This is a genomic window from Ruminococcus intestinalis, assembly GCF_014288065.1.
Lineage (GTDB): Bacteria > Bacillota > Clostridia > Oscillospirales > Acutalibacteraceae > Ruminococcoides > Ruminococcoides intestinale_A.
The window spans coordinates 1-230,686 of record NZ_JACOPS010000004.1; the positions used below are offsets into that span (position 1 = coordinate 1).

The 230,686-nt window shown below is 39.6% G+C and carries 232 protein-coding genes, 4 tRNA genes, 1 other RNA gene, 3 pseudogenes and 2 other annotated features (1 of these 242 cut by a window edge); of the genes and pseudogenes, 175 read left to right on the forward strand and 65 right to left on the reverse strand.

The annotated features are described in order from the left end of the window. Positions 1-97 precede the first annotated feature (97 nt). A tRNA-Asn gene (locus H8R91_RS08290) sits at positions 98-173 on the forward strand. Between the two features lie 228 nt (positions 174-401). On the opposite strand, the gene H8R91_RS08295 is transcribed toward H8R91_RS08290, so the two are convergent. Beyond that, on the reverse strand, positions 402-701 hold the full coding sequence (locus H8R91_RS08295) for a transposase (RefSeq protein WP_186935652.1): 300 nt from the start codon (positions 699-701) through the stop codon (positions 402-404). Positions 702-799: 98 nt separating this feature from the next. On the opposite strand from H8R91_RS08295, the gene H8R91_RS08300 reads away from it, so the two are divergent. Together H8R91_RS08300 and H8R91_RS12120 are read left to right on the forward strand one after the other, a co-directional pair. Continuing rightward, positions 800-1,960 (forward strand): acyltransferase family protein, encoded by a 1,161-nt coding sequence (locus tag H8R91_RS08300; RefSeq protein WP_186935653.1) that lies wholly within the window; start codon positions 800-802, stop codon positions 1,958-1,960. 103 nt (positions 1,961-2,063) lie between these two features. Continuing rightward, a pseudogene (locus H8R91_RS12120) lies at positions 2,064-2,183 on the forward strand (transposase); the annotation flags it as partial. A gap of 393 nt (positions 2,184-2,576) precedes the next feature. Here the strand turns inward: H8R91_RS12120 and H8R91_RS08310 are convergent. From H8R91_RS08310 to H8R91_RS08325, 4 genes are all read right to left on the reverse strand, one after another. Continuing rightward, positions 2,577-2,810, reverse strand: coding sequence for a hypothetical protein (locus H8R91_RS08310; protein ID WP_186935654.1), 234 nt, complete (start codon positions 2,808-2,810; stop codon positions 2,577-2,579). A 27-nt stretch (positions 2,811-2,837) separates the two neighbouring features. Beyond that, the gene (locus H8R91_RS08315) at positions 2,838-3,038 is read right to left on the reverse strand and encodes a TM2 domain-containing protein (protein WP_022234580.1); all 201 of its coding nucleotides are present in this window, start codon (positions 3,036-3,038) and stop codon (positions 2,838-2,840) included. A gap of 470 nt (positions 3,039-3,508) precedes the next feature. Further along, the gene (locus tag H8R91_RS08320) at positions 3,509-3,760 is read right to left on the reverse strand and encodes a hypothetical protein (protein ID WP_186935655.1); all 252 of its coding nucleotides are present in this window, start codon (positions 3,758-3,760) and stop codon (positions 3,509-3,511) included. Between the two features lie 80 nt (positions 3,761-3,840). Then, positions 3,841-4,743: a PKD domain-containing protein gene (locus H8R91_RS08325; RefSeq protein WP_186935656.1), complete on the reverse strand. Its 903-nt coding sequence runs from the start codon at positions 4,741-4,743 to the stop codon at positions 3,841-3,843. A gap of 341 nt (positions 4,744-5,084) precedes the next feature. On the opposite strand from H8R91_RS08325, the gene H8R91_RS08330 reads away from it, so the two are divergent. The 14 genes from H8R91_RS08330 to H8R91_RS12130 all read left to right on the forward strand — a co-directional run bounded on the left by H8R91_RS08330 (position 5,085) and on the right by H8R91_RS12130 (position 21,464). Next, on the forward strand, positions 5,085-5,498 hold the full coding sequence (locus tag H8R91_RS08330; protein ID WP_177444159.1) for a helix-turn-helix domain-containing protein: 414 nt from the start codon (positions 5,085-5,087) through the stop codon (positions 5,496-5,498). Positions 5,499-5,508: 10 nt separating this feature from the next. Beyond that, positions 5,509-6,234, forward strand: a complete 726-nt coding sequence (locus H8R91_RS08335; protein ID WP_186935657.1) for an ABC transporter ATP-binding protein — start codon at positions 5,509-5,511, stop codon at positions 6,232-6,234. A 2-nt stretch (positions 6,235-6,236) separates the two neighbouring features. Next, positions 6,237-6,983, forward strand: a complete 747-nt coding sequence (locus H8R91_RS08340) for an ABC transporter permease (RefSeq protein WP_186935658.1) — start codon at positions 6,237-6,239, stop codon at positions 6,981-6,983. A gap of 11 nt (positions 6,984-6,994) precedes the next feature. Continuing rightward, entirely contained in the window at positions 6,995-7,747 is a 753-nt protein-coding gene (locus H8R91_RS08345; protein WP_186935659.1) for a heparan-alpha-glucosaminide N-acetyltransferase domain-containing protein, read from the forward strand. A 143-nt stretch (positions 7,748-7,890) separates the two neighbouring features. Further along, entirely contained in the window at positions 7,891-9,564 is a 1,674-nt protein-coding gene (locus H8R91_RS08350) for an FtsW/RodA/SpoVE family cell cycle protein (RefSeq protein ID WP_186935947.1), read from the forward strand. 70 nt (positions 9,565-9,634) lie between these two features. Beyond that, the gene (locus H8R91_RS08355; protein ID WP_178587519.1) at positions 9,635-11,032 is read left to right on the forward strand and encodes a penicillin-binding transpeptidase domain-containing protein; all 1,398 of its coding nucleotides are present in this window, start codon (positions 9,635-9,637) and stop codon (positions 11,030-11,032) included. Positions 11,033-11,063: 31 nt separating this feature from the next. Next, complete coding sequence (gene secA / locus H8R91_RS08360; RefSeq protein WP_022233831.1) at positions 11,064-13,937, forward strand: preprotein translocase subunit SecA; 2,874 nt, start codon at positions 11,064-11,066, stop codon at positions 13,935-13,937. A gap of 298 nt (positions 13,938-14,235) precedes the next feature. After that, complete coding sequence (locus H8R91_RS08365) at positions 14,236-16,065, forward strand: leucine-rich repeat protein (RefSeq protein WP_186935660.1); 1,830 nt, start codon at positions 14,236-14,238, stop codon at positions 16,063-16,065. 381 nt (positions 16,066-16,446) lie between these two features. Beyond that, complete coding sequence (locus tag H8R91_RS08370; RefSeq protein ID WP_186935661.1) at positions 16,447-17,841, forward strand: NCS2 family permease; 1,395 nt, start codon at positions 16,447-16,449, stop codon at positions 17,839-17,841. Between the two features lie 106 nt (positions 17,842-17,947). Continuing rightward, complete coding sequence (locus tag H8R91_RS08375; RefSeq protein ID WP_186935662.1) at positions 17,948-19,291, forward strand: TrkH family potassium uptake protein; 1,344 nt, start codon at positions 17,948-17,950, stop codon at positions 19,289-19,291. Between the two features lie 12 nt (positions 19,292-19,303). Continuing rightward, the gene (locus tag H8R91_RS08380; protein ID WP_186935663.1) at positions 19,304-19,969 is read left to right on the forward strand and encodes a potassium channel family protein; all 666 of its coding nucleotides are present in this window, start codon (positions 19,304-19,306) and stop codon (positions 19,967-19,969) included. A 50-nt stretch (positions 19,970-20,019) separates the two neighbouring features. Next, positions 20,020-20,445, forward strand: coding sequence for a Holliday junction resolvase RuvX (ruvX, locus tag H8R91_RS08385; protein WP_022233826.1), 426 nt, complete (start codon positions 20,020-20,022; stop codon positions 20,443-20,445). Positions 20,446-21,009: 564 nt separating this feature from the next. Beyond that, the gene (locus H8R91_RS12125; protein WP_243237801.1) at positions 21,010-21,342 is read left to right on the forward strand and encodes an L-2-amino-thiazoline-4-carboxylic acid hydrolase; all 333 of its coding nucleotides are present in this window, start codon (positions 21,010-21,012) and stop codon (positions 21,340-21,342) included. After that, complete coding sequence (locus H8R91_RS12130; RefSeq protein ID WP_243237802.1) at positions 21,315-21,464, forward strand: hypothetical protein; 150 nt, start codon at positions 21,315-21,317, stop codon at positions 21,462-21,464. The genes H8R91_RS12125 and H8R91_RS12130 overlap by 28 nt, the downstream gene beginning before the upstream one ends. Before the next feature lie 158 nt (positions 21,465-21,622). Here H8R91_RS12130 and H8R91_RS08395 read toward each other — a convergent pair whose 3' ends face one another. The 3 genes from H8R91_RS08395 to H8R91_RS08405 form a co-directional block, all read right to left on the reverse strand. Next, entirely contained in the window at positions 21,623-22,153 is a 531-nt protein-coding gene (locus tag H8R91_RS08395; RefSeq protein WP_022235203.1) for a phosphatase PAP2 family protein, read from the reverse strand. 148 nt (positions 22,154-22,301) lie between these two features. Further along, positions 22,302-23,312 carry a stage V sporulation protein AD gene (locus H8R91_RS08400; protein ID WP_186935664.1) on the reverse strand — a complete coding sequence of 337 codons (1,011 nt, stop codon included), beginning with the start codon at positions 23,310-23,312 and terminating at the stop codon, positions 22,302-22,304. Positions 23,313-23,387: 75 nt separating this feature from the next. Continuing rightward, positions 23,388-24,209, reverse strand: a complete 822-nt coding sequence (locus tag H8R91_RS08405) for a hypothetical protein (protein ID WP_022235205.1) — start codon at positions 24,207-24,209, stop codon at positions 23,388-23,390. 347 nt (positions 24,210-24,556) lie between these two features. Between H8R91_RS08405 and H8R91_RS08410 the strand changes: the two genes are divergently transcribed. The 20 genes from H8R91_RS08410 (at position 24,557) to H8R91_RS08505 (ending at position 43,173) form a co-directional block, all read left to right on the forward strand. After that, entirely contained in the window at positions 24,557-25,249 is a 693-nt protein-coding gene (locus tag H8R91_RS08410; protein ID WP_117706745.1) for an iron-sulfur cluster assembly scaffold protein, read from the forward strand. A gap of 20 nt (positions 25,250-25,269) precedes the next feature. Then, on the forward strand, positions 25,270-26,274 hold the full coding sequence (locus tag H8R91_RS08415) for a GGGtGRT protein (protein WP_022235207.1): 1,005 nt from the start codon (positions 25,270-25,272) through the stop codon (positions 26,272-26,274). Between the two features lie 102 nt (positions 26,275-26,376). Beyond that, entirely contained in the window at positions 26,377-27,006 is a 630-nt protein-coding gene (locus H8R91_RS08420; RefSeq protein WP_022235208.1) for a formate/nitrite transporter family protein, read from the forward strand. A gap of 155 nt (positions 27,007-27,161) precedes the next feature. Then, positions 27,162-27,260: signal recognition particle sRNA small type (ffs, locus tag H8R91_RS08425), an RNA gene on the forward strand. A gap of 70 nt (positions 27,261-27,330) precedes the next feature. After that, the gene (gene dnaX, locus H8R91_RS08430; protein WP_186935665.1) at positions 27,331-29,010 is read left to right on the forward strand and encodes a DNA polymerase III subunit gamma/tau; all 1,680 of its coding nucleotides are present in this window, start codon (positions 27,331-27,333) and stop codon (positions 29,008-29,010) included. Positions 29,011-29,037: 27 nt separating this feature from the next. Then, positions 29,038-29,388 carry a YbaB/EbfC family nucleoid-associated protein gene (locus H8R91_RS08435; protein WP_022235210.1) on the forward strand — a complete coding sequence of 117 codons (351 nt, stop codon included), beginning with the start codon at positions 29,038-29,040 and terminating at the stop codon, positions 29,386-29,388. Positions 29,389-29,390: 2 nt separating this feature from the next. Beyond that, complete coding sequence (recR, locus tag H8R91_RS08440; protein ID WP_186935666.1) at positions 29,391-29,993, forward strand: recombination mediator RecR; 603 nt, start codon at positions 29,391-29,393, stop codon at positions 29,991-29,993. Continuing rightward, entirely contained in the window at positions 29,993-30,454 is a 462-nt protein-coding gene (gene smpB / locus H8R91_RS08445; RefSeq protein ID WP_022235212.1) for an SsrA-binding protein SmpB, read from the forward strand. Before recR ends, smpB begins: the two co-directional genes overlap by 1 nt. A 386-nt stretch (positions 30,455-30,840) precedes the next feature. Then, positions 30,841-31,338 (forward strand): GtrA family protein, encoded by a 498-nt coding sequence (locus H8R91_RS08450; protein WP_022235213.1) that lies wholly within the window; start codon positions 30,841-30,843, stop codon positions 31,336-31,338. Between the two features lie 27 nt (positions 31,339-31,365). Beyond that, on the forward strand, positions 31,366-32,925 hold the full coding sequence (locus H8R91_RS08455; protein WP_186935667.1) for an NAD(P)/FAD-dependent oxidoreductase: 1,560 nt from the start codon (positions 31,366-31,368) through the stop codon (positions 32,923-32,925). A gap of 20 nt (positions 32,926-32,945) precedes the next feature. Then, entirely contained in the window at positions 32,946-34,715 is a 1,770-nt protein-coding gene (locus tag H8R91_RS08460; RefSeq protein ID WP_186935668.1) for an ArnT family glycosyltransferase, read from the forward strand. A 166-nt stretch (positions 34,716-34,881) separates the two neighbouring features. After that, a complete protein-coding gene (trkA, locus tag H8R91_RS08465; protein ID WP_178586518.1) occupies positions 34,882-36,237 on the forward strand; it encodes a Trk system potassium transporter TrkA in 1,356 nt (451 codons plus the stop codon). Between the two features lie 12 nt (positions 36,238-36,249). Continuing rightward, on the forward strand, positions 36,250-37,695 hold the full coding sequence (locus tag H8R91_RS08470; protein ID WP_186935669.1) for a TrkH family potassium uptake protein: 1,446 nt from the start codon (positions 36,250-36,252) through the stop codon (positions 37,693-37,695). 45 nt (positions 37,696-37,740) lie between these two features. Next, entirely contained in the window at positions 37,741-38,118 is a 378-nt protein-coding gene (locus tag H8R91_RS08475; RefSeq protein ID WP_186935670.1) for a DUF5658 family protein, read from the forward strand. 41 nt (positions 38,119-38,159) lie between these two features. Next, a complete protein-coding gene (gene abc-f, locus H8R91_RS08480) occupies positions 38,160-40,055 on the forward strand; it encodes a ribosomal protection-like ABC-F family protein (RefSeq protein WP_186935671.1) in 1,896 nt (631 codons plus the stop codon). A 38-nt stretch (positions 40,056-40,093) separates the two neighbouring features. After that, positions 40,094-40,170: transfer RNA gene (locus H8R91_RS08485), tRNA-Arg, on the forward strand. 761 nt (positions 40,171-40,931) lie between these two features. Then, positions 40,932-41,007 (forward strand) — tRNA-Thr (locus H8R91_RS08490). Between the two features lie 37 nt (positions 41,008-41,044). Then, positions 41,045-41,129: transfer RNA gene (locus tag H8R91_RS08495), tRNA-Tyr, on the forward strand. A 50-nt stretch (positions 41,130-41,179) separates the two neighbouring features. Further along, positions 41,180-41,812 (forward strand): acyl-CoA thioester hydrolase/BAAT C-terminal domain-containing protein, encoded by a 633-nt coding sequence (locus H8R91_RS08500; protein WP_279287588.1) that lies wholly within the window; start codon positions 41,180-41,182, stop codon positions 41,810-41,812. Positions 41,813-42,198: 386 nt separating this feature from the next. Beyond that, positions 42,199-43,173, forward strand: a complete 975-nt coding sequence (locus H8R91_RS08505; RefSeq protein ID WP_186935949.1) for a Gfo/Idh/MocA family protein — start codon at positions 42,199-42,201, stop codon at positions 43,171-43,173. Between the two features lie 269 nt (positions 43,174-43,442). Here the strand turns inward: H8R91_RS08505 and trhA are convergent, their stop codons facing one another. Continuing rightward, positions 43,443-44,087 (reverse strand): PAQR family membrane homeostasis protein TrhA, encoded by a 645-nt coding sequence (gene trhA / locus H8R91_RS08510; protein WP_022235039.1) that lies wholly within the window; start codon positions 44,085-44,087, stop codon positions 43,443-43,445. A gap of 204 nt (positions 44,088-44,291) precedes the next feature. Here trhA and H8R91_RS08515 point away from each other — a divergent pair, with 204 nt between their 5' ends. Further along, positions 44,292-46,247, forward strand: coding sequence for a fructose-1,6-bisphosphatase (locus H8R91_RS08515; RefSeq protein ID WP_186935674.1), 1,956 nt, complete (start codon positions 44,292-44,294; stop codon positions 46,245-46,247). Positions 46,248-46,332: 85 nt separating this feature from the next. On the opposite strand, the gene H8R91_RS08520 is transcribed toward H8R91_RS08515, so the two are convergent. The 3 genes from H8R91_RS08520 to H8R91_RS08530 form a co-directional block, all read right to left on the reverse strand. Continuing rightward, positions 46,333-47,241: a carbohydrate ABC transporter permease gene (locus H8R91_RS08520; RefSeq protein WP_022235037.1), complete on the reverse strand. Its 909-nt coding sequence runs from the start codon at positions 47,239-47,241 to the stop codon at positions 46,333-46,335. Beyond that, complete coding sequence (locus tag H8R91_RS08525; RefSeq protein WP_022235036.1) at positions 47,241-48,119, reverse strand: carbohydrate ABC transporter permease; 879 nt, start codon at positions 48,117-48,119, stop codon at positions 47,241-47,243. The genes H8R91_RS08520 and H8R91_RS08525 overlap by 1 nt, the downstream gene beginning before the upstream one ends. Before the next feature lie 102 nt (positions 48,120-48,221). Continuing rightward, on the reverse strand, positions 48,222-49,568 hold the full coding sequence (locus tag H8R91_RS08530) for an ABC transporter substrate-binding protein (protein ID WP_186935675.1): 1,347 nt from the start codon (positions 49,566-49,568) through the stop codon (positions 48,222-48,224). 359 nt (positions 49,569-49,927) lie between these two features. Between H8R91_RS08530 and H8R91_RS08535 the strand changes: the two genes are divergently transcribed. Further along, positions 49,928-50,806, forward strand: coding sequence for a DUF624 domain-containing protein (locus tag H8R91_RS08535; protein WP_186935676.1), 879 nt, complete (start codon positions 49,928-49,930; stop codon positions 50,804-50,806). Between the two features lie 238 nt (positions 50,807-51,044). Here the strand turns inward: H8R91_RS08535 and H8R91_RS08540 are convergent, their stop codons facing one another. After that, positions 51,045-52,580 (reverse strand): dockerin type I repeat-containing protein, encoded by a 1,536-nt coding sequence (locus tag H8R91_RS08540; protein ID WP_186935677.1) that lies wholly within the window; start codon positions 52,578-52,580, stop codon positions 51,045-51,047. Between the two features lie 269 nt (positions 52,581-52,849). On the opposite strand from H8R91_RS08540, the gene spoIIID reads away from it, so the two are divergent. The 3 genes from spoIIID to H8R91_RS08555 all read left to right on the forward strand — a co-directional run bounded on the left by spoIIID (position 52,850) and on the right by H8R91_RS08555 (position 54,855). Continuing rightward, positions 52,850-53,146, forward strand: coding sequence for a sporulation transcriptional regulator SpoIIID (gene spoIIID, locus H8R91_RS08545; protein ID WP_022235032.1), 297 nt, complete (start codon positions 52,850-52,852; stop codon positions 53,144-53,146). 138 nt (positions 53,147-53,284) lie between these two features. Next, complete coding sequence (locus tag H8R91_RS08550) at positions 53,285-54,490, forward strand: DegT/DnrJ/EryC1/StrS family aminotransferase (RefSeq protein WP_186935678.1); 1,206 nt, start codon at positions 53,285-53,287, stop codon at positions 54,488-54,490. Positions 54,491-54,579: 89 nt separating this feature from the next. Further along, positions 54,580-54,855, forward strand: coding sequence for a hypothetical protein (locus H8R91_RS08555; RefSeq protein ID WP_186935679.1), 276 nt, complete (start codon positions 54,580-54,582; stop codon positions 54,853-54,855). Between the two features lie 220 nt (positions 54,856-55,075). On the opposite strand, the gene H8R91_RS08560 is transcribed toward H8R91_RS08555, so the two are convergent. The 20 genes from H8R91_RS08560 to H8R91_RS08655 all read right to left on the reverse strand — a co-directional run bounded on the left by H8R91_RS08560 (position 55,076) and on the right by H8R91_RS08655 (position 74,392). After that, the gene (locus H8R91_RS08560) at positions 55,076-55,855 is read right to left on the reverse strand and encodes a polysaccharide deacetylase family protein (RefSeq protein ID WP_186935680.1); all 780 of its coding nucleotides are present in this window, start codon (positions 55,853-55,855) and stop codon (positions 55,076-55,078) included. 78 nt (positions 55,856-55,933) lie between these two features. After that, positions 55,934-57,331, reverse strand: a complete 1,398-nt coding sequence (cysS, locus tag H8R91_RS08565) for a cysteine--tRNA ligase (RefSeq protein WP_186935681.1) — start codon at positions 57,329-57,331, stop codon at positions 55,934-55,936. Positions 57,332-57,343: 12 nt separating this feature from the next. Further along, complete coding sequence (epsC, locus tag H8R91_RS08570; RefSeq protein ID WP_022235027.1) at positions 57,344-57,994, reverse strand: serine O-acetyltransferase EpsC; 651 nt, start codon at positions 57,992-57,994, stop codon at positions 57,344-57,346. A 30-nt stretch (positions 57,995-58,024) separates the two neighbouring features. Next, complete coding sequence (gene pgsA, locus H8R91_RS08575) at positions 58,025-58,615, reverse strand: CDP-diacylglycerol--glycerol-3-phosphate 3-phosphatidyltransferase (RefSeq protein WP_176768413.1); 591 nt, start codon at positions 58,613-58,615, stop codon at positions 58,025-58,027. A gap of 67 nt (positions 58,616-58,682) precedes the next feature. Continuing rightward, entirely contained in the window at positions 58,683-60,029 is a 1,347-nt protein-coding gene (rimO, locus tag H8R91_RS08580; protein ID WP_186935682.1) for a 30S ribosomal protein S12 methylthiotransferase RimO, read from the reverse strand. Then, positions 60,019-60,636, reverse strand: coding sequence for a regulatory protein RecX (locus tag H8R91_RS08585; RefSeq protein ID WP_186935683.1), 618 nt, complete (start codon positions 60,634-60,636; stop codon positions 60,019-60,021). Before H8R91_RS08585 ends, rimO begins: the two co-directional genes overlap by 11 nt. Next, the gene (gene recA, locus H8R91_RS08590) at positions 60,636-61,754 is read right to left on the reverse strand and encodes a recombinase RecA (protein ID WP_178586275.1); all 1,119 of its coding nucleotides are present in this window, start codon (positions 61,752-61,754) and stop codon (positions 60,636-60,638) included. The genes H8R91_RS08585 and recA overlap by 1 nt, the downstream gene beginning before the upstream one ends. Positions 61,755-61,875: 121 nt before the next feature. After that, positions 61,876-62,727, reverse strand: a complete 852-nt coding sequence (prmC, locus tag H8R91_RS08595) for a peptide chain release factor N(5)-glutamine methyltransferase (RefSeq protein ID WP_022235022.1) — start codon at positions 62,725-62,727, stop codon at positions 61,876-61,878. Positions 62,728-62,742: 15 nt separating this feature from the next. Next, positions 62,743-63,732 (reverse strand): DUF1385 domain-containing protein, encoded by a 990-nt coding sequence (locus H8R91_RS08600; protein WP_186935684.1) that lies wholly within the window; start codon positions 63,730-63,732, stop codon positions 62,743-62,745. Positions 63,733-63,748: 16 nt separating this feature from the next. Continuing rightward, positions 63,749-65,221 (reverse strand): HAMP domain-containing sensor histidine kinase, encoded by a 1,473-nt coding sequence (locus tag H8R91_RS08605; protein ID WP_186935685.1) that lies wholly within the window; start codon positions 65,219-65,221, stop codon positions 63,749-63,751. A 36-nt stretch (positions 65,222-65,257) separates the two neighbouring features. Next, the gene (locus H8R91_RS08610) at positions 65,258-65,959 is read right to left on the reverse strand and encodes a response regulator transcription factor (protein WP_022235019.1); all 702 of its coding nucleotides are present in this window, start codon (positions 65,957-65,959) and stop codon (positions 65,258-65,260) included. Positions 65,960-65,993: 34 nt separating this feature from the next. Beyond that, on the reverse strand, positions 65,994-67,337 hold the full coding sequence (locus H8R91_RS08615) for a hypothetical protein (RefSeq protein WP_186935686.1): 1,344 nt from the start codon (positions 67,335-67,337) through the stop codon (positions 65,994-65,996). 29 nt (positions 67,338-67,366) lie between these two features. Further along, positions 67,367-68,038 (reverse strand): tRNA (guanosine(46)-N7)-methyltransferase TrmB, encoded by a 672-nt coding sequence (gene trmB, locus H8R91_RS08620; RefSeq protein ID WP_186935687.1) that lies wholly within the window; start codon positions 68,036-68,038, stop codon positions 67,367-67,369. A gap of 107 nt (positions 68,039-68,145) precedes the next feature. Then, a complete protein-coding gene (locus H8R91_RS08625; protein WP_186935688.1) occupies positions 68,146-68,898 on the reverse strand; it encodes a Nif3-like dinuclear metal center hexameric protein in 753 nt (250 codons plus the stop codon). After that, entirely contained in the window at positions 68,898-69,554 is a 657-nt protein-coding gene (locus H8R91_RS08630; protein ID WP_186935689.1) for a class I SAM-dependent methyltransferase, read from the reverse strand. The genes H8R91_RS08625 and H8R91_RS08630 overlap by 1 nt, the downstream gene beginning before the upstream one ends. A 41-nt stretch (positions 69,555-69,595) precedes the next feature. Continuing rightward, complete coding sequence (locus tag H8R91_RS08635) at positions 69,596-69,793, reverse strand: DUF1858 domain-containing protein (protein ID WP_186935690.1); 198 nt, start codon at positions 69,791-69,793, stop codon at positions 69,596-69,598. Between the two features lie 142 nt (positions 69,794-69,935). Next, positions 69,936-72,389, reverse strand: coding sequence for an ATP-dependent Clp protease ATP-binding subunit (locus tag H8R91_RS08640; protein ID WP_186935691.1), 2,454 nt, complete (start codon positions 72,387-72,389; stop codon positions 69,936-69,938). Between the two features lie 39 nt (positions 72,390-72,428). Then, complete coding sequence (locus H8R91_RS08645) at positions 72,429-73,427, reverse strand: protein arginine kinase (protein WP_186935692.1); 999 nt, start codon at positions 73,425-73,427, stop codon at positions 72,429-72,431. A gap of 2 nt (positions 73,428-73,429) precedes the next feature. Continuing rightward, entirely contained in the window at positions 73,430-73,930 is a 501-nt protein-coding gene (locus tag H8R91_RS08650) for a UvrB/UvrC motif-containing protein (protein WP_022235011.1), read from the reverse strand. A gap of 18 nt (positions 73,931-73,948) precedes the next feature. Further along, on the reverse strand, positions 73,949-74,392 hold the full coding sequence (locus H8R91_RS08655) for a CtsR family transcriptional regulator (protein ID WP_366477388.1): 444 nt from the start codon (positions 74,390-74,392) through the stop codon (positions 73,949-73,951). Positions 74,393-74,661: 269 nt separating this feature from the next. Between H8R91_RS08655 and H8R91_RS08660 the strand changes: the two genes are divergently transcribed. Continuing rightward, complete coding sequence (locus H8R91_RS08660) at positions 74,662-74,913, forward strand: type II toxin-antitoxin system RelB/DinJ family antitoxin (RefSeq protein ID WP_022235009.1); 252 nt, start codon at positions 74,662-74,664, stop codon at positions 74,911-74,913. 121 nt (positions 74,914-75,034) lie between these two features. On the opposite strand, the gene H8R91_RS08665 is transcribed toward H8R91_RS08660, so the two are convergent. The 4 genes from H8R91_RS08665 to H8R91_RS08680 all read right to left on the reverse strand — a co-directional run bounded on the left by H8R91_RS08665 (position 75,035) and on the right by H8R91_RS08680 (position 78,990). Continuing rightward, complete coding sequence (locus H8R91_RS08665) at positions 75,035-75,526, reverse strand: magnesium chelatase subunit ChlI family protein (RefSeq protein ID WP_186935694.1); 492 nt, start codon at positions 75,524-75,526, stop codon at positions 75,035-75,037. A 216-nt stretch (positions 75,527-75,742) separates the two neighbouring features. After that, positions 75,743-76,798, reverse strand: coding sequence for a hypothetical protein (locus H8R91_RS08670; protein WP_022234474.1), 1,056 nt, complete (start codon positions 76,796-76,798; stop codon positions 75,743-75,745). A gap of 378 nt (positions 76,799-77,176) precedes the next feature. Then, complete coding sequence (locus H8R91_RS08675; protein ID WP_186935695.1) at positions 77,177-77,371, reverse strand: hypothetical protein; 195 nt, start codon at positions 77,369-77,371, stop codon at positions 77,177-77,179. Between the two features lie 89 nt (positions 77,372-77,460). After that, complete coding sequence (locus H8R91_RS08680; protein ID WP_186935696.1) at positions 77,461-78,990, reverse strand: YifB family Mg chelatase-like AAA ATPase; 1,530 nt, start codon at positions 78,988-78,990, stop codon at positions 77,461-77,463. A 206-nt stretch (positions 78,991-79,196) separates the two neighbouring features. On the opposite strand from H8R91_RS08680, the gene H8R91_RS08685 reads away from it, so the two are divergent. From H8R91_RS08685 to H8R91_RS08700, 4 genes are all read left to right on the forward strand, one after another. Continuing rightward, positions 79,197-79,793, forward strand: a complete 597-nt coding sequence (locus tag H8R91_RS08685) for a sigma-70 family RNA polymerase sigma factor (protein WP_186935697.1) — start codon at positions 79,197-79,199, stop codon at positions 79,791-79,793. A 60-nt stretch (positions 79,794-79,853) separates the two neighbouring features. Then, on the forward strand, positions 79,854-80,123 hold the full coding sequence (locus H8R91_RS08690) for a zinc-ribbon domain containing protein (RefSeq protein WP_022235006.1): 270 nt from the start codon (positions 79,854-79,856) through the stop codon (positions 80,121-80,123). Between the two features lie 286 nt (positions 80,124-80,409). Beyond that, positions 80,410-81,423 carry a sugar-transfer associated ATP-grasp domain-containing protein gene (locus H8R91_RS08695; RefSeq protein ID WP_186935698.1) on the forward strand — a complete coding sequence of 338 codons (1,014 nt, stop codon included), beginning with the start codon at positions 80,410-80,412 and terminating at the stop codon, positions 81,421-81,423. A 417-nt stretch (positions 81,424-81,840) separates the two neighbouring features. Next, positions 81,841-84,159: a serine/threonine-protein phosphatase gene (locus H8R91_RS08700; protein ID WP_186935699.1), complete on the forward strand. Its 2,319-nt coding sequence runs from the start codon at positions 81,841-81,843 to the stop codon at positions 84,157-84,159. Here H8R91_RS08700 and H8R91_RS08705 read toward each other — a convergent pair whose 3' ends face one another. Further along, positions 84,160-85,479 carry a serpin family protein gene (locus H8R91_RS08705; protein WP_186935700.1) on the reverse strand — a complete coding sequence of 440 codons (1,320 nt, stop codon included), beginning with the start codon at positions 85,477-85,479 and terminating at the stop codon, positions 84,160-84,162. 20 nt (positions 85,480-85,499) lie between these two features. Continuing rightward, positions 85,500-86,624 (reverse strand): MGDG synthase family glycosyltransferase, encoded by a 1,125-nt coding sequence (locus H8R91_RS08710; RefSeq protein ID WP_186935701.1) that lies wholly within the window; start codon positions 86,622-86,624, stop codon positions 85,500-85,502. A 300-nt stretch (positions 86,625-86,924) separates the two neighbouring features. Here H8R91_RS08710 and H8R91_RS08715 point away from each other — a divergent pair, with 300 nt between their 5' ends. The 3 genes from H8R91_RS08715 to H8R91_RS08725 are packed head-to-tail and all read left to right on the forward strand — an operon-like array spanning position 86,925 to position 89,375. Further along, positions 86,925-88,724 carry a VanW family protein gene (locus H8R91_RS08715; RefSeq protein ID WP_186935702.1) on the forward strand — a complete coding sequence of 600 codons (1,800 nt, stop codon included), beginning with the start codon at positions 86,925-86,927 and terminating at the stop codon, positions 88,722-88,724. Between the two features lie 60 nt (positions 88,725-88,784). Next, complete coding sequence (locus H8R91_RS08720; RefSeq protein WP_022235000.1) at positions 88,785-89,036, forward strand: Smr/MutS family protein; 252 nt, start codon at positions 88,785-88,787, stop codon at positions 89,034-89,036. A 6-nt stretch (positions 89,037-89,042) separates the two neighbouring features. Continuing rightward, positions 89,043-89,375, forward strand: a complete 333-nt coding sequence (locus tag H8R91_RS08725) for a cupin domain-containing protein (protein ID WP_186935703.1) — start codon at positions 89,043-89,045, stop codon at positions 89,373-89,375. A 560-nt stretch (positions 89,376-89,935) separates the two neighbouring features. On the opposite strand, the gene H8R91_RS08730 is transcribed toward H8R91_RS08725, so the two are convergent. Continuing rightward, positions 89,936-91,411 (reverse strand): UDP-N-acetylmuramoyl-L-alanyl-D-glutamate--2,6-diaminopimelate ligase, encoded by a 1,476-nt coding sequence (locus H8R91_RS08730; protein WP_186935704.1) that lies wholly within the window; start codon positions 91,409-91,411, stop codon positions 89,936-89,938. 494 nt (positions 91,412-91,905) lie between these two features. Here H8R91_RS08730 and H8R91_RS08735 point away from each other — a divergent pair, with 494 nt between their 5' ends. The 11 genes from H8R91_RS08735 (at position 91,906) to H8R91_RS08785 (ending at position 104,655) form a co-directional block, all read left to right on the forward strand. Next, positions 91,906-93,195 carry an extracellular solute-binding protein gene (locus tag H8R91_RS08735; RefSeq protein ID WP_186935705.1) on the forward strand — a complete coding sequence of 430 codons (1,290 nt, stop codon included), beginning with the start codon at positions 91,906-91,908 and terminating at the stop codon, positions 93,193-93,195. Between the two features lie 206 nt (positions 93,196-93,401). Continuing rightward, positions 93,402-94,916, forward strand: a complete 1,515-nt coding sequence (locus H8R91_RS08740) for a carbohydrate ABC transporter permease (RefSeq protein ID WP_186935706.1) — start codon at positions 93,402-93,404, stop codon at positions 94,914-94,916. Then, entirely contained in the window at positions 94,913-95,767 is an 855-nt protein-coding gene (locus H8R91_RS08745) for a sugar ABC transporter permease (RefSeq protein ID WP_186935707.1), read from the forward strand. The genes H8R91_RS08740 and H8R91_RS08745 overlap by 4 nt, the downstream gene beginning before the upstream one ends. Positions 95,768-96,041: 274 nt before the next feature. Next, complete coding sequence (locus H8R91_RS08750; protein ID WP_186935708.1) at positions 96,042-97,715, forward strand: alpha-amylase family glycosyl hydrolase; 1,674 nt, start codon at positions 96,042-96,044, stop codon at positions 97,713-97,715. A gap of 79 nt (positions 97,716-97,794) precedes the next feature. Then, positions 97,795-98,040: a binding site (T-box leader), on the forward strand. Between the two features lie 48 nt (positions 98,041-98,088). Beyond that, the gene (trpE, locus tag H8R91_RS08755; RefSeq protein ID WP_186935709.1) at positions 98,089-99,549 is read left to right on the forward strand and encodes an anthranilate synthase component I; all 1,461 of its coding nucleotides are present in this window, start codon (positions 98,089-98,091) and stop codon (positions 99,547-99,549) included. Beyond that, positions 99,546-100,112, forward strand: a complete 567-nt coding sequence (locus tag H8R91_RS08760; RefSeq protein ID WP_022234990.1) for an anthranilate synthase component II — start codon at positions 99,546-99,548, stop codon at positions 100,110-100,112. The genes trpE and H8R91_RS08760 overlap by 4 nt, the downstream gene beginning before the upstream one ends. Before the next feature lie 31 nt (positions 100,113-100,143). Next, entirely contained in the window at positions 100,144-101,154 is a 1,011-nt protein-coding gene (trpD, locus tag H8R91_RS08765) for an anthranilate phosphoribosyltransferase (RefSeq protein WP_186935710.1), read from the forward strand. Between the two features lie 10 nt (positions 101,155-101,164). Next, entirely contained in the window at positions 101,165-101,950 is a 786-nt protein-coding gene (gene trpC, locus H8R91_RS08770; RefSeq protein WP_186935953.1) for an indole-3-glycerol phosphate synthase TrpC, read from the forward strand. Positions 101,951-101,982: 32 nt separating this feature from the next. After that, positions 101,983-103,167 (forward strand): tryptophan synthase subunit beta, encoded by a 1,185-nt coding sequence (gene trpB / locus H8R91_RS08775; RefSeq protein WP_022234987.1) that lies wholly within the window; start codon positions 101,983-101,985, stop codon positions 103,165-103,167. Continuing rightward, entirely contained in the window at positions 103,160-103,930 is a 771-nt protein-coding gene (gene trpA / locus H8R91_RS08780; protein ID WP_022234986.1) for a tryptophan synthase subunit alpha, read from the forward strand. Before trpB ends, trpA begins: the two co-directional genes overlap by 8 nt. Then, positions 103,930-104,655, forward strand: coding sequence for an NAD-dependent protein deacylase (locus tag H8R91_RS08785; RefSeq protein ID WP_186935711.1), 726 nt, complete (start codon positions 103,930-103,932; stop codon positions 104,653-104,655). Before trpA ends, H8R91_RS08785 begins: the two co-directional genes overlap by 1 nt. Positions 104,656-104,817: 162 nt before the next feature. Here the strand turns inward: H8R91_RS08785 and H8R91_RS08790 are convergent, their stop codons facing one another. Both H8R91_RS08790 and H8R91_RS08795 read right to left on the reverse strand, forming a co-directional pair. Then, positions 104,818-105,333 (reverse strand): spore maturation protein, encoded by a 516-nt coding sequence (locus tag H8R91_RS08790; RefSeq protein WP_022234984.1) that lies wholly within the window; start codon positions 105,331-105,333, stop codon positions 104,818-104,820. 4 nt (positions 105,334-105,337) lie between these two features. Beyond that, positions 105,338-105,919, reverse strand: a complete 582-nt coding sequence (locus H8R91_RS08795) for a nucleoside recognition domain-containing protein (RefSeq protein ID WP_186935712.1) — start codon at positions 105,917-105,919, stop codon at positions 105,338-105,340. A gap of 225 nt (positions 105,920-106,144) precedes the next feature. On the opposite strand from H8R91_RS08795, the gene H8R91_RS08800 reads away from it, so the two are divergent. Further along, a complete protein-coding gene (locus H8R91_RS08800) occupies positions 106,145-106,381 on the forward strand; it encodes an AbrB/MazE/SpoVT family DNA-binding domain-containing protein (RefSeq protein WP_022234982.1) in 237 nt (78 codons plus the stop codon). 654 nt (positions 106,382-107,035) lie between these two features. Here the strand turns inward: H8R91_RS08800 and H8R91_RS08805 are convergent. The 9 genes from H8R91_RS08805 to aroE form a co-directional block, all read right to left on the reverse strand. Next, positions 107,036-107,392 carry a hypothetical protein gene (locus H8R91_RS08805; RefSeq protein ID WP_186935713.1) on the reverse strand — a complete coding sequence of 119 codons (357 nt, stop codon included), beginning with the start codon at positions 107,390-107,392 and terminating at the stop codon, positions 107,036-107,038. 219 nt (positions 107,393-107,611) lie between these two features. After that, entirely contained in the window at positions 107,612-108,751 is a 1,140-nt protein-coding gene (locus H8R91_RS08810; protein ID WP_186935714.1) for a chorismate mutase, read from the reverse strand. Positions 108,752-108,765: 14 nt separating this feature from the next. Next, positions 108,766-109,836, reverse strand: a complete 1,071-nt coding sequence (gene aroC / locus H8R91_RS08815) for a chorismate synthase (protein WP_186935715.1) — start codon at positions 109,834-109,836, stop codon at positions 108,766-108,768. Continuing rightward, the gene (gene aroA, locus H8R91_RS08820; RefSeq protein ID WP_186935716.1) at positions 109,817-111,088 is read right to left on the reverse strand and encodes a 3-phosphoshikimate 1-carboxyvinyltransferase; all 1,272 of its coding nucleotides are present in this window, start codon (positions 111,086-111,088) and stop codon (positions 109,817-109,819) included. Before aroA ends, aroC begins: the two co-directional genes overlap by 20 nt. Positions 111,089-111,101: 13 nt before the next feature. Further along, positions 111,102-112,151, reverse strand: a complete 1,050-nt coding sequence (gene aroB / locus H8R91_RS08825) for a 3-dehydroquinate synthase (protein ID WP_186935717.1) — start codon at positions 112,149-112,151, stop codon at positions 111,102-111,104. 14 nt (positions 112,152-112,165) lie between these two features. Further along, positions 112,166-112,996 carry a prephenate dehydrogenase gene (locus H8R91_RS08830; protein WP_022234406.1) on the reverse strand — a complete coding sequence of 277 codons (831 nt, stop codon included), beginning with the start codon at positions 112,994-112,996 and terminating at the stop codon, positions 112,166-112,168. A gap of 35 nt (positions 112,997-113,031) precedes the next feature. Beyond that, on the reverse strand, positions 113,032-114,054 hold the full coding sequence (aroF, locus tag H8R91_RS08835; protein WP_022234405.1) for a 3-deoxy-7-phosphoheptulonate synthase: 1,023 nt from the start codon (positions 114,052-114,054) through the stop codon (positions 113,032-113,034). A gap of 89 nt (positions 114,055-114,143) precedes the next feature. Next, the gene (locus H8R91_RS08840) at positions 114,144-114,656 is read right to left on the reverse strand and encodes a shikimate kinase (RefSeq protein ID WP_022234404.1); all 513 of its coding nucleotides are present in this window, start codon (positions 114,654-114,656) and stop codon (positions 114,144-114,146) included. An 18-nt stretch (positions 114,657-114,674) separates the two neighbouring features. Continuing rightward, positions 114,675-115,517, reverse strand: a complete 843-nt coding sequence (gene aroE, locus H8R91_RS08845; RefSeq protein WP_186935718.1) for a shikimate dehydrogenase — start codon at positions 115,515-115,517, stop codon at positions 114,675-114,677. A 202-nt stretch (positions 115,518-115,719) separates the two neighbouring features. Here aroE and acpP point away from each other — a divergent pair, with 202 nt between their 5' ends. From acpP to H8R91_RS08870, 5 genes are all read left to right on the forward strand, one after another. Then, positions 115,720-115,947 (forward strand): acyl carrier protein, encoded by a 228-nt coding sequence (gene acpP / locus H8R91_RS08850; protein ID WP_022234402.1) that lies wholly within the window; start codon positions 115,720-115,722, stop codon positions 115,945-115,947. Positions 115,948-116,094: 147 nt separating this feature from the next. Further along, positions 116,095-117,534: a proline--tRNA ligase gene (gene proS, locus H8R91_RS08855; protein ID WP_186935719.1), complete on the forward strand. Its 1,440-nt coding sequence runs from the start codon at positions 116,095-116,097 to the stop codon at positions 117,532-117,534. A gap of 40 nt (positions 117,535-117,574) precedes the next feature. Then, positions 117,575-118,507, forward strand: a complete 933-nt coding sequence (gene metA / locus H8R91_RS08860; protein ID WP_186935720.1) for a homoserine O-acetyltransferase MetA — start codon at positions 117,575-117,577, stop codon at positions 118,505-118,507. A 144-nt stretch (positions 118,508-118,651) separates the two neighbouring features. Continuing rightward, positions 118,652-118,918 carry an autorepressor SdpR family transcription factor gene (locus tag H8R91_RS08865; RefSeq protein WP_186935721.1) on the forward strand — a complete coding sequence of 89 codons (267 nt, stop codon included), beginning with the start codon at positions 118,652-118,654 and terminating at the stop codon, positions 118,916-118,918. A gap of 1 nt (position 118,919) precedes the next feature. Then, on the forward strand, positions 118,920-119,600 hold the full coding sequence (locus tag H8R91_RS08870) for an SdpI family protein (protein ID WP_186935722.1): 681 nt from the start codon (positions 118,920-118,922) through the stop codon (positions 119,598-119,600). Positions 119,601-119,673: 73 nt separating this feature from the next. Here H8R91_RS08870 and H8R91_RS08875 read toward each other — a convergent pair whose 3' ends face one another. The 4 genes from H8R91_RS08875 to H8R91_RS08890 form a co-directional block, all read right to left on the reverse strand. Beyond that, complete coding sequence (locus H8R91_RS08875) at positions 119,674-120,357, reverse strand: sigma-70 family RNA polymerase sigma factor (RefSeq protein ID WP_186935723.1); 684 nt, start codon at positions 120,355-120,357, stop codon at positions 119,674-119,676. Between the two features lie 5 nt (positions 120,358-120,362). Continuing rightward, complete coding sequence (gene spoIIAB, locus H8R91_RS08880; RefSeq protein WP_186935724.1) at positions 120,363-120,815, reverse strand: anti-sigma F factor; 453 nt, start codon at positions 120,813-120,815, stop codon at positions 120,363-120,365. Continuing rightward, on the reverse strand, positions 120,812-121,114 hold the full coding sequence (locus H8R91_RS08885; protein WP_022234395.1) for an anti-sigma factor antagonist: 303 nt from the start codon (positions 121,112-121,114) through the stop codon (positions 120,812-120,814). The genes spoIIAB and H8R91_RS08885 overlap by 4 nt, the downstream gene beginning before the upstream one ends. 125 nt (positions 121,115-121,239) lie before the next feature. Next, entirely contained in the window at positions 121,240-121,956 is a 717-nt protein-coding gene (locus H8R91_RS08890; protein WP_186935725.1) for an HAD family hydrolase, read from the reverse strand. Between the two features lie 108 nt (positions 121,957-122,064). Here H8R91_RS08890 and H8R91_RS08895 point away from each other — a divergent pair, with 108 nt between their 5' ends. The 3 genes from H8R91_RS08895 to H8R91_RS08905 all read left to right on the forward strand — a co-directional run bounded on the left by H8R91_RS08895 (position 122,065) and on the right by H8R91_RS08905 (position 124,433). After that, the gene (locus H8R91_RS08895) at positions 122,065-123,012 is read left to right on the forward strand and encodes a D-2-hydroxyacid dehydrogenase (protein WP_186935726.1); all 948 of its coding nucleotides are present in this window, start codon (positions 122,065-122,067) and stop codon (positions 123,010-123,012) included. 7 nt (positions 123,013-123,019) lie between these two features. Beyond that, complete coding sequence (locus H8R91_RS08900) at positions 123,020-123,628, forward strand: HD domain-containing protein (protein ID WP_022234392.1); 609 nt, start codon at positions 123,020-123,022, stop codon at positions 123,626-123,628. A gap of 91 nt (positions 123,629-123,719) precedes the next feature. Continuing rightward, a complete protein-coding gene (locus H8R91_RS08905; protein WP_186935727.1) occupies positions 123,720-124,433 on the forward strand; it encodes a DUF1275 family protein in 714 nt (237 codons plus the stop codon). A 58-nt stretch (positions 124,434-124,491) separates the two neighbouring features. On the opposite strand, the gene H8R91_RS08910 is transcribed toward H8R91_RS08905, so the two are convergent. Beyond that, a complete protein-coding gene (locus H8R91_RS08910) occupies positions 124,492-126,726 on the reverse strand; it encodes a lectin-like protein (protein WP_186935728.1) in 2,235 nt (744 codons plus the stop codon). 112 nt (positions 126,727-126,838) lie between these two features. Between H8R91_RS08910 and H8R91_RS08915 the strand changes: the two genes are divergently transcribed. After that, positions 126,839-127,174 (forward strand): helix-turn-helix domain-containing protein, encoded by a 336-nt coding sequence (locus H8R91_RS08915; RefSeq protein ID WP_186935729.1) that lies wholly within the window; start codon positions 126,839-126,841, stop codon positions 127,172-127,174. Between the two features lie 37 nt (positions 127,175-127,211). Here H8R91_RS08915 and mgtE read toward each other — a convergent pair whose 3' ends face one another. Next, entirely contained in the window at positions 127,212-128,582 is a 1,371-nt protein-coding gene (mgtE, locus tag H8R91_RS08920) for a magnesium transporter (RefSeq protein WP_370743787.1), read from the reverse strand. Positions 128,583-128,930: 348 nt separating this feature from the next. Here mgtE and H8R91_RS08925 point away from each other — a divergent pair, with 348 nt between their 5' ends. Together H8R91_RS08925 and H8R91_RS08930 are read left to right on the forward strand one after the other, a co-directional pair. Further along, entirely contained in the window at positions 128,931-129,140 is a 210-nt protein-coding gene (locus tag H8R91_RS08925) for a hypothetical protein (RefSeq protein ID WP_186935730.1), read from the forward strand. 140 nt (positions 129,141-129,280) lie between these two features. Beyond that, entirely contained in the window at positions 129,281-129,868 is a 588-nt protein-coding gene (locus tag H8R91_RS08930) for a hypothetical protein (protein ID WP_022234387.1), read from the forward strand. Here the strand turns inward: H8R91_RS08930 and H8R91_RS08935 are convergent. Both H8R91_RS08935 and ychF read right to left on the reverse strand, forming a co-directional pair. Further along, on the reverse strand, positions 129,865-130,914 hold the full coding sequence (locus H8R91_RS08935) for an FkbM family methyltransferase (RefSeq protein WP_186935731.1): 1,050 nt from the start codon (positions 130,912-130,914) through the stop codon (positions 129,865-129,867). The genes H8R91_RS08930 and H8R91_RS08935 overlap by 4 nt on opposite strands. 71 nt (positions 130,915-130,985) lie before the next feature. Next, positions 130,986-132,080, reverse strand: a complete 1,095-nt coding sequence (gene ychF, locus H8R91_RS08940) for a redox-regulated ATPase YchF (protein ID WP_186935732.1) — start codon at positions 132,078-132,080, stop codon at positions 130,986-130,988. Positions 132,081-132,195: 115 nt separating this feature from the next. Between ychF and H8R91_RS08945 the strand changes: the two genes are divergently transcribed. From H8R91_RS08945 to H8R91_RS09150, 42 genes are all read left to right on the forward strand, one after another. Continuing rightward, the gene (locus H8R91_RS08945; RefSeq protein ID WP_022234384.1) at positions 132,196-132,582 is read left to right on the forward strand and encodes a thioesterase family protein; all 387 of its coding nucleotides are present in this window, start codon (positions 132,196-132,198) and stop codon (positions 132,580-132,582) included. Beyond that, entirely contained in the window at positions 132,575-133,231 is a 657-nt protein-coding gene (locus H8R91_RS08950) for an HAD hydrolase-like protein (protein ID WP_022234383.1), read from the forward strand. Before H8R91_RS08945 ends, H8R91_RS08950 begins: the two co-directional genes overlap by 8 nt. Before the next feature lie 54 nt (positions 133,232-133,285). Then, positions 133,286-133,732, forward strand: a complete 447-nt coding sequence (locus tag H8R91_RS08955; protein WP_186935733.1) for a DUF4830 domain-containing protein — start codon at positions 133,286-133,288, stop codon at positions 133,730-133,732. A 17-nt stretch (positions 133,733-133,749) separates the two neighbouring features. Continuing rightward, positions 133,750-134,475, forward strand: a complete 726-nt coding sequence (locus tag H8R91_RS08960; RefSeq protein ID WP_186935734.1) for a pseudouridine synthase — start codon at positions 133,750-133,752, stop codon at positions 134,473-134,475. Positions 134,476-134,661: 186 nt separating this feature from the next. Beyond that, entirely contained in the window at positions 134,662-135,780 is a 1,119-nt protein-coding gene (locus H8R91_RS08965; RefSeq protein WP_186935735.1) for an ABC transporter ATP-binding protein, read from the forward strand. A gap of 906 nt (positions 135,781-136,686) precedes the next feature. Continuing rightward, on the forward strand, positions 136,687-137,772 hold the full coding sequence (locus H8R91_RS08970) for a PucR family transcriptional regulator (protein ID WP_022234379.1): 1,086 nt from the start codon (positions 136,687-136,689) through the stop codon (positions 137,770-137,772). 156 nt (positions 137,773-137,928) lie between these two features. Next, positions 137,929-138,711: a cell division ATP-binding protein FtsE gene (ftsE, locus tag H8R91_RS08975; RefSeq protein ID WP_022234378.1), complete on the forward strand. Its 783-nt coding sequence runs from the start codon at positions 137,929-137,931 to the stop codon at positions 138,709-138,711. Positions 138,712-138,728: 17 nt separating this feature from the next. Beyond that, positions 138,729-139,628: a permease-like cell division protein FtsX gene (gene ftsX, locus H8R91_RS08980; RefSeq protein ID WP_022234377.1), complete on the forward strand. Its 900-nt coding sequence runs from the start codon at positions 138,729-138,731 to the stop codon at positions 139,626-139,628. 19 nt (positions 139,629-139,647) lie between these two features. Further along, positions 139,648-140,976, forward strand: a complete 1,329-nt coding sequence (locus H8R91_RS08985; RefSeq protein WP_186935737.1) for a murein hydrolase activator EnvC family protein — start codon at positions 139,648-139,650, stop codon at positions 140,974-140,976. 62 nt (positions 140,977-141,038) lie between these two features. Further along, on the forward strand, positions 141,039-141,878 hold the full coding sequence (locus H8R91_RS08990; RefSeq protein ID WP_186935738.1) for a hypothetical protein: 840 nt from the start codon (positions 141,039-141,041) through the stop codon (positions 141,876-141,878). A 146-nt stretch (positions 141,879-142,024) separates the two neighbouring features. Next, positions 142,025-142,507: a transcription elongation factor GreA gene (gene greA / locus H8R91_RS08995; protein ID WP_186935739.1), complete on the forward strand. Its 483-nt coding sequence runs from the start codon at positions 142,025-142,027 to the stop codon at positions 142,505-142,507. 25 nt (positions 142,508-142,532) lie between these two features. Next, complete coding sequence (gene lysS / locus H8R91_RS09000) at positions 142,533-144,464, forward strand: lysine--tRNA ligase (RefSeq protein ID WP_186935740.1); 1,932 nt, start codon at positions 142,533-142,535, stop codon at positions 144,462-144,464. 218 nt (positions 144,465-144,682) lie between these two features. Further along, the gene (locus H8R91_RS09005) at positions 144,683-145,198 is read left to right on the forward strand and encodes a GNAT family N-acetyltransferase (protein ID WP_186935741.1); all 516 of its coding nucleotides are present in this window, start codon (positions 144,683-144,685) and stop codon (positions 145,196-145,198) included. Positions 145,199-145,340: 142 nt separating this feature from the next. Beyond that, on the forward strand, positions 145,341-146,729 hold the full coding sequence (locus H8R91_RS09010; protein ID WP_186935958.1) for a zinc-ribbon domain-containing protein: 1,389 nt from the start codon (positions 145,341-145,343) through the stop codon (positions 146,727-146,729). Continuing rightward, entirely contained in the window at positions 146,726-146,899 is a 174-nt protein-coding gene (locus H8R91_RS09015; RefSeq protein WP_186935742.1) for a hypothetical protein, read from the forward strand. The genes H8R91_RS09010 and H8R91_RS09015 overlap by 4 nt, the downstream gene beginning before the upstream one ends. A gap of 383 nt (positions 146,900-147,282) precedes the next feature. Next, the gene (locus tag H8R91_RS09020; protein ID WP_002587790.1) at positions 147,283-147,423 is read left to right on the forward strand and encodes a hypothetical protein; all 141 of its coding nucleotides are present in this window, start codon (positions 147,283-147,285) and stop codon (positions 147,421-147,423) included. Between the two features lie 21 nt (positions 147,424-147,444). Continuing rightward, the gene (locus H8R91_RS09025) at positions 147,445-148,269 is read left to right on the forward strand and encodes a ParA family protein (RefSeq protein WP_186935743.1); all 825 of its coding nucleotides are present in this window, start codon (positions 147,445-147,447) and stop codon (positions 148,267-148,269) included. Beyond that, positions 148,226-149,161, forward strand: a complete 936-nt coding sequence (locus tag H8R91_RS09030; RefSeq protein WP_186935744.1) for a ParB/RepB/Spo0J family partition protein — start codon at positions 148,226-148,228, stop codon at positions 149,159-149,161. Before H8R91_RS09025 ends, H8R91_RS09030 begins: the two co-directional genes overlap by 44 nt. A 240-nt stretch (positions 149,162-149,401) precedes the next feature. Continuing rightward, the gene (locus H8R91_RS09035; protein ID WP_186935745.1) at positions 149,402-150,082 is read left to right on the forward strand and encodes a hypothetical protein; all 681 of its coding nucleotides are present in this window, start codon (positions 149,402-149,404) and stop codon (positions 150,080-150,082) included. 74 nt (positions 150,083-150,156) lie between these two features. Beyond that, positions 150,157-154,407: a SpaA isopeptide-forming pilin-related protein gene (locus H8R91_RS09040; RefSeq protein WP_186935746.1), complete on the forward strand. Its 4,251-nt coding sequence runs from the start codon at positions 150,157-150,159 to the stop codon at positions 154,405-154,407. A gap of 149 nt (positions 154,408-154,556) precedes the next feature. Then, a complete protein-coding gene (locus tag H8R91_RS09045) occupies positions 154,557-154,847 on the forward strand; it encodes a hypothetical protein (RefSeq protein WP_186935747.1) in 291 nt (96 codons plus the stop codon). Positions 154,848-154,860: 13 nt separating this feature from the next. Further along, complete coding sequence (locus tag H8R91_RS09050; RefSeq protein ID WP_186935748.1) at positions 154,861-155,088, forward strand: hypothetical protein; 228 nt, start codon at positions 154,861-154,863, stop codon at positions 155,086-155,088. After that, a complete protein-coding gene (locus tag H8R91_RS09055; protein WP_186935749.1) occupies positions 155,069-155,350 on the forward strand; it encodes a hypothetical protein in 282 nt (93 codons plus the stop codon). The genes H8R91_RS09050 and H8R91_RS09055 overlap by 20 nt, the downstream gene beginning before the upstream one ends. 15 nt (positions 155,351-155,365) lie before the next feature. After that, complete coding sequence (locus tag H8R91_RS12485; protein ID WP_186935750.1) at positions 155,366-163,207, forward strand: helicase-like domain-containing protein; 7,842 nt, start codon at positions 155,366-155,368, stop codon at positions 163,205-163,207. A gap of 23 nt (positions 163,208-163,230) precedes the next feature. Further along, positions 163,231-164,187 (forward strand): DUF3991 and TOPRIM domain-containing protein, encoded by a 957-nt coding sequence (locus H8R91_RS09065; RefSeq protein WP_186935751.1) that lies wholly within the window; start codon positions 163,231-163,233, stop codon positions 164,185-164,187. Next, complete coding sequence (locus tag H8R91_RS09070; protein ID WP_186935752.1) at positions 164,184-164,588, forward strand: DUF3846 domain-containing protein; 405 nt, start codon at positions 164,184-164,186, stop codon at positions 164,586-164,588. The genes H8R91_RS09065 and H8R91_RS09070 overlap by 4 nt, the downstream gene beginning before the upstream one ends. Before the next feature lie 124 nt (positions 164,589-164,712). Then, positions 164,713-164,871 (forward strand): DUF3789 domain-containing protein, encoded by a 159-nt coding sequence (locus H8R91_RS09075; protein WP_002587801.1) that lies wholly within the window; start codon positions 164,713-164,715, stop codon positions 164,869-164,871. Continuing rightward, positions 164,840-165,181, forward strand: a complete 342-nt coding sequence (locus tag H8R91_RS09080; protein WP_055157016.1) for a plasmid mobilization protein — start codon at positions 164,840-164,842, stop codon at positions 165,179-165,181. The genes H8R91_RS09075 and H8R91_RS09080 overlap by 32 nt, the downstream gene beginning before the upstream one ends. Then, entirely contained in the window at positions 165,172-166,536 is a 1,365-nt protein-coding gene (locus tag H8R91_RS09085) for a relaxase/mobilization nuclease domain-containing protein (RefSeq protein WP_186935753.1), read from the forward strand. The genes H8R91_RS09080 and H8R91_RS09085 overlap by 10 nt, the downstream gene beginning before the upstream one ends. Next, positions 166,520-167,326 carry a PcfB family protein gene (locus H8R91_RS09090; RefSeq protein ID WP_186935754.1) on the forward strand — a complete coding sequence of 269 codons (807 nt, stop codon included), beginning with the start codon at positions 166,520-166,522 and terminating at the stop codon, positions 167,324-167,326. The genes H8R91_RS09085 and H8R91_RS09090 overlap by 17 nt, the downstream gene beginning before the upstream one ends. A 5-nt stretch (positions 167,327-167,331) precedes the next feature. Beyond that, complete coding sequence (locus H8R91_RS09095; RefSeq protein WP_186935755.1) at positions 167,332-168,216, forward strand: LtrC-like protein; 885 nt, start codon at positions 167,332-167,334, stop codon at positions 168,214-168,216. 11 nt (positions 168,217-168,227) lie between these two features. After that, complete coding sequence (locus tag H8R91_RS09100; RefSeq protein ID WP_002587806.1) at positions 168,228-168,431, forward strand: hypothetical protein; 204 nt, start codon at positions 168,228-168,230, stop codon at positions 168,429-168,431. Next, entirely contained in the window at positions 168,421-170,211 is a 1,791-nt protein-coding gene (locus H8R91_RS09105) for a VirD4-like conjugal transfer protein, CD1115 family (protein ID WP_186935756.1), read from the forward strand. Before H8R91_RS09100 ends, H8R91_RS09105 begins: the two co-directional genes overlap by 11 nt. An 18-nt stretch (positions 170,212-170,229) precedes the next feature. Further along, a complete protein-coding gene (locus H8R91_RS09110) occupies positions 170,230-170,589 on the forward strand; it encodes a hypothetical protein (RefSeq protein WP_002587808.1) in 360 nt (119 codons plus the stop codon). A gap of 71 nt (positions 170,590-170,660) precedes the next feature. Then, positions 170,661-171,497 (forward strand): VirB6/TrbL-like conjugal transfer protein, CD1112 family, encoded by an 837-nt coding sequence (locus tag H8R91_RS09115; protein ID WP_186935757.1) that lies wholly within the window; start codon positions 170,661-170,663, stop codon positions 171,495-171,497. A 145-nt stretch (positions 171,498-171,642) separates the two neighbouring features. Continuing rightward, the gene (locus H8R91_RS09120; RefSeq protein WP_243237804.1) at positions 171,643-172,356 is read left to right on the forward strand and encodes a hypothetical protein; all 714 of its coding nucleotides are present in this window, start codon (positions 171,643-171,645) and stop codon (positions 172,354-172,356) included. Between the two features lie 68 nt (positions 172,357-172,424). Then, positions 172,425-172,790, forward strand: a complete 366-nt coding sequence (locus tag H8R91_RS09125) for a PrgI family protein (protein ID WP_186935758.1) — start codon at positions 172,425-172,427, stop codon at positions 172,788-172,790. Continuing rightward, positions 172,783-175,116, forward strand: coding sequence for a VirB4-like conjugal transfer ATPase, CD1110 family (locus tag H8R91_RS09130; RefSeq protein ID WP_186935759.1), 2,334 nt, complete (start codon positions 172,783-172,785; stop codon positions 175,114-175,116). Before H8R91_RS09125 ends, H8R91_RS09130 begins: the two co-directional genes overlap by 8 nt. 13 nt (positions 175,117-175,129) lie before the next feature. Continuing rightward, positions 175,130-175,531, forward strand: coding sequence for a DUF6075 family protein (locus tag H8R91_RS09135; RefSeq protein WP_186935760.1), 402 nt, complete (start codon positions 175,130-175,132; stop codon positions 175,529-175,531). Between the two features lie 12 nt (positions 175,532-175,543). After that, positions 175,544-176,311: a class B sortase gene (gene srtB, locus H8R91_RS09140; protein ID WP_186935761.1), complete on the forward strand. Its 768-nt coding sequence runs from the start codon at positions 175,544-175,546 to the stop codon at positions 176,309-176,311. 16 nt (positions 176,312-176,327) lie between these two features. Beyond that, positions 176,328-176,822 (forward strand): hypothetical protein, encoded by a 495-nt coding sequence (locus H8R91_RS09145; protein WP_186935762.1) that lies wholly within the window; start codon positions 176,328-176,330, stop codon positions 176,820-176,822. A gap of 14 nt (positions 176,823-176,836) precedes the next feature. After that, positions 176,837-178,576 carry a lysozyme family protein gene (locus H8R91_RS09150; protein WP_186935763.1) on the forward strand — a complete coding sequence of 580 codons (1,740 nt, stop codon included), beginning with the start codon at positions 176,837-176,839 and terminating at the stop codon, positions 178,574-178,576. Positions 178,577-178,852: 276 nt separating this feature from the next. On the opposite strand, the gene H8R91_RS12135 is transcribed toward H8R91_RS09150, so the two are convergent. Next, positions 178,853-179,092 carry a hypothetical protein gene (locus tag H8R91_RS12135; RefSeq protein WP_243237806.1) on the reverse strand — a complete coding sequence of 80 codons (240 nt, stop codon included), beginning with the start codon at positions 179,090-179,092 and terminating at the stop codon, positions 178,853-178,855. Positions 179,093-179,315: 223 nt separating this feature from the next. On the opposite strand from H8R91_RS12135, the gene H8R91_RS09160 reads away from it, so the two are divergent. From H8R91_RS09160 to H8R91_RS09185, 6 genes are all read left to right on the forward strand, one after another. Further along, positions 179,316-179,651: a helix-turn-helix domain-containing protein gene (locus H8R91_RS09160; RefSeq protein WP_186935764.1), complete on the forward strand. Its 336-nt coding sequence runs from the start codon at positions 179,316-179,318 to the stop codon at positions 179,649-179,651. A 155-nt stretch (positions 179,652-179,806) separates the two neighbouring features. After that, entirely contained in the window at positions 179,807-180,022 is a 216-nt protein-coding gene (locus H8R91_RS09165) for a hypothetical protein (protein WP_186935765.1), read from the forward strand. 187 nt (positions 180,023-180,209) lie between these two features. Then, a complete protein-coding gene (locus tag H8R91_RS09170) occupies positions 180,210-180,416 on the forward strand; it encodes a helix-turn-helix domain-containing protein (RefSeq protein ID WP_101069754.1) in 207 nt (68 codons plus the stop codon). A gap of 17 nt (positions 180,417-180,433) precedes the next feature. Beyond that, positions 180,434-183,619 carry a type I restriction endonuclease subunit R gene (locus H8R91_RS09175; RefSeq protein WP_186935766.1) on the forward strand — a complete coding sequence of 1,062 codons (3,186 nt, stop codon included), beginning with the start codon at positions 180,434-180,436 and terminating at the stop codon, positions 183,617-183,619. An 11-nt stretch (positions 183,620-183,630) separates the two neighbouring features. Further along, a complete protein-coding gene (locus tag H8R91_RS09180; protein WP_186935767.1) occupies positions 183,631-185,265 on the forward strand; it encodes an HsdM family class I SAM-dependent methyltransferase in 1,635 nt (544 codons plus the stop codon). After that, positions 185,258-185,815 (forward strand): restriction endonuclease subunit S, encoded by a 558-nt coding sequence (locus tag H8R91_RS09185; protein WP_186935768.1) that lies wholly within the window; start codon positions 185,258-185,260, stop codon positions 185,813-185,815. Before H8R91_RS09180 ends, H8R91_RS09185 begins: the two co-directional genes overlap by 8 nt. On the opposite strand, the gene H8R91_RS12140 is transcribed toward H8R91_RS09185, so the two are convergent. After that, the gene (locus H8R91_RS12140) at positions 185,812-186,546 is read right to left on the reverse strand and encodes a restriction endonuclease subunit S (protein WP_186935769.1); all 735 of its coding nucleotides are present in this window, start codon (positions 186,544-186,546) and stop codon (positions 185,812-185,814) included. The genes H8R91_RS09185 and H8R91_RS12140 overlap by 4 nt on opposite strands. A 93-nt stretch (positions 186,547-186,639) precedes the next feature. Between H8R91_RS12140 and xerA the strand changes: the two genes are divergently transcribed. The 23 genes and pseudogenes from xerA to H8R91_RS09300 all read left to right on the forward strand — a co-directional run bounded on the left by xerA (position 186,640) and on the right by H8R91_RS09300 (position 203,330). Beyond that, a complete protein-coding gene (xerA, locus tag H8R91_RS09195) occupies positions 186,640-187,623 on the forward strand; it encodes a site-specific tyrosine recombinase/integron integrase (RefSeq protein WP_186935770.1) in 984 nt (327 codons plus the stop codon). Between the two features lie 10 nt (positions 187,624-187,633). Beyond that, positions 187,634-188,731 (forward strand): restriction endonuclease subunit S, encoded by a 1,098-nt coding sequence (locus H8R91_RS09200; RefSeq protein WP_186935771.1) that lies wholly within the window; start codon positions 187,634-187,636, stop codon positions 188,729-188,731. Positions 188,732-188,781: 50 nt separating this feature from the next. After that, the gene (locus tag H8R91_RS09205; protein WP_186935962.1) at positions 188,782-190,308 is read left to right on the forward strand and encodes a Y-family DNA polymerase; all 1,527 of its coding nucleotides are present in this window, start codon (positions 188,782-188,784) and stop codon (positions 190,306-190,308) included. A gap of 31 nt (positions 190,309-190,339) precedes the next feature. Continuing rightward, positions 190,340-190,951 (forward strand): class I SAM-dependent methyltransferase, encoded by a 612-nt coding sequence (locus H8R91_RS09210; protein WP_186935772.1) that lies wholly within the window; start codon positions 190,340-190,342, stop codon positions 190,949-190,951. A gap of 64 nt (positions 190,952-191,015) precedes the next feature. Beyond that, positions 191,016-191,720, forward strand: a complete 705-nt coding sequence (locus H8R91_RS09215; RefSeq protein ID WP_186935773.1) for a transglutaminase-like domain-containing protein — start codon at positions 191,016-191,018, stop codon at positions 191,718-191,720. A 55-nt stretch (positions 191,721-191,775) separates the two neighbouring features. Beyond that, complete coding sequence (locus H8R91_RS09220) at positions 191,776-192,207, forward strand: YolD-like family protein (RefSeq protein WP_186935774.1); 432 nt, start codon at positions 191,776-191,778, stop codon at positions 192,205-192,207. Between the two features lie 17 nt (positions 192,208-192,224). Next, positions 192,225-193,211, forward strand: coding sequence for a helix-turn-helix transcriptional regulator (locus tag H8R91_RS09225; RefSeq protein WP_186935775.1), 987 nt, complete (start codon positions 192,225-192,227; stop codon positions 193,209-193,211). A gap of 109 nt (positions 193,212-193,320) precedes the next feature. Beyond that, positions 193,321-193,947: a class I SAM-dependent methyltransferase gene (locus H8R91_RS09230; protein WP_186935776.1), complete on the forward strand. Its 627-nt coding sequence runs from the start codon at positions 193,321-193,323 to the stop codon at positions 193,945-193,947. After that, a pseudogene (locus tag H8R91_RS12300) lies at positions 193,922-194,257 on the forward strand (ketopantoate reductase family protein); the annotation flags it as partial. The gene H8R91_RS09230 and the pseudogene H8R91_RS12300, both read left to right, overlap by 26 nt. Positions 194,258-194,958: 701 nt before the next feature. Further along, positions 194,959-195,153, forward strand: a complete 195-nt coding sequence (locus H8R91_RS12435) for a type II toxin-antitoxin system RelE/ParE family toxin (RefSeq protein WP_366477421.1) — start codon at positions 194,959-194,961, stop codon at positions 195,151-195,153. Positions 195,154-195,266: 113 nt separating this feature from the next. Further along, positions 195,267-195,479: a DUF6219 family protein gene (locus H8R91_RS09245; protein ID WP_186935777.1), complete on the forward strand. Its 213-nt coding sequence runs from the start codon at positions 195,267-195,269 to the stop codon at positions 195,477-195,479. A gap of 3 nt (positions 195,480-195,482) precedes the next feature. Next, the gene (gene bcp, locus H8R91_RS09250) at positions 195,483-195,938 is read left to right on the forward strand and encodes a thioredoxin-dependent thiol peroxidase (protein ID WP_186935778.1); all 456 of its coding nucleotides are present in this window, start codon (positions 195,483-195,485) and stop codon (positions 195,936-195,938) included. Next, positions 195,938-196,690, forward strand: coding sequence for a peroxide stress protein YaaA (gene yaaA, locus H8R91_RS09255; RefSeq protein ID WP_186935779.1), 753 nt, complete (start codon positions 195,938-195,940; stop codon positions 196,688-196,690). Before bcp ends, yaaA begins: the two co-directional genes overlap by 1 nt. Positions 196,691-196,816: 126 nt before the next feature. Continuing rightward, positions 196,817-197,224 (forward strand): Fur family transcriptional regulator, encoded by a 408-nt coding sequence (locus H8R91_RS09260; RefSeq protein WP_186935780.1) that lies wholly within the window; start codon positions 196,817-196,819, stop codon positions 197,222-197,224. A 7-nt stretch (positions 197,225-197,231) separates the two neighbouring features. Next, a pseudogene (locus H8R91_RS12490) lies at positions 197,232-197,666 on the forward strand (flavin reductase family protein); the annotation flags it as partial. Positions 197,667-197,726: 60 nt separating this feature from the next. Further along, positions 197,727-198,398, forward strand: coding sequence for a rubrerythrin (gene rbr / locus H8R91_RS12495; RefSeq protein WP_436286331.1), 672 nt, complete (start codon positions 197,727-197,729; stop codon positions 198,396-198,398). Between the two features lie 27 nt (positions 198,399-198,425). Continuing rightward, positions 198,426-199,370 carry an L-lactate dehydrogenase gene (locus H8R91_RS09270; RefSeq protein WP_186935782.1) on the forward strand — a complete coding sequence of 315 codons (945 nt, stop codon included), beginning with the start codon at positions 198,426-198,428 and terminating at the stop codon, positions 199,368-199,370. Between the two features lie 27 nt (positions 199,371-199,397). Then, complete coding sequence (locus tag H8R91_RS09275; RefSeq protein WP_186935783.1) at positions 199,398-199,772, forward strand: desulfoferrodoxin family protein; 375 nt, start codon at positions 199,398-199,400, stop codon at positions 199,770-199,772. A gap of 74 nt (positions 199,773-199,846) precedes the next feature. Beyond that, positions 199,847-200,005 carry a rubredoxin gene (locus tag H8R91_RS09280; protein WP_005339874.1) on the forward strand — a complete coding sequence of 53 codons (159 nt, stop codon included), beginning with the start codon at positions 199,847-199,849 and terminating at the stop codon, positions 200,003-200,005. A gap of 154 nt (positions 200,006-200,159) precedes the next feature. Then, positions 200,160-200,906, forward strand: coding sequence for an SDR family NAD(P)-dependent oxidoreductase (locus H8R91_RS09285; protein ID WP_178069435.1), 747 nt, complete (start codon positions 200,160-200,162; stop codon positions 200,904-200,906). A 92-nt stretch (positions 200,907-200,998) separates the two neighbouring features. Then, positions 200,999-201,304, forward strand: a complete 306-nt coding sequence (gene trxA / locus H8R91_RS09290; RefSeq protein WP_101069734.1) for a thioredoxin — start codon at positions 200,999-201,001, stop codon at positions 201,302-201,304. Between the two features lie 12 nt (positions 201,305-201,316). Next, on the forward strand, positions 201,317-201,637 hold the full coding sequence (locus H8R91_RS09295; protein ID WP_101069733.1) for a rhodanese-like domain-containing protein: 321 nt from the start codon (positions 201,317-201,319) through the stop codon (positions 201,635-201,637). A 1-nt stretch (position 201,638) separates the two neighbouring features. Continuing rightward, entirely contained in the window at positions 201,639-203,330 is a 1,692-nt protein-coding gene (locus H8R91_RS09300; RefSeq protein ID WP_186935784.1) for an FAD-dependent oxidoreductase, read from the forward strand. Between the two features lie 121 nt (positions 203,331-203,451). Here H8R91_RS09300 and H8R91_RS09305 read toward each other — a convergent pair whose 3' ends face one another. After that, a complete protein-coding gene (locus H8R91_RS09305) occupies positions 203,452-204,186 on the reverse strand; it encodes a Crp/Fnr family transcriptional regulator (RefSeq protein WP_366477427.1) in 735 nt (244 codons plus the stop codon). 115 nt (positions 204,187-204,301) lie between these two features. On the opposite strand from H8R91_RS09305, the gene H8R91_RS09310 reads away from it, so the two are divergent. Further along, a complete protein-coding gene (locus H8R91_RS09310) occupies positions 204,302-204,625 on the forward strand; it encodes a thioredoxin family protein (RefSeq protein WP_005330449.1) in 324 nt (107 codons plus the stop codon). 15 nt (positions 204,626-204,640) lie between these two features. Further along, positions 204,641-205,567, forward strand: coding sequence for a thioredoxin-disulfide reductase (trxB, locus tag H8R91_RS09315; protein WP_186935786.1), 927 nt, complete (start codon positions 204,641-204,643; stop codon positions 205,565-205,567). Between the two features lie 314 nt (positions 205,568-205,881). Here trxB and H8R91_RS09320 read toward each other — a convergent pair whose 3' ends face one another. Together H8R91_RS09320 and H8R91_RS09325 are read right to left on the reverse strand one after the other, a co-directional pair. After that, on the reverse strand, positions 205,882-206,415 hold the full coding sequence (locus H8R91_RS09320) for an ImmA/IrrE family metallo-endopeptidase (protein WP_055156982.1): 534 nt from the start codon (positions 206,413-206,415) through the stop codon (positions 205,882-205,884). A gap of 99 nt (positions 206,416-206,514) precedes the next feature. Further along, the gene (locus tag H8R91_RS09325) at positions 206,515-206,925 is read right to left on the reverse strand and encodes a helix-turn-helix domain-containing protein (protein WP_055156980.1); all 411 of its coding nucleotides are present in this window, start codon (positions 206,923-206,925) and stop codon (positions 206,515-206,517) included. Between the two features lie 152 nt (positions 206,926-207,077). Here H8R91_RS09325 and H8R91_RS12500 point away from each other — a divergent pair, with 152 nt between their 5' ends. The 29 genes from H8R91_RS12500 (at position 207,078) to nrdG (ending at position 230,422) form a co-directional block, all read left to right on the forward strand. Beyond that, positions 207,078-207,728, forward strand: coding sequence for a DNA polymerase Y family protein (locus H8R91_RS12500; protein ID WP_243237808.1), 651 nt, complete (start codon positions 207,078-207,080; stop codon positions 207,726-207,728). A gap of 137 nt (positions 207,729-207,865) precedes the next feature. Continuing rightward, the gene (locus H8R91_RS12505; RefSeq protein ID WP_436286330.1) at positions 207,866-208,312 is read left to right on the forward strand and encodes a DinB/UmuC family translesion DNA polymerase; all 447 of its coding nucleotides are present in this window, start codon (positions 207,866-207,868) and stop codon (positions 208,310-208,312) included. 13 nt (positions 208,313-208,325) lie between these two features. Next, entirely contained in the window at positions 208,326-208,478 is a 153-nt protein-coding gene (locus tag H8R91_RS12170; protein ID WP_243237811.1) for a hypothetical protein, read from the forward strand. Between the two features lie 149 nt (positions 208,479-208,627). Continuing rightward, on the forward strand, positions 208,628-208,879 hold the full coding sequence (locus H8R91_RS09340; RefSeq protein WP_055156974.1) for a hypothetical protein: 252 nt from the start codon (positions 208,628-208,630) through the stop codon (positions 208,877-208,879). Between the two features lie 19 nt (positions 208,880-208,898). After that, a complete protein-coding gene (locus tag H8R91_RS09345) occupies positions 208,899-209,636 on the forward strand; it encodes an ImmA/IrrE family metallo-endopeptidase (RefSeq protein WP_186935787.1) in 738 nt (245 codons plus the stop codon). After that, entirely contained in the window at positions 209,633-209,821 is a 189-nt protein-coding gene (locus H8R91_RS09350; RefSeq protein WP_055156969.1) for a hypothetical protein, read from the forward strand. The genes H8R91_RS09345 and H8R91_RS09350 overlap by 4 nt, the downstream gene beginning before the upstream one ends. Before the next feature lie 247 nt (positions 209,822-210,068). Further along, positions 210,069-210,656, forward strand: coding sequence for a sigma-70 family RNA polymerase sigma factor (locus H8R91_RS09355; protein WP_186935788.1), 588 nt, complete (start codon positions 210,069-210,071; stop codon positions 210,654-210,656). Between the two features lie 104 nt (positions 210,657-210,760). Continuing rightward, entirely contained in the window at positions 210,761-211,321 is a 561-nt protein-coding gene (locus H8R91_RS09360; protein WP_186935789.1) for a type II toxin-antitoxin system PemK/MazF family toxin, read from the forward strand. Continuing rightward, positions 211,314-211,535: an excisionase gene (locus tag H8R91_RS09365; protein ID WP_002587855.1), complete on the forward strand. Its 222-nt coding sequence runs from the start codon at positions 211,314-211,316 to the stop codon at positions 211,533-211,535. The genes H8R91_RS09360 and H8R91_RS09365 overlap by 8 nt, the downstream gene beginning before the upstream one ends. Positions 211,536-211,626: 91 nt before the next feature. Beyond that, entirely contained in the window at positions 211,627-211,857 is a 231-nt protein-coding gene (locus H8R91_RS09370; protein WP_008789355.1) for an excisionase, read from the forward strand. After that, entirely contained in the window at positions 211,838-212,074 is a 237-nt protein-coding gene (locus H8R91_RS09375) for an excisionase (RefSeq protein ID WP_230862189.1), read from the forward strand. Before H8R91_RS09370 ends, H8R91_RS09375 begins: the two co-directional genes overlap by 20 nt. Before the next feature lie 14 nt (positions 212,075-212,088). Further along, positions 212,089-212,340, forward strand: coding sequence for an excisionase (locus H8R91_RS09380; protein ID WP_186935790.1), 252 nt, complete (start codon positions 212,089-212,091; stop codon positions 212,338-212,340). A gap of 11 nt (positions 212,341-212,351) precedes the next feature. Further along, on the forward strand, positions 212,352-213,584 hold the full coding sequence (locus H8R91_RS09385; RefSeq protein WP_101069724.1) for a site-specific integrase: 1,233 nt from the start codon (positions 212,352-212,354) through the stop codon (positions 213,582-213,584). A gap of 266 nt (positions 213,585-213,850) precedes the next feature. Then, on the forward strand, positions 213,851-214,327 hold the full coding sequence (locus H8R91_RS09390) for a methionine--tRNA ligase subunit beta (protein WP_366477434.1): 477 nt from the start codon (positions 213,851-213,853) through the stop codon (positions 214,325-214,327). 225 nt (positions 214,328-214,552) lie between these two features. After that, positions 214,553-214,930, forward strand: a complete 378-nt coding sequence (locus H8R91_RS09395) for a hypothetical protein (protein ID WP_008374225.1) — start codon at positions 214,553-214,555, stop codon at positions 214,928-214,930. Positions 214,931-215,121: 191 nt separating this feature from the next. Further along, on the forward strand, positions 215,122-215,307 hold the full coding sequence (locus H8R91_RS09400) for a DUF6440 family protein (RefSeq protein WP_186935791.1): 186 nt from the start codon (positions 215,122-215,124) through the stop codon (positions 215,305-215,307). 50 nt (positions 215,308-215,357) lie between these two features. Further along, on the forward strand, positions 215,358-215,981 hold the full coding sequence (locus H8R91_RS09405; protein ID WP_022233853.1) for a DUF3267 domain-containing protein: 624 nt from the start codon (positions 215,358-215,360) through the stop codon (positions 215,979-215,981). Positions 215,982-216,099: 118 nt separating this feature from the next. After that, the gene (locus H8R91_RS09410; RefSeq protein ID WP_186935792.1) at positions 216,100-216,576 is read left to right on the forward strand and encodes an MGMT family protein; all 477 of its coding nucleotides are present in this window, start codon (positions 216,100-216,102) and stop codon (positions 216,574-216,576) included. Positions 216,577-216,996: 420 nt separating this feature from the next. Continuing rightward, positions 216,997-217,161 carry a GNAT family protein gene (locus H8R91_RS12175; RefSeq protein WP_243237812.1) on the forward strand — a complete coding sequence of 55 codons (165 nt, stop codon included), beginning with the start codon at positions 216,997-216,999 and terminating at the stop codon, positions 217,159-217,161. A 47-nt stretch (positions 217,162-217,208) separates the two neighbouring features. Then, positions 217,209-217,718, forward strand: coding sequence for a hypothetical protein (locus tag H8R91_RS09420; protein ID WP_186935793.1), 510 nt, complete (start codon positions 217,209-217,211; stop codon positions 217,716-217,718). A 154-nt stretch (positions 217,719-217,872) separates the two neighbouring features. Next, entirely contained in the window at positions 217,873-218,781 is a 909-nt protein-coding gene (locus H8R91_RS09425) for an AAA family ATPase (protein ID WP_243237824.1), read from the forward strand. Positions 218,782-218,908: 127 nt separating this feature from the next. After that, complete coding sequence (locus tag H8R91_RS09430) at positions 218,909-219,808, forward strand: alpha/beta hydrolase (protein ID WP_186935795.1); 900 nt, start codon at positions 218,909-218,911, stop codon at positions 219,806-219,808. Positions 219,809-219,861: 53 nt separating this feature from the next. Next, positions 219,862-220,119, forward strand: a binding site (T-box leader). Between the two features lie 63 nt (positions 220,120-220,182). After that, the gene (locus tag H8R91_RS09435) at positions 220,183-220,743 is read left to right on the forward strand and encodes a GNAT family N-acetyltransferase (RefSeq protein WP_186935796.1); all 561 of its coding nucleotides are present in this window, start codon (positions 220,183-220,185) and stop codon (positions 220,741-220,743) included. An 80-nt stretch (positions 220,744-220,823) separates the two neighbouring features. Beyond that, positions 220,824-221,288 carry a GNAT family N-acetyltransferase gene (locus H8R91_RS09440; protein ID WP_186935797.1) on the forward strand — a complete coding sequence of 155 codons (465 nt, stop codon included), beginning with the start codon at positions 220,824-220,826 and terminating at the stop codon, positions 221,286-221,288. Between the two features lie 510 nt (positions 221,289-221,798). Next, the gene (gene ilvD / locus H8R91_RS09445) at positions 221,799-223,457 is read left to right on the forward strand and encodes a dihydroxy-acid dehydratase (RefSeq protein ID WP_186935798.1); all 1,659 of its coding nucleotides are present in this window, start codon (positions 221,799-221,801) and stop codon (positions 223,455-223,457) included. A gap of 246 nt (positions 223,458-223,703) precedes the next feature. After that, the gene (locus tag H8R91_RS09450) at positions 223,704-225,776 is read left to right on the forward strand and encodes an elongation factor G (protein WP_186935799.1); all 2,073 of its coding nucleotides are present in this window, start codon (positions 223,704-223,706) and stop codon (positions 225,774-225,776) included. 144 nt (positions 225,777-225,920) lie between these two features. Then, a complete protein-coding gene (locus H8R91_RS09455) occupies positions 225,921-227,114 on the forward strand; it encodes a cation diffusion facilitator family transporter (RefSeq protein ID WP_186935800.1) in 1,194 nt (397 codons plus the stop codon). 423 nt (positions 227,115-227,537) lie between these two features. Beyond that, on the forward strand, positions 227,538-229,904 hold the full coding sequence (locus tag H8R91_RS09460) for an anaerobic ribonucleoside triphosphate reductase (protein WP_186935801.1): 2,367 nt from the start codon (positions 227,538-227,540) through the stop codon (positions 229,902-229,904). Positions 229,905-229,906: 2 nt separating this feature from the next. Next, positions 229,907-230,422, forward strand: coding sequence for an anaerobic ribonucleoside-triphosphate reductase activating protein (gene nrdG / locus H8R91_RS09465; RefSeq protein ID WP_022233864.1), 516 nt, complete (start codon positions 229,907-229,909; stop codon positions 230,420-230,422). A gap of 174 nt (positions 230,423-230,596) precedes the next feature. On the opposite strand, the gene H8R91_RS09470 is transcribed toward nrdG, so the two are convergent. Next, positions 230,597-230,686: the 3' portion of an O-acetylhomoserine aminocarboxypropyltransferase/cysteine synthase family protein gene (locus tag H8R91_RS09470; RefSeq protein WP_186935802.1), read on the reverse strand. Its footprint extends 1,209 nt past the window's final position; only the last 90 of its 1,299 coding nucleotides appear in the window; its start codon lies beyond the right edge, outside the window — the gene reads right to left on this strand; it ends in the stop codon at positions 230,597-230,599.

The window sequence follows — 230,686 nt, forward strand, 5'->3', positions numbered from 1 at the left end:
GCTCAGTGGTGCCGAAAATACTTGGCTGGTGACGGCCTGGAAAGATAGGGAGATGCCAACACAGGCGAAACACCTAATCGGGTGTTTTGCACTATATTCCTCCATAGCTCAGTCGGTAGAGCGCATGACTGTTAATCATGATGTCACTGGTTCGAGCCCAGTTGGGGGAGCCATAACAGAGTAGTTTTTATAGCTACTCTGTTTTTTTGTTATCTAAAACTTTTCTAAATTACTATTATAGGGTTCTATGTCAATAGTTGGGCTAAATCCGAAAAAGAAGAATTGAAATGAACAAGCGATAGTATAAATCAAGCTATCGCTTGTTTTTACAGGTTCTATGTCAATAGTTGGGGTAAACCCGAAAAAGAAGAATTGAAATGAACAAGCGATAGTAAATCAAGCTATCGCTTGTTTTTACATTTGGTGAGAAAAGATATGTAAAATACGATTACGAAAACGCTTGCCACAGGAGCAACGATATCGACGCTTATAAAGATGTGCTTGCCAAAGGCAGGAATATCCTTTATAGGCTGTTCACGATAATCTTGAACCTTATCAGTTAAATTGCCACAGCAAGGAGATTTGTGAGGTTTTCGTTTTAACCGGCAGTTAATATGGATTGAATTATCAATTTCTTCAACTTTTTCTATATCAACATCTTGCAATACTAAGAGTTTTTCGGTAAAATATTTGTAGAGCATATTTGTTCCTCCGTTTCTGGTTTCAGATACGCTCTAAGTAAAAGGGAAAAATAAGCAGTAATATTTAATATAAATCAAAAATTAAGGAGAGTTGAATTTTGGAAAAGGGTAGAAATTTGCGTAGCGTTAATACTGACGGAGGGGTGAATTTGCAATTCAAACTTTTGTCGGCCATCGGAATTATCATTATAGTTTCCGGACATTGTTATCATGGCGGAATGGAACTTGCTTATAACTGGTTCCCGCCGTATTCGTATCATTTGGCACTGTTTGTATTTATATCGGGATATTTTTACAAAACCGATTATGAAGAAAATATCGGAAAATACATATGGAAACGAACAAAGCGGCTTCTTATTCCTGCGTATCTGTGGAATATATTTTACGGTGGTATGGTTGCATTTCTCGGTTTGTTTGGATTTACTATAGGTGCAAAGCCTGATTTATACAATCTTTTTGTTATGCCGTTTGTTGACGGTGAGGCTTTTCAATATAACCTCGGTTCATGGTTTGTGTATCCGCTGTTTTTGGTTTGCATAATAAATGTGCTGTTCAGAAAATTTTTGAAACTGATTCATCTTGACAATGAATTTATAGTTTTGATAGTGTATCTCGCAATCGGAATGATAGGAATTAACACTGCAATAGAAAATCCGACTGCAATTAACGGTATAGTGAAACTTTTTGTCAGAACAATGTTTTTCCTGCCGTGTTATGAATTCGGTCGTTTTTATAAAGCTGTGCTTGAAAAGAAAGACACTCTCAATAATGTTGCGTACTTTGCAATTATATTTGCTGTACAGCTGATACTTTTAACTTTTTGCGAAAATTTGGAGTACACGCCGTCATCGTTCACTAATTTCAACAACGGTTTTGTAATTCCGTATATCTCGTCAATCACAGCAATTGCATTTTGGTTGAGAGTTTCAAGATTGCTTGTACCTGCCATAGGAAACAGCAAGCTTGTAAGGCTTATAGCTGACAACACATACGGAATTATGGTAAATCAGCTTGTAGGTTTTATGTGCCTAAAATTTGTATTCTACGGATTAAGCTGCATTACTTCAGGCTCATTGTTTGGTGACTTTAATGTTGTATCATTTAAATCAAGTATATGGTACTACTATCTCCCAAACGGTTTGCAACAGTGGGCTTTTGTATATCTTATATTTGGTCTATTTGTACCGATATTAATTAGCATTATTTTAAATAAAATCTGTAATATTGTACACTCTTCTTCTTACTTAAAAAAGATATAGTTCCTCTGAAACAGGACTGTAACAACAGTAAACTTAATTAAAGGAGATGCAATGAAACAAAGGTTACATATCAAGAGGTCTATAGTTATGAATAAAAAAAGTTGTATTTCTGTTCTGCGTGGACGGACTGACAGGTTTCAGACAAGCTATTGAAGCGGCTTTTCCAAATGCACAAATTCAGCGTTGTATCATTCATCAAATACGCTCAAGCACAAGATTTCTCTTGTTAAGTGTTGACCTTTTGTGTGTTTGTGTAAAATTAAGTGCATCCATAGTGATGATTTTCTTTCAAATTTAGGTGTGGTAACTTAATTCTATTACGAAATCGTTTCTATGGATATTCTTTTTTATTCTTTCATCTTCATTTTACAATTTGCTAACCATAATTTATTATTGTTACCCCAACATTTAGAATAAAACCATAAAAAGAACAGGTACAATCGGAAATTGATTGTACCTGTCGGTTTTAAAGATTAAGTTTTAAAAGCTCTTTTGCAGTGATGTCAACAAGATGTTCGCATTTCTTTGCATTGTCGTTAATAATCGAATCAAAGCCGAAAGAACTATGATTTTCAGAGTCGGGATAAATGATTTTTTCGATATTATCAAGACCTGCCTAATATGATTTCTGTATGGAAAATTTATGCGACTTGGTAGATAAACCGTTTTTCATAATCCATACTTGGTTTTGACTGTCAATTGCAGGGAATGTTATAATACTTGCGGCACCGTATTTAGTCAGTGACGGAACACCGGCTGAAAAATGCTTGTCTTTAATTGCTTTGTAAAAACTTTCAATAGAATAGGAATTGTTGGCTTTTATGTTGTTGATCTTAACACATAAAGCCATTAGTAACCCCTTTCATTATGTATAAGATCAGTTTGTACCCCATACATTACCGTCTTTGTCAGTATATTTACCGGCAATAACCATAATAAGGTCAACAAGCCAGCCAATACCGCAAGCACCACCTGTAAGAAGCCAAATTACGCCTGTACCGATTTTACCTGTCAAAAATCTGTGTACACCTAAACCACCAAGAAAAAATGTGATTAAAATTGCACCTGCTTTACTCATAAACAATTACCTCATTTCTTTAATTTTTTGATTGCATATTTTTGTTTACAACTAATATAATACACATTAATGACAACAATTGCAATTATTTGGCATAAAAGTCAATTTACTGGCAAGAATGGCAGATTAAGGAGAAACGGTGGTATTTGTAAATGATGTTTAACACACAAAGTTTAGTTTAATAAATTCAAAATTTAGGTCAACCCTTTTTAAAGGGTTGCGGGTTTGGGCAGAGCCCATTAAATAATAAAAGCAAACTGATTTGTAATTAAAACAACAGTTGTAATTATATTGTAGAATAACCAAACGTTAGATTAATCAAGATTTTAATATAAAACAAAAGTAAAGACTAATGAGTGGCAGAAAGTAAGAAAGTTGCACTTGAGCAGTCTTAGAAAAAGATACTATAAAGGATGCAAAGGTTTTTGTGTGTGGCTAATTTGCCCTTGAAAAGAGGCAAATTAGTAGTTTTAGTAGCGTGCCTTTTCTTTTGTTGCTATCGCAATTTTTATGCTCTCGCCGTTATGTTCAAGCCGCCAAACGGCAAGCCATTTGGCTATCAAAATTTGCGACAGCATAAAGCATTTGTGGGCGTTGCCCACACCCACAACCTTTGAAAAGGTTGACCAAACTTTTATATTCGGGACGGAAAGTTTATCTTTTTCTTTACTTTGTTGCCCGACCGATAATTTTCTAAAACCTAATCCCACCAACTTTGACAAATAATAAAAAGCCGACAAACATAGTACAAAACTAAGTTTGTCGGCTGAATTTTTATATCATATTATGCTGTTTCGGACAATCACATTCTTGGTTCTTTAACTTCAAATGTAAATGTTTCCTGTGCGGTTTTGCCGTTTGCATCCTTGACCTCAACGAGTACGGTATGGTCGCCTATTTCTAACGGAGTATTGTTCTCATAATCGAGTTTATGCATATCAATAAAGAAATTATTGTCATCCGAATAATCCTGTACCAATAAACCGTTGTCAAGTGTAAACTTATACTGATAAGGAGCAGTTCCCATAAATGCATTTGCGGTAATTGTTACATTATTATCGCTCTCACCGATGTAGTCCTTATCTGTATGAATACCGCAAATAACAGGGCTTTCACTTTCATATGCGTCAACTACCGTATAATTATACAGGGTTTCCTCTGCGCAATCATCAATAGCGTTATAACTCCTTACCGAAACATCATAGCTGCCACTTTCACTAAATGTATAAGTAAATGTGTTTAACTCTGATTTTTGCTGAACAACCTCGCCGTTAATCAAAAATTCATAGCTGAACGGTGTAACGCCCGAATCCATTGTTGCGGTAAATGTTACAGGAGTGCCTGCCATTGCCTTTCCGGAATCATAATCGGCGCAAAAATTACTGATAATGTGTTCCGAAGCAGTACTATTTCTCTCAAATTCATATGTACCGGCAATATGTTCCTGAATAAGAGTAACATCACTGACATCGTTTACACCGTTAAAATTGACATCTCCTGCATAAAATTGTCTTGGTGACAGTTCCGCATTGCCGGCAAGTCCGTTTTGAAGAAGTGTAACATCATTGATATCAACTTTAAAATTCTCGTCAACATCGCCTGTAATTATAGGTCTTATCATCGCAGAAACCGAAAAAGCTTGAGCTGTTCCAAGCATACCTACGATAAGAGCAGTTGAACAAACAACTTTTGTGATTTTTTTCATAATTATTATTCCTTTCTAAACTATACATCTTCACTGATAAAGTAAATATTTGTCGGTAAAGTTCTAATATTTATTTTATCTTATATTTAATTATACTATAAAAACGATGAAAATGTAACTGCAATAATAACAGAAAACAATTTTGTATATTTGTGCATTTTTATCAATATATGTTAAAAATGCATTATAAATATATTTGTTGTGAATATTTATCACTGAATTTTTTGAGTTAATAGAATATGTTTAATTACGCAACTATTCTTTACATCTCTTGTATAATTTAGTTGGTTGTTTATGTAAATTTGCTGTGCTATACTTAGGGTATGAAAGGTGTGAAAAATATGATTGGTATGAATTTAAAGGCGCTGCGCAAAGCAAAGGGTTATTCACAGGAAGAAGTAGCGGAAAAAATTAATGTTTCCCGTCAGTCTGTGGCTAAATGGGAGAACGAAGAGAGTATTCCCGATGTTATAAAATGCAGCGAACTTGCTAATCTTTATGAAATATCGCTCGATGAGCTTGTACACGATAAAATATCCGTTGAAGAGGAATCGACAAATTCGGAGGACGGAAAATATGTTTTCGGCATTGTAAAAGTAGGCGAGCGTGGTCAGATAGTTATTCCTAAACACGCAAGAGATGTTTTTGACATTAAACCCGGAGATAAGTTGCTCGTTGTCGGGGATATAAAGCGTGGCTTGGGAATAGGCAAGGTAAGCCGTTCTATTGCAAGTGATTTTGTGTTTGAGGAATGAGGTTTTATTTATGTTAGCGATAAAAACTGAAAATCTTACAAAAAAATACAAAGATAAAGTTGCGGTAAATTCAATTAATCTTTCTATAAATAAAGGCGAAATTTACGGGTTGCTCGGCGTAAACGGTGCGGGCAAGTCTACAACAATAAAAATGCTTTCGTGTCTGATTAAGCCGACAAGCGGTGACGCTGTGCTTAACGGATACAGCATTGTAAATGACAGCAAAGATGTTAAGAGAATTATTAATGTATCACCGCAGGAAACCGCAGTTGCGCCAAATCTGACCGTAAGAGAAAATCTTGAGCTGATAGCTGAAATATACGGCTTTGAAAAAGAAACGGCGGTGCAGAAAGCGCAGAATATGATAGATGATTTTGAGCTTGCGGAAGTTGCAAAGTCAAAGGCAAAAACTTTATCGGGCGGCTGGCAAAGAAGATTGAGCATTGCAATGGCACTTATAAGCGACCCTGAAATTTTATTTCTTGACGAGCCGACTTTGGGACTTGATGTTTTGGCAAGAAGAGAATTGTGGAATAAAATCAGCGCTTTAAAAGGCAAGATTACGGTAATCCTTACAACTCACTATCTTGAAGAGGCGGAGTCGCTGTCAGACCGCATAGGTATTATGGTAAAGGGAAATCTTGTGGCTGAGGGTACGGCTGACGAACTTAAAAACAGCGTTAATGCCACATCTTTTGAAGACGCTTTTGTAAAAATTGCGGAAGAGGGTAAATGATTATGAAAACTTTAGCTTTTGCGTCAAGAAATGCAAAGGAATTGCAGAGAGATGTTTTAACATCAATTTTCGGTATTGCTTTTCCTATTGTATTGCTTGTTTTGTTGTCGGTAATTAACTCAAGTATTCCGAAAGAGGCACATATGACCTTGTTTGAAATTAAAAATCTTACTGGCGGAATAAGCGCATTCGGACTTGTGTTTTTGTCGCTTTTTTCTGCGCTTTTGGTTTCAAAAGACAGATGCACGGCTTTTATTATCAGACTTTACGCTTCGCCCCTTAAGCCGAGCGGCTACATACTCGGTTATACAGTACCGCTCATTCCTATGGCTTTATTGCAAACACTTGTTACCTGTTTGTTTGCGCTGATTTTCGGTTTATCTTTTTCGGCAAATATTTTGCTTGCGGCGGTTGTAAGTATTGTTCCTGCTTTTTTATATATTTCAATAGGGCTATTGTGCGGTACGGCGTTTAGTGATAAAATGGTAGGTATAATATGCGGTGCGGTACTCACGAACCTGTCGGCATGGCTTTCAAATATATGGTTTGACATCTCGCTTGTAGGCGGTGCATTTCAAAAAATCGCAGAATTTTTGCCGTTTATTCATTGCGTAAATGCTTTAAGGGCAGCGCTTGAGGGCAATTATTCGCAGATAATACCCGAATTACTTTGGGTATTCGGATATGCCGCAGTAATTTTTGCTTGTGCTGTATTGCTGTTTAACCGCAGAATGAAACAGGATAAGTAAGGAATTTGCGAATGAACAAGGACACTCTGAAAAGTAAAAAACGATATGACTTAATTGATTCAATCCGTGGCTTTGCCGTTATTAATATGGTTGCGTTTCACGCATTGTATGATATTTTTATAATATACGGCGACGGCTCTGCTTTTACAAACTCATTTTTTGCCGTATGGGAACGCTTTATTTGTGTATCGTTTATTATTATTTCGGGAGTGTCTTTTAATTTTTCAAATCATACGGTCAGAAACGGAATAATAGTGAGCTTATGCGGTTTTGTTGTTACAGCAGTTACTGCAATAGCTATACCGAGTCAGGTTGTTTGGTTCGGAATACTGAATTTATTGGGTATTTCAATGCTTATATGTTCGGCACTGAAAGACTTATTTAATGCAATTCCTACTGTAGTGGGTGCAATTTTGAGCTTTATGCTTTATGCCGTTACATACGGAGTTCCGACAGGCTACATAGGTTTTTGGGGAATACCGATTATTGAACTGCCGCCTTTTTTGTACGAATATAAATATCTGTCATTCTTGGGCTTTCGTTCGTATGATTTTGTTTCAAGCGACTATTTTTCGATAATTCCGTGGCTGTTTATGTTTGTGTTCGGAATATTTTTATGGCGTATAATAAAGAAAATAAAATGGGAGAAATATTTTTATTTTAAAATTCCCATATTAAATGTAATAGGAAGATACAGTCTTATAATATATCTTTTGCATCAGCCTGTAATAATGCTGATTATGACAATTATTTACGGGTATTAATAAGCAAATAATAGCTTTTGATAAATAATATTGTGCGGTTGAGGGGTCAACCGCCTTTTTTTATTGACTTTTTTACCAAAATGCGGTATTATGATAAATGTATAACTTTAGCTATGATTACAAGGAGGATGCCTGTGCTTGATATGACGGTAATTTACGATTTAGCCATTGTTGCGTTAAGAATATTAATGCCCGTATATGCTATTATAATTGTATATCAGTGCTATGCTGCAATGCGTCGTCGCAGAAGGCCCGAAAAGCCTCTTGTTACACTTTACAATACAGTTACAGGACTTAAACTTCCTGTTATTTTCTGGGAAAATTCAATCGGCAGAAGCAGGGCAAGCGACATTGTCGTTGATGACCCTGCCGTTTCAAGAAATCATTGCGTTCTTTTGAGAAGAGCCAGCGGCTGGTATATCTGCGATACGGGTTCAAAAGGCGGTACATATGTAAACGGCGAAGAAGCTGTGGGCAGAACCAGAGTGCTTATTGACGATGTTATCAGTGTGGGCAATTCGCAGTTTCAGTTTTTGCGTGGCGAAGATTATGACGAAAATCTCCGTTACAGTTGGTTTTTTAAGAAAGCCAACAACAAGCCTGCAATGAAGTCGTGGAAGCTTATGCTTTTAATCACGCTTTTCCATTTCTTTATGTGCGTAGAGGCGGTATTTTGGCAGGACGGTACCAACAAGTATTCACCGCTCGTACTTTTCGGATGCCTTGCAGTGGCAGAATGGACATTTTTCTTTGTTTCTTCAAAGGTACTTAAAAGGGTGAGTTTTGAACTTGAAAGCCTTGCGCTGTTTTTGACGGGCGTGGGTGTAATGCTGCTTGTGCGGCAGGTAGAGCGGTCGGCTTATGTACAGCTTATTGCCGCAGTTGTGGGAATGGCGCTGTTCTGCGTAATAATTAAGTTTATTGAGGACCCGGACAGAACTTCGTCAACAAAATTAAGATACGGACTTATGATTGCCGCAGTAGGACTGCTCGGCGTGAGTATAGTATTCGGCAAAATAACTTACGGTGCGGCTAACTGGATCAGCATTGGCGGTATTTCGCTTCAGCCGTCCGAAATAGTAAAAATCATATACATATTTATAGGTGCAAACACACTTGACAGATTACAGACAAAAAAGAATTTGTTTGAGTTTATTATATTCTCGGCTGTTTGTGTAGGATTGCTTGCATTAATGGGTGACTTCGGTACAGCGCTCATATTCTTTATGACCTTCCTTTTAATCTCATTTATGCGTTCGGGCGACTTTAAAACAGTAATTCTTGCCATTGTGGCGGCTGTATTCGGTGTGTCTATTGTGTTGCGCTTTAAATCTTATGTTCTCGACCGTTTTAAGGCTTGGGGACATGCGTGGGAATACGCAAATGACTTAGGTTATCAGCAAACTCATGTGCTTACATATATAGCAAGCGGCGGACTTTTCGGCGTCGGCATAGGCAACGGCTTTTTAAAGGGCGTCGGAGCTTCGGAGAGCGACCTCGTCTTTGGCTTGGTTTCCGAAGAAATGGGTGTAATTGTTGCAATTACTCTCGCCGTTGCGGTAGCTTGCCTTGTTATCTATGCAAGAGCAATCACAACAAGAAGCAGAAGTACATTCTATTCTATTTCTGCCTGCTGTGCTGCGGGTTTGCTTGTAATACAGCTTTCACTCAATGTTTTTGGCGCAACCGATATTCTTCCGCTTACCGGTGTAACATTCCCGTTCATCAGCTGTGGCGGTTCAAGTGTGCTTTCCTGTTGGGGACTTATTGCATTTATCAAGGCGGCAGACGAAAGAACATATGCGGTGAAAAAATAATCTTACAAAACCGAATGAGGTATTGCTTTGCAGTACCCTCTGAATAAATCAGAGAAAGGACGGTGTTTGAATGAAAAGAGTATTACGGAGAAGTACGCTTATATTTGCGGTTACGGTAGCCTTTATCGGCGGTATGGGCTTTTTTGCCTACAAGCTCGTTGCAAATTCGGGCGATTGGGTAGATCAGCACTATAACTACCACATCGCAGGAACCGACGGACTTGCAAAGGCAGGTACAATTTATGACCGCAACGGCAATATTCTTGCTCAAAGTGTTGACGGAAAAAGAGTTTATAATGAAAACCAAAGCGTCAGAACTTCGCTTTTGCACACAATAGGCGATAATTCTTCTAATATTTCTACTGCTTTACAGAGCAGATACCGTTCCCAGCTTATCGGATATAATCTTATTTGGGGACTGAATATGCCCGATTCTCTAAGAAAGGGCAATGACATTAATCTTACGGTAGATGCAGACACCTGTGCAGCGGCTTATGATGTATTGTCAGGCTACGGCAAAGACGGTGCTTGCGTTGTATATAACTACAAAACAGGTGAGGTCATCTGTTCCGTAAGTACAAAGGCTTACGATCCGGAAGCGCCTCCCGAAATTACCGAGGAAAACGAAAAAGACTACGAGGGTGTGTATCTTGACAATACTATTTCTTCAACATATGCGCCCGGTTCGATTTTTAAGATAATTACTTCTGCCTGCGCTATTGAAAATCTTCCCGACATCTACGACCGTACATGGTATTGTTCGGGTAAGGAAGATATCGGCGGAAGTGATGTAACCTGTGTTGAACCGCACGGTTACATAAACTTTAAAGAGGCAATGTCACATTCCTGCAATATTGTTTATGCGGAACTTGCGGTTGAACTCGGTGAAGAAAAAATGACTGCCACCGCAAATAAAGCCGGCATAAACAGCAGCTTTAAGGTGGATGACAACGAAACCGCAAAGGGAAATTACGATGTAAGCGATGCAAACACAAACCAGCTCGGCTGGTCGGGCGTCGGTCAGTACAATGACAAAGTAAACCCAATGCAAATGGCTGTTATTTGCGGAGCAATCGCAAACGGCGGCAAAACAAAAGAACCGTATATGATAAAGGACGGTTCAATTCTGGGTGTGCTCGGATTGGGCGGCTCGGACAGTACAAACGAACTTTTCAGCAGCAGCACGGCAGAAGCGCTTGACGATATGATGCGCTTTACAATGACCGATTACTACGGCGACGATCTGTTTGGCGGACTTACGATATGCGCAAAGACAGGTACTGCCGAGGTCGGCGAGGACAAAGGCCCTAACGGTTGGATGGTAGGTTATGCAAAGGACGAGGATTGCCCTCTTGCATTTGCCTGCGTTGTGGAAGACTCGGGTTTTGGCTTTACCTATGCGGGCCCTGTTGTTGAGGCAGCTATGATACAGGCGGCAAAGTCACTTGGTGCAGCCGCTGTTCAGTAAAATAGAATTTATACCGAAAGGACATTAATATATGAATATTCTCAAAGCCTTGTTTGGCAATTACAGTAAAAAAGAATTAAAGCGAATTCAGCCGATTTGCGATAAGGTGCTTGCACTTGAGGACAAGTATGCGGCTATGAGCGAAAGCGAACTCAAAAATCAGACAGCTGTTCTCAAAGAGCGTCTTGCAAACGGCGAAACTACAGATGACATCTTACCGGATGCCTTTGCTGTATGCCGAGAGGGTGCTTGGCGTGTACTTGGTATGAAACATTATCCGGTACAGATTATAGGTGGTATCGTACTTCATCAGGGCAGAATCGCCGAAATGAAAACAGGTGAAGGTAAAACTTTGGTTGCTACACTTCCTGCATACCTTAACGGTCTTACAGGCGAGGGTGTACATATCGTAACAGTCAACGATTATCTTGCACGCCGTGACTCCGAATGGATGGGCAAACTTTACAGATACCTCGGACTTACCACAGGTCTTATTGTTCATTCACTTGACAACGAGGGCAGAAAAAAGGCATACGAAGCTGATATTACATACGGTACAAACAACGAACTCGGATTTGACTACCTCCGTGATAATATGGTTGTTTACAAGGAGCAGAAAGTACAGCGTGGTCACGCTTATGCAATTGTCGACGAGGTTGACTCAATCCTTATTGATGAGGCAAGAACACCTCTTATTATTTCGGGTAAGGGCGACAAGTCAACAGATTTGTATGCAAAGGCAGATAAGTTTGCCAGAACTTTAAAGGTTCAGCGCTTTGAAGAGCTTGACTCCAAAGAAGATATGGAGGATTACTACGCAGAAAACGACATCGACTATGTTGTAGACGAAAAGCAGAAAACAGCTACACTTACACAGAACGGTGTTAAGAAAGCCGAAGAATTTTTCGGCATTGAAAACCTTACAGACCCGGAAAACCTTACAATTCAGCACCATGTAAACCAGGCTATCAAGGCTCACGGTATTATGAAACTCGATGTTGACTATGTTGTTAAAGACGGCGAAGTTATCATTGTTGATGAATTTACAGGTCGTTTTATGTACGGCAGACGCTTTAACGAGGGCTTGCACCAGGCAATTGAAGCAAAAGAGGGCGTAAAGATTCAGAACGAAAGCAAAACTCTTGCTACAATCACATTCCAAAACTACTTCCGTCTTTACAAAAAGCTTTCAGGTATGACAGGTACTGCTCAGACAGAGGCAGAGGAGTTCCAGGAAATTTACAAACTTGATGTTGTTGAAATTCCTACAAACAAGCCTGTTCAGCGTATAGATCTTCCGGACTCCGTATTCAAGACAGAAAAAGGCAAGTTTAAGAATGTAATCGACCAGGTTGTAGAGGCTCACGAAAAGGGTCAACCTGTACTTGTCGGTACAATTTCTATCGAAAAGTCGGAAGAACTTTCAAAAATGCTTAAAAAGCGTGGCATCAAGCACAATGTGCTCAACGCCAAACAGCACGAAAAAGAGGCTGAAATCGTAGCACAGGCAGGTAAGCTCGGTGCGGTTACAATCGCAACAAATATGGCAGGCCGTGGTACCGATATTATCCTTGGCGGTAACGCTGAATTTATGGCTAAAGCATCTATGCGTAAGCAGGGCTTTACAGATGAACTTATTGAAGAGTCAACAGGTCACGCAGAAACAGATAACGAGGAAATCCTCAATGCAAGAAAGACATTTGATGAGCTTAACTCAAAATATAAAGAAGAAATCAAAGAAGAAGCTGAAAAGGTAAGAGAAGCAGGCGGCCTTTACATTATCGGTACAGAGCGCCACGAATCAAGACGAATTGATAACCAGCTTAAGGGCCGTGCAGGTCGTCAGGGCGACCCGGGTGTAAGTAAGTTCTTCCTTTCTACAGAAGACGATCTTATGCGTTTATTCGGCGGCGACAGAATGAAGATGGTTATGGAGCGCCTTAATGTTGAAGATGATATGCCGATTGATGCTAAGTTGATTTCAAATATCATAGACAGCTCGCAGGAGAAAATCGAACTCCGTAACTTCGGTATTCGTAAAGATGTACTCCAGTACGACGATGTTCTTAACAAGCAGAGAGAAATTATCTACGGACAGCGTGATCAGGTTCTTAACGGTGAGGACTTACACGATACTATCTATAAGATGATTGAAGATACAATTGACACAAGCGTTAAGCAGTATCTCCCGGACGGCCCTCGTGAGCATTGGAATCTCCAGAGCCTTAAGGATTATTATAAGGATTGGCTTATTCAGGACGAGAGCCGTTACGACTTTGACCTCGAAGACCTTGAGGATATGGAAGCCGAAGACATTAAGAATATGCTTATCGAAGATGCAAAAGCTATCTATAAAGAAAACGAGGAGCTTTTGCCGACCGAAACTATCCGTGAAATGGAGCGTGTATATCTCCTCAAGAATGTTGATACACACTGGATGGATCACATTGATAATATGGATCAGCTTAAGTCAGGTATCAGACTCCGTTCATACGGTCAGCATGACCCTGTAGTAGAGTACCGTATTGAAGGCTTTGATATGTTCGACGAGATGATTGAAAGCATCAGAGAAGATACAGTTAAGATGATGCTCATTATGCCTAAAAAGGTATATGAGGTTAAAAAGCGTCAGGACGCTATCGAGGCTGCAAAGCGTATGGCATTAAAGCAGGCACAGGCTGCACATCAGGTAGTTTTAAATAACGGCGAAGATGAAGAGCCTAAAGAAAGCCCGATTGAAATTGCTTTAAAGCGTGAGCAGGTTGCTCAGCCTACAGAAACTTCGGGTGACGGTACAGACACAGCCAACAAAACTATCCGTAAAGGCAAAAAAGTCGGCAGAAACGATCCTTGCCCATGCGGCAGCGGCAAAAAGTACAAGAAGTGCTGCGGCAAAGACGAATAATTTTACTGAAAATTAAACAGATAAAAAATTCCGATCTGCAAGGGTCGGAATTTTTATTGTAAAATAAGTGAAGAAAATTAACAAGTATGCCAGATAACAATAAACAATTTTGTTTCATATTGACAAAATATTTTGTTAATGATAGAATATATTTCAATAAATGTTTTACTTAAAGAGGTTTATTATTAATAATGGTAAATTACAGTTTAGCATAATACTTAGCTAAGTAATTTAAAATATTCTCCTAACATAAAAATAGAACCTAAAAATTTTACATAAGAAAAGAGGAATGATTTTAATGAAAAATGCCAAAAGATTCACTGCAATAATATTGTCTGCGCTTATGGCGGCAAGTGTGTTTTCTGCTGTTACGGTTAGTGCAAAAACATTGGACGGAGAAGTAACCGCTGTTTCAGAGGATTTAAAAAACGATGATTATATGTATATAATACTTGATGACGGTACCGTAGAAATCAAGACTTATATGGGTGATGCATCGGAAGTAATTATTCCGAATACGATTGACGGAAAAAAAGTCACAAGTATCGGCGATGAAGCTTTTTATGAAAATAAAAACTTAGAAAAAATAACAATTCCCGACAGTGTAACAAATATCGGAAATGCTGCTTTCTCGGGTACTGCTTGGTATGAAAATCAGCCTGACGGTATGGTGTTTTTAGGTAAAGTGTTGTATGCTTATAAAGGTATAATGTATGGTAACACAAATATTGTAATCCCTGACGGTACAGTTTCCATAAGCAAAAATGCTTTTTGTGGCTATTTAGGTCTAACAAAAGTAACAATTCCAAGCAGCTTAAAAAAGATTGGGGAATATGCTTTTGGCAGCTGTTCTAGTTTAAGAAATATAACATTTTCAAATGGTTTAACAGATATTGGTGATAAGGCATTTTACGATTGCTACGGTTTAACCGATATAACACTTCCCGAAAGTGTGACAAGTATTGGCAACAATGCATTTGAGGGCTGTTCAAGATTAAAAAATATTGTAATTCCCGATAATGTGATAATTATTGGTGATGCCGCTTTTTGCAATTGCGAAAATTTATCCGAAATTACAATTCCAAATAACATAACAAACATAGGTAAAGAGGCTTTTTTAGGTACAGCATGGTACAATAATCAGTCAGATGGTATGGTATTTGCAGGCAAAGTATTGTACGGTTATAAAGGTGTTATGCCTGAAAATACAAGTATAGAAATTCCTTTTGGTACAATTTCAATTGGTAACAGTGCTTTCTATGATTGCAGTAATTTAACAAATGTCACAATTCCTAACAGTGTAAAATATATTGGCAAAAGAGCATTTCAAAATTGCACAAAAATAGATAATATTTTAATTCCCGACAGTGTTACAGCTATAGGCGATTCTGCTTTTAAGTATTGCACGAGTATAGATAATTTTGTAATTCCGAATAGTGTTACAACTATTGGAGAAAATATATTTGGTCATTGCTCAAGTCTAAAAAATATAATAATTTCTGACAGTATTACAGATATTTCTTACGGTACTTTTAGCGATTGTACAAACTTGGAGAATATTGCAATCCCTGATGGTGTTACAAATATTGGTGAGTATGCGTTTTACGGTTGTGAAAACTTAAAAAATATTAATATTCCAAACGGTGTAAAAAGTATTAAAGAATCAACTTTTAACGGTTGCAAAAGTTTAATCAATATAACGATTCCTGAAAAGGTAACCAATATCGGTGACTATGCTTTCACCGATTGTGAAAGTTTGGTAAGTTTAGTAATTCCGAATAGTGTTACAAGTATTTTGGAAAGTGCTTTTGACGGTTGTAAAAATCTCACAATTATGGGTTACAAAAATTCTGTTGCTGAAAATTATGCCAAGGAAAATGAAATTAATTTTATTGAACTTATTAAAAAAATTATCACAGGTGATGCAGACGAAAACGAAATTGTAGATGTAAATGATGTTACATATTTACAAAGACATATTGCAGGAAACAAAAACACAGATGAATTACCTTTGATTGATGAGAGTAATAAGGATGTTTTTGAGAGCGTTGATTTGAATAAAGACGGTAAGCTTGATGTTCAGGATGTTACTTTGCTTCAACAGCTTGTTGCCGGCAATAAAGAATAATTAACATTAAAAATTAAACAGATAAAAAATTCCGATCTGCAAGGGTCGGAATTTTTATTGTCGGTTGTTTTTGAAAGCTTAGGTAATTATGGTTTAGCAAAATATTTCGCCGAGTAATTATAAAAGCTTGGGTTAAGTATTTTTCTACCCATAATCTAATAAAAATTTTTGTGAAATACAGTATATTAAATTATCATATTAATATGTTATTGTATTAATGTTAAAAAATTAACGGAATATTTTATAGTATCCTACAAAAAATTTTTTCCAATCGAAAAAGCATTGACTTTTTTCTCGAAAGGTGTCATACTTTTAGTATTAATGCGGTAAACAATAGCCTTTTGGCTTTTGTATAAAAAATTTAATGAAGGGGTTTTCTAAGTGGAAAAACTATTTAAACTCAAAGAAAACGGTACCGCGGTAAAAACAGAAGTTGTTGCCGGCGTTACCACATTCCTTGCAATGGCTTACATACTTGCCGTAAACCCAAGTATGCTTGGCGCTGCCGGAATGGACTCAAGTGCGGTTTTTGCTGCAACAGCAGTATCGGCAGCATTTGCTACACTTTTTATGGCATTTTTTGCAAACTATCCTGTTGCTCTTGCTTCCGGTATGGGACTTAATGCTTACTTTGCATACACAGTAGTTCCGCAGCTTGCATCACAGGGTATTACAAATCCATGGCAGGTTGCTCTTACAGCAATCCTTGTTGAAGGTATTATCTTTATTATCCTTTCACTTTTCAAATTCCGTGAAACACTTGTTAATAAAGTACCTAAGAACTTAAAACTCGGTATTTCGGCAGGTATCGGCCTTTTCATTACAATTGTAGGTTTAAAGGGTGCAGGCGTTATCGTTTCCGATGCTTACTATGACGGCACAGCTGTTCAGTCATCAACACTTGTAACACTCGGTGACTTAGGTTCCGCAAATGTAGTTCTTGCAATTGTAGGTCTTCTTATTGTAGCCGCTTTGTGGCACTTCAAGGTTAAGGGTTCAATCCTTATCGGCATCATTGTTACTTACATTTTCGGCATTATTGCACAGCTTTGCGGTTGGTATCAGGGCACTTCACTTATTCCTGATTTCTCAAACTATGCAATATTTGCTCCTGTTCAGAATATGGCAACAGAAACTTTATTTAAGTTCGATTTTACTTATGTAGCACAGAATGTAGTAAACTTTGCAGTTATTGTATTTGCATTCCTCTTTGTTGACCTTTTCGATACAGTAGGTACACTTATCGGTGTTGCACAGCAGGGTAACCTCCTCAACGAAAAAGGCGAGCTTCCAAGAGTAGGTAAGGCTTTAATGGCTGACGCCGTAGGTACTTGCGTAGGTGCTTGTCTTGGTACATCAACCGTAACTTCTTATGTTGAGTCAACAACAGGTGTTGCCGAGGGCGGCAGAACAGGTCTTACAGCTATGACCTCAGGTATTCTCTTCCTTCTTGCAATTCCTTTCTACCCGATTTTCCTTGCAATTCCGTCATTTGCAACAGCTCCTGCTCTTGTGTTCGTTGGACTTTTAATGCTTAAGAACATTACTCAAATGGACTTTGAGTCTGACATTGCCGATACAGTTGGCGGTTTCCTTGCAATCATTATGATGCCGTTTGCATATTCAATCGCAACAGGTATTATGTTCGGTATTATTTCTTGGGTTATCCTCAAGATCGTTACAGGTAAAATTAAGCAGATTCACCCTGTTATGTGGGTTGCAGCCGCACTTTTTGTAGTACGAATAGTAACCATAGTTCTTCATATTGCTTCTTAAAAGTCAATATTAAAATTTATGCTCCTGCAAAATGCTGCAGGAGCATTTTTTTGTTGTGAATTGTTACATAATATGATACAATAGAATTTAAGGCGGTGAATGCTTAATGATAAGCAAGTTAATATCAAAGCTCGGCTACACGAGATTTATAGCGTTGAGCTTTATTCCTGTAATTTTGTTGGGAACTTTCCTTTTGTGCCTGCCGATTTCCTCAAAGACGGGGGAATGGACGAATTTTATTGATTCACTTTTCACATCGGTAAGCGCAACCTGTGTTACGGGATTGGTTGTATTTGATACATTTACTCATTGGACTGTTTTCGGACAGATTGTTATTCTGATAATGATTCAGATAGGCGGTCTTGGTCTTATGACGATAATAACAATGATTTCAATATTTTTGCGCAAAAAGATTAATATGCGTGAACGCAAAATGATGATGCAGTCATCGGGCAATACTCAAATTGACGGTACTTTAAAACTCGTTAAGAAAATAGTCGGAGGTACTTTTATATTTGAGGGAATAGGTGCTGTATTACTTGCTTTTCGCTTTTGTCCGCAAATGGGTATGCTGAAAGGAATATACTACAGTTGTTTCCACGCAATTTCTGCTTTTTGCAACGCAGGCTTTGACCTTATGGGATTTCGCCAACCGTATTCTTCGCTGACTTACTATACAAATGATTACTATGTAAACATAATTATAATGTCGCTTATTGTAATCGGCGGTATCGGCTTTATTGTGTGGAATGACATTTTAAAAAATAAATTTCATTTTTCTAAATATTTGCTTCATACTAAAATAGTTCTTGTTACAACGGCAATTTTGCTTGTCGCAGGTGGACTTGGCTTTTTTATTTTTGAATACAACGGCGAACTTGCCGACAAGACTGTTCCGCAAAAAATTGTAAACGCTATGTTTATGTCGGTAACCACAAGAACGGCAGGTTTTAATACAATTGACCTTTCAAATCTCTCGGATTCCGGCACATTGCTTTCGCTTATTCTTATGCTTATAGGCGGTAGCCCGGGTTCAACGGCAGGCGGTCTGAAAACAACTACAATAGCGGTGGTTGTGATTGCGGTATTTGCAATGGCGAAAGGCGGTGACGATATAAACACTTTTAAGCGCAGAATTGTGTCTGATGTGGTTAAGCAGTCGGCGGTAATTATTTTGATTTATCTCTTTGCGGTTATGCTTTCGTCAATGATAATTTGCAGCGTAGAGGGATTGGGTATGTCGCAGGTATTGTTTGAAACCGCCTCGGCGGCAGGCACTGTAGGAGTGTCAAAAGGCATAACAAACCAAATCTCGGCAATTTCAAAAATAATATTAATGATAATGATGTATGGCGGACGAATCGGCGGACTTTCGCTTGTGCTTGTGTTTGGACAAAGAAAACCCGAAGCACCTGTAAAGCGCCCTACAGAACAGATATTAATCGGTTAAGGAGAAACATTTATGAAGTCGGTACTTGTAATCGGAATGGGAACAATTGGAATTTATCTTGCACGAAAAATGCAGGACCTCGGCAATGAAGTAATGATTGCAGACAAGGACGAGGAACTCATACAGGAGCTTTCACCTGAATTCAACGACGCTTTTTGCGGTGACTGCTCGGCAGACGGAATTTTGAAATCTATAGGAGTTAATACTTTTGATTATTGCTTTGTGACAATCGGTGAGGATTTTTATGCCTCTCTCGAAATTACTTCCATTTTAAAGGAACTCGGTGCAAAGTATGTAATTGCAAAGGCTAAAAGGGCAAGACAGGTTGAATTTTTAAAGAAAATAGGCGCTGACGAGGTTGTATATCCCGACAAAGAGATTGCCGAAAACCTTGCGGTAAGATACAATGCAGACAATATTTTTGATTATATTGAACTCACTTCGGAGTATTCTATCTTTGAAATTCCCGTGGTATCATCGTGGGTTGGAAAAAAGGTAATGGATGTTGATGTTCGCCGTAAACATAAAATTAATATTATTGCGGTAAAAAATGATAATGAACTTAATCTGAACCTTGGCGGCGATTATGTCTTTGATGAAAACGACCACCTTGTAGTGCTTGGCAAATCAAGTGATGTATTCAGTGTTGCATCAGATGTAAAAAGACCGTCACGATAATATGAAAAGGGGAACTCGGCAGGGTTCCCTGTTTTTGAAAGGATGTTAATATGATAATAGCGGCAGTCGATTTGGGCAAAGCAAGAACAGGTATAGCGGTTTGCGATAAGACAGAGTTTTTAGCGTCGCCGCATACGGTAATTTTTGAAAAATCACCCGAAAAACTTTTTGAAAAAGTGAAAGAAACCGTTGTGAATTTAAAGGCTGAAATCGTGGTTGTGGGTCTTCCTAAAAATATGGACGGCAGTGAGGGCGAGAGTGCGCAGAACGCAAGAGCCTTTGCGGAGCGTTTACACAACGAAACAGGGTTGCAGGTGGATTTGCAGGACGAAAGAGGTACTACCATTACAGCCCACAACTTTTTAAACGATACAAATACAAGAGGCAAAAAAAGAAAAAATGTGGTAGACGAAGTTGCCGCAACGATAATTTTGCAAAATTATCTTGATAAAAGAAAGAACAGTAAGAATTATTAATTTATACAATTTGTATTTAACACATCTTTTAACATAAATGTTGAAAACTATGTGGAAAGTGTGAAAAGCTATGTTAAATGACTGTTAAAATTACAGTCCTCTTACAAGTAACACCCAATCTTTTACAGAAATGTAACATTTCAACAATTAACGCAGGAGTTTTCAACATAGGTGTTAATACTTGAATGTGGAAAGAATTTGATTACAAATAGTATAAATCTTGTGTCAAGGTATAATTTTCAACAAAAAATTTAAGCGAAAAATTTTGAAATGTAAGGGTTAAAGGCAAATTCAAAAAGGAAAGGAAATCGGCGAATGGAAGATAAAGAACTTGTGTTTGACCGTGAACACCATATATTGTATACGAAGCAGTGCAGGGAGGAAATTTTAAATAAAATTTCTCTGCATTATTCTGCCTAAGATGTTGAAAAAATATTCACAAAGGTTCAGCTTCAGTATGTTGAATTTTTAAAAGATTACAGAACGGATTTAGGCGGAAAAAAGAATTTCAACAACGGCGCCGGCGGAAATTACGATTGTATTGCTCTGTTCAGTTATTATGTGGTGTGCAAAGAAAAAACATCTCTTGCGGAAATCAAGGAGATGGAGGGCAATTTGTTTTTGCCTGCATTTAAAAATTTGAAGTTTGTCGATTGCAATAAACCGATATATAAAAAGCTGATGTATTGGTCTTTTGCTTTATCTAAAAAGAAGTGCGACAAGTGGGACGATTTTGATATGAATGTAGCTCCGTACAAAAAAGATGAGCCAATCTATTATGAATTTACAAAATGTCCGATTGCGTATTTTGCAAGGGAACATAATTTGCTGGAAGTGATGCCTGCATGTGCAATCCCGACTATACCGCTATGGAGCTTATCCATGCAAGACTTGTAAGAAAAACAACCTGTGCAAACGGCTGTGTGTGCGATTATACAATTTGCGGAGATAAGGACGAAGAATATCTCAAACAACACGAAGAATACATAGACGATGAGGGTTACAGGAGAAATAAGTGAGGAAATGCATTTCATATACAATGTATTTTTTTATTATTTCACTTAAGTTTATATGATAACCAATAATTTTCCTAACTTTTGATAAAGCCCTACATTTCAATGGCAAACAAAAAGCACTCTTTGAGAATTAACTCAAAGAGTGCATTTTTTATTTGATTTTAGCTGAAAACATTATTGAAAAGCATTACAGAGATAATTCCGCAGGTTGAGCCGAGCAGCATACCGCAAACTACATCTGTAAGATAGTGAACTCTCAAGTAAATTCTTGAAAAGCCAATCATAAATGCCAAGAAAAGAATCGGCAGACAAGCCGCAGGCTGACATCTTAACAGTGCCGTTGTTGCAAACGCAAATGACGCCGTTGTATGACCTGACGGGAATGAGTAAAACCTCGGTTTGTTTATAATCTGCTCCTCGTCCTCAAGCAGATGACAGGGGCGTGTCCTCTTTACAAGATGTTTAATAATGATTTCGCCCATAAGGTGAGCAAGGCAGAGGGCAAAAACAAAGTTAAAGCCTGTTTTTCTCCACTCCGGTACAACAAAGAACGGTATGCAGATCGCCCACCATACAAAGCCGGCATTTCCCAGTCTTGAAGAAGCTACCATAATTTTGGTTAAAGCAGGCTTGTGCATTCTGCTGATATTATATAGAACTTTGTTGTCAACTGTTTGAATCCGCCCGAACATAAAACAAAACTCCTAATCAACGCTGATACTGTTAAATTTCCAAAAGATGTTAATAATTTTAGCAAATAATTATTATACTTTGAACAATATCCTTACACATCTTTATTATAGCACAAGAATTTTGTTTTGAACAGAGCTTTTATAAAATTTATCTTAATTTTATGTTGATTAAATGAGCGACCGACGGGATACTTTCACCCTGTCCCGATGAGGTAGGACTCATCAACGCACCTGTTGCCATGAAAAGAATATTGTTGTATTTTCCGCTGTTTACGGAATTTAAAATTTCCGAGCAAAATACCGAACCTGCACATCCGCAGCCGGAGCCTCCTGCGTGAACATCCTGTCCCTCTAAATCAAAAATCATCATACCGCAGTCATAATGCTTTGGTTCAAGATCGATGTTTTCAAGACTAAGCAAATCATAAAGCGACCTGCTGCCGACCAAGCCCAAGTCGCCCGTAAAAACAGCGTCATAATCGGACGGCTTTGTATTTGTGTCGGCAAAGTAATCAATGAATGTCTGTGCTGCGGCAGGCGCCATAGCTGCTCCCATATTATTAGCGTCGGTTACGCCGAGGTCAACTATTTTTCCAGCCGTTGCCCGAGCTATGCAAGCGCCCTTTTTAGCGTTGCTTACAATGCAACATCCCGAACCTGTAACCGTCCACTGTGCGGTCGGTGTGCGAACTCCGCCGTATTCGAGAGGAAAACGGTACTGCCTTTCCGCAGAGGCAAAGTGAGAAGAGGTAACGCACGCAGCGGTGTTTGCCGCATTGCTCTCAACAAATACAGCCGTCATAAGCAAGCCTTGAGCCATTGTGGAACAGGCTCCGTACTGCCCGAGGTAAGCAATGTTGAAATCACGCAGACCGAAGCTTGACGATATACATTGGTTGAGCAAATCTCCTGCAAAAATGTAGTCGATGTCCTCTGTTTTAACACCGGCTTTCTGCATTGCGGTTTCTACAGCGGTAAATTGCAGTGTGCTTTCCGCCTGTTCATAGGTGTTCTTACCGTTATAGCTGTCATAAATAATCTTGTCAAAGCCTTTGCCGAGAGGACCTTCGCTCTCTTTCTTTCCCGCAACCGAGGCGTAACCGATTATTGACGGCATTTCTTCAAAGCCGAGCGTGTGACCTCCGATTCTTCGTATCATAAAAAAACTCCCTTCTGCACTATTATCTGCAAAAGGGAGTTTAATTATTATAAATAATCGGCGTGGTGAGTAAAATCAATAACCCCAACGGTCAAAGAATCTTACATCTTCGTATGTGAGAATGTAATTCTGACTTTCGTGAAATTCGCTTGCAACAAGGAGAGGGTTATACATATAAAGTATTCTGTGCTGAACGGCATCGTGGTTTTCGTCAAAAATATATCTTACAGCCTGTTTGCAATTGTCATTTGCGGGAATGTCCGTACTGCCTGTGTAGTGATAATCTCTGATGATTGCATCAACGCTTGTAAATCCGTCAAAGCACATTGCGTCTTTTACAGACTGTGCGATAAGTGATGCACCGACAAATCCGCCCGAGCCAAACTCGCCCATACAAAGTCTTTCAAGCAAATCTCTGTCGTGATCCGAAAGTGTAACCTGACCGCTCTTGTATGTTTTGTCCGGATTGTCAATAGCTACAAGATAGCCTGCGTTCCACTGCTCGTTGTAATCGGCAGGTTCTGCGGCAGGAATTGCTGTGGCAAATTGTACCGTAGGTGCTTGTGTTGTGGCAACCGTAGACGCTTTGGCAGTCGTTGGCTTTACAGTTGTAGGAGCGGTTGACGGTTTTACCGTTGTTGCCTGTGTTGAAGCCGGTTTAGTCGGCTTTGTTGCAGCAGCCTCCGTAGGTTCGCTTGCTGCGGTGTCTGCTGTGGCGATTTTTGTTATATTAGGATTAACACGGCTTTTGTATGCTGTGTCAGAAGTAGATACGGCGGGTTTCTTTGTCTGCGGTGTGAGAGCTGAAATTACAGAGTGACCTAAAAGTGCAAGTATCAGCACGCCCAAAATAACAGTGAGTACGGTGTTTAACTTATTGTCGAAAAATTTTTTCATCCTCATCAGCCTTTTTATTATATTTTTTACAATATGCGTATTTACACGCTCATACTAAAAATTATAGCATAATTTATTGATTATTTCAACTATATTTTATACTTATGTTAAAATTGCAATACTTTTAAAATTATCAGTGAAAATTTTTGATATGACAGAGTAAATTTTGACTATTGCTTTGCTTTGCGCAGGTGCTTTTTTGTTGAGTATGCCACACATATATCCAAAATATACAAATTAAAAGCAGGATAAAATTTGTAAAAAATGCTTGAAAAATGCGATATTCCGCATTATAATAAATGTGTATGAGTGTAGAGGCTCAACAATAATCGAAAGGAGAAGTACACATGATTTATTCAAATGAAGTAGAAAAGATGTGCACTGTCGCAAAAGGTCCAAAACACGGTCCTGCACCTATTCCTGAAGAGGGTAAATGGGTAAAATCCTATGATATTAAGGATATTTCAGGTCTTTCACACGGTATTGGCTGGTGCGCACCTCAGCAGGGTGCTTGCAAGCTCACACTTAATGTAAAAGACGGTATCGTAGAAGAGGCTCTTGTAGAAACAATCGGTTGTTCAGGTATGACTCACTCAGCTGCTATGGCTGCTGAAATTCTCCCTAACAAGACATTACTCGAGTGCCTTAATACTGACCTTGTTTGTGATGCTATCAACACAGCTATGAAAAACATTTTTGAGCAGCTCGTTTACGGCAGAAGCCAGACAGCTTTCTCAGAGGGTGGTCTTCCGATCGGCGCAGGTCTTGAGGACCTCGGTAAGGGACTCCGTTCACAGGTTGGTACAATGTACAGCACAAACGCTAAGGGCGTTCGTTATATGGAAATGGCTGAAGGCTATGTAATCAAGACAGCTCTTGACGAGAATGACGAGGTTTGCGGCTATCAGTTCGTAAAGCTTGGCAAGATGCTTGAGGACATTCGTCACGGTGTAGAGCCAAACGAAGCTTACAAAAACAACATCGGTCAGTACGGTCGTTTTGATAATGCGGCTAAGTACATTGACCCTCGTGAAGAATAATTCGGTAGGAGGACACTATAATGGCAGTTACATTTGAAAGTATGGAAAGAAGAATGCCTAAAATTGAGAAGTGCCTTGCCGAATACGGTATTGCAAGTCTTGAAGAGGCAAGAGAGCTTTGCAACAGCAAGGGTTTTGACGCTTATGACATCGTTAAGGGCGTTCAGCCAATCGCATTTGAGAATGCAGGTTGGGCTTACACACTTGGTTGTGCGGTAGCTATTAAGAAGGGCGTAAAGACAGCTGCAGAGGCTGCAGAGTGCATCGGTATCGGTCTTGAGGCTTTCTGTATCCCTGGTTCGGTTGCAGAGCAGAGAAATGTTGGTCGCGGTCACGGTAACCTCGGCGCAATGCTCCTCAGAGATGAAACAAAGTGTTTTGCATTCCTCGCAGGTCACGAGAGTTTTGCTGCCGCTGAAGGCGCAATCGGTATCGCTCGTAACGCTAACAAGGCAAGAAAAGAGCCGCTTAAGGTTATTCTTAACGGTCTTGGTAAGGATGCTGCTTACATCATTTCAAGAATCAACGGCTTTACATATGTAAAGACACAGTTTGATTACTTCACATCAGAGCTCAAGATCGTTGAAGAGAGAGCTTTCTCAGACGGTGAAAGAGCTGCTGTTCGTTGCTACGGCGCAGACGATGTTCGTGAAGGTGTAGCTATTATGCAGCACGAAAATGTTGGTGTATCTATCACAGGTAACTCAACTAACCCAACTCGTTTCCAGCACCTTGTTGCAGGTACATATAAGAAGTGGGCTATTGAGAACGGTGTTAAGTATTTCTCAGTTGCTTCAGGCGGCGGTACAGGCCGTACACTTCACCCTGATAACATGGGTGCAGGTCCTGCTTCATACGGTCTTACAGACTCAATGGGCAGAATGCACGGTGACGCTCAGTTTGCAGGTTCATCTTCAGTTCCTGCTCATGTTGAGATGATGGGTCTTATCGGCATGGGTAATAACCCGATGGTAGGCGCTACAGTTGCATGTGCAGTTGCAGTTTACGAGGGATTAAATAAATAATAAACCTTTCGGTTAATGCAATTAGGGAGGTCGCAGAGTTTTTTCTGTGACCTCTCGTTTTGAGTTCGGATTTATACAAAGTATATAACAAGGGGTTATAATATGAGTAATTGGAACACATTTTTAAAGTCTGTACCTGCCGGTGTGATGATTGGATTGGGTGTTACAGCATTTATTTCATCTGAAAATAAAGTATTCGGTTCAATTTTGTTCTGCCTAGGACTTTTTGGTATATGTGCTTTTGGGTTTAATCTTTTTACAGGCAAAATCGGCTATGTTATTCCTACAAAAAATAATCCGAATTGCCTTATGATTTGGCTCGGTAACCTTGTCGGTTGTCTTATAACAACAGTTCCGCTGAGGTTTGCAAATCCTAAATATAACGAGGCAGCTGTTGTTCTTGCTGAAAATAAACTTTCGCAGAATTTTTTGCAGACATTTATTCTCGGTATTTTTTGCGGTATGATTATGTATATTGTTGTAGAAAATTACAGCGCAAACAGCAGTCCGCTCGGCAAATATCTCGGTATTTTCCTCGGTATTCCCGCTTTTATATTTGCAGGCTTTGAACACAGCATTGCAGATATTTGTTATTTTTCTTATGCAGCGTCATCACTTGAACAGGTTGCGAAAATGTTTGTTTACATATTAACAGTATCTGTTGCAAACGGCGTAGGTTCTATAATTTTCAGAGCATTTACTGTAATGTATAAGGAAAAAGTTAAAAAGTAAATTTGAATATAACATTTATATGTAAAAATATTCGGTCGGTAATTGTTGAAATTGCCGACCTTTTGCATTTTTATTAAAAAGGTATTGATTTTGTTGAAAATTTATGCTATACTTACAAAGTAATTGCAAGCCAGTTAAGCGTGCAAGTAAGTGAGCGGCAGGCCCTGTACGATTGGGGTCTGTGAATCATGTCAGGCGGGGAACCGAGCAGCATTAAGCAGTATTGCCGATGCGATGCAGTAAGTCTGTCGTTCACTTATTTGCATGATGCCGTATAATATTCGGCTGACGGCTTGCATTTTTTATTGAAGAGAGGTGTTTTGTATGTACCGTGTGCTTTACCGTAAGTGGCGACCTGCCGTGTTTACCGATGTTTCGGGACAGGAGCATATTACCTCCACTTTGCAAAACGAGGTTTCGTCCGGCAGACTTAACCACGCTTACCTCTTTACAGGCTCACGAGGAACAGGCAAAACCACCTGCGCAAAAATTCTTGCCAAGGCTGTAAACTGTCTTAATCCACAAAACGGCAATCCTTGCGGCGAATGTGAAATCTGCAAGGGTATTGATGACGGAAGTATTCTTGATATTGTCGAGATGGACGCCGCATCTAACCGTAAAATTGATGATATTCGTCAGATAATTGACGAGGTACAGTTTAAGCCCGCAAAGTGCAAATACAGGGTGTATATTGTCGATGAGGTACATATGCTTACCACAGAGGCTTTTAACGCTCTTCTTAAAACGCTTGAAGAACCACCCGAGCATGTAATTTTTATACTTGCCACTACCGAGGTTCACAAGCTGCCGCAGACAATCCGTTCAAGATGTCAGCGATTTGATTTTCACAGAATACCGCCTAAGGCGATAGCAGACAGAGTAGAGTATGTGGTTTCGCAGGAAAATGCAGAGATTACCGAGTCGGCGGCGCTTATGCTTGCATCTGTTGCAGACGGCGCACTTCGTGACGCACTTTCGCTTTTGGACAGTTGTCTTGCCGTAAGTTCTCATATTGATGAGGAAGTAGTCCGCAATGCAGCGGGACTTGTAAGCAAAACATATCTTTTTGAACTTGCAACGGCTATAATTAACAAGAATCCCACAAGGTCGCTTGAGATAATAGACAGGCTGTATTCCGAGTCAAAGGATATGGCAAGGCTTTGTGATGAACTTGTTGAACATTTCAGAGCATTGATGCTTATTAAAACAATCAAAAATCCGAGAGATATTCTGATAATGTCGGACGATGAGTTTGAGCAGGCGGTTACGCAGTCGGATTATCTTTCACTTGCAGATATAGTTTTCTATATGGATGTGCTTTCAAGGGCATATCAGCGAATGGGTAGGGGAACAGGCGACAGAACAGAGCTTGAGATGGCTCTTGTAAAGCTGTCGGCAACCGAACTCGACGGCACGGTAGAGGCATTGACCGCAAGAGTTACTGCACTTGAAAAAGCGGTAAAGCGTGGAATTACCGTAAATTACGCACAGCCTGCACAGCAGAGCGTACAGGCGGAAGCTACGCAATCGGCAAGTGTACCGAATACACAGACCGAAGTTGAAGAACCGTTTGCAAAACCCGAACCGGAGCACAAGAAAGCACCTGTTGCAAAGCCTGCACCGGAGGTTAAGCCTGTTGCACAGAGAGCAAGCGTAAACCTTGACGAACTTTACGATAATGCAGTGCCTTTTGCAAGATGGGTAGAAGTAGTTGACAGCCTGAAATCGGTTTCAAGGTCAATAGCGGCTGCCTTTGCAGGTTCGACAGCTTACGAAAGCGGAAATTACCTTTTGATTGACACAAACAATGAGCTTGCGTTTGATTTGTTAAGACAAAACGGCAGAAGAACAGAAATAAAGCAGACTTTACTTGAATTGACAGGCAAAAATTACAGCCTCGGACCTTATAAAAGGTCAACACCTAAAAAAGTTGAAAAAACAGACCCGCTCAACTCTCTTGTGCAAAGCCTTGAGGGCAGCGGAGTAGAAATAACACAAGAATAAATATGTAATTGAAAGGATGTTTTTAATATGAAAGCAAGATTACCAAAGGGCTACGGCAACGGTGGCGCAAACAACATTCAGCAGCTCGCTCGTCAGGCTCAAAAGTTACAGGACGATATGGAGCAGGCTTCACAGGAGCTTGAGGCAAAAGAATACACAGCTACATCGGGCGGCGGCGCAGTAAGCGTAACATTAACAGGTAAGATGGAACTCACAAAGATTGATATTTCTCCTGATGTTGTTGACGCCGAAGATGTAGAGATGCTTTCCGACCTTATTATTGCAGCTACAAACGAGGCTTTAAGAGCTGCCCGTAAGGAAAAGGAAGACACAATGGAAACTATTTCAGGCGGACTTAACATTCCGGGAATGTTTTAATAATGTCTAATTATAATGTTGCTCCCCTCGAAGTGTTGGTGGAGCAGTTTGAAAGAATGCCCGGTATCGGTCACAAAACAGCGCAAAGACTTGCATATTATGTGCTTAACCTGTCAAAAACAGACGCAGAGGCACTTGCAAAGGCTGTGACTGATGCTCACACAAAAATCCATTATTGCGCAGAGTGCTGTAATCTTACGGATAAAGAACTTTGTCCCGTATGTGCAAATCCCGCAAGAGATAAGTCGGTTATTTGTGTGGTTGAAACTCCCCGTGACGCCTCAGCAATCGAAAAAACACACGAGTACAACGGTGTGTATCATATTTTGCACGGCTCAATTTCTCCGCTTAACGGAATCGGCCCCGATAACATTACCATAAAACAGCTTTTGGCAAGGTTTAACGGAGATGATGTTAAAGAGGTTATTATGGCAACAAACCCGACCGTAGAGGGTGATGCAACAGCTTTATATATTTCAAAGCTGTTAAAACCGCTCGGAGTTAAGGTTACAAGACTTGCTTACGGTATCCCCGTCGGAGGAGATCTTGAGTATGCCGATGAATACACACTTGCAAAGGCTCTTGAAGGCAGGAGTGAAATATAATGGCTTCATTAAAAACAGTAGCGCAGAACAAAAAGGCACATCACGATTATTTTATTGAAGAATCTTTTGAGGCAGGCATTGAGCTTTGCGGAACAGAGGTAAAATCAATCCGTGCAGGCAGAGTAAACCTTAAGGATAGTTGGTGCTCTATAGTTGAGGGCGAAATTTTCATAAACGGAATGCATATTTCTCCCTATGACCACGGCAATATTTTTAATCGTGACCCAATGCGTGTGCGCAAACTGCTTATGCACAAAAAAGAAATCAACCGCCTCTTTGGTATTGTAAAACAGACGGGCTATTCGCTTATACCGATAAGTCTTTATTTTAAAGACAGCAAGGTTAAAGTGCAGGTGGGTCTGTGCAAAGGTAAAAAACTTTACGATAAGAGAGAGGATATGGCAAAACGCTCTGCAAAACGAGATATGGAGCGTGCCATTAAGGAGCAAAACAGATTTTAAATTAAACAGGCAAAAAGCGCGTAACAGTATAACTTTTCACAATCAAAATTATAAAAGTTCGGTCAGAGAATGTCGTAAAAATGTGATAACCTCTGACCTGATTTTTTATTAAGGTTTAGTAAAGTGATAATCGAGTGACAACGCTTGAAAACCACTAAACTATTCGTTGCGATTATAAAATCTTAACAGTGCAAATCATAATTTTAAATAAAATCCGTTCAACACAAAATACCGTTGCGTTTTGGCTGCATAGGTATTTATTTTTTGCTGTTAATTTGTATAAAAATGGCGTAAAAGATTGACTTTTTGTATTGTTTGAATTAAAATTATATAATAGCTTAGTGTGGAAAAAACAGCACTGCTTTGCGGTGCGAAAGGAAAATTATATGAAAATCAAGAGCTTGTTTGTCGGTGATACCGACAATACTTTTATTCAGTTTTTCAGGTATTGCTTTGTAGGCGGTTTTGCCTTTGTTGTTGATTTTGGCGTAATGACGCTTTTAACAGAGGTTTTCTCGGTTTATCCCGTGGTTTCGTCAACCGTTTCTTTTGTTGCGGGTTTGTTGGTAAACTACCTGCTCAGTACATTTTGGATATTTAAAAATTCAAAAATAAAAAACAGATTTGCGGAATTTCTTGCCTTTGCACTTATCGGTGTAATCGGTCTCGGAATTAATGCCGCAATTATCTGGCTTTTCCAAAATCCGCTTGCGACAGGTCTTGTGTTTGGCGGCGAATCTGCTGTGGTAAACGGCGAAACAAAGTATTTCTGGCTTTGGGGTATTCAGTATTACCACATCGGCAAGATAGTTTCTACTGTAGTTGTATTTTTATGGAACTTCTGCGGCAGAAAATTTATTTTATTTGATAAGAGCAAAAAATAATTTTGTTACAGATAGAGAGGAAATATAATGAAAAAAGTAATTATTATCGGAGCGGGTCCTGCCGGTATCACAGCTGCAAACGAGCTTTTAAAGGATACAAAAGGCGAATATGATGTTACAATTCTTGAGGAAACAGAGCGTATAGGCGGTATTTCTCAAACGGTACGCTACAACGGCAACCGTATGGACATCGGCGGTCACCGTTTTTTCTCAAAGAGCGACGAGGTAATGAATTGGTGGAGCGAGCTTATGCCTGTACAGGGCAAGCCGTCTTTTGACGATAAAATTCTCGGCAGAGAAAAGCCGCTGGTTGAAAACGGCCCTGACCCCGAAAAGGACGACAAGGTTATTCTTGTGCGTGACAGAGTTTCAAGAATTTACTATAACAAGCACTTCTTTGATTACCCCGTTACAATGTCGGCGGCAACAATTAAAAATATGGGCTTTCTCACCACAATGAAAGCAGGTTTCAGCTATCTTAAATCCGTAATGTTCAAAAAGCCCGAAGATTCTCTTGAGAATTTCTACATTAACCGTTTCGGTAAAGTGCTTTATTCAATGTTTTTTGAGGGCTATACAGAAAAGCTGTGGGGCAGACATCCGAGTGAAATTTCAGCCGATTGGGGTTCACAGCGTGTAAAGGGACTTTCAATCAGAGCCGTATTAAAGGATATGTTCTCAAAGGCATTCGGCGGCAAAAAATCATCAAAAGAGGTGGAAACCTCGCTTATTGAGCAGTTCTGGTACCCAAAGTACGGTCCGGGACAGCTTTGGGAGATTGCTACTGACAGAGCGATTGAAAGAGGCGCAAAACTTCTTAAAAATCACAGTGTAAAGAATATTGTATGCAAAGACGGCAAGATTACAGCCGTTGTTTGCAATACTCCCGAAGGCGAAAAGACTATTGAGGGCGATATTTTTGTATCGTCAATGCCTGTTAAAGACCTTGTTGCAGGTATGACAGGCGATGAGCCTTCAAAGGAGATTAAGTATATTGCAGAGAATCTTCCTTACAGAGATTTTGTTACGGTCGGACTTCTTGTTAATAAACTTAACCTTAAGAATGAAACCAAGATGAAAACTCTTAACAATATCGTACCCGATTGCTGGATTTATGTTCAGGAAACCAGCGTAAAACTCGGCAGAATTCAGATTTTCAATAACTGGTCGCCGTATATGGTGGAAGACCCGGAAAATACAGTATGGATCGGACTTGAATATTTCTGCGCCGAGGGTGACGATTTCTGGAATTTAAGCGATGAAGAGTGCATTAAGCTTGCTACAAAAGAACTTGAATCAATGGGCGTTATCAGTTCAAGCGAAGTTCTCGACTCTCACCGTGAGAAAATCAAAAAGGCTTATCCCGCTTATTTTGATACTTATGCTCAAATGGACGAGCTTATCAAGTATCTTGATACATACACAAACCTTTACTGCGTCGGCAGAAACGGTCAGCATCGTTACAATAATATGGACCACTCTATGCTTACCGCTATCCGTGCCGCAGAAGCTATAAAGGCAGGCAAGACAGACAAGGGCACAATTTGGAATGTAAATACCGAAAAAGAATACCACGAAACAAAGTAATCGGTTTTGGAGGTAATCTGATGGAATTTAAACCTAACCATTTGGTGCAGGATGAGCACAGCCTTGTACAAAGGAAAAATCATCCTTGCAACGGTTTTATAAAATTTGTAACTTCACATCCGTACATTGCGGTTGCAATATTGTGCCTCGCAAGCACGGTTATTACAACGAGCACATCATTCGGAAGTCTTTTGCCGATATTTGCGATTGTTCCTATGCTCATTGTATTATTTGCGGGAGTTCCTGTCGGAATTTATTTCAGTTCAAAAAACACAACCGATGACGACAGCAGAAAAAAGATGGCTTTGTTTATGTCTGTCGCCTCATTTGCAGGTGCGATAGGGCTGTTTTTAATAATACTTATGAAAGGTTCAACGGCTTTTCATATTCTGAATTACGGTTTGCTTGTGTCGGCGCTTGTGCTTATTTACCTTGCCTGTACAGACAGACTGACGGATAAGGCTTTTGTGGTTGTAATTTTTGCACTCGGTTTTGTGTTAAGGCTTGCCTATGTGCTTTATACCGATATTTCGGTAAGACAACACGATGTCGGAAATTTCGATATGGAAATAGGTCATTGCGGATATATAAGATATTTTTACGAAAACTTTAATCTGCCTGATTTTGATGTAAGAAATTACTGGCAGTTCTATCATCCTCCGTTCCACCATATCATAGCGGCATTATGGATGCGTTTGCAGACATTTTTAGGTATAGATTACTATGCTGCGGGCGAAAATGTGCAGATTCTCACACTTTTCTATTCATCAATCTGTATGGTTATTTCATATAAGATTTTCAGACAATTGGGTTTGAAAGGCAGAGGTCTTGTATGTGCAGTCGCAATAGTGGCTTTCTGTCCCACTTTCTACATAATGGCAGGCAGCGTAAACAACGATATTCTTTCGATTGCCTTTATGCTTGCGGCTGTTTTAAATACGCTTTATTGGTATAAAAATCCGACTTTCCCGAGAATTATGGCAATTTCTCTTTGTGTTGGCTTGGGAATGATGACAAAGCTTTCCGTATGGATGGTAGCACCTGCAATTGCGTTTGTATTTTTATATGTTTTCTTTAAAAATTTAAAGGACTTTAAAAAGTACCTCGTTCAATTTTTGTGCTTTGGCGTTGTGTGTGCGCCTCTTGCACTGTGGTGGCAGGTAAGAAATCTTTTGAAATTCGGAGTACCGCTTACCTATGTGCCGGCACTTTCAATTACAAGCGACCAGTATATCGGAAACTTGCCGTATGCAAAAAGACTGTTTGACTTCGGTTTAAATCAGTATGCAAATGTAGGCGATCAGTTTGTCACCTACGGTGCGTCATATAACGAGTACAACCCGCTTGTGGCATTGTTTAAGACATCAATGTTTGACGAACTTATAAATACAAACAATTATCCGAAAATTGCAGGGTTTAACATTATTTTGTTCTGGTCTGCGGTTCTTATCGGAATATTCGGATTTGCGGCAATGATTTATGCTTTTTGTAAAAGGAAAAATTCAGCCCTTAACAATGTACATAAAATATTTATTGCTTTGATATATGCAGTATTCTTTGTATCATATTATATTTTCTGTTTCCAATTCCCATTTGTATGTACAGAAAACATAAGATATGCAGTACCGCTTATAATACTCGGAGCATTCTTTACGGGACTTGCGGTGCAGTATTTAGGCAAAGCTTCAGACAAAAAATATAAATCTGTTGCAAGAGGTGCAATTTACACTCTTGTAACGGTATTCAGCGTTTCTTCTGTACTTGTTTATTATATAGTAGGAATGCCGTAACAGTATAAAAGCTCTCTTTTGAGGGCTTTTTGATTTGTAACGGATTTGTAACTTCAATAAACAGAGATTTTAACGAGTATGTATTGATTTTCATATTTAATTGGTGTATGATTAGTTAGAATTATAATTGACATATTTTGTCCAATTAATTTTATGAGGTAATAATATGAGGATAGTAATTGTCGGATGCGGTAAAGTCGGCACATCTATAGCGTCCCAGCTTAATGCGGAGGGGCACGACATTGTTGTAGTTGATATTGACCGCAACGCTGTGCAAAATCTTTCTAATTCCCTTGATGTTATGGGAATAGAGGGTAACGGTGCATCGTATGAGGTGCTTGCGGAGGCTGGGGCGGAAAAGGCTGACCTTGTTATTGCGGCGGCGGCTCTCGATGAAGTAAATCTTTATACCTGCCTTATGGCAAAAGCTGCGGGTACAACACACACTATTGCAAGAGTAAGAAATCCGCAATATGCGGCGGATATTCACCGTGTTAAAGATACTCTCGGTCTTTCAATGTCTATCAATCCGGAACTTACGGCGGCAAAAGAAATGAGCAGACTTCTCAGATTTTCGGGTGCTCTTGAAATCGACACTTTTTCCAGAGGCTCGGTTGAACTTATAAAAGTCGCTCTTCCCGAGAATTCTTCAATAGCGAATAAAAAGATAAGCCAGATTGACATTTTAAAAGGTAAAGTCAGAATTTGCCTTGTCGAAAGAGGTGACGAGGTATTTATTCCTAACGGTGACTTTGTGCTGCTTGGTGGTGACAGAATTTCTGTTGCGTCAAAGGCCGATGTGGCGGCAAAATTCTTTAAGCGTATCAGCGTATCAATCGGTAAAAGCCGAGATGTGATTTTGCTTGGCGGAGGTAAGATTTCGTTCTATCTTGCAAAAAACCTTATTGCTTCGGGTGCAAGCGTAAAAATTATTGAAAAAAATTCTGATCGCTGTTGGGAACTTACAAACATACTTCCCGAGGCCGTTGTTATTCAAGGTGACTGTATGGATCAGGATCTTCTCTTAAGCGAAGGTGTTGAACACGCCGACGGTGTGGCTGCACTTATGGACTATGATGAAGAGAATATCCTTATTTCTCTTTATATTCAGAGCGTGTCAAAGGCAAAGATTATTACAAAGGTAAACAATACTTCTTTTGACTCAATTCTTCACAACTTAAAAATAAAAACTATTATTCACCCTAAAAATCTTACGGGCGAGTATATTGCAAGTTATATCCGTGCAATGCAGAATTCACTAGGCAGTAATGTAGAAACATTGTACAAACTCAATGATGACGCTGTAGAGGCGCTCGAATTCAGAGTGCGCAGTACATCAAGAGTAACGGGTATTCCTTTGCAGGAACTTAATTTAAAAGATAACTTGCAGGTTATCAGCATTAATCGTCACGGAAAAATTATACTTCCGCAAGGCAGCGATAAAATTATGTGTGACGATACCGTAGTTGTAATTACTAAGCATAAAGGCCTTAGCGACCTTGATGATATTCTAAAGCATTGAGGTTAAATAACTATGAATAAACGAAGTATTATTTATATTTTGGGTTGGGTGCTTATAGTTGATGCCGTTGCAATGCAGATAGGCACAATTACATCTTTAATTTACGGTGAAAAAGAGGCGTGGTATTTTGTGCTTACCGGTGTTGTAAGCGCAATACTCGGTGTACTTGCTATAAAGGTTAAAAAGCCTAAAAATATGGTGCTTTACCAAAAAGCAGGTTTTGCATCAACGGCGCTTAGTTGGATTTTGCTTTCGCTTGTAGGCTGTATGCCGTTTTGGCTTAGCGGAGAAATCCCGTCTTTTATAGATGCTTTTTACGAAACCGTATCTGGTATCACTACAACCGGCGCAACAATTCTCAATGATGTAGAGGCGCTTAGCAAAGGTATGCTTATGTGGAGAAGTTTTCTTCACTGGTTAGGCGGTATGGGTGTTATCGTCTTTTTGCTCGCAATAATCCCTAAACTCGGCGGACAGCAGAATATTTTTCTTATGAAAGCAGAAAGCCCCGGTCCTATCATAGGCAAGGCTGTACCTCGAATGAGAAATTATGCCACTATGCTCTACGGCATTTATATTACTCTTACCGCACTTGAGTTTATTTTGCTTTTGTTTGGCGGTCTTAATGTATTTGAGGCAATAAACACAAGCTTTTCAACTGCCGGTACAGGCGGATTCGGAATATATAACAGCAACGCAGCGGCTTTTGAGAGCTATTATGTGCAGACTGTAATTGCCGTGTTTATGCTTTTGTTCGGCATAAATTTCTCGGTATATCTCTGTCTTATTGCAAGAAAATTCAAACAATCGCTCAAATTTGAGGAATTGTGGATATACCTTGGAATAGTAGCGGTTTCAACTGCAATTATTGCATTTAATATCAGCTCGATTTACAAGCCGTATGACGCTTTCCATCAGAGCTTTTTCTATGTATCATCAATTATTTCTACAACAGGTTTCGGACTTACCGATGTTAATAAATGGCCTGAACTTTCAAAAACGGTTATTATAATTCTTACATTTATCGGTGCTTCGGCGGGCAGTACGGGCGGCGGATTTAAAATTTCCCGTATTATCCTGCTTTTTAAGGAGGTAAGAAAGGAATTTTCTCTCCTTGTACACCCACGAAATGTTAAACTCGTAAAAATGGACGGCAAGGCAGTAAATCACGATATTATGCGTACCACTTCAATGTATTTGGTGCTTTATATAGGTGTGTTTGCCATTAGCTTTTTGCTTGTTTCCATAGACAATATGGACTTTACAACAAGTTTTACGGCGGTAGCTGCAAATCTTAACAATACGGGCCCGGGTCTTGGTGCGGTTGGCCCTGTAGGAAATTATGCCGATTTCAGCATCTTGTCAAAGATAGTATTTATTTTCGATATGCTGGCAGGCAGACTTGAGATTTACCCGCTCTTGCTCCTTTTTGCACCGTCTGCATGGAAAAAATCGTAATATTTAACCACCTCACAGCAAATAATAGTTGTGAGGTGATTTTTAATGTCAGAGGCAATTAACATAGCCGCCCAAAAGACAGCAAAGCAAAAAAGGATAAAATTTACATTTTATCAGAAAATATTTTTTCTGTATTTTTTAAATATTACAGATTGGATATGCACCGAGGCTTTGCTTGCAAGCGGATATTTTGCAGAGGCAAATCCTGTAATGCAGCCTGTTTTAAACAATTTTTGGCAGACAATTATAATCAAGGGAGTAATTCCCCTTGCGGTAATTCTGTTGAGCTGTTTGGTAAACAAATGGGCGAACGCAGGCGACAGTATTATAATAAACATAATGCTGTATGTGGGTATTTCTATATATATGCTCGTAAATCTTTGGCATATTTTCAATTTTGTATTGCTCTTTTTCATATTTTAATGTAAAATAATAAAGAATGAGTAAAGACGGAGGTGTTGTTTTTGCCCGCATTATCTGTAAGTAATCTTACAATGACATTTATAGAAAGAAATTTGTTTACCGATGTATCGTTTGAGGTAGAGTCAAGGGATAAAGTTGGCTTTATCGGTGCAAACGGCGTGGGCAAAACAACTCTCTTTAAAATATTGGACGGCGAAATTTCACCTACATCGGGCAATGTGGTTTTTGCCAAGGATACTGTTGTCGGCTATATGGAGCAGCATGCCTGCAATAATCCACGAATCAGCATTTATAACGAACTGCTGTCCGTGTTCGATTATTTGACCGATACAGAGCAGGAGATAGCCGAAGTAACAAATGCGATAGAAAATAAAGACGGCGACTTAAATGCACTTGTAGAGCGCCAGACAAGGCTTATTGACGAGTTTGAAAGACTCGGCGGACTTACATACAAAAGCCGCACACGCTCGGCTTTGCTCGGGCTCGGCTTTACAGAGGCAGAACTTGATATGCCTGTCGGAAATTTAAGCGGCGGTCAGCGTTCAAAATTAAGCCTTGCAAAACTTTTGCTTTCAAAAAGCAACTTCCTTTTGCTTGACGAGCCTACAAACCACCTTGATATAAGCGCAGTAAATTGGCTTGAGAGCTTTTTGCGTGACTTTAAGGGCGCAATGATTATAATAAGCCATGACAGATATTTTCTTGACAATGTTACAAACAAGACGATTGAACTTGAGCACTGCAAAACAATGTGCTATAAAGGTTCGTACTCTGAATTTATCAAGAAAAAAGAGGCATATAACGAGTCTTTAAAGAATAAATATGAAAATGACTTAAACGAAATTAAGCGTATAGAGGGCATAGTAGAACAGCAGAAACGCTGGGGCAGAGAAAGAAACTTTATTACTGCCGCAAGCAAGCAAAAAGAGGCTGACCGCATAAAGGCACAGCTTGTTAAGCCTGAAAGCGAGCTTGATACCGTAAAAATGAGATTTACTCCGAAGATTGAAAGCGGCAATGATGTTCTTATGTGCAGTAATCTTTCAAAATCTTTCGGAGATAAAAAGCTGTTTTCTGATGTAAACATACATATCAGAAAGGGCGAGAAAGTATTTATTCTCGGCGGTAACGGCTGCGGAAAAACAACTCTGTTCAGAATTTTAACGGGAAAATGCCCGCAGGACAGCGGCGAGTACGAGTACGGTACAAATGTAACGGTAGGTTACTTTGACCAGTTACAGCAAAACCTTAACCTTGAAAATACCGCCGTAGATGAAATATGGGATACTTTTCCTCAGATGACTCAAACAGAGGTGCGAAGTGCGCTTGCATCATTCCTTTTCAGAGGTGACGAGGTATTTAAACCTCTTTCAAAAATGAGCGGCGGCGAAAGAGCGAGAATTTCGCTTGCAAAACTTATGCTTAAGGGCAGTAACTTCCTTTTGCTTGACGAGCCTACAAACCACCTTGATTCGGCGTCAAGAGAAGAACTCGAAAAAACACTTGCCGACTATAGCGGTACTTTGCTCATAATCAGCCATGACCGTTATTTTATCAATAAGCTGGCAGATAGAGTGCTTGTGCTTGACAAGAACGGTATAACCGAATATCTTGGCAATTACGATTATTATGTTGAGCATATAAGAACCGAGCAGACCGAAGTTAAGACAGCGGCGGTCAGAAAAGAAAAACCGCAGAATGATTACTTTCTGCAAAAGCAAAGACAGAGTGAAGAACGCAAAAAACAGACAAGACTTAAAAAAGCGGAAGAGGCAATTGAAAGACTTGATGAAGAAATAGCGCAGACACAGGAATTGCTGTCAGGCGAGGAAGTAGCGGCTGATTACGAAAAACTTATTGAACTTACAAATAAACTCGAAGAATTGCAGAATGAACAGGAAGAACAGTATGCAATTTGGGAAGAACTTTCAGATTAATTAAATATAAAAAGCCGTATGAAAATACGGCTGAATATCCATCCGTGGCGCAATTGGATAACGCAACAGATTCCGATTCTGGAGAATGGGGGTTCAAATCCCTTCGGGTGGGCCAAAAAATAAAAAACACCCTTTGCGGTGTTTTTTATTTTTATATACAAAGAAAAAAAGGGATTTGAAGCCGACCGTTAAGAAAACAGTCCGGTGGACTGTTTTTAGGGAGGAGCGTTGATGATATTATAATTGAGAACAAGCCGTTATATACGAGGCAGAGAGTAAAAGAATAAGAAAGAATACTTCGGGTGGGCCAAAAAATAAAAAACACCCTTTGCGGTGTTTTTTATTTTTATATACAAAGAAAACGAAGAGATTTGAAGCCGACCGTTAAGAAAACAGTCCGGTGGACTGTTTTTAGGGAGGAGCGTTGATGATATTATAATTGAGAACAAGCCGTTATATACGAGGCAGAGAGTAAAAGAATAAGAAAGAATACTTCGGGTGGGCCAAAAAATAAAAAACACCCTTTGCGGTGTTTTTTATTTTTATATACAAAGAAAACGAAGAGATTTGAAGCCGACCGTTAAGAAAACAGTCCGGTGGACTGTTTTTAGGGAGGAGCGTTGATGATATTATAATTGAGAACAAGCCGTTATATACGAGGCAGAGAGTAAAAGAATAAGAAAGAGTACTTCGGGTGGGCCCAAAAATAAAAAAAGGGATTTGAAGCCGCTTTTGCGGGGCTGAAGAACTTTTTCGAAATTTTTTAAAAAAGTTTGAAAAAAGTGTTGACATTTGGAACCTCGTATGGTATTATATATGAGCAGTCAACGAGAGATACAAAAACAAACCAAAATCTCTTGTGAAACAGCGAAAAACGCTGGTGTAGCTCAGTTGGTAGAGCAGCTGATTTGTAATCAGCAGGTCGGGGGTTCAAGTCCGTCCACCAGCTCCAAAAGAAGCCTACTGTTTAGGCAGTAGGCTTTACATATGGGAGAATTCCCGAGTGGCCAAAGGGGGCAGACTGTAAATCTGTTGTCACTGACTTCGGTGGTTCGAATCCACCTTCTCCCACCAAAATCCGTTCTCATTGAGGACGGATTTTTATTTTTGCCTGTATGTTGCTTATGCTTGCTTTGGTGGCGGCATCTTATTTTTCTGATATTACTTTAACCGTTGCAATGACGCCAAGCGACTTTGTATGGCAGGGGTTTATGCAAGGTAATAAAGATGGCTGTAAAGAATGGCCTATTGAGGGTGAATCTACATTATCGTGGCATGGAAAACCTCTTGATTATATGCCTTTTGTGTATAAACACCCTGATTATTGGAAAGTGATAGAACAGGAAACAAAAGGAACAGGCAATATGCTGTGTTCAAGAAAACTTTTTGATGATTCCGAAAAAGCGTATAATCTCACCGAAAAAGAAATGATTAAGGTTGAAAATATTTGCGGAAAGTTATGTTTAATCGGCGCAGATGACGATACTTTATGGAATACGGGAAAGTATATAAGACGAATGGACGAGCGATTAAAGAAAACACCTCATAAGTGTGATTACGAGGTGCTTGTGTACAAATACGGCACTCATTTTGTGTTCCCTGAAACATTAATTAAATTACTTGTGCCGGGCTTTTCAAAATTTGTTATGAAATTTATTTTTAAATCAGCTAAAGAGCATGCCGATGAATGTCGGCAGACAAGAATTGATATTGATTTAAAATTAAGAAAGGTTATGAGTGAATGGAATAATATGTGATTCTAAAAATATTATCCAAATATTCAAAACAATATAAATAATTAAGACAGTAAACCGCCGCTCAGTAAAAATCTGAGCGGCGGTTTTAGGTTTTAGGTTAAATTATTTTAGCGGATTGATTTTATTCAAGGCCCCAAAAGTCATAATAAGCATTTTCTTTTGCTTCGGTTTGCTCTATCGGAGAAGGTGTGGAAGTTGTAATTACATCTTCGTTATTTATTTCCTGGTATAATTATAAATGATATTATCAAAATCTGCAATTATTATAAATGAAAAAGCAAAATTTGACTTATTATTAACATCAGTTGCATTTACAATTGCCGTTTGTAATGCTATACTGATTTTGTAATACGAAAGTATTATATTATGAAACGGAGATGGTGATGATGAAGACATTTAATTGGGCAACACTTGGTTGCGGTGTAATTGCAAACGAGCTTGCGCAAGCAATGCAGAGCCGTGGACAAAAGCTGTACTCTGTGGCAAACAGAACTCACGAAAAAGCGGTTGCTTTTGCCGAAAAGTACGGTATTGAAAAGGTTTATAACAGCATTGACGAGCTGTTTGAAGATGAAAATGTTGATATTATTTACATTTCTACACCGCATAATACACATATTTCTTATTTAAGAAAGGCGCTGAAAGCGAAAAAGCATGTGCTTTGCGAAAAATCAATAACGCTTAATTCGGAAGAACTTGAAGAGGCAATAAAACTTGCAAATGAAAATAATGTTGTGCTTGCCGAGGCTATGACAATTTACCATATGCCGATTTATAAAGCGCTCAACGAAAAAATACAGTCGGGCGATTTGGGAGAGTTAAGACTTTTGCAGATGAATTTTGGCAGTTACAAAGAATATAATATGAAAAACAGATTTTTTAACAGAAATCTTGCTGGCGGTGCAATGCTTGATATTGGCGTATATGCGCTTTCTTTTGTAAGATGGTTTATGACCTCTTGCCCCAACGAAGTGCTCTCACAAGTCAAATATGCGCAAACGGGAGTTGACGAACAGGCAAGTATTCTTCTTAAAAACAAAGAGGAAGAGATGGCGTCTGTGATACTTTCACTGCACGCAAAACAGCCAAAGCGTGGCACAATTGCTTTTGACAAAGGATATGTTGAAATTTTTGAATATCCGAGAGGACAGAAAGCGGTTATAACATACACAGATGACGGACATACAGAAACTGTAAGTGAGGGCGAAACCAAGAATTCCCTGCTTTATGAAGTTGAAGATATGGAGCAAACGGTTGCAGGTAACGCTGACTTAATGCACCTTGATTTTACAAGAGATGTAATGAAAATTATGACCGATATTCGCAAAGAATGGGGAATGACCTACCCGGAAGAAGAGTAACGGTTATTCATTAACGGTTGAGTTATTATGATTTAGCAAATTGCTTTATCGAGCAATTATAAAAGGTAAAAGGCTTGACCTGAATTTAAAAATTATTTCGCTTAATTTGTGCGAAAATCATAATTTCCCCCCAACTTTTGATAAAGAATCTTTCTTATTTTTCGGATTTACCCCAACTATTGACATAGAGCCCGAAAATATAGGATTAATTATCGGTTTGCAAAAGCTGCTTCAATGAAAAACGACTGCCCGCAGACAGTCGCTTTTTGTTATATATTCCAGAATCCGAGTAAGATTGCAAAGTAGTGAAAAACACTGCCTGCAATGGTGAAGAGATGCCATATTGAGTGAAAGTATTTTACCTTTTTTATTGCGTAAAATATAATTCCGAGTGTATAGAAAGCTCCGCCGATTATTAAAAATACAAGTGAAATACTCGGCATTGATGCAATAAGCGGTTTTATGGCAAAGATTATTACCCATCCCATTGCCACATAGCAGAAAATTGACGGTATTCGTGCTTTTTCAAGGTTAATTGAATTCATTACAATTCCGAATATTGCCGCACCCCACACTATGCCGAATAATATCCAACCTACTGCGCCTTGCAGATAGTAAAGCGTAATGGGTGTGTATGTTCCCGCAATCAGCAGAAAAATTGTATTGTGGTCCATTATTCTGAAAAAAGCCTTGGCTTTTTTGTTTGTAAACGAATGATAAAGAGTTGACATTGTGTAAAGAATAATCAGCGAAGCACCGTATATACACGAGCTGACAATTCCCCATACATCGGTGTGGATTACCGAGGCGACTATCATTACTGCTGTTCCGGCAACAGACAGGCAAGCGCCCACACCGTGCGATACAGAGTTAAAAATTTCTTCTCCGAGTGTGTATTTTCGTTTTTCAGACATTGTATGCCTCCAAGTATTGTTGAATTTTATTTTATTATACATTTTATATTGATTTTGTTCAATATCCTGAATAATGCAAATTGTAAAATCTAAAGCGTTTGCTATTGACTTTCGGCATAACAGATTTATTGATTTTTATAAAAATATTGAATTATGCAAGAATTGAATATATAATAAGGGTATAATGAAATTGGCGGTGAATTTATGGAAAAAATAAGATTTTTGGAATGTCTTTCAAAGCAATATCCGACCATAGACAGTGCTGCAACGGAAATTATTAATTTGCAGTCAATTTTAAATTTGCCAAAGGGAACAGAGCATTTTTTGTCTGATATTCACGGCGAATACAAAGCCTTTGCCCATGTACTGCGCAACGGATCGGGCGCTGTGATGAAAAAGATTGACGATGTCTTCGGCGATACTCTTTTTGAAGACCAAAAAGAAGATTTGGCTTCACTCATTTATTATCCGTCAGAAAAATTACAGTATGTAAAAAATCAGGGCAGAGCCGACAGCAGTTGGTATCGCACCACCTTATACAGACTTGTGTCTGTGTGTCAGATTGTATCTTCAAAATACACACGCTCAAAGGTCAGAAAAGCTATGCCTGAAAATTTCAGATATGTTATTGAGGAGCTTATTACCGAGAAAAAAGAAGTTCTCAATAAAAAGGCTTATTATGATGAAATTATAAATACAATTATAGAGATAGGTTGTGCGGACGAGTTTATAGTTGAGATGTCAAATCTTATTCAAAGGCTTGTTATCGACCATCTGCATATTATCGGCGATATTTATGACAGAGGCTATGGCTCGCACTTTGTTATGGACAGCCTGCTCAATTATCACTCTCTTGATATTCAGTGGGGCAATCATGATGTGCTGTGGATGGGCGCTTTTGCAGGGCAGACCGCCTGCATTGCAAATATTGTGCGTACAAGCCTTTTGTACGATAATCTTTCCGTGCTTGAAAACGGTTACGGAATCAGTATGATGCCGCTTGTACTGTTTGCAATGGAAACCTATGCAGACGATCCGTGCGCTCAGTTTACAATTCGCAGTCGCCACGGCAGTGAGATGGATACTCAAACTGTGCTCGCAATGAAAATGCACAAGGCGATTACGATTATTCAGTTTAAACTTGAGGGACAGTTAATAGCAAAACATCCCGAGTATAATATGGATAACAGACGCTTGATTGACAAAATTGACGCAGACAAAGGAACGGTTACAATTGACGGTAAGGAATATCCTATGCTTGACCGATATTTTCCGACCATTGATTTTGACAATCCGTATGAGCTTACAAGCGAGGAACAGTCGGTGATTGCAAAGCTGAGCAATTCTTTTGTGAACTGTGCAAAGCTGAAATCGCACATTAATTTACTTTTGCAAAAAGGCAGTCTTTACAAGGTTTGCAACAACAATCTGCTTTTTCATGGCTGTATTCCTATGAACGAGGACGGCAGTTTTAGAAATATTAATCTTTTTGGCGAAGAGTTGTGCGGCAAAGAGCTTTACGATGAGCTTGAGCGTTGGGCAAGAAAAGCGTTTTTCTCCGTGAATGAAGAAGAAAAGCGAGTGGGCAGGGACATTTTGTGGTTCTTGTGGAACGGTGCGGATTCTCCGCTGTACGGCAGGGATAAAATGACTACATTTGAACGGTATTTTATCGCAGACGAGAGCACCCATAAAGAAATAAAAGATGTTTATTACAGACTCTTTAATGATGAAGAGGTTGTAGACAGAATTTTTAAAATCTTCGGTATAAAGGGTGACAATGCTCATATTATAAACGGTCATGTGCCTATTCACCATACAGAGGGCGAAAGTCCCGTTAAATGCAACGGCAAGGTTATTATAATTGACGGCGGATTTTCTCAACCGTATCATAAAGTTACGGGTATTGCGGGTTATACGCTGATTTATAATTCATACGGTTTAATGCTGACCGCTCACGAGCCGTTTAAATCGGTTGATTATACAATCCGCAGCGGCAGAGATATGCAGACAAATCAGGTAGCGACCGAGGTCAGCCAAAAGAGAATACTTGTGGGGGATACCGACAACGGCAAAAAAATCAGAGAGAATATTAAAGATTTAAAAGACCTCATAAAAGCCTATCGCAATGGTACACTAAGACAAAATCAGAAGAATTAAAATAAAGCCGAGCTCTTGATTGAGTTCGGCTTTGCTTATACAAAAAATCAGGACATTTCCACATTGGAAATGTCCTGAAAAATTTTTAACCCTTTACGGCACCGGCTACAACGCCTTCGATGATATATTTCTGACAAGCAAAGTAGAAAATAATTATCGGAATAATACTTAGCACGATAAGCGCCATAATGGCACTTGTGTCTGTGTGACCGTAGCTACCGTTAAGATACTGAATATGAATAGGAATGGTTTTGTAAAGCGACTTATCAAGGATAAGATAAGGGAGGAGGTAGTCGTTCCAAATCCACATTGTTTCGAGAATACCAACCGAAATAAATGTAGGTTTCATAATCGGAAGAACTATGCCGAAGAAAGTTTTTAGCGGGCCTGCACCGTCAACATCGGCTGCCTCTTCAATTTCAATCGGAATTGATTTTACAAACCCCGAGAACATAAATACCGCAAGACCTGCACCGAAACCGAGGTAAATTACAAGAATACCTACAGGGTTTGTGAGGTGAAGGTTGTCGGCTGTTTTTGCAAGAGTAAACATAACCATCTGGAAAGGTACTACCATTGAGAAAATGCAGAAGTAGTAGATGATTTTGCAGATAATTGAGTTTGATCTCTGTAAATACCATGCACACATTGATGTGCAGAGCAAAATCAGAAATACACCGCCAACAGTAATGAAAAGCGAGCATAAAATTGTTTTCCAAAATGGGAAATTACCAAAGAACATACCTGTAATATAGCTCTTGAGTCCGTAAAAGGTTTCTGCATTTGGCAATGCAAACGGATACTTACTGATGCCTGCATTTGTTTTAAACGAGTTCATAAGAACAATAAAAACAGGTGCAACATAAAATACCGAAATTATTGAGAAAATAACTGTGAGTATTTTCATACCTTTTGTTTGCTTTTTCTTAGGCGGCTTTTCTTTTTTAGCCTTAACTTTTGTTGCAGGAGCAACTTTAGTTGTTTCGTTAGCCATTACTGCTGCACCTCCCTCTTTCTTGTAAAGTAAAGCTGTGCAAGTGCTATAATTACAACAATTACAAAGAAGATTACAGCCTCAGCCTGTCCAACACCTCTTGAGTTCTGGTTAGCGTAGAATGTGTTGTAAATATTGAGAGCCATCATCTGTGTCTGATAAATCATTGTACCGCTTGTTTCAGATAGAACGCCCGGAGCACCGCCTGTGAGGGCAAGGTTCTGGTCAAACAATTTAAATGAGTTTGTAAGTGTAAGGAATGTACAAATTGTAATTGATGGAGCCATCATTGGAAGAGTTACATTTGTAAGTAACTGCTTTTTGTTTGCACCGTCTATTTTTGCTGCTTCATAGAGGTCGGACGGAACGCTTTGGAAACCGGCTATGTAAATAATCATCATATATCCGGCTTGCTGCCAGCACATAAGAATTATAAGTCCCCAAAAGCCGAAGTTAGCATCAAGCACAATGTTTGTGCCGAAATTCTGTAAAATACCGTCAAATATAAGTTTCCAAATGTAACCGAGAATAATACCGCCAATAAGGTTTGGCATAAAGAACACGGTTCTGAAAACATTTGAGCCTCTTATGCCAAGCGTAAGAGCATAGGCGACAAAGAAAGCGATTGCGTTAATGAGAATTACCGATACTACCACAAAAAGTGCGGTAAACCAGAAAGAGCGTATAAAGGATTCATTTTGAAAAGCCTTTATGTAGTTGTCAAAACCTACCCAGGTTGCATTACTTGTTGTACGGAATTTACAGAACGAAAGGTATATGCCCTGAAAGAATGGGTATATAAAGCCGATCATAAAAGCAATAAGAGTAGGCACAACAAAAACAAGAAAATATATTTTTCTGCTGCGTTTTTTAAACATATTTTTACCTTTCTGTCAAACTTTCTGTCAAAAAAAACAGGGAAGACGATGCCGCCTCCCCTGCCATACATTTTAACCTTTAATGATTAATGGATTTACGGATTAGCCGTTAGCCTTAGCGTATTCTGTAGCCCAGCCCTGTACGAATGCTGTCTTAACATCGTCCCATGAGCCTGTGCCTGCTGCATACTGTGTAAGAGCTGTACCTACGCCGTTTTTCCAGTCTTCACTTGGCATTGTTGTAAAGTTCCAACTTACCGGAGTTTTGCCTGCTGCTGTGTATTCAGCATCAGCCTTTACAAATACATTGGTAGCTTCCTTAGCAGCCTTGAAAGGAATTACAAAGCCCATATTGTCAGCCATTGCAGCTGTACCTGTTTCGCTTGTTACACACCAGTTTACGAAATCAAGTGTAGCGTTGATGTCATCTTCACTTGCGTTTTTGTTTACACACCAGTAGTTCTCTGAACCTGTGCAAAGTCCCTGGTTCTCTTCGCCGTCAACACCGATGTAAATCGGGAGCATACCGAGATCGTCGTCTGTAAGACCTGCGTCCTTAATACCTGTGTATTCCCAAGTACCGTTCTGATAGAATACAGCCTCGCCTGATGTAAACTCTGTTACAGCGTCTGTAGCTGTCTTGTTTGCAAGATCAGTCGGAGCACAAGTTGAATCTGTGATGTAAAGATCAAAGATGTTCTTGTAGTTGTCAAGGTATGTACCCTTGATAGCGTCTGTAGATGTAATACCGTCTGCCTTGTACTCATAGTAGATTGGGAGGTTAGCAAGGTGAGTCTTGAATCTCCAGTCTGAAGATGAATCCATACCTGCCGATGTGAATGCGCCCTTAACGCCAAGGTCAGAAGCGTGAGCCTGAATTTCGTCTGCAACAGTCTTTAAAGCTGCAAAGTTGTTGAGCTTGTCAATTGATTTAATTGTTGCAAAATCAGAATCAAAATATTTCTTAAGAAGTGTCTTGTTGTAAATAATACCGTATGTTTCTACAACATAAGCAATGCCGTAAACGCTGTCGCCTTCTTTAAGAGCAAAATCCTGATTTGTTAGCTGTGAATAAAGCTGTGAATCTTTAAGGTCATAGCAATAATCTTTCCAGTTTGCAAGACCTACAGGGCCGTTTACCTGGAAGAGTGTAGGAGCGTTGTCCTTATCCATTGCAGCTGTAAGGGTTGATTCGTATGTACCCTCGGCAGCAGTTTCAACAGTAACCTTAACGCCTGTTTCCTCTGTGTACTTAGCTGCTAAAGCCTGCCAATCCTTGTCCTGCTCAGGTTTAAAGTTTAAATAATAAACCGAACCTTTTTTAGCGCCGTCTGATTTGCTACCGCTGTCGCTTGAACTTGAGTTGCCGCCGCAGCCTACGAGTGATGTTGCAGCCATGAGAGCAGCAACGGAAAGAGCAGATGCTCTTATGATTGTTGACTTTTTCATAATTTTCACCTTAATTTCAATTATTTACTCTTTGCGAGCATTGTGAAAAGCAATCCTTGCTTTTCTTCATTATCACAAGAATAACATATTTTTGTCACAGTTGCAAGAGTTTTTTAAAAAAAGTTTAAAAAATTTATATTTGTTTTTAAAACATGGTGTTGCGTAAAATGAATAATTACAAAAAATTACGGCAAATTTTGCAGTGAAAATCTGACTTGTTTCGCCGTAATCACATCAAAACAGCATAAATAATCGGTTGAATTTACAGTTTTGTAATTTATTAATGTTAAATTACTATTGCTATAAAAGCTTATAATGTGGTAGAATTGTATTAATATCTTTTAAAAGAGAAGGTTTTTATGAACAGTTTTTCAAATAGTGCTTTTGCACGGTTTTTTACTGAATTTCCTAAATTACTGCTTGCCCAACTTATCAATGCAGTTGCGTTTGCGGTATTTACGGCGTTGTTTGTTTTGATAGGTTACCTTACGGGTTTTAACAATATTATAGTATGGTGTCTGGGAATTATTCCGTCAATGCCGTTTTTTGCAGGACTTGTTATGACGGTGCGAAAAATAGGAATTGAAAAAAAGGATGTACCGGTTGCAAAAACATTTTTCGGTACAGTTAAAGAGAATTTTAAGGCGTTTTTATTGCACGGAGCTGTTACTTACGCAATTATAGCTTGTTCGATATTTGCGTTTATGTATTATTTTTCATTGCTCGGTTCAAGTCTTGCATACGGTTCAATGCTTACCGTATATGTTCTGTTTTCGCTTATTCTTACATCTATGATGTTTTATGTGCCGATAATGTCGGTTACATATGAACTGAAAATATCAGATATTTATAAAAATTCTTTTATACTTGTTTTCGGTAATATCCTTAAAAATATTCTTGCAATGCTTTTCTTTATTGCTGTATCGCTTGGTTTTATATTATGGATTGCCGCAGCAGAGGGAGCAATGTTGGTGATTGCAATAACAGTTGCGGTTTTATTCTATCCCTTGATAGCAACTTATGGTGTGAATGTCATAATAGCAAAGGGATTACAGGAAAATGTTGGTTCTTTTACAGGTAAAGATTTATTGGTTGATAAAGAATTTGAAGAAAAAGTAGAAAAAATAGTTGAACAGCAGGCAGTCGAAAGAGCAGACAGCAGTAATGATTATGTCTTTGTAAACGGAAAAATGATTAAGAGAGAATCAAATACTACAGACAGCAAAACAAAAAAATAATATAAAATTACGCTCCGCATAGGTTGTCGGCTGACCTGTGCGGAGTTTTGCTTTTGTACTTTTTTTAAATGGGAATATTATGGTTTAACATAGTATTACAAAAAATATAAGACTATAACAAAGTATTTTGCTAAACCTTATTTTAACTTCTTTGCTCCGATATAAAAACGGAATAAAAAAGACACCCTCATTACTTGAAGATGTCTTTTCGGAAAAATGGTATAAAATGAAAAAACTACTAACTGTTTTTAGAAATATAAATTTGCAATGCGGTTGCATCATTAACATCAATTTGTCCGTCAGCGTTATAGTCCGCCGCAAGTTTTTGCGATTCTTTTGCATCAAGTGAATTTGTGCAAATCATTTGTAAAAGAGTAACATCAAGAATTGAAAGATTGCCGTCCTCATTAATATCTCCTAATAAAAATTTAGGAGGAATTAACAAATCAGTGTTTACTTTGCCAAAACCAATATCAAGTTTTTCCTGTTTGTTTTCAGGCAAAATATTAAGTTTAATAATATTTGCATCGTCTAACGGGGATTTTTTTACATCTGCAAGAAAATTTCCGTCGTTATCAACTTTCATACCATAGATGTATGCATAGTTTGAAGTATTGATTTTATTTGTAACTTGGGTTACCGTTCCGTTTGCAGTATTGTATTTGCATACAAAATTGTTAAGGTTAAAATAGATATTGCCGTTGTATTCGTCTGTACTTACAAAACTGTCGTGCCAATAGCTTAAACCGCCGTTAGTGTACCATTTATCGGAAATATCCGCTACAGGTTCTGCATAACCGGTTTCGGGATTGAAAGCAACAAGTTTTTTTGAGTTTTTACCGCTGTTGCTATTGTCTGCGGCATAAAAAAGATTATTTGAGTAACAGAATTTTGTGTTAAGATTTTTGTAATATGAGTTATCATAAGCGGTGCCGGTACAAGAATTGTTTGTTTTAAATCCGTAATGCACCGAAATATCCGACGATGTTTTAATTGCGCTGTCGCTCAACAGAAAATATTTGTGTGACACAAAACCGTATCTGTCGGGCGTAGGATCATCAAATGTAGCGTCAATATGATAATAATTTCCGCCAATTTCAGCGAGATTCCAAATATGATTCATTTGAGAGGATTCAACAATTTCGGAATTAATACCTACTTTTTCAAGCAAATAAGACATTGAGCTTGCATAGCCCTGGCAATTTGCATATCCGTTTACAATACAATCATAAACGGAAGTACGGGTATATTGTGCGTCAGGTGAATTTGAGTATTCACAGTTAAGTACAATTTCATCGTGAATTATTGCGGCTTTTTGAAAATCAGTCATATTCGGCTGAATTTTTGCAAGAATTTCATTTGTCTTGCTTTCAAGCTCACTTCGCATTTGTACAATCTGTTCGTTTGAATATATATATGTAGGAATAACTCTTGCTACGCAAGAACCGATTGCAAGACCGTAGGTGGTTTTGCTTACATAGAAAAGTTCGGGGCTTATTTCCGATACCGTGCGCATAGCTTTTTTTATATCATTTATAGATAATTGATATTTTTCAACATCAATTTCGCTGTTCAAATTTTCCATACTGTCTATAAGGGTATTGCAAAGCTCGGAGTTTGAATTGTAAAAATCCTGATTATATGAAATATAGTTTGGGTTGCCTACAGAGGAATCGTTCACAGAGGCTGATGCGGAGATTACAAACATAGGCGCAGTAATTGCAAGTGCTGAAAAAACAGATAACATTTTGTATAAGCGACTGTGTTTTTTCATAATTACAGCCTCCTTTGTTTTGAACATAGTAACTAAAAATATTTTATTTACTATTTACATTTTAGCATAAATATAAATATATAACAAGGCAAATAAACTCACAAACTTTGCCGCTTCTTTTTATTATTATCTACAAAAGCCGCAATTTCTGTGTTGCTTTTACATAAATATTTTGCAATAAAATGTCTGATTTCCACAAATGATATTATCTTGCATACACAAGTTGCCACTTTCATATAATTTACCATAAACCATTCGGAGGGGAATTTATGAAAGGTATAGTTGAGGAACGGGCGGCAATGCTCGGCGAATATATAATAGAAAGCAAGGCAACCGTAAGAAAAGCCGCTAAAAAATTCGGAATTTCAAAGTCAACAGTACATAAAGATGTAAGCCAAAGATTAAGAAAGGTAAATCCTGCATTGTACAGAGAGGTGCGGCAAATACTCGAAACCAACAAAAGCGAAAGACATATAAGAGGCGGAATGGCAACAAAGAATAAATATTTACTTAAAAAACAGGCACAGGAGAGGGAAAAATTAAAAAATAGTGAACAAAATCAGTGAAAAGTTAATTTGTTTGCTTTACTTTTATAAACATATGTTGTATAATGAAGTTTAGCATTTAATTACAAATATAGATTTTATAGTATTTTTATATACTTATTGTTTTCACTGAATATCCCGTTACAAGGAGAAGTTGAAATGAGAAAAATTCCGTTTTCGCCGCCTGATATTACACAGGCTGAAATTGATGAGGTTGTAAAGGTTTTAAAGTCGGGCTGGATTACTACAGGTCCCGAAACAAAACTTTTTGAAAGCCGTATTGCAGAATATTGCAATGTTGAGCGTGCGGCTTGCCTTTCTTCACAAACCTCTTGCGCAGAACTTACACTTCGTATTCTCGGTATCGGACCGGGCGACGAGGTAATTTTACCTGCATATACTTACACAGCTACAGCGTCTATAGTTTATCATGTCGGTGCAAAGCCCGTTATGATTGACTGCAAAAGCGGCAGCTTTGAGATGGATTATGACAAAATGGAGGCTGCCATAAATCACAACACAAAGGCAATCATTCCTGTTGACCTTGCAGGTGTTATCTGCGATTATGACAGAATTTTTGAGGCTGTTGAACGACAGAAAAGCGTGTTTAAGCCAAAGAATGAAATTCAGGAGAAATTCGGAAGAGTAATTGTTATGGCAGACGGCGCACATGCCTTTGGCGCAAGAAGAAAAGGCAAAATGTGCGGAGAAATTGCCGATTTTACAAACTTCAGTTTTCACGCAGTTAAAAATATGACTACTGCTGAGGGCGGCGCAGCCGTTCACCGTCCGCACGAATGGCTTGACGAGGACGACATATACAAGCAGTATATGCTTTTGTCACTTCACGGCCAGACAAAGGACGCTTATCAGAAGAACAAGGTAGCGTCTTGGGAATATGATGTTGTGGATACTCAATATAAATGTAATATGCCGGATGTTCTTGCGGCACTCGGTGTGGTTCAGCTGCAAAGATACGAAAAAATCCTTGAACGCCGTCACGAGCTTATCCGTGTGTATAACGAGGAATTTAAGGATTTGCCTATTCAAGTGCTTAACCATTGCGACGAAAATCACAGGAGCAGCGGTCATTTGTATTTTGTACGCTTTATCGGAAAAGATGACGAGTATCGTAACAAGTTCTACAATATGATGGCGGAAAACGGTGTTATGTGCAATGTTCACTTTAAGCCGCTCCCAATGCTTTCCGCATACAAAAAGAGAGGCTTTAAGATTTCGGATTATCCGAATACCTATAATATGCATAAAAATCAGCTTACACTTCCGCTCAATACAACCATGTCGGACGATGACGCATGGTATGTTATTGAAACTTTTAAACAGTGTATTAATACTTTAAAGTAAAATTTAATGTAATTTAATAAAAACTTCCTTACAGACCGGTTAGGTTAAATTTATATCGGTTTGTAAGGGAATTTTTGTTTTAATATTTATTGACAGTAAAAATAATATATAATGGTAAACTTATTAACAATGCCACTGCGGCTGTATCAATAACTTCTAACAGCACAAGCACATATTCACTTGCAAAGTCGCAGGATATTCCAAAGGTGACTGTTACAAGCGAGCAGAGAAAGGCTTTGAAAGACGCTATACTTAACGGTGAGTTTGCAAACGCAAAGCTTTCAACCGCAACAAAGAATAAGCTCAACCGGATTAACGGATATCTTGATCAGCTTACATTGCTCTATGATACAAATAGCTTTTGACTCTTTGGCGACAGAGAGCTAACCTGATTACAGCTTATCAGTTTGCTATTATTAATCAGGTTGCAGAATAATTCCCATAAAATCAGCCTCCGCTTGATTGCGGAGGCTTTTTGCTGTTAATCAGAGAAGAATTTAAGAGGAATAATTAAAAATTTAGACCAAACTTTTATAATTTTGGCATATAGCTTAGTGATGGCCTGATTGTTACTTCGCTAAAACATTATGATGTGGCATTTTGAGCAGGGAGCATTTTACCTTGTACATCGGTTGTGTAATTGCCTTTTAACAAAATTTGGCTTATCGGCACTATTTCGTATCCCTGTGCTTTTATAGCCTCAATTACCATGGGCAGAGCTTCGGGTGTATTTGTTGCGCCGTTATGCATAAGTATAATACTGCCGTCTTTAAGTTTATTTGTTATGTTCAGGGTAATTTGATTTGGAGTAGGGTCTTTCCAATCAAGACTGTCAACATCCCACTGCACGCAGTACATATTATTAGCTTTTACCGTTTTTACCACATCGTTGTTGTAGTCACCGTAAGGCGCACGGAACAGGGTAGGGCATTTGCCTGTCAATGTTTTGATTTTTTCGTTGCAAGTCTGAATCTGCGTGTTCATATCGTCAACCGACATCTGCGTCATATGCGGATGCGTATTGCTGTGATTGCCTACATCGTGACCACGCTTTGAAATCTCTTTTACAGACTCGGGATATTTTTCTACCCAATCGCCGACAAGGAAAAATGTTGTTTTTACATTGTATTTATCAAGAATATCAAGTAAATGTTCGGTTTGTTCGTTGCCCCATGCGGCGTCAAAAGACAGCGCTACCTGCTTTTTGTCTGTATCAACGCAGTAAATGGGGATTTCTCGCTGTGCGCTTGCGGTCTGAATTGCCTGTACGGTAGAAGTCAAAGCAATTCCGCCCGCAATTACACCAATCAGCAGACAAAATCCAATTGAAAATAAGGTTCGTTTTGTTATTATATAAAGACGCATAAAATCCCCTCCGTATTGACTTTGCTTATGTCAAAGTATATGAAGGGGATTTTTATTTTATTCTATTTGGTTTAAAAATCAGTTTTCAAAATGCCATTTAATGCCGTCTTTTGTATCTTCCACAACAACTTTCATTTCTTTAAGTTTGTCACGAATAGCGTCGGCAGTCGCCCAGTCTTTGTTTTTACGAGCCTCTGTACGCTGTGCAATAAGTGATTCAACTTCTTCGTTTACAGGGTTTTCAGACTTATTCTCCTGTGCTTTTGTAAGGTCAAGAGAGAGAACCTTGTCAAATTCACCTATGAGATAAAGTTTAGTTGCGTCGCTGATGTTGCCTTTTAATACGCTGTAAACGGCAGTAAGACCGAGTGAAGTGTTAAGGTCGTTGCCGAGAGCGTCATTAAATTCATTAAGATAAGGCTTGGCAGCTTCCATATCAGGCTCTCCGTCAGGAGAAAGTGTAGAAATCTTCTTAATGAGTTTGTCATAAGCGATAGCCGCATTGTCAAGACTGTCATAAGAGAAAGTAAGCGGCTTGCGATAATGGCTCTGTAGGCAGAATAAACGGTAAACAAGAGGGTTATAACCTTTGCTTTCAAGTAAAGATACGGTAAGAAAATCACCCTTTGATTTACTCATTTTACCTCTTGCATCATTGAGGTGGAGTACATGGAACCAATACTTGCACCACTTATGACCGAGGTAAGCCTCGCTCTGTGCAATTTCATTGGTATGATGAGGAAATGCGTTGTCAATACCGCCGCAGTGAATGTCGAGATACTCGCCGTTGTGCTTACAGCTGATAGCTGAACATTCAATATGCCAGCCCGGATAACCGACGCCCCATGGGCTTTCCCACTTAAGCTCCTGTGAGTCAAATTTTGACTTGGTAAACCAGAGAACAAAGTCCGCTTTATTACGCTTATTGTTGTCTTCTTCAACGCTGTCACGAACGCCGACAGCAAGGTCATCTTCGTTCATATTTCCGAAAACATAGTAATTTTCAAGTTTTGAAGTATCAAAATATACATTGCCGCCTGCAATATAGGCATAGCCTTTTTCAAGCAGAACAGAAACCATATGAATAAACTCGTCAATGCAGTTTGTTGCAGGCTCTACAACATCAGGTCTTTTGATGTTGAGCTTTTTGCAGTCCTCAAAAAATGCGTCAGTGTAAAACTTTGCAATTTCCATAACAGTCTTGTGCTCACGCTTTGCACCTTTGAGCATTTTGTCCTCGCCTGTATCCGCATCGCTTGAAAGGTGGCCGACATCTGTGATATTCATAACACGCTTAACATCGTAACCTGCAAAACGAAGGTACTTTTCGAGTACATCTTCCATAATATAAGTTCTCAGATTGCCAATGTGTGCGTAGTGGTAAACAGTAGGACCGCAGGTGTACATATTAACCTTGCCTGCTGTATGAGGTATAAATTCCTGTTTTGTCTGTCCCAATGAATTGTATAAAATCATTTTACTGCTCCTTTACTTTTTGCTTTCCTTTTCTGCCTTTAGAGCGTCAATTTCTTTTTGTAGATCTGTAATTTTTTGTTCCAGACTGCAAAGTGCAAGTGCGACAGGGTCTGAAACATGAATCTGGTCGAGAGTTTCGCTGCGTATTCCGTTGATTTTCACCACACGGGCGGGTACACCTACCGCTGTGGCATTCGGCGGAATTTCGCTCAATACTACCGCACCTGCGGCAATTCGTGCGTTATCTCCGACTTTAAACGGGCCGAGCACCTTTGCACCCGAACCTACAAGCACATTGTTGCCGAGTGTAGGGTGTCGTTTTCCCGTATCTTTACCTGTACCGCCGAGGGTTACATTCTGATAAATTGTGCAGTTGTCGCCGATGATAGTTGTTTCACCGATAACTACGCCCATACCATGGTCAATAAATAATCCCTTGCCTATGGTAGCTCCCGGGTGTATTTCTATTCCTGTTTTATGCCTGCTGCGCTGTGAAATCCAGCGGGCAATAAACTTCATATTGTGCCTTAAAAACCAATTAGCCTTACGGTGAGAGCGCACAGCCTTAAAACCCGAGTATAAAAAGAATACTTCGGCTCGGTTTCTTGCGGCAGGGTCACGCTCCATAACGGCGTCAAGGTCGGCCTTTAGTGTTTTAAACAAAGTATCACATCCGATGTGGTGTTGATTTTTTTACATATCTGCTATAAACTGCTTGTTCTGAACAATATAAATTACGCCCGAAACAAGAGCCATAATTGTTGAAATCCAAATAAGGCAAAGTGAAACTACTGTAAATATGCCTTGGAGATACAAAATTGTATCAACAGAAAATGCAGATGTTACGGTAAATAATTCAATTAAAAACTGCATTAACAGTACGGCAATAATAGCTACAAGCTGGGTTACGGTTTTTATTTTGCCGAAAATATTTGCGGCAACGACTTTGCCTTTTGAGGCGGCAACAAGGCGGATAGAGGTTACTGAAAATTCTCTGAAAAGTACGATAATAACTGCGATGCAGTCGCACCAACCTGTTTGCACAAAGCAAAGCAATGCGCTTAATACAAGAATTTTGTCTGCAAGCGGGTCTGCAAACTTGCCGAAATCGGTTACAAGTCCTCTGCTTCTTGCAATTTTACCGTCAAACATATCTGTAAAAGTTGCCACAACAAAAATTACAAGGGCAACTGCTGTGTGAAAAGGAAAATTTATTAACAAGGATGCCACGAAGAACGGCACAAGTATTATTCTGCTTAAAGTAAGTTTGTTCGGTAAATTCATAATTGCCCTCTGATCTCCTTTTGACACCATTATATTATATGCCGATGTCGGTTATATGTAAATAAAATTATTCTGCCAATTCGCCGATTGGGTCACAATCCGTATAATCTATAATCTTAACCTTTACAAAACTGCCGGGCTGTGGTTTGGTGCCGTTTGCGGTAAAGAATACACATCCGTCAATTTCAGGTGCGTCGGCATAAGTTCTGCCGTAGAAACACTCGGCAATTCTGTCATAACCTTCTACAAGCACCTCAATTTCTTTGCCGATGAGGCTTTCGCAGTATTCTGCCATAACGCTCTGCTGATGTTCCATAATAATATCGGCTCTGTGCTGTTTGATTTCATCGTCAATCTGGTCGGGAAAACTTGCCGCAGGTGTGCCTTCTTCTGCCGAGTAGGCAAAGCAACCCAGGCGCTGGAATTTAATTTCAGCTGCAAACTCCGCAAGTTCCTCAAACTGTTCGTCGGTTTCGCCGGGGAAACCTGTAATAAATGTTGAACGAAGAATCATATCGGGTACTTTTGCTCTTAACTTGTTAAGTAATGCGGTAAGACTTTCACGATTGCCGTGTCTGTTCATTCTCTTTAAAATGTTGCCGTCGCAATGCTGGAGCGGTAAATCTATGTAATTAACAATTTTTTCTTCCTCTGCAAAGGTGTCGATAAGTTCATCTGTAAGTCTGTCCGGATAGCAATAAAGCACTCTTATCCATTTTAATCCGTCAATTTTACAGAGTCTTTTTAAAAGTTTTGCAAGGTAAGGCTCACCGAAAAGGTCTTCACCGTAGCGTGTTGTATCTTGAGCAATAACAATAATCTCTTTTACGCCGTCTTTGGCAAGCTGTTCTGCTTCTTCAACAACAGCATCGGGTTGGCGGCTTCTGAATTTACCTCTAATCATAGGAATTGCGCAGTATGTACAACGGTTGTCGCAGCCCTCCGCAATTTTGAGATAAGCGGTGTAGGGAGGAGTTGACTGTATTCTTCTGCCCTCAAGACATAAAAGCTGTTTGTCGGGAAATTCCTCGATTTTTTCTTTATGTTCTGTATTATCCGAAAGCAACTCGGCTACAACATCCGCAATTTGAGAGTTAGCGCCGATTCCGAGTGCTGCGTCAACTTCGTAAAGCTGACGGGTGATTTCGTTTTTATAGCGCTCTGCAAGACAACCGGTTACAATAATGGCTTTGATTTTGCCCTCTTGCTTTAGCTTGCCAAGCTCTATAATTTCGTTAATGCTTTCCTGTTTTGCCGATTCAATAAATCCACAGGTGTTTACAATAACCGCATCTGCGTCTGCGGGGTCGTTTACTAATTCAAAGCCCTTGCTTTTTAATGTAAAAAGCAGCATTTCAGCGTCAACCTGATTTTTAGGGCAACCGAGTGATACAATACCAACTTTAGAACTCATCTGTTTCATCCTCATTATATTCCGAAAGAACGCTTTTTATGTCGTCCCAGCGGTAACCGAGCCTTTGCAGTGCGGCAACAGCTCTTCTTTTTACCTTTTCATCGGATAGATTCCTATATTTTTTCTCAATAACCGCTCTTATTTGTTCGTGAACATCAATATCAAGTTCATCGCATAACTGTTCGGCGGTTTCTTTATCAATGCCCTTTCTTGTAAGTTCAAAGGCAATGCCACGCTTTGACATATGCTTGGAGTTGAGCAGTTTTTCGGCATAGTGTCTTGCAAAACGCTCGTCATCCACAAGGCCGAGCTCTTCCATTCTGTCAACAGCTTTCTGTGCAGAATCTTCGTCTGCCGTACGGCGGATTTTATCCTCAAGCTCTTTTTTTGAATGTTCTCTGTACGACAACAGCCAAAGAGCTTTTTCTTTTGCACGCCTTTCATTGCTTAGTTTTATAATTTCGTGCAAATCTTCGTCGTCTATCTCTCTGCCGACATCAAAACGGTTTTCAATCAGCGTTTGTGTGTCGAGAGAAACGGCAAATTCGCCGTTAATATAAACAGCGCTAAGCCTTTTTCTGCGTGGTTTGATTTCTGTAATTTTCATTATTCGTCAACAAGCACATCAATGTTTGCGCTGTTTGCATTTTCTGCAGGAGCGTCGGCGGGCTTTTTAGCATTGGCAACTTCGGTTATCTTTGCCTTTGCGCCCTTTTTGGCAGGAGAGCTTGCCGCAACAACCTTGTCTATATTTGCCATAAGCTTATCTTCGATTTCTTTTGAAAGTTCTTTGTCGTTTTCAAGAAGTTCCTTTACATTATCTCTGCCTTGTCCGAGGCGCTTGCCGTCATAGCTGAACCATGCGCCTGCTTTCTGAACAACATCTGCCTTTACTGCGAGGTCAAGCAATTCGCCTGTTCTTGAAATACCCTTGCCGTACATAATGTCAAACTCTGCCTCTCTGAACGGCGGTGCAAGTTTGTTCTTAACGACTTTTGCTTTTGTGTGTGCACCTATCATTTCGCCGTTTTGCTTAAGAACTTCCTGCTTACGAATATCTATTCTTACCGAGCTGTAGAACTTAAGCGCTCTGCCGCCCGTGGTAACTTCCGGGTTGCCGTAAACAACGCCGACTTTTTCACGCAGCTGGTTGATAAAGATAGCAACGCAGTTGCTCTTGTTGATTGCGCCCGCAAGTTTTCTTAATGCCTGTGACATAAGTCTTGCGTGTAAGCCTACATGGCTGTCGCCCATTTCACCTTCGATTTCAGCCTTTGGCACAAGAGCGGCAACCGAGTCGATAACGATTACATCAATAGCGCCGCTTCGGATAAGTGCTTCGGCAATTTCAAGTGCGTCCTCACCTGTGTCAGGCTGTGAAACGAGGAGGGAGTCAACATCTACTCCGAGTGCAGCCGCATAGGTAGGGTCAAGTGCGTGCTCAACATCTATAAAGGCAACATTACCGTTGTTTTTCTGTCCCTCTGCAATGCAGTGGAGTGAAAGCGTGGTTTTACCCGAAGATTCCGGGCCGTAAATTTCAACGATTCTGCCTCGTGGAAGACCGCCGATACCGAGTGCGATGTCAAGTGTGAGAGAACCTGTTGAAATGTGGTCAACATTCATATGTTTATTTTCGCCAAGGCGCATAACCGCACCTTTACCGAATTGCTTTTCTATTTGAGTAAGCGCAGTTTGCAGCGCTTTTTCCTTATCTAAAGCCATTATTAAGTACCTCCCGTATATGCAGGTTAAATTTTAGTTAATCCGTTTGATTACTTGTATATTATAAGATATCGTCATAAAAAATGCAATAAGTATAGGGCTAAAAAATCGAACTAATTTTCTATTTTTGGAGCAAAGTCCCAATTATAGCCCTTTGAATACCGCCAAAGTCTATACTTTCGGTGATTCCGCCAAAGCCGTTGTCTGCCAAAATACGGCTTACCTCGTCATATTGACCTTCTCCAAGCTCAAAAGCAAGCGCACCGCCTGCTTTAAGTTTTGATTTCCATAAAGGAACAATTCTTCGGTAAAAGTCCAGACCGCTTTCGCCGCCGTCAAGTGCCATTGCAGGTTCGTGTTGAACTTCTTTCTGTAATGATGCAATATCGGCAGTTTTGATATACGGGGGATTTGATACTATGAGATCAAGACTGTTATCGGCAATGTCTTTGTGACATTCAAAAATGTCGCCGTTCAGGGCGTTTACCGCAGAATTGTTTAATTTAATGTTTTGTGTAAGATACGAAAAAGCCTTGTCACTTAGTTCTACCGCTGTTACTTTGCAGTTTGCATATTTTTCAAGCGCAAGGGAAATAGCGCCGCTGCCTGCACAAAGGTCAATTACATTCGGACTTTCTTTGCATGATAAGTAATCTATGCAAAGCGAAGTAACTACCTCTGTGTCATCTCTCGGAACAAGAACACCCTCGCCCACAAGCAAGTCAATTCCCATAAAACTCCACTTTCCGAGAAGATACTGCAGCGGTTCGTGATTAAGGCGTTTTTCTGTCAGCTCGGCAAGAACCGCAAGTTTTTCTTCGCTTGCAACAGTTTCTTCGCCCTTTGTAATGAGCGCAAGACGGTTAAACCCGAAAACTTTTTCCGTAAGGCACAAAGCCTCAAAGGCAGGAGCTTCAAACCCTGCCTCTGTTAAAATGTCTTTAGTTTTTCTGTAAGCCTCGCCGACAGTCATAATAAAGCCTCGCAATTATTTGTTGTTAATAATATCTGTGCCGTCATCGGGGATAACAGCTTTCATAGCCTCAATGGCAACTTCAATCATCTTGTCATCAGGCTCTTTTGTTGTAATTCTCTGTGCCCAAAGTCCCGGAGCGGCGATAAATCTTGTAAAAGCATTGTCGTGTTTGCCGCAAATTTTAATAAGTTCGTATCCGATACCGCAGGAAACGGGGAGGAGAAGAATTTTAAATACAGGTCTTAAAAATCCGATGCCGAACGGAGCAACGGGAATAAAAAGACCGATTATAATGCCTACAATAAGCATAAGCACCATAAAACTTGTTCCGCATCTGGGGTGGAAACGAATCTGTTTTCTTACATTCTCAACGGTAAGCTCTTCTTCGTTTTCGTAGCAGAAAATAGTTTTGTGCTCTGCACCGTGGTACATAAATACACGCTTCATTTCTGTCATTTGTGAACATAATACAATGTATCCGAGGAAGAGGGCTATCTTTAATACACCCTCAAAAACTGATTTCCAGAAAATAGCGCCCTCGCCGTCACCCTGAAAGACGGGTACGACATTTGCCGTAAGGTCAAACAGGAAAGACGGTAGAAAGAAGAACAGACCGACCGCAAGTGCCACACCCAAGATTGAAGCAAACACCATTATTACTTTAACAAGTTTGTCGCCGAATTTTTCGTCAAGCCATTTTTCAAACTTGCTCGGTTCTTCTTCTTCCACTTCGCCCGCTTCAACTGCTTTGTCAGCGGAAAGCATAAGCGATTTATAAGAAAGTCGCATTGAATCAATAAGTCCTGCTATTCCTCGTAAAAGCGGCAATTTAAAAAGTTTGCATTTTTCGGGAATAGTGGTCATTTTTATGTCTTCGCTGTAAATTTCGTTTTCGCCTGTTCTTACGCATACGGTAGTACGCTTAGGACCACGCATCATAATACCTTCAATAAGAGCACTGCCGCCTATTGAAGTGATTTTTTTTGTACTGACTTTTCTCATCGTACAATCCTTTCGTTTATAGTTTTACATTTTCTGTTTGCGGCTGATCCTCGTCACCCTCTTTGTAGATAGGGAAGGTGAGAGTAACTGTTGTGCCAACGCCCTCTCCGCTTTCGATGTCAAGAGAGCCATGGTGCAGATTCATAATTTCGTCTGCAACTGCAAGACCGATTCCCGAGCCTCGTACCGTCTGATTTGCCTTATAGAACTTTTCTTTAACTTTTGGCAAGTCTTCGGCAGGTATTCCACAACCGGTGTCGGTAACTATAATTTTTATAATGTCGGGGTCATCCTTACTGTAAATAACCTGTGCCGCAACCACACCGCCCTTTGGTGTGTATTTAAGTGCGTTGTCAATTACATTGAGGAAAACCTGCTTAAGTCTGTTGCTGTCACCGTAAACAGGCGGATACATTGCGTCCATAGGTTCATCATAGAGTAAATGCTTGCCCTCGTTTACGGCTCTGTCCTTTAGCATATATACGGTTTCGTCAAATTCGGCAAGAATATCGAGTTTCTCTTTGTTAAGCACCATTCTGCCGCTCTGAATACGGCTGAAATCAAGGAGTTCTTCAACTATGCTTGTAAGTCTGGCACTTTCTTTTATAATAACGCCCATACCTTTGTCAAAGGTGCGCCTGTCGAGTTTGCCTTTTTCGTTGAGCTGCATGGTTTCTGCCCAGCCTTTTATTGCCGTGAGCGGGGTTCTTAATTCGTGAGATACTCTTGAAATAAAATCGTTTTTAGTCTGTTCGGTAGTTTGCAAATCCTTTGCCATATCCGATATAGCGTCACAAAGGTCGCCGATTTCGTCATCGTACTTATGCTCGATTTTTTCGGAGGCGGAAAAGTCGCCCTGCGCAATCTGACCGGCTATAAGTGAAAGTTCGCCTATCGGTTTAACAATGGAGCGGATAAACATAAGTCCCGACAAAAATACAAGCGCCATTATTGCAAGACCGCCCGCAACGCAAAGAACAGAAATAAATAAGATTCTTGAGTGCACGGGTTCCATAGACACGATGTATCTTACGGCACCGAGCATAACGCCGTTTGAATTGCTGATAATGCGGGTTTCGCTCATTGCTCTTTCTCCGGAGAGAAGTTTGCCGTTCCATATGGCGTAACCGTCTGAGTTGTTTTGAGCGTCCTGAAAATCAGGCATTTGAGTTTTATCCGACGGGGTAAAACCCGTGGAAGTCATTATTACTCTGCCCGATGAATTTATTACAATAACTTCCATTTGCTCTTTACGGTCAAAGTTTTCAACATATTCACGGGCAGATGAATTAAAACTTGTTGTGTTGTCGCTCTCGTAGTCTGAAAATACAAGCGACAATTCATTGCCTGCCGAAGAAAGTGTTTGTTCAACACTGCTTTGGTAAACATATGTAATAACAAAGATAAGGCTGACAACGATCAGAACTATTATTGTAAATATAACGCTCAATGTATTTAACATCCAGCGTTTTGTAATACCCTTAAACATTACGCTGTCGCCCTCCTTAAAGGTGTTTCCTTAAGTTCAGGCGTTCCACTTGTAGCCAAGTCCCCATACGGTGATAATGTACTTAGGATTAGACGGCTCGTCTTCAACTTTCATTCTAAGTCTTCTGATGTTTACATCAACGATTTTGTCCTCGCCGACATAAGCGTCACCCCAAACATGGTTTAAAATGTCCATTCTGTCGAGGGCAGTACCCGGATTAGAGAAAAAGTATTCCATAATCTGAAATTCAACCTGTGTAAGTTCAATCATCTTACCGTTTTTCATAAGTGCACGGTTTCTTAAGTTAAGTGTGAATTCGCCGCTTTTAAGCTCTTCTTTGAAGTTGTTTTCGGCGTGTGACTGTGCAAGCGCCACTCTTCTGTAAAGGGAGTCAACTCTTGCGAGCAATTCGCTTGGTGAAAAAGGCTTTGAAACATAATCGTCCGCACCGAGCATAAGACCTGTTACCTTATCCATCTCCTGTGTTTTTGCGGAAAGCATAATAATGCCGATACCGCCGTTGCGGCTTCTAAGCTCCTTACAAACCTGAAAACCGTCAATACCCGGCATCATAACATCAAGAATGGCAACATCAAAGTCGCCGTTGTGTTCTTCGTATTTTTGAAGTGCAGCCTCGCCGCAGTCAGCCTCGACTACATCATAGCCTGCTCTTGTAAGGTTGATAACGACAAAGTCACGAATTGCAGCCTCGTCCTCACAAACAAGAATTTTTTTCATAATAAACCTCCGTAATGTGTTTTATCCAAAAAAATTATATATTATTAACTGTCATCAGTGAAAAAGCTGTTTTTATATCGTCTTCGCTGATTGAAAGTGATGTTTCTTCGTTTACATCCGCAAAAGCGTATGCCGTGCTTTCGTTCTTATATATTAATGTATAAGCGTCACTGTCCTCGCCGACATCCCATTGCTCAAGTTTAAAAGCTCTGATTTCAAATACTTTTTGTCCTAAGTTGTCAAAATCCCATTCAAAAAAGCTCATAGCCCGTTTTTCACTGTCAAGTCTGACGGTATATGTACCGTCTGCCCAGCTTTCGGGAACGGTAAAGCTGTAGCCGTTCTGGTAATCGGGAATTTGGTCGGATAAGTGATTTAAAATTTCACTCTGCTGATAAAAACTGTTCCAGCTTATTTTATCCGCAACAGCCGATTTATCTTCATCTCTTGTTGAAGGTAATTTGTCAACGACAGGAATTTCCGTAACGGAATCGTTGTTTATATCCGTACAGATTATATCGGCAGAGCGTTGAGTAATATTTTTATCTTTTTCTTTATAAAGCGGATTTCTCAAAACCGAAAGTTCGGTATTAAAATAAATAATCTGTGTGACGGTATCGTCATTGGCAAAACAACCGTCAACTATAAGCACATTTTGTCCATTTTCGGCAGCTGTTACCGTAATATTTTTAAATCTTGTAATATTCGGGTCCATTTTTACGCTTGCCTTTGAGTAAAGACAGTTGCGTTCCTCGCTGTAAACAAGCATATTTGCCGTTGCGTCGTTTTCTGTGGTATATAGTGACAGTAGCATTACTTCGTTTACACCGTCACTGTCAAAATCGGAGCAGTAAAAACTTGAATAACTGCTTTCAACCGTAAGCCTGTTTGTCTTGCCGTTTGAGTATGAGTGGCAGGCAAGATTATTAATGCTTGAGTTATATGTAGTGTAGCCCGAAAGAATCTCAAGTGTACCGCTGCCCGTTACATCGGCAAAGTCAACGCAGTCAACATCGGTTGCGTCTAAGGCGCAGTTTTCGGAGAGCTTCCATTCGTCATTTGCGCAGTACATTACAAGCATATGCACTTCCGCTTTGGTTTCGTTAGGCGTGCGGTAAAAAGCAATTGCTTCGTCGGTACCGTCATTGTCAAGGTCTTTCATAACTATGGCACTGCGGTAGTTGCCCGACTTAGGATATTTTAAGGTGTATCCGCTGCCTGCGGTGTCGGCAATAAGCTGTTCGATTTCCGCCTCGTCACCGACAGTTTTCGGAGGGCGGATAAGGTTGTCTGTTCCTATATCTGCGCCGTCACAGCCGCTTGCGGAAATTGCAAACGCACACAACAGTGCGGCGGAAATAACCGCTTTGACTTTCATATCCGTCCCTCCTTTATAAAAAGTTAAAATTAATCGTGCTTTACAACAGCTCTTAAATACTTTATTTTTATACCCTCGGCAGAAAACATTTTTTCGTGCTCGGTTTCAATATTGTCTGTAACATCGCTGTTGTGCAGGTCGTATGTTTTGTAGATGATTTCGTAACCGCTCTGCTCAAAATATTCAAGGCTGTCCGCAAAAAGTGCGTCGTCGTCGGTCTTAAATCGAATTTCGGCATTTTCGTCAAGAAAATTTTTGTACATTTCAAGTTTCTTGGGAAATGTAAGTCTTCTCTTGTTATGCTTCGGACGAGGCCACGGGTTGCAGAAATTAATAAACATACCCTTGATTTTATCGTCCTTTGTAATTATTTTATCAATTTGCTCTACATTGTAGTTTACAAGCAAAAGATTTGTAATATCGGCGTCTGTTTTGCCCTCGTTCTTGAAAATTTCAACAATGTTTCGTCTGCCGACGCCGAGCATATCAATTTTAATGTCAACCGCAATAATATTTTTATCCGGATTTTTAACGGCAAACTGTCCTGCAAATCCGCCTTTGCCGCAGCCTATTTCAAGGTAAAGAGGAAGTCCGTTGTTAAAAGTTTCGTTCCATTTGCCTGCGTGTTCTTCAGGATTTTTTACAAAAAAATCGCAAACCGCAAGTTCAGGCTCTGCCCATTTTTTCTTTCTGATTCTCATAATGTAAAATTATGCACTTAATGTGCATCTCCTCATAAATATTCATCATACTATTATATCAAATTATTACAGATATTGCAACGAATATTTAATAAATAATACATTGCTTAAATGTATTTAATCTTATCGTTACATACTTCCGATTTTGTAAAGCCGGTGTTACCGAATCTTTCAGAAAGTTTACGGCAAAGCGGAGATATTACAATATCTTCGGTTTTAAAATGTCCTGCGTCAACAATTGAAATTCCGAGTTCGTTTGCAAGCAGAATTTCGTGGTGTTTTATTTCACCTGTAAGCAGAACATCGCCTCCCTCATAAAATGCACTTTCCACATTGGAACCGCCTGCTCCCGATGATACTGCGACTTTGTGAATCTCGTTTTTTACATTAGTGTATCTCAGTCCGCTGCAATTGAGATTTGTTTTTACGGTTTTTGCAAAACTTTCAATATCCGTGTCGAGTTCGCCTATAAAAAGACATTCGCCGCTTTTGCAAAGTCTTGTGTTTTTAAGTCCCACTGCGTTTGCAAGGCAAAGGTTTACACCGAAACTTTCGGATAAATCAAGGTTTGTGTGCATACAAACGGCAGAAATGTTTTTTTCCGCAAGACGGTAGGGAACAGAGGAGGAATCAAGTTTTTTTATTGCATTAAAAATAACGGGGTGATGACTTATGATAAGCTCTGCGCCGAGCCTATCTGCTTCGTCAACGACCTCGTTTGTTATGTCAAGAGCAACAAGCACACGGCTTACAGGTTTGTTTTTACTGCCTATAAGCAGACCGCAGTTGTCAAAATCCATAGCGGTATCAACGGGTGCAAATTCCTCAAAATATTCAAGTATATCTTTAATTGTAGTCATCAGAGCATCTCCCTCAGCTTTTTTGCAATTTCGGCATAACGGGCATCGCCCTTAGCTTGTTTTTCAAGTTTAGCAATGTGCTTTTCAATAAAAAGCCTATGTACGGAATTTGTAGACGGCTGTAATTTTGCGCAGTACAGCTCGGTTTGCGTGTATTCGTGTTTTTTGCCGCTGTAGCATACAAGAAGTACTGTGTAGCATTTGCCTGCGGCGGTACAGCAGTCCTGTTTTAAAATTTCAAAACCGTTGTCAAAAAGGTATTTAATCAAAACTTCACTTTTGGTCATAGGCTGTAGAATAAAGTGCTTTTCACTGTTTTTTGCATATGTACAGCTGTCAAGAATGGCTGCGATAAGTTCCCCGCCCATACCTGCGATTACAAAATCGTCAGCCTCGTTTTCGGCTATGTTTTCAAGTCCGTTTGAAAGTCTTGCAGAAATCAAATGTTCGGCGTTAAAACTTTTTATTGCAGCCCGGCCTCTTGAAAGCGGGTCGGGGTTAATGTCGGCGGCAATGGCAGACGGGCAGGTGCCGTTAAGGCACAGCCACAGCGGAAGATAGGCGTGGTCTGTGCCAATATCGGCAAGCCTTGCGTTTTGCCTTACAAAATCCGCACACATTCTAAGCCTTTGGTCAAGAGATATTTTATTTTGCAAATTGATCAATCCTTTCAGCCCGAATGTGAAAAACGGACAAATTATTTGTTTGCAATCCGGTTGAGAACATCAATAAGCTCGTCGGCATTTGCACCGTGAACCATACATGCCTCTTCAATTGTTTCGCCTCTTGATGCAGGGCAACCAAGGCAGTGCATACCAATGCTGAAGAAAGCCTCGGCAGTTTCGGGATATTTGTCGAGAACATCACCGATGATAGAATTCTTTGTGATTTCCATAATTAAAAACCTCCTTGTCGGCAAAGCCAAAATTAAATCTAAAAGCAGATTTATCCGCCAAAAACGGTATTTTAGCGGATAAATCATTATAACATATTTTTTAACCGAAAGTCAAAAAATATATATTAAATTTTAGGATTTTTTACTTTACTTCGGCAAAGGTAAACTTTCCGTCTGCAAAGTCGCATTTAACCTTGCTTTTTGCTTTAATTGTGCCGTCAAGCATTTTCTCCGAAAGCGGATCTTCAATGTCTGATGTTATGGCACGGCGAAGAGGTCTTGCACCGTAGACTTCGTCAAAGCCCTTGTCGGCAATAGCTGAAATAGCCTCGTCTGTAAATTCAATTTCAATTTCCATATCGGACAAACGCTTTTTAAGACCTGCAAGCATCTTGACTGCAATTTCTTTAATCTCGTCCTTGCTGAGTCTGTCAAATACGATGATGTCGTCAATACGGTTAATAAATTCGGGACGGAAAGCCTTTTTAAGTTCGCCGAGCACAAGCTCCTTGGTGTTTTCGGTTTCCTTGTTTTCACTGTTTTCATCGGTAAATCCGAGTGAACTGTGCTTTTCCGTAAGAAGTTTTGCACCTATGTTAGATGTCATAATGATAACAGTGTTTTTGAAGTCAACCGTTCTGCCCTGTGAGTCGGTCAGTCTGCCGTCATCAAGGATTTGGAGAAGAATGTTAAATACATCCGGGTGTGCCTTTTCGATTTCATCAAAGAGGATTACCGAGTATGGTTTTCTTCTTACCTTTTCCGTAAGCTGACCGCCCTCGTCAAAACCGACATATCCTGGAGGTGAACCTACAAGACGGGATACCGTATGCTTCTCCATATATTCACTCATATCAATACGGAGCATAGCGTTTTCATCACCGAACATAGCGGCGGCAAGTGCCTTGCAAAGTTCTGTTTTACCTACGCCTGTCGGACCGAGGAAGATAAATGAACCGATAGGACGCTTAGGGTCTTTAAGACCTACTCTGCCACGGCGGATTGCCTTGGCAACGGAGCTTACTGCCTCGTTTTGACCGACAACTCTTTCGTGAAGTTCTTTTTCAAGGTTGAGAAGTCGTTCGCTTTCCTCTTTTGTAAGCTGAACAACAGGGATTCCTGTCCATTCCGATACAATCTCGGCGATAACTTCCGGAGTAACTTCGCCGTTGCGGTTCTCTCTGTTTTCGTACCATTCCTTTTTGGCTGTGTCAAGCTGTGACTGAACATTTTTCTGTTCATCTCTTAATTTTGCGGCACGCTCAAAGTCCTGCTCGTTAATGGCACTTGCTTTTTCCTGCTCAAGTTTGTCAATTAACTCTTCAAGCGACTTGATGTCCGGAGGAGAGGTAAGACCCTTAAGTTTTACCTTAGACGCACCCTCATCAATAAGGTCAATAGCCTTATCCGGGAGGTATCTGTCGGCAATGTAACGGGAAGAAAGATTTACTGCCGCCTCAATTGCCTCGTTTGTAATTCTTACCTTATGGTGCGCCTCGTAGCTGTCACGCAAGCCTTTAAGAATTTCAACAGCCTGCTCTTTTGTAGGCTCGCCAACCTTTACAGGCTGGAATCTACGCTCAAGAGCCGCATCTTTTTCAATGTATTTTCTGTATTCGTTAATGGTTGTTGCACCGATAACCTGGAAGTCACCTCTTGCAAGCGACGGCTTTAAGATGTTTGCCGCATCGGCACTGCCCTCGGCAGAACCTGCACCTACAATGGTGTGGAGTTCATCAATAAAGAGGATAGTGTCCTTTGACTTTTTAACTTCATCAATTGCGGACTTGATTCTTTCCTCAAAGTCGCCACGGTACTTAGCACCTGCAATCATACCTGTAAGGTCAAGACTTACAACCTTTTTGTCACGCAGAATTTCAGGTACATTGCCGTTTGCAATTTCAAGGGCAAGTCCCTCGGCTACTGCTGTTTTACCTACACCCGGCTCACCGATAAGCACAGGGTTGTTTTTGGTACGCCTTGAGAGAATCTGAATAACTCTCTTTATTTCTTTTTCTCTGCCGATAACAGGGTCAATTTCACCGTTCTTGGCAGCCTTTGTCAAATCTCTGCCGAATTTCTCCAGTGCGGAGCCGCCCTCTTCTTTGCCTTGTGGGTAGCCGTTTTCCATACCCGAAAACTGATTTTCGGATGAGCCTTTCTGTAAGCCGCCTGCAACCGCATTTGCAACAGCATTAGAACTTACGCCGAGTTTTCTTAAAATACTTGTAGCGTAGCTGTCACTTTCGGAAACTATTGCAAGCAAAATATGCTCTGTGCCTACATAGCTGCTGCCTGTCCTTGCAGAAATCATCATTGCGGTTCTGAGAACACGCTTTGTACGGGGAGTAAAGCTGTCGGGTGAGAGGGAAGTCTGAATACCTCTGCCGTCAACATTGGCAATCTCTTTTTCGAGTGCCTCCGCCGTTACGCCGCATTCTTCAAGAGCTGCGGCGGCAACACCGCTACCCTCTTTTATAAGACCAAGCAGAATATGCTCGGTGCCAATATAGTCGTGACCGAAATTTTGAGCTGACTCAATAGAAAGGTTTAATGCCTTGTTTGCCTTTTGAGTAAATCCTCTGAATTCATACATAATCGTCAGTCCTTTCGATAATTTTTTACTGATTATTTTTTACACTTCTTCAAGTGCTTTTCTGAGCAAATCCGCTCTTGCCACATCACGCTGTGCAGCGGAAAGATTTTTACCGCTGTTTACCATAAGCGTAGCAGGTTCAACATCTGTCATCAGCTTGTCGATTGTAAGCAAAGGAACATCTTTGAGCTGTCCCGAAACTATGCCCAAACGAACATTTGAAAGTAGCTGTAAAGCCTCATCGTGTGCGATTGTACGGGCATATTTCAATATGCCGAGGCTGCGGCTGATGCTGTCCTGAATGTCAATATTTGAACAAATACGCTCTCTTGCAAGTTCCTCTTGCGAGATAAGCTGTGATGTTATATTTTTAAGGTTTTCAATGGCAGCTTTTTCGGAGATGCCGAGTGTAACCTGGTTAGAAAGCTGATATAAACTTCCCTTTGGCTCTGTGCCCTCGCCATGAGTGCCTCTTATGGTAAGACCGAGTTTTGAAAGATTGCCTGCAATTCTGCCGATTGCTCGGCTCTTTTCAAGGGCAGGCAGGTGGAGCATTACAGAGGCTCTCATACCTGTGCCGAGGTTTGTCGGGCATTGGGTAAGATAACCGAGTTTCTCGCTGAAAGCAAAGTCAAGGCTTTCGTCAAGCAAGGTGTCGAGCTTATCGACAAGGTCATATGTCTGCTCAAGTGCAAGTCCCTTTGTGATTGCCTGTATTCTGATGTGATCCTCTTCATTAATCATAATAGAAAGGCTTTCATCGGAATTTACAAGCAATGCTCTGCCCTCTGTATTGCTTATGAACTCAGGACTTACAATTCTGCGTTCAACAAGCGATACGCACTGTGCCTCGGTGAGGTCGCTCATTTTAATGAATTTAAAGTCAGAGGCAATAGAGCTGTTGCTGTTTTTGACAGCCGATCTTACCTTTTCAATAACCTTTTCCATTCCGTCGGGTGAAAGCTTGCAGGGAAAAGGAAAATCCTTTAGATTTCTTGCAAGTCTTACTCTTGTGGAAATTACTGAATTGTCACTCATTATTATGCCTCCATTCCTTTGATTGTATCTCTTAATTCTGCGGCTCTTTCAAAATTCTGTTCTTTGACTGCTGCGTCAAGTTCATTTTTTAATTGAGCAATTTTTTCTTCTTTTGTAGGTTCGTGCTTTTCGGCTTTCTGAACCGTTCTGTCGCTGTTCTTGCCGCAATGTGTTGTGTTGCCGTGAATTCTTCTGATAAGTGGGAAGAGTTCGTCGCCAAATACATCATAGCAATCGGCACAGCCTACATGACCTGTTTTTGCAATTTCCGAATAAGTGCTGCCACAGGTTTCACATCTTCTTGCCTGTGTTCTTGCCGGAAGTGCGTTGCCAAAGAAACTGCCGAGGAAGTTTGAAAATTCATCCTCAATGTCAGAGAACACATTTGTGTATCCCATTTTCTTTGCACATTCACTGCAAAGGTCATATTCTTTGATTTCTCCGTTGATTATAGATTTAACATGTGTGTTAGCGTTATTAACACCGCATTTTTGACATTTCATAATAAATACCTCCTGCTTTTATGATATTGCTAAAAGCATATTCTTAAAAAGATCAGCTCTGAGCGAATCTCTTTTTTCCTGCTCGACTGTATGAAGCGCTCTGTCCGACAACGCAGACGCCATAACCTTTGCAACGCTAAGTTCAATAATCGACCTGTTGACCATATTGTTAAGCATTGCCTCGGCAGAAGCTTTGTCAAGCGAATTGCCTACAGAGTTAATTATATGCATTATAGCAGTACCTCTATCCATACTTACACGGCTTATTCTTATGTAACCGCCGCCGCCTCGTCTGCTTTCAACAATGTAACCTTGTTCCGGAGTAAAGCGTGAGGTGATAACATAATTTATTTGACTTGGCACACAACCAAGATTTCCCGCAAGTTCATTTCGCTGAATTTCCGCACTGCCGTTCTGCTCGTCAAGCATTTCTGTAATATATTTAGCGACCAAATCGCTCATTCTCATCTTTTCTCGCCTCTCTTTCAGATTGTGACTTTATTATAGAACTAAAGTCAGAGAAAGTCAAAGTCAAATAAAATCAAAAATCAAATGCTAATTTAAAAAATACTCGCAAATACTCTCGAATACTCGCAAATACTGAATTTTAAAATATTTTTGACTTTTTCTGACCTTTTTTAAAATTGCCGATATTTTCTTGACTTTTAAAAACATACAAATGAAAAATACTTCATATAATAAGTATAGTAAATAAAAACGGAAGTGATAAAATGATTGTCAGTACAAATATAAACATAGACAGCGAGTTAAAGAAATCGGCACAGGAATTGTACTCGGATTTAGGGCTTGATTTGTCAACAGCGGTTAATTTGTTTTTAAAGCAGTCCTTGCGAGAACAGAAGATACCGTTTGAAATAAAAAGGGAGAGTGAGGAAGAAGGCTTTTTTGATACTTTGAAAAGTTTTACAAAAAAGCCGGAGTATTCGTCCTTTGCGGAAATGGTTAATTCAAATACAGATTAAAACAGCCGCACCTTGCCAAAAAAGAACCGCAAGGTGTGGCTGTTTATATTAATAACAGTATGATAATTTTATAGTCAGTCAGACAATTTTTATTATCCAATCTGAATTTTATAACCGAAAATCATTTTCCCCAATACTTTCTGTCCAAACTGCGATACTGCACTGCCTCAAGAATATGGTCGGATTTAATGACTTCGCTGTTATCAAGGTCGGCAATCGTCCTTGCGACTTTAAGCACTCTGTCGTAGGCTCTTGCGGTCATTCCCATACTTTCAAACGCACTTTTCAGCATTTGTTCCGCCTCGTCATCAATAATACATACTTTTTCAAACTGTTCGGCATTTATATTTGCGTTACAGCTTGTACTTGTGCCTTTGTAGCGTTCGGACTGAATTTTTCTTGCTTTGTCAACACGCTTTTTAATTTCGGCAGACGGCTCCGTCTGTTCTTTATCTCTAAGCTCGTCAAATTTAACTGCCGATACCTCTATATGTATATCAAAACGGTCAAGCAGCGGGCCGCTGATTTTATTAAGGTAATTATGTATCTTTTGCGGAGTACAGGTGCATTTTCCTGACGGGTCATTAAAATATCCGCACGGGCACGGATTCATTGGAACACTGAACTTGATACAATTTAACCTTATTTTCTTAGGAGTGTTCAAAAGGGGTCCATTTGAACACCCCTTGAGAAATGGCACTTGCAGGCATAAAAGAAGGCAGACGGTCTCGTTACAAGACCACCTGCCTGTTGATTATTGTTATCTAGTTTTCTGTATCTCGTCAGCCCGACAAACTTGAATTTATCACTATGATAAACAACCAATAGATTATTCGTTAATTTCTTGTTTGTCGCGAAAAGCCTTTTTTGTAACCATTGTGAAATCGAATTTCTCCATGTGGAGTGTGTTATATGGCTTTTCTTCAATTACGATGTCAGATTTGTCTGCTTCTATTATAATGTTTTTTCCGGAAAGATCGCAGGATATCTGCGTTTGAGCTATTGATGGAAGCCCCAATGAATGACAATTTCTTTGGTCATCTTCAAAAGAAGAGCTTTCTTCAAAATAGTCAAGGAAACATTTAAAATATAATCTGCCATTCTCAAAACCGTTGAGCTCTATTTTTGTCCAAGAAGAAGTATATTTATTAATATGTTCTTTAGGGATATCAAAAAACATTCCTACCATTTCAATTATCTTATTACGGTCTTTATTACTGAAAAAACATTTCTTTTTCATAGAATTAGTATCATAAATCCAGGTATGATTAAGACCTTTGTAGATAATTGTTTCATCATCAAGGAAAAACATAACAGATCCATCAAAATGCGGATTGATAAGTTTTTGTGTTTCACGGTCATACCACATTGTATTGTTATTACTATGTGTCCAGTGCTGAAAAAAGATACGCTTTGGCGTAATATGCAAGTCTATGCCGCTTTTCTTGATGCCTGAATGCTTGAACAATACTTCGGATTCTCCGCTGTTTAAGTGATATACAGCAACTTTGTTGCCTATATTGAAAAACAAATCGTTTTCGTAAAAGCAAAGATCACCGTAACATTCACCTTTATATATCAGCTTTTCTTTTCCCGTAGAGAAATCTCCAATATATATGCTTGCTTTTTTGCTTAACTTGTAATCGGCTCCGTCGGGCAGAAATTCCTGAGTATACCATGCAGCCATATTATTTCCGATAGCAATGTCCTGAACGGCTGTATGCTTTTCGATTTTTATATCCTCGCTTCTGTTTGACAAATGCTTTCCACCAACGCTGATTGCAGGCATTATTGACGGACGAGGATACTCTCCGTGAGCATCAAAAGAATATTTAATATTATTCTCGCTAAAAATGATTTTGCCGTTTTCAATCTTTATATCCATAAGTCACCTCATAAACAAATCCCAATTTTTCTGTATCTTGCTCCCATCTTCTTGCCCATCGGACAAGAATCATCCCTCGCTCAAAGAGCTCTGTCAATTCCGATTTGTAAAACTCAACACACTTATTATACCTTATATCGGCAGATTCGCATATCCATTTTATGTCATATTTCCATAATATAAAAGGTCAAACCCGACAAGCCCGATGGTTACTGACAAATCTGACCTTTTATAATCAAATTTCTAAATTTTTTCTTCTATTATAATGTATGTGTCAAATCAGGATTTAATTTATCTCGTTTTTATCTTAAATCCGTTCTTAAAGATGAATAGTATATCATCCTTTGCATTTATCACCACTTCCTGTACCAAGCTGCTTCAAAGTCCCTCATCGAACTCTTCTATCAAAGTACCCTGTTTTTCTAAAGCCTGTATGAAGCCCTTGAATAATTCCCTCTGAGCCTTTTTGCTTTCAATCTGTTCTGAAATCTTGTCATAATCTGCTTTGATGGTATTGTACCTTTCGGTAAGGTCAGCATATCTTCTCTCATATTCATTCTGTTCAAGTGCCATCCGGCTGTTCTCCGCTATGGCTGTCTGCATCTGATCTGCGATTCAGTCAGACAATTTTTATTATCCAATCTGAATTTTATAACCGAAAATCATTTTCCCCAATACTTTCTGTCCAAACTGCGATACTGCACTGCCTCAAGAATATGGTCGGATTTAATGATTTCGCTGTTATCAAGGTCGGCAATCGTCCTTGCGACTTTAAGCACTCTGTCGTAGGCTCTTGCGGTCATTCCCATACTTTCAAACGCACTTTTCAGCATTTGCTCCGCCTCGTCATCAATAATACATACTTTTTCAAACTGTTCGGCATTTATATTTGCGTTACAGCTTGTACTTGTGCCTTTGTAGCGTTCGGACTGAATTTTTCTTGCTTTGTCAACACGCTTTTTAATTTCGGCAGACGGCTCCGTCTGTTCTTTATCTCTAAGCTCGTCAAATTTAACTGCCGATACCTCTATATGTATATCAAAACGGTCAAGCAGCGGACCGCTGATTTTATTAAGGTAATTATGTATCTTTTGCGGAGTACAGGTGCATTTTCCTGACGGGTCATTAAAATATCCGCACGGGCACGGATTCATTGCCGCAACCAACATAACGGTGCAAGGATAAGTGTAGCTTCCGTGCGAACGGGAAATCGTAATTTTTCCGTCCTCAATAGGCTGACGGAGCACTTCAAGCGACATTCGGGAAAATTCGGGTAATTCGTCAAGAAAAAGTACGCCGTTATGAGCAAGCGATACTTCACCCGGTCGAACTGTTCCTGTACCTCCTCCGCCAAGACCCACGGCAGTTACCGTATGATGCGGCGAACGGAACGGTCGTGTGCGTACAAGTCCGTTTTTGTCGAGCAAACCTGCTATTGAATGAATTTTTGTGGTTTCAATCATTTCTTCAAATGTCATATCGGGCAGAATTGACGGAATACGCTTTGCAAGCATACTTTTACCCGATCCCGGAGGACCGATTAACAGTATGTTGTGACCTCCTGCAGCCGCAATTTCCAGTGCTCTTTTTACTTCTGCCTGCCCCTTAACCTGTGAAAAATCGGGCACAAACTGTTTGACTGTATTATCTTCATCAATTTCCGCAACGGCAGGTTCAATAGGTTTATCGCCGCTCAAGTGTGCAATCAGTTGTAAAATATTTTTAACGGGATAAACTTCAATGCCGTCAACCACTGCGCCCTCTGCACCGTTTGCAAAAGGTACATATATCTTTTGATAACCGAGTTCACGGGCTTTTATTACCATAGGGAGTACGCCATTTATGGGTCGTACATCTCCGCCGAGTGACAGTTCTCCCAAAAATGCCGAGTCGGAAATTTCCGCAACTACAGCGCCTGTCATCTTAAGCACTGCAATAAGAATTGGCAAATCGTATATAGGACCTTCCTTTTTTATATCGGCAGGGGCGAGGTTAATTGTGATATGTGCGGTCGGAAAATTAAATCCGCAATTTTTCATTGCACTTTTAACACGGTCACGACTTTCCTTTACGGCGGCATCCGGCAGTCCTACCATATCGAATGCGGGAAATCCTTTGTTAATTGCGCCCTCAACCTCTACGGGATAGCTGTCCATTCCCATAAGACCGAAACTGTTAATTTTCACAACCATTTTAAGCACCTCTTATTAAAAACTACATAATATTATACCATTTTATCTTTTTGCTTACAAGTCAAAAAATATATAAATATGTAAATTCTGCACAATTATTGACGAACGGATTAAAAAAATTTACAAATAATATTTACTTTCTTATTGACAAATAAAAGGAAATAGGTTATTATTTACAGTAAGGAAAAGTCTTTTGAGGTGAGCTTGTGTCTGAATCGTTAAAAAATCTTTCAGAGCTTTCGGATGCAAAGCTTGCAGAGCTTGTAAAAAGCGGAAATGACAGTGCTTTTGATGTGCTTACGCTAAGATACTTGCGAAATATTGGCTTTTTGGCAAAAAAATATTCTGCGGACGGTTACGAGCGCAACGACTTTGTTCAGGAAGGACTTTTGGGACTTTTGTACGCTTGTCGAACATTTGACAGCAACAACAAAGCCTCTTTTAAAAGTTATGTTGATATTGTTGCAAAACGCAGATTTATTTCTATTGTGCGTAAAGCTCAAAGGCAAAAAGCCGTGCCGAGTTCAAGCCTTGTGTCGCTTGATGCAGACAACGACGAGCTTGGGGGCGAAAGTACAGACCCGGAGCAGCTGATGCTTGCAAAAGAACATTATTCTTTGCTTTTAGACGAACTTAAAACCTTGCTTTCGGAAAGAGAGTATACGGTACTGATGCTGTACTGCGGCGGAATGAGTTATGTTGAGGCTGCAAAAAAACTTGGCATATCCGCAAAGTCAGCCGACAATGCGTTGCAGAGAGCCAAAAAGAAAATTTCCTTACATTATATGTCCTTAAAAGATTAAGCGGTGCAATTCCGCAAAAGGGCAAAACAATTATACAGTACAAAAGTGAGGTAAAAAACAATGTACGAAGATAAGACATTAGTATGTAAAGAATGTGGAAATGAATTTGTTTTCACAGCAGGCGAGCAGGAATTTTATGCTGAAAAAGGTTTCGTAAACGAGCCACAGCGTTGCAAAGCTTGCAGACAGGCTCGTAAGAATGCTGCTAAACCGGCTCGTGAACTTTTTGAAACAACCTGCGCAGAGTGCGGCGGTGTTGCAAAGATTCCTTTCAAGCCAATGGAAGGCAAGTCTTACTACTGCAGCGATTGCTTTGCAAAGAGAAAGTAACAACAGACAGACTTATATTTATTATAGCGATTTTAAAAGACATTGTTTTAAAACCAATATAGTTTGTATATTTTTTTAAGCTGTAACGAACGGCGGATTTCATTGTAAATCCGCCGTTTTTCTCTTTTTAATGATGTTTTTGTAAGTTTTCCTTTTCAAAACTTTCATATATAAAACACAAAATCTCTATTGACATTTTGTAATACAGGCTTTAAAATAGTTACTAATCGGTAATAATTTAGATACAATTTTTTAACATTTTTGAAGTGATAAAGGAGTTTTCTTAATGGGAAAGCTTGGCTATATTGTAAGATGTATTGCACATATGGATTACAGCGCACTTTTTGATACTGTAAAGCAGGTGCATAAACTTTCAGGCAAACCGAGAGCGGTTATACTCGCCGATATAGTTTCCTGCGGATTTAAGTACGGCGCAGGATATAAGGATTATTTGCTTTGTGAATTTTATAATCTCAACAGCGAACAGAGGGCAACATTTGTGACAAGAGGTATAAACAATACCGTTGTAAAGCTCTTGAATGACCCTGATTACTATCATATTCTTGATAATAAAACTGAATTTTACACTATGTTTAACGATTATCTTCACCGCAAGTGGCTTAATTTTGCAAAATGCAGTAAAAGTGAATTTGTTGATTTTATGCAGGAATTTGACGAAATTATATGTAAGCCTGATGATTTGTGCTGCGGCAAAGGTGTAGACAAGCTGAAAAAAGCGGATTTTGGCAGTCTTGACGATATGTATGACGAACTGAAAAGACGGCATATCAGTATTGTTGAAGAAGTGGTAAAACAGCATCACGATATGAGCAGAATCAACCCCGATTCCGTAAACACAATCCGTGTTTATACTGTTTTAACAGATGGCAAGGCTAATGCTATATATGCGTGTATCCGTATGGGCAACAGCGATCGCCCTGTAGATAATATTAACGCAGGCGGTATGTATTCGCCTATTGATATGAAAACGGGCAAAATTGCATTTCCTGCTTGTGATAAACAGAGAAAAGTTTACGAAAAACACCCACGCTCGGGATGTGAACTTAAAGGTTATCAAATTCCGTTCTGGGAAGAATCAATAGCTATGTGTTGTGAGGCGGCAGAAAAACTACCGCAACTCGGATATATCGGTTGGGATGTTGCAATTACAGAGAACGGACCGTTGTTTATTGAGGCAAATAATATGCCCGGACACGACGCTTTACCGCAAATGCCGTTGCAAGCACCCGATAAAATCGGCTTTTTACCGACACTAAGACAATATGTTAAGGGAATATAAATTATATGGCAAATTGTCGGCTTGGTGTCAGATTTTAAAATTTTTATTCTGATTTTTTTGCAAAAAATTTAACATATAATATCAAAAAGCACGGCTGTCATTATGACAGCTGTGCTTTTTTGCGCTTTCTGTATTTATTGTGACATAATGCAGTAAGATAAAATTATTTAACTCTTTGATTGCGTTAATGTTTAAAAATTACTTAATAACGGCTTAAATACTGATAAAAATAAGCATAAGAGTTATATTTACCGAATATAAATTAATTAATTTAGCAAGCAATATTATTTCTACAAAAGAATATATAAACTGCCTTCCACATACTGACAAAACGATTGAGTGCAAAATTTTATAATATAGGTAAAGGTTGCAGACAATGCTATCTATTATAATATAAAAAAGAAAAGGATGTTAAAAATGGAGGCAAAAAAAGCTCTGGTTCGCAAAAATTTTGATGGCTCGGCTGAATTTGCAAGAACGGTGATTACAAACATAGTATATTTTGTCAGCGGTGTTCTTGTGTCAAAGGGGGCAATGCTTGGAAATCTATCTCCTTTCGGAGCGTCTTTTGCGGCGGCTGTACCAAAAAAATATTTGCTGTCGGCACTTGCAGGCACAGGGCTTGGCTATATTTTGCTTACGCCCTCGGACAGCTTCAGGTACATAGCTGTTGTGGTTGCGATAGGAGGTATAAGGTGGCTTACAAGCGATATAAAAAGGGTGAAGAACAGCGCACTTTTTGCTCCGCTTGTTGCATTTTTGCCTATTCTTGCAACGGGTATTGTACTCACATTTGTCAGCACAAGCACGCTTTCCTCGCTTACCGACTGCATTATAGAGGCGGTGCTTGCAGGTACGGCGGCTTATTTTTTCAGCAGTACGGTAAGGCTTTCAACCGAAAGACGCAGTATTGCCGCATTTTCCCAACAGGAAACCGCAAGTCTTGTGCTTACAGGCTGTGTTTTAATGCTATCGTTCGGCAGTGTTGCCATTGAGGGCATTTCTGTCGGCAGAATACTTGCCGTTCTTGTTACCTTGCTTTGTGCAAGATACGGGGGTGTTGCAGGCGGTTCTGTCTGCGGAATTGCAACGGGAGCAATATTCAGTATTGCAAGCAGAAATCAAGGCTTTATCTGCGGAGGATACGCATTTGGCGGACTTATGGCAGGATTGTTTTCGACTGTCGGCAAATTTGCCTGCGTAATAGCGTTTATGATTTCCGATGCGGTTATGTGCCTTGCTTTCAGCGACAGGGTGGCTCTTGCCGAGGTACTTATAGAAAGTTTTACGGCGTCTGTCATTTTTATGATTCTGCCCAAAGAAGTAGGTAATTTTATTGCACCTGTTTTTTCTCATGAAAAAAATGCTTCTCTCGGTGAAACTTTGAGGAAAAATGTGGTTATGAGGCTTGATTTTGCCTCAAAAGCCATTAATAATGTTAAAAACGATGTCAACGGAGTATCCGACAGACTTAAAAGGCTGTATTCGCCCACACTTGATATGGTATGCGACAATGTCAGGAAAAATGTCTGTTCAGGCTGTGGATTAAAAGTTTACTGTCACGATAAACAGGAGGGAGTGACCTATGATGATTTTCGCCGCCTTGAGGAAAGGCTTGAACAACAGGGAAGAGTGAGTGAAAACGATATTGAGGAGGTCTTTGTCAAAAAGTGCTGCAAAAAGCGTGAGATAGCCGACAGTATGAACAGCAATTACAGGGAATATATTTCTTGTCTGGAGGCTCAACGCAGGGTAGATGATGTACGCAGTGTCGTTGCGGGACAATTCTCGGGAATCGGGGATATTTTATCCGATTTATCTGATGAATTTAAAAGCGCAATGAAATGTGACACCGAGGCGGCAGAAAGGGTAATTTCCGTTTTGTCGGCTGTCGGAATTATTCCCATGGAATGTATTTGCCTTATAACTTCGGGCGGAAGAATGAATGTTGAACTTTCAATTTCTCCCAAATCAAAGCGCTTTTCAAAAGGACAGTTAATGCGTGAAATTTCAAAATGCTGCGGCAGAAGATTTGATTTGCCTCTTATTACCAAAGAGGGCGGCAGTATAATGGCAAAATTCTGCGAAATGCCTGTTTACGATGTGGAAATAGGTACGGAACAGCATATTGCAAATCGTGGCAAACTTTGCGGCGACTGCCTTAATTATTTTAACGACGGCACAGGCAATACTTATGCCATTGTGTGTGACGGTATGGGCACAGGCGGCAGAGCGGCGGTTGACGGCAATATGGCAACTTCTATTATGACAAGACTTCTCAAGTCCGGACTTACACCGGAAAGCTCACTGCAGATTGTAAATTCCGCACTTATGGTAAAGAGCGAGGACGAATCGCTTTCAACCGTTGATGTGGCAAAAATAGATTTGTACAGCGGAAGAGTAACTCTTAACAAAGCAGGTGCACCGCTTACCTATATAAAGAAAAACGGCAGAGTGATTGCAAAAGAAATGCCGTCACTTCCTGCCGGAATACTCAACAATATTAAATTTTCGACCGATACGGTCAACTTGACAACAGGAGATGTGGTGGTTATGGTGTCTGACGGTGTATTATCAGGTAACGAAAAATGGCTTGAAAATCTTATAAGAACATGGAACAAGGGCAGCACACAGGAACTTGCGCAGGCGGTTGTTGCAGAAGCAATAAAGCACCGCAATGACGGTCACGATGACGACATTACGGTGCTTGCTGTAAAATTGACTGATAACGAATAATCAGAAATCAACTGTTCCGATGTAAAGCGGAATGTTGCTTTCGTTATCTATAAGCATAAATATGAACGGACGGTCAAACTTTAGACTGCTGTCGGTTGTTTTGGAGTCGGATTTAAGTGTGTTTGCGGTAACTGTTGCTTTAACGCTTTCACCGCCGCCGATACCTGCTGAATTTACGGTAACAGACGGCTGAATTTCAGAAATATCATTTACGAAAAGGTCATCTGAAAGAGTGATATTTGAAAGGTTAATGCTGTCGGTAAATATATCCGCAAGGCCGCAATTCTCAAGTTCGGATTTAAGGCTTGTAGGTTTGCCGTCTGACTTTATACTGAATTCGGGAACAGAGGCATTTGTAAGAGATGTTATTTTAAAGCTGTCGAGCATATCGGAATACTCAAGATATGTCATTGAGGATATGTAGCTTTCAAGCGAAGTATCCTCATTTGGCATAATTGCAACAAATTTTACAGGTGTGTTGCGCATATATTTTATAATGCCCTGCGCTTTGTCTGTATGAATATAATTTTCAGCAGAGGTCATATATTTTACTGTTTTTTCGCCGCTTTCGGAGTAAAAAGTACCGTCCGCAACAGCGTCTTTTTCGTAAGCGTTAAGCCATTCGTCATATATATCCGATGTGCTTGTACAGAAAAGGTTATTTGAGTTGTCAAGAGAAGTCACGGCATTTTCGCCGAGTACGGAATTAACCTTTTTAACTGCGTTTTCATCTGAAAATACAAATCTGAAAATATTTGCTCCGTAAAAGTCAGCGTTTGCCTTCAGAAAATTCTTTCTTATATCAACCGTGTCGTTAAAAAACATTGATTGATTAAGTTTTACATAAGCTTTTTCTGAATTTTTACCGTTTTCATCTGTATTTGTGCCGTCAGAAGAAAAGGCTTTAAGTCTACTCTGAAAATATGACGAACATTGATTTTCGGAATCAAGTACAAGCTCATCACTCAGCGCATTGACAATATTTGTCTGGCTTTGTTTTGCGGCACCGTTTGCAAGTAATCCGAGTGTGAGAGCAGTATTGGCAGGCGCAAACACAAAACTCTTTTTATCGGAATTGTTTTTGTAATAGTTACGGAAAAGTTTTAATTCAAAATCACTTACTTCGCTTGAGTAAGAATTATATTCCGTAGGAGCGCTAACTGCTCCGTCGGAATAATTAAATGTGGTTTCAGTATCGCTGTTTCTTTCAACATTTTTTGAAAGATTTTCCTTGTCTGAAAAGCTGTCTGCACTTGAGCAGGCTGTAAATGTTACTGCGATTAAGCCTGCGCAAAGCAGGGCTGATATAGTTCTTTTCATTTATTTGAACGGTCCTTTCGTTAATCTTCATTGACGAGCTTTTTAGCGAGGTCATAAATTTTTTCTGCCGAATTTTCTTGTGCAAGATTGCCGCAAAACCTTTTCATTTCGGCAAGTTTGTCCGGATTGCCGAGAAGTCTGCAAACCTGTTCGGCACCGTTTAATTTATCAAGCATAATTGCGGCACCCGTTTTTACAAGAAATTCTGCATTATCACGCTCTTGTCCGGGAAAAGCATTGTAAATTGCAAGCGGAAGTCGGCAAGCAAGACTTTCGGTAACTGTAAGTCCGCCGGGTTTTGTTACAATGAGGTCGGATATATGCATATAATCCTCAACATTGTCAACAAAGTACAGAAGTTTTGTGCAGTCCTGGGCATTAAGTTCTTCCATTACTTCTTTAAGATGTGTATAAAGGTGCTTGTTTCTTCCTGTAATTACGATAAATTGAATTTGCTTTTTCTGCAAAACAAGGCTTTTATAAAATTTTAATACGCTTGTAACGCCGAAAGAGCCTGCCATAAGCAAAACAGTCGGAATGTTGGGGTCAAGTCCCTCTCTTTTACAGATTTCAGCTTTATCAAACGGCTCGGAAAATCTGTCAAAAATCGGGATGCCGAGCGGATAAATTATATTTTTATCTACATCATATTCGTTGACTAATTTTTCCGCCATTTGAGGTTCGGCAAGTACATAAGCGTCAATGTTCGGTACAAAATATGTGCGGTGTGCGTCATAGTCTGTTATAAGGCTGATTGCTTTTGCACTGATTTTGCCCTTTCTTCTCAATCTTGATACCATCGTTGTAATAAACGGGTGGCACATAATGATAACATCGGGATTAAACTCATCTATAATGCTCAAAAGCTTGTTTGACATTGCGGTATTTGATTTCATAACTGCGTCATAGACGATGGTTTTGCGGTCTGTTACTTTGTAGCACACACCGTAAACCTTCGGAATTTTTGTAGCCATAAAGTGATAACCGCCGCAGACTGTTTTGTTATAAACTTTGCCGATTGCTTTTAATGCGTCAACGACCTTTACCTCATTGTTTGCATCAAGCGCTTTTATTTTGGCGTCAAGTGCGGCAGCGGCTCTTTTGTGCCCGCCGCCGGTTGAGGCGGTAAAAATCAATATTTTCATAATAAAAAGCTCCATTAAATATTAATGTCTGTAAACTATATTATATCGTTAATATAAACAATTTTCAACCGAAAAGTAAAAAAAGATTAATAAATAATTTTTTGCAATAAATATTTGTCACAAAAATGTAGCATTGCATAAAAATTAAGGCTGAAAGTATAATTAAAATTTGGGAATTATTTTAGGATGATTTTTGAATTTATGTCTTTATTTTTACCAAAAAGTGTAGTAAAATTATATTGGTAACATACATAATAAAGAAATTGTAAATGTTCATTTCCCAAACGGAGGAATTTTTTAATGGCCGATTATGACAAGGATTTTATTTTTTACAATGATTCGGACGATGAACTTGTAGATGTTTCAAACGGTATTAAGACTGCCGAAGAATTTGCAAATTCTAAAAAAGGCGCAAAACATTCACCTTCGGGCGCTCACCATTATGCAGGTGTGTTTTCTTACGAAGATGAAAACAAACACAAAAAGAAAAAAGAAAATAAAAAGTCTGAACCAAAGGAAAAAAACGATAATAAAGACAATAAAAAAGACGGCAAAAAAAGTAATAAGAAAAAAATTATTATTGCAAGCTGCGCAGCCGGTGCGGTAGTTATCGGTATTGCCGTTGCGGGTGTGGTTATGCTTATGCCAAGCAAAAACGGACAGACTACTGTCGATAATCTTGGCTTGGGATTCCATTTTTCCGATGATGCACAGGTGTCGGGAATTTCACTTGCGGGCAAAACTTATGATGAGGCGCTCAAACTTTTGACTTCAAAGCAGGAGTCGTTTATAACTCCTGTTTCAATTTCTGTAAAGGCGAAAGAAAAGACATACACAATTACACAGAAAGACTTAAAATATACATATAATACAGAGAGTGTTCTTACACAGCTTAAGAATGACGAACTTAACAAAGAAAGTTCGGGCAAAACCGCAAAGACATATACTGTCGTTGCCACTTGCACAGATGATTCTATCAAGAGCAATGCCGAAAAGATTAAAAAAGAAGTTGATGTAAAGGCGACAAATGCCCGTGTTTCTGAATTTAATCCGTATGACGGTGACAACAGATTTAAATATGCCGATGCCGAAAAAGGTGCGGAGCTTGACGAAAAAGACCTTGTTACACAGCTTTCGTCAGCTATAAAAAGCGGTACGGGCACAATGGCACTCAATGCTGTAGTTAAAGATGTTGACGCAGATATTTCTCTTGATATGGTTAAGAAAAATATTGTGAAGCTTTCTACATACGAAACCGTTTCTTACAACAGCGCAAACGGTAATTCAAATATGAAAACTGCGCTTGAGGCTTGCAACGGTTCTGTACTTGAACCGGGGGAAGTATGGTCGTTTAACGAATGCACAGGCGATTCAAACCTTTCTGAAAACGGTTACAAGCCTGCAGGTGTGATTGCAGACGGTAAACTTGTGCAGGGCAACGGCGGCGGAATTTGTCAGGCAAGTTCAACTATTTATAATGCCGCAATAAGAGCAAATGTTGAGATTGAGGAAAGATACTGCCACCTTTGGGCATCCGATTATGTTCCTACAGGTCTTGACGCAACAATTGATTATCCTAACCTTGACCTTAAGTTCTCTAATCAGACAGATTACCAGATGTTTATAGAATGTAAAATGGACGGTACAACGCTTTCTGCTACATTTTGGGGATGGCAAAGCCCTGATTATGATGAAATAAGAACAGAAAATGAAATCGGCTCTACAAGCGGAAAAGAATTTTCTGCAAGAGCGTGGAGAGTATATTATAAGGACGGCAAAGAAGTTGACCGTGAGGAACTTCCGTCATCCACTTATGAGAGCAGCGGCGGTATTGGCGGCGGCTCTGCCGACGGCGACGACGGTGTAGTTTCAAGACCGAGCAATAATAACTCGAACTCTTCTGACAATAACTCATCTTCAAACAATAACTCGTCATCACAGGTTACACCTGATGTACCTACCCCGGCTCCGGAGCCTGCTCCGCAGCCTGATCCGGAACCTACTGTAACTCCCGAACCCGATCCGGAACCGACTCCTGCTCCGACAGAACCGGAACCCGATCCGGAACCTACTCCGACAGAACCGGAAGTTACCGAATAATTTATAAAAAATCCTCCGTACATTTGTGCGGAGGTAAAATTTTAGAAAAGAGGTGTAGTGATGCCGTATTCTGTAGAGATAGATTTGCACGGTCACACCGTGGAAAGTGCGGGAAAAGTTTTAACGCAAAGATTAAAGCAATTGCCGAATGATGTGCGTGAAGTTACCGTTTTGCACGGATTTCACGGTGGAACTGCACTGCGAGATATGGTGCGCAGATATAAAAATCCGAAAATTGAGAGAAAAATTCTCGGACTGAATCAAGGCGAAACCATATTTGTGATTGCTTCGTATAATAATAAGGAAAGGTGATATGTAATGTATATAGATTTTGACGGTATGCAAACAAAGGAACTTCCTAATTTTAAGGGAGGAGAAAAAACTTTCAGAGCCGATATGTTTGATGACGGCGATACCAAAATTATGCGTGGCAGACTTGAAAGCGGTGCGTCAATCGGACTTCATACTCATGAGGGTAACTGCGAGATTATTTATATTCTTAGCGGCAACGGCAAGGTAAAGTATGATGATACGGAAGAAAAACTTTCCGCAGGCTCTTGCCATTATTGCCCAAAGGGACACAGCCACAGTTTGATTAATGACGGTGATGAGGACTTAATCTTTTTTGCCGTAGTGCCTGAATTAAGGTAAATCGAATACAATATAAAAAAGGACAGCTTTTTACGGCTGTCCCTTTTAATTAGGGTCTTTATAATGAGTTGGGGTAAATAATGGTTTAGCACACAAAGTTTAGTGTAATAAATTCAAAATTTAGGTCAACCCTTTTTAAAGGGTTGCGGGTTTGGGCAGAGCCCATAAAAAGTTTTATTTAGGACAAATTTGCAGGCGCAAACAGCTTGACTGTTTGCGTGCTAAGACTATGTTTGAAAAAACAGGCGACAGCCCTTAAAAAAGAATAATTAAAATAATGTGCCGTCATTGCGTAGCAAAGACGGCACAAATTATAAGAATATTTTTTTGTTGCTACCGCAATTAAAAGTTCTTCGTTATGTTTAAGCCGCCAAACGGCAAGCTGTTTGGCTATCAAAAATTTGCAATAGCATAAAGTTTGTGGGCGTTGCCCGCAACTACAACCTTTGAAAAGGATGACCAAAGTTTTAACTTCGGGATGGAAAGTTTAGCTTTTGCTTTACTTTGTTGCCCGATTGATAATCCGTTAAACCATTACCTATAATAATAGTATAGAGATTTTACTTGCTTTTTTCGTTCATTTCTTTAATTATATCAGCTACAAGCTCTCTTTCATCCATATGGTATTTTACGCCTTTGATTTCCTGATAGTCCTCATGACCTTTGCCCGCAAGAACGATAATATCGCCGTCCTGTGCGTTTTCCATACAATATCTTATTGCGTCCTTACGATTAGGAACAACTACATATTTACCGTCTGTCTTTGCAAGACCTGTCTTGATGTCCTCGATAATATCCATAACATCTTCAAAACGGGAGTTATCCTCTGTGATTACGGAGAGGTCGGAAAGTCTGCCCGAAGTTTCGCCCATTTCGTATCTTCTCACCTTTGGACGGTTGCCGCCTGCGCCAAACATTGTAATAAGGCGGTTAGGCTTATAAAGTCGGAGTGTTGAAAGCACATTTTCCATAGAAAGTGCGTTATGAGCGTAATCTATTATAAGCGAATAGTTGCCCGGTACGGGTACAGGTTCAACTCTGCCTTTAACCTTTGCTTTGTGAAGACCCTCGACAATAGCTTTGTCGGGAATATCGAAGAAAGATACGGCACTGATTGCGGCAAGCGCATTATAAACATTAAATTTACCGGGGATATTTACATCAAGCGAAAGTTTCTTTTTTCCGCTTAATTCAAAGTGAACGCCGATAAATCCGTTTTCAAATAATAAATGTTCATCAGACGCAACAAAGTCGGCTTTATTTGAGAAACCGAATGTTACAGGTTTTTCAACTGCAAGTTTTGTGATTTCGGTAAATTTTTCATCGTCAATATTTCCGGCAGAGTGTCTGCACTGCCCGAAAAGCAGACTTTTACAGTAAAGATATTCAGCCATATCCTTATGTTCAACACCGCCGATATGGTCGTGTGAAAAGTTTGTAAATATGCCTACATCAAATGTAATATCAGCAAGTCTGTAATGCTTTAAGCCGATTGAGCTTGCCTCAATAACCATAGCTTTACAGCCGCACTCAAGCATATCGTGCATAGCTTTTTGAATTTCGTATGATTCCGGAGTTGTATTGTCTGTTTTTACAACTTTTCCGTCATATAAAATACCGAGAGTGCCGATTGTGCCTGTTTTGATTCCTGCACATTCAAGAATAGATGCAATCATAGCGGTTGTGGTTGTTTTGCCTTTTGTACCTGTAATTGCAATGGTCTTTAGTTTTTCGGCGGGTCTGCCAAAAAACTCGGCGCTGATATACGCAAGTGCTTTTCGTGTGTTTTCCACTTTAATAACCGCAACATTCTTCGGCACATCGAATGAAAGGTTATCACTTATTATAAGGGCAGCGGCGCCTTTTTCAACAGCGGATTGAGCATACTTGTGACCGTCGGATGTGTATCCCTTAAGACATACGAAAGCTGTACCGTCGGTAACTTTTCGGGAATCATATATAATATCGGTTATTTCGGGATTGCCGTCATTTATTACGGTATATTCAATGTTTGCAAGTAAATTGCTTAGTTTCATAATAAATTCACTCCGTTTTTAGTTGTGATTACTATTACATTATAACAATTCAGAGAAAATAATACAACAATAATAATGAATTTTTTTGGAGTGTGTTTATTGTGCGAAAAGACTTATTTTATCTGTTGGTGAAAATTACCTAAAAAGCACCTATATAAACGAAAATATGTGCATTTAGCTGATATGAAACGAATTTAAGTAATTTACGAAAATAAAACGATAATCTCCAAATGAACAAGTTGCACAAAGAAAATATTGTTATTATTAACAAAAAGCTAGAGAAAATTTTGTAAATAAAATCAAAATTTCAAAATTTAACTTGCAAAATGCACAAAAATAATTTAAAGTTTTAACACTCTGTATAAAAAGTACAAAGGTAGTTGCAATTTGTATGATTTTTTGGTATCATAAATGTAGTGAAAGGACAGAGGGACTGTCCTCACATCATTCAAATGGAATGAAAGTTTATATTTTATGAAAGAAGGAAATATCCGATGAAAAAGATTTTTGCCGTTCTTTTGGCAAGTATGATGGCTGCTACAGCACTTGTTGGTTGCGGCGGTTCAGGTGACAGCAGTACAGCTTCAAAAACAGAATCAAAAGGTAACGGTGCTTCTGCAACAAGCAACGACTTTGGTGACGAAGACAACATTTCACTTAAAGTATGGGCTCCTGATAAGGCAGTTTCTACTTTTGAAAAAGAGTGCGAAGCATTCAAGGCTCTTTATCCGGACAAGAAGATTGATATTACAGTAGTTGCTCAGACTGAGAAAGATGCTGCTACAAACCTTCTTAACGATGCCTCAGCTGCTGCCGATGTATTCGGTTTCGCAAGTGACCAGCTCAACAAGCTTCAGACAGCAGGCGTTATTGCACAGGCTGCTTATGCTGATGATATTTCTAAGAGAGATACAGCAGAGTCAGTTTCAGCTGCAACACTCGACGGTAAGATTTACGCTTATCCGGAAACAGGTGATAACGGTTACTACCTCGTATATGATAAGTCAGTAGTTTCTGACGAGCAGGCAGGCAGATTTGAGGATGTCCTCGAAGCTTGTAAGGCCGGAGGTAAGAAGTTCATCATGAACGCAGGTGACGGCTACTACGCATGTATGTTCACATTCACAGGCGGTCTTAAGACCGATGGCCTTGAGGATGACGGCATTACTCAGAAGTACACAGATTATGATGAGGCCGAGGTAGTTTCAACACTCCAGGCTTTCTCAAAGCTTATACACGACTATAAGGGTACATTCCAGTCACTTTCAACAGACGCTATTTCTTCCGGTTTCGCACAGAAGTCTTGCGGTGCCGGTATCGACGGTTCTTGGAACACAGTTTCTAACAAGGAAGCTCTTGGCGACAACTTCGGTGCAGCTAAGCTCCCAACAATCGATGTAAACGGCGAAGCTAAGCAGATAATTTCAATGCTCGGTTACAAGCTCGTCGGTGTAAACGCATCTTCTAAGTTCCCGCGTTCAGCTCAGATCCTTGCTAACTATCTCACAGGCGAAGAGTGCCAGAGAGAAAGAGCTACAGAGCTCGGTTGGGGTCCTTCAAACCAGACTGTAAACGGTGAAGAAGTTGTTACAGGCAGTGCAGTACTTACAGCTATTGCTGAGCAGGGTAAGTTCGCTGTACCACAGGTAAGTATAGCTTCAACATTCTGGGATCCAAATGCAAACCTCGGTAACAAGCTCATTGCTGACGAAACAGATCCTTCAAACGCTGACTTCTTCAAGCAGTTACTCACAGACACAATCGCAAACGTAAGAGACGAATAATTTTAGTTTTCAAAATAAATCTTCTCATACTCGTGGGGCTCTCAAGTAGCTGAGAGCCCCATTGAGTGAAAACTCGTTATCAATGTCGCAGACATTGTAATTAATTTACACCAAACTACTAATGTATTTATGATGCTAATTGATAACGCAGAATATATTATTAGTTTGGTGTAGGTTTTGCAAACTATTTTAAGGAGAGCTTATTAATGAAATATATTGATTATGTACAGCTTAATCCTTTCCAGAAGTTTGCCTATAATGCTAAAAACTTTTTCAAAGCTTTGCCCGGTAAAGTGGCAGGCTTTTTTAAAGCATTAGGAAATGCTATTGTGAAGTTTTTTCTTGGCATTGGCAAGGGATTTGCTAATTACGGCAAAACCTTTGTAAACGGAGATATTATGACAAAGCTTTCTTACCTTATTTTCGGCCTTGGTGACATTTCAAAAGGTAAGTACTATAAGGGTATTTTATTCTTCCTTTCAGAAGTTTTGTACATTCTCTATATGGTATTCTTTGGTTGGGGTTACATTTCCAAGTTTGGTTCACTTGGTACTGTTGAGACTCACACAGAGATGGACGGCATTTTTCCTGTAACTGTTTACGGTGATAACTCAATGCTTATCCTCCTTTATTCTGTACTTACCATTGTAATTACAGTAGTTGTATTTGCCATTTACATAGCAAATATAAAAGATGCTTACAAGCATCAGCTTCTTGTTGCAGCAGGCAAAAAGCCAACTTCATTAAGAACTGATATCAAGGAATTCCTTGACGGTAAGTATCACATTACACTTTTGTCTTTCCCTGTACTGATGATTGGTATTTTCCAGATTCTTCCACTCATCTTTATGATACTTATAGCATTCACAAACTATGACCTTCAGCATATGCCTCCGGGAACATTGTTCCACTGGGTTGGTTTCCAAAACTTTACATCTGTATTTGATGTAGCTAACTCTGCAACAAGAGCTACAACATTCGTAGAACTTGCTAAGTGGACACTTGTTTGGGCTGTTTGCGCTACTTTTACAAACTACATCCTTGGTATGATTATTGCTCTTATGATCAACAAAAAGGGTATTAAGTTCAAGGCTTTGTGGAGAACTCTCTTTGTTATTGCAATCGCTGTACCACAGTTTGTATCACTTCTTCTTATGAATCAGATGCTCCAGACTGACGGTGCATTTAATGTATTACTTACAGATATTAGCAGATTGTTTAATCCTGATGCCGCGGTGGTGGAAATTCAGTGGCTTAACACTGACCCTAACATCGCTAAGATAGTAGTTATCATTGTAAACCTTTGGGTAGGTATTCCTTACACAATTCTTTCAATGTCAGGTATTCTTATGAATATTCCTGAAGACCTCTACGAATCAGCCCGTATTGACGGTGCAGGCCCTGTAAAAACATTTACAAGCATTACACTTCCTTACATGCTCTTCGTAACAACACCACAGCTTATTACTCAGTTCGTTGGCAACATCAATAACTTTAACGTTATCTACCTCCTCACAGGCGGTGGTCCAACAACGGAGAAATTCTATCAGGCAGGTTATACAGATATCCTCGTAACATGGTTGTTCAAACTTACTATGAACTCTTCTGACTACAACCTTGCTGCGGCGATCGGTATCATTGTATTTATTATCTGCGCTGTACTTTCACTTATTGTATTTAACTCATCTAAATCTGCAAAAGACGAGGAGGCGTTCTCATGATAAAAAGCTACAAACTCAGAAGAGGTTTGGCAAATACTTTTATCTACATAATCCTCGCTATTCTCGGATTTATTTGGATTTGCCCATTCATCTATCTTTTAATGCACTCGTTCCGTGCAGAAGGTGTTACTGTAGTAAACTATCTCATTCCTCGTGAATGGACTTTCCAGAACTACATTGACCTTTTTACAAGCCACGGTACACTTAACTTTACAAAATGGTTTATAAACACATTTGTTGTTGCATGCTTTAGCTGCGTAATTTCTACAATTTCTGTACTTATGGTAAGTTACGCATTCAGCCGTTTAAGATTTAAATCCCGTAAAAAGTTTATCAATGTTGGTATGATTCTCGGTATGTTCCCCGGATTTATGACAATGATTGCTATCTATTACCTCTTAAAGGCAATGGGTCTTACACAGACACTCGTAGCACTTGTAATTTGTTACAGTGCCGGTGCAGGTCTTGGTTATCAGATTTCAAAGGGCTTCTTTGATACAATTCCAAGAGCTCTTGACGAGGCGGCAACTATTGACGGTGCAACTAAGAACCAGATTTTCTGGAAGATTATTCTTCCTATGTCAAAACCAATCGTAGTTTATACAGTTCTTACATCATTCATTGGACCTTGGACAGACTTTATTCTTGCTAAGATCATCATGGGTGATAAGCGTGATTACTACACTGTTGCAATCGGTTTGCAGCTTATGGTTGACCTTGACTTTAAGACACAGTACTACAAGCAGTTCCTTGCAGGTTCAGTAGTAGTTGCTGTTCCGATTACCCTCCTCTTCCTTAAGATGCAGAAGTATTATGTCGAAGGTGTAACAGCCGGCGGCGTAAAGGGTTAATCTTTATTTGCACATTTTTGGGTGGCAGTCTTTGGCTGCCATCCTTTTTAGTTAAGTTTTAAATTATGGCTTGCAGCATGGTTAAGATTAAAAAAATTAAAATTTAGGTCAAGCCTTTTTAGGCTTGTGTGTGTTTTACACATACCTATAATCTTTGCAAAGTTTGACCGAACTTTTATGATTGATGAAATATTTTGCAAACCATAATATTTATAGCCTATAAAGAATACATTTCAATTCTTACTTAACTTTATTGATTTTATAAGGAGGATTTATGAAAAAAATTTTTACACTTTTACTTATTGCTTCAATTTCTACAAGTGCAATTCTTGCAGGCTGCGGTACTAAAGAATATGAAGATCCGGTAAATACTCTTACAGCCACAGCATCAACCGATAAATACCGTAACTATTATCAGATTTTTGTTAATTCATTTGCAGATTCAAACGGTGATCAAGTCGGTGATTTGCAAGGTATTATTGATAATCTTGATTATCTTAATGACGGAGATCCAAATACAGGCAATGACCTTGGTGTTGACGGTATATGGCTAACACCTATAATGCCTTCGCCGTCATATCATAAATATGATGTAACCGATTATTACAATATTGACCCTGATTTCGGCACACTTGAAACTTTTGACAAACTTGTTTCAGAATGTCATAAGCGTGGTATTAACATCATACTTGACCTTGTGTTAAATCATGCATCTTCACAGCATCCTTATTATTTAAAGGCTGTCGAAGAGGTGGAAGAGGGCAATCTTGACGGTTATGCACAGTATTTTGAAATTCATCCCACTTCATATTTTGATTCTGATACACAGACAAATTATTTGTCACACGCAATGGCTTGTGAGGCTAATTTTACTGAGGAAATGCCTGAATGGAATTTAAATTCTGAAAAAACAAGAGAAGAATTTGCAAAAATTACAAAATTCTGGCTTGACAGAGGTGTTGACGGTTTCAGACTTGACGCCGTAAAATATTTTTCTAATAAATCCACCGACGGCACGGAATTTTTGAACTGGTTCTGTGATAAATGTAAGGAAACAAATCCTGATGTTTATGTAGTAGGTGAAAACTGGGACGATGATTCAAAGATTCAGGAAATCTTTAAGTCGGGAATTGACAGTCAGTTTGCATTTAAATTCTCACAGTCAAGTGGCACACTTACAACCGAGGTCATAGCACAGCGTGGTACGGCTATCGCTAAAAAGGTAATGAAGTATAACGATAAGATGTACAGCAATAACGAGAATTACATTCCGACAATGTTCCTGTCAAATCACGATATGGTGAGAAGCGGTAACTCGCTTGAACCTAAGGGTCTTAGTTATGAGAAAATGGCAGCCTCAGTGTATATGTTGTTCCCGGGTAATCCATTTATCTATTACGGCGAGGAAATCGGAATTACTGCTCCAAATACAACTTCCGATTCGGCTTATCGTACACCGATGATATTTGACAGCAATAATTTGCCGAATATTTGGGTAAACGGTGTAGGTGATGTTGCGAAAGATACTAAATACGGCGGCGCTAAGCAACAGCAGGCTGACCCCAATTCTTTACTTAGCTTTTACAGCAGAATTATAAAAATCAAAAATCAGAATCCTGAGATTGCTCGTGGCAAAATTACCGGACTTCAAACCTTTGACAATACTGCAATTTGTGCTTACTATGTTGAGTATAACGGCACAAAGCTGATGATTATTCATAATATGAATGCAGAGGAAAACGCTGAGCTTACCATTACCGATGATATGATAGCTAATCCTGAAATCAGAGCAGAGCTTGTTGCAAGTTTCCCTGTGGATAAGGACGGTGCATTTACTTCGACAGAAGATGAAAATGCCGTTTATCAGCACACAGCTATAAAAGAAGGTGTGCTTACAATGCCTGCACAGTCAACTGTAATTTTGAAAACTGCCGAAACAGCTGAATAAATTTTAAATATTCGCTTTAAAGTGCTAAAATTCTATTGACATTTTGAAAATTCCGCTATATAATAATATTAATTTAAAAGTTAAACCTTTGAGCAAGAGTAGTAAGATTAATCGGCGCTTTAAGAGAGTCGGCGGGTGGTGCGAGCCGATAGTTGAGATTTTTCCGAATGGACTTGTGAGGGCGGACCGAAAGAGTATTCGAGTAGTTTCCGACGGAACCTGACCGTTACAGCAGGAGGCATATGTCAGTATGCTGTATGAGCGGGCGGAATTTCCGTCAATTTGGGTGGTACCACAGAAGTCGTTTCAGACCTTTGTCCCTTAGTTGGGGCAAAGGTCTTTTTGTTTATAAAAAATATAAAGGGTGAGAAAAATGATTAAACCGTCTTATGATGAGGTAATGGCAATTAAGGATGAATACGATGTAATCCCTGTTTACAAGGAAGTTTACGCCGATTCTGTCACACCGATTACTTTGTTAAGAAAAATTCTTCAAAAGTCAGACAAGTGCTTTCTTCTTGAAAGTATCGAGGGCGGTGTAAAGTGGGGCAGATATTCGTTTATCGGCTGTAATCCTAAGGCAAGACTTGTTTATAAAAACGGAGTTCTCACCATTACAGGCGAGGGTGAGGCTGCAATTAAAACCGCCAAGCCATACGAAGAAATTCGAAAATATATGAAAAATTACAAAAATCCTCGTTTTGAAGATTTGCCGCCGTTTACAGGAGGACTTGTAGGATATTACGGATATGCTATGATTGCAGTCAGCGAACCGATTTTGAAAATACAGGAAAGCGAAACCAATGATTTTGATTTAATGCTTTTTGATAAAATTATTGCATACGATCATCTTCGTGAAAAAATGACAGTCATAGTAAATATGAAAACTTATGACCCTGAAAGACAGTATGAGCAGGCTGTAAACGATATAAACGAAATTATCAATACAATTACAGACCCTGCTCCGCTTGCAAAGCTTGAAAGCGATAAAAATGTGGAATTTACAAGCACATACACAGAAGAAGAATTTTGCGATATGGTTAATAAAACCAAGGAATATATTTTTGACGGCGATATTTTTCAGTGTGTTGTATCCCGCAGATTTGAAACCGAGTACAATGGTTCGCTTTTAAATGCATACAGAGTATTGAGAATTACAAACCCATCGCCTTATATGGTATATATGAATATTGAGGGCGATGAGATTATAAGTACATCACCTGAAACTTTGGTTAAACTTCAGAACGGTGTGCTTAATACATTCCCGATTGCAGGTTCAAGACCGAGAGGTGCGGATAAGCAGGAGGACGATGCTCTTGCAGATGAGCTTATAAAAGATGAAAAAGAGCTTGCCGAGCACAATATGCTTGTTGACCTCGGAAGAAACGATATAGGTAAAATTTCAAAATTCAATTCTGTAAAGGTTACTTCATATCAGCAGATTTTAAGATATTCAAAGATAATGCACATTTGCAGTGAGGTTGAGGGTGAGCTTAAAGACGGACTTGACGCTTTTGATGCGGTTGAGTCGCTTCTTCCGGCAGGCACACTTTCGGGAGCACCGAAAATCAGAGCTTGTCAGATTATAGATGAACTTGAAAAAACACCCCGTGGGGTATATGGCGGTGCGCTCGGATATGTCGATTTTAACGGAAATCTTGATACTTGTATCGCAATAAGAATGGCAGTTAAAAAAGGAAATAAGGTTTATGTTCAGGCAGGTGCGGGAATTGTTGCAGACAGCGATCCTAAGTCGGAGTATCTTGAAACCTACAACAAGGCACTTGCGGTAATAAATGCAGTTAAAAATGCAGGAGAGGTTGAAGCTATATGATTTTATTTATAGATAATTACGACAGCTTTACTTATAATCTTGTACAGTATTGCGGAAGTATTAATCCCGATATAAAGGTAGTAAGAAATGACGAAATAACGGTAGATGAAATCAGAAAACTTAATCCTACCCACATTATTCTTTCTCCGGGTCCGGGTTATCCAAAGGACGCAGGCATTTGTGAAGATGTTATAAGAGAGCTTAAAGGCGAGTATCCGATACTCGGTATTTGCCTCGGACATCAGGCAATATGCGAGGTATTCGGCGCAGAAATTACAAGAGCAATAAAACTTATGCACGGCAAAAAGAGTAATATTAATCTTGACAACAGTTGTAAGATTTTTGCCGATTTGCCAAAGGTAGTTGACGGTGCGAGATACCATTCTTTGATTGCAAAAAAGGATACCGTTCCCGATGAGCTTATAGTTACGGCAGAGGACGATATGGGCGAGGTTATGGCAGTTCGCCACAGAGATTACGAAATTTACGGATTACAGTTCCACCCGGAGTCGATACTGACTTCTCACGGTATGGAAATGATAAAGAATTTTATTAATATATGATTACGGATAACACATAGAAAGGGTGACAGAAATGATTAAGGAAGCAATAAAAAAGGTAGTAGACGGTAATAACTTAACTTATGATGAGGCAACAGCCGTAATGAACGAAATGATGAGCGGTACAGCCACTCAAGCACAGACAGCGGCATTTTTGACAGCTCTCAGAATTAAGGGTGAAACCATTGACGAAATTACAGCTTGCGCAACAGTAATGCGTGACAAGGCACTTCATGTTAAAAGAGATACCGATGTACTCGACATTGTAGGCACAGGCGGCGACGGAACAGGTACTTTTAATATTTCTACAACAGCGGCTTTTGTTGTTGCGGCCGCAGGAATTTCTGTTGCAAAGCACGGCAACCGTTCAATGTCAAGCAAGAGCGGTGCGGCAGATTGTCTGGAGGCTCTTGGAGTTAATCTTACAATAAGCCCGGAAAAAAGTGAAGAAATCCTTAAAAATACAGGTATTTGCTTTATGTTTGCACAAAGCTACCATTCATCAATGCGATTTGTCGGCCCTGTAAGAAAAGAAATCGGAATAAGAAATATTTTCAATGTCTTAGGACCTCTTACAAACCCTGCTTTTGCAAACTTGCAGGTAACAGGTGTGTATTCAGAGGCACTCGTTGAACCGATTGCAAGAGTTTTTGCAAACCTTGGTGTAAAGCGTGGATATGTATTCTACGGTACAGACGGTATGGACGAAGTAACCGTTACTGCTCCTACAAAGGTTTGTGAAATCAACAACGGTAAATTCAGCTCATACGAAATTGCTCCGGAACAGTTCGGTATGCCGACATACAGCAGTGCAGACCTTGCAGGCGGTGACGGCAAAGAGAATGCGGAGATTACAAAGCAGATTTTAAAAGGCGAGTTAAAGGGAGCAAAGAGAGATATTGTATTGCTTAATTCGGCTCTCGGTATTTGCGCAGGCGGTAAGGCAGAGAATATTGCCGAGGGTATCCGTCTTGCAGAAACTCTTATTGACAGCGGCAAGGCTTATGAAAAACTTGAGCAGTTTGTAAAGGCTACTAATGAATAACGGTGATATTATGATACTTGAAACAATAGCACAGGCAAACCGAGAAAGATATGCGGAAATTGAAAAACAAATTCCGCTTGAGGAGATAAAAAACAAAGCGCTTTCAATGAACATTACCGATGAATTTCCTTTTGAAAAGGCGCTTGCAAAGGACGGTATCTCTTATATCTGCGAGGTAAAGAAAGCATCTCCGTCTAAAGGAATAATTGCAGAGGATTTCCCGTATGTGCAGATTGCAAAGGATTATGAAAACGCAGGAGCGTCTGCGATATCCGTACTTACAGAACCGCAGTGGTTTAAAGGTGAAAATAAATATTTGCAGGAAATATCACAGAATGTAAAAATTCCGCTTTTGCGCAAGGATTTTACAGTTTGTGAGTATCAGATATATGAGGCTAAAGTAATCGGAGCGTCTGCGGTGCTTTTGATTTGTGCACTGCTTGATACCGAAACAATCAGAAAATGGATTGAAATTTGTGATTCACTCGGACTTTCAGCTTTGGTAGAGGCACATACAGAGGAAGAAGTGAAGTCGGCATTAGACGCAGGGGCAAGAATAATCGGCGTAAATAACCGAAATTTAAAGGACTTTACGGTTGACCTCACAACCTGCACAAGATTGAGAAAACTTGTACCAAAGGAAATTTTATTTGTCGGCGAAAGCGGAATAAAAACAGCCGAAGATGTGCAGGAGCTTAGAGAAGCAGGAGTAAACGGACTGCTTATTGGCGAAACTCTTATGAGAAATGCCGATAAAAAGAAAGCACTTGAAGAACTTAACGGTGATAAGTTATAAATATATAAGGTATTAGAAAAGGAGATAAATCAATGTCGAAGGGTAAGTTTGGTATTCACGGTGGACAGTTTGTTCCAGAAACTTTAATGAATGCCGTTAATGAATTTGAAGAAGCATATGAAAAATATAAAAACGATCCGGAGTTTGTCGCAGAGCTTGACACACTTATGCGTGAGTATGCCGGCAGACCGTCACTTCTCTATTATGCGGAGAAAATGACAAAGGATTTAGGCGGTGCTAAGATTTATTTAAAGCGTGAGGACTTAAATCATACAGGTTCACACAAACTCAATAACTGTCTTGGTCAGTGCCTGCTTGCCAAAAAGATGGGTAAAACAAGAGTAATTGCAGAAACAGGCGCAGGTCAGCACGGTGTTGCAACAGCAACTGTTGCCGCACTTATGGGACTTGAGTGTGAGATTTTTATGGGCAAAGAGGATACAATCCGTCAGGCTCTTAATGTATACAGAATGAAACTTCTCGGCGCAAAGGTAAATGCCGTTGAAACAGGCACAATGACTCTTAAAGACGCCGTAAACGAGGCTATGCGTGAGTGGACTAACAGAGTTGACGATACTCATTATGTACTCGGTTCGGTAATGGGCCCACATCCGTTCCCAATGGTTGTAAGAGATTTCCAGAGCGTAATCGGTAAGGAAATCAAAGCACAGCTCCTTGAAAAAGAGGGCAGACTTCCTGATGTGGTTATGGCTTGCGTTGGCGGCGGCAGTAATGCTATGGGCGCATTCTATGACTTTATCGGTGATGAGAGCGTACAGCTTATCGGTTGTGAGGCAGCGGGTCTTGGCGTTGATAATCCGAAGAATGCCGCAACAATCGCAAACGGTACACTCGGTATTTTCCATGGTATGAAATCATATTTCTGTCAGGATAAGTACGGCCAGATTGCACCTGTATATTCAATTTCAGCAGGTCTTGATTACCCGGGTATCGGCCCTGAACATGCTAACTTAAGCGATACAGGCAGAGCAAAATATGTGCCCGTTACCGATGAAGAGGCAGTAAACGCATTTGAGTATCTTTCACGCACAGAGGGTATTATCCCTGCTATTGAGAGCGCACATGCTGTAGCACACTGCATTAAACTTGCTCCTACAATGAGCAAAGACAGCATTATTGTTGTAAATCTTTCGGGCAGAGGCGATAAGGATGTTGCCGCTATTGCAAGATACAGAGGGGAGAATATTTATGAGTAAGATTAAAGATGCCTTCAAAAACGGCAAGGCTTTTATTCCGTTTGTAACCGCAGGAGATCCTGACCTTGAAACTACCGAAAAACTTCTTATAGGTATGAGCGAAAACGGCGCAGATATCATAGAAATCGGTATACCTTTTTCAGACCCGATTGCCGAGGGTGTTGTAATTCAGGAGGCTGACCTCCGTTCTTTGGCGGCAGGTACTACAACGGATAAGATTTTTGATATGGTAAAGAGAATCCGTCCGCAGATTAAGGCGGCTCTTGCGGTAATGACATATATGAACCCTATTTTTGTTTACGGTACAGACGCATTTATGGCAAAGTGCGCAGAGTGCGGTATTTCCGCCGTAATCGTTCCGGATGTTCCTTTTGAGGAAAAGGCAGAGTTACAGCCTTATTGCGATAAGCACGGTGTAGAGCTTGTTTCGCTTATTGCACCGACTTCACACGACAGAATTAAAACCATTGCCAAAGAAGCGCAGGGCTTTGTATATTGTGTTTCTTCAATGGGTGTAACAGGTGTAAGAAAAGAGATTACAACAAATATTGGCGAAATGGTTGACCTTGTTCGTTCTGTAAGCGATACCCCGTGTGCGGTAGGTTTTGGTATTTCAACTCCGGAGCAGGCAAAGCATATGTCACAGTATGCAGACGGTGTAATAGTAGGTTCCGCAATTGTAAAAATTGTTGCTAAGTACGGCAAAGAATGTGTTGAGCCTGTTTGCGAGTATGTAAAGCAGATGAAAGAGGCAATGCAGTAATGAGTAGTGTTGACGAACTTCAGAAAGTGATTGATGACAGCCATAGAATAGTTTTCTTTGGCGGTGCGGGAGTATCTACAGAGAGCGGTATTCCCGATTTCAGAAGTGTGGACGGACTTTATAATCAAAAGTACGATTATCCGCCCGAAACCATACTAAGCCATACATTCTTTGTAAAAAAGACAGAGGAGTTTTATCGCTTTTACAGAGATAAAATGCTTTGTCTTGACAAAAAGCCGAATAAGGCTCATTATAAACTTGCCGAGCTTGAAAAAGCAGGAAAACTCAGCGCAGTAGTTACTCAAAATATTGACGGACTGCATCAGGCGGCTGGCAGTAAGAGAGTGTATGAACTGCACGGAAGTGTGTTGAGAAATTACTGTATGAAGTGCGGTAAAGCATATACTGCCGAGTTTATTAAAGAGAGCAACGGTATTCCAAAATGCGAATGTTCGGGAATCATCAAGCCTGATGTTGTGCTCTATGAAGAAGGACTTGACGATAAAACAGTAAACGGTGCGGTTAATGCCATTGCGAATGCAGATACACTGATTATTGCAGGCACAAGCCTTACGGTTTATCCTGCCGCAGGTATGGTGAGATATTTTAAAGGAAATAAACTTGTACTGATAAATCGTGATGCCACACCAATGGACAGCGCCGCCGACCTTGTTTTTCATGAAAAGGTCGGAGAGCTGCTCGATAAAATTAAAGTCAATATATAAAAGTTTGGTCAACCTTTTCAAAGGTTGTGGGTGTGGGCAAAGCCCACAAATACTTTCAGTTTACGCAATCTAACGATAGCCAAACAAATAGTCGTAAGTATCTGCGAGAGCAATAAAAGAAAATATACTTCATTTACATAGGGGCTGTTTTTTACAGCTCCTTTAGCTTTGCCCGAAAATTAGTCTTACGGTCAGCACGCTCATCACTGCGGCGGTGAAATCCGCAAGCAAAGCGGCAACAAGTGTATGACGGATTTTTTTAACCTTAATACTTCCAAAATACATTGCAACGGCATAAAATGTGGTTTCGGATGATCCTGCAAGTACAGAAGCTACCCTGCCTGCAAAACTGTCAGGGCCGCAATCTTCATACAAAGCGGTCAACAAAGCTGTTGAACCACTGCCCGATACAGGTCTTAAGAGAACCATTGGTACAATTTCTTTTGGAAAGCCTAAAAAATCTGCGGCAGGGGAGATAAAGTTACATATAACATCGATTGCACCGCTCGAACGCAGTAAATCTACCGCAAACACCAATCCGATTATAGTAGGTGCAATTGTGTACAGAACTTTTACGCCCTCTCGCACTCCTTTAATAAACAAATCGAAAACAGGCACTCGTTTTATCAGCCCGTACAATACCACGACGGTCGCAAATAGAGGCATTATAATAGCCATAATTTCACCTCGCTTTTTTCAGATTTAGTGTACAGGCAACTGTAAGGGCCACAGTGAGAGCGGTTGCCGAGCTTATCCAAATGGCTGTTATAACCTCAAACGGAGCATTACTTCCGTAGCTTTGTCGAAGTGTGGCAAGGGTAGTAGGCAAAAGCTGCAGAGAGGCGGTATTGAGCACAACAAAAATGACCATTTCATTGCTTGCCGTATCGGGGCAGTTGTTTAGTCTGTTAAGTTCTCCCATAGCTTTAAGACCAAACGGAGTGGCGGCATTGCCAAGTCCTAACAGGTTTGCGCTTATGTTCATAGTAATGCTTTTAAAAGCCTCGCTGTTTTTATCAAGCTTTGGAAAAAGCGGTCGCAAAAGAGGCGCAAAAATTTTTGAAATAAGTGCGGTAAAGCCGCTTTCTTCTGCTATTTTCATTATTCCTGACCATAGGCATAGGATGCCTGCCATTGTCAAGAGAAGTTCTATTGATGACGAGCCGCTTTCTATAAGGGCTGTAGACAGTGATTCGGTATTACCGAGTAAAATTGCCGACAACACACTGACAATTATCAAACCTGCCCACACATAACCAAGCATTTATTTCACCTAACTTCAAAAATCTAAATATAATATCATAAATAAAGCAAATATGACAAAATCCGTTACAAAATTGTATTTACAATTCTTATTTGGTAATTATTGACATATTAACCGTAAAATGGTATAATGATACAGCGATGAAAATTGTCAACCTGTAACTTCGGTTAAGGTTTACAATTAAAAAATACGCACAGAAAACTGTTCAGATAAGGAGATGATATAATGATATTTACTAATTTCAGAGAAATTGACGGAGCTGGCAGAATTGTAATTTCAAAGGATATTCGCAATCATCTTAATATCAAAGCGGGCGATATGCTGCATATCGAGGCTGACAATGATTGCATTACAATAAAAAAAGCGGAAGAAAAATGCATTTTCTGCAATTCGTCTGAAAATCTGAAATGTCTTAAGGGCAAATTTATATGCTCAAATTGTATCAATGCACTTAATAATTAATTATTATTAAAAAAGGGTAGGGCACACCGACGGTTAATTTAAACTGTCGGTGTGATTTTTGTTCTTATAAAATATATATGCAATTATTTGATTTTATGAGTGTGTGTTAAATATTATTGCAATTATAGATTTAATTTTTGGGATAATCTTGATATATTATGGTTTAGCAAATTGATTTGCCAATCAATTATAAAAGTTTGGTCGACCTTTTCAAAGGTCGTGGGTGTGGGCAAAGCCCACAAATACTTTCCGTTTACATAATCTAACGATAGCCAAACAGCTTGCTGTTTGGCGGCTTGAACGCAACGGCGAAAGCCCCTTAAATGCGATAGCAACAAGAAAGCAATTCGATATATAATAAAAAGTTAATCATTTCTTTTATAAAAGGCTGTCGCCTGTTTTAACAAACTTAGTTTTAGCACGCAAACAGCGTGGCTGTTTGCGCCTGAAGAATTGTAATATCGGAAGATTATATGGGCGCTGCCCAAACCCGCAATTTTTGAAAAAATTGAGTAAACTTTTTTTGTTTTTGGGAGGATAATTTAGCGTTAGCTAAATTTCAATGCCCGACCGACACTCCGCCAAACCATAATTTATTGAAAATTTTGACAAAAAAAGTGCCCTGCATATGGCAAGGCACTTAAGTTTTAACAATTATTCTTCTGTATTTTCGCACTGTACCGGCTTTTCGGTTGATTCGGCAGTTTTTTCTGTAACAGTTTCTTCTGTTTTTTCTTCTGCTTTCTCTTCAACCTTTTCCTCTGCGACAGGTGCGGATTCTGTGGGTTCTTCAGCTTTTGGTTCTTCTGCGGTTTCGGGAGCTTTTGTTTCTTCGGCTTCATTTGCAAGTTCCGCAATATCATTACCGTCAAGGCACAGGTCAAGCTCTTCAAGGAGCATTGCGTTTTGTTTTTTCTTGTGCTGTTTTATAGCAAACACGGTAGCTGATACTGCTACAAGTGCGCCAAGTGCACCGGCTGCGGCGCAAATTAATTTTTTATTATCATCCATATTAAACACCTCATCAATTATGTTTTTATTTTTGTCCAATAATTATTCAAAATAAAAATGCTTATTAAAATGAATTATCACTTTAATAAGCATATTATATCATAAATTTTATGCAATGCAATACTTAATTTGCAAAATTTGTCAATAAATTTTGAGCGTTTTGCACATAATCAAAACATTCTGTCGATTAATATACAAAAGCTAAAAATATATTTATAATCATTTTGAATATTCGCAATAGTTTCCCAAAAAGCTGAATTCAGGCATTTCCGCACTTAACTGTGCTATAAGGTCTGTAACCTCTTTACTGCTTACATTGCCTGAAAAATCAAGGTAAAACAGATATTCAAATCCCTCGTCACTGCTTGGGCGTGGGCGAGATTCAATTTTCGTAAGGTTAAGACCGAGAGAATTAAATCTGCAAAGTAAGCCGTAAAGCGAACCTGTAACATGAGGAAGTGAGAAACAAAGGCTGATTTTGTTTGAATCGGGTGTGATGAACAGCTTTTTGGAAATAACAATAAATCTTGTTGTGTTTTTATCGTTATCCTGCAAATGATTGTCAAGCACTTTTAAACCGTATTCCTCTGCCGCCTTGTATGAGCAGATAGCCGCAACATTAAGGCGCTTTTCCTTTGCCACATCACGAGCGGCAATTGCTGTATTTGAACATGGTGTAGAGTCAAAATTATTTTTTGCAATGTAGTCTGCACACTGTGAAAGTGACTGCGGATGCGACCATACCTTTTCAATATCCGAAAACTCTGCCTGTTTTAAACCGCCAAGACAGTAATCAATAGGCAAATCAAGTGCGCCGACAATGTAAAAACGGTGCTTAAGTATTAGGTCATATACGGCAGAAACCGAGCCTGCGTTTGAGTTTTCAACAGGAAGTACGCCGAATGTAATTTCTCCTTTATCAACTGCGTCAAAAACATCACCGAAAGATTTATAGCAATGTGCCTCCGCATCGGGGAACAGGCGTATTGTTGCCTCGTGACCGTTAGCGCCTTTAATGCCCTGATAACCGACTTTAACATCGGTTTTCGGTATCTCGGTTTCAACATTGCTGATAACCTCTTTTATATCTGCACCACTGCCGACAATATTATGTTGTAAAGCTCTTGAAAGCTCCATAATATTTGAGTAAAGCAGTCTTGCGTATGAACCGTACTCGCCGCCACGCTCTTCGATAGCGTCAAGAATTTCGTTTTCTCTTGCCTGATTCAGAACAGGAATATTGTTGGCTTTTTTGTAATTACCTACCTCTTTGGCACAATCCATTCTCTTTTTGAAAAGTTCAATAATCTGTTCATCTATACTGTCAATTTCAGTTCTGATTTCTGAAAGATTTCTCATTTTATTCATCCTTATTATAAAAGATTTAATATAGCAACGGCTGTGACAGCCTCAATAACAGGCACGGCTCTCGGTACAATACACGGGTCGTGTCTGCCCTTGATAACAAGTTTTGCATTTTCTTTTTTCTGCAAATCGACTGTGTCCTGTTCTTTAGAAATAGACGGAGTAGGCTTTACTCCTGCTCTGAATATAACAGGCATACCGTTTGTGATACCGCCGAGAATACCGCCGCAGTTGTTGGTTTTTGTTACAACTTTGCCGTCTTTGTATTCAAAAGGATCATTGGACTGTGAGCCACGCATTTTAGAGAGTTCAAAGCCTTTGCCGAATTCAATGCCCTTTATTGCAGGCACACCGAAAACAGCTTTTGCGATTACACCCTCAACACCCTCAAACATCGGCTCGCCTATGCCTGCCTCAATTCCGCTTACGGCACATTCGATTGTACCGCCGATACTGTCCTGAGCAAGTCTTGCCGATTCAACTTCTGCACGCATTTTTTCTTCGACCGAATCGTCAATAAGTGCAAAAGAGCTGTTGCTTAATTTATTTATAAGTTTGTCGTCAATAGAAACAGGGTTAAAAGATTTGTCGTTTACATTTCCGATACTTGCAATGTGAGCGGCAATTTTAATACCTTTTTCTTCAAGAATCTGACGGCAGATTGCACCCGCAAAAACTATAGGAGCGGTAAGTCTGCCCGAAAAATGACCGCCACCGCGAATATCGTTGCTTGCGTTATATTTAACATAAGCCGTGTAGTCGCTGTGACCCGGACGAGGACAATTGAGAAGATTGCCGTAGTCGCCGCTTTTTGTGTTTGTATTTTCAATTACCGCACATAACGGTGCACCTGTAAGAGTATCTCCAAGCATACCCGAAAGCACCTTTGGCAGGTCGCTTTCTTTGCGTGGGGTTGCGGTTTTGTCTTTGCCGGGAGCTCGTCTTGACATCTGAACAAGCACTTTGTCCATATCAATTTTTACGCCGGCAGGAAGTCCGTCGATTACAACTCCTATACCGTTGCCGTGGCTTTCGCCAAAGACAGAAATTTTTATTTTTTCACCGTAGGTCGAGGACATTTGCCTTTCCTCCTATGCTGTTGTAGTCTATATAAAAATCGGGGTAGCTTTTGTTAATGCTCATTGCAAAAGTGGCAGTTATATCTTTATCACTTCTTGCGGCGCAAACAGCGGCAGACATAACGATTCTGTGATCGTTGTAGCCGTTTACATTTCCTCCTTTAAGAGAAGAAACCCCTGTGATTTCAAGTCCGTCCGAAAGTTCCTTTACTTTGCCGCCGAGATTATTCAGCAATTCGGCGGTGGCTTTCAGTCGGTCACATTCTTTTATTCTTAATCTTTCGGCATTGATAATCTTTGTCGTGCCCTCTGCAAATGCCGCACATACCGAAAGTACGGGAACAAGGTCGGGAATTTGAGATGCGTCAATGGTGATTGCCTTTAATTCCCCTTTTTCAACAGTTACTTCGTTGTCAAGCTGAGTAACTTTAGCGCCGAATCGGGCAAGAATTTCAGCGCATTTCTTGTCGCCCTGCGTGGAATCCTTTGCAACTCCATTTACGGTTACTTTACCGCTGACAGCGCCGAGCACCATAAAGAAAGCCGCCTGTGACCAGTCACCGTCTGTTGTATAGTCGCAAGTCTTATATGATTGACCGCCTTTAATATGCCAGCCTTTTTCTGTGGCTTGAATATTCACACCAAATTGTTTCATTGTGCGGATAGTCATTGCAATGTAGCCAACGCTTTCAAGCGGGGAAGTGAGTACAATTTCGCTGTCACCCTCAAGAATCGGCAGAGCAAGCAAAAGTCCTGTGATGAACTGTGAGCTTACATTGCCGGGAATTTTAAAGATTCCGCTTTTCAGCTGACCTTTGATTTCAAGGGGAAGTCCTCCCTCGGTTTTGCAGACGGTACCCGCCTTTGGCAAAGCCTCTGTAAATATTCCGATAGGGCGTTGCGGAAGTTTGCCTTTGCCCACAAATGTTGCGTTAATATTGCCGACAGCGGCAATCGGAATAAAAAATCTTAATGTACTGCCGCTTTCTCCGCAATCAAGCAAAGCGGTTTTGTTTTTATACATATTTGTGCCGTCAACTGTGAGAACATTGTTTTCAAGTACAGCGTCAGCGCCAAGCGCTTTAATACAGCCGATAGTTGCCTTAATATCGTTTGAAAGGGCAACGGGAGAAATTCTGCTTACTCCGTTTGCCATGGCTGCGCAGATTATGGCTCTGTGAACATCACTCTTTGACGGCGGTACATTTACAGTTCCGTTTGGAACAAACGGGCTGAATTTTACATCAGACATATGTATCCTCCAATCAGGTTGTGATAAAGTCGCAGAGATTGGCAAGTTCAACTTTCTTTGTAAAGCTGTCGCCTATTTTTGTTAAAAGTACAAGGTCAATTGAGCTGCCTGCTGTCTTTTTATCGCCTTTTGCCGCCTGTGCCATCTGCTCAAAGGTAGATTTATCTGTAGTCGGCAGACCGTATTTTTTGCAAAGCGCACAAATTTTGTCGGCTGTGCCTTTTTCGGTAATTCCGTGTTTTTCACCTGCTTTTGTAATAAGCACCATACCGATTGCGACAGCCATTCCGTGGCTTATGCCTTTAAAGTTATAGATTTTTTCAATAGCGTGTCCGAGAGTGTGACCGAAGTTTAAGAGCTTTCTTTCGCCTGCCTCTTTTTCGTCACGGTTTACAACATCACGCTTTATTGAAACGCAGATTTCGATAATATCTTCAATATGCTCAAGTGCATTTTGATTTTCAAGATTTTCAAAGAGTTTTTCGTCTTTAATGCAGCCGTATTTTATAACTTCACCCATACCGTCGCAAATATAATCATCGGTAAGGGTTTTGAGCGTGTCGGGGTCAATCAATACGGCAATAGGCTGATGAAATGCGCCGACAAGGTTTTTGCCCTGCGGTAAATCAACGCCTGTTTTTCCGCCTACAGATGAATCAACCTGTGAAAGGAGAGAGGTAGGAATCTGAATGAAATCAATTCCACGCAGATAGCTTGCAGCGGCAAAGCCTGCCATATCGCCCACAACACCGCCGCCGAGAGCTACAACAATATCTTTTCTTGTCATAGAAAATTTTGCAAGTGTGTTGTACATTTCCGCAATAGAGCCGAGGTGCTTTTGCTCTTCACCTGCTTTAAAAATATGTGTTGCAACTTTAAATCCCTCTTTTTCAAGAGAATTTTTCACTCTGTCCATATAAAGCGGAGCAACATTGCTGTCTGAAATTATAGTAACCTTTTCTGCCTTTGAAAGAGCCTTTGCGTATTCGCCGCATTTGTCAAGTATTCCTCTTTCAATGCAAATATCATACGGCTTGCCCGTATCTACTCTGACTGTTCTCATAATGCACCTCAATTCTATTCGCCGAGAGCAGTTTTTACCTTGTGTCCCTGCTCCAATAATTCTGCAAGAGTTTCTCTGTCTTCTGCTTTGATTGCGTCTTTAATTTTTGTAATATTGTCAATGAGTATGTCAAGCTCGGTAATAAGCGGTTCACGATTCTCAAGAAAAAGTTCGCTCCAAAGTTGTGAATTGATATTTGCAACTCGTGACACATCACGATAACTGCCGGCTGAAAATCCCTTATGATTTGGACAGCACGGACTCATTACATAAGAACAAGCCAACACATGGGGGAGCTGTGAGGTGAATGCAATCATTCTGTCGTGTTCTTCGGGAGTGGTAATTTTAACTGTGCCAAAACCGATTTTTCTTGCAAGATTGGCAAGAATTTCAATTTTATCCTCAGGTGCTCCGCACGGAGTAATTATGTAGCTTGCGTTTTTATACAGGTCAGCCTCCGAAACATCAAATCCGTTGGTTTCTTTGCCTGCCATTGGGTGACTGCCGATGAATACAAAGCCGTATTTTTTTGAAAGAGCAGAAAGACTTGGGCAAATTGCTCGCTTGATTCCCGAGCTGTCGGTTACAATAGCGCCGCTTTTTATATAGCTGCCGTATTTTTCTATGAAATCTACCGCAGCCTGCGGATAAAGTGCCAAAATTATAATATCACATTCACCGAGGCTTTCGGGAGTACCGATTTTGTCGATTGCGCCCGCCTCAAGTGCCTTTTCTGCTGTTGCCTGCGTTCTGTTAATACCGATTACAAAGTTGTCGGTATATTTTTTTATAGCCTTGCAAAAGCTGCCGCCTATAATACCAAGACCGATAACGGCAATGTTCATTTTTCAGTGCCTCCGAATAAATATATAAAATAAAATTATTTGCTGTTGATTTTGTCAATTGAGCTTTTGAGTGCAAATACTTTCTTTGCAACCTTATCAAACTGTTCGGGCGTGAGTGACTGCGCACCGTCCGAAAGAGCGTGCGGCGGGTCATTATGAACCTCAATGATAAGACCGTCTGCGCCTGCGGCAACTGCCGCCATTGCAAGCGGCTCAACAAGCCATGACTTGCCTGCTGCGTGGCTTGGATCAACGATTACAGGAAGATGTGAAAGAGCCTTTACAACAGGAATTGCAGAAATATCAAGTGTATTTCTTGTAAATGTTTCGTATGTTCTTATGCCTCTCTCACAAAGAATAACCTTATCGTTGCCGCCTGCCATAATGTACTCGGCACTCATAAGCCATTCTTCAATGGTAGCGGAAAGACCTCTCTTTAAAAGAATGGGTTTGTCAATCTTGCCGAGTTCTTTTAAAAGCTCAAAGTTCTGCATATTTCTTGCGCCAACCTGAATAATGTCAACATTCTCGAACATATCAATGTGAGATGCTCTCATAATTTCGGTAACAATAGGAAGTCCTGTTTCTTTTCTTGCAATCTTTAAGAGGTCAAGACCTTCTGCTTTTAAGCCCTGGAAAGCGTACGGTGAGGTTCTCGGCTTGAATGCGCCGCCTCTTAAGAATGTTGCGCCCGATGCCTTTACGCTCTTTGCAATATCGACAATTTGAGTTTCGCTTTCAACCGAGCATGGACCTGCCATAATGTGCAGACTGCCGCCGCCGATTGTTATATCATCATTGATTTTGATTTTTGTATCGTCCGGGTGGAACTTTCTGTTAGCCTTTTTGTACGGTTCCTGAACTCTCTTAACATTTTCTACAATGTCTTGAGCGTCAATGTAGTCCATATCAATTTTAGTAGTGTCGCCGATAAGTCCGAGAACTGTTGAATGCACACCTTCCCATTTATTTACTTTTACATTGTATTCCTCTTTGAGCATATTTGTAAAATTCATAATCTGCTCGGGTGAGGCTGACGGTTTTAATACAATAATCATTTTTTAAACTATCCTTTCATTCCCATTTAAATAATTTATACATATTTTACCACTTTAAAGCGTTGCAGTCAACCCTGTAATATGCGTAATTATTTTTCTTGCGTATCGATAGCGTTAAGGATTGCATATGCTGTTTTGAGCGGAGTGCTTTTGCCGCTCACCGTTATGTCAGCGGCAGAAAGATATATCGGAAGTCGCTTTTCATAAAGCTGACGCATTGCTTCATCCTTGTCGGGACGCTGTAAAAGCGGTCTTGTTGTATCGTTTTTAAGTCTTTGTTTTATAATGTCAAGCGGAACATCGAGCAGAACTATTTTGTCCTTTCCTCTGAAAGCGTCAATATTTCTTTGGAAAGTAAAAGCACCTCCGCCGGAGGCAATTACAAGTCCTTTTGTATCTGCAAGTTCCAAACAAGCCTCGTGCTCCATATCTCTGAAACGGTTTTCACCGTATTTTTCAAAGATTTCGGATACTTTCATTCCTGCCTTTTCTTCAATGTAAGAGTCCATATCAACGAACTTTCTGCCTGACTTACGGGCAAGATTTCTGCCGACGGTTGTTTTTCCGCAACCCATAAAGCCACATAAAACTATATTGTCCAATCTTAGGCCCTCCAAAAATTATCTGTTCTTTAACTCGTTAGACGCTGCAATGCATATCTTTTCGATTTCGGCGGGGTCATAAACGGAGCCGTCCCATATTTCGTGTGAAACAACAGCCTGCCATACAAGCATTGACATACCGCCGACAGCGTTTGAACCGTTAGCTTTTGCTTTTTGGATAAGTACGGTTTCGAGCGGATTATATACTGCGTCAAAAACATTTTTGCACTTTGCGATAACTTCATCGCTTACGGGCTGATTTTCAACATTAGGGAACATTCCTATAGGAGTTGCGTTGATAAGTACATCAATGTCGCCGTTAAGCTCACTGATAAGACAGTATGACGGTTGAGAACCGATAACAGTGCTCTTAATTTCTTCGCAAAGTTTCTTTGCAATTTCGACATCTTCCAATCTTACTGCAAAAAGAACGGGAATGTTTTTGAGAACAACCTCATAAGCCATTGTTCTTGCAACGCCGCCGCAGCCTAAAATTACAACTCTGCCGTTTAATTTGATTTTTGCCGCATCAAGAGCCTTTAAAAATCCGTCGGGATCTGTGGTGTAGCCTTTTGCAGTGTAATCTCTGTTGTCAACAGTGTTTACACTGCCGTACATATTTGCTTTTTCATCAATTTCATCAAGATACTGAATAATATTCTGCTTGTGAGGAATTGTAATGTTATAGCCGCTCAATTTAGATAAAATGTGGTCGTATTCATATCCGAGACTTTCCGGAGCAACATCAAGTTTTGTATAAACGGCGTCGATTCCTGCAAGCTCAAACAATTTTGTATGTATAAAAGGTGACATAGTATGTCCGATAGGATGACCTATTACTGCATATTTTTTAGTACTCATAAAAATATACCCCCTAAAAAAATTTTTGGTAAAAATAGAAAAATTTTAAAATTCTATTGACAAAAGAATAAATAAACAATAATATAATCTAAGAAGCAAACCGATTACTCGATTGCTTATTCCATTGTAGCATAAAATATGTACTTTTGTCCATAATTACAATGGATACATTAAATATTTTTTTATTATGGGAGGAATTCCAATGGTATTGGAAAAAGTTAAGGCAATTCTTGCTGAGCAGTTCGATGTTGAAGAAGATAAGGTAACAGCTGATACAGATTTACAGGAAGATCTCGGTGCTGATTCACTTGATGTAGTAGATTTACTTATGTCAATTGAAGACGAGTTCGGTGTAGAAGTTCCCGATGATGAGATTGAGAACATCAAGACTGTTGGTTCACTTGTTTCTTACATTGAGGCAAATGCATAATTGAATTAAAAACTTGAGGTCAGGCGGTTTGTCTGACCTCTTTTACTTTTTATAATAAAAATAATGTCGGTACTTGCAAAAAAAATTAATTATAGTATAATAGAAATGTTATAATACACGAATATTTCTTAAGTTGGAGGAATGAAAATGGCAGACAACAAAAAAATGGTTGAAGCTATTACAAGCAGAGATGAAGACTTTGCTAAATGGTACACTGACATTGTAAAAAAAGCCGAGCTTGTTGATTATTCAGGCGTTAAGGGATGTATGGTTATCCGTCCTTACGGTTATGCTATTTGGGAGAATATACAGGCTGACCTTGACAGAAGATTTAAAGAAACAGGTCACGAAAATGTGTATATGCCTATGTTTATCCCTGAAAGCCTTTTACAGAAAGAAAAGGATCATGTAGAGGGTTTTGCACCTGAATGTGCATGGGTAACTATAGGCGGCAGTGAAAAACTTAACGAGCGCCTTTGTGTTCGCCCTACTTCGGAAACTCTTTTCTGCGAACATTATCAGAAAATTATCAACACATACAGAGATCTTCCAAAACTCTACAATCAGTGGTGCAGCGTTGTAAGATGGGAAAAAACAACCCGTCCTTTCCTCAGAACTTCCGAATTCCTTTGGCAGGAAGGTCACACAATGCATGCAACGGCAGAAGAGGCAAAGGAAGAAACACTCCGTATGCTCCATGTTTATGAGTCATTCTATAAAGAAATCCTTGCTATTCCGGCTGTAATCGGCAGAAAGACAGAGAAAGAAAAGTTTGCCGGTGCAGAAGAAACCTATACAATTGAGCCGATGATGCACAACGGTGTTGCTCTCCAGGGCGGTACATCACACTACTTTGGCGACGGCTTTGCAAAGAGCTTTGGCATTACATTTACAGGTAAAGACAATAAGCAGCATTATCCGCACCAGACATCATGGGGTGTGTCAACAAGAATGATCGGCGCTATCATTATGGTTCACAGCGATGATGACGGTCTTGTGCTCCCGCCGAGAATTTCACCTGTACAGGTTGTAATTATTCCTGTTGCACAGCATAAGGAAGGCGTACTTGACAAGGCTTACGAACTTAAGGCAGAGCTTACAAAGCGTTTCAGAACTAAACTTGACGACAGCGACCACGCTCCGGGCTGGAAGTTTGCAGAGTATGAGATGAAAGGTGTGCCTGTAAGAGTTGAGATTGGCCCTAAGGATATAGAAAAGGGTCAGTGCGTAGTTGTAAGAAGAGATACCCGTGAGAAGTATTTTGTACCGCTTGAGGGACTTTCCAATTATATTGCAGAGCTTCTTGATACAATTCACAACGATATGTACGAAAGAGCACGCAAGAATACAGAAGAAAAAACATTTACAGCAACAAACTTTGACGAATTTGTTGATACCGCCAAGAATCACCCGGGCTTTATTAAGGCTATGTGGTGCGGCGACAGCGCTTGTGAAGATAAACTCAAGGACGCTACAGGCGGTGTTAAGAGCCGTTGTATTCCTTTTGTCGAGGAGCACATCAGCGATGTTTGTGTATGCTGCGGCAAACCTGCTAAGCACCAGGTTTATTGGGGCAAGCAGTATTAATTGATTTTATATTTGAAATGTATAAGGAGGTGCTGAGGCTATGCCGATTAAGGTTCAGAGCAATTTGCCGGCAATAAAGGTACTTGAGTCTGAGAATATTTTTGTTATGCCAAACGAAATAGCGATAAAGCAGGATATTCGTCCGCTTAAGATTATTATTTTAAACCTGATGCCGACAAAAATTACAACCGAAACCCAGCTTCTAAGACTTTTGGGCAACAGTCCTCTACAGGTTGACATTGAGCTTTTGCAGATGGCATCGCATACATCAAAAAACACCTCACCTCATCACCTTACTACCTTTTACAAAACCTTTGACCAAATAAAAAACGAAACCTTTGACGGTATGATAATTACAGGCGCACCGGTTGAACAGCTTGAGTTTGAAGATGTTGACTATTGGGAAGAGCTTTGCAAGATTATGGAATGGTCAAAGCACAATGTTTATTCCACACTCCACATTTGTTGGGGTGCACAGGCGGGTTTGTATTATCATTACGGTATCCAAAAGCATAAACTTAAGGAAAAGTTAAGCGGTATTTATAATCATACGATTTTAGACCCGCATCATCCGCTTATGCGAGGCTTTGACGATACTTTCTGTATTCCTCATTCAAGGTATACGGGAGTAAGGGAAGATGATATACGCAGAAACAGCGCACTTGAAATCCTTGCAGTGTCAGAGCTTGCGGGAGTGGCTATAGTTACCAATAAATCCGGCAGACAGGTATTTGTAATGGGACACGCCGAGTATGACAGAGATACCCTTGCAAGCGAGTATTTTCGTGATGAGAACAAGGGAATCAATCCGAAAGTTCCGTACAATTACTTTCCGAATGACGATGCGTCGCTCACACCGCCAATGGTGTGGAGAAGTAACGCAACATTACTTTTTACAAATTGGCTTAACTATTATGTATATCAGGCAACACCGTACGATTTACAGGACTTGCTTGAAAAATATCCGCATTAAACTAAAAACTATGGGCAGTTCATTTTGGACTGCTCTTTTTGTATGCTTATAAATATCTGTTGACAAATACGAATAAATTGATATAATAGTATTAGTTAATTAGATAATTAACTAATTAACTAATACATAAAAGGGGCGATTTTTATGGGAGATGTATGGAAAGCTTTGGCTGACCCTACAAGGCGAAAAATTCTTGAATTGCTTAAAAATAAAAGCCTTAACGCAGGGGAGATTGCCGCTGAATTTAATATGACCAAACCATCAATAAGTAATCATCTCAGTATTTTAAAGCAAGCTGACCTTGTGGATTCAGAAAAAATAGGTCAAAATGTAATTTATTCGTTGAAAACAAGCGTATTGGAAGATATGTTAAAAATGTTGTCCGATTTAACAGGCAGAGAGGATAAATAATATGAAAAAATATATTTTGTTAATTATATCATTGATTAATATTGCTGTAACAGGTGTTTTTATTGCTTTTAATCCAAATGAAGAGTTGCCCTCACATTATAATGTTAATGGGATTGCAGATGCCTATTCATCAAAATGGATGCTTTTATTTATTCCGAGTATTCTTGTATTGTTTTCAATTATATATGCGATTTACGCAAAGGTTAAAGAAAATGATGAAAACTATAAGTCATACCGAAAATATGCCGTAAGATGTATAGTATCAATTTTTGCTTTTTTGTTTTTATTTTTTTGGATGCTGATTGCACTGATATTGCAAAATAAAGTAAATATAGATAATCTGTTTTTACCGTTAATTTGTATTTTTATGGGCTGTATGTTTGTTTATTTATTCAATTTAATGCCTAAAATAAAGCAAAATTCTTTGCTTGGCATACGAACAAACGCCACATTGAGCAGTAAATCCGTTTGGAAAAAAGTACATCGCTTTGCAGCTTATTTTGGAGTGATTTGTGGAATTGCAGTAATAATATTAGGCATAATTTCGTTATTCATAATAAATATAAGTAATGTATTGTTCTTTATATCAATTATTATAGTATTGGTAAGCGCAATAGTTCCTGCAATATACGGAGAAATAATATATTCAAAGGAAAGAACATCAAATAATTACATAGAATAAACATTATAAAATCCCGATAAGGCAAAAAATTCACCTTATCGGGATTTTTACAATTTACAAGACAGTTGCAGAGCTAAACGCTCATTTTTTCTCGTATGAGGGCAAGAATTTTGCGTTCTCTGCGGCTGATCTGCACCTGCGTCATTGCAAGGCAGTCGGCGGTTTGTGATTGGGTTTTATTCTGAAAATAGCGCAGATGTATAATCTGTCTGTCAAGCTCATCAAGTTCGGCAATTGCATCATTAAGGCTCAACCGTTCGGTGATTTCTTCTTGCGAATCGCTTACGGGTATGTCTATTCGGGAATTTCCCTCATCATCATAATCGGCATTAAGGGATAGGGGAGAAGAGCCGGCAGAAAGCGCCTCGCAAATCTTATCTTCACTTACATTCAAAGCCTGCGAAAGCTCGGTAACGCTCATTTCTCTGCCGTTGTTTTTTTCGTACTCGGTATTAAGTCTGCAAATTTTCATTGAAAGTTCCTTAAGAGTGCGACTAACCCGTACAGAACCTCCGTCACGAAATATACGCTTGATTTCTCCCAATATAACCGGTACGGCATAGGTAGAGAATTTTAGTCCACGGCTTTCGTCAAAACGCTCTACGGCTTTTGCAAGTCCCAAACAACCTGCCGAAAACAGTTCTTCGTATTCCACTCCTTTGCCTGTAAAATGCTTACAGCAGGAATGGACAAGTCCCATATGCTTTTGTGCGAGAGAGTTTTTATCCCCGATAATATCACCACGGCTTTCCGACATACCGTTTAACGACCTCTTGAAAGGGATCTGCCCGATGAAATGACTTTTTCAAGCGTAACGGCAGTGCCTTTGCCGACAGTGGATTTGACTTTTACTTTGTCGCAAAAGCTCTGCATAACCGCAAAGCCAAGACCTGCTCTGTCTTCTTCGGGAGCGGTGGTAAAGAGCGGTTCCATTGCCTTTTCAATGTCTGCAATGCCGCAGCCTTTGTCACGAATTTTTATTACTACTTTGTTGTTTTCGTAAATTTTTCCGTTTATGTAGACCGTTCCGCTTTCTCTGCGGTAGCCATGCACAATGCAATTTGTTACAGCCTCGGAAACTGCGGTTTTTATGTCTGAAAGTTCGGCAACGGTTGGATCAAGACCGATGACGAATGCAGAAACCGCACTTCGGGCAAAAGCCTCGTTACTGCTTTTTGACGGAAAGCTAAGGCTCATTTCGTTTATTAAATTCATCTCAGCACCCCCAATCCCTCAAGCCCGGAAAGAGCAAACAGCCTGTACATATTTTCGGGTATGTTAATTACCCTGACAGAACCTCCGAGTAATTTCATCTGGCGGTATCTTCCGAGTACAAGACCGATTCCTGAGCTGTCCATAAACGATACCCCGGAAAAGTCAAGGTTTAACAGTTTTGGCTTAATTGATTCACAGATTCCGTCAAGCTTTGTGCGTATTCTTGCGGCAGAGTCATGGTCAAGTTCACCCTCAATGAACGCTGTCAGCACATTGTTTTCAAATTTTGTTTTGAGCATTTTAAACATCCTTTTTACTGAAAATTCAGCTCGCTATTTTGCCTTATAAAGGCAAATAAAAACTCCATAACTATATAATAATAGCTATGGAGTAAAAATTTTGTTTTATTGTGTTGCAGAAAAAATTATTTCTTAGCAAGTGAAGTAAGGTAATTAAAAAAATCTTCAAAACTTCCGTTTTTGTAAGCCGAATAATCTTTGTTGTTGCGGTTAATAACGCAGTCTGTAATAAGGAATGTGTCAAAGCCAAGCTCGGCTGAGCATAAATCCTCATCAACATCATTGCCGACCATAAGGCTTTCTTTTGGAGAAATGGCGCATTTTTCGCATAAATCTTTAAAATACAGAAGATTTGGTTTACAGCTTGACGAGTTGTCATAAACGGTAATATATTCAAAATCTTCGGGATTAAGTCCTGCCCATTCAAGTCTTTTATATGTAGCCGGCTTAGGGAAAATCGGGTTTGTTGCGGCAATTACTTTGTATCCGTTTTCTTTTGCAAAATCAACACATTTTTTTGCATAAGGATTAACGAAGGTTGCGGTCTTTGCGGCGACAAATTCATTATTATAATAATCGGTGAACATATCTTCGTATTTAATAAGGTCAACACCGCTTACTTTTGCGGCGGCTTTCCAAAACACATCTCTGTTAAGTGCGGAACCATCGTTTTTAGCCATTGCGCCAAGCCCTGCCATAATAGAATCGGTAAGCGCTTTCGGCTCGATTTTAAGTACAGGTATCATTTTTTCGCAGAGTGAACCGAAATAATATTTAACAAATTCGTGAACATCCATAGGTAAAAGTGTGCCGTCAACATCAAATAAAATATTTTTGTACATAGTCATACCTCCACAATAATTATACATTTTTTGTCAAATGATTGCAAGATTAAAAAAATTGTGTATAATAAAATTAGATTTTTAACTTATAAAAACGGAGGTAACAGTATGAAAATTGTACTGACGGACGCACAAACTGTTGTGGATAATCTTGTACCTGCCGACCGACTTTCACAGTTCGGCGAAGTGGTGCAGTACGGACTTCTCACATATGATGAGGTCGCAGAAAAGATTGCGGATGCAGATATGGTTATCTGCAACAAAACCCGACTTGACGAGGGTTCATTAAAACTTGCAAAGAATTTAAAATATATCGGACTTTTTGCCACAGGATACAATAACATTGATATAGAATATTGCAGAAAGCACGGTATTACAGTCTGCAATGCGGGTTCGTATTCCACAAATGCCGTTGCACAGCATACTTTTGCATTAATTTTGGAGCATTACAGCAAGGTGCGTGAATATGCAAAATTTGTTGCCGACGGTCAATGGAAAAGGAGCAAGACTTTTTCGCCGTTTGTATATCCGCTAAACGAGCTTGCAGAAAAAACAATAGGTATTGTAGGATTTGGAAGTATCGGAAGTGCGGTTGCAAAAATTGCGCAGGCATTTGAAATGAAAGTCCTTGCGTATAATCGTTCCGAAAAACAGGCTGACGGAGTGGAGTTTGTAAGTTTTGACGAGTTGCTTGAAAGGAGCGACATTGTAACGGTTCATTGCCCGCTTAACAGCGATTCGGATAAAATGTTTGGCAAAGAGCAGTTTGCAAAAATGAAAAACAATGCATTGTTTGTGAATACCGCAAGGGGTGGAGTAATGGCAGAGAACGACCTTTACGATGCGTTGCAGAACGATATTATCGGCGGAGCGGCAGTAGATACCTTGGTTGTTGAGCCGATGGAGGAGGACTGTATTTTAATGCAGGCAAAGAATTGCATTATAACTCCTCACATCGCATGGGCACCCGTTGAAACAAGGGAAAGATTGATGAATATTGTTGCAGACAATATCGGTTCATTTATAAACGGCACTCCTAAGAATGTTGTAAGTTGAGGTAATTATGGACGAAAGGCTTAAAAAGCAATTTGACTTTATAAAGGAAATTGACAAGGAAAAATTCATACAGCGTCAGACATTGCTTACAGGCGGAGAGCGCAAGGAAAACGATGCCGAGCACGCATGGCATATGGCGCTTATGACCGTGCTTTTGAGTGAGTATGCCAACGAAAAAATAGATGTTTTAAAAACGGTTACAATGCTTTTACTGCACGATATTGTGGAGATTGACGCAGGAGATACCTATTGTTATGACGAAGAGGGCAAGAAAACTCAACACGAAAGGGAACAGAAAGCGGCAGACAGAATTTTCGGACTTTTGCCCGACGACCAGTGCGAAAAGCTGAAAAATCTTTGGATTGAATTTGAAAATGCCGAAACAGCCGAGGCAAAATTTGCCCATACTATGGACAATGTTCAGCCCGTAATGCTGAATGACGCAACAGACGGTAAGATGTGGGCAGAGAGAAAAATAAAATTAAGCCAGGTGCTCGGCAGGCAAAAGAACACCCCAAAAGGTTCTGAAATCTTAGCGGAATATTCTTACAACAATTTTATAAAGCCGAATGTCGAAAAAGGCAGATTAATTGACGATACACAAAAAGATAGCTAAAAACCCCGTTCTTATCAGCGCTTTTATAATTGAATTTTGTCGCTTGTTGTGATATAATTATAAGCGAAAAACTAATAAAAGGGCGATAATCGTGGAGAAAAATGTTAAAAAAGAAGCGTGGCTACACTTTTGTGTAAGCTCAATCGGCGGATTTATGGGCGCGTACGCAATCATAAATCATTGCGACCTGCTTGCCTCATCGCAAACATCAAATATGATACACATTGTACATAATTTGTTTGAGCCGGAACATTCTTTATTAATTTATATGGTGCTTGCCGCTTTGGTGTATGCTTGCGGTAATGTGACATATGTGTTGCTCCACAAATTTATAAAACTTGATACAAAAATAATAAGTCTTGGTTTGACATCGGTTGCTTTTATACTTGTAAGCGTGCTTAATTTTGTAGAAAATTCGTACCTTGCAATGCTGCCGCTGTTTTTTGCCGCTCCTATTCAATGGAACGCTTACGCAGGCGATGCGGGATACGGCAGTTCAACAATTTTTTCGACCAATAATATAAGACAAACGGTAACATCGCTTACATCTTATCTTATTGACGGCGACATAAAGATGAAACACAAAGCGCAGTTTTTCGGAATGACATTGCTTTTCTTCCATATAGGCGTTGCTCTTGCAAGCGTGGCTGAAATTTTTTGGGCAAGAGAGAGCATATGGTTAGGATTTTTACCGCTTGCAGTGTCAGCTGTGTGCTGTATGTGGTACAAAGAGGTAAAGGTATTTTCTTTCGGCAAAAAGTCGGAAGCCTTAGAATCCATTGTTGAGGAACAAGTTAATATTTAATTATAATAATCTGTAAAAAAGCCTTGCAGGATTTCGCCTGCAAGGCTTTTGCTTTGGGTTAGTTCATATTTGCAATAAGTCGCTGAATGTCGGTTACATCGTTTATATCAATTACACCGTCCTGATTGTAGTCGGCAAGAATTTTCTGCTCATCGGAAAAATCTTTAGATTGAGAAATATACATTTGTAATTCCGTTACATCATTAACTGATATTTTTCCGTCTGAATTAATGTCGCCTAATTTTATATAGTTATCATATTCAATAATGAAACCTATATTGTTAATAAAATTAATATTATCGTTCCATTTTCCTGAGCTTTTGTATTTAAAAATATAGTTTTCTACATTATTAGTATTATTTGGTTCATTGGTAGCCCAATTTGAATAATTGAAATTTTCACTGTTTGTCCATTCAAAGTTGTTGCTACTGTTCTTTTTCCCTCCTAACCAATAATAATATTCATTTCCGTTGTTTATTAATTTTTCAATAAAGTCTTCTTCCTCTTGAGAGGTAATAGTAACTAAATGCCCACCTTTAATTTTAGCTAATTGATTAGCATCTTCCCATGTTAAAGTTTTATCATATAGTTCATATTTATTTGATTTATAATATTGAGTATTGGAAGGATGTATTGATGCACTTTCAATTTCACAAATATACCCAATAGCACAATCATATCCATTGTTATTTGTTACTTCCCAATTTCCATTTAGCCTTGTTGTAGCCATTAAATAGTTATCTTTACTGTTAGGAATATTATTGTTCCAATTAGTATAAACAAAATCTTCATTAGTTACCCATTTGTAATTACCATTATTATTTGTGCTTGATGCACCTAAAAAATACCAACGACAATATTGATTTTTTAGCAAATCTGTAATTACATTTTGTTCTTCCTGGTTTGTTATAGTAACTAGATGTCCACCTATTTCTTCACAATGTACCTTTGCCTCTTCCCATGTCAGAGTATCATTATAGAGTGAGTAAATATGATTATTAAATATAATTTGATTATCAGGCATATAGTCATTGTAGCATATTGTAAAATATTTCCAACTACTTTGTTTAGAATTTTCGTTTGGCTTTGTTACTACAAATGCAGCATATTCACCAGGTGAAATATTCTTGAATTCGCAATAATTACTATTAAATGTGCATTTTTTGCTATATTTTACACTATCCCATCCCCAAGGCGATTGTATTAGATATACATCATATCTTGTACTACCTGTAATGTTATCCCAATTTACTCTAACGGTACTTCCATTTACTTCTAAATTTATATTTGTTACAGAAGGAGCATCATATTTGTGTATGCTGAAATATTGTGCATCAGTTCCATTTGGCTCATATATTTGTATATTGGTACCACTTATATTTGCGTTACCTTCTAAATCTAAAACATAGTTTCTTGATTTGGATTTTATAGTATATTTATTATCGCCATATTTTAGAATATACCATTTTTGATTATCTCCTCCATTATAATAATTGGTTTGTACATTAGTTCCATTGACTTCAAGAACAGTATCATTGCTTGATGATTGGATAATATAACTGTTGTCATTTAGTTTTTCAAATTTCCAAATTTGTTCGCTTAGAAAAGTTGGCGATTTTGCAGATACGTTATCATAATCATTTGATAAATATAGCCAATATGCAGTATTTGTTATATAAGCATAAAAATCTGTGCCAATATCAACATAATTGTTATTTGAACCATTTACAGAATCATAATTTGAAGCGTGATATATCGTAACGTAAGAGAAACTTGATTTCCTCAAAGCTCTATTGTATTTAACGATATTTGTAGGTGGTGATGTATAGTTTGAATCATATACATACCAATAGTTTGAATCTTGTCCAAGATATATAGCATAGTGTGTGCCAAAATTGATGTAATCTCCTATCTGTGCATTTGAAGAATTAACTGTACCACAGTTTTCAGGAGCAAGTCCAAATGTACAATAAAAAACATATCTTGCAAAAGCACAGCAAGACCAAGCATCTCTTGTTATGTTTGCAACAGTTGCTCCGGAAGGTAATCCGCCTCTTGAAGGAATATTAGACAATTTACAATCTTCTTCAGCGTTAGAGTAACAAACATTTCCGCTTTTTGTAAAATAAGAACCGGTTGGATAAATAGATGCTATTGAATTAATTTTGTTTTGTACTCCGCTATTATTGCTGACTGGTTCTTGTTCTATGTTAGCGGCATTAACCGAAAACATACTAAGCAAAAGCATTACAATCAGGAAAAGTGCAGTTATTTTTTTAACTTGTTTTTTCATAAAAGTTCCTCCTTATATACTTTTTACAAGTATTATTATAACATAAAGGTATAATTTGTCAACAATTATGTAATAATATTATACTTAAAAAGTATAATTTAAGGAGTAGCTTATGAATAGGATTGCAATGTTGAGAAAAGAAAAAGGCTTAAGTCAGATTTCTCTTTCTTTAAAGCTCAATGTTTCTCAAAAAATGATTAGTGCTTACGAAAACGGAAAAAGTGAACCGAGCATTGCAACTCTTATGCAAATGGCAGATATTTTTAATACATCGGTCGATTACATTATCGGCTATACAAACATTCGTCAGCCGATAGATAAAACAGTGCAAATGTCTTTGAATGAGGACGAATGTGATTTGCTCGGCGGCTACAGAGAATTATCGGCAAAACAACAAAACATAGCTTTGGGAGTGATTTTAGGCTTGCTCAATTCCGAAAAAAATTAAGGTCATATCTGCTGTATTTGCAGATATGACCTGTTTTTTAAATATGAAGAATTGTTGTTGCAATTCCAAAGTAAATTAAAAGTGATAAGGCGTCGCAAATTGTGGTGATGAGCGGAGATGCCATTACGGCAGGGTCAACACCGATTTTGTGTGCGACCATAGGCAAGAACGAACCTATGAGTTTTGCCATTATAATAGTTCCGATAAGTGTAAGCGAAACTACAAGTCCGATAAAAAGGGCGTTTTCTTTGCCGTTTAAATCGAATATCATCAATTTTATAAAATTTGCGGCGGCAAGTGTGACACCGCAAAGGATAGATACTCTAAACTCTTTCCACAATACCTTGACTGCATTGCAGAATTTGATTTCGCCAAGCGACAGAGCACGGATAACCGAAACCGAAGCCTGCGAACCGGCGTTACCGCCTGTACCTGTAATCATCGGAATAAATGACGAAAGCACGATTACGCTCGCAAGCGCAGATTCAAAATGAGAAATGATAGCACTTGTAAATGTGGCTGAAAGCATAAGTACAAGCAGCCATGGAATACGCTTTTTGTAAATTCCGAAAACACTTGTTTTCATATAAGGCTTATCGGAAGGCATTACGGCAGCCATTTTTTCAATATCCTCGGTTGCCTCTTCCTGCAAGACATCAATAGCATCGTCGATTGTTACAATGCCGACAAGTCTGTTTTCGGTATCTACAACGGGGAGCGCAAGAAAATTATAGTTAGAAAACATCTGCGCTACTTTCTCCTGGTCGTCAAGAGTGTTTACACAAATTACATTTTCTTCCATTATCTCCGAAACAATAACATCATCGTCAGATAAAAGCAGATCCTTTACGCTTGTAATACCGATAAGTTTTGAGTTGTCATCCGTAACATAACAAATGTAGATAGTTTCTTTATCTACACCTGTTCGTCTGATTCTTTTTATAGATTGCTCGGCTGTCATTTCGGGACGAAGTACAATGTACTCGGTTGTCATAATTGAGCCTGCACTGTCCTCGGGATATTTGAGCAGTTCGTTAACAGTTTTTCTTGTATCCTTGTCTGCTTGCTTTAAAATTCGTTTAACAACATTTGCGGGCATTTCCTCAACAAGGTCAACCACATCGTCAATAAAAAGCTCGTCAACAACTTCTTTAAGCTCTGTATCGCTGAATCCGTGAATCAAGAGCTTTTGAGTTTCGTCATCCATTTCCACAAATGTTTCGGCGGCAAGCTCTTTCGGCAAAATTCTGAAAAGCAGAGGAGTTTTTTCGTCCTGCAGCTCTTCAAATATAGTAGCAATATCGTATGGCTTAAGGGTGACAAGAATATCTCTTAGAGTGTTAAACTTTTTTTCTTCAAGCAGCACTCTGATAGTTTCGGTTATACCAACCTTAACTGTTTCCATCATCTTTCCTCCTTCAGCTGTTTAGGGAGTAAAGACGAGCACCATATTCAGTTTATATATTGAGCGACAAAAAATGAACGCAATAGCGGTCATTTCGTTTGTTGCAACTTCGCCCAGGTACTGCGCCTTTATTACCGTCTGCGTCCATTAATTTTTCACCCCAAATTCTTAAGATAATATTATCGGGATATAAACCCCATACATATTTATTTTAGTTTATTTTGTGTTTGTTGTCAATGAATTTTTGAATAAATATTATAGCTTTTTTGTTATTGACGATAGACTTAAATGTTGACATTTGATGTACGAAATAGTATAATTTATGTGATAAATATGTGAAATCACAAATGTTTGTCTAAATTTAGATTTACAGACATTATGCAGTATGCTGACGGAACACAGAATGTTGACTTGAACAACACTTCCATTTCAGGTGAAACCAATCTTGAGTATTATTACAGAAATGTTGACGGTTATACCAACAAGGGCGATATGTACAAAGAACTTGTCGAGTCACAGAAAGCTGATTATACCGAGGAAATCACCGATGGACTTAAGTAATTGAGAAAAAATATAAAACGAGGCTTACCGCAAGCCTCGTTTTTTAATGCAAAACAACAAATATTGCATAGCTTATTGATTTTTTATGAATTTTAGTTATAATAGAATGAGTATTACAATATATTATTACGGAGGTTATTATGAACGGTTTGGTTAAAAAATATTTACCCTATGGTGTGGTAATCCTTTTGATTTATATGCTCGTGCCGATTATCTTTATTTCAAAATCTTTGCAGGGATTTTCGACAGTGGCATATTATTTTATTTTCCCGGCAACTGCAATAGTGTGCGCTGCAATGTATTGTTCAAAGTACGGAATGGACTTTTTGTTTACACTTATAGCTCCTGTCGTATTCATTCCGAGTATGCTTATTTATAACGGCGGTTTCCACCTTACAAACATAATTCTTTTGGTTGCTTACCTTATTTCGGGTATTTTCGGCTTGTTTGTAGGCGATATTGCTTTTGGCGATAAGCGTAAAAAAGCAGAGGCAGAGGCAGAGGCGGAAGCAGAGGAAAGATTGCTTGCGGCTAAGCGCAGAAACGAAGAATTTGTAAATGAAAAGGCTGCCGAGGCAGAAGCACCGAAAGCTGTAGAAACAACATACGATTTAAATGATGATGACGATGATTTTGATTACAGTAAATACGCTTCCACCGATAAGGTAACCGATGAAAGCGAAATCGATGATATATTAAATGAATTTGGTTCTTCAAAAAATAATTAAATGCAATAGAGATTAGTATCCCATGCAGGAATGTACGGATGATGCCGCAAATATATTTTGTATTCAGGATTTATTCCCGAAATCAAAAGCGGCAGTCTGAAAATATCTTCAAATCTGTGATACGCTGAAAAGTTGAGCTTTGGCTTAAACATTTTCAGCGTATTTTTCATGCCCAAAATTGTTTCAAAGTCAGCGCCCTCAACATCTGCTTTTACATATGTTGCCGCCCGCCCACACAAAATTGTATCAACGGCGGCAACGGGAGTTTTTGTGTTGCTTTCGTTTACTATGGCACTGTTACGGCCTGCCTTGTTGTTAAAACAAAGAGTGGTGTTGTGACTGTACGCACCGAGCTGCCAGAGTTCAAGATTTTTCATTTCCGAGCAATGCGCCTGTAATTTACTGTAGTTTTTGGCATTCGGTTCAAGTGCGGTAATAAATTTGTATTTGCCGTTTGTGTAATGCAAAAATTCGTCTACAGTATCTCCGTTGTATGCGCCGAGGTCAACATATGTTTCGTTTTCACCGAGCGACAGGAGAGAGAAAGCCTCGTCTTTATCGGTTGTAATTCCGTCAAGCAGAGAGAGTTCTCCTGTTTTGTAAAATTCAAGAATGTTGTCAAAAACTTTTACTGATAAATCATCTGCAAGCAAATTTCGGGCACTTGTTATGCTTTCTTTATTTTTTTTCGCAAATTCTTCGTCAAAAAGAATATCGCCGAATGCAGGAACACTCGGAACAATGACCTTATGCTTTTTGGCAATTTCAAAAATATTTTGCATAACATCGGGCAGTTGAGTGGCAAAGCAAAGTGCAATTATAAAATCTGAATACTCATTTTCAAAGTCACTTAGCTTTTTTACCGTAAATTCGTGAAAACTCTGACCTCTTACAAAATCATCGCTTGCCATAACTCCGCTTGCGGTTATTCCGTATTTTTTAAAAGCGGACAGAACTTTGTCTGCGCCGTCACCCATTCCGTAAAGAATAATCGGTAAATCGGAATTTTTAAGATAATTCCATATATAATCTTTATTGATTTCCATTGTTTCACCTACAACAAAGCCACCGCAAAAAACGGTGGCTGAATTTTTATAATTAATAAGAGAATGAGCAATTATACATTGAATCTGAAAAGAACAACATCTCCGTCTTTCATAACATATTCTTTGCCCTCGCTGCGAACAAGACCTTTTTCTTTTGCTGCCGACATACTTCCGCAAGCAATGAGGTCGTCATAAGCAATTACTTCGGCACGAATAAATCCACGCTCAAAGTCGGTGTGAATCTTACCTGCCGCTTGCGGAGCTTTTGTACCTTTTTTGATTGTCCAGGCTCTTACCTCCTGTTTGCCGGCTGTAAGGTAAGAAATAAGACCGAGAAGTGAGTAGCACTCGCTGATAAGCCTGTCAAGACCGCTCTGTTCAAGTCCCATATCGGAAAGGAAAAGTTCTTTTTCTTCTTTATCCATCTCTACGATTTCAGCTTCAATTTCAGCGCAGATAGGGAGAACGCCTGCTTTTTCTTCGGCGGCAATTTTCTGAACAGCCTTGTAACCCTCGTTAGAATCAAGACCGTTTGAAAAATCATCTTCGCTCATATTTGCGGCATAAATTACAGGCTTGGTTGTGAGCAATGCAACATCAGAAAGCAAAAGAGCCTCGTCTTCGTTACACTCAACACTTCTTGCGGGTTTGCCTGCCTCGAGTGTCTCAAGCACACGCTTGTAGAAATCAATATCTTTCTGATATTTTTTGTCGCCCTTAAGCATTTTCTGCGTTCTGTCGATTTTACGCTCAAGCATTTCTACATCCGATAAAATAAGCTCAAGGTTGATTGTTTCAATATCTCTTGCAGGGTCAATAGAACCCTCAACATGAATGATGTCATCGTTTTCAAAACAACGAACAACATGAACGATAGCGTCACACTCACGAATATTTGAAAGGAACTTGTTGCCGAGGCCCTCGCCCTTTGACGCACCTTTTACAAGACCTGCAATATCAACAAATTCGATTGATGCGGGGGTATATTTGTCCGGGTTATACATTTCCGCAAGCTTGTCAAGACGCTTGTCCGGAACAGCTACAACGCCTACATTCGGCTCGATTGTACAGAACGGATAGTTCGCACTTTGAGCACCTGCATTTGTGATTGCGTTAAAAAGTGTGCTTTTACCGACATTCGGTAAACCTACAATGCCTAATTTCATTATCTTTTACTCCTCAAAATTGATTGGCATACTTGCCTAATCAATATTTTTATTGTATCATAATAATAAGTATATCACAATTTTTCGTGATAGACAACAGGGAAAGGTGATTATTATGGAAGAAAAAACTCTCACTAAAACAATAAAAGTAGAAGAAGAGCAGCTTGCGGTGTCTATGGGCAGCGGCGGACTTGCCGTACTTGCTACTCCCGCAGTGGTTGCTCTTATGGAAAATGCGGCTTTTGAACTGTGCGAAGAAATTTTAAATAATGACGAACTTACAACAGTAGGTACAGCAATTTCTATAGAACACACAAGTCCTACTCCTCTCGGCGCAGAGATTTCCGCTACAGCCGTATTAAAAGAAAATGACGGCAGATTCTTTAATTTTGAAGTAAGCGCAAGTGACGCAAAAGGAATTATTGCAAAGGGAACTCACACAAGAGTGAGCGTAAAGGCTGAAAAATTCCAGAAAAAGGCGGATGAAAAGTTTAATGGTTAAGCACGATTACATACTTTTTGACCTTGACGGCACTATCAGTAAAAGTGCCGACGGTATAAAATATTCTCTCGAAAATGCAATAAAACAAATGGGAAAACCCGTGCCCGATCTTAGCGATTACACATTGTATATAGGTCCGCCGTTAATTGATACATTTTTGAATATCTGCCACTTTTCTCAAGAGGAAAGTCTGCGTGGCGTAGAGGTTTACAGAGATATTTATAATACAGAAGGTAAATTTGTAAACAAAGCTTATGACGGAATTGAAGAACTGCTTAAGAAAATCAAAGCTGACGGAAAGAAGATTGCGGTTTGTTCGTCTAAATATGAATTATTTGCCAAAGAGATTATTGAAATTCTCGGACTTTCACAGTATTTTGATGCAGTGTGCGGTTCTACGCTTGACGGCAGCCGAAAAGATAAAAAAGATTTGATTCCGTATGCACTTAATTCTCTCGGTACAAGTCTTGAAAAAGACAGGGAAAACGCTGTGATTATCGGCGATACCTATTTTGATACCAAAGGCGCTGTTCAGACGGGGATTGATTTTGTCGGCGCAAGCTACGGCTACGGCGATATTGAACAGATGAAGAAAGAGGGCGGAAAGGTTTTTGCCGACACTCCTCTTGAAATTTATAATCTTATTTAATGCAATTTGCGCACACAGCTTTCATATACATATAAAGTATATGGAGGTTTTGAAATGTTTGTTTTACGATTTAAAAAGAAACGATTTATTGTAGCATTAATTGTTGTTTTGGCAGTGATTACCGTATTTATAATTCTTATAAACGCAGATTTCACACATGTGGAAGATTATGCGGAATTTAATTCTGAAAACTATTCGCTAAAGGCTGACAGCAGTGATGACAGAATAAAATTTTTTCAACAGTTGGGAATAAATGCGGTTGACGAATCGGTTGACGAGGTAATTATTCCGCAGGATTTTAACAGCGTATATGAAAAGTATAACGAAATTCAGAAAAAATCCGTATTTGATTTGAGCAATTATGCGGGTAAACCCGCAAAACGCTATACATACAGTATTGATGACGGAAAAAAGGCTGTTATACTCGTTTATAAAAACCGAATTATCGGCGGTCACATAACAAGCGGCGTATACGGAGAAGATTATCTGCCTTTGTTTTAGGCAGAAAGGAAGGTAAAATGGACAGACTTGATAAAATTTTGGTTTCTCAAAATGTCGGCAGTCGCAAAGAAGTACAAAAACTTATAAAAGACGGTGCAGTATGCGTAAACGGAGAATGTATCAAACAGCCGCAACACAAAGTAGATGCTGTGGCTGATGACATTACCGTCGGCGGACAACCTCTTTTGTACAGCAAATATGTTTATATAATGATGAACAAACCTGCCGGAGTTCTATCCGCAAGCAACGATAAAAGAGCGGAAACCGTAATAGACCTTTTGCCTGAGGAGTTTCAGCGCCCCGGCTTATTCCCGGCAGGCAGATTGGACAAGGATACCGAGGGACTTCTTATTATTACAAATGACGGGGAATTTGCGCACAATATGCTTTCGCCGAAAAAACATGTCGAGAAAAAGTACATAGCACAGCTTGACGGTGAAATTACCGAAGAAATGATAAGTGATTTTGAAAACGGTATTGTATTTGCCGACGGAACACGCTGTATGCCGGCAAAACTTGAAATTTCCGGCGAAAATCCGGATAAAACGACCGCAATTGTAACGATTTGCGAGGGTAAATTCCACCAGGTAAAGAAAATGTTTGCGGTATGTGGAAAAAATGTTGTGCACCTTAAACGAATATCAATCGGCGATTTGTATTTGGATAGCAATTTGCATATAGGAGAGACTAAAATGTTATCGGAATTAGACAAAATGTCAATCTTTATGGGCAATATGCACTAAAATCAGGTAGTATTTTTTAACTAGTCGCTGAATTAAATAAAATAATGACTAAAATTTTAGTCAAAATCAGTATAGTAAAAAAACAGCAAAAGTGATATATTATTAACTGTAATAAAGCAAAACAGTATTTTCTTTGATATAGATTTTCGGATTTTTGCTTCATCGGATTATTGGAGGTTTATAAAAATGGCAAATGTATCTTTAAGACACATCTATAAAATCTATGACGGTGGCGTTACAGCCGTAACAGATTTTAACCTTGAAATTGCAGACAAGGAATTTATTATTCTCGTTGGACCGTCAGGTTGCGGTAAGTCAACTACACTTCGTATGATCGCAGGTCTTGAGGATATCTCAAAGGGTGAACTTTACATCGGCGATATGCTCGCTAACGATGTTGCACCTAAGGACAGAGATATTGCAATGGTATTCCAGAACTATGCTCTTTATCCGCATATGACTGTATATGATAATATGGCTTTCGGTCTTAAGCTCCGTAAAACTCCTAAGGACGAGATTAAGAGAAGAGTAGAAGAGGCAGCTCGTATCCTCGGTATTGAGCAGTATCTCGACAGAAAGCCAAAGGCTCTTTCAGGTGGTCAGAGACAGCGTGTTGCTCTTGGCCGTGCTATCGTTCGTGACCCTAAGGTATTCTTACTTGACGAGCCGCTTTCTAACCTTGACGCTAAGCTCCGTGCTCAGATGAGAACAGAGATTTCTAAGCTTTACCAGAGACTCGGTACAACATTCATCTATGTAACTCATGACCAGACAGAGGCTATGACAATGGGTACAAGAATTGTTGTTATGAAGGACGGCTTCATTCAGCAGGTTGATACTCCACAGCATCTCTATGACAAGCCATGCAATATGTTCGTAGCAGGCTTTATCGGTTCACCGCAGATGAACTTTATCGACGCTACACTTAAGAAGGTTGGTTCAGAGTATGCACTTTGCTTTGACAAGTATCAGATTATCGTTCCTTTAGAGAAAACTAAGGGCGGCGTGCTTGATCCATATGTAGGAAAGGAAGTTGTATTCGGTATTCGTCCTGAGCATGTTCACGATGAGCCTGAGTTCCTCGCTAAGTGCGCAAGCGACAACGGCGTTGTTGATTGTAATGTTGATGTTACAGAGCTTATGGGTGCTGAGATTTACCTTTATGTAAATATCGGCGGTATCCCTGTAACTGCAAGAGTTGAGCCTACTTCAACCGCTAAGCCGGGTGACAGCATTAAGGCTGCATTTGAGCTTGATAAGATCCACATCTTTGATAAAGAAACTGAGCGTACAATCATTAACTGATTTTAATATGTACTTATTTAAGGCGGAGCGCATTGTGCTCCGCCTTAGTTTGCTTTTAGAGTTCTTGTTCTTTATCAAAATTGAGATAAATTATGGTTTAGCGGAGTGTCGGTCGGGCATTGAAAATTAGCTAACGCTAAATTATCAGCAAAAGAACAAAAAAGTTTACTCAATTTTTTCAAAAATTGCGGGTTTGGGCAGCGCCCATAAAATCTTCCGATACAACAATTTATCAGGCGCAAACAGCCACGCTGTTTGCGTGCTAAAACTAAGTTTGTTAAAACAGGCGACAGCCTTTAGAAAAGAAATAATTAACTTTTTTCATTATATAACGAATGTCTTTTATTGTTGCTTTCGCATTTAAAGGCTAAAGCCGTTGCGTTCAAGCCGCCAAACAGCTTGCTGTTTGGCTATCGTTAGATTGCGTAAGCGGAAAGTATTTGTGGGCTTTGCCCACACCCACGACCTTTGAAAAGGTCGACCAAACTTTTATAATTACTTGCCGAAACAATTTGCCAAACCATAATTTCCACGACTTCTGATGAAAAACGGTTTTTTTATGGCAAATTACTAAAAAGCAAAGGTTAAATTTGTTTAATATTGTTATCAATTTTGTAACCTTTTGCCAATTATGCAAAATCTATAAAAAAAATAAAGAAATTTGAAAATAGAGGTTGATTTTTTTCTCGTTTTTGTGTAATATGTATATAAGAGATATATTGTATTTTAAATATATTAATTCATTAGGCTCTTATTATAAGAATTTTTGCTACAAAGGCTTGTTTTGCAAAAATTACAGGTGTTATGCATTTTGTATATGTTTGCAGCTAAGGTCAAAGCAAAATACAGCCTGAATAATATGCTTACAATTATATGAATATTTGCTTAGAAAAAGAGGTAAATAAAATGTCAAACAGATTATTCCAGGGTATTGTTCACCAGATGAAAGATGCAATTGACAGAACAATAGGCGTTATTGACGAAACTTCTGTTGTTATAGCTTGTTCAGAGCTTGGCAAAATCGGTGAAGTAAACGAAAGCGTAAATTCAGAAACCTTAAGTTCAACAGCTCCTTTTGTAATCAACGGCTATACATATAAGTCATTTGGCAGCAACGCTAAGTATGATTACGCTGTATTTGTACAGGGTACAGATGAGTATGCTCAGAAGTACGCACAGCTACTTTCTGTTTCTTTTGCAAGCATTAAGCAGTATTATGACGAGAAATATGACCGTTCAAACTTTATTAAGAATGTAATTCTCGACAACATTCTTCCGGGCGATATCTATCTTAAGGCAAGAGAACTTCACTTTAACAGCGAAGTTTCAAGAGTTTGTCTTCTTATCAAAATCGTTTCAAAAACAGATGTTTCTGCATACGATATTATTCAGAATCTTTTCCCGGACAAGTCAAAGGACTTTGTTATCAATATTAATGAGTACGAAATTGCACTCGTAAAAGAGATTAAGGCGGATACAGAGAGCCGTGACCTTGAAAAGCTTGCAAGCTCTATTTCAGACACACTTTCAAGTGAATTCTACACCCACTGCGTTGTAGGTATAGGTACAACGGTAACAGGTATTAAGGACCTTGCCCGTTCATTTAAAGAAGCACAGAGCGCACTTGAGGTTGCAAAGGTATTTGATACAGAGCGTACAATAGTAAGCTATGATAACCTCGGTATTGCCCGTCTTATCTATCAGCTTCCCACAACTCTTTGTGAAATGTTCTTAAAGGAAGTTTTCAAGCGTGGTTCTATTGAGAGCCTCGATCAGGAAACACTCTTTACTATTCAGCGTTTCTTTGAAAACAACCTCAATGTTTCTGAAACATCAAGAAAGCTTTTTGTTCACAGAAACACTCTTGTTTACAGACTTGAAAAAATTAAAAAACTTACAGGCCTTGATCTTCGTGAGTTTGAGGATGCTATCGTATTTAAGGTAGCTCTTATGGTTAAAAAATACCTTAACGCAAGTCCTGCAAAGTATTGATTGAGTGAATTTAATATGGCTCTGCACTGCCGATTTTTCGGTAGTGCAGGCCATTTTGACTTTTTAGAATTAACTTGTCAAAATATTACAAAATATTGTATTATATAACGCAAAATATACAGAATAAGTGTGTATTTTGTAATAAAGGTGAAATTTATGATAGATTTTAACAATGTATCTAAAACCTATCCGAATGGCACTCATGCGCTTTATGATGTTTCTATACATATAGACAAGGGCGAGTTTGCTTTTATAGTAGGTGCGTCCGGAGCAGGTAAAAGTACGTTTTTAAAACTGATTATGCACGAGGAAAGTCCGTCGTCAGGTGAAATAATCGTGAATAATCTTAATATAACAAAAATGCGTCGCAGAAAAGTTCCGTATCTTCGTCGTCATATGGGTATTGTATTTCAGGACTTCAGACTGATAGATAAGATGAATGTCTTTGACAATGTAGCTTTTGCAATGAGAGCAATCGGAGCGAGCGCATCATCAATTAAAAAACGAGTTCCGTACATTCTTGAGCTTGTCGGACTAAAAAATAAAATGAAAAACAAGCCAAGTGAGCTTTCGGGCGGTGAGCAGCAGCGTGTCAGCCTTGCAAGAGCATTGGTAAATAATCCTGAAATTATCATTGCTGATGAGCCGACAGGTAATGTTGACCCTGAAATGTCACATGATATTATTCAACTTTTGAGTGAAATTAACGATATGGGTACAACTGTACTTGTTGTTACTCACGAACACGAACTTGTAAGACAGTTTAACAAGCGTGTAATTGTAATTGACCACGGCAGAGTAAAGAGCGACACTAAAAATCCCGAAGCTGCACTTGCATATGATGCGCAGTATGAGGATATTGACGAAATTATTGAGGGTATTGCCCTTAACAAAGAAACAAAAGAAAACTTTGTTGACAATGATGTCGTTCCAGACTAAAAAGAAAGGAACATAATATGAGTGGCTTTGGCTATTTAATAAGAGAAGGTTTCAGAAGTATATGGAGCAACCGAATTATGAGTATTGCTTCGATATGCGTTCTTGTAAGCTGTCTTGTGCTTACAGGTGCAGCTGAACTTATTTCGGTAAACATAGAAAAGGAAGTTGACTCTGTGGGAAAAACCAATGAAACAACCGTTTACATCAAGGACGGAGCATCTGACCTTGAGGCGGTTTACATTGGCAAAAACCTTGAGAAACTTGATAATATTACCTCTGTAAGATTTTACCCGAAGGAAGATGCAATCAACGAATTTAAAGATTCACTTCCGGAAGCTGTATTTGAAAATGTAAACGGCGACAACAACCCGTTGCCCGATGCATATATAATTGCAATGGACGATTTGTCAAAGTACGACCAAACTATTGACGCAATTTTAAAGGTTGACGGTGTTGATTCTATCAACAACCGCAGTGAGCTTGCGAGAAAACTTACCGATATAAGCAATCTTGTAAGCTACATAAGTCTTGCGATAGTTGTTGCACTTACGATTATTTCTCTGTTTATCATTGCAAATACAATCAGAACAACAATGTATTCAAGACGATTTGAGATAAGTATTATGAAGTCTGTCGGCGCAACCAATGCTTTTGTTCGACTGCCGTTTGTAGTCGAGGGTATGGTTCTCGGTTTTATTTCAGCCATTATCGGTACAGGCGTACTTTATGTGGTATATGAAGGCGTAATGTCGGCAGTAAATTCATTTGTAAAAATTTCCACTATTCCGTTCTCGGATGTTTATCTGCAGGTTGGCGGTATATTTATTGTTGCAGGTGTGGTTATCGGTGCATTCGGCAGCTTTATTTCAATGCGTAAGTACCTGAAGATGGAAGGAAACGAAATTCTCGGCTGGTAATAACAAAGGAGTATATTTGATGAAAATAACTAAAAGAAAATTCAAAGCTGTGCTTTGTGCTATTCTCAGCGTTTGTGTTCTTACTTTTTCGGTTTATCCTGTATTTGCCGCAGAACAGGAATCAACAGAGGCAGTTACGGAAGAAACACAGGCAACCACAATTGACCCGAACGATATAGACGCACTTGAGAACAGAAGACAGGAACTTCAGGCTCAGAGCGATAAATATCAGCAAATTCTTGAAAAAACAAAAGAAAATATTGCAGATCAGGAAGAATATGTTAATGCGCTTGTAAGCAAGGTGCAGGTTCTCGATGATAAAATCGAACTCAGCCATCAGAGCATTAATGAGCTTAACGGCAAAATTCAGGACAAGCAGACAGCTATTGATAACGCCAATAAGAGCATTGAAAATCAGATGAATACTCTCCGCAACAGACTCAGAAATATTTATATGGCAGGCAATACAACTGACCTTGAAATTATTTTCGGAGCAAAGAGCTTTTCTGATTTTCTTGATAAAATGGAGCTTGTAGAGGCACTCTCTGATTACGATAATAATCTTATCAATTCAATTAAGGGCGACCTTGAGAATATTTCTAAAGAAAAGGCAGAACTTGAAAAGGATATGGATTCACTCGAGGCAGAAGAGGCAAGCCTTGAAAGCGACCAGCAGGAGCTTAACAAAATTCTTGAAGAGAATAAAGAACTTTTGGCAGGACTTTATAAGACAAGCGATAAGGCGACAAGCGAAATCCAGAACGGCGCACTTGAAAGTGATGATATAGAAAAGGCTATTTCTAATTATTACGCTGAAAAGGCAAGACTTGAGGCAGAGCGTGCCGAGCAGGAAAGAAATAATAATTCAAACAGCGGTGGCTCATCAAGCGGCACTGTTCACGATGACCTTGAGGTTTCACCGTCAGGTTTTGTATGGCCGTGCCCGGGCTATTACTATCTTACTTCCGAATGGAACGAGGACAGAGGCTCTTATAACCACGGTGCAATTGATATAGCAGACGCGGGAATTATGGGAGCGGATGTTGTTGCCGCAAAAGAAGGCGTAGTAATTGATTCTTACAATGGTTGTTATCACAACTGGGGTAAAGACGGTTCATGCGGTTGCGGCGGCGGTTACGGCAACTATGTAATGATTGCTCATGACGGCGGTAAGATGACTGTTTACGGTCATCTCTCCACAACTATGGTTTATACGGGTCAGCATGTATATCAGGGACAGGTTATCGGCTTTGTAGGTTCTACAGGTCATTCAACAGGTGCCCACCTTCACTTTGAAACAAGATTGAACGGTGTAAAATATAACCCAATGACAGAATATCAATCATAATTAATAATTAAAATTAATCCCTTTGCATATACTTTATAAAAAGTTATGCGGAGGGATTTTTTATGCTTACGGCACTGACTGTTAAAAAGCACGAACGAAGAAAAGGAATGAAAGGTTTAGTTGACAGACTTAAGCGTGACAGAGCGGTAGTACAGGTGAAAAGAGCAAGAGGTGTGTACCTTAAACAAATTACATACATTTCATACGGAAGAAAACCGAGATTTGAAAAACTCGAAAAAATAATCGGCGACAGTAAAAAGAGAATAATCTGTTCGCCTAAAATAGATTTCCACGATGAGTGTGGCTTTCGCAGATTTGAAAATTCGGATTTCACGGCAAGACTTTGTACCAATCTTGCAATATGCCTGCTTTCTATGTGTGATTTTGCGGAAAAATTAAAAATCGGCATATATGATCCCGACGGCAGGGACAGTGAATTTTTAAAGTATGTGATGAAATATTCCTCTGATGTTACCGTTGTTACAAATTCTCCCGATGTATATTACGATGAAAACGAACTGATAATGGAGAATATGGGAGCTTGCGCAACTGTTACAAAACGAACGGAGGAGCTTGAACTCTGTCAACTCATAATTGCTCCACGCACAATAGAAAATACTTTTTCGTCAAATGACAAAACATTGATATTGACAAACGGCAGACCGAAAGCGGAGGTTTTAGGCGAGATTTACTATAAGTATTACTTTAAAATGCCTAACGGCTTTGACAGAATAAAGCCGCAGGAGATTGAAACGGAGTATTTTTGTTCTGCACTGTATTCACTCGGAAGACAGTACAGTTTAGGCTCGATAGTGCCGACAATGTGCAGTAATTTTTCAACAAGTCAAACTGTAAAATCCTTATATGCGCAGTTTGAAAAAATAAACAAAACCGTTGAATAGAGGAGGCTTGCCTCACTTTTTCCGTATATGTGCTTTGCTGCCAATATTTTGCATTTTGCTTGACATTGGCGTTAAAAAATTTTATAATTAAAAAGTATGTAAGAATTCTACAGATTTCATTTTTCTGATTGAAAGGACGATGTATAATGGCAGCAAAACAAATTATGCTTACAGCAGAAGACGTTAAAAAATACGAGGAAGAACTCGAATTCTTAAAAACCGAAAAACGAAAAGAAATTGCGGAAAAAATCAAGGTTGCCCGTTCATACGGTGACCTTTCGGAGAACAGTGAATATGATGATGCCAAAAACGAGCAGGCTATGCTTGAGGCTCGTATTGCTACTGTTGAGGTTACTCTTAAAAATGCCGTTATCATTGATGAGAGCAACACTTCAAACGAGCATGTTCACCTTACTTCTGTTGTAAAGGTTGAGTATGTTTCAAACGGCAGACAGGTATCTTTCAAAATCTTAGGTTCAGGTTCAAACGGAATTAACCCGAGAGAGGGCGTTATTTCTGATGAATCACCAATCGGTAAAGCTCTTATGGAGAGAAGCGTAGGCGATGTAGTTGAGGTTGAAACTCCTGCCGGCGTTCAGGGACTTAAGATTTTAGAGATTTCAAAGTAAGCAGTGTTGAAAGGAAATATAAATAATGAGTGAGAAGAATCAGTCACAGAATACTGAAAATCTCGGTGAGCTTTTAAAGGTTCGCCGTGAAAAGCTTGCGGCTTTACAGGAGGCAGGCAAGAATCCGTTTGAAATAACAAAGTACGATGTTACACACCACAGTTCAGATGTTAAAGAAAACTTTGAAGAGCTTGAGGGCAAGTCGGTTTCTTTGGCAGGCAGAATTATGTCAAAGCGTGTTATGGGTAAGGCTTCTTTCTGCCATATTCAGGACTTAAAGGGCACAATTCAGGTTTATGTGGCAAGAGATAATATCGGCGAAGACAGCTACAAAGATTTTAAGAAATACGATATAGGCGACATCGTTGGCATCAGCGGCGAAGTATTTAAGACAAAGACGGGCGAGATTTCAATTCACGCAACTTCTGTAACACTTCTTTCTAAGAGCCTCCAGATTCTCCCCGAAAAATACCACGGCCTTACAAATACAGATACCCGTTACAGACAGCGTTATGTTGACCTCATTATGAACGAAGAGGTTAAGGATACATTTGTAAAGCGTTCAAAAATAATCAAAGAAATCCGTAACTTCCTTGATGAAAGAGGATTTATGGAAGTTGAAACCCCTATGCTTGTTGCAAATGCAGGCGGTGCGGCAGCAAGACCGTTTGAAACTCATTACAATGCACTTGACGAAGATGTAAAACTTCGTATTTCTCTTGAACTTTACCTTAAAAGACTTATTGTCGGCGGTCTTGAGAAAGTTTACGAAATCGGACGAGTATTTCGTAATGAGGGTGTAGACACAAGACACAATCCTGAATTTACACTTATGGAACTTTATCAGGCATACACCGATTACTACGGTATGATGGACCTTACAGAGAGTATGTTTAAATATCTAGCAGAAAAGGTATGCGGCAGTTCTGTAATAACATATAACGGCATTGAAATTGATTTCGGTAAGCCTTTTGAGAGAATTACAATGGTTGACTGCATTAAAAAATATGCGGGAATTGACTTTGACGAAGTAAAGACAGACGAAGAGGCTAAGGCTCTTGCAAGAGAGAAGAACATTGAATTTGAAGAGCGCCATACAAAGGGCGATATTGTAAACCTTTTCTTTGAAGAGTTCTGCGAAAAGAATCTTATCCAGCCTACATTTGTTATGGATCATCCGCTTGCTATTTCTCCTCTTACAAAGAAAAAGCCTGATGACCCTGAAAAGGTAGAGAGATTTGAGCTCTTTATCAATACTTGGGAAATGTGTAACGCTTACTCCGAGCTTAACGACCCTATCGACCAGAGAGAAAGATTCGCTAAGCAGGAAGAGGCTTTTGCAAACGGTGACGAAGAGGCAAACCACACAGACGAGGACTTCCTCAATGCGCTTTCTATCGGTATGCCACCGACAGGCGGTATCGGATACGGCATTGACAGACTTGTTATGCTCCTCACAGATTCACCTGCAATCAGAGATGTATTGTTGTTCCCGACAATGAAGACCCTCGGTGGTGTAAAATCCGAAAATGGTGTAAAGGATAAAGAAGTTTCTACACCAAATTCAGAGCCTGAGAAAATTGATTTTTCTAAGGTAAAGATTGAGCCTTTGTTTGAAGAAGATGTTGATTTTGATACATTCTCAAAGTCTGATTTCAGAGCCGTTAAGGTTAAAGAGTGCGTAGCAGTACCGAAATCAAAGAAGTTGTTGCAGTTTACTCTTGATGACGGAACAGGCACAGATAGAACCATTTTAAGCGGTATTCACGCATATTATGAGCCGGAAGAACTTGTCGGTAAGACACTTATTGCAATCACAAATCTTCCTCCGAGAGCAATGATGGGCATTGACTCTTGCGGTATGCTCCTGAGTGCAGTACACGAAGAAGAAGGCGAAGAAAAGCTCCATCTGCTTATGGTAGATGACCATATTCCAGCAGGCGCAAAGCTCTACTAAGAAGTACCGTTTTACCCTACAAAACGGGATGTACTTCATTTGTGAAAAAGCTCTGAAAATACACAAATACACCAAATTTACACCAAATGGTGCTTGAAACGGTGCAGAGTCTTAAAAATCGCATAATTTTCAAGATATATGGGCAATTCCAATCGGAGTTGCCCATTTTTAAAACAAACAGAAATACAAATCGGAATTTTTGAGGAGATAGATATAAAATGACCTTTCAATTAGTTTGTATAGAACCAAAAGAATTAACGCAATACAAGGCGGATATGCAGGAAGCATTTCAGAAAGGTTTTGAAGATGCTTTTGGGAAAACAGATGCTGTTATTCTGCCTGAAAAGGACATTGACCAGTCGCTGAATGCGGAGGGTTCTGCTGCCTATAAAGCCGTTGTCGATGGAGAAATGGTGGGCGGTGCTGTTGTTATTATCAATGAGAGTACACAGCATAACCATCTTGACCTGCTTTTTGTAAAGAACGGAGTTCAGAGCAATGGTATCGGTAAGAAGATATGGTTTGAATTGGAACGAATATATCCGAACACGAAAGTATGGGAAACCTGTACGCCGTACTTTGATAAGCGCAACATTCATTTTTATGTGAATGTCTGCGGCTTTCATATTACAGAATTTTTTAATGAAAAACATCCTATGCCGGATACACCGGACGATTTTGTCGGTGATGGCAATGAGGGAATGTTTGCGTTTAAGAAGCAAATGCGTTTATGAAATTCCAGTTTGCCAACCTGCCCTTTGAGAGAGGAGAAATCCTTTTCTCAAAGGGCTTTTTCTATTTATACAGATATTCGCAAACTACAAGATAAAGCCAAAACTTCATATACTCTAAGCACAAGGAGGTTGAGGTTTGGCTATGAACAACAGTTTAGCAGAAGTACGTCCCGAATTGATTGCCGAATGGTCGGATAGGAATTTACCGCTGACACCGGACAGCGTGACTTTCGGCTCGAATAAGAAAGTATGGTGGAAAGGTGCTTGCGGTCACGAATGGGAAACAAGTATAAAGGCTCGTTCCAGTGGCGAGAAATGCCCCATATGCTCCGGTGCAAGAGTAGTCGCAGGCATTAACGATTTAAGTACATTGAAGCCGGAATTGGCTTCGGAGTGGTCAGAGGAAAATGAAATCAAACCGACAGAGGTATCTATCGGCTCACACAAGAAAGTGATATGGAAATGTAAATTAGGACACGAATGGATAGCCACTGTAAAGAGCAGAACCATCAATAGAACAGGTTGCCCGTACTGCTCCCATAACAAAGTGCTTGCCGGATTTAATGACCTTGCAACCCTGTTCCCGGAAGTTGCAAATGAATGGTCGGACAAGAATGAAAAGAAGCCTACCGAAGTTATGGCGTTTGCAAACAGCAAGGCTTGGTGGAAGTGCAGAACCTGCGGTTATGAATGGAATACGCTTATCTCTACACGTTCAGGCGGCAGTAAATGTCCCTGTTGCAGTGGCTATACATTTATTAAAGGAAAAAATGACCTGAAAAGTACACACCCACAGATAGCCGAGGAATGGTCAGAGAAGAATTTTCCTCTGAAACCGAATGAGGTAAATGCAAAGTCGAGGAAAAATGTATGGTGGCATTGCAGAAAATGTGGAAACGAGTGGAAATCAGTTATCAATGCCCGTGTGAAAGGAACGGTTTGCCCTGTCTGTGCAGAGCGAGAAGTGCTTGCCGGATACAATGACCTTGCAACGACAGATAAGCAGGTTTTAGAGGAATGGGATTATGAATTAAATAAGTTGAAGCCCACAGAAGTTTCAAGAAATTCGGCAAAGAGAGCGTGGTGGAAATGCAGATACGGTCATTCTTGGAGTATGAAGATAAACGAGCGTACTGTTCTCAATAAAGGATGCAGAATATGTGAGCAGGAGTATATGTCGTTGTTCCCGGCTCTTGCAATCAGTTATTATTCTAATTTGAAAGGATTGAAAGTTGAACTTGGCTCTGATAGGTTATTCGGCATTCCACTTGATGTATATATCCCACTGGAGCAGGTTGCTATTCAAGTGAATACGGACTCGGAGAAAATAGACATACTAAAGGAACATCTCTGTAAACAACGTGGAATCAAACTCATTAAGTTGCCGATGAAGCCAAACGAAGCGGAACCCGAATATGCACAGCGTATCAAAGCAGCATTTCAGAGCGTACATATATTTATATCTTCCGATACAGAAGAAGATGTTAAGATAATCAGGAAAATATTTAAGAACTGGAGGAACAGCCAATGAGAGAAAAGAAATATCACATTTATCTAACCGATGATGAGCAAAGCAGAGTGATACAGTCGCTTATCAATCTGAAAAACAACCTCATAGTACAAGGAAGATACACCGACGCAGTAGATGAAGTTCTTATGAAAGTGTTGTCCGCAAGGAAAAAGAAACTGAAAATCAAATAATTTCAAGCATTTATGCCGTCTGTTTTTTAACCGAAACAGGCGGCTTTTTTTGTTGTCAAAAATTTTTTGGAATTTTTTTCGGAAAAGCAGCGATTTTGGGTGTCCAAAATGAAGCCTTTTGTGCAATGAGTGAAGGGGTTAATTCCTGATGATGAAAACGGAAGCCTTTTCACTTGTTCTTTGACAACTGAATACACAGGTCGTTAAGACTTTAATTCTGATGATAGCCACTTTAGTAGGTACGCCGAAACTTCTGAAAATTTCAGAACAGCGAGAACTCCTGCTATGAGTATCGGATTGCAACCGATATGGCGATGACGGTCAGAAAGATAATGATACTTCTCTACGGAGCTGGCGGAGTACCCGGCAGAGGTTAGATTCCTATGATACAGATAAGCAGTCTGTTCCTTAATGACTTCCCGAAAGCGATATGCTTGGCAAGGGATATTGAGAATAAATATTGCCACGACCGTTTAGGAAATGAAACGGTCAAGTACATAGCCGTTTTTATTGGCTATGAATAAATCGAAAGGAGGACGCAAGAGGTGTCAAACTGCAAAACGATTGCCATATGCAATCAAAAAGGCGGAGTCGGAAAGACAACGACAACGGTTAATCTTGGTGTTGGTCTTGCAATGCAGGGTAAGAAAGTCTTGCTCATTGACGCAGACCCACAGGGAGATTTAACCACCTGTCTCGGTTGGAGAGATACGGATAACTTGGGTATCACGCTTGCAACGAAACTTACAGATGTAATTAGTGAAACGATGAATGACCCGACAGACGGTATTCTGCATCACGAGGAAGGCGTTGACCTTTTACCGGCGAACCTTGAACTTTCGGCGATGGAATATAACCTAATGAATGCTATGAGCAGAGAAACCACTTTGAGGAATTATTTAAGTCAGGTCAAAGACAGATACGATTTTGTCTTGATTGACTGTATGCCTTCTCTGAGTATGGTAACACTCAATGCTCTATCTGCGGTAGACAGCGTGATTATTCCGGTGCAGGCACAGTATTTGCCGGCTAAGGGTATGACCCAGCTTGTGCAGACCATTTCAAAAGTCAAGAAGTATATCAATCAGGATATTAAGATAGACGGTATGCTTCTCACTTTGGTGGATAACCGTACAAACCTCGCCAAAAGTACGGTGGAAGCGTTGCGGGAGAATTTCGGAAATCAGATTAAGCTGTATCGCACATCTATTCCGATTGCTGTAAAAGCCGCAGAAACTTCTTCCAAAGGCAAGAGCATTTTTGCTTATGAGCCAAACAGTACGGTGTCTAAGGCATACACCGAATTTACGAAGGAGGTGTTAGCAGATGGCAGGAAGAAAGAGCGACTTCACTCTCACGAGGCTCGATGACCTTTTTACAACGCAGGCACAGAGAGAGGAAGAAAGACTTTCTAAAATCCGAGATATTCCATTAGAGCTGATTGACGATTTTCCAGACCACCCGTTCAAGGTCAGGGACGATGAAGATATGCAACAGCTTGTCGAGAGTATCAAGGAGCGTGGAGTGATTACGCCGGCAACGGTAAGGCAGAAAGAGGACGGAAGATATGAACTCGTATCCGGTCACAGACGAAAACGAGCAAGTGAACTTGCCGGTTTTGAAACGCTAAGATGTGAGGTTGTTGACCTTAATCGAGATGAAGCCACAATTTTAATGGTTGAAAGTAATTTCCAAAGGTCGCAGATACTTCCCTCTGAAAAAGCCTTTGCCTACAAAATGCGATTGGACGCAATGAAAAGACAAGCAGGCAGACCTACGAAAAATAATTTAGTCCCAGTGGGACAAAATTATTCAAGAGAAGAACTTGCGGCACAGAGTGGCGAAAGTCAAACACAAATTCAGCGTTATGTTCGCCTTACAAATCTTGTTCCCGAACTGCTTGAATTTGTTGATGAGGGGCGAATTAAAATGCGACCGGCGGTTGAATTGTCGTATCTTGACGAAGATTGTCAGCGTGATGTAGTTGACGAGATTGATATGAACGACGCAACTCCCTCTCACGACCAGACTATCCGTATGCGAAAGTTTTTCGATGAGGGTAAACTCACAACCGAAGCTATCCAAGCCATTATGTCGGAGGAAAAGCCAAACCAGAAAGAGAAGATTGTGCTAAGGGGCGACAGAGTAAGACAGCTTATCCCGAAAAACATTCCCGTCAGTCAGACGGAGGATTTTGTCTGCAAAGCATTGGAGCATTACAACAAGTATCTCAGGCAACGGGCAGACCGTGACAGCAGATAGCCGATTTTGTTACTCCCCCTTCTCACACTCTACCCCCTAATACCTACTGTTTACTTGCTGAAAAGATATATTCTATCTCACTTGAATATACCTATCTCTCATAACTTATAGCTGTCTAATAAAAGGTTCGCACATTTGAAGTGTAAACAAAATGTCTGATACGATAAAAAGTTTGGATATTCGCACCTTTGCTGTTTTTCGCCCGATTGATTACGATTAAGGCGAAAGGAGTGATAGCTTATGAAAAAGAAGTGGATGGTTTGTATGATTGCCTGCTTGATGATTTTGCTTGCCGGATGTAACGGTAACACAGCCAAAGAAACCGCACGAAATGACACGGATAAAAGGATTTCTTCTACGGCTGGTAATACCGAAACAACGACCGGAACAGAAAAAGCAGATGATACAAGTGATATTCCCGAAACGGAGCAAACGGTATCAAGTGAAGCAGCAACAGAGCTGAGTCCGCAGGAAAAGTCGGATGTTTCTTCTACGGCAGGTAGTAAGACGGAAACTGCAAAAAGCTATGAACCCGTTCAGGTAACGAAAAAGCCTGACAGTACCCAAGAGCAGAAACAGCCACAGCAACAACCACAGTCAAAGCCGGAAACACCGACGGTTAAGGAAGAAGTGAAACCCACGCAGTCAAAACCGAAGGAAGAAGTAAAGCCGAGTTTTGATGTTAATTCCTCTGTCAATTACGCAAAGAGTTATGCTCAAAGTATCGGTTTGAAGTTGGACAGTACCGCTACAGATTGTTGGGATAATCCTATCACTGCCAATGCCAAACGCACAGGCATTAGGGATGACATTCAAAACAGGCTGAACAGATACGAAAATGTGGAAGGATTTACCGCAGTATGGGTATGGGCAGAAAAGGTATCCGATACGGAATATGAAATCTATATCGGCTACTGCTAAAAAACAAAATAAAATACAGTATCGGACGCACTGAGATAATCGGTGCGTTCTTTCATTTTAAGGAGGAAACTTAAATGGTAAAGACGAAAATCAAGAGAGCCGTATCGTTTGTTATGGCGACGGTTCTCAGTCTCAGTGCTTTTATGAGTATTGGGACAAGCACAGCGTTTGCCGCAAGTGGAGAAAAGACCAAAGTGTATATGGTTGATTTCCCTCGTGACGGCGACGCAAATTACGACGGAGTGTGGGGACACAGTAACCTTACTTTGAAGAACGGTTGGCATACCGGCAGTTCCACCCATACCAACTTAAAGGCAATCGGTTCGTATTCCGGTAATATTGCCTATTGTATCGAGCCGGGTGTTTCACTCAGCTCCGGTCAGAGTATGAATAAATACGATGAAAATTATTTTAACAATATCACAGCAAACGGAGTTATCTCCGGTGATGAAATCAGACTCTTTATCGGTCGTATCTTGCAGTACGGCTATCGAGGAACGATTTCAACAAGCTGGAGGTCGCAGAACGAAAGTGCGGCAAACAGTATTGCTCACGCTTATGCAACACAGCTTCTTATTTGGGAAACTGTCGTAGGCGAGCGTGACACAAACTTTAATCACAAAGCAGCCAGTGGTTGCAGTAATGTGAAAGATGTTATCAATGCCAAACATCCGCTTCGCAGTAAGATTATGAGTTACTACAACAGTATGGTCAGCAGTGTGCAGAAGCACACAGTTGTGCCGAGCTTCTGCACTAAATCAAGCGGTTCAGCAAAAGTCAATGAGCTTGAATGGAACGGAAGCAAATATCTTGCAACCCTTACAGACTCAAACGGTGTACTCTCCAATTATGCTTTCAAGGCGAGTATCAGTGGTGTAACATTTTCCACAAGCGGAAACAAACTTACGGTGTCAATGGATAAAGCACCGAGTAAGGAATTTACCATTACCGCAAGTAAGAAAAACGGTGTCCGCAGAGGTGTTGTCGTATGGTCTGAGGGTAAGCACGGTCAAAATTCAAGCGTGCAGGATGTAGTTACTTACGCACAGGAAGTCAGCGACCCTGTAAGCGGATATGTAAAGATGAAAGTCAGCTACGGTTCTTGCCAGATTGTGAAAACATCTGAGGACGGGAAGGTAGACGGTATCAATTTTACTATTTCCGGCAACGGAGTAAATCAGACAGTTACTACAGCAAACGGCGGTAAGTTCCAGATTGACAACCTTATGCCGGGCGTATATACGGTAACAGAGCAATCTATTGACAAATATGTACCGCAGGAAGTTCACAGAGTAACTGTTGTAGCCGGTCAGGTGGCAACCGTAAACTTCAACAATGTTCTCAAGAGAGGAAATCTTCAGGTCATTAAATCATCGGAAGATAATCTTGTGGAGGGTGTGAAATTCCACCTTTACGGTACTTCCCTTGCAGGCATTGCAGTTGATGAATATGCAGTTACCGACAAAAACGGCGTTGCAACATTCAAAGATGTGCTTATCAGCGGAAGTACACCATATACGCTCGAAGAAGTGGACACAGCAATCCGCTATGTCGTTCCCGAAAAACAGACTGCACCGATTCAGTGGAAAGAGGTTACAAATCGAGACTTTACCAATATTCTTAAAAAGTTCAGCGTTACAGTAACAAAGAGCGACCGAGAAGAAGGCACTGCTCAGGGCGACGCTAAACTCTCCGGTGCTGTTTATGGAATTTATAAAGGCGACACACTTGTGGATAAGTATGTAACCGACAGCGAGGGGCAGTTCACAACAAAGGAATATGTCTGCGACAGCGACTGGACAATCAGAGAAATCACACCGAGCGAGGGCTATCTCCTTGATAAGTCAATCCACAAGGTAGGTGCAGAGCCAAAACTCTTTACGATTGAACACAATCTTGTGGCAAATGACGTGACAGAGCAGGTTATGAAAGGCAATATCGCTATCATCAAACATACCGATGATGGGGAAACCAAGATTGAGACACCGGAAAACGGTGCTGAATTTGAAGTTTATCTGAAATCTTCCGGCTCATTTGAAAAAGCCGACAAAGATGAAAGAGATACCATAGTTTGCGATGAAAACGGATTTGCTCAGACAAAGGATATGCCATACGGCGTATATACCGTTCATCAGACTAAAGGCTGGGAAGGTCGTGAGTTTATGAAAGACTTTGATGTTTTCATTTCTCAGGACGGACAGACCTACCGTTATCTTATCAACAACGCAAACTTTGAGTCATATATTAAGGTCGTAAAGGTTGATGCAGAAACAGGCAAGACAATCCCGTATGCAGGTGCAGGTTTCCAAATCTATGACCCTGCCGGTAACAAAGTAAGTATGACATTTACTTATCCTACACCGACAACCATCGACACATTCTATACCGACGCAGACGGTCAGCTTGTTACACCTGAAAAACTGGACTATGGCAAGGGATATTCACTTGTTGAGGTTCAGGCTCCGTATGGATATGTACTCGACAGTACTCCTGTTTCCTTTGATGTAACAGAAGAAAATTCCACACAGGAAGGCGGTATCACATTGATTAAGGTGGACAAGCCGAATATGGCACAGAAAGGTACGATTTCCGTTGAGAAAACCGGCGAAGTGTTCTTTGGTGTCAATGTATCCGGCGAGGAAAATAAAGATGTGATTTATCAGCCGGTATATAAGGTCAAAGGACTTGCAGGGGCGGTTTATGAAATCACAGCCGATGAAGATGTTATTACACCGGACGGTACACTTCGTTATCACAAGGGCGATGTGGTAGATACCGTAACAACCGATGAGGATGGCACTGCTAAGAGCAAGGAACTCTATCTCGGTAAATACACCGTTGTTGAAACCAAAGCACCAACAGGTATGGTCATCAACAAAGAAAAGCATTCGGTAGAACTCACTTATGCTGGACAGGATGTAGCGGTAACAGAAACCGCAACCAGCTTCGTAAACGAGCGACAGAAAGTGAAGATTTCTCTTGAGAAAATCTTAGAGCAGGATGAAACCTTTGGTATCGGAAAGAATGATGAAATCAAAAATATCAGCTTCGGTCTTTACGCAAAAGAAGATATTGTATCTTCAAGCGGAACAGCTATCCCGGCTGACGGTTTGATTGAGATTATCACGCTTGATGAAAACGGAGCAGCGACTGCAAATACAGACCTTCCATTTGGCAGCTACTATGTCAAGGAAATTGCCACAGATGAGCATTATATCCTCTCCGACACACAGTATCCGTTCACATTCGAGTATGCCGGTCAGGATACCGAAACGGTTGAAATCAAGGTAAATGACGGTAAGCCGATTGAGAATAAACTCATTTACGGTTCTGTATCCGGTAAGAAAATTGACGAGAACGGAGAAGCACTGGGCGGTGCTTTAATCGGCATTTTCAAAGCAGATGAAACCGAGTTTACAAAAGAACACTCTATTATGACTGCCACATCTGAAAAGGACGGCAGTTTTTCTTTTGCCAAAGTTCCTTATGGAAAATGGATTGTAAGAGAAATCGAAGCTCCTGAAGGCTTTGTGCTTGATGATACTTCTTACGAAGTAAACATCGGGGAGAATGAGCAGGTAATTGAAGTGGAAATTACCGACGAGTATATTCACGGTAATATTGAACTTATCAAAGTGGACGCTGATTATCCGGATAACAAACTGACAGGTGCAACTTTTGAAGTGTATAAGGATGTTAATGGCGACGGTAAACTGGACGATGGCGATGAACTTATCGGAAATCTTGAAGAAACCGCAACCGGTATCTATGAGATGAAAGAACTTCTTTACGGTAAATATCTTGTAAAGGAAACCAAAGCACCGGAGGGATTTGTGCTTGATAAGGGTGTTTACGCCGTATTCATTGAAAAAGATGAAACTACCTACAAGGTAGAAAACAAAGCGGGAGTTGGATTTATCAACGAAGCAATGAAAGGCAACCTAAAAATCAAAAAGACATCTTCCGACGGTAAGGTGGAAGGCTTCACTTTCAGAGTAACGGGTGTAAACGGTTATGACAGCACATTTACAACCGATAAGAATGGCGAAATCTCCGTAGAGGGACTTCGTATCGGCGAATACACAGTGTCTGAGGTGAGCGACAATGTATCTGCCGGATATATTTTACCTGCCGATAAGAAAGTGACCGTAAAGGTCGGCGAAACGGTAGAAATCGAGATGCATAATAAACTTCGTGATACACCGAAAACCGGCGATGACAGAAAGACCGGTCTTTGGGTAGCAGTTGCAGGTGCTTCTGCACTCGGTATCGTTGCAACGGTTGTTGCTTCCAAGAGAAAGAAGAAAAAGGAGGGCAATGAATAATGGACGCAAAGACAATCGTAGCAGTTGTTTTGGTCGCCTTTATTATCGGCGGCTTTATCTTCTTACAGATTAAAAACAGAAAGAAATAAGAAACAAAATGGTGGGCGGAGCGTAAAAAACTCCGTCCATTTACTTTATGGAGGTGCTTTATGAATAAGCAGAGAACGGTTGATAGCAAGGTGCTTTCAATCCTCAGAGAATGCCCTGAAACAAGGTATGACGATATGCAGCTTATCCTCTGCTATTACAACCGATACAGTTATTTGAAAGTCGGCGACTTATCTCTTGAGGATATAGTCAACAACTACAAGGGTTACGGTTTACCGTGCTTTGAAACTATCCGCAGGTCAAGACAGAGGGTGCAGTCTTTGTTCCCGGAACTTTCCAGACAGTGCAACGGCTGCGATGGCAGTATCCGTGTAGTCATAGAAATCGAATAAGGAGGACGGCAAGATGAGCAAATCGACATTTCAACAGAAAACAAAGTTAATGGCGAAGCTGTTTGATTCCGGCTGTAATACGGAAAAGAAACTACAACAGCTTGATATGGAGAGTATTTTGAAGATTCCGGGTATCACGATACCGGATATGGCACTCATCATCGAACTTCAGAAAGAAACCAAAGCCAACAAGCTGTTCTCATATTTGGGAGGTGGAACGGATGAACAGTCAGGAACATAAGGAAAACAGTATCCGCTTTATTGACAGTGGATATAACGAGAAATTTCGTGTAAATGACGGAGATAAAATTCTGATTCACACAAGAAACGGAACAACACTGGAGCGTGAGTGTAAGTATATCGACGATTATCACACTCAAATCGGTTCGGATGTTTTTCATATCTGTGAATTTGCAGAGCTGTGTGAAAGAAACGGTCATACCGTTGAACCTGCCGGAAAGGAAAAGATTAAACCGGCAAAGAGCAAAGAAAAAGAACGATAAGGAGGTGCAAAAGCAGTGTCAAGAAAATATGAACTCATATCCGAACTCTATGACAGAACCTGCAAGACGGTTGTTTCCAATCCGCAGAACTGGCAGAATTTCTTGCAGTCTGCGTGCAGGAACTACAAGCTGCGATATGATGAGCAGTTGCTTATCTATGCACAGCGACCGGACGCAACAGCAGTTCTTGAGATTGAGCGTTGGAACAGGAGTTTTGGACGATGGGTAAATAAAGGAGCAAGAGGTATTGCGGTTTTTGCCGATGAAAACAGAGCAAGGCAAAGACTTACCCATTACTTTGATATTTCCGATACCCACGAGAGCAGATATTCCCGTCCTGTTCCACTTTGGGATATGAGGGACGAATACACAGACGATGTTATTGAAACGCTTGAAAGCACATTCGGAGAACTGGATAACAAAGTCACTTTGGGCGAAGCAGTTATGAGTGCCGCACAAAATGCCGCCGAAGATAATTTGCCGGATTATCTTAATGACCTCATATATGCTTCCGAGGACAGTTTTTTAGAAGGACTTGACGAAACGATGATTGCAAGTCTGTATAAAAAGGTTGTCACAAACAGCGTGGCATATATGATGATGACAAGGCTTGGGATTGATAGCGGCGAATACTTTGAAGCCGATGATTTTCGAGATGTTACTAATTTCAATACGCAGGATACGATGAATGCTCTGGGATTTGCCACAAGCGACATTGCAGAAATGGGACTTACGGAAATCTCAAAGACAGTGATGGCACTGAATCGTCAAAATCGCATAATTGAAGCAAACAGGCAATCGGAATACAATAAAGACATCAAAGATGAAAGGAGCAGCGATTATGAACGAGATAACATATACGATGGTCGGGGATTACAATCTTCCGAACCTGACTCTGCCCGAACAGCCGGAGGTAATTCAGGGCAAATGGTCGCAGATGAGGAGAACTTATCTGAAAGAACACCACAAGGTTCAGTATTACAATCTCCTGACGAAAGGGATACTGAGCAGTCACCTGTCGGAAGTTCAGCAGAGGGCGACCGAACTGGAAGAAACGCTTATCAGACAGATGGCACAACAAGAGGGACTGACGGAGCAGATGAAAGCGGACGATATGATGAAGTGGGTTCGCTTGATGAACAACATCAGGAACTCGGCACAGGAAATCGTGAAGGAACAGATAATATTCATTTAGAATATTATGACAGAAGTAACGAGGATAAGAGCCTACCGTTTTTCGGTAGAGATGATACTATAAGAGAAATACTCGGTACTACACCGCATTTGTCGGTTTCACTCGAAGATATTAAAGACTTCTATGAGAGAAATACCGATAGCGATACCAGAACCGAATATATCAAGAGTATCTTCAATAACGATTATACCGAACTCACATTGCAGGACGGCAGAACGGTAGGTTACAAGACATTTCAAAATGTTTTGCACCTTTGGGAAGGTCATTATGACAGTAGAACTGCACAGAGTTTTTATAACTGGAGCGTGATTGCACAGCATTTTGAAGCAATGCGGCTTTTGGGAGAATTAAATGACAGAATGAAACCGCTACCGTCGGCAGACGGACAGATGAGTTTCATATTAAGCGGTCAGGCAGAGGAAGACAAAACCTCTGCCTTTACTTTTTCTCAGGAGATTATTGACGCAGTTCTGACTCGTGGAAGTGGCGTTTATGAAGGTAAAATGCGTATCTATGAGCAGTTTCAAAAGAGTTTATCTTCAAAAGAAAATGCAGGCTTTCTCAAAAACGAATACGGTTGGGGAGGTTCTTACCCTGTCATTATCGGTGCAGGTATTGATGAAAACCACGACGGGAAAGGCTTAACTCTTTCAAGAGGATTTGGAAACGACGCACCGAAATTCACTCTTAAATGGACACAGGTGGAAAAGCGTATCGGAGAGCTTATCCGTGCAGACAGATACTTAAATCCAAAGGAAAAGGAGCAGTACCCGCAGTGGCTTGAGAAGCAGGAAGCACGACGGGCAGAAATCGAGGAGCAGAAAAGAAATCGGGAAATTCTTTCTACTGCACCACCGGAAAAAGCAGAGCAGACAAATGATGATGACATTATCGGTAAGGAAGTTGTGATTGACGACCGCCGATTTGTTATTGAAAGCGTCGGTAAAATAAGCGGCGATGTTTCTATGCAAGATGTCACTTTTGAGGACAGCGTAGGTTTCCCGATTAACCGTGTAGAGAAGATTGATTATGTCCGTAGTCTGCTTGCAGAGCAAACACAGGAACAGCAATTACCTGATACCAGATATGAATATCATCTTGGAGACACGGTATATATCGGTGCTTCGGAGTATGAAATCTTATCTTTTGATGATGAGAGAGTAATGCTTTACGATACAGAAATGCCATTATTCAACAAGGAGTTTTCAAGGGGAGAATTTGACCGCAAAGTGCAGGAAAATCCGCTGAATGACCACTTGAGGGTAACGGTATTACCTGCCGCAGAAAAAGCCAATTCAGACGAAAATATCACGCATAGTGATACCGAAACTGAACAGAAAACAGATTATGAGGATGCGTTTTTCATTAACAGAGAGCAGGAAAGCGTTACTTGGATGTACTTTAATCCGGACAGTAGTGCCGGTGGTCAGTATGTTACAAATACGCTTTCTTTTGATGAAATCAGAAATGCTGCACAGAACTATAAATCGGCAGATGAGTTCTTTGATTACCTCGGCAGTGTTGCAAATCAAACCCTTGCTGATGTAGGTACAGAATGGTTTGAAGAAGCAGATACAGATTTCAGGCAGACACCGGATTTTACAGAATGTACGGCTGATACAATGGAAGCACTCATTGAAAATACCGAAAGAAGCGATATGGTAGCAACCAATATTGGTAAAGTACCTATTGAGGACTACCGAGAAATCATTGCAAATCAGAATGGCTTTGACAGCTACGATGAGATGTATAACGAGGGCATTCGTATCGGCAACGGGTATGATAAAGAGCCTGAACCGATAAAACCGCAGTGGGAGAATAAAACGAGCAAGGTCAAGAGTTTTGATTTGCATCCGGATATTCCGATGGCAGAGAGAAATACTTTTGATTTGCGTTCCAATCCGGTAGAGCCGGTAGGCAAGAAAGAACGCTTTCGCAGGAATATGGAAGCCATAAAGGTTCTGAAGGAATGTGAGTTTGAAAACAGATTTGCCACACCTGAAGAACAGCTTATTTTGTCGAAATATGTCGGCTGGGGAGGTTTGCCAGAAGCCTTTGATGAGAACAATTCGGCGTGGGTAGATGAATTTGTTGAGTTATATACCACACTCTCTCCCGAAGAATACACAGCCGCAAGAGAAAGTACACTGACTGCCTTTTACACTCCTCCAGAAGTTACAGACGCTATCTACAAGGCTATGGAACAGATGGGATTTAAAGAGGGCAACCTGTTAGAACCGTCCTGCGGTATTGGTAACTTTATCGGTATGTTGCCGGAGTCGATGAGAAATACAAAGATTTACGGTGTGGAACTTGATAAGATTTCGGCAGGGATTGCTCAGCAGCTTTATCAAAAATCTTCCATAGCAGCACAGGGATTTGAAGAAGTCAATGTGCCGGACAGTTTCTTTGACGGAGTTGTAGGTAATGTTCCATTTGGAGATTTCAAAGTGCTTGATAAGAGATACGATAAGTACAATTTCCTTATTCACGATTATTTCTTTGCCAAGTCTTTGGATAAATTAAGACCCGGTGGTGTGATGGCACTTGTTACAAGTAAAGGTACGATGGATAAAACCAATTCGTCGGTCAGAAAATATATCGCACAAAGAGCCGACCTGTTGGGAGCAATCAGATTGCCGAATGATACCTTTAAGGGCAATGCCGGTACGGAAGTTGTATCGGATATTTTGTTTTTGCAAAAGCGTGACAGGCTCATAGATATTGAACCCGATTGGGTACAGCTTGGCACAACTGATGACGGTATCACGATGAACTCATACTTTGTGGAACATCCCGAAATGATACTTGGCGAGATGAAAACAGTAAGCGGTCGCTTCGGAGAAGAGGTAACCTGCGTACCGTTTGAAAATGCAGATTTATCCGAATTGTTATCGGAAGCGGTAGCAAATATACACGGAGAAATCAACGATTATGAAGTGGAAGATGAACTTGAGGAAGAAGATAATTCTATCCCGGCAGACCCGAATGTAAGGAATTTTTCTTACACAGTGGTGGACGATAAAATCTATTTCCGTGAGAATTCTCGTATGACTCCGGTGGAGGTGTCGGCAACCGCCGAGAACAGAATCAAGGGTATGATTGCGGTTCGTGACAGCGTTCGCAACCTGATTGAACTTCAAACCGAGGACTATCCGGATGAAGAAATCAAAGCCGAACAGTCAAAACTCAACAGTCTTTATGACAGTTACACTAAGAAATATGGACTGATTAACAGCAGAGCGAATATCTCTGCTTTCAGCGACGACAGTTCCTTTGCCTTGCTTTCGGCTCTTGAAGTCATTAACGAAAACGGAGAACTGGAACGCAAGGCGGATATGTTCTTCAAACGTACAATTAAGCCGCATAAGCCGGTAGAAAAGGTAGATACCGCCAGTGAAGCACTCGCTGTTTCTATGGGAGAAAAAGCCGGAATTGATATGGAATATATGTCAAAGCTCACAGGGAAAAGTGAAGAAACACTCTATCAGGATTTGAAAGGTGTTATCTTCTTGAATCCGCTTCACGGATATGGGAATGTAACTGAGGCAAAGTATTTGATGGCAGATGAGTACCTTTCAGGCAATGTCAGGGAGAAGCTTATTACAGCGAAAAAGTCTGCCGAGGTGTATCCTGAAGATTATAAAATCAATGTGGAAGCACTGGAGAAAGTTCAGCCAAAAGACCTGACTGCAAGTGAAATATCCGTAAGACTTGGTGCTACTTGGCTACCGCAGGAAGTAATTCAGCAGTTTATGTTTGAGTTCCTTGATACGCCGAGATACGCACAGTGGAATATCAAAGTCCACTTCTCTCCCTACACAGGCGAATGGAATATCGAGGGTAAAAGTTATGACCGTTCCAATGTCAAGGCATACAGCACATACGGCACAGGTCGTATCAATGCCTACAAGATAATTGAGGAAATGCTGAACCTGAAAGATGTCCGTATCTTTGATTATATCGAAGATGATGAGGGTAGGAAAAAGGCAGTTCTCAACAAAAAGGAAACAGCAATCGCACAGGCAAAGCAGGAACTTATCAAACAAGGTTTTCAGGATTGGATATGGGCAGACCCTGACCGTAGAGAGAAACTCACGAAGATGTATAACGAAAAATTTAACAGTATCAGACCTCGTGAGTATGACGGAAGTCACATCATATTTAGTGGTATGAATCCGGAAATCACATTAAGGAAACACCAGAGAAATGCGGTTGCACACATTCTCTACGGCGGAAATACCCTACTTGCACACGCAGTCGGGGCAGGCAAGACCTTCGAGATGGTAGCGGCATCGCAGGAGTCGAAAAGGCTTGGACTATGTAATAAATCGCTGTTTGTTGTACCGAATCATCTGACGGAACAGTGGGCGTCAGAATACTTGCAGCTTTATCCGTCAGCAAATATACTGGTTGCGACGAAGAAGGATTTTGAAACAAAGAACCGTAAAAAGTTCTGTGGTAGAATTGCAACAGGCGACTATGACGCAGTTATTATCGGACATTCTCAATTTGAGAAAATCCCGATGTCGATTGAAAGGCAGAGGGCAATTCTTGAACAGCAGTTGAATGAATTGACGGAAGGAATTGCGGAACTAAAGCGTAACCGAGGAGAAAACTTCTCTGTCAAACAGCTTGAAAAATCAAGAAAATCCGTTAAGCAAAAGCTCCAAAAACTCAACGACCAAAGCAGAAAGGATGATGTTGTAACATTTGAGGAATTAGGTGTTGACAGGCTTTTTATTGACGAAAGCCATTACTACAAGAATCTTTATCTTTACACAAAAATGCGTAATGTAGGCGGTATTGCTCAGACAGAAGCACAGAAATCTTCTGACCTGTTTATGAAGTGCCGATACCTTGATGAGATTACCGGTGGACGAGGAACTGTATTTGCGACAGGTACGCCTATCTCAAACAGTATGGTGGAACTTTACACCATTCAGCGATACTTGCAGTACAACACCCTTGTAAAAAACGGATTACAGCACTTCGACGCTTGGGCTTCTACCTTTGGAGAAACGGTAACAGCCATAGAACTTACGCCAGAGGGAACGGGTTACAGAGCGAAAACACGCTTTGCTAAATTCTATAACTTACCCGAACTTATGGCGATGTTCAAAGAGGTTGCAGACATTAAAACAGCCGATATGCTTAACCTCCCTGTGCCGGAAGCAGAGTATCATAATGTGTCGGTTGAACCGTCGGAAATGCAGAAAGAAATGGTTGCTTCCCTTGCAGAGCGAGCCGAGAAAGTTCGTGGCGGAGGTGTCGATTCAAGCGTAGATAATATGCTCAAGATAACAAACGATGGCAGAAAACTTGCACTTGACCAGCGTATGCTAAATGCTATGCTGCCTGATTTTGAAAATAGTAAAATCAATGCCTGCGTTGATAATGTGTACCGCATATGGGAAGAAAACAAGGATAAAAAGTCGGCACAATTAGTGTTCTGCGACTTATCTACTCCAAAGAACGACGGAACATTTTCCGTTTACAACGACATCAGAAAGAAGCTCATAGAGCGAGGTGTTCCCGAAAGCGAAGTCCGATTTATCCACGAAGCGGAAACCGATGTGAAGAAGAAAGAATTGTTTCAGAAAGTCCGTAAAGGCGAGGTCAGAGTGCTAATGGGTTCAACACAAAAGATGGGTGCCGGTACGAATGTTCAGGACAGACTTATCGCACTTCACGATGTGGATTGTCCTTGGCGACCGGCAGATTTGGAGCAACGTAGTGGTAGGATTATTCGTCAGGGGAATTCAAATCCAAAGGTGGATATTTATCGTTATGTTACCAAGCAGACCTTTGACGCATATCTGTATCAGCTTGTCGAAGGAAAGCAGAAGTTCGCTTCACAGATTATGACAAGCAAATCTCCTGTCAGAAGTGCGGAAGATATTGATGAAACCGCACTATCTTATGCCGAGATTAAAATGCTTGCAACAGGCAATCCATATATCAAGGAAAAGATGGATTTGGACATTCAGGTACAGAAATTGAAGCTCTTAAAATCCAATTTCTTATCTGAAAAGTACAGCCTTGAGGACAAGATAATTAAATATTATCCGCAGCGTATCACTTCTCTTGAAAACCGAATTAACGGTTTGACGGAAGATGTGAAAACTGCAAAACAACACCCGAAACCAACAGATGACCGCTTTGTCGGTATGGAGGTTAAGGGCGTTTTTTATTCTGAAAAAGCAGAAGCAGGTAAAGCAATTATCGAAGCCTGCAAGGAAATGACAAGTCCTGCACCTATTCCTCTCGGCAGGTACAGAGGATTTGAAACGGAGCTGTCTTTTGACACAACAGAGCGTTCTTACTGCGTGACAGTCAAGGGAGAAACCGGCAAACAGGTGTCGCTTGGCGATGATGTTTTCGGTAATATCACTCGTATTGATAATACGGTTGAGCGTTTTGCAGACGACCTTGAAAAAGCAAAGGACAGTCTTGCTGATACGAAAAATCAGTTTGAAACCGCACAGAAAGAAGTGCAAAAACCGTTTGTGCAGGAAGAAGAATTGAAGTCAAAACTTGCCCGTTTGGACGAGCTGAATATCCTACTCAATATGGATAAAAAAGAAAATGAAATTGTGGGCGGCGAGCCTGATGAGGGCGAATCCACCGAGAAGCGAAAGGAGAAGTCGTATGAAAGATAAGAAAGAAATGTGAGGTGGTCAGTATGCCATATATAGCACCGGAAGTCATAACCGAAGCAAAGAGAATGGATTTGCTGACCTATCTTCGCACCTATGAACCGGGCGAACTTGTCCGTTATAGTGGTAACACTTACTGTACCAGAGAACACGACAGTTTGAAGATTTCAAACGGGAAATGGATGTGGTGGTCGAGAGGTATCGGTGGCAAATCTGCCCTTGACTATCTTATCAAAGTCAAAGGACTTGATTTTGTAGAAGCGGTTGAAACCATTATGGGACAGTGTGCTGTTTCTGCTCCGGTCTATGAAAAAGAAAGCCGGAGTTATGAAAATCAGCAGCTTCTTTTACCGCAGAAAAGTCCAAGTAACGATGTGGTTACGCAGTATCTTTTCAGTCGAGGGATTGATTATGAAATCATAAACTACTGTCTTGATAAGGAACTTATCATTGAGTCACTACCCTATCACAATGTTGTTTTTATCGGTTATGACGAGAAAAAAGAAGCAAAGTATGCCGCATTTCGGGCAACAAACAGCAGTCGTATTATGGGCGACTGCACCGGAAGCAAGAAGCAATATTCTTTTAGGCTGACAAATGAAGAAAGCATAGAGGTACACCTGTTTGAATGTGCTATTGACCTGTTATCCTATGCCACATTAGCAAAGATGGAGGGCAGGGATTGGCACAAATTAAACCTTGTTTCTCTCTCCGGCGTGTATTCGCCTAACAGAGAAACGGAAAAGTCCAAAGTGCCGGTTACACTTAAAAATCTGCTTGAAAAGAATAAGAACATTAACCGTATCGTGCTTCATTTTGACAATGATATTGCCGGAAGAAAGGCGGCAAATGCATTGAAAATTAAATTAAAAGACAGATACGAAGTCGTTGACGATCCGCCCAAGTGCGGGAAAGATGTCAACGACTTTTTGTGTATCAAATTAGGAATTTTCAAGAAAAGCGAAAGGAGTTTTGAGAGATGAGCGAAAAAATAAATGTACTTCTCATTGAACCGGGCAAGTATCCGAAACAGATTGAGATTGAGGATACGCTGGAAGCAATGCAGGAAACCGTAGGCGGATATATTGAGGAATATATGCCTTTTGATGATGAAGTTGCAATCGTTTGTAACGAAGAAGGGAAGATGAACGGTGCGGAATTAAATCGTGCAATTTACTCCAATGATAAGGAAATCCTCGACATTATTGCAGGCAAATTCTTTATCGCATACGCACCGATTGAGTCGGAAAGTTTTCTCAGTATGCCAAAGGATTTGATGAAAAAGTATGAGGATAAGTTCCGATATCCGGAGCGTTTTTATCAGACGGACAAGGGCATTGAAGCGAAAGCATATAAGCCAATTTCAAAAAATATGGAGCGATAAAAAGACAGACGATGGGGCAACCCGGAGAGCCTGCATATTCTTAGCGAGCAGTGTATTTGGATAGCACACTACCAAATACCTCGTTAGGGGTTGCCCCTAATACCCCAAGAGAAAGGAGAACGCTATGCGTGAGATAGCATTGGTTGCCGTCGGTGTAATTGCCGGCGGCTTTATCGGAGTCACTTTTATGTGTCTGTTTCAGATAAACAAGGACAGACACTATATCATCACAAGAAAGGATGGCACAGAAAATGAGGAAAAGAAACATTCAGAAGATTGTTAGGTTCAGTCGAGATGAAGCACAGGATTTGCAGAAGAAGGCAAAAAAGGCTTGCCTGAGTGAAGCCGGACTTATCCGTTTGCTTCTTCGAGGATATGAGCCGAGAGAAAAGCCGGACGAAAGATTTTACGATGTGATGCGTGAACTTTCCTCTATCGGAAACAACATCAATCAGCTTGCAGTCAAAGCAAATACACTTGGCTTTGTTGATGCACCGCAGCTTAAAAAGGAAGCGGAGCGTTGGCATAAGTTTCAGGCAGATATTGAGCGTACTTATTTAAGACCCGATAAGAGCGAAATGAAATGGCAGTAAGCAAGTTGTGGGCAGTCAATTCAAGGCTCGGTCAGGTTATCGACTATGCTGCCAATCCTGAAAAGACGGCGGCAGATATTTATTCCGAGGAGCAGTATCAGGCACTTGCTGATGTTCTCTCCTATGCAAAGGACGAAGAAAAAACTGAACGAGAATATTTCGTGGAAGGTATCAACTGCAATCCGACCACTGCCCGTGACCAGTTTGTATCTGTCAAGCAGGCATATGGGAAAGAGGATGGCATACAAGCCTATCACGGATATTTGAGTTTTAAGGAACAAAATATCACACCGGAGCTTGCACAGAAAATCGGAATGGAGTTTGCAAACGAAGTGTGGGGAAAAAGATTTCAAGTTGTTGTTACAACGCACCTGAACACCAAACACCTGCATTGCCATTATGTAATTAACTCTGTTTCATTCAAAGACGGCAAGCGATGTCAAGATACCTCGTGGTTTAAGTTCAGAAAAGTTGCCGACCGTATTTGTGAGAAATATGGATTATATTACAATCCTAACCCAAATCGCAGTAAGCAATCCTCTTACTACTATAAGCAGGAACAGGCGGGAATGCCGACCAGATATTCTATGGTGCGAGAAGCCATAGATGAAGCGATTGCCCACAGCACAAATATCAGAAGTCTTGACTACGCACTTACACAGATGGGATATGAGCATTGTCTAAGCGAGAGCCGAAAGTATTGGACGATTGTACCGAAAGGGTACACGAAACCCATACGACTAAAAAATCTCGGAGAAGATTATACCGAGAAAGCAATCAGGCGTAGGCTTATGGAAAATCAGAGAGTACGCATAGTTCCGTTTGCAAAGCAGACGGTGGTTATCAGGCAGTACCGATTGCCTACAAGAGAAAACAAAATCAAAAAAGTGGGCGGACTGTATGGTTTGTATCTGTATTATTGTTACAGGCTTGGTTATCTGCCAAAATATAAAAAACAGAATACAGCAAGGCTTCACTATCTTTTGAAAGAGGATTTATTGAAGCTGGATAAAATCACAGCAGAGACAAGGCTGCTCGGACGAGAAAATATTTCTACGGACGAGCAGCTTTTCTCATATAAAGAGTCGCTGAAAGGTCAGATTAAAACTTTGAATGACGACAGAACGCACCTGCGAAAAAAAGCAAGAACAAAGATGAGTGACGATGAGCTGTCTAAGGTCAAAGAACAGATTTCGACGGTAAGCGATAAAATTCGGGAGCTGAACAAAGAGGTTCGTCTCTGTGACGACATTGCCGAGAGGTCAAAGGTTATGGAGCAGAACCTTGAAACAATCAGAGCCGAAGAAGAAAAACAACAGCGAAAGGAGCAAAAGCGAAATGACAAATTCAGGTGACGCAGCAGAACAGGTCGTCAGGTTATCCCTTGAAGGCTTTGAAGTTGCTGCAAGACTTACCGGTTCAGCTGCAAAGAATATCGCAATTCTTCTTGCTTCCGTGTTGAAGCAGGAAGCAACGCAGGCGAACAAGACAAGAGGCAAAGCCCGTCTTACCAATATGATTAAATCGGGCAAGGAATTGAAAGTATTTTCCATTCCAAATAAGGATTTGAAGAAGTTTACCGAACAGGCAAAACGCTACGGTGTTCTCTATTGTGTTCTCCGAGATAAGAACACAAGGGGAGATAATGTTCCGATTGATATTATCGCACGTGCGGAGGACGCTTCTAAAATTCAGAGAATCGTTGAGAGATTTGAACTCGGTAAGGTGGATAAGGCGGCAATCGTAACAGAATCGCAGAAAGCGGTTGAAAAACGAGAAGCTGTGGAAAAAGATAAGCCGACAAAATCCAAGAATGAAATCATCACGGAGGAAGCTGTACGAAAACCACTTCAGAAAGAGGAAAACGCACAGTCAAACCCCACAACCGCCAAAACGGACAAAAACCCTCCGTCAAGGCAAAACTCAGAGCCGGAAGATATGCAAACTGATAAGGGTATTGCTGTTGACAGACAGAAGAAGCCATCGGTTAAAGAGAAACTTGACCGCTATAAGGCTCAGGCAAAACAGCAAAAAGAAGCAGAACGCAAAGAGCCGGAAACAGATAAGGCAAAGCATCCTTCTGCACCGAAGCAGACGGTACACCAACAGCCGAAAACAAAATCAAAGAAAACGAAAGAGAGGTAATTACAATGACAGAAAATTTTACTCCTGCAAAAGCAGGCACTCAGCGACCGAGACTTTCCAAAGAGGAATATGCCGAAAAGAAACGAGCCGAGAAAGACGGTGTGTATCAGCTTGCGGATGAAGCGGCGAAAGAGATTGTATCTTCGCCGGAGAAATTCAAAGCGTTCCTTGATACGCAGAGCCGACTTGACAGATATTCGGCAGTCAACGCACTTTTGATTTACAAGCAGTATCCGCAGGCGGTACAGCTTAAAGATTTTGATGACTGGAGCAAAGACAACATTAAAATCACAAAGGGTGCTAAGAGCATTTCCATTCTTGAACCGGTGGAATATGCAAAGCGTGACGGTGCAACAGGCATTTCCTACAATGTGAAGAAAGTGTTTGATGTGGCACAGACCAATGGGAAACGACCGCCTGCACCGACAGCTAATCGTGACCCGAAAGCACTGATTACCACAATGCTTGATTCCTCGCCTGTGAATGTGGAAGCGACAAACGACCTCCCCTATCCGAATATGGCAGCGTTCTATAACAATGAGGAGCAAACCTTGTATGTAAAGCGTGATGTGGGAGACAGCGTAGCGGTTGCTCAGTGTGTGGCACAGGAACTGGGACACGCACAGCTTTCCATCAACAGCGACAGTTACAGCCGTTCCGATATGGGATTTCAGGCGGTATGTATCGGATATATGCTTTGCAAAAAGTACGGTATTGATACACAGAATTTTGCCATTAACCGTATTCCGGATAAGCTGGCAAACAAAGAGCCGAAGGACATTCGTTTTGAACTTTCCAAGACGAGAAATGCGATGACGGATATTCATTCCCGTGTATCAGACGAACTGTACAAGAAAAAGCAGGCACGCACAAAAGATTATGAAAGATAAGAGGTACAGATATGGCGAAAGAAGAACTTTACCATATAGCGTTGGATGATTATGAACACGGTATCGTTATCCGTTCTCTCAATGATGAGAAAACAGATTTAATGAACGAGGGTAAATCAACCGATGCTGTGGACGACCTGATTATCAAGGTCGGGACTGCCCCAAAGAAAAAATTCAAGGTTATTGAAAAGGAACGCTCCGGCGATGCGAGATAACGAAAGACAGTCTGCGATTATTCTTTCTGTCATCGGTATTGTTCCGGTTGTGTGGCTGGCACTTCTCATAGCTCCGTCAGTTAAAGGCGGATTGCCGGAGATATTGCCGAGCCTGATGAATGTATTTAACAATCCGTTTCATATAGAAGTTTGTGAGGACAGCGTAAAAACTGTCCTCATTTTGCTTTTGTGCTATGGAATGGGTATCGGGATATATTTCTCCACACAGAGAAACTACCGCAGGCGGGAGGAACACGGTTCTGCAAAATGGGGCAATGCAAGAGCCGTGGATAAGAAGTACAGACAGTCTCCGTACTCCGATAACAAGCTGATGACACAGAATGTCCGTATCGGATTGAATGCGAAAAAGCACAGACGAAATCTGAATACACTGGTATGCGGCGGTTCCGGTGCAGGTAAAACAAGATTTTACTGTAAGCCCAACCTTATGCAGTGCAATACCTCTTTTGTAATCCTTGACCCGAAAGGCGAAATCTTGAGGGATACGGGAAAACTTCTTGAGAAAAAAGGATATGAGGTCAGAGTTCTTGACCTTATCTCTATGGAAAAGAGCCACTGTTACAATCCGTTTGTGTATCTTCAGAACGACAACGATGTGCAGAAACTTGTAACTAACTTATTTAAAAGCACCACACCAAAGGGCAGTCAGTCCCAAGACCCGTTTTGGGACACTTCAGCTTCTATGCTCCTTTTGGCGTTGGTGTTTTATTTACGCTATGAAGCACCGGAGGAAGAACAGAACTTTGCAATGGTTATGGAAATGCTCAGAGCCGGTTCGATTGAGGATGAGGAAGATACAAGACCCTCTCCTCTCGATGAATTATTTGCAGAGCTTGAGATGAACAATCCCGACCATATTGCTCTAAAGTATTACCGTTCCTATCATTCCGGTTCGACAAAGACACTGAAATCCATTCAGATAACGCTTGCCGCAAGGCTTGAGAAATTCAATCTTGAAAGTCTTGCTTCTTTAACTTCGGCAGACGAGTTAGACCTGCCCTCTATGGGCGAGAAAAAAGTTGCTCTGTTTGCCCTGATACCCGATAACGACTCCAGTTTCAATTTTCTGGTGTCGATTTTATATACCCAACTATTTCAGCAGTTATTCTATGCTGCCGACCATATCCACGGAGGTTCGCTTCCCGTTCCCGTCCATTTTCTGATGGACGAATTTGCCAATGTTTCATTGCCGGATGACTTTGACAAGATACTTTCGGTAATGCGTTCCAGAGGAGTGTCGGTCAGTATCATCTTACAGAACTTGGCACAGCTTAAAGCCTTGTTTGAAAAGCAATGGGAAAGTATCGTGGGCAACTGCGATGAATTTCTGTATCTTGGCGGCAACGAGCAAAGCACACACAAATATGTGTCGGAGCTGCTTGGTAAGGAAACCATCGACACGAACACTTACGGTAAGAGTTCCGGGCGAAGCGGTAACTACTCCACCAATTATCAGATAAGCGGTCGTGAGCTTCTCACTCCGGATGAAGTGCGTATGCTGGATAACCAATATGCGATTTTATTTATCCGAGGGGAGCGACCGATTATGGATTTTAAGTACGACATCTTGAAGCACCCGAATGTGGCATTGACCACAGACGGAAAAGAGAAACCGTACAAGCACGGAGAAGTGACGATACCGCACTCATCTATTTCCGTTCTTGCCATTGACCCGGATGAGGTTGAGGAAAGCAATTACGGAGAAACCACTTATGAACTTCTGTCCGATGAGGATTTTGAAGTAGATAACAATTTTTAATCACAGGAGGAAATTACAATGAGATTTTTTAAGAAAAACACAGAAAACAAAGCAACTTCTAAACTGCCGATGACCGGAAAAGTCAAGAAAGGCTATCGTGCTTATTGTGTGGCAGTATTGGCGATGACCGTTGTACTCGGCACAGGTGTAACCGCATTTGCGGCAAACGACCCTATCACGGTAGTAAACAATCTGTCCGATTTCATTTTCGGACTTATCCGTGCAATCGGACTTATCCTGCTCGGTTTTGGTATTGTGCAGGTCGGACTTTCTTTGAAGTCCCACGACCCGTCCCAGAGAGCAAACGGTTTTCTTACTCTTGCCGGAGGTATCATCATTACTTTCGCAAAAGAAATCCTTACTCTTATCACAGGCTAAGAAGCAACAGTTATCACGGGGCATATTCGCCAAAACGGGTATGCCCCATTTTTACAAGGAGGTGCGAATGAATGAGCGATAACTGGGTAGTTCAAAACCTCGAAAACGCTCTTGAAACTTGGAACGATAAATTAAGCGAGATATGGCGGCTTTTAACCACAACACCGCAGGATTTCAAAGGCGGAAGCATATGGAATGTGATGGTAACTATTAACGGAGCGGTTCAGGCAATCGGGCTTGCACTATTAGTGCTGTTCTTTGTGGTGGGTGTTGTCCGTACCTGCGGAAGCTTTACCGATGTGAAAAAGCCGGAACACGCACTGAAATTGTTTGTTCGCTTTGCCATTGCCAAAGGTGTCATAACCTACGGTATGGAGCTTATGCTTGCTTTATTCAATATCGTTCAAGGTATCATTTCAACTATTATGACATCATCGGGATTTGGAACACCGAATCAAACGACGCTCCCATCCGAAATGGTAACAACCATTGAGGACTGTGGATTCTTTGAAAGCATTCCGCTATGGGCAGTGACTCTGATAGGCGGTCTTTTTATTACGGTGTTGTCATTCATTCTGATAATGACGGTTTACGGCAGATTTTTCAAACTGTATATGTACACGGCATTAGCACCGATACCGCTATCTACCTTTGCCGGAGAACCAACGCAGAATGTGGGCAAGAGTTTTATTAAAAGTTACTGTGCGGTACTGCTTGAAGGTGCAGTAATCGTGCTTGCCTGCATAATCTTCTCACTGTTTGCGTCAAGTCCGCCGGTAGTAAACCCGGACGCTGCGGCAGTCACACAGGTATGGTCATATATCGGAGAACTTGTATTTAATATGCTTGTTCTTGTCGGTGCAGTAAAGATGAGTGACCGTATTATCAGAGAAATGATGGGCTTATAACGGAGGTTTTTGCAACAAATCTTCAGGCAAAATTCTTGCCTGAAAAACACAAAAACAAATAAAAATAATTGACAAGTGAAAAAATCGTGATATACTATAATGATTTAGCTTTGCTAAATGGTCGGATTGAGGAAGTAAAGATAGGATGGTCAAGTATATGTACGAATATGTCAGCAAAGCAGAATACAAGCCTTATAAAGAGGAAATTGAAAGTATCATAAAAAAGGTTCAAAAAATAATGAAAACCGAATATGATACGACTTTTCAATTCAAATTGATTGGAAGTGCAAATCGACACCTCGTCACTAAGATAAAAGATGGTAACAGAGGTTATGATTTTGATTACAATCTAATTTTGCAAAAGAGCGATTTATGGGACAATCCCAAAAAACTGAAAGAGCAGTTTATGAGAGCTTTTTCCAAGTCGCTCAAAGGTACAAAGTACGGAGAACCCGAAGACTCCACTTCTTCTATTACCATAAAGGTTGTTGATAAAAAACATTCCAAGATTATCAGAAGCTGTGATTTTGCGATAATTTATTATTTAGATGATGACAATTTGGACAATGGATATAGATATATCAAGAATTGGAAGAAAAACAATCGCTATTCATTTGAAGATAGAGTCCTATCACAAAATGCAGACTGCAAACTTCAAGAAATACTTGAATATGAGCAGGGATGGAATTGTGTTCGTGATGAGTATATCAAGTTAAAAAATCGTAATAGGGATATGAACAAAAAGTCCTTTATTCTGTATTTGGAAAGTATTCATAATGTTTATAATCACATACAGCAAGGTTTAGAAAATGAAGAAGATAATTTACCAAGAGGACTTACTTATTTAAACCTTTGGTAATGCACGATACGATGTGGCACTGTCAGTTATGGCGGTGCTTTTTTATTTGTCATAGAAAGGAATTTCTAATGGAAGTAAAAATTAACAGAGAAATACGAAATTACACAGAATCAATGTTTTTCGGACTGTCGCTAAGACAGTTCATTTTTTCTGTCCTTGCGTGTGGTGTAGCAGTAGGATTGTACTTCTTACTCAAACCGCATATTGGAACGGAAACGGTATCGTGGGTGTGTATTTTGGGAGCAGCACCGTTTGCGGCTCTCGGCTTTGTGAAATACAACGGAATGACAGCAGAGAAATTTATCTGGGCTTGGATTAAGTCCGAATTTCTTATGCCCAAGAAGTTGGTGTTTCACTCTACAAACACCTATTTAGAGCTGATGAAACCGAACATTGAGAAAAAGACAAAGGAGGTTTACAAGAATAATGATTAAGACATTAAACAACATCTTTAAGCAGGATAAGGAAAAATTTGTTGTGCCGAAGGGTGTGCAGGACTGTATTCCGGTTACTGCTATCTATGATGACGGTATCTTCAGAGTTGGTAAAGATAAGTATTCCAAATCCTTTAAGTTCACGGATATTAACTACGCTGTTGCCAGCCGAGAAGATAAGGAAGCGATGTTCCTTGAGTATTCGGAACTGCTTAACTCTCTTGACAGTGGAGCAACCACAAAACTCACTATCAACAACAGACGATTGAACCGTTTGGATTTTGAGAAAACAATTCTTATTCCGGAAACAGGAGATGAACTGGACGAGTATCGAGAGGAATACAACAAAATGTTGCTTGATAAAGCGACGGGAGCAAATTCAACGGTGCAGGATAAGTATGTGACCATCTCCATCAATAAAAAGAATGTGGATGACGCAAGAACCTATTTTGCCCGTGTAGGTGCAGATTTGATTTCACACTTTTCACGACTTGGCAGTAAGTGTGTGGAACTTGAAACGGATGAGCGACTTCGCATTATTCACGACTTCTTCCGTGTGGGAGAGGAAACTTCGTATCATTTTGATATTAAGGAAACCCGAAAGAAAGGACACGATTTCAAGGACTATATCTGCCCGGATTCTTTAGAATTTGAAAGTGATTATTTCAAAATCGGCAATCGTTATGGCAGAGTTATCTTTTTACGTGAATATGCGTCCTATATCAAGGACAGTATGGTGGCGGAACTTACGGATATGAACCGAAATCTGATGATGTCCATTGATATTGTACCTGTTCCTACCGATGAAGCAGTCAGAGAAGCCGAAAACAGATTGCTCGGTGTAGAAACCAACATCACGAACTGGCAGAGAAAGCAGAATATGAACAACAACTTTTCGGCAACCGTTCCTTATGATATGGAACAGCAGAAAAAGGAAATGAAAGAGTTCCTTGATGACCTTACCACCCGTGACCAGAGAATGATGTTCGCAGTGCTTACGATGGTGCATACCGCAGATACCAAAGAACAGCTCGATAACGATACGGAAGCGTTGCTCACAACAGCGAGAAAACATCTTTGTCAGTTTGCGGTTCTTAAATTTCAGCAGATGGATGGGCTTAATACCGTTATGCCATACGGTACAAGGAAAATTGACACCTTCAGAACCCTTACAACCGAAAGCCTTGCAGTGTTTATTCCGTTCAGAGTTCAGGATATTTACCACGAGAACGGCATTTATTACGGTCAGAATGTTATCAGTAAAAATATGATAATTGCCGACCGAAAACAGCTTCTTAACGGTAACTCCTTTATTCTCGGTGTATCCGGTGGCGGTAAGTCCTTTGCAGCTAAGGGAGAGATTGAAAATATTATCCTTTCTTCCGATGCTGATGTAATCATCATCGACCCTGAGAGGGAGTATTCCCACCTTGTAAATGCACTTGGTGGAGAGATTATCAATATCTCCGCAACATCGAAAAATCATATCAATGCAATGGATATGAACAAGGACTATGGCGACGGAGCAAATCCTGTTATCTTGAAATCCGAGTTTATTATGTCCCTTTGCGAACAGCTTATCGGCGGTACGAATTTGGGAGCAAAGCAGAAGTCCATCATCGACCGTTGCACTGCAAGTGTTTACCGCACTTATCAGCAGAATGATTATACCGGTCAGGTTCCGACTTTGCAGGACTTCAGAGATGAACTTCTCAAACAGGACGAGCCGGAAGCAAAGGAAATTGCTCTTGCCATTGAGTTATTTACTCACGGTTCGCTGAATACCTTTGCAAAACAGACGAATGTGGACACTCACAATCGTCTTATCTGCTATGATATTCTTGACCTCGGTAAACAGCTTATGCCAATCGGTATGCTTGTCGTCCTTGACAGCATTTTGAATCGTATTACACAAAACCGAGCAAAAGGTAAGCACACTTTTATCTTCATTGATGAGATTTATCTCTTATTCCAGCACGAGTATTCTGCAAACTTCCTCTTTACACTCTGGAAGCGTGTAAGAAAGTACGGTGCATATGCAACAGGTATCACACAGAATGTGGACGACCTTTTGCAGAGCCATACCGCAAGGACAATGCTTGCAAACAGTGAGTTTATCATTATGCTCAATCAGGCTTCTACTGACAGACTGGAGCTTGCAAAGCTTCTGAATATCTCAGATTTACAGCTTTCGTATATCACAAATGTTGATGCAGGACACGGACTTATTAAGGTGGGCAGTTCGCTTGTACCGTTTGCAAATAAGTTCCCGAAGAATACGAAATTGTACCGTTTGATGACAACGAAGCCCGGTGAAGGCGTGTAAGGAGGTGTTTTCTATGGCAAAAATTCAATTCAGAAACAAAGAACACAGAGACTTTGTCTTTGAAAATCTCGAAAAATGCAGACACAAGGACTGTTATCATCAGGCATTTTTCTATGTGATGGGCATTTCCGAAGAAACGAGAATGAACATCGGAAAAATGTTTGATTTTAAGAACGATTGCATTGTGCCGGAGGGGATGTATGGTGGCTGGCAGACCAGTGGAACAGTCAAGGTCTGCCACCTTGCCTTTAATCTTTGGAACGGCTTTACGGAAGAAGGCAAAGAAAATCTTTTCACACCGGATGAGTTGTTCTGTTGTGGATATGCTCCCTACTTTATGGAGGGTATTAAACTCAGGTATCCCGAATATTGCAGAGATTTGACTCCACCTAAAAGAAAAGATATGGAAAGGTAAAGGTACAAAACAATGAATAAGAAGTTGAGAATTGCGGTTATATCGCTGTTAAGCGTTGTACTTGCTGTGAGCGTTGGATTTTTGGTCAAAGACTATTGTGATTCTAAAAAGCAGGCTGAAATCTACGACAATCTGATTGAAACCGTTGAAGATGCAGGTGAAACGCAAGATACAATGTCCTATTCCGAGGATAAAGCCTTTCTGCCTGACTATCAGGAGCTGTATATGCAGAACAACGATATAGTGGGGTGGATAAAGGTTGAGGATACCAAAATCAATTATCCGGTTATGCAGTCAAAGGATAATCCGAATTTCTATTTAAGACACGGATTTGATAAAAGCTACACGGTATATGGCTGCCCATATGTACAGGAAAACTGTGATGTGGACGCTCCGTCAGACAACCTTGTTATCTACGGTCATCATATGAACGACAATTCAATGTTTGCCGGATTGATGAAATATGCCGATAAATCTTTTTGGGAAAAGCACAAAACCATTCAGTTCGATACGCTGACCGAAAAAGGCAAATACGAGGTAGTGGCAGCTTTCAAGACGGAAGTATATACAGACAGTCCGAACAGCTTCAGATACTATGATTTTGTCAATGCAGATACAGAAGATGAATTCAATGCGTATATTGCCAAGTGCAAGGAACTTGCAATCTATGATACGGGAGTAACCGCAGAATATGGCGATAAATTGATTACACTTTCAACTTGCGAGTATTCCCGTAATAACGGAAGAATGGTTGTTGTGGCGAAGAAAGCGGCTGAATAGGAGGGATGAACCTTGTATGATTAGTTTGATAAATTTGGCGGTGTTGTTCGCAGCGAAAGTTGCGGACAATGCCCTTAGTACAACAAAGACAATATTGGTACAGAGAAGTCGGTGGATACTTGCAGGCATTGCGGTTATCATATCCGACTTTATTTATTTTTGGATAACGAAAAGAGTTGTCTCTGCGAATAACGAGATAGCAATGCTCGTTGTTGCCGTTGCGGGTGGTGTGGGTTGTTCTCTTGCCTGCTTTATCAATGAGAAAATCTCAAAGGACAGAACCTATGTGAACGTGATTATGTCTGATGACCTTGAAGAAATGAAGCATTTCAGGGACTTTCTCGCACAGCATCACATCACGAATGTTGCAAGTGACAGCTACACCATTGACTGGAACGCAAAGACAATCTCTATTACCGCTTATCCCGAAACAAAAGCAGAAAGCCGATTGATTAACGAGTTTATTGCGGACAGCTCGACAAAATTCAAAAGAGTGATTCAACCGGCTTAGGAAGGAGGTTTGATGTGGCTGATATTAAAACAAGAGATACGGTTAAGGGTACGATAAAGACCTTGGATAAAGCAGCCATTGCCGGTCAAAAAATGAAACAGGCATATATCGCCACAAAGGACAAAGCGGAACATTCGGTAAATGCAAAAGAGAATACTGCGGAAGAATATGCTGCTGATAAGACGGAAGCCGGAATTGATGAAATTGCACATAAAGGTGCGTATGCTTTTAATAAAGCAGGGCGAAAAGGTGTTCAGGAAACAAAGAAGAATATCCAATCTGCTAAAGACGGCATTCAACGCTTCAAACAGCAGAGAGCCGAAAAATCAATAAACGTTCAGAGAGCGCAAGGAAGAACTACAACGGTTGGCAGTTCTTCAGCGCAGACGCAGACATCATCGGCAATCAAAACGCTTGAAAAGCCGGAGAAAATGGTCAAACAGTCGGCTACTTCCGCAGGAAAGAAGAACATCAAACTTGCTAGTAAGGAAGCGGCGAAAACAACGCAGAGGTCAGTTAAGACTGCCGAGCATACCGCAAAGGCAAGCATTAAGACCAGTCAGCAGACAGCAAAAGCCGCACAGAAAACAGCACAAGCCACCGTTAAGGCTTCACAGAAAGCGGCACAGGCAGCAAAGGCGACAGCGAAAGCAACTGCAAATGCTGTGAAAGCCGCAGCAAAAGCGACTATTGCCACAGTAAAGGCAATCATAGCCGGTACGAAAGCATTGGTTGCTGCCATTGCCGCAGGCGGTTGGATAGCAGTTGTAATTATTATGATTGTTGTCCTACTTGGAAGTGCTGTTGCAATGTTTGGTGGCGGAAGTGAAAGCAATACTTATACGCAAGTAAGTGCAGAGGTGGAAGCATACGACCCATTGATACGACAGTATGCAAAACAATATGGTATTCCCGAATATGTGGAATTGATTAAGGCTGTGATGATGCAGGAAAGCGGCGGTCGGGGACTTGACCCCATGCAGGCAGCAGAGGGCAGTTTCAATACGAAGTATCCACACGAACCTAATGGAATTAAAGACCCTGAATATTCTATCCAGTGTGGAGTTCAGGAATTGAAAGCAGCTCTTACCTCGGCAGAGGTGGAAAGTCCGATTGATATGGAGCGTATCAAACTTGCTTTGCAAGGCTACAACTTTGGTAATGGATATATTTCGTGGGCAAAATCGAAGTATGGTGGATATTCTTATGCCAATGCAGTGGAGTTTTCCACTCAGCAGGCACAAAGACTTGGTTGGGACAGTTATGGAGATACCCAATATCCGGCTCATGTTCTGAGATACTATCCATACGGACGAGCCTTTACTGCTGGTAGCAATCAGGGGATTGTTGAGGTTGCTCTTACTCAGATTGGCAATGAGGGCGGACAACCTTATTGGAGTTGGTATGGCTTTGACAGTCGAGTAGAATGGTGTGCTTGCTTTGTATCTTGGTGTGCCGACCAGTGCGGTTATATTGATAGCGGACTTATTCCGAAATTTGCGGGTTGTATTGACGGTGCAAATTGGTTCAAGTCAAACAACAGATGGAACGACCGAAACTATGAACCGAAAGCCGGAGATATTATCTTCTTTGACTGGGAGGGCGATGGTACAACAGACCACGTTGGTATCGTAGAGAAATGCGAGAATGGCACAGTTTATACCGTAGAGGGTAACTCAGGCGACGCTTGCAGACAAAGACAATACACAGTCGGAAGCAGAAATATTTACGGTTACGGTATTCCGGCGTATTAAAAATTCCAGACGGTGTCTGGAAAATCGAAAAGATGGCTGCTCGCTTGAGTAGCCATCGGGTACATTATGAGAAATCGGTTGTTTCTCTGTTGTTTAGGAAAATATGATATGTGTGATAAGTAAAACTGAAAAGCATATCGGCATTTTCTTTACTGCCGTCTAAAAAGGAAATATCATCGGCAAGGATAAAAAGAATTGCTAATAACTTCTTGATATATCCAGTGTAGCAGGCATAATCTACATAAATCTTGGCGGTATATCCCTCGGCAAATTCTATCAGGTCAGCGCCAATTTCAAAACTGTTGGATAGCTCGTAAACGGTCTTGATGAATTTGTCTTTGTCAGCAATTCGCTCTTTACTTGGAACACTTCTGCGGTTCTTCTGTATAAATTTAAAAAATCATTAGCTTCTGAAAAAGTGGGAGTGATTGCGTTGCCAGTTTCCAAATCTGTTTTGTAATCCTCAAATTTCTCTTTTTCAAACCGATTACTGAATATTATCTTTTGTTCGTCCATTCCTTTTTACCCCTAAGTTTTTTTGGGGATTGTTTAACTTGGCTCTTGGGTTGTGATTTGTCGTTCGCCATTAACAATCGTGAATTACTACTTTTATAGTATAACATAAAAATAGTTTGGAATCATCACTAATAGTTGGTTTGACTTCCTTTGGGTGCGTGTGATTTGAAATCGACTTAACCTATACTATTAGTTATGGAAACACACTAAGGGAGGTGATGTGATGAAGCTCGATACAATCGGCAGGAATATAAGAAAGTTCCGACTTGTGAAGAAATTACGCCAAGAAGATTTGGCTGAGAAAACAGACTTGACAACAAATTATATTGGTATGGTTGAGCGTGGAGAGAAAATTCCGTCACTCGAAACTTTCATAAAGATACTAAATGCTTTAGGTGTATCATCGGATATGGTTCTTACAGATGTCTTGGAAACGGGATACACAGTCAAGAACTCTATGCTGAATGAAAAGCTTGAAAAACTTGCTCCTGAAGATAGAAACAGAATTTATGAAGTCATAGACACACTTGTGAAGCAGTCAAAGCAAATACTTCTATAAAACACAGAAGTTCGTCCTAATCGACGAGCTTTCTTTTTTTCAGTATAAAAAATTTCAGCTATCGACAAATTTTTCGGGACTTCGACAGAGAGAATATGCTATAACAACAACTGTCAGTGATAGACACATACTAATAGACATAGGAGGAAGTAGAAGTGAACGACATTTTCAGACAAATAGCGAAAGAAAATGGAACAACCGAAAAAGCAGTAAAGGAGGAAATGCAGTTTGCTATTCGGGAAGCAATGAAAAGTGCTGAACCGGAAGCAATAGCTTTTTGGAAAGCAGTTGCACCGGACGGAAAAGAGCCGCCGATAGAAAAGGTCATAGCAATGATTGCATTGAATGTTAATAAAAGAATGTATAATTGAGGTGCTTCGGCATCTCTTTTTTATTATTCTTTAAAAGAGTTGTATTAGGTGTTTGTAAAAAGTGACACCTTAATGGGTAGAAGTTGCGAATGAATCTCTATATCTTGAAAAAATAGATTGTTCATAGTATAATATCAAATGAGTAACTGTAACCAAAAGGAACGGAGAATACGAAGGAGCGTTACAGATGAGAATAAGCTACAACAAACTTCAAAAACTTATGATTGATAATCAAATGAAAAGACAAGATTTAATGCGTGCTGCGGAGATTTCATCGTCTGTTGCAACAAAATTGAATAAGAATGAAACAGTATCCCTTGATGTGCTTATGAGAATTTGCAAAGTATTTCATTGCGATATTGGGGATATATGCGAAGTTATTTTGGATGAGTGAATTAAGGAGGTCTGGATATGGCAGGCAATGGTAAGCGTAATATGTTTAACGAGGCTACTCGTGTGCAAATGCCGGCAATGGTTCATCTCACAAGAATTGGATACACCTATTTTGGAAAGATAACCGAAGATATGGCTGGGACTATTTATGACCCGGATACGAATATCTTAATCAATGTTTTCAAGGAACAATTTGTTAAACTCAATCCCGAACATAAGGGAGAAGCAGAACAGGTTTTGAAAACGATAAGGCAGGAACTGGATAACGACGACCTCGGACACAGCTTTTATAAACGACTTTTTTCGGTTTCGCCAATCAGATTGGTGGATTTTGAAAATCCTAAGAATAATACATATCATTTTACTGCTGAATTTACCTGTAAGCGTGACCAAGATGAATTCAGACCGGATATTACTTTGTTTATAAACGGATTGCCACTTGTTTTTGTAGAAGTTAAGAAGCCGAACAATCACGGTGGAATGGTTGCAGAAAGCAAGAGAATGAATAATCAGAGATTTCCGAACAAGAAGTTTAGGAGATTTTTGAACATTACGCAGTTGATGATTTTCTCAAATAATATGGAATATGACACAATGGGCGGCATTGTTCCTGTTCAGGGTGCGTTTTACTGTACAACGGCGAGACAATCTGCACCATTTAATTGCTTCAGAGAAGAAAATCCAACTAATTTAGAAATTGCTCCATATAATCGAGATTTTCCATATAAGGATATAGATAGAGAAGTAGAAAGAAAGATTTTATCTGATTTCAACTGTCAGGTTATCCATAATACGCCTGAGTATCAGACAAATTTGGATACATATACACCGACGAATCGTGTGCTTACTTCTATGTGCAGCCCCGAAAGGCTACTGTTTATTTTGAAGTACGGCATTACTTATGTTCGTTTTCAAAAAGAGGTTGACGGAAAGATTGAGGTTACAGACCAAAAACATATAATGCGTTATCAGCAGATGTTTGCTGCTTTGATTGTCAGAAAAAAAATTGATGAAGGTGTAACTTCCGGTGTGATATGGCATACACAGGGAAGCGGAAAAACTGCTTTGTCTTATAATCTCACATATGTTCTCTCAGATTACTTCAGCAAGCACGATAAGGTGGCAAAGTTCTATTTTATTGTTGACCGACTGGATTTGCTGAAACAGGCATCTGATGAGTTTGAAGCTCGTGGTTTGGTTGTTAAAACTGCAAATTCCCGAGCTGAACTTATGGAACAATTTCGCACTAATCAGGCACAGGAGGGAAACTCAGGAAAGCCAGAAATAACAGTTGTTAATATTCAACGATTTGAAGAAGATAGAAAAAAAGTTGACTTACCTGCATACGCAACAAATTTGCAGAGAGTTTTCATTATAGATGAAGCACACAGAGGATATAAGCCGGAAGGCTCATTCTTAGCAAATCTTCTTGATGCAGATAAGAATGCCATTAAGATTGCGTTGACCGGAACTCCGTTGTTAAAAGAGGAACGAGAGTCGTGGAGAGTATTCGGAAACTATCTGCACACTTATTATTATGATAAATCTATCTTAGATGGATATACGCTGAAAATCATTCGAGAAGATATAGAAACTCAATATAAAGAGCGTCTTTCAGAAATCTATGAGAAACTTGAAACATTGGTTGAAAAGAAAGATGTTAAGAAAAATCAGATTGTTGAACACGATAATTATGTTAAAGAACTGCTCCGGTATATTATCACTGATTTGAAACGATTTAGACAAATTCAGGGAGATAATACTCTGGGCGGAATGATTATCTGCGAAACAAGTGAGCAGGCAAGAAAACTATTTGCTTATTTTGATGAAATCCAAAACGAACTTAATAAAACAGCTTCCTTAAAGAGCAATTTGAAAGCAGGACTTATCCTGTATGACAGTGATGATAAAGATACAAGAGATACTATCGTCAATAACTTCAAGAAGAATATGACGGTAGATATTCTTATTGTATTTAATATGCTGCTTACCGGATTTGACGCACCAAGATTGAAAAGACTGTATTTTGGAAGAAAGTTAAAAGACCACAATCTTTTGCAGGCAATCACAAGAGTGAATAGACCATATAAGGATAACCGCTACGGATATGTGATTGATTTTGCTGATATTAAGCGTAATTTTGATGAAACCAATGCAGCCTATTTGAAAGAACTTAATCGCTTCAACGACCCAAATGAAGTTGGAAAAGGTAATGAAGTGGATACGTTTAAGCAGGTTATTGAAGACCCGCAGGAACTTATTCAGCAAATGCAGGAAGTGCAGCAGGTTCTTTTCAATTACACGACCGATAATGCAGAAGCGTTTAGTACCGAAATATCCACGATTGAGGATAAGCAAGAACTGCTGAAACTTAAAAAGATTTTGATTGCGGCTCGTGATTGTTGCAATTTGGTAAGAACTTTTGGCGATGATGAGCTGAAAGAAACTTTTGCAAGAATGGAACTGACAAAGTTGCCTTCTCTTATTTCAGAAGTTCAGCACCATATCGACAATATAAATCAAAAGGAACTCTTTGCAAGCGACGATACAACAAAACTGCTTGTAAATGAAGCTATGGAAGATATTACTTTCAACTTCAGTAAAATCAGCGAAGAAGAATTAAAAATTGTCGGTGGAAAAGAAAATGTTACTGAGAAATACAGAAAGACAGTTCGTGCTTTTACTCAGAATATTGACCCGGACGACCCAGAATTTATTACATTGCAGGAAGCATTTTTGCTTCGCTTTAAGGAACACGGATTTGAACCGAAAAGTATAACTGAGATTGAGGAACAAGGAAAAGAACTGGAGGAAATTCTTAAAAAATTGGATGAGCTTCAGAAAAAGAATAATGTATTGCTCCGTAAATATAATGGCGACGCAAAATTTGCAAGAGTTCATAAGAGAATCCGAGAAGAAAATCTTGCTCGTAAAGCAGCTAATAAACAACCGATTGTTTCGGAATATGACGCATCAATTATGGATGTTTTGAAGTCTATTAAGACTGATATAGACCAAAAGGTATACGACCGAAACGATATATTGAAGAAAGACGCATATTTTGAACAAACGGTTATGACACAAATCAAATTAGGCATTGATAGGCTTGGTATAGCGAGTGCTCGTGATGACAGAAAATTTATTCAAAGTAGAATAACGAAGCAGTATCTCGACCAGTATAATCAAACTTATTCAGTTGCATAAAGGAGAACACGATGGCAGAAACAAAAACGATAAAAGAAAAAACCGTAGAGCTGATAGACGCATTAAAAGCGACCTGTCAGACTTATGGTATGGGAAACGACGGTAATGAATACAAGATTATTACACAGGTTTTCCTTTATAAATTTTTGAATGATAAATTCGGATATGAAGTAAAAAAAGTAAGTCCTGCTTTAAAGAATGCGGAAAAGTGGGAACTTACTTATGCTGAAATGTCAGAAGATGACAGGCTTGATATTTTTGATACATTATCATCGGATATTCCACGCTTATATCCGGAACATTTGATTGCAAATCTTTGGAATCAGCAGGCAAAGGGTGATTTCGATCTGATTTTTGACAGCACAATGACAGACATAGCGGATAAGAATATAGATATATTTTCTACGCAAACTGCTCAGAATACAAAGATTCCGCTTTTTGAAAAACTGACGCAGTATGTAACTGATGATGCTGCAAGAGCACCGTTTGCCCGTGCATTGGTAGATAAGCTTGTTAATTTCTCTTTTGAGGAAGCATTTGAGCAGCATTACGATTTCTTTGCAGATATATTTGAATATTTGATTAAAGACTATAATACCGCAGGCGGCGGAAAGTATGCAGAGTATTATACTCCACACGCTATCGCAACGATTATGGCAAGATTACTTGTTGGTAAAGCAACTGATTTGCACAATATAGAATGTTACGACCCGTCGGCAGGAACAGGAACACTTTTGATGGCTCTTGCTCATCAAATTGGAGAAGATAAGTGTACGATTTTTGCACAGGATATTTCACAGCGAAGCAATAAGATGTTAAAACTTAATCTTATTCTGAATGGTCTGGTATCTTCTCTTGACCACGCTATTCAGGGAGATACGCTTGTTGCTCCGTATCACAAGAGCGACAACGGTACAGAACTCAGAACTTTTGACTATGTAGTATCCAACCCTCCGTTCAAAATGGACTTTTCAGATACAAGAGAGCGAATTGCTGCAATGCCAGTTCGCTTTTGGGCTGGTGTTCCGAAAGTTCCGGCGAAGAAAAAAGAGAGTATGGCGATTTACACCCTTTTTATTCAGCACGTTCTTAATTCCCTTAAAGCAAAAGGAAAAGGTGCGATTGTTGTACCTACCGGTTTTGTAACAGCGAAATCCGGTGTCGAAAAGAAGATATTACAGCATATTGTAGATGAACATATCGTGTATGGCTGTATCAGTATGCCATCAAATGTATTTGCAAATACCGGTACGAATGTGTCTGTCCTGTTCTTTGATAATTCCAAAGAAACAGAAAAAGTTGTGCTGATAGACGCTTCAAAACTTGGCGAGGAATACAAAGACGGAAACAATCAGAAACGCAGACTTCGTGATTTTGAAATTGATAAAATCGTAGATACTTTCCTTAATAAAGAAGCTGTTGATGATTTCTCTGTTGCAGTCACTTATGATGAAATCAAGGAAAAGAAGTATTCCCTTTCTGCCGGACAGTATTTTGATGTAAAAATCGAATATGTGGAATTATCTCAGGACGAATTTAATGCTCGTATGTCAGCATATGCAGACAAGTTGCAGGAGTATTTCACAGAGGGCGACAAACTGAAAATAGAGATTATGGAGCAATTGAAGAAGGTAAAATATGAATGAGATAAAAAAATACAAATTTTGTGATTTATATGATATGGCTTCCGGCATATCTTCTACAAAAGGACAAGCTGGACACGGAGCCCCATTCTTGTCATTTGGAACGGTTTTCAACAATTATTTCTTACCCGAAAATCTTATTGATAAAATGGATACTACAATAGAGGAACAAAACACATTTTCAATAAAAAAAGGCGATGTGTTCGTCACTCGAACAAGTGAAACGATAGATGAACTTGCAATGAGTTCGGTTGCCCTGAAGGATTATCCTAATGCAACTTACAGTGGATTTGTAAAAAGATTAAGACCTAAAACAACAGGAATTGTGTATGACAAATTCCTTGCATTTTATTTGCGTAGCAAATTGTTTCGTAAAACTATGACGAACAATGCAACGATGACATTGAGAGCAAGCTTTAATGAGGATATTTTTTCATTTTTATATTTGTATCTTCCTCCATATGAAGAACAGAAAAAAATTGGAGATTTGCTCTATAACATAGAAATGAAAATGTTAGCGAATAAGAAGATAAACGATAATTTAGCGGCTTAATCAGCAATAGTAGCTTGTCCATTCATCAACATAGGAAGTAACCAATCACGAATTTTAACAAGTTCTTGGTTTTCACAGATGTTTTTGCTGATTTGCGAATATATAGGCTGCGTGATTCTATGGTAATTTTGTAGAGTTTTATCGTCAGGAATTACAATATGTATTCCTGCCAAGTCGTCATTATTTACTGCTTCCTGTGTAGCGCCGTGAGCAAGCATATCTTTGTGTGTTTCAAAATATGTATTTGAAATATATGAAGCCATATATTCAAAACTAACATCACTGCATTGAAGTCCGCAAAAACCTGTTGATAAAATTGAACTCGATATTATCGGTAGCATTTCTTCATTGAGATAAAGATGTTTGATACTGTCTTTCATTTTTGCAAACCATACTGAATTAACATTCGGTTGCATATTAGCACGGTTCTCTCTGTTTTCGTAATCTATAAGAGTACCGGAAGATAAAGAAGTCCCTTTAATATCTGCCGTTGCAAAATAAGTTTTAGTATCAAATTTATCTACTCCCGGCTTTATAATTGATGAAAGCTGGTTTGAATATACTGATTCAACATTCCATCCATTTGGAATTTTCTTCTTCAAACAGTTGTTCATAACCATTTTCCCGCCGGAAGATTGATATGGCTTTCCATTTTCATTAGGGAAGTCAAATTGTGTAAACCAGTAATCATAAAGAGTTGTAAGTTGCTGCTCTAAATTATCGTTTAACATATATCCCATAACTCTTGTGGGTGGCGAGAGTTAAATCAGGGGACTACCCACTCCGTAGTCGTTCTCTAAGTTAAATAAAAGGAGAATTGACTAATGAAACAAAATTTAATTACAGATGTTGTTCAGGCTATGTTACCTTTCTTGAACAATGCACAGACAGAACGCTTGCAAGAGGTATTGCAACATACACTTTTTGGTTATGAGGTAACAAAAATTGAAAGTGAAAAGGAAATCTCGGAGCAGAACTATGTGGAACTGTTTCTGTCGGCAAAGCGAATTGAGGGCTGTTCCGAGAAATCTCTTAAATACTACAAAGCAACTATCGAGATGATGATTGCGACTGTCGGCAAAAGCGTAAAGCATATTGAAACCGACGACATAAGACGATACCTGACCGAGTATCAGGAAAAGAAAAAATCAAGCAAGGTTACGATTGACAATATCCGCCGTATTCTTTCAAGCTTTTTTTCGTGGCTTGAGGACGAGGACTATATACTGAAAAGCCCCGTTAGGCGAATACATAAGGTCAAAACCGGCACAAGCATTAAAGAAACATACTCTGATGAAGCGTTGGAGCTTATGAGAGATAACTGCACCGAGCCGAGAGATTTGGCGATGATAGATATGTTAGCTTCTACGGGTATGCGTGTCGGTGAAATGGTATTGCTCAACAGAAACGATATTGATTTTAACGAGCGTGAATGTATCGTATTTGGAAAAGGAAACAAAGAACGAGTGGTCTATTTTGATGCACGAACAAAGATACATTTACAGAATTACTTAAACAGCAGAACCGACGATAACCCGGCACTTTTTGTATCGCTGAAAGCACCGCACGAAAGGCTGAAAATCGGCGGTATAGAAACAAGGCTAAGAGAATTTGGAAAGCAATTAGGACTGCACAAGGTACACCCGCACAAGTTTAGGCGTACCCTTGCAACTATGGCAATAGATAAAGGAATGCCCATTGAGCAACTGCAACAGCTCTTGGGGCATAGAAAGATAGATACGACCTTGCAGTATGCAATGGTAAAACAAAGCAATGTTAAAATTGCACATAGGAAATATATCGGATAAGGAGAAAAGGATGGAGACTAAGAAACTGATAGATTGTTGTGAATTTATTTCTGATGGCGACCATTTACCACCACCTAAAAGTGATAGTGGCGTTCCTTTTATTACAATATCTAATATTACGGGACAAAACAAACTTTCTTTAGAAGACACAATGTTTGTGCCTGAAAGTTACTATAACGGATTGAATGAAAATAAGAAGGCACAAAAGGGCGATATTTTGTATTCGGTTGTTGGCTCTTTTGGCAAACCGGTATATGTAGATTTTGACAAACAAATGGTTTTTCAACGACATATTGCTATCTTGCGACCAAAAAGAAATGTTAATGCAAGATTTATTTACTATACAATGCTAAATCCGCAGTTTTATAAGTTGGTTGATAAACTTGCTATTGGCTGTTCTCAAAGAACGGTAACATTGGATACTTTGAGGAATATAGAAATCAGCTTGCCTGATAAAGATATTCAGGACAAGACGGTTGAAGTTCTTTCATTAATTGATAGAAAAATTGATGAGAACTGTAAGATAAACGATAATTTAGAGCAGCAAGCATATCTCATATTTGAAAATATGATGGCTAAAGCTGAAGCCCATAGGCTTAAAGGCAAATATACTGAAGCAAAATTTCTCGCTTCGGTTATCACAGGTAAAGAGGATGCCAATTTTTCCGTTCCAAATGGTAAATACAAATTCTTTACTTGTTCTAATAAGCCGTTGTATTGTAACAGTTATGCCTTTCATACATCTTCTATACTTATAGCTGGTAATGGAGATTTTAATGTTAAGCATTATTCCGGCAAATTTAATGCTTATCAAAGGACATATGTACTAACTCCAAAAAAAGAATATTTTGCACTGTTATATTTAGCAAGTCTATATAGAATAAATTCTTTTAAATCAAGTTCATCCGGCTCTATTGTAAAATTTATAACCAAGAGTGATGTAGAAAATATTCCTGTGTTCATTCCTGATGATACTGCCTACCTTGATGAGTTGAATAAATTGCTCTTAGCTCAAGAACAAAATACTCTTGAGAATGAGTTACTTGTACAGTTAAGAGATTGGCTTCTGCCTATGCTGATGAATGGTCAAGCCACCATCAGCGACTGATATGGTAAATTATCGTTTAGAATAGAAATCGTAGGAAGGAGCGTGGAATGATGGCAAATCAAAGAACATATATTGCAATCGACTTAAAATCATTCTACGCTTCTGTGGAATGTAAGAAACGAAATCGTGACCCTTTGACAACAAATCTTGTGGTTGCTGATAAAAGCAGGACAGAAAAAACAATTTGTCTTGCGGTATCTCCGTCCTTGAAAAGTTACGGAATACCCGGCAGACCACGATTGTTTGAAGTTGTCCAAAAGGTCAGGGAAGCAAACAATAAACGCAGATGGAAAGCACCGAACAGAACATTTACCGGTTCTTCCGATGATAAGGCAGAACTGGATGCAAATCCAGCATTGGAGATAGAATATATCGTTGCTCCTCCTCGTATGGCATATTATATGGAGTACAGCACAAGGATTTATAATGTTTATCTAAAATATGTTGCACCAGAGGATATATTTCCTTATTCAATCGACGAAGTGTTTATGGACGTGACTGATTATCTGCAAACCTATCGTATGACTGCAAGAGAACTTGCTATGACGATGATACAGGATGTCTTGAAAACAACTGGTATAACTGCAACCGCAGGAATCGGTACGAATATGTATCTCTGCAAGATTGCGATGGATATTGTGGCAAAGCATATCGAGCCAGATAAGAACGGTGTGCGTATTGCTGAACTTGATGAAATGTCATACCGTAAGAAACTATGGAGTCATCGCCCGATAACCGATTTCTGGAGAGTCGGAAATGGTTATGCGAAGAAGTTAGAGGAACACGGACTTTATACAATGGGCGATATTGCAAGATGTTCTATCGGAAAGCCGAATGAACTGTATAACGAGGAATTGCTGTACAAGCTGTTCGGTATCAATGCGGAACTGCTCATAGATCACGCTTGGGGATATGAGCCTTGTACAATGGAGCAGGTCAAAGCATATAAGCCAGAAACAAACAGTGTATCTTCCGGTCAGGTGTTGCATTGCCCTTATGATTATGAAAAGGCAAAGTTGATTGTAAAAGAAATGACCGACCAAATGGTGCTTGATTTGGTGGATAAAGGAGTTGTAACTGACCAACTTGTGTTGACAATCGGCTATGATATTGAAAATTTAAGTAATTCGAACCTAAAAAATCAATACAAAGGCGAGATTACGATTGACCGATATGGACGCAAAGTTCCAAAGCACGCACACGGAACAGCAAATCTGGAGAAAAAAACGTCCTCTACTCGATTGATTACCAATGCTGTAATGGATTTGTACGACAGGGTAGTTGACGAGAATTTACTTGTCCGCAGGATAACAATAACAGCAAATAAACTTGTAGATGAAAAATCAGTTAAACAGGAAGATGAATATCAGCAGCTTGACCTCTTTACCGATTACGAAGCACTGAAGAAGAAGCAAGCGGAGGAAGAAGAAAAATTGGAACGGGAAAGGCGTATGCAAGAAGCAATGCTGAGTATCAAAAAGAAGTTTGGTAAGAATGCTGTGTTAAAAGGAATGAACCTTGAAGAAGGTGCAACCGCCAAAGACCGAAATGAGCAAATCGGCGGTCATAAGGCTTAAACAAATCTAAATATGAAGGAGGAATATTTCAATGAGCTTTTTTGAAAATACTCGTAAGCCACAAGGATTCGGTGGAAAATTGATGACAAAGATGATGAACAGCGGCCACTCCAGGCTATCACAATGGGGGTTCTCGAATATCTCTGTAAATCCGGACGCTGAGGTGCTGGATGTTGGCTGCGGAGGTGGTGCAAACATTGCGGTCTGGCTGAGCAAATGCAGGAATGGCCATGTGACAGGATTGGATTATTCGGAGGTTAGTGTGTCAGAATCTCGAAAATTGAACGCTGCCGCTATTCAACGGGAAAAATGCAAGGTTATTCAGGGAGATGTATCTGCCATCCCATTTCCAGATGCAAAATTTGATTATATCTCAGCTTTTGAGACGGTTTACTTCTGGCCAGAATTGAAAAAATGCTTTTCTGAGGTAAATCGTGTTCTGAAAGACGGAGGAACCTTCCTAATTTGTAACGAGAGCGACGGAATGAATGCCTCAGACGATAAATGGACAAAGATAATTGATGGTATGAAGATTTATAATTGTGATCAACTTGTCACCGCTTTAAAAGAAGCAGGTTTTATGGAAATAAAACCATATGCAGATGCCAAAAAGCATTGGCTTTGTATTGTGGCAACAAAATAGATAAATATACAATTTGTAGAATTCAAAAATTTAATGTGAATTGAAATTTGCGTGGAGGAAAAGGTTGAAAGAGTTATTAAAAGAAACCCATATGCTAGATTTTAATGATTCCAGAATTCAATCACTAATAGAGAATAGAGGCTGGAAGGATCTGGAGCAGTTTGAATGCATTAAAGCCATATATTTATACGTTAGGGATGAGATTTTATTCGGCTACAATATTGATGACAGCATATCTGCATCCAAAGTTTTAAGTGATGGATATGGTCAATGTAATACAAAAGGTACTTTATTTATGGCGTTGCTTAGGGCATGTAAAATACCATGTAGGGTGCATGGGTTTACAATAGATAAGCAATTGCAAAAAGGAGCAATGACAGGAATTGTTTATAAAAATGCTCCGCAGAATGTTTTTCATAGTTGGGTTGAAGTGTACTTAGATGATACATGGTATGAACTTGAAGCATTTATTTTAGATAAGAAATATTTGAATAAGCTGCAAAAAATAAATAGCCAATGTTCTGGTGCATTTTGTGGTTATGGTGTGGCGGTAAAAGATTTTCAGAATCCAGTGATTGATTTTGAAAGAAATAATACTTATATACAAAGTGAAGGAATCAATCAAGATTTTGGAATATATAATTCACCAGATGAGTTACTTACAGAGCATCATCAGGAAATGTCGATAGTAAAAGCATTTGCATACCGTCATTTCGGTAGACATCTCATGAATAAAAATGTTAAGAGAATCAGAGATGCGAAAGTTTAAAAATAATGCTTAGTGGCAAAATCTAGTTTGCCGAGTAAAGGAGGTGCTGCAACAGATGGACAATCATTCTTATGATGATATAATCAATCTTCCACATCCGACATCAAGGAACCATCCTCGTATGTCGCTTCACGACAGAGCAGCACAGTTTGCTCCTTTTGCGGCACTTACAGGACACGATGCAGCTATTAAGGAAACTGCAAGGTTAACGGATGAACGGTTAGAGTTGAGCGATGAGGTCATTATGAAATTGAATGACCAGTTAAATATGATTAGAGATAATATCGGCACAGAACAGGAAGTATCAATAACTTATTTCGTGCCTGATGACAAAAAATCCGGAGGAGCATATCTCACGCATTCCGGTATAGTGAAAAAGATTGATGAATTTGAACGCAAACTGATTATGCAGGATGAAACAGTTATCCCGATTGAACAAATCAGCGAGATACAGGGAGAAATGTTCAGAGGACTATATGAGTCATAGCTTGGAAAGGGCAAACAATGGAAACAAAACCAAGAATATTATACTTAAAGAAAATATTAGAGGAACGAACGGACGAGGAACATCCGCTTTCAACGACGCAACTAATCAATATATTGGCTGATGAATACGGGATTTCAGCGCATAGAACTACTGTTACGAAAGACATTGCAGCACTTCAGGAGTTTGGAATGGATATTGTTACTATCCATTCTACTCAAAGCAAATACTTTGTAGCCAATCGTAAGTTTGAATTGCCGGAACTGAAACTGCTGATAGATGCAGTAGAGTCATCGAAGTTCATTACAAAGAAGAAAAGCGAAACGCTGATTGAGAAGATACATACGATGACCAGTCCGGGGCAGGTGGCAAAGTTGAAGCGTAATAATTATGTGGTCAATCGAATTAAGCCAGATAATGAGCAGATATATTACATCATCGACGCTATAAATGAAGCCATTAACGCAGGTAAACAGATTTCTTTTCAGTATTATGATTATACCGGATTAAAGAAAAAGGTTCTGAAGAACAAGGGCGAAGTGTATAGGCTCAGCCCATATAAACTTCTCTGGAATGGGGATAATTATTATGTTCTCGGATACTCTGAGAAGAAAAGCAAGGTTATCAATTTCAGGGTAGACCGTATTGCTTCCAAGCCGGAGATACTGGATAAGGATATTATTCCTATGCCTGATGATTTTGATATTGAGAATTACACAAAAGAAGTATTCTTTATGTTCTCAGGCGAGAAAGTCCTTGTGGATTTACGATGTGATAACAGTCTGATGAAAACAATGGTTGACCGTTTCGGAGAAGATGTGACAACCCTTGCGTATGATATGACTTCTTTCAGGGTACAGACCGAAGTATCAGCCAGTCCAACCTTTTTTGGTTGGGTATTTGGTTTTAATGGCAAGGTACAGATACTTGCACCGGAAAGTGTAAAAGAACAGTACAGACAGATGATTGCACAAGCCGATGAGGATATGCAGGAAAGCAGAGATTGAAACGCAGAAAGCGATGTTTTATCTGCAACAAAAGGAAAATGAGGAACATGGATTAGAGTAATATGAGTCCGCTTTGCGAAAAGTAATCAGGGAAACGGAGGACAATTCTATGACAGATAACACAAACAAAGGTTTTTGGGAAAGAATGGCAAGAATATATACTGCATTTATGTCAAAAAACGATACTGCTTATCGGCAAATCTGCAAACTGTCAGAACAGTATATAGACAGTGAGAAGTCTGTCTTGGAATTGGCTTGCGGAACGGGACAGATTACCTTTTTAATGGCAGGAAAATCCGGCTCTTGGGAAGCAAAAGATTACTCGGAAAATATGATAATAGAAGCTGAAAAACGCAATCAAGGCGAACACAAATGTGAACAGCTCCGCTTTTGTGTGCAGGACGCAACGAATTTGACTTATGAAGATGAAAAATTTGATGTTGTTGTGATTGCCAATGCTTTACATATCATGCCACAACCGGAGAAAGCACTAAAAGAAATACACAGAGTTCTGAAAAAAGACGGAATTTTGTTCGCACCCACATTTGTATATAAAAAAGGGTATTCGAAATTTCTGATATGGCTTATGGAAAAAGCCGGGTTTAAAACCTATCATAAATGGCAAAACGAAGAACTGAAAGAATATGTCGGTAGCGAAGGCTTTCAGGTTGTTGGAGCGGCATTGATAAAAGGCAAACCACTTTCGGAATATGTATTGGTTGGGAAAAAGGAGTGATAACGTGAGAATATTGATTATCGGTGCAGGTGTGTTGGGTTCAAATCTGGCACATTCTATGCGAAAAGGAAATGACATAACCATTCTTGCAAGAGGCAGAACCTACCAAAATTTAAAAAACGGCGGACTTGTAATCAAACACAAGCTCGGAAAGAAAACAACAGACTGTTTCACTGTTATAGACAAACTTCAAACAGACGATATTTATGATGCTATTTTTGTTGTATCCAGATTTTCATCTTTAGACAGCATTGTTCCAATGATAAAACGCAACAAAAGCAAAAATATCGTGTTTGTAGGTAACAATATGACCGTTGAGAAATATGAAAATTTGGAGAATAAAAATGTATTGTTTGCATTTTTTAGTGCGGCAGGCAAAAAGTACGACGGCTACATAAATTCCATCTGCCTAAATAAAATTGAAATCGGAAGGACAGACGGCAAGGATGTTAGTGATAAATTTATAACTTCTATATTTGCAGGTGCGAAAATAAAAGTGACGATAGATAATAAAATGAATGATTATCTGAAAACACACGCTTGTGCTGTTCTTCCGCTTGTGTTTGCAAGCTATAGAGCAAATGGTAATTTAAAGTTGCTGAAAAAAGATAAAGCGTATTCGTTAGACATTATGGATGCTATCATCGAAGGTTATGATGTGCTGAAAAAAGCAGGCTATGAAATATTGCCCAAAGGGGAATACGAAACCTGTGTAAATAAAAAGAAATTCTGTGCTTGGATGTACAGATTTATGTTTTCTAATTTTATTGGTAAGCTGTGCATATCTGATCACGCAATGAGTGCAAGGGAAGAGTTTATGATGTTGGAAAGTGAATTTGAAAAGTTGAAGAATGAAACCGGAATTGGGTATATGAAATATAAAGTGATGTATACAGCAGGAGCCAAAAGAGATCTGCGAAATATTTTCAGATATATTTCAGAGGAACTGTTAGCTCCAAAGAACGCTGCCGGACAGACCGAATTATGGCTGCTATTCGAAAGCTGGTCACCATGCCGAATAGAAACCGGCTTTATGAGGAAGAACCATGGCACAGCAGAGGACTTCGGTTCTTTCCAGTGGACAATTATTTGGTGTTTTATAAGACGAATGATGAAACAGAAACAGTGAATATAGTGCGAATTATGTATCGTGGACGTGATGTTCGCAAGCAGTTAAGTCGGACGGAAGACGTTTCAGAAAATTAAAATTTAACCATGATATTCTGAAAAATTTATAGGAATGCGCTATTATCAAATTGACACAGGAATGTGGTAGAGTATAATTACAATTGAATACACTGAAAAAATGGAGGAATTACATGAAAACACATAAATATTGGTCAGTTGGAGCATTAATTACAATGTTTGGGACTTATTATACTGGATATAAAAAGCTAAAATCAAGTCATAAATACTTTGCTTTAAGTTCTATGCTATGTATGGTAATGGCGATATATACAGGTCATAAAATGATTGCCGGGAATAGGAAAGAAAAGGCGAAAAAAGAGAAAGTTATAGAGAATGAGGAATAAATAATGTTGGAAGTAGGAATTAAGGCACCTGATTTTGAGTTGCCAGATCAAAATGGGAAAATACATAGATTATCGGATTATACAGGAAAAAAAGTAATTTTGTATTTTTATCCAAGGGATAATACACCAGGATGTACGAAGCAGGCATGTGGTTTTTCCGAGAGATACCCTCAGTTTACCGAAAAAGGTGCAGTTATTCTTGGAGTCAGTAAGGATTCTGTAGCGTCTCACAAGAGATTTGAGGAAAAATATGGATTGGCATTTACACTTTTAGCAGATCCAGAGCGGAAAGTTATTGAAGCTTATGATGCATGGAAAGAAAAGAAAAATTATGGCAAAGTCTCTATGGGGGTAGTAAGAACCACATATCTTATTGATGAACAAGGGATTATTATAAAGGCAAATGATAAAGTCAAGGCTGCAGATGATCCTGAAAATATGCTTAAGGAATTAGATTAATGAAGATAATATTATCCCCTGCTAAAAAGATGATTACAGATACTGACAGTATTGAACCGGATGCATTGCCTGAATTTATTGAAAAGACGACAGAGATACAAAGTTGGTTGAAAAGTAAGTCAAAAGAGGAACTGAAAGGCATTTGGAAATGTAATGATAAGATTGCAGAACAAAATTTCAATAGATTGGGAAATATGAATCTTTATCAGATGCTCAGTCCGGCTGTTTTATCATATGAAGGAATTGCTTTTCAATATATGGCACCATCTGTGTTTGAAGATATGCAGCTTGAGTATGTGCAAAATCATTTGAGAATATTGTCTGCATTTTATGGTGCTCTGAAACCAATGGATGGTGTGACACCTTATCGTTTGGAAATGCAGGCAAAGATCAGGATTGGAGATGCCAAAAATCTGTATGAGTACTGGGGTGACTTGTTATACCGCTCAGTAATAGATGACAGCAGGATTATCATTAATCTTGCATCAAAAGAATACTCAAAATGTATAGAAAAATATCTGACACAACAGGATAGATACATTACGATTACATTTTGTGAGTTATCAGGAGATAAACTGGTGACAAAAGGTACATATGCTAAGATTGCTCGTGGTGAAATGGTTAGGTTCATGGCTGAAAACAGTATTGAAAATCCTGAGGATATTAAAAAATTCGACAGACTTGGTTATTCATTCCGGTCTGATTTATCATCAGATACTGAATATGTTTTTGAACGAAAAATAGAACAATGATTTATATTAAAGATGCTCAGCATGGGCATCTTTAATATAATAATGAGAATTATTACTATTCTGTTGACAATATAATAATGATGGTATATAATCCTTATTAAGAATAAATCCTAACAAGGAGGACTGATGACAAGTAGGAGAAATACCATTCAAAAAGATCTTGTAAGAAATGCCGTATATGAAATGAGAAGACATGTTACAGCAAATGAAGTGTATGAATTTATAAAAGAAGCATATCCTACAATCGGAAAAGGAACTGTATATAGAAATCTTGATATATTGGTAGATGAGGGTTCGTTAAGGAAGGTTGAAGTTCCGGATGGACCGAATAGGTTCGATTTTTCATTGAAAAATCATTACCATGTCAGGTGTGTAAAATGCGGTGAGGTTTCAGATGTGGATATGGATGAAATACCGGATTTGCTGGAAAGAATTCATAACACTTATGGAATCGAATTTTTGGATTATGATATTTCATTTAAAGGTATTTGCCCAAAATGCAGGGAGAAGGTAAAGGAGGAAAAAAATGGATAGGGAAGCAATGTATAAGTTGAGTTATGGATTGTTTGTACTGACTGCCAGGGAACATGAAAAAGACAATGGATGTATTATTAATACAGCCATTCAGGCAGCTTCAGAACCGAACCAGTTAAGTATCTGTGTCAACAAAGCAAATTACACGCATGACATGATTCAGAGAACAGGAAAATTCACAGTATCAGTCTTAAGTCAGAAGGCACAGTTTGAATTGTTCAAATATTTTGGCTTCCAATCAGGAAGGGATACCAATAAATTTGAAGCATTTGAAAAGTGTGCCAGGGGCACGAATGGTATTTATTATATTACAGAAGGTACAAATGCATACATTTCTGTGACAGTTACTAAAACAGAGGACTTGGGTTCACATACGATGTTTATCGGTGAGATAACCGATATGGAAGTTTTAAGCAATGTTCCTTCAGTAACATATGATTATTATCAGAATAATATTAAGCCTAAGCCACAGGAGGTTGGAAAAACAGAGGACGGTCAGACAATATGGCGTTGCAGAATTTGCGGATATGAATATGTAGGCGAGGAATTACCGGATGACTTTATATGTCCTTTGTGCAAGCACCCGGCATCAGATTTTGAAAAAGTAGTAAAGAAAACGGAGGTAAAAGAGATGGCAGAAAACAAATATGCAGGAACACAGACAGAGAAGAATTTACAGGAGGCATTTGCAGGGGAATCACAGGCAAGAAATAAGTATACCTATTTTGCTTCTGTAGCGAAAAAGGAAGGTTACGAGCAGATGTCAGCATTGTTTTTAAAGACTGCAGATAATGAGAAAGAACATGCAAAGATGTGGTTCAAGGAATTAGCAGGAATTGGTGATACAAAGGAAAACCTGGCGACAGCGGCAGAAGGCGAAAATTATGAGTGGACAGATATGTATGATGGCTTTGCTAAAACAGCTGAGGAAGAAGGATTCCCTGAGCTTGCAGCAAAATTCAGGGCAGTAGGTGAGATTGAGAAGCACCATGAGGAAAGATATCGTGCACTTCTTAAGAATATTGAAACTGCACAGGTATTTGAAAAGAGCGAAGTTAAGGTATGGGAATGCCGTAACTGCGGACATATTGTGGTAGGAACTAAGGCGCCTGAAGTATGTCCGGTATGTAATCATCCACAGAGCTATTTTGAAGTACATGAAGAGAATTATTAAGGAGATGAGATTATTACGAAGAAGAAAGTGATTAATTCAAAAAAAGCAGTAATGATAGGCTGTGGCTTTGTTGGTTCTGCATCGGTATTTGCTCTGATGCAGAGTAGCTTGTTTACAGAGATTGTCCTTATCGATGCAGATAAGAACAAGGCAGAAGGAGAAGCGATGGATATCAGTCATGGTATTCCATTTGCGAGTCCGATGAAAATATATGCCGGAGATTATGATGATGTGGCTGATGCTGCAATTGTTGTCATATCTGCCGGAGCGGGACAGAAACCGGGAGAGACAAGGCTTGATCTCGTAAATAAAAATGTAGCAATATTTAAGTCAATCATTCCTGAAATAGCAAAGAGAAATTTTGCAGGTATCATGCTTGTAGTAGCGAATCCGGTAGATATTTTGACACAGGTAGCCATAAAGTTATCAGGACTTCCGGAAAACAGGGTTATTGGATCGGGGACAGTGTTAGACAGTGCACGATTAAGATATAAGCTTGGTGAGCATTTATCTGTGGACAGCAGGAGTGTTCACGCATTTATAGTAGGTGAGCATGGAGACAGTGAAGTTGTAGCATGGTCATCAGCCAATGTATCCGGTGTTCCATTGAGTGAAATGTGTGAAATGCGTGGACATTACAAGCACAAGGAAAACACGGCAGAAATAGCTACAGCAGTCAAGAACAGTGCTTATGAGATTATAAACAAAAAGCACGCTACATATTATGGAATTGCAATGTCTGTAAAAAGAATCTGCGAAGTGATTATGAGAGATGAAAAATCAATACTCCCAGTATCGCATATGATTCATGGAGTATATGACATTGACGGAGTATCGTTAAGTATGCCGGCCATTGTAGGTGCAGATGGCATTGAGTCTAATATACCTATTAATTTAAGTGGAGAGGAAGCGTTAAAGCTTAAGGAATCCGCAGATTCTTTGAAAAAGATTATAGAGACAATTGAATTATAAATTTTACACATGGAAGGAGATAAAAGCATGGAAGTAAAGTATTATATATGTAAGCATTGTGGAAACATTGTTGAAAAGGTAAAGGATAAGGGTGTACCTGTAATTTGTTGCGGAGAACCTATGCAGGAATTAAAAGCCGGAGTGACAGATGCTGCTGCCGAGAAGCATGTACCTGTATATACGGTAGAAGGCAGTCATGTTCATGTCGTGGTCGGAGAGACAAAACATCCAATGCTTGAAGAGCATTTCATTGAGTGGATTACATTAAATACAAACCAGGGAATATACAGAAAACAGTTAAATCCAGGGCAGGAGCCGGTAGCAGATTTTTGTCTTTGCGATGGTGAACAGGTAGAAGAAGTATATGCATATTGTAACCTGCATGGATTATGGAAATGCTAAAAGCATTTATACATATTAAGGTTACAGAACAACACAAATACAACAGTAATATATTTATAAGGAGGAACAAACTAATGAAATATGTATGTGACGTTTGCGGATGGGAATATGATGAAGAGGAAGGTTATCCTGAAGGTGGTATTGCACCAGGAACAAAGTGGGAGGATGTTCCGGAAGATTTTGAATGCCCATTATGTAATGTTGGAAAAGATCAGTTTTCAGAAGTTGAATAGAAGCCTAATCTTGTGTTAAATACGGATGGACAAACCAAAACCCTGGTGCGTGAGCAACAGGGTTTTTTATTGCGATATTTTGTGATGATATCACAGAAAATAATCTACCTTTTGCTTATAATGTAGTTAGAAATTAAGTAAGGAGGTAGTCTAAATGAGATTAAAAGATAAAGTTGCAATCATTACGGGCGGAAGCCGTGGTATAGGATTTGCTACAGCTGATAAATTCTTGAAGGAAGGTGCTTCAGTTGTGTTGGCAGCAAGTTCACAGGAATCGGCAGATGTTGCTGTAGATAAATTAAAAGAAAAATATCCCAATGCAATAGTTGCTGGAATTAGTCCAAATCTGGCAAGCATGGAGTCTGTCAGAAAGGCTTTTAAAGAGGCAACTGAAAAATATGGATGTGTCGACATACTGGTAAATAATGCAGGAATTTCAGAAAATACCTCATTTATGGATTATACAGAGGAGACTTTCGATAAAGTCATGGATCTAAATGTAAAAGGAGTATTTAATACTACTCGTGTAGCAGCAGAATGTATGGTGGCAAGAGGCAAGGGGGTCATTCTCTCAACTTCTTCCATGGTGAGTATTTCGGGACAGCCAAGTGGGGTTGCTTATCCGGCATCGAAGTTTGCAGTAAACGGATTGACTGTATCATTAGCAAGAGAACTAGGACCTAAAGGTATTCGTGTTAATGCTGTTGCACCTGGGATTACAGAAACTGATATGATGAAAGCTGTGCCAAAGGAAGTTATCGAACCTATGATTGAAAGAATTCCATTGCGTCGTCTTGGACAGCCAGAAGATATTGCCAATGCGTTTGTGTTTCTTGCTTCAGATGAGGCGAGTTACATTACAGGTGTTATATTAAGTGTAGATGGTATGGCAAGAAGTTAATTTAATGTGGTATGGTGATGTAATCACGGAAAACAAATGAAATTAAGACTATAATAAAGCTACAAAAAGAAAAAGATAAGGAGGACTGTAAAATGTCTGCTATTAATATCAATAAAAATAATTTTGAGAACGAAGTACTGAATTCCGATAAAACCGTTCTTTTAGATTTTTGGGCATCTTGGTGTGCACCTTGCCGTATGGTAGTACCTATTGTAGAGGAGATTGCAGGTGAGCGTAGGGATATTAAAGTTGGAAAGATTAATGTAGATGAAGAGCCTGAATTGGCAAATAAGTTCAGTATTATGAGCATTCCGACTTTAGTGGTTATGAAGAATGGGAAGATTGTACAGCAGGTTTCAGGGGCGAGACCTAAGAATGCGATTTTAGAAATGCTTTAGGGAGGTGTACTAATGGGATTTTTTGATCTCTTTAAACAGTCGAATATTAATCAAGGCATAGAAGAATATAAAAGGACTGCTGGTGCAGTTCTGCTGGATGTCCGTACTCCGCAGGAATATCGGGAAGGACATATACCAGAAAGTAAAAATGTGCCGTTGCAGCAACTAGACAATATTATTTCTGTAGCGAAGAATAAGGATATCCCTCTGTTTGTATACTGTTATTCCGGTTCTCGGAGTCGTCAGGCAACTGAGATACTGCAACGAATGGGATACTCTAAAGTAAATAATATCGGTGGCATTGCAGCTTACTCAGGAAAGGTGGAAAAATAAGATGAAGGTAATAATCGTAGGAGGTGTAGCAGGAGGAGCTACAGCCGCAGCAAGAATACGCAGACTGGATGAACATGCAGAAATTACTGTGTTTGAAAGATCCGGATACATATCCTATGCTAATTGTGGGCTTCCATATTATATTGGAGACGTGATCACAGACCCGGAAGAACTTACACTACAGACACCAGAGAGTTTTTTTAAACGCTTCCGTATTAACATGAAAATTCATCATGAAGTTATCTCCATACATCCGGATCGTAAAATTGTTTCAGTGAAAAATTTGGAGAATGATGAGATATTTGAAGAAAACTATGATAAGTTGATTCTTTCTCCAGGTGCAAAGCCAACACAGCCGAGACTTCCCGGAGTAGGTATTGATAAACTTTTTACACTTCGTACCGTAGAAGACACTTTTCGAATAAAGGAATATATAAATAAGAACCATCCAAAATCGGCTGTATTGGCAGGTGGCGGTTTTATTGGTCTGGAACTGGCAGAAAATTTGAGGGAGCTTGGCATGGATGTTACGATTGTCCAGCGGCCTAAGCAGCTGATGAACCCTTTTGACCCGGATATGGCATCCATGATCCATAATGAAATGAGAAAGCATGGGGTAAAACTGGTACTGGGCTATACAGTAGAAGGATTTAAAGAAAAAGACAACGGAGTGGAGGTTCTGTTGAAAGATAATCCATCCCTTCAGGCTGATATGGTAGTTCTGGCAATCGGAGTCACACCAGACACAGTATTAGCAAAAGAAGCCGGTCTGGAACTTGGCATCAAGGAAAGTATTGTAGTGAATGACAGAATGGAAACCTCTGTACCGGATATTTATGCTGCAGGTGATGCAGTTCAGGTAAAACATTATGTTACGGGTAATGATGCGTTGATTTCTTTGGCAGGACCAGCCAATAAACAGGGCAGAATCATCGCTGATAATATTTGTGGCGGTGATAGTCGTTACCTGGGCAGTCAGGGAAGCTCCGTTATAAAAGTGTTTGATATGACAGCAGCCACTACAGGTATCAATGAAACCAATGCCAAAAAGTCAGGATTAGAGGTAGATACAGTAATTCTTTCTCCTATGAGTCATGCCGGTTACTATCCTGGCGGAAAAGTGATGACCATAAAGGTGGTTTTTGAAAAAGAGAGCTATCGTTTGCTTGGCGCTCAGATTATCGGATATGAAGGAGTTGATAAACGTATTGATGTGCTGGCAACAGCAATTCATGCGAGGCTGAATGCAACCCAGTTGAAAGATCTGGATTTGGCATATGCACCACCTTATTCTTCTGCCAAGGATCCAGTAAACATGGCTGGATTTATAATAGACAATATTGCAAAAGGGACATTAAAGCAATGGCATTTGGAAGATATGGACAAGATTTCTAAAGATAAAGATGTGGTGTTGCTAGATGTGAGAACTGTAGGTGAATTCAGCAGGGGGCATATTGATGGATTCAAAAACATACCTGTAGATGAACTGAGAGAACGAATTAGTGAAATTGAGATAGGAAAGCCTGTGTATCTGATATGCCAGAGTGGTCTGCGCAGTTATATTGCGAGCCGTATTCTGGAAGGAAACGGTTATGAAACGTATAATTTCTCTGGTGGATTTCGCTTCTATGATGCAGTGGTCAATGACCGTGCGCTGATTGAAAGGGCATATGCATGTGGTATGGATTATTAAAAAATAATCACGATATTTTTATAATTTTCTTATAGCATAAAAAGATCCCCCATTTATTAGAATGACTTTCATAATTCTGATAAATGGAGGATTCTTCTTTATATGTTATAGAAAAATAGTTTTATGACCTTTGGAGTGTTTCCAGTCTTTTTGGATCAAGAATTGTGATTTTGCCGCGGGAGAGTTTTACGAGACCCTCGCCTTGAAAGTATCGAAGCATTCGAGTGATAACTTCCCTGTGGGAACCAAGATGATTAGCAATCGTCTCATGAGTGATTTTCAGCTCGTTTGTTCCTTCGATAGAGGTCTCTTCTAAAAGAAATGAAGCAACACGCTTATCCAAACTCTTCCACATAATCTGTTCAATCAGCCACATGACATCAGAAAAACGGGTAGCCATTAACTCATTGGTATAGTTTGCGACAGGAGCAGATTCTTTCATGATGCTCTTATAGATTTCAGCAGGGATGATCCAAAGATCCGTATCTTTTTCTGCTTCAATGGTTACTTCAAATTGAATAGACCGCATGATACATGAAGCGGATAAAAGACACATATCCATATCGAACAGACGGTAAAGTGTAATCTCCCGTCCTTCATCTGAAAGTATGTAAGTTCGAAGCTGTCCAGATTTAACCAGTAATAATCCGGTACAATCCATGTTCCCGTTGTGAATGATTGTTCCTTTTTTCACATGCTGTGTGATCAAATTGTCTGAAATTAGTTTTTTCTGTGCTGTATTTAAGTCATTCCATAGTGGAAAATAATTTTCGAAGTTCATAACCGTTATCTCCTTTACGAACATAGTATACTTGCTTTTTTTAGATGTGTCAATTATGTAACTGGCATATGCCATAAATAGAAATAAAAAGAAGTGTAATAAAGTAAATTATCTTTTCTGTGATATCATCACTGAAGTAAGACTTTTTATGAGGTATATTAAGTTCAAACAGGAGAAGGAGTTGAAAAATATGACATCAATAAATATAAATAAAGAAAAGTTTGGACAATTAATTCATAAAGAAAAACCGGTTTTGGTTGATTTCTGGGCACCTTGGTGTGGTTATTGCCGTAGAATTGGAGCGGCTTATGAAAAAATAAGTGAAGAATACAGCGATATTCTTATTGCTGGGAAAGTAAATATTGATGAAGAACCACAGATTGCAGAAGCTGAAAAGATTGAGATAATTCCTACGCTGGTTTTATATCGAGATGGAAAGGCAATAGATTCTATTGTTGCACCTGAATCAAAAATAATGATAGAGAATTTTATTAATGAAGCATTGGAAAAATAAAAGGAGGACTGCTGTATGAATGAAAATCATGTTTACGATATGATTATCGTGGGGGGAGGACCTGGAGGGTATACTTCAGCATTATACGCAGCCAGAGCAGGATTTGATACAATTGTTTTAGAAAAATTATCTGCAGGTGGTCAGATGTCATTGACCTGGCAGATTGATAACTATCCTGGTTTTGAAAATGGAATTGACGGATTTTCATTGGCAGAGAAAATGCAAAAACAGGCGGAAAAATTTGGCGCTAAAAGTGAATATGCTGAAGTTTTTAATATGGATTTAACAGGAAAGCTTAAGAGAGTAGAAACTAGTTCGGGAATTTATATTGGGAAAACAGTAGTGATTGCTACTGGAGCAAATCCAAGAGAACTTGGTCTCGCTAAAGAAAAAGAATTGATAGGTCATGGGGTTGCTTATTGTGCCTCCTGTGATGGTATGTTTTATAAAGATAAGATCGTGGTGGTTGTTGGTGGTGGAAATTCTGCTGTATCAGATGCTGTTCTTTTAAGTCGAATTGCTAAGAAAGTCATCATTGTTCATCGAAGAGATACATTACGTGCAACGAAAATCTACCATGACCAGCTGATGAAAACTGAAAATATAGAGTTTCGATGGAACAATACAGTAAATGAACTGATTTATGGAGAACGATTAACTGGTGTGCAGTTGAAAGATACAGTTACAGGAGAAGAAAACATTATAGAATGTGACGGCCTGTTTGTGAGTATAGGAAGAAAACCGACAACAGATTTTTTAGATAATCAGATAGAACTGGATAATAAAGGATATATTGTGGCAGGTGAAAACACTGAAACGAGTATTCCGGGTGTTTATGCTGTAGGAGATGTCAGAACAAAGTTACTTCGTCAGATAGTAACAGCAGTGGCAGATGGTGCTATGGCAGTACATATGGCAGAAAAATATATGGGGAAAATGTAAAGTGAACTCCGCCTTTTAGTATAGGAATTGTTTTGTTAAGTTAAATAATGAAACAGAAAATAGTCATTTTGATAGACCATATTTACTATAAATAATCAGAATTTGAAAACTGTTCATCAGTATAACCTAAAATAAAACTTTGTCCTGCTGTCAACACAGGTGTTTTATTTTTATTGTCATACTCTGTGCTTTCAACAATATAGGCTTGTGGTTGCTCGTATTTGAATATTTCTCAGAGCTTACGCTGTTCCAAAGAATAATGGAAATCAAAGTAATGCAAAGACCGTCAGATCTCATTCGAGAATTGACGGTCTTTACATTTTTCTGTTATATCTGAGAAAGTCGTTTCTATGTTCCTGTTTCCTAAAATTGTAGCCTTGTGAATTGAGAGTATCAACTTTCAAAGCGACAAGATTTATGTCGGAGTGCATACAGCGAGCAATTTGCTGAATATCATACCCCTGTTTAATATATTCAATAATCGTATCGTCCGGTAAAGAAGCCTGAGCTGCAAAGACATTGGCTTCGTATTCCATCCGGTTTTCACGCATATCAAAGATATTAAATTCTTTGAATCCTCCGGCTGAAACTGCTTCTTGGCGATGAAGAACATCGTGTCCGATTTCGTGCCATAATACGATTTGTTCAATAACCGGGTGCAAACCGTTCTGAAGAAAGATAAATCGATTCTTCAAGATTACCTTGTATGCTCCACGCTGTTTCGTAAAATCTCGATAGAGAATATGTATCCCAAGCTCATCAGCGACTTTATATGGATTACGAGTGCCACATCGTTTGATGAGCCGGTTCACTATCTTGACAATCTCATCCTGCGTATTATATCCCAAACGGCTCACCTCCCTTGCAGTGCCATTATAACAGATATATTATCCATTTTTTTATAAACCATCTGCTGTCCCATAAAACGGACAACGCACAGCGAGAGGTTACTCGTCTTTGCGATACTTTTTCGGTGTGTATTTCTTGTTGTTTTTCTTAGCAATAAGGTACGCTTCCTGAATGGCATCAACCATTTCACGCATGTCTTCGTCAGCCATTTCTCCGCCGGCAAATAAACCGGTTACTTCTGCTAGAAGTTCTTTTGCCTGCTTTGCACCTCTGTGTCCGTAATTATCTTCAACATCTGCAATAAATGCTTCATCTTCCGATAAAAGATAGTTGATATTTACACCGAGAGCTTCGGCAAGTTTCTTATAGCGTTCTGTTCCTCTTGGACGGGAACTGTCATTCTCATAGGAACTGATAACTCTACGAGTAACGCCGATTTTTTTCGCCAACTCATCCTGATTTAATCCGAGTCTGTTTCGTTCGTTCTTAACTTTTTCGCCGAATGTCATCTTGATTGTTCACTCCTTGTCTTAAATTTATGTAGTTAAACTTCGTCTACACTCTTGACAAGAGAAGTTTAACTGCGTATAATAGCAAGTAAGAAGTTTAACTACTCATAGTTTATATTAAACTTCTCAAAAAGTCAAGGGGGTTAAGCAGAATGGCTCGAAATATTTTACATTGCAATATGAACAACTTCTATGCAAGTGTTGAGTGTATGCTTAACCCTGCTCTGAAAGAATATCCGGTTGCTGTATGCGGTTCTGTTGAAGAACGACACGGAATTGTCCTTGCTAAGAATTATAAAGCAAAGGCATTTGATGTGAAAACCGGAGATACCGTCTGGCAGGCACAACAGAAATGTCGGGATTTGGTTATTGTTCCACCGCATTATGAGGAATATATAAAATACTCAAAACTTGCAAGAAGCGTGTACGAACGATATACAGACCAAGTAGAACCTTATGGTATGGATGAGTGCTGGCTGGATATTACCGGAACAGGTAGTCTTTTCGGCTCTCCGGTGGAAGTTGCAAACAAAATCAGAGAAACGATTAAGTTTGAACTCGGACTTACTATCTCCGTTGGTGTTTCATTTAATAAGATATTTGCAAAACTCGGCTCTGATATGAAGAAGCCGGATGCAGTAACGGTTATACCAAAGGATACTTTCAGAGAAAAGATATGGAAACTCCCATCGGCTGATTTGCTCGGTGTAGGCAGAGCGACACAGCGTACATTAGACAGCTATGGGATTCGTACCATCGGGGCTTTGGCACAGACTAACCCTGAGTTCCTGCGAAGCGATTAGGAAAAAACGGAGTTGCATTATGGAATTACGCAAATGGCAATGACCTTTCCCTTGTTGCCAAGAAAGACTTCGTATCGCCTATCAAGAGCGTAGGACACGGTATAACGACAGTTGCAGACTTAGAGAAACCGGAGCAGGTGTGGCCCGTGTTTCTCGAATTGACCCAAGACATCGGACACAAGCTCCGAGTTCACGGACTGAGTGCCGAAGGAGTTGCCATACACATTAGAGATAACACACTATGTACAAGACAATGGCAGACCAAGATTGACTTGCCTACGCAATCGTCGATGGTTCTTGCCAAGAGAGCATTTCAACTTTTTGAAGCAAGGTATGGTTGGTACAATCCAATCCGTTCCGTAACAATCCAAGCAATCAATCTTATTCCTCAAGACACGCCCCGTCAGATAGGATTATTTATGAATGTGGAAAAGCAGGAAAAGTTGGAACGACTTGAAAAATGTATTGAAACAATCCGCAGACGCTTCGGTAAGGACAGCATAAGGAATGGAGTTCTGTATCAGGACTTGCAGCTACCACCGGAAAAAGTGGAAATCACGATGCCGACGGGAATGGTCGGCTAAGGAGGGCTTAATTGTGATTGATGAAAGTGATGTACAGACATATGTAAGAATGCCTGATTGTTTAATAAAAGGATGCAGTGATGATATGCTATCTTCATTGCGGACGGCGGAAACCATTTTACCGATTACGGAATATACGAAGGGATGTTTTTATTCTTTGATTTGAATAAGCCGTTTCTAAAAGGTCGGCTTTCCTGCTACATTAACAAGAATGATGACGAAAAACCGAAATACAGAGTCTCAGATAAAGACATCGACGGATATGAGCATTTGGGAAGATTGGTTGTAACAATGAGAAATTATGAGGTATAAGCAATGGAGTGTGAAAGAAGAAAAGTATATGTCGAAGTAAATGTGACGCATAGACCTGATGGAACGGCTCGTCCGAATTCCATTAAGTTTGAAAATGATGAGATATATGAAGTTGACCGTGTAATGCAGAAGTGCAGAGCCGCCGCTACTAAGGTCGGTGGCACAGGCATTCGCTATACGGTTCAGATTTGCGGACAGTCGGCTTTTCTGTTCGATGAAGAAAACGGAAAGTGGTTTGTCGAAGCAAAATCCTAATGTTAGGGGGGCTAAGTAATTGAAACGCTTATCGAGAAATGATATAGAAACAATTTCAGAGAAATTTGTAAAGGCATATTTTGAACTGCCTGAAATAAAGAAATCACAGGTGTACCGCATTGAGCCGGAGCTAATGCTCGAAAAGGTACTTGGACTGACGATTGAGTATATGCACCTTTCCTATGATGGAAGCATTCTCGGAATGACATCGTTTGGGGAACTCGGAGTGCAGGTATTTGAAAACAACGACGATGAAGCCTTTTTCTTCTTGGATGGCAAAACGGTTCTGGTCGAGTCTGACCTTAACTATGACAACAACCTGAAAGGAAGAAAGAATTTTACACTTATGCACGAAGGCAGTCATCAGATATTCAAGATGTTGTTCCCAAATGATTATGGAATAACGGAAAAATCAGCCGAAGTGCATTATTACAAGGCAACCGCAGACACAGAGAAAAGCAGAATAATTACCGATTGGGAGGAATGGCAGGCAAATACACTTGCGGCTGCAATTCTGCTTCCGAGGTGTCTGATAGAAAAAGGAATGTTTTTGTTTGGGCTTGGGGATAAAATCGAATGCCTAAATAAAATCTATTATCCGGCGGTCTATGAAAGATACGCAGCACTTTCAGATTTTTTAGGATGCTCAAAGAAAGCACTTGCAATACGAATGAAACAGCTTGGACTCTTGCACAAGGATTATCTTGATAATCCGTTTGACTACCTTGCTGTTTATCCGGAGGTGTATAAGATTTGACAAGACTGGAACAGAAAGTAATCGTCAGGTGCAAACGCTGTGAATGGCGTATCTTTGATAAAGTCACGATGACGACAGGAAACATTGAAATTAAATGCCCGAAATGTGGGTATGTAAATGAGATTGACCTTTCACTGCGCAGAGGTAATCTCAAATTCAGAACATTTAGAATAAACAAGAAATGAGCAAACAACTGAATAACTGAGCTTTGTACCGAGCCACGGAACCTGAATGAGTTACCAAATAGCCGGACATTGAGAATAACGGGATAACTATATCCTTGCGTTCTTGATGTTCGGCTATTTTTTTGTTGCTCCGAAACGGAGAAGCAAATGAAAAAGCAGTGGCAGGCATACATAGCTAAATACCCGTAATCTCCGAATTTTTGATTTCAAACCAATTCAAAAATTCAAATTCAAGGAGATTACGGAAATGACAAAGAACAACAAATTAAATAATCAGGAAGAACTTTTTGCAAGAGATTGTAAACTTATGAACCTCAAATATGAGTATGACGGATATACCGGCACAGAGAAATGGGCAGTTATTACCGAACTTACCGAAGAAGAACTGTGGGATAAATACCCGGATATTATCAGCAGATACACTCCATTTGTCCTGCTGTCTATGGCACAGGGAAAAGTGATTATTGACGATAACAGAGAAACTCATAGATGTGAAATGCGAGATGCAAGACATTTAGATGCTTTTTGTTATGAGGATGATTTATTTGAGCAATTCCATAATGAAGCATTCTTAGATTTTGTTGACCCGTTTGAACTCAGAGAAGCAGAAGAAATTGCAGAGAGAAAAGAATTACAGCGTCTGCGTGAAATTGAGAAAGTTAGAATAGTGCTTTCAATGATGAAACCAGCTCAGGAACGAAGATTGTATAAGTTTGTCATTGAGGGAAAGAGCTGTCGTGAAATAGCCGTAGAAGAAGGAACTTATCACAGTTCTGTCAGCAAGTCTATTGAAGCGGCAAAGAAAAGTTTTAAGAAAATTTATGAGAACCTCTGATTTTGGGTGTCCAAAATGAACCCTTTTGTGCAATGAGTGAAGGGGTTATTTCATTCTGGATACGAATGACACTTCAAAATATATAGAAATGTGAGGTTTTACATATGAAAGAAAAAACAATTTGCCGTGGGGATTTATTCTACTACGACTTCGGAACACGAACAGGTTCGGTACAAAGCGGAACACGACCGGTACTTGTAATTCAGGCAGATGATTATAACAGAAACGCACCAACAATTATTGTGGCTGCTGTAACAGGCGTTATCAAGAAAAGATACCTGCCGTCACATATCCTGCTCGGTCAGGAGTTTGGACTCAAGAAGCCGTCAATGGTTCTACTGGAGCAACTTCAGACAGTAAACAAAGATGAACTCAGAGATTACATCGGAACGATTGAAGATGAGCAGCTTTTAAGGCGAATAAATATAACGCTTAAAAAGACTTTCGGACTTTGGATTTATAAGGAAGAAAAGAAAGAAAATATCCGTTGCCTTTGCCCAAAGTGCCTGAAAGATTATATTCACAATCCTGATTATATCGTGCGTCGTCTTGACCCCTTTGCAAAGGTCAAAGACCACTGCGATAAATGCAATCAAACCGGTTGGGATTATGTGATTACCGAAAGACAGTGCAACGCAAGAGAAAAGGGGTGTCAGAATGTCTAAGAAAAGATATGAAATTGTAAGTTATGACATCCCGCTTTGGTTAAAACCTGTTTTATCGGTAACGGAAACTTCAATTTACACAGGGATAAGTGCCAATAAGATATATGAGATGTCAGAATCGGAGGACTGTCCTTTTGTGATATGGATAGGAAGCCGCAGGGTAATCAAGAGAAAATCCTTTGAGGAATACCTCGAAAGGCAGTATTCAATATAGTAAAAAGTCAAATCTGCGATGAGTCCGATTGCATAATGGGCTTATCGCAGAAAAATGAATATACTGATGCCATCAATACAAGGAGGACGAAATGCAAAGCAAAAAAGAAATGCCATTAGAGCATAAGCCTATATTAACCATAAGAGAAGCGTCTTTTTATACAGGAATCAGTGAGAAAAAACTGATTGAAATAACAAATCTATATGCCTGCCCATTTGTATTGTGGATGGGTAATCGCAGATTTATCAAGAGAAAAGCATTCGAGAAATTTATTCAGACATCGGAATTTAAGGGAGGTGCAGATGATGAACAGATTGAGTGATGAGTGGTTTTCCAGTAAAAGCGAGAGTGTTCCGTTGTGGCATAAGATAGCACTTTCTATTGATGAAATGTATGTATATACGGGCATTGGTAGAGAAACAATACGAGAACTTACAAAGCAACCGGAAGCAAAACAATTTACATTGAAAATTGGGAAAAGAACTCTAATTAAACGCAAACAATTTGAAGAATATTTAGACCAGATGTGTTCTATTTGAGGGGAGGAATGTAGATGTACAAAATAGATGGTTCTGAACTTTATGAATATCAGCAACAGCTATTGCAACCACCGGAGGATATACCGATTTGGGAAAAGAAATGTCTTACGGTCGAGGAAGCGGCTGCTTATTCAGGTATTGGAGAGCGAAGATTAAAGGCACTATTGATGGATAAGGATTGCAGTTTCAGAATTGCAAGAAGCGACAGGCTTTTAATTATACGAGATAAGTTAGAGGAGTTTATTGACTCAAGCACAGAATTGTAGGAGGTAACACAATGGCAAATACTAAAAGAAAAGATAAATCAAGAAAGGTTCTCCGCAAAGGGGAATCGCAACGTCCGGACGGTACTTATCAATTCCGTTGGACAGATGAGAACCGTAAAAGACATTGTATTTATGCAAGGAACTTGGATGATTTAAGATATAAGGAAGATGAAATTGACAAGGACAAGAAAGACGGTATAAAGGCAGAAGCTCGCTATACATCACTTAACGATATGTATGAACTTTGGAGAGATTTGAAACGTGGAATAAAGAATAATACTTTTGAGAATTACAAATATATGTACGAGACATTCGTGCGTAATCAGATTGGTTCTCAATTCATAATGTCTATAAAAAAGACTGATATAAAAAGATATTACAATAGCCTTGTTGATGAAAGACATCTGAAACCCGCAACGATTGATAGCATACATACCGTTCTACATCAGGTCTTTGAAATGGCAGTAGATGATGATTATATCAGAAGCAATCCAACGGACAATGTTTTGCGTGAATTGAAAAAATCACATTGTTTTAAGACTGAAAAACGCAGGGCATTAACCAAACCGGAGCAGGAACTTTTTCTTAACTATCTGAAGAACACACCGGAAGCACAGTATTGGTATCCAATATTTGCGGTTATGGTCGGAACTGGATTGCGTGTGGGCGAATTGACCGGACTCAGGTGGTGTGACATAGATTTAGAGGAAAGCATTATAGATGTGAATCATACGCTTGTTTATTATGACCACAGAACCGAAGGAAGCAAGAAAGGTTGCTATTTCAATGTGAATACAACCAAGACACCGGCAGGTATGCGACAAGTTCCAATGCTTGAATTTGTGAAAGAAGCATTTTTAATGGAAAAAGAAAGGCAGGAACTTCTTGGACTGCATTGTGAAGCTACGGTTGATGGATATACGGATTTCATTTTTGTAAACCGTTTTGGTCAGCCACAGCACCAAGCAACGCTCAATAAAGCAATTCGTCGCATTATACGAAACTGTAATGATAAGCAGTTTCTGGAAAGTGAAAATCCAGAGGTTTTACTTCCACACTTTAGCTGTCATTCTCTCAGACATACATTTACCACAAGAATGTGTGAAGCCGGAGTGAATGTGAAAGTCATTCAGGACGCACTCGGACACAAAGATGTATCTACTACATTGAACATCTATACAGATGTAACAAAGGAATTAAGAAAGTCAGAGTTTGAGGGATTGGAATTACAATTTAATCAGTAAATAGTCAGAGAATCAGAAAGAGAGCATATGCCGTAGAGATGCGGGGTGTGCTTTCTTTACTTTATGACGAGAAAGTGGTAGAATGAAACACAGGACTGATAGCAATGCTATAAACCCCAAAACTAAATAAGGATATACACCATTTACACCAATTTTTACACCAAATCTCATTTTTACCTTCACGAAACAAGTGGGAATGGTGTAAAGAGGTTGAATAAAAGCCCATTTATAGGCGATAAAACTTACAAAATGGAATTAAGTCGTGAGTGGACGATTTCGTCCCGACAATGAAGTCTTTAGACAGCGACAATAAAAAGTCTGCTGAAAAAGCACCCGAGGTTAAGGAAGAAGTAAAAGAAGAGGTTATCGACTTCTCTAAGGTTGAAATCGAGCCTATGTTCAAAGACTTTGTAGATTTTGACTCATTCAGCAAGTGTGATTTCCGTGCGGTAAAGGTAAAGGCTTGCGAGGCTGTTAAGAAATCAAAGAAACTGTTACAGTTTACTCTTGATGACGGAACAGGCACAGACAGAACCATTTTAAGCGGTATTCACGCTTATTATGAGCCGGAAGAGTTAGTCGGCAAGACACTTGTGGCAATCACAAATCTTCCGCCGAGAGCAATGATGGGTATTGACTCTTGCGGTATGCTCCTTTCCGCCGTTCATACAGAAGAGGGCGAGGAAAAACTCCACCTCTTAATGGTAGATAACCATATCCCGGCAGGTGCAAAGCTCTATTAAGATGATGTAAAGATGTACCGTTTTACCAAATAAACGGAACGTACTTCATTTGATAAAAAACTGAAAAAACAGCGATTTACATCAAACTTACATCATTTGATGCAGAAATCGGTGCAAGCAAGAAAAAATCGCATAATTAGTACAAAGAGTGGGCAATTCCAATCGGGATTGCCCATTTTTAAAACAAACAGAAATACAAATCGGAAGTTTTAAAGGAGGAATACCATGGGATTATTTGGTAAAAGCAAAAAAGAACGAGAAACAGAATACATGAGCAGATTAGATGTTCCATCGTGTTTAAAAGAAGATTTTGAATTGATTATTGATGATATATTTACAATTATGGGAGTTGGAACAGTTGCCACAGGAAACATATTAACAGGGATGTGCAGAGAAGGGGAAAATGCATGTATTTATAAAGCAAATGGAGATATCTTAGAAACCAGAATTACTACTGTCGATGTACATACAAAAGAACGAAAAGCAAATGGTTGTGGATATAAAACAGAGCATGTTGGACTTGGGTTACGAGGAATTTCCAAGGAACAATTAGAAAAGGGTGATAAAGTACTTGTAAAGAATGCCAATATGTATGGAATGTAATTACAAATTCAAGTTTGTCAATTTGCCCTTTGAGAGAGGAGAAAGCCTTTTCTCAAAGGGCTTGTGAAATATAAAATATTATGTTAAGATACATAGTATAATGAGTGGGCAATTCCAATCGGGATTGCCAATTTTTAAAACAAACAGAAATACAAATCGAAATTTAACGCTTGAAAAAAGGAGAAAGAAACATGGCACAGAAAGAAGAAAGATTTGAAATTATATTTAGAGACGGAAGCCAGCTTAAGGATGAAGGGGCCCGTCAAATTCTTGTAGATAAGGAGACGGGAGTTAATTACCTTTGTTGGAAATCTGGATACGGGGCTGGTATTACACCTCTTCTGGATTCTGAAGGAAAAGTCATAGTTACTAAGTAAAATTAAAGTTTGTAGAATTGAGAAAATCGGAATTTGTGGAGGATATTAAAATGGCGCAGATAATATGGGATGGCAATAAAAACTGGGAAAACGTTTGGGACGGTAAGCAGCCGTGGGACAGAGAGATTGAAGAAAAAATCATTCCTGAAAATGCAGTTCTAATTGACAGACCAGATGACATAATTAAAGCATCAATTCCATACATGATTATCCCTTGTATTGTATGCTTTGTTGCAATTTTTACAAAAAAGGCGCAATCAGACGAATTTATATTTAATTTATGGTTTATGCCGCTGTCATTTATTATTGGCTTTTTTGTTGCGATGCCGTTACATGAATTTCTTCATGCTATAAGTTATCCAAAGGGGGCAAAAGTTTATATAGGAGTATCTCTAAAACAGTTGAGAGCATATGCTGCATCCTCAGCAGCACTTAGCAGAGGACGATATATAATGATGTCATTGGCACCTTTGATTCCGGGGATAATCTTTCTTGCTGTTTTTGTGGTCTGCCCGATTTCAATGAAGTGGTTGATGACAATATGTGTAGTTCCTTCGTTTATGGGACTAATTTCTCCAGCACCCGATTATATGGATGTTTTAATCATATTGCGAAAGGTACCGAAGGGGGCAATGATTCAGGCAACAGAAAATGGATTGGTTTGGTATCTCTAATACGACAGATTCCAGTTTGTCGAACACATGAAAATTTGAAGTTTCGTAAGGATTTTTAAAACTGTCTCATTGTATGGTTTCGTTTATTAAGATATGATTGGTTTGGAGGTGATACATTATGGCAAATGAAGATAAAAAATATTTTAATGCTATGCTTATGGATAGCAAGGATATGCCAAAAGTTCAAATCATAACAGATGAAAAGAGCATCGAAAAATATGGTGGAGATAAAATGTATTTTGCCCCACCTATTGACTACGACAAAGTAATGCGACTTGTGCCTTGTGGAAAATTACTTACAGTAGGTACAATAAGGGAATTCTTTGCTAAACAAAATGGTGCTGATTTTACAGAGCCAATTACAGCTGGAATTTTTGTTTCGATAGTTGCATGGGCGAGTTATCAGCGTGCAGAAGATAAAACCCCTTATTGGAGAACATTAAAAGCAAAAGGGGAATTAAATGCAAAGTATCCAGGAGGCGTTGAGGCACAAAAGGAGATGCTTGAAAAAGAGGGACATATCGTAATCCAAAAAGGTAAAACCAATATTAAGTATTATGTTAAGGACTACGAAAAAGCATTATTTACATTGTAATAGATAATGTGAAAATTCCAGTTTGCCAACTTGCCCTTTGAGAGAGGAGAACTCCTTTTCTCAAAGGGCTTTTTATTTGAATTGACTTTAACATATCAAATGTTATAATATAAAAAAATAAATTAAATAAGGGTATTGATATGAAGATATATGAAGCGGCTGAAAGAACACCGCAGTTATCGGAAAATCTGTTAAATGTTTTGGAAAACTCTGTTCGAGCTATGCATCATTTTTTTATCTGATACAGAGGTAAAAGCAAATTAAAAAATATGTTTCGCAGGCTTTGAGTAAGGTTGAGCATTTAATTATTGCCGAAAATGAATTTAATAAAATTATCGCATTTATGGGGACTGAAAACAATAGGCTTGAAATGTTGTTTTTTGTTCGGCAGAAAGAGGAAAAGGTATTGGCAAGCAACTTTTGAAATACGGTATTGAAAAATTCGGTATAAAAGAAGTTACCGCCAATGAACAAAATCCGCAGGCGGTAGGATTTTATAAACATATGGAATTTGTAACATATAAAAGAACCGATTATGATGAAGAGGGAAATCCGTATCCTCTTTTATATATGAAAATAGTTTAATAAATTCAAATTATGTGAATGGGGATATGGAAATGAGTACATATTGTATGAAAAACAAAAAATATCGGAAACCGGTTTTGATTTTAACGGTTTTGTTTTGCGTAAGTCTTACGGGCTGTACAAAGATATATAACGGAACAGATGAACTTACAGAAAAAGCCCGAAAGGAAATGCCTGTTTCGGATTTTGAAACAACGGATATACAATATGCTGGAATGAGTGTTGCCGATAATAAGGCTTTGGCTTGGTTTATTTCAGGCAATGAATATCAGGCACATTATTATCTCCCGCTGGAAGTAGAAGTAAAAGGCGACGATAAATATTCGTTTGTCAGAACTTATAAACCTATGAATGGCGAAACGGATAATATCGCAATCCTTAATTGGAACGGCGGATATTCATTTGTAGCAAATAATTCTGATTGTGCGTCGGTTAAAATTACAGGGGAAAACGGTATTTATGAAGAAAAAGTAAAAGAAGTTCCTTATGTGTTTTATTATCCGTCAATTCCGTCACAGTATGTTTTTCTTGATTCCGACGGAAATGAATTAAGTTAATAATTTTACTAAAAAACAGCTTTTTGAGATATGTATTATGTATTTCTCAAGAAGCTGTTTGTATTTGAAAGAAAATTTTTGCACAGTACTGTTTTTTGTATACCTTATATGTTATTATTAAAACATATAAATTACGAACGGCAGGTGACCTTTGATGTATTTGGACACTTTTACATTACCGATTGATTATGAAGAACCGATGATTCAAAAACAATGTGAACGCAACGGCGGCATTTACGGTTATATAGATAACACATACCCATGCAGAATGTTCGGAAATCGTGAACTTTATGAGATTTCATTTAAAAATGTAACAATTTTTTACGGCGGCAACGGTTCGGGAAAAAGCACACTTTTAAATCTTATTGCTCAAAAACTTGAGCTAAACCGCATCGCTCCGTTTAATTCAAGCGAATTATTTGATGAATATGTAAAAAATTGTGAGTATTCTCTCGGCTACGATGATGAGGGGTTCAAGCACAAAATACCTGACGGCAGTCGTATTATAACAAGCGATGATATTTTTGATTATATGCTCACTATTCGTACAAATAATGACGAAATTTCCGAGAAAAAGGACATTGCCCGTGATGAGTACGGTGCTTTAAAGTATGGCAAAAGTATAAGGTTCAGCGGAATGGACGATTACGAGCAGTTTAAAATGCAGGTTATGTCACGCAGGAAATCGGTGTCACGCAGAAAGTTTATTGAAAAAACTGCGGGCAAGGAAACCGAACTTTTCAGCAACGGAGAAACTGCTCTGAAATACTTTAAAACAAAGCTGAAAAATGACAAGTTGTATTGCCTTGACGAACCCGAAAACAGTATGTCGGCAAAAATGCAGTTAAAACTTGTAAAAATGCTTGAAGAACTGACCCGATATTGCGGCTGTCAATTGATAATTGCCACACACTCGCCGTTTTTGCTTGCTATGGACAATGCAAAAATTTATGACCTCGACTCAAACCTGGTTGAAGTAAAAGATTGGTGGGAACTTGAAAATACAAAGATTTACTATGAATTTTTCAAAAAACACAGCAATCTTTTTGAAAATGATATATAAATAAACAAATATAATCTTTTGTATATTCGTGTTCTAAATAATAAAAATTTTCCCATAAACCTCTTGATTTTTGCGGTCAAGAGGTTTATACTATGTAAAATTTATCTATGCGGAAAGGAATTTGTAAATGAGAATTGAAAAAATAAAATCTCCGTTTGACAATTTAATGCTCGAAGTTGCTGTTTCAGAAACGAAAACACAGCCAAAGGCTATAGTTCAGTTTTCACACGGAATGTGCGAGCATAAAGAACGATATTTTGAATTTATGAATTACCTTAATGATAACGGCTATGTATGCGTTATTCACGACCACAGAGGTCACGGCGCAAGTGTGATAAACGAGGGAGAATTCGGCAATTTTTATACAGAGGACATCAGTGCCGTTATAGATGATATGCACGCTGTAACCGAATATATAAAGAAAAATTATCCGAATCTGCCGTTATATATTTTCAGCCACAGTATGGGCACACTTGTTGCACGAAATTATATGAAAAAGTATGAAAAGAAAATTGACAAAATTGTTCTTTGCGGCCCGCCTACCCATAATGGCAATGCAGGTTTCGGGCTTTTTCTTTCAAAAATTTTAAAACCTTTTTACAAAGAGCAGGCGCCCAATAAATTGCTGAACAACGGAACTTTTATCGGATACAACGAAAAGAATGCCGAACCTAATTCTTGGATAACGGAAAATAAAGACAATGTCAGAGCGTATAACGAGGACGAGCTTTGCGGTTTTGTGTTTACCACAAACGGTTTTATAAATCTGTTTAAACTGCAATTAAGCGCATTTGATTCGGATGATTGGGAAGTTTATAATAAAAGATTACCGATTTTTGTAATAGCAGGTGAAAATGACCCTGTTATTCAGTCAAAAAAGAAATTTAACGCACTTATAGTTTTCTTAAAAGAACTCGGTTATGCAAATATCAGCCAAAAACTGTATAAAAACAATCGTCACGAAATTCTTAACGAGAAAAATAAATCGGATATTTACAAAGATATTCTGAATTTTTACGAAAATTGAAAAAATGTATTGACATATTATTTTTGCAATGTTAATATACTGATAATATTTAGACAAAAGCATTGATAAGGAGGAGTACTTACTTTTTGACTCTGCAGAGAGGGAATGGTCGGTGAAAATTCCCGTGGCGGAAGTAAGGAAGGTAGCCTTTGAGCTTTGAACCGAACAAAGTTATTTTCAGTAGGCTTCAACGGCAGTTCCCACCGTTATAAGGGAGGCAATATCGGATAATTTTATTATCCCGCATTGTTTAATTGCAGAAACTGTATTTCTGAATTTAGGTGGTACCACGGATTTTATTCGCCCTAAGCTTTTTGGCTTGGGGCTTTTTCTTTTGTCTGAATGTTAAATCTATTTTAGCGGAGGATGCAACTATGCAGACAAAAATTGATTTAAAAAAACTAAGGCTAAGACCGTACAAAAAATGTGACGCAAAATTTATTGTGAAGTGGAGCAAAGACGAAGTTGCTTTCAGAAAGTGGTGTTCTGACAGGTGGCAGACATATCCGATTACCGCCGAAGATATGAACAGAAAATACTGTGATAATAACGGCGACTGCATTGATGAGGATAATTTTTACCCTATGACATTAATTGATAACAACACTGTTGCAGGTCATCTCATTTTGAGATTTACAGATAAAGAACGAACAATATTACGCTTTGGATTTGTAATTACGGACAATTCTAAAAGAGGATTGGGATACGGAAAAGAAATGCTCAGTCTTGCGCTGAAGTATTCGTTTGAAATATTGAAAGTCAATAAAATTACTCTCGGAGTTTTTGATAATAACCTTGCGGCTTATCATTGTTATAAATCCGTCGGATTTAAAGAAATTGAAAATGAAAACAAGGAAGAAAACTGCTTTTGCGGTGAGATATGGAGTGTTTCCGAAATGGAAATGACAAAAGATGATTATTTTAATAAAAGGTAAATTTATTGCACACCTATGAAAGAAGTAGTATAATAAATTTGTTGATTATTGCAAAAATATTAATTTTCGGAGTGATAGTTGTGAATATAAGAAGAGCAGAAGAAAAGGATATTCCGCAGATTGAAGAATTGCTTTATCAGGTGCATAAGGTCCATTCGGACAAAAGACCTGATTTATTTATTCCGGGTTCAAAAAAATATACAACAAACGAATTAAAAGAAATTTTAGCGGATGACGAAAAGCCTGTTTATGTTGCAGACAATGACGGAGTAATTTTGGGATATGCCTTTTGTGTTTATCAAAGACATTGCACAAAATCAAGCAATTACACAAGTCTTTATATTGATGATTTATGTGTTTCCGAAAACTCAAGAGGTCTAAAAATCGGCACACGGCTTTATGAGTATGTACTTGATGTTGCCAAGAAAAACGGCTGTCATAATCTTACCCTTAATGTATGGGAATGTAACGAATCCGCCAAGAAGTTTTACGATAAATGCGGATTGAAAATTCAGAAATACGGTATGGAGCAGGTGCTTGATTGAGAAATATTCTCAAACTTAATTTAACAGACTTATTTTTTAGTCAGTTACTTTTAAACTGCTTTTAATGTGAATTATAATGCCTGCTGATTCCGCTTTTCTTTTGCGTGAAAAGAAAAGCTCCAAAAGAAAGCACGCTTAAGGAGAAAGGGCTTTCGATGCCCTTTCCCCTTAAGTATCTCCTTTCCCCAAACAACCAAGGTCAGTGACCTTGGAACCTCTTACTTTTTCTTTCCTGTTCAAAATTCGTTATTGGCAAAGTTTGAGTATGAAAATGTATTTTTATTTTTTGTGAAAAGATTTTTATATTATAAAAAGCATACCGAATATTTATCGGATATACATTTATAAAATACAGGAAATGTTACTTACTAACTTGATTTTATGCACTTATTGTGCTAAGATTATATTACTAAACAGTTTTCACACCTGTTGTTTAGAATAAAGCTTATAGAGGTAAATCGGTGCGGTTTTGCATTGATTTATTAACAATTATAAAGTGAGGATAATAAAATGAAAAGTGATGTAATTAAGGTTGGCGTTAATGCCGCACCGCAGCGCTCACTTCTGAACGCTCTCGGTCTTACTGAAGAAGAAATGAAAAAACCTCTTATCGGTATTGTCAGCTCCAAGAACGATATTGTTCCGGGACATATGAATATAGACAAGATTGTTGACGCTGTAAAGCAGGGTGTTGCTCTTGCGGGCGGTGTTCCTATTGTTTTCCCTGCAATTGCTGTTTGTGACGGTATTGCTATGGGTCACGAGGGTATGAAGTATTCGCTTGTTACCCGTGAACTTATTGCCGACTCAACAGAGGCTATGGCAAAGGCTCATGCATTTGACGCTCTTGTTATGGTTCCTAACTGTGATAAGAATGTTCCGGGTCTTTTAATGGCTGCCGCAAGAATTAATGTTCCTACCGTTTTTGTAAGCGGCGGTCCAATGCTCGCAGGTCATGTAAAGGGTAAAAAGACAAGCCTTTCAAGTATGTTTGAGGCTGTAGGCGCTTACACGGCAAACAAAATTTCTGCAGAGGAACTTTGCGAGTTTGAGAACAAGGCTTGCCCGTCATGCGGTTCTTGTTCGGGTATGTACACGGCAAACAGTATGAACTGCCTTACAGAGGCTATCGGTATGGGCTTGCAGGGTAACGGTACAATTCCTGCCGTTTATTCAGAGAGAATCAAACTTGCTAAACACGCAGGTATGAAAGTTATGGAGCTTCTCGAAAAGAATATCCGTCCGCTCGACATTATGACAGAAAAGGCATTTATGAATGCTCTTACAGTTGATATGGCTCTCGGTTGTTCAACAAATACAATGCTTCACCTTCCTGCTATCGCTAAAGAGGCAGGCGTTAAACTTAACCTTGATATTGCAAATGAAATCAGCGCAAAGACACCTAACCTTTGTCACCTTGCTCCTGCAGGTCATACATATATGGAAGACCTCAACGAGGCAGGCGGTGTTTACGCTGTTATGAACGAACTTACAAAACTCAATCTCCTTAACACAGACCTTATCACAGCTACAGGCAAGACTGTTGCAGAGAACATTGAGGGCTGTGAGATTAAAGACACAGACATTATCCGTCCTGTAACAAATCCGTACAGCACATCAGGCGGTATCGCTGTTCTTAAGGGCAACCTTGCTCCTGACGGTTGCGTAGTTAAGAGAAGTGCAGTTGCTCCTGAAATGTTACAGCACAAGGGCAGTGCAAGAGTATTTGACTGCGAGGAGGACGCTATTGAGGCAATTCACGCAGGCAATATTAAGCCTGGTGATGTTGTTGTTATCCGTTACGAAGGTCCTAAGGGTGGTCCGGGCATGAGAGAAATGCTTAATCCTACATCTGCTATTATGGGCAGCGGCCTCGGTCATTGTGTAGCTCTTATTACAGACGGCCGTTTTTCAGGCGCTACAAGAGGCGCTGCAATCGGTCATATTTCACCTGAGGCAGCAGTCGGCGGTCCTATCGCACTTGTTGAAGAGGGCGATACAATTGAAATCGACATCAACGCAAATACTATCAATTTACTTATTTCTGACGAAGAGTTTGCTAAGCGTAAAGCCGAATGGAAACCTCGTCAGCCAAAGATTACAACAGGCTACCTTGCCCGTTATGCAAAACTTGTAACATCTGGTGCACAGGGCGCAGTTCTTGAGTAATATTGAATTGGTGTAATTGCACAAAAAACCTTTCGGATTTTTATGTTTTAAACATTTAAATTTTATAAAATAAGCAATTTGCACAATTAACTCCTTGTCTTATTAGGCAAGGAGTTAATTTTTTAGCTTATCGTCAAATTTCTATTGTAAGTTTTATACAAATATGCTATAATTGACAAGTAAGTTGATTACTAATTGTCGAAAACGCTTAAGATTTGAATATATATCCCGAAAGGAGTGTTTCTTTTGAAACAGTACAATGCTAAAAAAATATTAAACATTGCCCTTGCAGGTCACGGCGGATGCGGTAAAACATCTGTTGCCGAGAGTATGATATATCTTGCAAAGGCATCTGAAAGACTTGGTAATATTGCAGACGGTAATACCGTTCTTGATTATGACAGCGAGGAAATCAAGCGCCAGACTTCAATTTTAACCTCGGTTGCTCCCATTGAATGGAAAAATACCAAGATAAATATTATAGATACTCCCGGTTTGTTCGACTTTGAGGGCGGTGTTGCAGAGGGTATGCGTGCCGCCGATTCAGCACTTATCGTTGTATCGGGCAAAGACGGTGTAAATGTCGGTACCGAAAAGGCTGTTAAAGCTGCCACCAAGGCAGGCCTTACAAAGATTTTCTTCGTAAACGGTCTTTGTGATGAAAGTGCCAGATTCTACCGTGTATTTGAGAGTTTAAAGGCTACATTCGGCCCTACTGTTTGTCCTGTTGTTGTTCCGTACATTGTTGACGGTCAGGCAAATACATATGTAAATCTTTTTGATTATAAGGCTTATAAATATGATACAGACGGTTCTGTAGTGCAGACTCCGCTTCCTGATATGGGCGACAGACTTGAGGGTTTGCGTGAGGCTATTAAAGAGGCTGTTGCGGAAACAAGCGAGGAGCTGCTCGACAAGTTTATTATGGGTGAAGAATTTACTCCGGAAGAAATTATACTCGGCGTAAGTAAGGGTGTTAAAGACGGTACAATTTGCCCTGTATTCTGCGGTGACGCACACAATACATTTGCTTTTGACCAGCTTTTGAACAGTCTTGTATGGCTTGCACCTACCGCTGCCGATAAAGGTGACGAAATTGCTGTTGATGTTGACGGCGAACCTGTTGAAATCAGCGTCAACGAAAACGCAGCGGCTGCCGCAGTTGTATTTAAAACAGTTGTTGACCCGTTTGTAGGTAAACTTTCTTATGTTAAGGTTGTATCGGGAAAAGTCAGTGCCGATACTCCGCTTGTAAATATGAGAACAGGCACACAGGAGAGAATAGGAAAGGTTCTTACCGTAAGAGGTAAAAAACAGGTTGAAACCGATTATATAGGTGCAGGCGACATCGGTGCTATTCCAAAACTTGCGTCTGTAAAAACAGGCGACACACTTTGCTCACCGCTCAGAAAAGTAGTGCTTGAGGGTATTGATTATCCTGTATCATCATATACAATGGCTATTTATCCTGTCACAAAGGGCGATGAAGACAAGGTAGCACAGGGACTTGCAAAGCTAAGCGAGGAAGACCCTACTATTAAATATGTAACAAATCACGAAACACACGAAATGCTTATTTCAGGCTTGGGCGAGCAGCATCTTGATGTTGTAATTTCAAAGTTAAAGTCAAAATTCAATGTAGAGGCGGTTCTTAAAAAGCAGAAAATCGCATATCGTGAAACTATCAGGAAAAAAGTTTCGGCACAGGGCAGATATAAAAAGCAGTCAGGCGGTCACGGTCAGTTCGGCGATGTTTGGATTGAGTTTGAGCCTTGCGAGAGCGAAGGTCTTGAATTTGCGGAAAGAGTTGTCGGCGGCGCAGTTCCTAAAAACTTCTTCCCGGCAGTAGAAAAGGGTTTGCGTGATTCCATTAAAAAAGGTGTGCTTGCAGGTTATCCGATGGTAGGTATCAGAGCTACACTTTATGACGGTTCGTATCATCCTGTTGACTCTTCGGAAATGTCGTTTAAAACTGCCGCAAGTATGGCATATAAAAACGGTATTCCAAACGCATCTCCTACACTTCTTGAGCCAATCGGCTCTCTTAAGGTTACATTGCCCGACTCAAATATGGGTGATGTAATGGGTGAAGTAAACAAACGCAGAGGCAGAGTGCTCGGTATGACTCCTGCCGAGGACAGCGGTATGCAGATTGTTGAGGGCGAAGTTCCTATGGCAGAGATGGATAATTTCGCAACCTATCTTCGTCAGGTTACGCAGGGCAGAGGAAGTTATGAATTTGCTTTTGCAAGATATGAAGACGCTCCGGCAAATGTTGCTCAAAAGATAATTGAAAAAGCTAAGGCTGACGCTGAATAAGCAAAATAACTTTATAATTTTATCAAATCCCGTTGCATTTCTTTGCAATGGGATTTGTTTCTCTTGACTAACTTTGATGTGCTGTGCTAAATTATTGTTAATGCCATTATATGGTGTAGTTTATTTGTTAAGTGGTGTTTTTAGTTGTTGGATTTAGTGCTTTCAAAGTTTATAAAAAATTATGATGACATAAAAAATCCGCAGGTGCGTTCGGCTTGCGGTAATTTTTCGGGTGTAGTCGGAATAATACTGAATCTCATTTTGTTCAGTGCAAAGCTTTTGTCGGGGATACTCACCGCATCAATTTCCGTAACTGCAGACGCATTCAATAACTTGTCTGATGCAGGCAGTTCGGTTGTAACATTCTTGGGATTTAAACTTGCCAACAGACCTGCCGATGAAGAACATCCCTACGGTCACGGCAGATATGAATATGTGGCGGGTTTGGGAATATCGTGTGCAATTATCCTTGTGGGTGTGGAACTTTTGAAATCGTCAATTGAAAAAATTATTAATCCCGAAGAAAGCACAGCAATTACTTTGTTGTCGGTATGTATTCTTATCGGCTCAATCTGTGTAAAGCTGTGGATGTTTTTCTTCAACAGGGCAATGTCAAAAAAGATTTCTTCGTCTGCTCTTAAGGCAACGGCAATGGATTCTCTCACCGACTGTATTGCTACTTCGGTAGTTTTAATAGGTTTGGGCATATCTGCCGTAACAGGTGTGAATATCGACGGTTGGCTCGGTTGTGCCGTAGCCGGATTTATTCTTTATACGGGTATAAGCACTTTTAAGGAAAGTCTTTCACCTTTGCTCGGAAATACTCCCGACCCGGAATTTATAGACGAAATCAGAGAAATTGTGCTTTCTACCGAACTTATAACGGGTATTCACGATTTGCTCATTCACGATTACGGTCCGGGAAGATGTATAATTTCTTTCCATGCGGAAGTTCCTTACGATGTCGATATTTTAAAGGCGCACGATGTAATCGACAGACTTGAAAGAAAAATACAGGAAAAGTATAATTGCGTGGTTACTATTCATATGGATCCGATTGCGGTTTCCGATGAATATACTATTGAATTAAAAGAAAAGATAAACGAGTCGCTTGACAGTATTGACAGCGCACTCAGCCTGCACGATTTCAGAATTGTAAAGGGAGAAGAGCATCAGCGTGTACTTTTTGACCTTGTGGTTCCGCCTGAATGTAAATTAAAAGAAACAGATGCGTTAAATGCTGTGAAAGAAAAAATAGCGCAGATTGATGAAAAACTTATCCCGATAATACATATTGATAAAATCTGCCTTGAATGTGGCGGAAATATTAAATTATGATTTAGCAAAACACTTTATTAAGCGATTATAAAGGTTTGGTTAAAACCGTGCGTTAAATCGCAAAACTTACTGATAAAAGCAATCAAGCTGTTTGATAAAGCAGCCCGATTGCTTTTTGTTTTGATTTTATGTCAGTGTTTAATTATTAGAACAATATACAATATATTGTGGCGATATAAACAAACGGTCACATATTATAGAAAATTTTTGTAATATTCTAATTTGTAATTATCCTAAAAAAATTGCTCAAATTAAACAAATAAAAAAATCTGTTTTTGTCAGTTTGACGATTGAATTAAACGCCTCTTTATGATAGAATAAAACTTGTGTTCGGCAATACATATACCACAATATATAGTGAAAATTATAAAAGTAACACTAAATATAGACATATATAGGAGTTATAAATACGGAGGAAGAGAAATGATAACAAAAATTATTAAGCGTGACGGACGAGAAGCGAATTTTGACACAGAAAAAATAACACAAGCCATTTATAAGGCTGCACAGGCAATCGGCGGTAACGATTATGATGCCGCAAAAGCACTTTCGGTACAGGTAAGAGATTTACTTGAGAAAAAGTGCGGAGATAAGGCTCCTACAGTTGAGCAGGTACAGGACGCTGTTGAAAAGGTGCTTATTGAAAACGGTCATGCAAGAACTGCAAAGGAATATATACTTTACCGTGCAGAGCGTACAAGAGTGCGTGAAATGAACACAAAGCTGATGAAGATTTATGAGGACCTTACTTTTAAATCAGCAAAAGATAACGATGTAAAGAGAGAGAATGCAAACATTGACGGCGACACCGCAATGGGCACAATGCTCAAGTACGGTTCAGAGGGCGCAAAACAGTTCAATGAAATGTACATTCTCGACCCTAAGTATTCTAAGGCTCATCGTGACGGTGATATTCATATTCACGATCTTGATTTCTTTACACTTACCACAACTTGTTGCCAGATTGACCTTGTAAGACTTTTTAAAGGCGGTTTTTCAACAGGTCACGGCTATTTGAGAGAACCTAATGACATTGCATCATATTCGGCACTTGCATGTATTGCAATTCAGTCTAACCAGAATGACCAGCACGGCGGTCAGAGTGTGCCTAACTTTGATTACTCAATGGCTCCGGGCGTTAAGAAAACATACAGAAAGCGTTACAGAATCAATCTTGAAAGAGCAATTGAACTTTTGACAGATGCCGAAGATCCTGACGCTACAGTAAAAGAAATCTGCGAAAAGGCAGAGGAGGCAAGCGGCGAATGGCCGACACTCGAAAATCAGACTCCTAATTATAAAAAGGAAGAGCTTGCACTTCTTAAAGAAAAGTTTGAAGACAGAGTTGCCGAGAAAATTCAGCGTTTTGCGTTTAAACATGCCGAGGCTGAAACAGATAAGGCTACTTTCCAGGCTATGGAGGCACTTATCCATAACCTTAACACAATGCATTCAAGAGCAGGCGCACAGATTCCGTTCAGCTCACTTAACTACGGTACAGATACTTCTCCGGAGGGCAGACTTGTTATGAAGAACCTCCTTTACGCTACGGAAAGAGGTCTTGGCAACGGTGAAACACCTATTTTCCCAATTCAGATTTTCAAGGTAAAAGAGGGCGTAAACTACAATCCGGAGGATAAGAACTACGATTTGTACAAACTTTCAATGAGAGTTTCTGCAAAAAGACTTTTCCCTAACTTCTCATTTATCGACGCACCGTACAATCTCCAATATTACAAGCCCGGTCATCCTGAAACAGAGGTTGCATATATGGGCTGCCGTACAAGAGTTATGGGCAATGTTTACGATCCTGACAGAGAGATTACATACGGCAGAGGAAACCTTAGCTTTACTTCAATTAACCTTCCAAGACTTGCAATTCTTTCAAATAAAAATATTGACTTCTTCTTTGAACAGCTTGACAGAATGTGCGATCTCGTTGTAGGTCAGCTTCTTGAGCGTTTTGAAATTCAGTGTCAGAAACTTGTCAGAAACTATCCTTTCCTTATGGGTCAGGGTATTTGGCTTGACAGCGACAAGCTTACTCCTAACGATTCTGTAAGAGATGTTTTAAAGCACGGCTCACTCACAATCGGATTTATCGGACTTGCCGAGTGTCTTGTGGTTCTTACAGGCAAACATCACGGCGAGAGCGAAACTTCACAAAAGCTCGGCCTTGAAATTGTCGGCTATATGAGAAAGAAGATGAACGAGGCTACCGAGAAGTATAAACTTAACTTCGGTGTTATCGGTACTCCTGCAGAGGGCTTGTCGGGCAGATTTGTAAGAATTGATAAAGAGCGTTTCGGAATTATTCCGGGTGTTACAGACAGAGAGTATTATACAAACTCTTTCCATGTACCTGTTTATTACAATATTTCCGCATTTGATAAAATTAAGATTGAAGCACCTTATCACAATCTTACAAACGGCGGTCACATCTCATATATTGAGCTTGACGGTGACCCGTCACAGAATATTGACGCATTTGAGGCTGTTATCCGTTGTATGAAAGAGAGCGGAATCGGCTACGGTGCAATCAACCACCCCGTTGACCGTGACCCTGTTTGCGGACATACAGGTATTATCGGTGATTATTGCCCGCAGTGCGGCAGAAAAGAAACTAAGAACGGTCAGGGATTTGAGCGTATCCGCAGAATTACAGGCTACCTTGTAGGTACAACAGAGCGTTTTAACAATGCAAAGGCAGCCGAGGTAAGGGATAGGGTAAAGCATTCTGTTTCCGAATGTTGCGGTATGGAAGATTTTTCCGATGATATTACAGCATAATTATGAGTAAAGATATTATAAGACTTTCAGGAGTTATAAAAAACAGCATAGTTGACGGCCCGGGTTTCAGACTTACAGTTTTTTGCCAGGGTTGTCCGCATCACTGCGAGGGCTGCCACAACGAAAAAACGTGGGACTTTGACGGCGGCTTTGACGGCAAGGTTGAGAAGATAATCAATGTCGCAAAGTCACTTCCGCTCTTGCAGGGACTTACTTTTTCGGGCGGCGAACCGTTTTGTCAGGCAGAGGCATTTGCAGAGCTTGGCAGACTTGCACACGAAAACGGATATAATGTAGTTACATACACGGGCTATACTTATGAAAAGCTGCTTGAGGGAGCAGACAAACATCCTGAATGGATGGATTTGCTCAAACAGACGGACTACCTTATAGACGGCAGATTTATACTTGAAGAAAAGAGCCTGATGCTTAAGTTCAGAGGAAGCAGAAATCAGCGTATTATTGATGTGAAAAAGAGCCTTGAAAGTAATCAAATAGTTGAAAATTACGATATATAAACAAAACCTGCGTTGTTGAGTATAACGCAGGTTTTGTGTTTTGCTGATTTTTTCAAAAGTTAGAGCAGCAGAGTATTTTATAATTATTTGCTTTAAACTGTGCACTAAACAGTAATAAAAAATACGGACTGCACACAAAATGCAGTCCGTAAATATTTGAATTATGTGATTTGATTATTTAATAGCCTCAAATGCTTCCTGTAAATCGAAGAGAATATCATCAATATGCTCTGTACCGATTGAAAGACGAATTGTATTTGGCTT

Excerpts from the sequence above, each read along its gene's own strand:
- H8R91_RS08295 (WP_186935652.1), bottom strand. The coding sequence starts at position 701 with ATGCTCTACAAATATTTTACCGAAAAACTCTTAGTATTGCAAGATGTT.
- H8R91_RS08310 (WP_186935654.1), bottom strand. The coding sequence starts at position 2,810 with ATGGCTTTATGTGTTAAGATCAACAACATAAAAGCCAACAATTCCTAT.
- H8R91_RS08315 (WP_022234580.1), bottom strand. The coding sequence starts at position 3,038 with ATGAGTAAAGCAGGTGCAATTTTAATCACATTTTTTCTTGGTGGTTTA.
- H8R91_RS08325 (WP_186935656.1), bottom strand. The coding sequence starts at position 4,743 with ATGAAAAAAATCACAAAAGTTGTTTGTTCAACTGCTCTTATCGTAGGT.
- H8R91_RS08330 (WP_177444159.1), top strand. The coding sequence starts at position 5,085 with ATGATTGGTATGAATTTAAAGGCGCTGCGCAAAGCAAAGGGTTATTCA.
- H8R91_RS08335 (WP_186935657.1), top strand. The coding sequence starts at position 5,509 with ATGTTAGCGATAAAAACTGAAAATCTTACAAAAAAATACAAAGATAAA.
- H8R91_RS08340 (WP_186935658.1), top strand. The coding sequence starts at position 6,237 with ATGAAAACTTTAGCTTTTGCGTCAAGAAATGCAAAGGAATTGCAGAGA.
- H8R91_RS08345 (WP_186935659.1), top strand. The coding sequence starts at position 6,995 with ATGAACAAGGACACTCTGAAAAGTAAAAAACGATATGACTTAATTGAT.
- H8R91_RS08350 (WP_186935947.1), top strand. The coding sequence starts at position 7,891 with ATGACGGTAATTTACGATTTAGCCATTGTTGCGTTAAGAATATTAATG.
- H8R91_RS08355 (WP_178587519.1), top strand. The coding sequence starts at position 9,635 with ATGAAAAGAGTATTACGGAGAAGTACGCTTATATTTGCGGTTACGGTA.
- secA (WP_022233831.1), top strand. The coding sequence starts at position 11,064 with ATGAATATTCTCAAAGCCTTGTTTGGCAATTACAGTAAAAAAGAATTA.
- H8R91_RS08365 (WP_186935660.1), top strand. The coding sequence starts at position 14,236 with ATGAAAAATGCCAAAAGATTCACTGCAATAATATTGTCTGCGCTTATG.
- H8R91_RS08375 (WP_186935662.1), top strand. The coding sequence starts at position 17,948 with ATGATAAGCAAGTTAATATCAAAGCTCGGCTACACGAGATTTATAGCG.
- H8R91_RS08380 (WP_186935663.1), top strand. The coding sequence starts at position 19,304 with ATGAAGTCGGTACTTGTAATCGGAATGGGAACAATTGGAATTTATCTT.
- ruvX (WP_022233826.1), top strand. The coding sequence starts at position 20,020 with ATGATAATAGCGGCAGTCGATTTGGGCAAAGCAAGAACAGGTATAGCG.
- H8R91_RS12130 (WP_243237802.1), top strand. The coding sequence starts at position 21,315 with ATGGAGCTTATCCATGCAAGACTTGTAAGAAAAACAACCTGTGCAAAC.
- H8R91_RS08395 (WP_022235203.1), bottom strand. The coding sequence starts at position 22,153 with ATGTTCGGGCGGATTCAAACAGTTGACAACAAAGTTCTATATAATATC.
- H8R91_RS08400 (WP_186935664.1), bottom strand. The coding sequence starts at position 23,312 with ATGATACGAAGAATCGGAGGTCACACGCTCGGCTTTGAAGAAATGCCG.
- H8R91_RS08405 (WP_022235205.1), bottom strand. The coding sequence starts at position 24,209 with ATGAAAAAATTTTTCGACAATAAGTTAAACACCGTACTCACTGTTATT.
- H8R91_RS08410 (WP_117706745.1), top strand. The coding sequence starts at position 24,557 with ATGATTTATTCAAATGAAGTAGAAAAGATGTGCACTGTCGCAAAAGGT.
- H8R91_RS08415 (WP_022235207.1), top strand. The coding sequence starts at position 25,270 with ATGGCAGTTACATTTGAAAGTATGGAAAGAAGAATGCCTAAAATTGAG.
- H8R91_RS08420 (WP_022235208.1), top strand. The coding sequence starts at position 26,377 with ATGAGTAATTGGAACACATTTTTAAAGTCTGTACCTGCCGGTGTGATG.
- dnaX (WP_186935665.1), top strand. The coding sequence starts at position 27,331 with ATGTACCGTGTGCTTTACCGTAAGTGGCGACCTGCCGTGTTTACCGAT.
- H8R91_RS08435 (WP_022235210.1), top strand. The coding sequence starts at position 29,038 with ATGAAAGCAAGATTACCAAAGGGCTACGGCAACGGTGGCGCAAACAAC.
- recR (WP_186935666.1), top strand. The coding sequence starts at position 29,391 with ATGTCTAATTATAATGTTGCTCCCCTCGAAGTGTTGGTGGAGCAGTTT.
- smpB (WP_022235212.1), top strand. The coding sequence starts at position 29,993 with ATGGCTTCATTAAAAACAGTAGCGCAGAACAAAAAGGCACATCACGAT.
- H8R91_RS08450 (WP_022235213.1), top strand. The coding sequence starts at position 30,841 with ATGAAAATCAAGAGCTTGTTTGTCGGTGATACCGACAATACTTTTATT.
- H8R91_RS08455 (WP_186935667.1), top strand. The coding sequence starts at position 31,366 with ATGAAAAAAGTAATTATTATCGGAGCGGGTCCTGCCGGTATCACAGCT.
- H8R91_RS08460 (WP_186935668.1), top strand. The coding sequence starts at position 32,946 with ATGGAATTTAAACCTAACCATTTGGTGCAGGATGAGCACAGCCTTGTA.
- trkA (WP_178586518.1), top strand. The coding sequence starts at position 34,882 with ATGAGGATAGTAATTGTCGGATGCGGTAAAGTCGGCACATCTATAGCG.
- H8R91_RS08470 (WP_186935669.1), top strand. The coding sequence starts at position 36,250 with ATGAATAAACGAAGTATTATTTATATTTTGGGTTGGGTGCTTATAGTT.
- H8R91_RS08475 (WP_186935670.1), top strand. The coding sequence starts at position 37,741 with ATGTCAGAGGCAATTAACATAGCCGCCCAAAAGACAGCAAAGCAAAAA.
- H8R91_RS08500 (WP_279287588.1), top strand. The coding sequence starts at position 41,180 with ATGCTTGCTTTGGTGGCGGCATCTTATTTTTCTGATATTACTTTAACC.
- H8R91_RS08505 (WP_186935949.1), top strand. The coding sequence starts at position 42,199 with ATGAAGACATTTAATTGGGCAACACTTGGTTGCGGTGTAATTGCAAAC.
- trhA (WP_022235039.1), bottom strand. The coding sequence starts at position 44,087 with ATGTCTGAAAAACGAAAATACACACTCGGAGAAGAAATTTTTAACTCT.
- H8R91_RS08515 (WP_186935674.1), top strand. The coding sequence starts at position 44,292 with ATGGAAAAAATAAGATTTTTGGAATGTCTTTCAAAGCAATATCCGACC.
- H8R91_RS08520 (WP_022235037.1), bottom strand. The coding sequence starts at position 47,241 with ATGGCTAACGAAACAACTAAAGTTGCTCCTGCAACAAAAGTTAAGGCT.
- H8R91_RS08525 (WP_022235036.1), bottom strand. The coding sequence starts at position 48,119 with ATGTTTAAAAAACGCAGCAGAAAAATATATTTTCTTGTTTTTGTTGTG.
- H8R91_RS08530 (WP_186935675.1), bottom strand. The coding sequence starts at position 49,568 with ATGAAAAAGTCAACAATCATAAGAGCATCTGCTCTTTCCGTTGCTGCT.
- H8R91_RS08535 (WP_186935676.1), top strand. The coding sequence starts at position 49,928 with ATGAACAGTTTTTCAAATAGTGCTTTTGCACGGTTTTTTACTGAATTT.
- H8R91_RS08540 (WP_186935677.1), bottom strand. The coding sequence starts at position 52,580 with ATGAAAAAACACAGTCGCTTATACAAAATGTTATCTGTTTTTTCAGCA.
- spoIIID (WP_022235032.1), top strand. The coding sequence starts at position 52,850 with ATGAAAGGTATAGTTGAGGAACGGGCGGCAATGCTCGGCGAATATATA.
- H8R91_RS08550 (WP_186935678.1), top strand. The coding sequence starts at position 53,285 with ATGAGAAAAATTCCGTTTTCGCCGCCTGATATTACACAGGCTGAAATT.
- H8R91_RS08560 (WP_186935680.1), bottom strand. The coding sequence starts at position 55,855 with ATGCGTCTTTATATAATAACAAAACGAACCTTATTTTCAATTGGATTT.
- cysS (WP_186935681.1), bottom strand. The coding sequence starts at position 57,331 with ATGATTTTATACAATTCATTGGGACAGACAAAACAGGAATTTATACCT.
- pgsA (WP_176768413.1), bottom strand. The coding sequence starts at position 58,615 with ATGAATTTACCGAACAAACTTACTTTAAGCAGAATAATACTTGTGCCG.
- rimO (WP_186935682.1), bottom strand. The coding sequence starts at position 60,029 with ATGAGTTCTAAAGTTGGTATTGTATCACTCGGTTGCCCTAAAAATCAG.
- H8R91_RS08585 (WP_186935683.1), bottom strand. The coding sequence starts at position 60,636 with ATGAAAATTACAGAAATCAAACCACGCAGAAAAAGGCTTAGCGCTGTT.
- recA (WP_178586275.1), bottom strand. The coding sequence starts at position 61,754 with ATGGCTTTAGATAAGGAAAAAGCGCTGCAAACTGCGCTTACTCAAATA.
- prmC (WP_022235022.1), bottom strand. The coding sequence starts at position 62,727 with ATGACTGTCGGCGAGGCTTACAGAAAAACTAAAGACATTTTAACAGAG.
- H8R91_RS08600 (WP_186935684.1), bottom strand. The coding sequence starts at position 63,732 with ATGAGAAAAGTCAGTACAAAAAAAATCACTTCAATAGGCGGCAGTGCT.
- H8R91_RS08605 (WP_186935685.1), bottom strand. The coding sequence starts at position 65,221 with ATGTTTAAGGGTATTACAAAACGCTGGATGTTAAATACATTGAGCGTT.
- H8R91_RS08610 (WP_022235019.1), bottom strand. The coding sequence starts at position 65,959 with ATGAAAAAAATTCTTGTTTGTGAGGACGAGGCTGCAATTCGTGACTTT.
- H8R91_RS08615 (WP_186935686.1), bottom strand. The coding sequence starts at position 67,337 with ATGAAAGTCAAAGCGGTTATTTCCGCCGCACTGTTGTGTGCGTTTGCA.
- trmB (WP_186935687.1), bottom strand. The coding sequence starts at position 68,038 with ATGAGAATCAGAAAGAAAAAATGGGCAGAGCCTGAACTTGCGGTTTGC.
- H8R91_RS08625 (WP_186935688.1), bottom strand. The coding sequence starts at position 68,898 with ATGACTACAATTAAAGATATACTTGAATATTTTGAGGAATTTGCACCC.
- H8R91_RS08635 (WP_186935690.1), bottom strand. The coding sequence starts at position 69,793 with ATGGAAATCACAAAGAATTCTATCATCGGTGATGTTCTCGACAAATAT.
- H8R91_RS08640 (WP_186935691.1), bottom strand. The coding sequence starts at position 72,389 with ATGTATGAATTCAGAGGATTTACTCAAAAGGCAAACAAGGCATTAAAC.
- H8R91_RS08645 (WP_186935692.1), bottom strand. The coding sequence starts at position 73,427 with ATGAGTGACAATTCAGTAATTTCCACAAGAGTAAGACTTGCAAGAAAT.
- H8R91_RS08650 (WP_022235011.1), bottom strand. The coding sequence starts at position 73,930 with ATGAAATGTCAAAAATGCGGTGTTAATAACGCTAACACACATGTTAAA.
- H8R91_RS08655 (WP_366477388.1), bottom strand. The coding sequence starts at position 74,392 with ATGAGCGATTTGGTCGCTAAATATATTACAGAAATGCTTGACGAGCAG.
- H8R91_RS08660 (WP_022235009.1), top strand. The coding sequence starts at position 74,662 with ATGATTGTCAGTACAAATATAAACATAGACAGCGAGTTAAAGAAATCG.
- H8R91_RS08665 (WP_186935694.1), bottom strand. The coding sequence starts at position 75,526 with ATGAATCCGTGCCCGTGCGGATATTTTAATGACCCGTCAGGAAAATGC.
- H8R91_RS08670 (WP_022234474.1), bottom strand. The coding sequence starts at position 76,798 with ATGGATATAAAGATTGAAAACGGCAAAATCATTTTTAGCGAGAATAAT.
- H8R91_RS08675 (WP_186935695.1), bottom strand. The coding sequence starts at position 77,371 with ATGGCACTTGAACAGAATGAATATGAGAGAAGATATGCTGACCTTACC.
- H8R91_RS08680 (WP_186935696.1), bottom strand. The coding sequence starts at position 78,990 with ATGGTTGTGAAAATTAACAGTTTCGGTCTTATGGGAATGGACAGCTAT.
- H8R91_RS08690 (WP_022235006.1), top strand. The coding sequence starts at position 79,854 with ATGTACGAAGATAAGACATTAGTATGTAAAGAATGTGGAAATGAATTT.
- H8R91_RS08695 (WP_186935698.1), top strand. The coding sequence starts at position 80,410 with ATGGGAAAGCTTGGCTATATTGTAAGATGTATTGCACATATGGATTAC.
- H8R91_RS08700 (WP_186935699.1), top strand. The coding sequence starts at position 81,841 with ATGGAGGCAAAAAAAGCTCTGGTTCGCAAAAATTTTGATGGCTCGGCT.
- H8R91_RS08705 (WP_186935700.1), bottom strand. The coding sequence starts at position 85,479 with ATGAAAAGAACTATATCAGCCCTGCTTTGCGCAGGCTTAATCGCAGTA.
- H8R91_RS08710 (WP_186935701.1), bottom strand. The coding sequence starts at position 86,624 with ATGAAAATATTGATTTTTACCGCCTCAACCGGCGGCGGGCACAAAAGA.
- H8R91_RS08715 (WP_186935702.1), top strand. The coding sequence starts at position 86,925 with ATGGCCGATTATGACAAGGATTTTATTTTTTACAATGATTCGGACGAT.
- H8R91_RS08720 (WP_022235000.1), top strand. The coding sequence starts at position 88,785 with ATGCCGTATTCTGTAGAGATAGATTTGCACGGTCACACCGTGGAAAGT.
- H8R91_RS08725 (WP_186935703.1), top strand. The coding sequence starts at position 89,043 with ATGTATATAGATTTTGACGGTATGCAAACAAAGGAACTTCCTAATTTT.
- H8R91_RS08730 (WP_186935704.1), bottom strand. The coding sequence starts at position 91,411 with ATGAAACTAAGCAATTTACTTGCAAACATTGAATATACCGTAATAAAT.
- H8R91_RS08735 (WP_186935705.1), top strand. The coding sequence starts at position 91,906 with ATGAAAAAGATTTTTGCCGTTCTTTTGGCAAGTATGATGGCTGCTACA.
- H8R91_RS08740 (WP_186935706.1), top strand. The coding sequence starts at position 93,402 with ATGAAATATATTGATTATGTACAGCTTAATCCTTTCCAGAAGTTTGCC.
- H8R91_RS08745 (WP_186935707.1), top strand. The coding sequence starts at position 94,913 with ATGATAAAAAGCTACAAACTCAGAAGAGGTTTGGCAAATACTTTTATC.
- H8R91_RS08750 (WP_186935708.1), top strand. The coding sequence starts at position 96,042 with ATGAAAAAAATTTTTACACTTTTACTTATTGCTTCAATTTCTACAAGT.
- trpE (WP_186935709.1), top strand. The coding sequence starts at position 98,089 with ATGATTAAACCGTCTTATGATGAGGTAATGGCAATTAAGGATGAATAC.
- H8R91_RS08760 (WP_022234990.1), top strand. The coding sequence starts at position 99,546 with ATGATTTTATTTATAGATAATTACGACAGCTTTACTTATAATCTTGTA.
- trpD (WP_186935710.1), top strand. The coding sequence starts at position 100,144 with ATGATTAAGGAAGCAATAAAAAAGGTAGTAGACGGTAATAACTTAACT.
- trpC (WP_186935953.1), top strand. The coding sequence starts at position 101,165 with ATGATACTTGAAACAATAGCACAGGCAAACCGAGAAAGATATGCGGAA.
- trpB (WP_022234987.1), top strand. The coding sequence starts at position 101,983 with ATGTCGAAGGGTAAGTTTGGTATTCACGGTGGACAGTTTGTTCCAGAA.
- trpA (WP_022234986.1), top strand. The coding sequence starts at position 103,160 with ATGAGTAAGATTAAAGATGCCTTCAAAAACGGCAAGGCTTTTATTCCG.
- H8R91_RS08785 (WP_186935711.1), top strand. The coding sequence starts at position 103,930 with ATGAGTAGTGTTGACGAACTTCAGAAAGTGATTGATGACAGCCATAGA.
- H8R91_RS08790 (WP_022234984.1), bottom strand. The coding sequence starts at position 105,333 with ATGGCTATTATAATGCCTCTATTTGCGACCGTCGTGGTATTGTACGGG.
- H8R91_RS08795 (WP_186935712.1), bottom strand. The coding sequence starts at position 105,919 with ATGCTTGGTTATGTGTGGGCAGGTTTGATAATTGTCAGTGTGTTGTCG.
- H8R91_RS08800 (WP_022234982.1), top strand. The coding sequence starts at position 106,145 with ATGATATTTACTAATTTCAGAGAAATTGACGGAGCTGGCAGAATTGTA.
- H8R91_RS08805 (WP_186935713.1), bottom strand. The coding sequence starts at position 107,392 with ATGGATGATAATAAAAAATTAATTTGCGCCGCAGCCGGTGCACTTGGC.
- H8R91_RS08810 (WP_186935714.1), bottom strand. The coding sequence starts at position 108,751 with ATGAGAAATCTTTCAGAAATCAGAACTGAAATTGACAGTATAGATGAA.
- aroC (WP_186935715.1), bottom strand. The coding sequence starts at position 109,836 with ATGTCCTCGACCTACGGTGAAAAAATAAAAATTTCTGTCTTTGGCGAA.
- aroA (WP_186935716.1), bottom strand. The coding sequence starts at position 111,088 with ATGTCTGATGTAAAATTCAGCCCGTTTGTTCCAAACGGAACTGTAAAT.
- aroB (WP_186935717.1), bottom strand. The coding sequence starts at position 112,151 with ATGAGAACAGTCAGAGTAGATACGGGCAAGCCGTATGATATTTGCATT.
- H8R91_RS08830 (WP_022234406.1), bottom strand. The coding sequence starts at position 112,996 with ATGAACATTGCCGTTATCGGTCTTGGTATTATAGGCGGCAGCTTTTGC.
- aroF (WP_022234405.1), bottom strand. The coding sequence starts at position 114,054 with ATGATTATTGTATTAAAACCGTCAGCCTCACCCGAGCAGATTATGAAT.
- aroE (WP_186935718.1), bottom strand. The coding sequence starts at position 115,517 with ATGAGTACTAAAAAATATGCAGTAATAGGTCATCCTATCGGACATACT.
- acpP (WP_022234402.1), top strand. The coding sequence starts at position 115,720 with ATGGTATTGGAAAAAGTTAAGGCAATTCTTGCTGAGCAGTTCGATGTT.
- proS (WP_186935719.1), top strand. The coding sequence starts at position 116,095 with ATGGCAGACAACAAAAAAATGGTTGAAGCTATTACAAGCAGAGATGAA.
- metA (WP_186935720.1), top strand. The coding sequence starts at position 117,575 with ATGCCGATTAAGGTTCAGAGCAATTTGCCGGCAATAAAGGTACTTGAG.
- H8R91_RS08865 (WP_186935721.1), top strand. The coding sequence starts at position 118,652 with ATGGGAGATGTATGGAAAGCTTTGGCTGACCCTACAAGGCGAAAAATT.
- H8R91_RS08870 (WP_186935722.1), top strand. The coding sequence starts at position 118,920 with ATGAAAAAATATATTTTGTTAATTATATCATTGATTAATATTGCTGTA.
- H8R91_RS08875 (WP_186935723.1), bottom strand. The coding sequence starts at position 120,357 with ATGTCGGAAAGCCGTGGTGATATTATCGGGGATAAAAACTCTCTCGCA.
- spoIIAB (WP_186935724.1), bottom strand. The coding sequence starts at position 120,815 with ATGAATTTAATAAACGAAATGAGCCTTAGCTTTCCGTCAAAAAGCAGT.
- H8R91_RS08885 (WP_022234395.1), bottom strand. The coding sequence starts at position 121,114 with ATGCTCAAAACAAAATTTGAAAACAATGTGCTGACAGCGTTCATTGAG.
- H8R91_RS08890 (WP_186935725.1), bottom strand. The coding sequence starts at position 121,956 with ATGTACAAAAATATTTTATTTGATGTTGACGGCACACTTTTACCTATG.
- H8R91_RS08895 (WP_186935726.1), top strand. The coding sequence starts at position 122,065 with ATGAAAATTGTACTGACGGACGCACAAACTGTTGTGGATAATCTTGTA.
- H8R91_RS08900 (WP_022234392.1), top strand. The coding sequence starts at position 123,020 with ATGGACGAAAGGCTTAAAAAGCAATTTGACTTTATAAAGGAAATTGAC.
- H8R91_RS08910 (WP_186935728.1), bottom strand. The coding sequence starts at position 126,726 with ATGAAAAAACAAGTTAAAAAAATAACTGCACTTTTCCTGATTGTAATG.
- H8R91_RS08915 (WP_186935729.1), top strand. The coding sequence starts at position 126,839 with ATGAATAGGATTGCAATGTTGAGAAAAGAAAAAGGCTTAAGTCAGATT.
- mgtE (WP_370743787.1), bottom strand. The coding sequence starts at position 128,582 with ATGATGGAAACAGTTAAGGTTGGTATAACCGAAACTATCAGAGTGCTG.
- H8R91_RS08930 (WP_022234387.1), top strand. The coding sequence starts at position 129,281 with ATGAACGGTTTGGTTAAAAAATATTTACCCTATGGTGTGGTAATCCTT.
- H8R91_RS08935 (WP_186935731.1), bottom strand. The coding sequence starts at position 130,914 with ATGGAAATCAATAAAGATTATATATGGAATTATCTTAAAAATTCCGAT.
- ychF (WP_186935732.1), bottom strand. The coding sequence starts at position 132,080 with ATGAAATTAGGCATTGTAGGTTTACCGAATGTCGGTAAAAGCACACTT.
- H8R91_RS08945 (WP_022234384.1), top strand. The coding sequence starts at position 132,196 with ATGGAAGAAAAAACTCTCACTAAAACAATAAAAGTAGAAGAAGAGCAG.
- H8R91_RS08950 (WP_022234383.1), top strand. The coding sequence starts at position 132,575 with ATGGTTAAGCACGATTACATACTTTTTGACCTTGACGGCACTATCAGT.
- H8R91_RS08955 (WP_186935733.1), top strand. The coding sequence starts at position 133,286 with ATGTTTGTTTTACGATTTAAAAAGAAACGATTTATTGTAGCATTAATT.
- H8R91_RS08960 (WP_186935734.1), top strand. The coding sequence starts at position 133,750 with ATGGACAGACTTGATAAAATTTTGGTTTCTCAAAATGTCGGCAGTCGC.
- H8R91_RS08965 (WP_186935735.1), top strand. The coding sequence starts at position 134,662 with ATGGCAAATGTATCTTTAAGACACATCTATAAAATCTATGACGGTGGC.
- H8R91_RS08970 (WP_022234379.1), top strand. The coding sequence starts at position 136,687 with ATGTCAAACAGATTATTCCAGGGTATTGTTCACCAGATGAAAGATGCA.
- ftsE (WP_022234378.1), top strand. The coding sequence starts at position 137,929 with ATGATAGATTTTAACAATGTATCTAAAACCTATCCGAATGGCACTCAT.
- ftsX (WP_022234377.1), top strand. The coding sequence starts at position 138,729 with ATGAGTGGCTTTGGCTATTTAATAAGAGAAGGTTTCAGAAGTATATGG.
- H8R91_RS08985 (WP_186935737.1), top strand. The coding sequence starts at position 139,648 with ATGAAAATAACTAAAAGAAAATTCAAAGCTGTGCTTTGTGCTATTCTC.
- H8R91_RS08990 (WP_186935738.1), top strand. The coding sequence starts at position 141,039 with ATGCTTACGGCACTGACTGTTAAAAAGCACGAACGAAGAAAAGGAATG.
- greA (WP_186935739.1), top strand. The coding sequence starts at position 142,025 with ATGGCAGCAAAACAAATTATGCTTACAGCAGAAGACGTTAAAAAATAC.
- lysS (WP_186935740.1), top strand. The coding sequence starts at position 142,533 with ATGAGTGAGAAGAATCAGTCACAGAATACTGAAAATCTCGGTGAGCTT.
- H8R91_RS09005 (WP_186935741.1), top strand. The coding sequence starts at position 144,683 with ATGACCTTTCAATTAGTTTGTATAGAACCAAAAGAATTAACGCAATAC.
- H8R91_RS09010 (WP_186935958.1), top strand. The coding sequence starts at position 145,341 with ATGAACAACAGTTTAGCAGAAGTACGTCCCGAATTGATTGCCGAATGG.
- H8R91_RS09015 (WP_186935742.1), top strand. The coding sequence starts at position 146,726 with ATGAGAGAAAAGAAATATCACATTTATCTAACCGATGATGAGCAAAGC.
- H8R91_RS09020 (WP_002587790.1), top strand. The coding sequence starts at position 147,283 with ATGATACAGATAAGCAGTCTGTTCCTTAATGACTTCCCGAAAGCGATA.
- H8R91_RS09030 (WP_186935744.1), top strand. The coding sequence starts at position 148,226 with ATGGCAGGAAGAAAGAGCGACTTCACTCTCACGAGGCTCGATGACCTT.
- H8R91_RS09035 (WP_186935745.1), top strand. The coding sequence starts at position 149,402 with ATGAAAAAGAAGTGGATGGTTTGTATGATTGCCTGCTTGATGATTTTG.
- H8R91_RS09040 (WP_186935746.1), top strand. The coding sequence starts at position 150,157 with ATGGTAAAGACGAAAATCAAGAGAGCCGTATCGTTTGTTATGGCGACG.
- H8R91_RS09045 (WP_186935747.1), top strand. The coding sequence starts at position 154,557 with ATGAATAAGCAGAGAACGGTTGATAGCAAGGTGCTTTCAATCCTCAGA.
- H8R91_RS09050 (WP_186935748.1), top strand. The coding sequence starts at position 154,861 with ATGAGCAAATCGACATTTCAACAGAAAACAAAGTTAATGGCGAAGCTG.
- H8R91_RS09055 (WP_186935749.1), top strand. The coding sequence starts at position 155,069 with ATGAACAGTCAGGAACATAAGGAAAACAGTATCCGCTTTATTGACAGT.
- H8R91_RS09065 (WP_186935751.1), top strand. The coding sequence starts at position 163,231 with ATGCCATATATAGCACCGGAAGTCATAACCGAAGCAAAGAGAATGGAT.
- H8R91_RS09070 (WP_186935752.1), top strand. The coding sequence starts at position 164,184 with ATGAGCGAAAAAATAAATGTACTTCTCATTGAACCGGGCAAGTATCCG.
- H8R91_RS09075 (WP_002587801.1), top strand. The coding sequence starts at position 164,713 with ATGCGTGAGATAGCATTGGTTGCCGTCGGTGTAATTGCCGGCGGCTTT.
- H8R91_RS09080 (WP_055157016.1), top strand. The coding sequence starts at position 164,840 with ATGAGGAAAAGAAACATTCAGAAGATTGTTAGGTTCAGTCGAGATGAA.
- H8R91_RS09085 (WP_186935753.1), top strand. The coding sequence starts at position 165,172 with ATGGCAGTAAGCAAGTTGTGGGCAGTCAATTCAAGGCTCGGTCAGGTT.
- H8R91_RS09090 (WP_186935754.1), top strand. The coding sequence starts at position 166,520 with ATGACAAATTCAGGTGACGCAGCAGAACAGGTCGTCAGGTTATCCCTT.
- H8R91_RS09095 (WP_186935755.1), top strand. The coding sequence starts at position 167,332 with ATGACAGAAAATTTTACTCCTGCAAAAGCAGGCACTCAGCGACCGAGA.
- H8R91_RS09100 (WP_002587806.1), top strand. The coding sequence starts at position 168,228 with ATGGCGAAAGAAGAACTTTACCATATAGCGTTGGATGATTATGAACAC.
- H8R91_RS09105 (WP_186935756.1), top strand. The coding sequence starts at position 168,421 with ATGCGAGATAACGAAAGACAGTCTGCGATTATTCTTTCTGTCATCGGT.
- H8R91_RS09110 (WP_002587808.1), top strand. The coding sequence starts at position 170,230 with ATGAGATTTTTTAAGAAAAACACAGAAAACAAAGCAACTTCTAAACTG.
- H8R91_RS09115 (WP_186935757.1), top strand. The coding sequence starts at position 170,661 with ATGAGCGATAACTGGGTAGTTCAAAACCTCGAAAACGCTCTTGAAACT.
- H8R91_RS09120 (WP_243237804.1), top strand. The coding sequence starts at position 171,643 with ATGGTCAAGTATATGTACGAATATGTCAGCAAAGCAGAATACAAGCCT.
- H8R91_RS09125 (WP_186935758.1), top strand. The coding sequence starts at position 172,425 with ATGGAAGTAAAAATTAACAGAGAAATACGAAATTACACAGAATCAATG.
- H8R91_RS09130 (WP_186935759.1), top strand. The coding sequence starts at position 172,783 with ATGATTAAGACATTAAACAACATCTTTAAGCAGGATAAGGAAAAATTT.
- H8R91_RS09135 (WP_186935760.1), top strand. The coding sequence starts at position 175,130 with ATGGCAAAAATTCAATTCAGAAACAAAGAACACAGAGACTTTGTCTTT.
- srtB (WP_186935761.1), top strand. The coding sequence starts at position 175,544 with ATGAATAAGAAGTTGAGAATTGCGGTTATATCGCTGTTAAGCGTTGTA.
- H8R91_RS09145 (WP_186935762.1), top strand. The coding sequence starts at position 176,328 with ATGATTAGTTTGATAAATTTGGCGGTGTTGTTCGCAGCGAAAGTTGCG.
- H8R91_RS12135 (WP_243237806.1), bottom strand. The coding sequence starts at position 179,092 with ATGGACGAACAAAAGATAATATTCAGTAATCGGTTTGAAAAAGAGAAA.
- H8R91_RS09160 (WP_186935764.1), top strand. The coding sequence starts at position 179,316 with ATGAAGCTCGATACAATCGGCAGGAATATAAGAAAGTTCCGACTTGTG.
- H8R91_RS09170 (WP_101069754.1), top strand. The coding sequence starts at position 180,210 with ATGAGAATAAGCTACAACAAACTTCAAAAACTTATGATTGATAATCAA.
- H8R91_RS09175 (WP_186935766.1), top strand. The coding sequence starts at position 180,434 with ATGGCAGGCAATGGTAAGCGTAATATGTTTAACGAGGCTACTCGTGTG.
- H8R91_RS09180 (WP_186935767.1), top strand. The coding sequence starts at position 183,631 with ATGGCAGAAACAAAAACGATAAAAGAAAAAACCGTAGAGCTGATAGAC.
- H8R91_RS09185 (WP_186935768.1), top strand. The coding sequence starts at position 185,258 with ATGAATGAGATAAAAAAATACAAATTTTGTGATTTATATGATATGGCT.
- H8R91_RS12140 (WP_186935769.1), bottom strand. The coding sequence starts at position 186,546 with ATGTTAAACGATAATTTAGAGCAGCAACTTACAACTCTTTATGATTAC.
- xerA (WP_186935770.1), top strand. The coding sequence starts at position 186,640 with ATGAAACAAAATTTAATTACAGATGTTGTTCAGGCTATGTTACCTTTC.
- H8R91_RS09200 (WP_186935771.1), top strand. The coding sequence starts at position 187,634 with ATGGAGACTAAGAAACTGATAGATTGTTGTGAATTTATTTCTGATGGC.
- H8R91_RS09205 (WP_186935962.1), top strand. The coding sequence starts at position 188,782 with ATGGCAAATCAAAGAACATATATTGCAATCGACTTAAAATCATTCTAC.
- H8R91_RS09210 (WP_186935772.1), top strand. The coding sequence starts at position 190,340 with ATGAGCTTTTTTGAAAATACTCGTAAGCCACAAGGATTCGGTGGAAAA.
- H8R91_RS09220 (WP_186935774.1), top strand. The coding sequence starts at position 191,776 with ATGGACAATCATTCTTATGATGATATAATCAATCTTCCACATCCGACA.
- H8R91_RS09225 (WP_186935775.1), top strand. The coding sequence starts at position 192,225 with ATGGAAACAAAACCAAGAATATTATACTTAAAGAAAATATTAGAGGAA.
- H8R91_RS09230 (WP_186935776.1), top strand. The coding sequence starts at position 193,321 with ATGACAGATAACACAAACAAAGGTTTTTGGGAAAGAATGGCAAGAATA.
- H8R91_RS12435 (WP_366477421.1), top strand. The coding sequence starts at position 194,959 with ATGCCGAATAGAAACCGGCTTTATGAGGAAGAACCATGGCACAGCAGA.
- H8R91_RS09245 (WP_186935777.1), top strand. The coding sequence starts at position 195,267 with ATGAAAACACATAAATATTGGTCAGTTGGAGCATTAATTACAATGTTT.
- bcp (WP_186935778.1), top strand. The coding sequence starts at position 195,483 with ATGTTGGAAGTAGGAATTAAGGCACCTGATTTTGAGTTGCCAGATCAA.
- yaaA (WP_186935779.1), top strand. The coding sequence starts at position 195,938 with ATGAAGATAATATTATCCCCTGCTAAAAAGATGATTACAGATACTGAC.
- H8R91_RS09260 (WP_186935780.1), top strand. The coding sequence starts at position 196,817 with ATGACAAGTAGGAGAAATACCATTCAAAAAGATCTTGTAAGAAATGCC.
- H8R91_RS09275 (WP_186935783.1), top strand. The coding sequence starts at position 199,398 with ATGGAAGTAAAGTATTATATATGTAAGCATTGTGGAAACATTGTTGAA.
- H8R91_RS09280 (WP_005339874.1), top strand. The coding sequence starts at position 199,847 with ATGAAATATGTATGTGACGTTTGCGGATGGGAATATGATGAAGAGGAA.
- H8R91_RS09285 (WP_178069435.1), top strand. The coding sequence starts at position 200,160 with ATGAGATTAAAAGATAAAGTTGCAATCATTACGGGCGGAAGCCGTGGT.
- trxA (WP_101069734.1), top strand. The coding sequence starts at position 200,999 with ATGTCTGCTATTAATATCAATAAAAATAATTTTGAGAACGAAGTACTG.
- H8R91_RS09295 (WP_101069733.1), top strand. The coding sequence starts at position 201,317 with ATGGGATTTTTTGATCTCTTTAAACAGTCGAATATTAATCAAGGCATA.
- H8R91_RS09300 (WP_186935784.1), top strand. The coding sequence starts at position 201,639 with ATGAAGGTAATAATCGTAGGAGGTGTAGCAGGAGGAGCTACAGCCGCA.
- H8R91_RS09305 (WP_366477427.1), bottom strand. The coding sequence starts at position 204,186 with ATGGCATATGCCAGTTACATAATTGACACATCTAAAAAAAGCAAGTAT.
- H8R91_RS09310 (WP_005330449.1), top strand. The coding sequence starts at position 204,302 with ATGACATCAATAAATATAAATAAAGAAAAGTTTGGACAATTAATTCAT.
- trxB (WP_186935786.1), top strand. The coding sequence starts at position 204,641 with ATGAATGAAAATCATGTTTACGATATGATTATCGTGGGGGGAGGACCT.
- H8R91_RS09325 (WP_055156980.1), bottom strand. The coding sequence starts at position 206,925 with ATGACATTCGGCGAAAAAGTTAAGAACGAACGAAACAGACTCGGATTA.
- H8R91_RS12500 (WP_243237808.1), top strand. The coding sequence starts at position 207,078 with ATGGCTCGAAATATTTTACATTGCAATATGAACAACTTCTATGCAAGT.
- H8R91_RS09340 (WP_055156974.1), top strand. The coding sequence starts at position 208,628 with ATGGAGTGTGAAAGAAGAAAAGTATATGTCGAAGTAAATGTGACGCAT.
- H8R91_RS09355 (WP_186935788.1), top strand. The coding sequence starts at position 210,069 with ATGACAAAGAACAACAAATTAAATAATCAGGAAGAACTTTTTGCAAGA.
- H8R91_RS09360 (WP_186935789.1), top strand. The coding sequence starts at position 210,761 with ATGAAAGAAAAAACAATTTGCCGTGGGGATTTATTCTACTACGACTTC.
- H8R91_RS09365 (WP_002587855.1), top strand. The coding sequence starts at position 211,314 with ATGTCTAAGAAAAGATATGAAATTGTAAGTTATGACATCCCGCTTTGG.
- H8R91_RS09370 (WP_008789355.1), top strand. The coding sequence starts at position 211,627 with ATGCAAAGCAAAAAAGAAATGCCATTAGAGCATAAGCCTATATTAACC.
- H8R91_RS09375 (WP_230862189.1), top strand. The coding sequence starts at position 211,838 with ATGATGAACAGATTGAGTGATGAGTGGTTTTCCAGTAAAAGCGAGAGT.
- H8R91_RS09380 (WP_186935790.1), top strand. The coding sequence starts at position 212,089 with ATGTACAAAATAGATGGTTCTGAACTTTATGAATATCAGCAACAGCTA.
- H8R91_RS09385 (WP_101069724.1), top strand. The coding sequence starts at position 212,352 with ATGGCAAATACTAAAAGAAAAGATAAATCAAGAAAGGTTCTCCGCAAA.
- H8R91_RS09395 (WP_008374225.1), top strand. The coding sequence starts at position 214,553 with ATGGGATTATTTGGTAAAAGCAAAAAAGAACGAGAAACAGAATACATG.
- H8R91_RS09400 (WP_186935791.1), top strand. The coding sequence starts at position 215,122 with ATGGCACAGAAAGAAGAAAGATTTGAAATTATATTTAGAGACGGAAGC.
- H8R91_RS09405 (WP_022233853.1), top strand. The coding sequence starts at position 215,358 with ATGGCGCAGATAATATGGGATGGCAATAAAAACTGGGAAAACGTTTGG.
- H8R91_RS09410 (WP_186935792.1), top strand. The coding sequence starts at position 216,100 with ATGGCAAATGAAGATAAAAAATATTTTAATGCTATGCTTATGGATAGC.
- H8R91_RS09420 (WP_186935793.1), top strand. The coding sequence starts at position 217,209 with ATGAAAAACAAAAAATATCGGAAACCGGTTTTGATTTTAACGGTTTTG.
- H8R91_RS09425 (WP_243237824.1), top strand. The coding sequence starts at position 217,873 with ATGTATTTGGACACTTTTACATTACCGATTGATTATGAAGAACCGATG.
- H8R91_RS09430 (WP_186935795.1), top strand. The coding sequence starts at position 218,909 with ATGAGAATTGAAAAAATAAAATCTCCGTTTGACAATTTAATGCTCGAA.
- H8R91_RS09435 (WP_186935796.1), top strand. The coding sequence starts at position 220,183 with ATGCAGACAAAAATTGATTTAAAAAAACTAAGGCTAAGACCGTACAAA.
- ilvD (WP_186935798.1), top strand. The coding sequence starts at position 221,799 with ATGAAAAGTGATGTAATTAAGGTTGGCGTTAATGCCGCACCGCAGCGC.
- H8R91_RS09460 (WP_186935801.1), top strand. The coding sequence starts at position 227,538 with ATGATAACAAAAATTATTAAGCGTGACGGACGAGAAGCGAATTTTGAC.
- nrdG (WP_022233864.1), top strand. The coding sequence starts at position 229,907 with ATGAGTAAAGATATTATAAGACTTTCAGGAGTTATAAAAAACAGCATA.